Annotated in this window: 211 protein-coding genes, 4 tRNA genes, 2 pseudogenes and 2 riboswitches; of the genes and pseudogenes, 43 read left to right on the forward strand and 174 right to left on the reverse strand. The window is 47.0% G+C overall.

Annotated features, from left to right (window positions below; translation table 11 throughout):
- Positions 1 to 115: 115 nt before the first annotated feature.
- The 4 genes from DWV73_RS03825 to DWV73_RS03840 form a co-directional block, all read right to left on the reverse strand.
- Positions 116 to 1,948: a ComEC/Rec2 family competence protein gene (locus tag DWV73_RS03825; protein WP_117795881.1), complete on the reverse strand. Its 1,833-nt coding sequence runs from the start codon at positions 1,946 to 1,948 to the stop codon at positions 116 to 118.
- A gap of 278 nt (positions 1,949 to 2,226) precedes the next feature.
- Positions 2,227 to 3,096 carry a DUF5677 domain-containing protein gene (locus DWV73_RS03830; protein WP_117795883.1) on the reverse strand — a complete coding sequence of 290 codons (870 nt, stop codon included), beginning with the start codon at positions 3,094 to 3,096 and terminating at the stop codon, positions 2,227 to 2,229.
- Positions 3,097 to 3,200: 104 nt separating this feature from the next.
- Positions 3,201 to 3,512 carry a hypothetical protein gene (locus DWV73_RS03835; RefSeq protein ID WP_117796128.1) on the reverse strand — a complete coding sequence of 104 codons (312 nt, stop codon included), beginning with the start codon at positions 3,510 to 3,512 and terminating at the stop codon, positions 3,201 to 3,203.
- A gap of 85 nt (positions 3,513 to 3,597) precedes the next feature.
- Complete coding sequence (locus DWV73_RS03840; RefSeq protein WP_117781214.1) at positions 3,598 to 3,918, reverse strand: helix-turn-helix transcriptional regulator; 321 nt, start codon at positions 3,916 to 3,918, stop codon at positions 3,598 to 3,600.
- Positions 3,919 to 4,287: 369 nt separating this feature from the next.
- Here DWV73_RS03840 and DWV73_RS03845 point away from each other — a divergent pair, with 369 nt between their 5' ends.
- From DWV73_RS03845 to DWV73_RS03870, 6 genes are all read left to right on the forward strand, one after another.
- Positions 4,288 to 4,674: a helix-turn-helix transcriptional regulator gene (locus DWV73_RS03845; RefSeq protein ID WP_117781215.1), complete on the forward strand. Its 387-nt coding sequence runs from the start codon at positions 4,288 to 4,290 to the stop codon at positions 4,672 to 4,674.
- A 131-nt stretch (positions 4,675 to 4,805) separates the two neighbouring features.
- Positions 4,806 to 6,686, forward strand: coding sequence for a recombinase family protein (locus tag DWV73_RS03850; protein WP_117781216.1), 1,881 nt, complete (start codon positions 4,806 to 4,808; stop codon positions 6,684 to 6,686).
- Positions 6,664 to 7,365, forward strand: coding sequence for an integrase (locus tag DWV73_RS03855; protein WP_117795885.1), 702 nt, complete (start codon positions 6,664 to 6,666; stop codon positions 7,363 to 7,365). Before DWV73_RS03850 ends, DWV73_RS03855 begins: the two co-directional genes overlap by 23 nt.
- Positions 7,325 to 7,717, forward strand: a complete 393-nt coding sequence (locus DWV73_RS03860; protein ID WP_242995482.1) for a hypothetical protein — start codon at positions 7,325 to 7,327, stop codon at positions 7,715 to 7,717. The genes DWV73_RS03855 and DWV73_RS03860 overlap by 41 nt, the downstream gene beginning before the upstream one ends.
- A complete protein-coding gene (locus DWV73_RS03865; RefSeq protein WP_117795886.1) occupies positions 7,714 to 8,691 on the forward strand; it encodes a hypothetical protein in 978 nt (325 codons plus the stop codon). The genes DWV73_RS03860 and DWV73_RS03865 overlap by 4 nt, the downstream gene beginning before the upstream one ends.
- Positions 8,688 to 9,641, forward strand: coding sequence for a DUF6551 family protein (locus DWV73_RS03870; RefSeq protein WP_117781219.1), 954 nt, complete (start codon positions 8,688 to 8,690; stop codon positions 9,639 to 9,641). Before DWV73_RS03865 ends, DWV73_RS03870 begins: the two co-directional genes overlap by 4 nt.
- 1 nt (position 9,642) lies before the next feature.
- Here DWV73_RS03870 and DWV73_RS03875 read toward each other — a convergent pair whose 3' ends face one another.
- The 57 genes from DWV73_RS03875 to dcm (DWV73_RS04140) all read right to left on the reverse strand — a co-directional run bounded on the left by DWV73_RS03875 (position 9,643) and on the right by dcm (DWV73_RS04140) (position 58,968).
- Positions 9,643 to 11,037, reverse strand: coding sequence for a recombinase family protein (locus DWV73_RS03875; RefSeq protein ID WP_117795888.1), 1,395 nt, complete (start codon positions 11,035 to 11,037; stop codon positions 9,643 to 9,645).
- Positions 10,991 to 12,487, reverse strand: a complete 1,497-nt coding sequence (locus DWV73_RS03880; RefSeq protein ID WP_117795889.1) for a recombinase family protein — start codon at positions 12,485 to 12,487, stop codon at positions 10,991 to 10,993. The genes DWV73_RS03875 and DWV73_RS03880 overlap by 47 nt, the downstream gene beginning before the upstream one ends.
- Before the next feature lie 150 nt (positions 12,488 to 12,637).
- A complete protein-coding gene (locus tag DWV73_RS12955; protein ID WP_181986208.1) occupies positions 12,638 to 13,585 on the reverse strand; it encodes a GH25 family lysozyme in 948 nt (315 codons plus the stop codon).
- 41 nt (positions 13,586 to 13,626) lie between these two features.
- Positions 13,627 to 14,052, reverse strand: a complete 426-nt coding sequence (locus DWV73_RS03890) for a phage holin family protein (RefSeq protein ID WP_117781223.1) — start codon at positions 14,050 to 14,052, stop codon at positions 13,627 to 13,629.
- Positions 14,053 to 14,130: 78 nt separating this feature from the next.
- A complete protein-coding gene (locus DWV73_RS03895; RefSeq protein ID WP_117781224.1) occupies positions 14,131 to 15,525 on the reverse strand; it encodes a hypothetical protein in 1,395 nt (464 codons plus the stop codon).
- Entirely contained in the window at positions 15,491 to 16,561 is a 1,071-nt protein-coding gene (locus DWV73_RS03900; RefSeq protein WP_147341925.1) for a hypothetical protein, read from the reverse strand. Before DWV73_RS03900 ends, DWV73_RS03895 begins: the two co-directional genes overlap by 35 nt.
- A 44-nt stretch (positions 16,562 to 16,605) precedes the next feature.
- Positions 16,606 to 18,795: a hypothetical protein gene (locus tag DWV73_RS03905; RefSeq protein ID WP_117795895.1), complete on the reverse strand. Its 2,190-nt coding sequence runs from the start codon at positions 18,793 to 18,795 to the stop codon at positions 16,606 to 16,608.
- A gap of 12 nt (positions 18,796 to 18,807) precedes the next feature.
- Positions 18,808 to 19,170, reverse strand: a complete 363-nt coding sequence (locus tag DWV73_RS03910; RefSeq protein ID WP_117795897.1) for a hypothetical protein — start codon at positions 19,168 to 19,170, stop codon at positions 18,808 to 18,810.
- A gap of 1 nt (position 19,171) precedes the next feature.
- Entirely contained in the window at positions 19,172 to 22,099 is a 2,928-nt protein-coding gene (locus DWV73_RS03915) for a phage tail tape measure protein (protein ID WP_117795899.1), read from the reverse strand.
- 110 nt (positions 22,100 to 22,209) lie between these two features.
- Positions 22,210 to 22,929: a restriction endonuclease gene (locus DWV73_RS03920; RefSeq protein ID WP_117795901.1), complete on the reverse strand. Its 720-nt coding sequence runs from the start codon at positions 22,927 to 22,929 to the stop codon at positions 22,210 to 22,212.
- A 73-nt stretch (positions 22,930 to 23,002) separates the two neighbouring features.
- Positions 23,003 to 23,137, reverse strand: coding sequence for a hypothetical protein (locus DWV73_RS13075; RefSeq protein ID WP_278286982.1), 135 nt, complete (start codon positions 23,135 to 23,137; stop codon positions 23,003 to 23,005).
- 26 nt (positions 23,138 to 23,163) lie between these two features.
- Positions 23,164 to 23,541: a hypothetical protein gene (locus DWV73_RS03925; RefSeq protein WP_117795903.1), complete on the reverse strand. Its 378-nt coding sequence runs from the start codon at positions 23,539 to 23,541 to the stop codon at positions 23,164 to 23,166.
- Positions 23,542 to 23,554: 13 nt separating this feature from the next.
- Entirely contained in the window at positions 23,555 to 24,169 is a 615-nt protein-coding gene (locus DWV73_RS03930) for a major tail protein (RefSeq protein ID WP_117781604.1), read from the reverse strand.
- 3 nt (positions 24,170 to 24,172) lie between these two features.
- Positions 24,173 to 24,490 carry a hypothetical protein gene (locus DWV73_RS03935; RefSeq protein WP_117795905.1) on the reverse strand — a complete coding sequence of 106 codons (318 nt, stop codon included), beginning with the start codon at positions 24,488 to 24,490 and terminating at the stop codon, positions 24,173 to 24,175.
- Positions 24,487 to 24,870 (reverse strand): HK97 gp10 family phage protein, encoded by a 384-nt coding sequence (locus DWV73_RS03940; RefSeq protein ID WP_117795907.1) that lies wholly within the window; start codon positions 24,868 to 24,870, stop codon positions 24,487 to 24,489. The genes DWV73_RS03935 and DWV73_RS03940 overlap by 4 nt, the downstream gene beginning before the upstream one ends.
- Before the next feature lie 4 nt (positions 24,871 to 24,874).
- Positions 24,875 to 25,204 carry a phage head closure protein gene (locus tag DWV73_RS03945; RefSeq protein WP_117682657.1) on the reverse strand — a complete coding sequence of 110 codons (330 nt, stop codon included), beginning with the start codon at positions 25,202 to 25,204 and terminating at the stop codon, positions 24,875 to 24,877.
- Positions 25,204 to 25,479: a head-tail connector protein gene (locus DWV73_RS03950; RefSeq protein ID WP_117795909.1), complete on the reverse strand. Its 276-nt coding sequence runs from the start codon at positions 25,477 to 25,479 to the stop codon at positions 25,204 to 25,206. Before DWV73_RS03950 ends, DWV73_RS03945 begins: the two co-directional genes overlap by 1 nt.
- Positions 25,480 to 25,487: 8 nt before the next feature.
- Positions 25,488 to 26,693, reverse strand: a complete 1,206-nt coding sequence (locus tag DWV73_RS03955) for a phage major capsid protein (RefSeq protein WP_117795910.1) — start codon at positions 26,691 to 26,693, stop codon at positions 25,488 to 25,490.
- Between the two features lie 13 nt (positions 26,694 to 26,706).
- The gene (locus tag DWV73_RS03960) at positions 26,707 to 27,513 is read right to left on the reverse strand and encodes a head maturation protease, ClpP-related (RefSeq protein WP_117795913.1); all 807 of its coding nucleotides are present in this window, start codon (positions 27,511 to 27,513) and stop codon (positions 26,707 to 26,709) included.
- Positions 27,510 to 28,820, reverse strand: a complete 1,311-nt coding sequence (locus DWV73_RS03965; protein WP_117795915.1) for a phage portal protein — start codon at positions 28,818 to 28,820, stop codon at positions 27,510 to 27,512. The genes DWV73_RS03960 and DWV73_RS03965 overlap by 4 nt, the downstream gene beginning before the upstream one ends.
- Positions 28,821 to 28,879: 59 nt before the next feature.
- The gene (locus tag DWV73_RS03970; RefSeq protein ID WP_242995731.1) at positions 28,880 to 29,131 is read right to left on the reverse strand and encodes a hypothetical protein; all 252 of its coding nucleotides are present in this window, start codon (positions 29,129 to 29,131) and stop codon (positions 28,880 to 28,882) included.
- Between the two features lie 111 nt (positions 29,132 to 29,242).
- Positions 29,243 to 30,790 carry a terminase TerL endonuclease subunit gene (locus DWV73_RS03975; RefSeq protein WP_117795919.1) on the reverse strand — a complete coding sequence of 516 codons (1,548 nt, stop codon included), beginning with the start codon at positions 30,788 to 30,790 and terminating at the stop codon, positions 29,243 to 29,245.
- Positions 30,790 to 31,269 (reverse strand): phage terminase small subunit P27 family, encoded by a 480-nt coding sequence (locus DWV73_RS03980; protein ID WP_117795921.1) that lies wholly within the window; start codon positions 31,267 to 31,269, stop codon positions 30,790 to 30,792. The genes DWV73_RS03975 and DWV73_RS03980 overlap by 1 nt, the downstream gene beginning before the upstream one ends.
- Before the next feature lie 76 nt (positions 31,270 to 31,345).
- Positions 31,346 to 31,702, reverse strand: a complete 357-nt coding sequence (locus tag DWV73_RS03985; RefSeq protein ID WP_117795922.1) for a hypothetical protein — start codon at positions 31,700 to 31,702, stop codon at positions 31,346 to 31,348.
- 167 nt (positions 31,703 to 31,869) lie between these two features.
- On the reverse strand, positions 31,870 to 32,139 hold the full coding sequence (locus tag DWV73_RS03990) for a hypothetical protein (protein WP_242995732.1): 270 nt from the start codon (positions 32,137 to 32,139) through the stop codon (positions 31,870 to 31,872).
- Positions 32,140 to 32,258: 119 nt separating this feature from the next.
- Positions 32,259 to 32,456 (reverse strand): hypothetical protein, encoded by a 198-nt coding sequence (locus DWV73_RS12960; protein ID WP_117795924.1) that lies wholly within the window; start codon positions 32,454 to 32,456, stop codon positions 32,259 to 32,261.
- On the reverse strand, positions 32,446 to 32,919 hold the full coding sequence (locus DWV73_RS04000; RefSeq protein WP_117795926.1) for a gamma-glutamylcyclotransferase family protein: 474 nt from the start codon (positions 32,917 to 32,919) through the stop codon (positions 32,446 to 32,448). Before DWV73_RS04000 ends, DWV73_RS12960 begins: the two co-directional genes overlap by 11 nt.
- A gap of 93 nt (positions 32,920 to 33,012) precedes the next feature.
- Positions 33,013 to 33,960, reverse strand: coding sequence for an amidoligase family protein (locus DWV73_RS04005; protein WP_117795928.1), 948 nt, complete (start codon positions 33,958 to 33,960; stop codon positions 33,013 to 33,015).
- A 122-nt stretch (positions 33,961 to 34,082) separates the two neighbouring features.
- Entirely contained in the window at positions 34,083 to 34,310 is a 228-nt protein-coding gene (locus tag DWV73_RS04010) for a DUF4314 domain-containing protein (RefSeq protein WP_117795930.1), read from the reverse strand.
- Positions 34,298 to 35,080, reverse strand: coding sequence for a hypothetical protein (locus DWV73_RS04015; protein WP_242995733.1), 783 nt, complete (start codon positions 35,078 to 35,080; stop codon positions 34,298 to 34,300). The genes DWV73_RS04010 and DWV73_RS04015 overlap by 13 nt, the downstream gene beginning before the upstream one ends.
- A gap of 96 nt (positions 35,081 to 35,176) precedes the next feature.
- Positions 35,177 to 36,436, reverse strand: coding sequence for a DNA (cytosine-5-)-methyltransferase (gene dcm / locus DWV73_RS04020; RefSeq protein WP_347472222.1), 1,260 nt, complete (start codon positions 36,434 to 36,436; stop codon positions 35,177 to 35,179).
- Positions 36,423 to 37,679: a site-specific DNA-methyltransferase gene (locus DWV73_RS04025; RefSeq protein ID WP_117795933.1), complete on the reverse strand. Its 1,257-nt coding sequence runs from the start codon at positions 37,677 to 37,679 to the stop codon at positions 36,423 to 36,425. The genes dcm (DWV73_RS04020) and DWV73_RS04025 overlap by 14 nt, the downstream gene beginning before the upstream one ends.
- Positions 37,660 to 38,115 (reverse strand): RNA polymerase subunit sigma-70, encoded by a 456-nt coding sequence (locus DWV73_RS04030; RefSeq protein WP_117781585.1) that lies wholly within the window; start codon positions 38,113 to 38,115, stop codon positions 37,660 to 37,662. The genes DWV73_RS04025 and DWV73_RS04030 overlap by 20 nt, the downstream gene beginning before the upstream one ends.
- A gap of 264 nt (positions 38,116 to 38,379) precedes the next feature.
- Positions 38,380 to 38,733: an HNH endonuclease signature motif containing protein gene (locus DWV73_RS04035; protein ID WP_117781584.1), complete on the reverse strand. Its 354-nt coding sequence runs from the start codon at positions 38,731 to 38,733 to the stop codon at positions 38,380 to 38,382.
- Between the two features lie 187 nt (positions 38,734 to 38,920).
- On the reverse strand, positions 38,921 to 39,391 hold the full coding sequence (locus DWV73_RS04040; protein WP_117781583.1) for a hypothetical protein: 471 nt from the start codon (positions 39,389 to 39,391) through the stop codon (positions 38,921 to 38,923).
- A gap of 21 nt (positions 39,392 to 39,412) precedes the next feature.
- Complete coding sequence (locus DWV73_RS04045; protein WP_147341926.1) at positions 39,413 to 39,772, reverse strand: hypothetical protein; 360 nt, start codon at positions 39,770 to 39,772, stop codon at positions 39,413 to 39,415.
- Positions 39,773 to 39,805: 33 nt separating this feature from the next.
- Positions 39,806 to 40,162, reverse strand: coding sequence for a type II toxin-antitoxin system PemK/MazF family toxin (locus DWV73_RS04050; RefSeq protein WP_117781581.1), 357 nt, complete (start codon positions 40,160 to 40,162; stop codon positions 39,806 to 39,808).
- Between the two features lie 8 nt (positions 40,163 to 40,170).
- Complete coding sequence (locus DWV73_RS04055; RefSeq protein WP_242995419.1) at positions 40,171 to 40,656, reverse strand: hypothetical protein; 486 nt, start codon at positions 40,654 to 40,656, stop codon at positions 40,171 to 40,173.
- Positions 40,625 to 41,998 (reverse strand): DEAD/DEAH box helicase, encoded by a 1,374-nt coding sequence (locus tag DWV73_RS04060; protein WP_117781580.1) that lies wholly within the window; start codon positions 41,996 to 41,998, stop codon positions 40,625 to 40,627. Before DWV73_RS04060 ends, DWV73_RS04055 begins: the two co-directional genes overlap by 32 nt.
- Complete coding sequence (locus DWV73_RS04065; protein WP_117781579.1) at positions 41,979 to 42,260, reverse strand: VRR-NUC domain-containing protein; 282 nt, start codon at positions 42,258 to 42,260, stop codon at positions 41,979 to 41,981. Before DWV73_RS04065 ends, DWV73_RS04060 begins: the two co-directional genes overlap by 20 nt.
- A 217-nt stretch (positions 42,261 to 42,477) precedes the next feature.
- Entirely contained in the window at positions 42,478 to 44,862 is a 2,385-nt protein-coding gene (locus DWV73_RS04070) for a virulence-associated E family protein (protein ID WP_207661042.1), read from the reverse strand.
- Complete coding sequence (locus DWV73_RS12725; RefSeq protein WP_181972373.1) at positions 44,819 to 44,965, reverse strand: hypothetical protein; 147 nt, start codon at positions 44,963 to 44,965, stop codon at positions 44,819 to 44,821. The genes DWV73_RS04070 and DWV73_RS12725 overlap by 44 nt, the downstream gene beginning before the upstream one ends.
- A 10-nt stretch (positions 44,966 to 44,975) precedes the next feature.
- The gene (locus DWV73_RS04075; protein WP_117795935.1) at positions 44,976 to 46,910 is read right to left on the reverse strand and encodes a DNA polymerase; all 1,935 of its coding nucleotides are present in this window, start codon (positions 46,908 to 46,910) and stop codon (positions 44,976 to 44,978) included.
- On the reverse strand, positions 46,891 to 47,061 hold the full coding sequence (locus DWV73_RS12730) for a hypothetical protein (protein WP_181972374.1): 171 nt from the start codon (positions 47,059 to 47,061) through the stop codon (positions 46,891 to 46,893). The genes DWV73_RS04075 and DWV73_RS12730 overlap by 20 nt, the downstream gene beginning before the upstream one ends.
- Positions 47,062 to 47,126: 65 nt before the next feature.
- Positions 47,127 to 47,669 (reverse strand): DUF2815 family protein, encoded by a 543-nt coding sequence (locus DWV73_RS04080; protein WP_117781576.1) that lies wholly within the window; start codon positions 47,667 to 47,669, stop codon positions 47,127 to 47,129.
- A 4-nt stretch (positions 47,670 to 47,673) separates the two neighbouring features.
- Positions 47,674 to 48,801 carry a DUF2800 domain-containing protein gene (locus tag DWV73_RS04085; RefSeq protein ID WP_117781575.1) on the reverse strand — a complete coding sequence of 376 codons (1,128 nt, stop codon included), beginning with the start codon at positions 48,799 to 48,801 and terminating at the stop codon, positions 47,674 to 47,676.
- Positions 48,801 to 49,127: a hypothetical protein gene (locus tag DWV73_RS04090; protein WP_242995734.1), complete on the reverse strand. Its 327-nt coding sequence runs from the start codon at positions 49,125 to 49,127 to the stop codon at positions 48,801 to 48,803. The genes DWV73_RS04085 and DWV73_RS04090 overlap by 1 nt, the downstream gene beginning before the upstream one ends.
- Positions 49,128 to 49,141: 14 nt before the next feature.
- Positions 49,142 to 49,333, reverse strand: a complete 192-nt coding sequence (locus tag DWV73_RS04095; RefSeq protein ID WP_117781573.1) for a hypothetical protein — start codon at positions 49,331 to 49,333, stop codon at positions 49,142 to 49,144.
- 10 nt (positions 49,334 to 49,343) lie between these two features.
- Positions 49,344 to 49,745 carry a DUF4406 domain-containing protein gene (locus DWV73_RS04100; protein ID WP_117717887.1) on the reverse strand — a complete coding sequence of 134 codons (402 nt, stop codon included), beginning with the start codon at positions 49,743 to 49,745 and terminating at the stop codon, positions 49,344 to 49,346.
- 58 nt (positions 49,746 to 49,803) lie between these two features.
- A complete protein-coding gene (locus tag DWV73_RS04105; RefSeq protein WP_021943358.1) occupies positions 49,804 to 50,136 on the reverse strand; it encodes an HTH domain-containing protein in 333 nt (110 codons plus the stop codon).
- A 483-nt stretch (positions 50,137 to 50,619) separates the two neighbouring features.
- A complete protein-coding gene (locus tag DWV73_RS04110) occupies positions 50,620 to 50,799 on the reverse strand; it encodes a hypothetical protein (protein ID WP_117781572.1) in 180 nt (59 codons plus the stop codon).
- Positions 50,800 to 50,811: 12 nt separating this feature from the next.
- Positions 50,812 to 51,969 carry a hypothetical protein gene (locus DWV73_RS04115; RefSeq protein WP_117781571.1) on the reverse strand — a complete coding sequence of 386 codons (1,158 nt, stop codon included), beginning with the start codon at positions 51,967 to 51,969 and terminating at the stop codon, positions 50,812 to 50,814.
- A 363-nt stretch (positions 51,970 to 52,332) separates the two neighbouring features.
- Positions 52,333 to 52,578, reverse strand: a complete 246-nt coding sequence (locus tag DWV73_RS04120) for a hypothetical protein (protein WP_233447377.1) — start codon at positions 52,576 to 52,578, stop codon at positions 52,333 to 52,335.
- A 170-nt stretch (positions 52,579 to 52,748) separates the two neighbouring features.
- Positions 52,749 to 53,327: a hypothetical protein gene (locus tag DWV73_RS04125; RefSeq protein ID WP_117795937.1), complete on the reverse strand. Its 579-nt coding sequence runs from the start codon at positions 53,325 to 53,327 to the stop codon at positions 52,749 to 52,751.
- A gap of 18 nt (positions 53,328 to 53,345) precedes the next feature.
- On the reverse strand, positions 53,346 to 54,827 hold the full coding sequence (locus tag DWV73_RS04130) for an LlaJI family restriction endonuclease (protein WP_117795938.1): 1,482 nt from the start codon (positions 54,825 to 54,827) through the stop codon (positions 53,346 to 53,348).
- Positions 54,827 to 57,769: an AAA family ATPase gene (locus tag DWV73_RS04135; protein ID WP_242995735.1), complete on the reverse strand. Its 2,943-nt coding sequence runs from the start codon at positions 57,767 to 57,769 to the stop codon at positions 54,827 to 54,829. The genes DWV73_RS04130 and DWV73_RS04135 overlap by 1 nt, the downstream gene beginning before the upstream one ends.
- Before the next feature lie 8 nt (positions 57,770 to 57,777).
- Complete coding sequence (gene dcm / locus DWV73_RS04140) at positions 57,778 to 58,968, reverse strand: DNA (cytosine-5-)-methyltransferase (protein ID WP_242995416.1); 1,191 nt, start codon at positions 58,966 to 58,968, stop codon at positions 57,778 to 57,780.
- Positions 58,969 to 59,106: 138 nt separating this feature from the next.
- Between dcm (DWV73_RS04140) and DWV73_RS04145 the strand changes: the two genes are divergently transcribed.
- Positions 59,107 to 59,832: a hypothetical protein gene (locus DWV73_RS04145; RefSeq protein ID WP_117780829.1), complete on the forward strand. Its 726-nt coding sequence runs from the start codon at positions 59,107 to 59,109 to the stop codon at positions 59,830 to 59,832.
- 31 nt (positions 59,833 to 59,863) lie between these two features.
- Here DWV73_RS04145 and DWV73_RS04150 read toward each other — a convergent pair whose 3' ends face one another.
- The 11 genes from DWV73_RS04150 to gap all read right to left on the reverse strand — a co-directional run bounded on the left by DWV73_RS04150 (position 59,864) and on the right by gap (position 71,658).
- Positions 59,864 to 60,313: a very short patch repair endonuclease gene (locus DWV73_RS04150; RefSeq protein WP_117780828.1), complete on the reverse strand. Its 450-nt coding sequence runs from the start codon at positions 60,311 to 60,313 to the stop codon at positions 59,864 to 59,866.
- A gap of 59 nt (positions 60,314 to 60,372) precedes the next feature.
- The gene (locus DWV73_RS04155; RefSeq protein WP_117780827.1) at positions 60,373 to 61,293 is read right to left on the reverse strand and encodes a GIY-YIG nuclease family protein; all 921 of its coding nucleotides are present in this window, start codon (positions 61,291 to 61,293) and stop codon (positions 60,373 to 60,375) included.
- Positions 61,294 to 61,364: 71 nt separating this feature from the next.
- Positions 61,365 to 61,538, reverse strand: a complete 174-nt coding sequence (locus tag DWV73_RS04160) for a SymE family type I addiction module toxin (RefSeq protein ID WP_242995736.1) — start codon at positions 61,536 to 61,538, stop codon at positions 61,365 to 61,367.
- Positions 61,539 to 61,588: 50 nt separating this feature from the next.
- Positions 61,589 to 62,623, reverse strand: coding sequence for a ComEC/Rec2 family competence protein (locus DWV73_RS04165; protein ID WP_147341927.1), 1,035 nt, complete (start codon positions 62,621 to 62,623; stop codon positions 61,589 to 61,591).
- 86 nt (positions 62,624 to 62,709) lie between these two features.
- Positions 62,710 to 63,672, reverse strand: a complete 963-nt coding sequence (locus DWV73_RS04170; protein ID WP_117795940.1) for a GerMN domain-containing protein — start codon at positions 63,670 to 63,672, stop codon at positions 62,710 to 62,712.
- A 201-nt stretch (positions 63,673 to 63,873) separates the two neighbouring features.
- On the reverse strand, positions 63,874 to 65,388 hold the full coding sequence (locus DWV73_RS04175; protein WP_117795941.1) for an ATP-binding protein: 1,515 nt from the start codon (positions 65,386 to 65,388) through the stop codon (positions 63,874 to 63,876).
- 108 nt (positions 65,389 to 65,496) lie between these two features.
- Positions 65,497 to 66,372, reverse strand: coding sequence for a DegV family protein (locus tag DWV73_RS04180; protein ID WP_107001290.1), 876 nt, complete (start codon positions 66,370 to 66,372; stop codon positions 65,497 to 65,499).
- Positions 66,373 to 66,708: 336 nt separating this feature from the next.
- Positions 66,709 to 68,250, reverse strand: coding sequence for a 2,3-bisphosphoglycerate-independent phosphoglycerate mutase (gene gpmI, locus DWV73_RS04185; protein ID WP_107001069.1), 1,542 nt, complete (start codon positions 68,248 to 68,250; stop codon positions 66,709 to 66,711).
- Between the two features lie 166 nt (positions 68,251 to 68,416).
- Positions 68,417 to 69,166 (reverse strand): triose-phosphate isomerase, encoded by a 750-nt coding sequence (gene tpiA, locus DWV73_RS04190; protein ID WP_022359187.1) that lies wholly within the window; start codon positions 69,164 to 69,166, stop codon positions 68,417 to 68,419.
- Positions 69,167 to 69,335: 169 nt separating this feature from the next.
- Positions 69,336 to 70,541 (reverse strand): phosphoglycerate kinase, encoded by a 1,206-nt coding sequence (locus DWV73_RS04195; protein WP_107001070.1) that lies wholly within the window; start codon positions 70,539 to 70,541, stop codon positions 69,336 to 69,338.
- A gap of 103 nt (positions 70,542 to 70,644) precedes the next feature.
- Complete coding sequence (gene gap, locus DWV73_RS04200) at positions 70,645 to 71,658, reverse strand: type I glyceraldehyde-3-phosphate dehydrogenase (protein WP_117795942.1); 1,014 nt, start codon at positions 71,656 to 71,658, stop codon at positions 70,645 to 70,647.
- A gap of 539 nt (positions 71,659 to 72,197) precedes the next feature.
- Between gap and DWV73_RS04205 the strand changes: the two genes are divergently transcribed.
- From DWV73_RS04205 to DWV73_RS04220, 4 genes are all read left to right on the forward strand, one after another.
- The gene (locus tag DWV73_RS04205; RefSeq protein ID WP_117795943.1) at positions 72,198 to 73,853 is read left to right on the forward strand and encodes an ATP-binding protein; all 1,656 of its coding nucleotides are present in this window, start codon (positions 72,198 to 72,200) and stop codon (positions 73,851 to 73,853) included.
- The gene (locus tag DWV73_RS04210) at positions 73,846 to 74,535 is read left to right on the forward strand and encodes a response regulator (RefSeq protein ID WP_117795944.1); all 690 of its coding nucleotides are present in this window, start codon (positions 73,846 to 73,848) and stop codon (positions 74,533 to 74,535) included. The genes DWV73_RS04205 and DWV73_RS04210 overlap by 8 nt, the downstream gene beginning before the upstream one ends.
- Before the next feature lie 235 nt (positions 74,536 to 74,770).
- Positions 74,771 to 76,024, forward strand: a complete 1,254-nt coding sequence (locus DWV73_RS04215) for a sodium/glutamate symporter (RefSeq protein ID WP_107001073.1) — start codon at positions 74,771 to 74,773, stop codon at positions 76,022 to 76,024.
- Positions 76,025 to 76,440: 416 nt separating this feature from the next.
- Positions 76,441 to 77,463, forward strand: coding sequence for a TAXI family TRAP transporter solute-binding subunit (locus DWV73_RS04220; RefSeq protein WP_117795945.1), 1,023 nt, complete (start codon positions 76,441 to 76,443; stop codon positions 77,461 to 77,463).
- A gap of 126 nt (positions 77,464 to 77,589) precedes the next feature.
- Here the strand turns inward: DWV73_RS04220 and ribE are convergent, their stop codons facing one another.
- From ribE to DWV73_RS12850, 12 genes are all read right to left on the reverse strand, one after another.
- Positions 77,590 to 78,060, reverse strand: a complete 471-nt coding sequence (gene ribE / locus DWV73_RS04225; RefSeq protein ID WP_022359479.1) for a 6,7-dimethyl-8-ribityllumazine synthase — start codon at positions 78,058 to 78,060, stop codon at positions 77,590 to 77,592.
- 44 nt (positions 78,061 to 78,104) lie between these two features.
- Entirely contained in the window at positions 78,105 to 79,307 is a 1,203-nt protein-coding gene (locus tag DWV73_RS04230; protein WP_107001076.1) for a bifunctional 3,4-dihydroxy-2-butanone-4-phosphate synthase/GTP cyclohydrolase II, read from the reverse strand.
- A gap of 15 nt (positions 79,308 to 79,322) precedes the next feature.
- Positions 79,323 to 79,970 (reverse strand): riboflavin synthase, encoded by a 648-nt coding sequence (locus DWV73_RS04235; protein ID WP_117795946.1) that lies wholly within the window; start codon positions 79,968 to 79,970, stop codon positions 79,323 to 79,325.
- A 47-nt stretch (positions 79,971 to 80,017) separates the two neighbouring features.
- The gene (ribD, locus tag DWV73_RS04240; RefSeq protein ID WP_117795947.1) at positions 80,018 to 81,160 is read right to left on the reverse strand and encodes a bifunctional diaminohydroxyphosphoribosylaminopyrimidine deaminase/5-amino-6-(5-phosphoribosylamino)uracil reductase RibD; all 1,143 of its coding nucleotides are present in this window, start codon (positions 81,158 to 81,160) and stop codon (positions 80,018 to 80,020) included.
- A gap of 365 nt (positions 81,161 to 81,525) precedes the next feature.
- A riboswitch (FMN riboswitch) is annotated at positions 81,526 to 81,641 on the reverse strand.
- A 134-nt stretch (positions 81,642 to 81,775) separates the two neighbouring features.
- Positions 81,776 to 83,167, reverse strand: a complete 1,392-nt coding sequence (locus tag DWV73_RS04245; protein WP_117795948.1) for an MATE family efflux transporter — start codon at positions 83,165 to 83,167, stop codon at positions 81,776 to 81,778.
- Positions 83,168 to 83,837: 670 nt separating this feature from the next.
- Positions 83,838 to 85,199 carry an NCS2 family permease gene (locus DWV73_RS04250; RefSeq protein WP_022359656.1) on the reverse strand — a complete coding sequence of 454 codons (1,362 nt, stop codon included), beginning with the start codon at positions 85,197 to 85,199 and terminating at the stop codon, positions 83,838 to 83,840.
- Between the two features lie 40 nt (positions 85,200 to 85,239).
- Positions 85,240 to 86,517: a ribonuclease E/G gene (locus DWV73_RS04255; protein ID WP_117795949.1), complete on the reverse strand. Its 1,278-nt coding sequence runs from the start codon at positions 86,515 to 86,517 to the stop codon at positions 85,240 to 85,242.
- 105 nt (positions 86,518 to 86,622) lie between these two features.
- Positions 86,623 to 87,429, reverse strand: a complete 807-nt coding sequence (locus DWV73_RS04260) for a TIGR03936 family radical SAM-associated protein (protein WP_117795950.1) — start codon at positions 87,427 to 87,429, stop codon at positions 86,623 to 86,625.
- 13 nt (positions 87,430 to 87,442) lie between these two features.
- Complete coding sequence (locus DWV73_RS04265) at positions 87,443 to 89,311, reverse strand: TIGR03960 family B12-binding radical SAM protein (protein WP_107001291.1); 1,869 nt, start codon at positions 89,309 to 89,311, stop codon at positions 87,443 to 87,445.
- 295 nt (positions 89,312 to 89,606) lie between these two features.
- Positions 89,607 to 89,930, reverse strand: coding sequence for a pyridoxamine 5'-phosphate oxidase family protein (locus DWV73_RS04270; RefSeq protein WP_117795951.1), 324 nt, complete (start codon positions 89,928 to 89,930; stop codon positions 89,607 to 89,609).
- An 82-nt stretch (positions 89,931 to 90,012) separates the two neighbouring features.
- On the reverse strand, positions 90,013 to 91,326 hold the full coding sequence (locus tag DWV73_RS04275) for an ATP-binding protein (protein WP_117795952.1): 1,314 nt from the start codon (positions 91,324 to 91,326) through the stop codon (positions 90,013 to 90,015).
- Between the two features lie 595 nt (positions 91,327 to 91,921).
- A complete protein-coding gene (locus DWV73_RS12850) occupies positions 91,922 to 92,071 on the reverse strand; it encodes a hypothetical protein (protein ID WP_181357220.1) in 150 nt (49 codons plus the stop codon).
- 30 nt (positions 92,072 to 92,101) lie between these two features.
- On the opposite strand from DWV73_RS12850, the gene DWV73_RS04280 reads away from it, so the two are divergent.
- On the forward strand, positions 92,102 to 92,401 hold the full coding sequence (locus DWV73_RS04280) for a hypothetical protein (RefSeq protein WP_107001084.1): 300 nt from the start codon (positions 92,102 to 92,104) through the stop codon (positions 92,399 to 92,401).
- A gap of 10 nt (positions 92,402 to 92,411) precedes the next feature.
- On the opposite strand, the gene DWV73_RS04285 is transcribed toward DWV73_RS04280, so the two are convergent.
- The 18 genes from DWV73_RS04285 to hrcA form a co-directional block, all read right to left on the reverse strand.
- The gene (locus tag DWV73_RS04285; RefSeq protein WP_107001085.1) at positions 92,412 to 94,121 is read right to left on the reverse strand and encodes an acyl-CoA dehydratase activase; all 1,710 of its coding nucleotides are present in this window, start codon (positions 94,119 to 94,121) and stop codon (positions 92,412 to 92,414) included.
- Complete coding sequence (locus tag DWV73_RS04290) at positions 94,118 to 95,413, reverse strand: 2-hydroxyacyl-CoA dehydratase family protein (RefSeq protein ID WP_242995737.1); 1,296 nt, start codon at positions 95,411 to 95,413, stop codon at positions 94,118 to 94,120. The genes DWV73_RS04285 and DWV73_RS04290 overlap by 4 nt, the downstream gene beginning before the upstream one ends.
- 209 nt (positions 95,414 to 95,622) lie before the next feature.
- The gene (locus tag DWV73_RS04295) at positions 95,623 to 98,676 is read right to left on the reverse strand and encodes a YDG domain-containing protein (protein ID WP_146143922.1); all 3,054 of its coding nucleotides are present in this window, start codon (positions 98,674 to 98,676) and stop codon (positions 95,623 to 95,625) included.
- Positions 98,586 to 99,323: a hypothetical protein gene (locus DWV73_RS04300; protein WP_117795953.1), complete on the reverse strand. Its 738-nt coding sequence runs from the start codon at positions 99,321 to 99,323 to the stop codon at positions 98,586 to 98,588. Before DWV73_RS04300 ends, DWV73_RS04295 begins: the two co-directional genes overlap by 91 nt.
- Before the next feature lie 230 nt (positions 99,324 to 99,553).
- Positions 99,554 to 101,395: an ATP-dependent helicase gene (locus DWV73_RS04305; RefSeq protein ID WP_107001089.1), complete on the reverse strand. Its 1,842-nt coding sequence runs from the start codon at positions 101,393 to 101,395 to the stop codon at positions 99,554 to 99,556.
- Positions 101,396 to 101,676: 281 nt separating this feature from the next.
- A complete protein-coding gene (gene gltX, locus DWV73_RS04310; protein WP_107001292.1) occupies positions 101,677 to 103,134 on the reverse strand; it encodes a glutamate--tRNA ligase in 1,458 nt (485 codons plus the stop codon).
- A gap of 162 nt (positions 103,135 to 103,296) precedes the next feature.
- The gene (gene mgtE, locus DWV73_RS04315; protein WP_107001090.1) at positions 103,297 to 104,652 is read right to left on the reverse strand and encodes a magnesium transporter; all 1,356 of its coding nucleotides are present in this window, start codon (positions 104,650 to 104,652) and stop codon (positions 103,297 to 103,299) included.
- A gap of 371 nt (positions 104,653 to 105,023) precedes the next feature.
- Positions 105,024 to 106,133 (reverse strand): hypothetical protein, encoded by a 1,110-nt coding sequence (locus DWV73_RS04320; protein WP_107001091.1) that lies wholly within the window; start codon positions 106,131 to 106,133, stop codon positions 105,024 to 105,026.
- 3 nt (positions 106,134 to 106,136) lie between these two features.
- Entirely contained in the window at positions 106,137 to 107,318 is a 1,182-nt protein-coding gene (locus tag DWV73_RS04325; protein ID WP_207661043.1) for an ABC transporter permease, read from the reverse strand.
- A 22-nt stretch (positions 107,319 to 107,340) separates the two neighbouring features.
- Positions 107,341 to 109,155, reverse strand: a complete 1,815-nt coding sequence (locus DWV73_RS04330; RefSeq protein WP_107001093.1) for a zinc ribbon domain-containing protein — start codon at positions 109,153 to 109,155, stop codon at positions 107,341 to 107,343.
- A 65-nt stretch (positions 109,156 to 109,220) separates the two neighbouring features.
- Positions 109,221 to 109,892, reverse strand: a complete 672-nt coding sequence (locus DWV73_RS04335; RefSeq protein ID WP_107001094.1) for an ABC transporter ATP-binding protein — start codon at positions 109,890 to 109,892, stop codon at positions 109,221 to 109,223.
- A 165-nt stretch (positions 109,893 to 110,057) separates the two neighbouring features.
- Entirely contained in the window at positions 110,058 to 112,157 is a 2,100-nt protein-coding gene (locus DWV73_RS04340) for a polyribonucleotide nucleotidyltransferase (protein ID WP_107001095.1), read from the reverse strand.
- Positions 112,158 to 112,373: 216 nt separating this feature from the next.
- On the reverse strand, positions 112,374 to 112,640 hold the full coding sequence (rpsO, locus tag DWV73_RS04345; protein ID WP_022358577.1) for a 30S ribosomal protein S15: 267 nt from the start codon (positions 112,638 to 112,640) through the stop codon (positions 112,374 to 112,376).
- A gap of 163 nt (positions 112,641 to 112,803) precedes the next feature.
- Positions 112,804 to 114,915, reverse strand: coding sequence for a L,D-transpeptidase family protein (locus tag DWV73_RS04350; RefSeq protein WP_233430243.1), 2,112 nt, complete (start codon positions 114,913 to 114,915; stop codon positions 112,804 to 112,806).
- Positions 114,916 to 115,374: 459 nt separating this feature from the next.
- Complete coding sequence (gene dnaJ / locus DWV73_RS04355) at positions 115,375 to 116,529, reverse strand: molecular chaperone DnaJ (protein ID WP_107001096.1); 1,155 nt, start codon at positions 116,527 to 116,529, stop codon at positions 115,375 to 115,377.
- A gap of 313 nt (positions 116,530 to 116,842) precedes the next feature.
- Positions 116,843 to 118,711, reverse strand: coding sequence for a molecular chaperone DnaK (gene dnaK, locus DWV73_RS04360; RefSeq protein WP_022359496.1), 1,869 nt, complete (start codon positions 118,709 to 118,711; stop codon positions 116,843 to 116,845).
- Between the two features lie 144 nt (positions 118,712 to 118,855).
- A complete protein-coding gene (gene grpE / locus DWV73_RS04365; RefSeq protein ID WP_107001097.1) occupies positions 118,856 to 119,467 on the reverse strand; it encodes a nucleotide exchange factor GrpE in 612 nt (203 codons plus the stop codon).
- 31 nt (positions 119,468 to 119,498) lie between these two features.
- On the reverse strand, positions 119,499 to 120,542 hold the full coding sequence (gene hrcA / locus DWV73_RS04370) for a heat-inducible transcriptional repressor HrcA (protein ID WP_107001098.1): 1,044 nt from the start codon (positions 120,540 to 120,542) through the stop codon (positions 119,499 to 119,501).
- A gap of 470 nt (positions 120,543 to 121,012) precedes the next feature.
- Between hrcA and DWV73_RS04375 the strand changes: the two genes are divergently transcribed.
- Entirely contained in the window at positions 121,013 to 121,696 is a 684-nt protein-coding gene (locus DWV73_RS04375; protein WP_181357222.1) for a 3D domain-containing protein, read from the forward strand.
- 225 nt (positions 121,697 to 121,921) lie between these two features.
- On the opposite strand, the gene DWV73_RS12735 is transcribed toward DWV73_RS04375, so the two are convergent.
- Positions 121,922 to 122,065, reverse strand: a complete 144-nt coding sequence (locus DWV73_RS12735; RefSeq protein ID WP_022358601.1) for a hypothetical protein — start codon at positions 122,063 to 122,065, stop codon at positions 121,922 to 121,924.
- A 317-nt stretch (positions 122,066 to 122,382) separates the two neighbouring features.
- On the opposite strand from DWV73_RS12735, the gene DWV73_RS04380 reads away from it, so the two are divergent.
- The 3 genes from DWV73_RS04380 to DWV73_RS04390 all read left to right on the forward strand — a co-directional run bounded on the left by DWV73_RS04380 (position 122,383) and on the right by DWV73_RS04390 (position 123,416).
- A tRNA-Pro gene (locus tag DWV73_RS04380) sits at positions 122,383 to 122,456 on the forward strand.
- 18 nt (positions 122,457 to 122,474) lie between these two features.
- A tRNA-Glu gene (locus tag DWV73_RS04385) sits at positions 122,475 to 122,546 on the forward strand.
- A 240-nt stretch (positions 122,547 to 122,786) separates the two neighbouring features.
- Positions 122,787 to 123,416: a DUF4397 domain-containing protein gene (locus DWV73_RS04390; RefSeq protein WP_107001100.1), complete on the forward strand. Its 630-nt coding sequence runs from the start codon at positions 122,787 to 122,789 to the stop codon at positions 123,414 to 123,416.
- Positions 123,417 to 123,602: 186 nt separating this feature from the next.
- On the opposite strand, the gene DWV73_RS04395 is transcribed toward DWV73_RS04390, so the two are convergent.
- The 4 genes from DWV73_RS04395 to DWV73_RS04410 all read right to left on the reverse strand — a co-directional run bounded on the left by DWV73_RS04395 (position 123,603) and on the right by DWV73_RS04410 (position 128,245).
- On the reverse strand, positions 123,603 to 124,013 hold the full coding sequence (locus DWV73_RS04395; protein ID WP_107001101.1) for a metal-dependent transcriptional regulator: 411 nt from the start codon (positions 124,011 to 124,013) through the stop codon (positions 123,603 to 123,605).
- A 241-nt stretch (positions 124,014 to 124,254) separates the two neighbouring features.
- Positions 124,255 to 124,542: a DUF2325 domain-containing protein gene (locus DWV73_RS04400; RefSeq protein ID WP_022358490.1), complete on the reverse strand. Its 288-nt coding sequence runs from the start codon at positions 124,540 to 124,542 to the stop codon at positions 124,255 to 124,257.
- A gap of 211 nt (positions 124,543 to 124,753) precedes the next feature.
- Complete coding sequence (locus DWV73_RS04405; protein ID WP_107001102.1) at positions 124,754 to 125,740, reverse strand: glycyl-radical enzyme activating protein; 987 nt, start codon at positions 125,738 to 125,740, stop codon at positions 124,754 to 124,756.
- A 117-nt stretch (positions 125,741 to 125,857) separates the two neighbouring features.
- On the reverse strand, positions 125,858 to 128,245 hold the full coding sequence (locus tag DWV73_RS04410; protein WP_107001103.1) for a formate C-acetyltransferase/glycerol dehydratase family glycyl radical enzyme: 2,388 nt from the start codon (positions 128,243 to 128,245) through the stop codon (positions 125,858 to 125,860).
- A 179-nt stretch (positions 128,246 to 128,424) separates the two neighbouring features.
- Between DWV73_RS04410 and DWV73_RS04415 the strand changes: the two genes are divergently transcribed.
- Entirely contained in the window at positions 128,425 to 129,333 is a 909-nt protein-coding gene (locus tag DWV73_RS04415; RefSeq protein WP_107001104.1) for an AraC family transcriptional regulator, read from the forward strand.
- Between the two features lie 96 nt (positions 129,334 to 129,429).
- On the opposite strand, the gene proC is transcribed toward DWV73_RS04415, so the two are convergent.
- The 13 genes from proC to DWV73_RS04480 form a co-directional block, all read right to left on the reverse strand.
- Positions 129,430 to 130,260: a pyrroline-5-carboxylate reductase gene (gene proC / locus DWV73_RS04420; RefSeq protein WP_107001105.1), complete on the reverse strand. Its 831-nt coding sequence runs from the start codon at positions 130,258 to 130,260 to the stop codon at positions 129,430 to 129,432.
- 105 nt (positions 130,261 to 130,365) lie between these two features.
- Entirely contained in the window at positions 130,366 to 130,980 is a 615-nt protein-coding gene (locus tag DWV73_RS04425) for a GntR family transcriptional regulator (protein WP_181357223.1), read from the reverse strand.
- A 189-nt stretch (positions 130,981 to 131,169) separates the two neighbouring features.
- Positions 131,170 to 132,141, reverse strand: coding sequence for a hypothetical protein (locus DWV73_RS04430; protein WP_107001107.1), 972 nt, complete (start codon positions 132,139 to 132,141; stop codon positions 131,170 to 131,172).
- Positions 132,142 to 132,176: 35 nt separating this feature from the next.
- Positions 132,177 to 133,235 carry a TRAP transporter substrate-binding protein gene (locus tag DWV73_RS04435; protein WP_181357224.1) on the reverse strand — a complete coding sequence of 353 codons (1,059 nt, stop codon included), beginning with the start codon at positions 133,233 to 133,235 and terminating at the stop codon, positions 132,177 to 132,179.
- A gap of 30 nt (positions 133,236 to 133,265) precedes the next feature.
- Positions 133,266 to 134,546, reverse strand: a complete 1,281-nt coding sequence (locus DWV73_RS04440; protein ID WP_107001109.1) for a TRAP transporter large permease — start codon at positions 134,544 to 134,546, stop codon at positions 133,266 to 133,268.
- Positions 134,547 to 134,562: 16 nt separating this feature from the next.
- Entirely contained in the window at positions 134,563 to 135,072 is a 510-nt protein-coding gene (locus DWV73_RS04445; protein WP_107001110.1) for a TRAP transporter small permease, read from the reverse strand.
- Between the two features lie 68 nt (positions 135,073 to 135,140).
- A complete protein-coding gene (locus DWV73_RS04450) occupies positions 135,141 to 135,857 on the reverse strand; it encodes a hypothetical protein (RefSeq protein ID WP_107001111.1) in 717 nt (238 codons plus the stop codon).
- A gap of 16 nt (positions 135,858 to 135,873) precedes the next feature.
- Positions 135,874 to 136,953 (reverse strand): Gfo/Idh/MocA family oxidoreductase, encoded by a 1,080-nt coding sequence (locus DWV73_RS04455; protein ID WP_107001112.1) that lies wholly within the window; start codon positions 136,951 to 136,953, stop codon positions 135,874 to 135,876.
- A gap of 381 nt (positions 136,954 to 137,334) precedes the next feature.
- The gene (locus DWV73_RS04460; RefSeq protein WP_242995738.1) at positions 137,335 to 139,911 is read right to left on the reverse strand and encodes a transglycosylase domain-containing protein; all 2,577 of its coding nucleotides are present in this window, start codon (positions 139,909 to 139,911) and stop codon (positions 137,335 to 137,337) included.
- Positions 139,912 to 140,305: 394 nt separating this feature from the next.
- Positions 140,306 to 142,921, reverse strand: coding sequence for a cation-translocating P-type ATPase (locus tag DWV73_RS04465; RefSeq protein WP_117795955.1), 2,616 nt, complete (start codon positions 142,919 to 142,921; stop codon positions 140,306 to 140,308).
- 217 nt (positions 142,922 to 143,138) lie between these two features.
- Entirely contained in the window at positions 143,139 to 144,101 is a 963-nt protein-coding gene (locus DWV73_RS12965) for a hypothetical protein (RefSeq protein ID WP_242995739.1), read from the reverse strand.
- 301 nt (positions 144,102 to 144,402) lie between these two features.
- The gene (locus tag DWV73_RS04475) at positions 144,403 to 146,355 is read right to left on the reverse strand and encodes an oleate hydratase (RefSeq protein ID WP_117796131.1); all 1,953 of its coding nucleotides are present in this window, start codon (positions 146,353 to 146,355) and stop codon (positions 144,403 to 144,405) included.
- A gap of 248 nt (positions 146,356 to 146,603) precedes the next feature.
- Complete coding sequence (locus tag DWV73_RS04480; protein WP_117795956.1) at positions 146,604 to 147,782, reverse strand: MFS transporter; 1,179 nt, start codon at positions 147,780 to 147,782, stop codon at positions 146,604 to 146,606.
- A gap of 117 nt (positions 147,783 to 147,899) precedes the next feature.
- Here DWV73_RS04480 and DWV73_RS04485 point away from each other — a divergent pair, with 117 nt between their 5' ends.
- From DWV73_RS04485 to DWV73_RS04515, 6 genes are all read left to right on the forward strand, one after another.
- A complete protein-coding gene (locus DWV73_RS04485) occupies positions 147,900 to 148,799 on the forward strand; it encodes an AraC family transcriptional regulator (RefSeq protein WP_107001117.1) in 900 nt (299 codons plus the stop codon).
- Between the two features lie 251 nt (positions 148,800 to 149,050).
- Positions 149,051 to 149,830 carry a DUF134 domain-containing protein gene (locus DWV73_RS04495; RefSeq protein ID WP_117795957.1) on the forward strand — a complete coding sequence of 260 codons (780 nt, stop codon included), beginning with the start codon at positions 149,051 to 149,053 and terminating at the stop codon, positions 149,828 to 149,830.
- An 86-nt stretch (positions 149,831 to 149,916) separates the two neighbouring features.
- The gene (locus DWV73_RS04500; RefSeq protein ID WP_242995740.1) at positions 149,917 to 150,156 is read left to right on the forward strand and encodes a helix-turn-helix domain-containing protein; all 240 of its coding nucleotides are present in this window, start codon (positions 149,917 to 149,919) and stop codon (positions 150,154 to 150,156) included.
- A gap of 72 nt (positions 150,157 to 150,228) precedes the next feature.
- On the forward strand, positions 150,229 to 150,771 hold the full coding sequence (rbr, locus tag DWV73_RS04505) for a rubrerythrin (protein WP_107001120.1): 543 nt from the start codon (positions 150,229 to 150,231) through the stop codon (positions 150,769 to 150,771).
- 21 nt (positions 150,772 to 150,792) lie between these two features.
- Positions 150,793 to 151,167: a desulfoferrodoxin family protein gene (locus DWV73_RS04510; RefSeq protein ID WP_117795958.1), complete on the forward strand. Its 375-nt coding sequence runs from the start codon at positions 150,793 to 150,795 to the stop codon at positions 151,165 to 151,167.
- Between the two features lie 176 nt (positions 151,168 to 151,343).
- A complete protein-coding gene (locus DWV73_RS04515) occupies positions 151,344 to 151,634 on the forward strand; it encodes an ABC transporter ATP-binding protein (RefSeq protein WP_117795959.1) in 291 nt (96 codons plus the stop codon).
- A 50-nt stretch (positions 151,635 to 151,684) separates the two neighbouring features.
- On the opposite strand, the gene DWV73_RS04520 is transcribed toward DWV73_RS04515, so the two are convergent.
- The 5 genes from DWV73_RS04520 to DWV73_RS04540 form a co-directional block, all read right to left on the reverse strand.
- Positions 151,685 to 152,038 (reverse strand): Hpt domain-containing protein, encoded by a 354-nt coding sequence (locus tag DWV73_RS04520; RefSeq protein ID WP_107001123.1) that lies wholly within the window; start codon positions 152,036 to 152,038, stop codon positions 151,685 to 151,687.
- A 51-nt stretch (positions 152,039 to 152,089) separates the two neighbouring features.
- Entirely contained in the window at positions 152,090 to 154,918 is a 2,829-nt protein-coding gene (locus DWV73_RS04525) for a transporter substrate-binding domain-containing protein (protein WP_117795960.1), read from the reverse strand.
- 62 nt (positions 154,919 to 154,980) lie between these two features.
- Positions 154,981 to 157,275 carry an ATP-binding protein gene (locus DWV73_RS04530; RefSeq protein WP_242995741.1) on the reverse strand — a complete coding sequence of 765 codons (2,295 nt, stop codon included), beginning with the start codon at positions 157,273 to 157,275 and terminating at the stop codon, positions 154,981 to 154,983.
- Between the two features lie 2 nt (positions 157,276 to 157,277).
- On the reverse strand, positions 157,278 to 159,122 hold the full coding sequence (locus DWV73_RS04535) for an ABC transporter substrate-binding protein (RefSeq protein WP_117795962.1): 1,845 nt from the start codon (positions 159,120 to 159,122) through the stop codon (positions 157,278 to 157,280).
- Positions 159,123 to 159,222: 100 nt separating this feature from the next.
- Positions 159,223 to 159,298: riboswitch (cyclic di-GMP riboswitch) on the reverse strand.
- 134 nt (positions 159,299 to 159,432) lie between these two features.
- A complete protein-coding gene (locus tag DWV73_RS04540; protein WP_181986209.1) occupies positions 159,433 to 159,765 on the reverse strand; it encodes a helix-turn-helix transcriptional regulator in 333 nt (110 codons plus the stop codon).
- A gap of 585 nt (positions 159,766 to 160,350) precedes the next feature.
- Between DWV73_RS04540 and DWV73_RS12855 the strand changes: the two genes are divergently transcribed.
- Complete coding sequence (locus DWV73_RS12855) at positions 160,351 to 160,659, forward strand: hypothetical protein (protein ID WP_207661044.1); 309 nt, start codon at positions 160,351 to 160,353, stop codon at positions 160,657 to 160,659.
- Between the two features lie 77 nt (positions 160,660 to 160,736).
- Positions 160,737 to 162,284: an ATP-binding protein gene (locus DWV73_RS04545; protein WP_207661046.1), complete on the forward strand. Its 1,548-nt coding sequence runs from the start codon at positions 160,737 to 160,739 to the stop codon at positions 162,282 to 162,284.
- Between the two features lie 373 nt (positions 162,285 to 162,657).
- Here DWV73_RS04545 and DWV73_RS04550 read toward each other — a convergent pair whose 3' ends face one another.
- On the reverse strand, positions 162,658 to 163,071 hold the full coding sequence (locus DWV73_RS04550) for a MerR family transcriptional regulator (RefSeq protein WP_333549840.1): 414 nt from the start codon (positions 163,069 to 163,071) through the stop codon (positions 162,658 to 162,660).
- Positions 163,072 to 163,217: 146 nt separating this feature from the next.
- Here DWV73_RS04550 and DWV73_RS04555 point away from each other — a divergent pair, with 146 nt between their 5' ends.
- Both DWV73_RS04555 and DWV73_RS04560 read left to right on the forward strand, forming a co-directional pair.
- Complete coding sequence (locus tag DWV73_RS04555) at positions 163,218 to 163,928, forward strand: flavodoxin (RefSeq protein ID WP_117795965.1); 711 nt, start codon at positions 163,218 to 163,220, stop codon at positions 163,926 to 163,928.
- 15 nt (positions 163,929 to 163,943) lie between these two features.
- Positions 163,944 to 164,915, forward strand: a complete 972-nt coding sequence (locus DWV73_RS04560; protein ID WP_117795966.1) for an alpha/beta hydrolase — start codon at positions 163,944 to 163,946, stop codon at positions 164,913 to 164,915.
- 44 nt (positions 164,916 to 164,959) lie between these two features.
- Here the strand turns inward: DWV73_RS04560 and rhuM are convergent.
- Positions 164,960 to 165,166, reverse strand: a pseudogene (rhuM, locus tag DWV73_RS04565) (RhuM family protein); the annotation flags it as partial.
- A 55-nt stretch (positions 165,167 to 165,221) separates the two neighbouring features.
- Between rhuM and DWV73_RS12655 the strand changes: the two are divergent.
- From DWV73_RS12655 to DWV73_RS12740, 5 genes and pseudogenes are all read left to right on the forward strand, one after another.
- Positions 165,222 to 165,389: a hypothetical protein gene (locus tag DWV73_RS12655; protein ID WP_207661047.1), complete on the forward strand. Its 168-nt coding sequence runs from the start codon at positions 165,222 to 165,224 to the stop codon at positions 165,387 to 165,389.
- 85 nt (positions 165,390 to 165,474) lie between these two features.
- Positions 165,475 to 165,705, forward strand: coding sequence for a type II toxin-antitoxin system RelB/DinJ family antitoxin (locus tag DWV73_RS04570; RefSeq protein WP_117795967.1), 231 nt, complete (start codon positions 165,475 to 165,477; stop codon positions 165,703 to 165,705).
- A gap of 33 nt (positions 165,706 to 165,738) precedes the next feature.
- Positions 165,739 to 166,275: a TIGR00730 family Rossman fold protein gene (locus DWV73_RS04575; RefSeq protein ID WP_107001131.1), complete on the forward strand. Its 537-nt coding sequence runs from the start codon at positions 165,739 to 165,741 to the stop codon at positions 166,273 to 166,275.
- Positions 166,276 to 166,461: 186 nt separating this feature from the next.
- Positions 166,462 to 166,725 (forward strand): annotated as a pseudogene (locus DWV73_RS04580) (hypothetical protein); the annotation flags it as partial.
- Between the two features lie 22 nt (positions 166,726 to 166,747).
- Complete coding sequence (locus DWV73_RS12740; RefSeq protein ID WP_181986210.1) at positions 166,748 to 167,224, forward strand: hypothetical protein; 477 nt, start codon at positions 166,748 to 166,750, stop codon at positions 167,222 to 167,224.
- Here DWV73_RS12740 and DWV73_RS04585 read toward each other — a convergent pair.
- From DWV73_RS04585 to dapF (DWV73_RS04640), 12 genes are all read right to left on the reverse strand, one after another.
- Complete coding sequence (locus DWV73_RS04585) at positions 167,136 to 169,580, reverse strand: ABC transporter permease (RefSeq protein ID WP_117795968.1); 2,445 nt, start codon at positions 169,578 to 169,580, stop codon at positions 167,136 to 167,138. The genes DWV73_RS12740 and DWV73_RS04585 overlap by 89 nt on opposite strands.
- Positions 169,577 to 170,251 carry an ABC transporter ATP-binding protein gene (locus DWV73_RS04590; RefSeq protein ID WP_006426335.1) on the reverse strand — a complete coding sequence of 225 codons (675 nt, stop codon included), beginning with the start codon at positions 170,249 to 170,251 and terminating at the stop codon, positions 169,577 to 169,579. Before DWV73_RS04590 ends, DWV73_RS04585 begins: the two co-directional genes overlap by 4 nt.
- 113 nt (positions 170,252 to 170,364) lie before the next feature.
- A complete protein-coding gene (locus DWV73_RS04595) occupies positions 170,365 to 171,630 on the reverse strand; it encodes a HAMP domain-containing sensor histidine kinase (RefSeq protein ID WP_117795969.1) in 1,266 nt (421 codons plus the stop codon).
- A complete protein-coding gene (locus DWV73_RS04600) occupies positions 171,606 to 172,295 on the reverse strand; it encodes a response regulator transcription factor (protein ID WP_117795970.1) in 690 nt (229 codons plus the stop codon). The genes DWV73_RS04595 and DWV73_RS04600 overlap by 25 nt, the downstream gene beginning before the upstream one ends.
- Positions 172,296 to 172,315: 20 nt before the next feature.
- The gene (gene rlmD, locus DWV73_RS04605) at positions 172,316 to 174,004 is read right to left on the reverse strand and encodes a 23S rRNA (uracil(1939)-C(5))-methyltransferase RlmD (RefSeq protein WP_117795971.1); all 1,689 of its coding nucleotides are present in this window, start codon (positions 174,002 to 174,004) and stop codon (positions 172,316 to 172,318) included.
- A 32-nt stretch (positions 174,005 to 174,036) separates the two neighbouring features.
- Entirely contained in the window at positions 174,037 to 175,419 is a 1,383-nt protein-coding gene (locus DWV73_RS04610; protein WP_117795972.1) for an MATE family efflux transporter, read from the reverse strand.
- A gap of 131 nt (positions 175,420 to 175,550) precedes the next feature.
- Positions 175,551 to 176,183, reverse strand: coding sequence for a cytidylate kinase-like family protein (locus DWV73_RS04615; protein ID WP_022358543.1), 633 nt, complete (start codon positions 176,181 to 176,183; stop codon positions 175,551 to 175,553).
- A gap of 169 nt (positions 176,184 to 176,352) precedes the next feature.
- On the reverse strand, positions 176,353 to 177,153 hold the full coding sequence (locus tag DWV73_RS04620) for an N-acetylmuramoyl-L-alanine amidase (RefSeq protein ID WP_117795973.1): 801 nt from the start codon (positions 177,151 to 177,153) through the stop codon (positions 176,353 to 176,355).
- 72 nt (positions 177,154 to 177,225) lie between these two features.
- Positions 177,226 to 178,026, reverse strand: a complete 801-nt coding sequence (gene dapF / locus DWV73_RS04625) for a diaminopimelate epimerase (RefSeq protein ID WP_117795974.1) — start codon at positions 178,024 to 178,026, stop codon at positions 177,226 to 177,228.
- A gap of 46 nt (positions 178,027 to 178,072) precedes the next feature.
- Positions 178,073 to 178,627 carry an ANTAR domain-containing protein gene (locus DWV73_RS04630; protein ID WP_117795975.1) on the reverse strand — a complete coding sequence of 185 codons (555 nt, stop codon included), beginning with the start codon at positions 178,625 to 178,627 and terminating at the stop codon, positions 178,073 to 178,075.
- Between the two features lie 31 nt (positions 178,628 to 178,658).
- A complete protein-coding gene (locus DWV73_RS04635) occupies positions 178,659 to 179,978 on the reverse strand; it encodes a glutamine synthetase family protein (RefSeq protein ID WP_117795976.1) in 1,320 nt (439 codons plus the stop codon).
- A 220-nt stretch (positions 179,979 to 180,198) separates the two neighbouring features.
- Entirely contained in the window at positions 180,199 to 181,059 is an 861-nt protein-coding gene (gene dapF / locus DWV73_RS04640; RefSeq protein WP_117795977.1) for a diaminopimelate epimerase, read from the reverse strand.
- A gap of 304 nt (positions 181,060 to 181,363) precedes the next feature.
- Here dapF (DWV73_RS04640) and DWV73_RS04645 point away from each other — a divergent pair, with 304 nt between their 5' ends.
- Complete coding sequence (locus DWV73_RS04645; protein ID WP_117795978.1) at positions 181,364 to 182,287, forward strand: AraC family transcriptional regulator; 924 nt, start codon at positions 181,364 to 181,366, stop codon at positions 182,285 to 182,287.
- A gap of 163 nt (positions 182,288 to 182,450) precedes the next feature.
- On the opposite strand, the gene ytvI is transcribed toward DWV73_RS04645, so the two are convergent.
- The 8 genes from ytvI to DWV73_RS04685 all read right to left on the reverse strand — a co-directional run bounded on the left by ytvI (position 182,451) and on the right by DWV73_RS04685 (position 190,372).
- Positions 182,451 to 183,548: a sporulation integral membrane protein YtvI gene (ytvI, locus tag DWV73_RS04650; RefSeq protein WP_242995742.1), complete on the reverse strand. Its 1,098-nt coding sequence runs from the start codon at positions 183,546 to 183,548 to the stop codon at positions 182,451 to 182,453.
- Between the two features lie 56 nt (positions 183,549 to 183,604).
- Positions 183,605 to 184,795: a pyridoxal phosphate-dependent aminotransferase gene (locus tag DWV73_RS04655; RefSeq protein WP_107001247.1), complete on the reverse strand. Its 1,191-nt coding sequence runs from the start codon at positions 184,793 to 184,795 to the stop codon at positions 183,605 to 183,607.
- Between the two features lie 139 nt (positions 184,796 to 184,934).
- A complete protein-coding gene (locus tag DWV73_RS04660) occupies positions 184,935 to 186,236 on the reverse strand; it encodes an O-antigen polymerase (protein ID WP_117795980.1) in 1,302 nt (433 codons plus the stop codon).
- A gap of 53 nt (positions 186,237 to 186,289) precedes the next feature.
- Positions 186,290 to 186,553, reverse strand: coding sequence for an HPr family phosphocarrier protein (locus tag DWV73_RS04665; protein ID WP_107001249.1), 264 nt, complete (start codon positions 186,551 to 186,553; stop codon positions 186,290 to 186,292).
- A 43-nt stretch (positions 186,554 to 186,596) separates the two neighbouring features.
- Entirely contained in the window at positions 186,597 to 187,973 is a 1,377-nt protein-coding gene (locus tag DWV73_RS04670) for a CdaR family protein (protein ID WP_117795981.1), read from the reverse strand.
- Positions 187,951 to 188,826, reverse strand: coding sequence for a diadenylate cyclase CdaA (gene cdaA, locus DWV73_RS04675; RefSeq protein WP_117795982.1), 876 nt, complete (start codon positions 188,824 to 188,826; stop codon positions 187,951 to 187,953). Before cdaA ends, DWV73_RS04670 begins: the two co-directional genes overlap by 23 nt.
- Before the next feature lie 98 nt (positions 188,827 to 188,924).
- Entirely contained in the window at positions 188,925 to 189,860 is a 936-nt protein-coding gene (locus DWV73_RS04680) for an ABC transporter permease (RefSeq protein ID WP_117795983.1), read from the reverse strand.
- The gene (locus tag DWV73_RS04685; protein WP_242995743.1) at positions 189,857 to 190,372 is read right to left on the reverse strand and encodes a hypothetical protein; all 516 of its coding nucleotides are present in this window, start codon (positions 190,370 to 190,372) and stop codon (positions 189,857 to 189,859) included. Before DWV73_RS04685 ends, DWV73_RS04680 begins: the two co-directional genes overlap by 4 nt.
- 495 nt (positions 190,373 to 190,867) lie before the next feature.
- Here DWV73_RS04685 and DWV73_RS04690 point away from each other — a divergent pair, with 495 nt between their 5' ends.
- Positions 190,868 to 191,344 carry a GHKL domain-containing protein gene (locus DWV73_RS04690; protein WP_181986211.1) on the forward strand — a complete coding sequence of 159 codons (477 nt, stop codon included), beginning with the start codon at positions 190,868 to 190,870 and terminating at the stop codon, positions 191,342 to 191,344.
- A 55-nt stretch (positions 191,345 to 191,399) separates the two neighbouring features.
- On the opposite strand, the gene DWV73_RS04695 is transcribed toward DWV73_RS04690, so the two are convergent.
- Positions 191,400 to 191,894 (reverse strand): DUF2798 domain-containing protein, encoded by a 495-nt coding sequence (locus DWV73_RS04695; RefSeq protein WP_117795985.1) that lies wholly within the window; start codon positions 191,892 to 191,894, stop codon positions 191,400 to 191,402.
- A gap of 517 nt (positions 191,895 to 192,411) precedes the next feature.
- On the opposite strand from DWV73_RS04695, the gene rpsT reads away from it, so the two are divergent.
- Positions 192,412 to 192,675, forward strand: a complete 264-nt coding sequence (gene rpsT / locus DWV73_RS04700) for a 30S ribosomal protein S20 (RefSeq protein WP_022358531.1) — start codon at positions 192,412 to 192,414, stop codon at positions 192,673 to 192,675.
- A 160-nt stretch (positions 192,676 to 192,835) separates the two neighbouring features.
- Here rpsT and holA read toward each other — a convergent pair whose 3' ends face one another.
- The 8 genes from holA to DWV73_RS04740 all read right to left on the reverse strand — a co-directional run bounded on the left by holA (position 192,836) and on the right by DWV73_RS04740 (position 201,741).
- Positions 192,836 to 193,819 (reverse strand): DNA polymerase III subunit delta, encoded by a 984-nt coding sequence (holA, locus tag DWV73_RS04705; protein ID WP_117795986.1) that lies wholly within the window; start codon positions 193,817 to 193,819, stop codon positions 192,836 to 192,838.
- Positions 193,820 to 194,031: 212 nt separating this feature from the next.
- Entirely contained in the window at positions 194,032 to 196,392 is a 2,361-nt protein-coding gene (gene feoB / locus DWV73_RS04710; protein ID WP_117795987.1) for a ferrous iron transport protein B, read from the reverse strand.
- Between the two features lie 255 nt (positions 196,393 to 196,647).
- Positions 196,648 to 196,720: transfer RNA gene (locus DWV73_RS04715), tRNA-Gln, on the reverse strand.
- 286 nt (positions 196,721 to 197,006) lie between these two features.
- Positions 197,007 to 198,461: a hypothetical protein gene (locus DWV73_RS04720; RefSeq protein ID WP_117795988.1), complete on the reverse strand. Its 1,455-nt coding sequence runs from the start codon at positions 198,459 to 198,461 to the stop codon at positions 197,007 to 197,009.
- Positions 198,458 to 199,048: a sigma-70 family RNA polymerase sigma factor gene (locus DWV73_RS04725; protein WP_117795989.1), complete on the reverse strand. Its 591-nt coding sequence runs from the start codon at positions 199,046 to 199,048 to the stop codon at positions 198,458 to 198,460. Before DWV73_RS04725 ends, DWV73_RS04720 begins: the two co-directional genes overlap by 4 nt.
- A 120-nt stretch (positions 199,049 to 199,168) precedes the next feature.
- Positions 199,169 to 199,924 carry a tRNA pseudouridine(38-40) synthase TruA gene (truA, locus tag DWV73_RS04730; protein ID WP_107001259.1) on the reverse strand — a complete coding sequence of 252 codons (756 nt, stop codon included), beginning with the start codon at positions 199,922 to 199,924 and terminating at the stop codon, positions 199,169 to 199,171.
- A 26-nt stretch (positions 199,925 to 199,950) separates the two neighbouring features.
- Entirely contained in the window at positions 199,951 to 200,520 is a 570-nt protein-coding gene (locus DWV73_RS04735; protein ID WP_242995744.1) for a VanZ family protein, read from the reverse strand.
- 45 nt (positions 200,521 to 200,565) lie between these two features.
- Positions 200,566 to 201,741: an aminotransferase class I/II-fold pyridoxal phosphate-dependent enzyme gene (locus tag DWV73_RS04740; RefSeq protein WP_117795990.1), complete on the reverse strand. Its 1,176-nt coding sequence runs from the start codon at positions 201,739 to 201,741 to the stop codon at positions 200,566 to 200,568.
- A 354-nt stretch (positions 201,742 to 202,095) separates the two neighbouring features.
- On the opposite strand from DWV73_RS04740, the gene DWV73_RS04745 reads away from it, so the two are divergent.
- Both DWV73_RS04745 and DWV73_RS04750 read left to right on the forward strand, forming a co-directional pair.
- Positions 202,096 to 202,893 (forward strand): 4Fe-4S binding protein, encoded by a 798-nt coding sequence (locus DWV73_RS04745; protein ID WP_117796134.1) that lies wholly within the window; start codon positions 202,096 to 202,098, stop codon positions 202,891 to 202,893.
- Between the two features lie 143 nt (positions 202,894 to 203,036).
- Complete coding sequence (locus DWV73_RS04750; protein ID WP_107001261.1) at positions 203,037 to 203,381, forward strand: cupin domain-containing protein; 345 nt, start codon at positions 203,037 to 203,039, stop codon at positions 203,379 to 203,381.
- Between the two features lie 210 nt (positions 203,382 to 203,591).
- On the opposite strand, the gene DWV73_RS04755 is transcribed toward DWV73_RS04750, so the two are convergent.
- Positions 203,592 to 204,503 carry a LysR family transcriptional regulator gene (locus DWV73_RS04755; protein WP_107001262.1) on the reverse strand — a complete coding sequence of 304 codons (912 nt, stop codon included), beginning with the start codon at positions 204,501 to 204,503 and terminating at the stop codon, positions 203,592 to 203,594.
- A gap of 212 nt (positions 204,504 to 204,715) precedes the next feature.
- Between DWV73_RS04755 and DWV73_RS04760 the strand changes: the two genes are divergently transcribed.
- Together DWV73_RS04760 and DWV73_RS04765 are read left to right on the forward strand one after the other, a co-directional pair.
- A complete protein-coding gene (locus DWV73_RS04760; protein ID WP_117795991.1) occupies positions 204,716 to 205,858 on the forward strand; it encodes a hypothetical protein in 1,143 nt (380 codons plus the stop codon).
- Between the two features lie 117 nt (positions 205,859 to 205,975).
- Positions 205,976 to 206,824: an aminotransferase class IV gene (locus tag DWV73_RS04765; protein ID WP_117795992.1), complete on the forward strand. Its 849-nt coding sequence runs from the start codon at positions 205,976 to 205,978 to the stop codon at positions 206,822 to 206,824.
- A 180-nt stretch (positions 206,825 to 207,004) separates the two neighbouring features.
- Here the strand turns inward: DWV73_RS04765 and DWV73_RS04770 are convergent.
- The 6 genes from DWV73_RS04770 to DWV73_RS12860 all read right to left on the reverse strand — a co-directional run bounded on the left by DWV73_RS04770 (position 207,005) and on the right by DWV73_RS12860 (position 211,857).
- Positions 207,005 to 207,094: transfer RNA gene (locus tag DWV73_RS04770), tRNA-Ser, on the reverse strand.
- Positions 207,095 to 207,174: 80 nt separating this feature from the next.
- Positions 207,175 to 208,395: an N-acetylmuramoyl-L-alanine amidase gene (locus tag DWV73_RS04775; protein WP_117795993.1), complete on the reverse strand. Its 1,221-nt coding sequence runs from the start codon at positions 208,393 to 208,395 to the stop codon at positions 207,175 to 207,177.
- Between the two features lie 145 nt (positions 208,396 to 208,540).
- Complete coding sequence (gene mnmA, locus DWV73_RS04780) at positions 208,541 to 209,620, reverse strand: tRNA 2-thiouridine(34) synthase MnmA (RefSeq protein ID WP_117795994.1); 1,080 nt, start codon at positions 209,618 to 209,620, stop codon at positions 208,541 to 208,543.
- On the reverse strand, positions 209,620 to 210,057 hold the full coding sequence (nifU, locus tag DWV73_RS04785) for a Fe-S cluster assembly scaffold protein NifU (protein ID WP_117795995.1): 438 nt from the start codon (positions 210,055 to 210,057) through the stop codon (positions 209,620 to 209,622). The genes mnmA and nifU overlap by 1 nt, the downstream gene beginning before the upstream one ends.
- A 173-nt stretch (positions 210,058 to 210,230) precedes the next feature.
- A complete protein-coding gene (gene nifS / locus DWV73_RS04790) occupies positions 210,231 to 211,418 on the reverse strand; it encodes a cysteine desulfurase NifS (RefSeq protein ID WP_022358754.1) in 1,188 nt (395 codons plus the stop codon).
- A gap of 256 nt (positions 211,419 to 211,674) precedes the next feature.
- The gene (locus DWV73_RS12860) at positions 211,675 to 211,857 is read right to left on the reverse strand and encodes a hypothetical protein (protein WP_207661049.1); all 183 of its coding nucleotides are present in this window, start codon (positions 211,855 to 211,857) and stop codon (positions 211,675 to 211,677) included.
- Between the two features lie 342 nt (positions 211,858 to 212,199).
- On the opposite strand from DWV73_RS12860, the gene DWV73_RS04795 reads away from it, so the two are divergent.
- Positions 212,200 to 213,138, forward strand: coding sequence for a LysR family transcriptional regulator (locus DWV73_RS04795; RefSeq protein ID WP_107001266.1), 939 nt, complete (start codon positions 212,200 to 212,202; stop codon positions 213,136 to 213,138).
- 270 nt (positions 213,139 to 213,408) lie between these two features.
- Here DWV73_RS04795 and DWV73_RS04800 read toward each other — a convergent pair whose 3' ends face one another.
- The 6 genes from DWV73_RS04800 to DWV73_RS04825 all read right to left on the reverse strand — a co-directional run bounded on the left by DWV73_RS04800 (position 213,409) and on the right by DWV73_RS04825 (position 220,146).
- Positions 213,409 to 214,587, reverse strand: coding sequence for a pyridoxal phosphate-dependent aminotransferase (locus DWV73_RS04800; RefSeq protein ID WP_107001267.1), 1,179 nt, complete (start codon positions 214,585 to 214,587; stop codon positions 213,409 to 213,411).
- Positions 214,588 to 214,716: 129 nt separating this feature from the next.
- On the reverse strand, positions 214,717 to 215,964 hold the full coding sequence (locus DWV73_RS04805; RefSeq protein WP_117795996.1) for a dicarboxylate/amino acid:cation symporter: 1,248 nt from the start codon (positions 215,962 to 215,964) through the stop codon (positions 214,717 to 214,719).
- A gap of 273 nt (positions 215,965 to 216,237) precedes the next feature.
- Entirely contained in the window at positions 216,238 to 217,032 is a 795-nt protein-coding gene (locus tag DWV73_RS04810) for an SDR family oxidoreductase (RefSeq protein WP_107001269.1), read from the reverse strand.
- A 66-nt stretch (positions 217,033 to 217,098) separates the two neighbouring features.
- The gene (locus DWV73_RS04815) at positions 217,099 to 218,028 is read right to left on the reverse strand and encodes a fumarylacetoacetate hydrolase family protein (protein ID WP_117795997.1); all 930 of its coding nucleotides are present in this window, start codon (positions 218,026 to 218,028) and stop codon (positions 217,099 to 217,101) included.
- Between the two features lie 626 nt (positions 218,029 to 218,654).
- Positions 218,655 to 219,611 carry a LysR family transcriptional regulator gene (locus DWV73_RS04820; RefSeq protein WP_117795998.1) on the reverse strand — a complete coding sequence of 319 codons (957 nt, stop codon included), beginning with the start codon at positions 219,609 to 219,611 and terminating at the stop codon, positions 218,655 to 218,657.
- 313 nt (positions 219,612 to 219,924) lie between these two features.
- A complete protein-coding gene (locus tag DWV73_RS04825; RefSeq protein WP_107001272.1) occupies positions 219,925 to 220,146 on the reverse strand; it encodes a DUF1858 domain-containing protein in 222 nt (73 codons plus the stop codon).
- A 364-nt stretch (positions 220,147 to 220,510) separates the two neighbouring features.
- Here DWV73_RS04825 and DWV73_RS04830 point away from each other — a divergent pair, with 364 nt between their 5' ends.
- Positions 220,511 to 221,467 (forward strand): DUF3878 family protein, encoded by a 957-nt coding sequence (locus DWV73_RS04830; RefSeq protein ID WP_117795999.1) that lies wholly within the window; start codon positions 220,511 to 220,513, stop codon positions 221,465 to 221,467.
- 6 nt (positions 221,468 to 221,473) lie between these two features.
- On the opposite strand, the gene DWV73_RS04835 is transcribed toward DWV73_RS04830, so the two are convergent.
- From DWV73_RS04835 to DWV73_RS04845, 3 genes are read right to left on the reverse strand one after another with little or no spacing between them, the layout of a single operon-like run.
- Positions 221,474 to 223,198, reverse strand: coding sequence for an NADH-dependent [FeFe] hydrogenase, group A6 (locus DWV73_RS04835; RefSeq protein WP_329751004.1), 1,725 nt, complete (start codon positions 223,196 to 223,198; stop codon positions 221,474 to 221,476).
- Positions 223,195 to 224,658: an NADH-quinone oxidoreductase subunit NuoF gene (gene nuoF / locus DWV73_RS04840; protein WP_181986212.1), complete on the reverse strand. Its 1,464-nt coding sequence runs from the start codon at positions 224,656 to 224,658 to the stop codon at positions 223,195 to 223,197. Before nuoF ends, DWV73_RS04835 begins: the two co-directional genes overlap by 4 nt.
- A 1-nt stretch (position 224,659) precedes the next feature.
- Entirely contained in the window at positions 224,660 to 225,163 is a 504-nt protein-coding gene (locus tag DWV73_RS04845; RefSeq protein ID WP_107001275.1) for an NAD(P)H-dependent oxidoreductase subunit E, read from the reverse strand.
- A gap of 436 nt (positions 225,164 to 225,599) precedes the next feature.
- Here DWV73_RS04845 and DWV73_RS04850 point away from each other — a divergent pair, with 436 nt between their 5' ends.
- On the forward strand, positions 225,600 to 226,400 hold the full coding sequence (locus DWV73_RS04850) for a helix-turn-helix transcriptional regulator (RefSeq protein WP_107001276.1): 801 nt from the start codon (positions 225,600 to 225,602) through the stop codon (positions 226,398 to 226,400).
- A gap of 186 nt (positions 226,401 to 226,586) precedes the next feature.
- Here DWV73_RS04850 and DWV73_RS04855 read toward each other — a convergent pair whose 3' ends face one another.
- Together DWV73_RS04855 and DWV73_RS04860 are read right to left on the reverse strand one after the other, a co-directional pair.
- Positions 226,587 to 227,501 carry an AEC family transporter gene (locus tag DWV73_RS04855; protein ID WP_117796001.1) on the reverse strand — a complete coding sequence of 305 codons (915 nt, stop codon included), beginning with the start codon at positions 227,499 to 227,501 and terminating at the stop codon, positions 226,587 to 226,589.
- 19 nt (positions 227,502 to 227,520) lie between these two features.
- Positions 227,521 to 228,816, reverse strand: a complete 1,296-nt coding sequence (locus DWV73_RS04860) for a Na+/H+ antiporter NhaC family protein (RefSeq protein WP_117796002.1) — start codon at positions 228,814 to 228,816, stop codon at positions 227,521 to 227,523.
- A gap of 292 nt (positions 228,817 to 229,108) precedes the next feature.
- Between DWV73_RS04860 and DWV73_RS04865 the strand changes: the two genes are divergently transcribed.
- Positions 229,109 to 230,599 carry a polysaccharide biosynthesis protein gene (locus tag DWV73_RS04865; protein WP_117796003.1) on the forward strand — a complete coding sequence of 497 codons (1,491 nt, stop codon included), beginning with the start codon at positions 229,109 to 229,111 and terminating at the stop codon, positions 230,597 to 230,599.
- Positions 230,600 to 230,686 lie beyond the last annotated feature (87 nt).

A 230,686-nucleotide genomic window follows, 5' to 3' on the forward strand; every position in this document is an offset into this window, starting at 1 on the left:
CTAAAACAGCAGCGGCCGTCCCAGATCCCGGGTAGTCGAAACAGATGCAGAACTGATTGCAAGCATAACATAGCCTTTTTCTATTGTCAACCCATTATTTTTATATGGTTAACAATTAGTTTTTTATCTGTTTTTTATCTCTTTCCTTCCCATAATCTTGTTTCTTATATCCCTTGATATACATACGTTTCCCGTCCGTCCACACATTCACTGCCCCTGAATCCGCCGTTCTCCAGATCTCCGTTCCCGTCTGTTCCAGACGTTCCACCGCCTCCGGTGCCGGATGCCCGTAAGTATTTCCCTCTCCATAAGAGAGCACCGTGAAAGCTGGGGAAAAGCACTCCAAAAACTCCTCTGAGGAGGAACCGTTCGAACCATGGTGTGCGGCTTTTAACAGTGTCACTTTTTCCCTCTTTTTGTCCTCTTCCACCGCCAGAATCTTCCTTTCGTCCTCCACTCCAATATCTCCTGTCAGAAGCATACGAAACTTTCCATACGTGACATCAAACACCAGTGAATGACTATTTCGCTCCTCGGCTGGCTTTTCCCCCGCCTCCGGGTACAGGCACCGAAGCGCCAGGCTTTTCGCCCGCACCGTTTCTCCCCGATGCAGATAATAGACTTCCGCCCCCCGTTTTCTGGCAAGAGTTTCCAGTTTTTTATATGCCTCCTGCCCTTTTCCTGCCGCCGGAAGTGCCAGATTCCGCACCCGGATATCTGCCTCCTCCTTCAAAAGCCACTCGATCCCGTTCGTGTGATCCGCATCCGCATGGCTGACCAGAATCCAGTCCAGCGTGCGGATTCCCTGACTTTTCAAAAATGGTCCCAGCACATTTTTCCCGATTTTTTTATCCTGGCTGCTGCCACAGTCCGAAAGAATTGCCTCATCCCGCGTCCGCAGAAAGACGCCGTCGCCCTGTCCCACATCGAGAAACCAGATCTGAAAGCCATGAACAGGCTGAACCACTAAAAAGACTACCGCCACAGCAATAAATACACTATTTTTTCCCGGTGCATTCCATTCTTTTGGGAACAGAAAAATCCCTTTTCTCTCTAAATTATCTCTTGCTTCTCCCACACTCCACACATTTCGAATCCCCAGCGCCACATAAAACATCCCTATTTTCCACATTTCCGGGCGTCCTGCCACGATGGAATGAAACGGCACGCGTTCCACCTGGATGCAAAGCCATTCATACAACTGAAAAATATAATGCCCCGGACCCGTACATGCACTTGCCGCTATTCTGAATATTTCTGGTATTTCTGATATTCCTGATGCTGCACCCCCAAAAGCCGAAAGCACTCCCGCAATGCTGCTGCATCCGCCCATTCCCCCCATTTTTCCTCCCACAAACGCTATACTGTAAATTCCAAGCGCCAGCAGACCGCTTCCGGCTGCATACGTGAGAAGCGGAATCACGATCAGGTTCAGAAAAATTCCCAACATCGGAAATGTAAAATAGTGATACAGCTGAATCGGCATCGTATAAAGCTGAATTGCCAAGCTGAGCATGAGTGTTTCATATCCTTTCTTTTTTTCTTTCTCTTGTTCCTCCTCTTTTCTCTTTTTTTCCACTTTCCGCAGCTCCTCCGTCTCCAGCCCAATCGCGGCAACCGCGCCATAGGAAAGCTGCAATCCCGCCGAAAAGAGCAGATACGGCGATTGCCACGCCTGTAAAATCAAAGACAGCGACAGCGCACTCAGCAGATCGTAACTCCGCCCCAGATATGCCGCCAGACAGGACACCTCTACCATAAATACCGCCCGGAATACCGATGCTCCAAATCCGGTTACAAAACCATAAAAGGTAAGAAGCGCTGAAGCCCCCAGTCCCGCCCATCCATACGATATGCCCCAAAAACGCAGTACGCTGTAAACGCTCATGCCAATCAAAGAGACATGAAGCCCCGTCTGGGGTTTTACCCTGTATAAAATAGATGGCATTACTTCCTATATAAAGGGATTTTTCCTTACCCCAAAACCTAGCAATCGTAGGGGGGGATACAAGTATCCCCCGTCTAACCCTCGAAATCACTATATTTTCTAACTTTTTGGAAGTGGTATCATCACGCATAATATGCTAAAAAGATACCCGGACATGTTGGTCGATGTGAATTTATCGTTACAATGCTATCAGAACATTTTGGACTATCTATGAATTATTTGTAACAAAAAATTGCATGGCTGTCAAATCATATGCCATACTATTTTCGATAATCTACTTACTCTTCATTTTCACGTCTTTCATACAAGCTTATACAAGCATTGAATTTCAAGAGAATTCTATTAAAATCTTCCTCTGAATACGCTCCCTTTCCATAAGGGGTTGCTTCAAACAATTGACTTTCTCGTTCTTTCACACGTTTACAAATGCTATCAAAAGCAAAAAACAAGCTCATTTGCGAATATTGAAAAACTTTAAGCCAGCCTTCCTTATTCGATTTTCCTAAATCAAATACAAATACCTGATCTGTTGGATATCCCTCGGCAGCTTGTTTTCTATATAATTTTGTTGTACTAATATCCGAATGCTCAAATTTACTGCCTTCATTATATAAGGTAATATACATCCCAAATAAAATCGGATCCTGTTGAGCCAGTTCTGCAATGCTCTTTGGACTTTCTCCCAGATTCTCCTTTTTCAATATTTTTCGGATTTCCTTGCTACCTCTATTTAGTTTGGTAATTGTTTCTTCGCCTTTGAATCTCTCATCTAATGTATCACCAAAATCCCGTATCATTTTTTTCAGATTTTGATTTGACCTGAGTTGGTTAATATCTGGTTGATAGAAAAATTCTTTGAGTCTTGTATTATCGCCTTCTTCAGCTTCGCATAAATACTTTATCCATAAAGTATTATTAAACTGGCTTCTTGCCAAAAGGTAAGCTTCCTGTTCCATTCCGTTTTCCAAAAGCAAAATGCAGCTATCACACAAATTCACCTGTTTAGCCATCAAAGAAAGCACTTCTCTATACCAAGAATACTCATCAATCAAAATGATAGGCTGTCCTTCTTTAATTACATATTTAGCAATATCTTCCGTAATCTCTTTTAACAAATCCGTTAGTTCTGGTGCATGACTTCCATTCATATCTGCATACCTCCATTCCATTTTTAAATCAGCAGTTTCTTTTTATATATTGTACCAAAAATGGTGTGACTATCCAATCACAGCCACACCGTTTTTGCATTCCTTTATTGGTTATTTTCTTTCTTTGCAAAGAATGCACCGTAATCAAACATCTTCATGCTCTGATATCTGCCGATATCCAGCAGGGAAGATATAATTATCTCCACGTCCTTATCTTCCCCGGATGGCTCATGCAGTCTGTTGCACAACCTTTCATAAGCAGCAAGCATCTGGGCGTATAGCTGTTCACAGTATTTTCCTTCTGCAAATTCATCCTCCACCACTTTACTTTCCTCGATCTCGCACTCATCCAGATTGTAAGCGCCATTCATCAGATCGTAGATCACTGTTTTGAATTCCTCATCCCGTACACTCATATACATCCTCATCACTTTCTTTGCCGTAAAGAATGCATAGAAAAAGGGAAAGCAGCCATTTCAGATACAATTGAACTGCTTCCCCTTACTTTTTCAGCGTCCTTACGAAGTTCATCAAGATTCTCCGTTCATCCGCATTCAGGTCATCCCATATTTCCAATAATTCTTCTTGCTCATCTGTCAGATCAGGCCGCATACCTTCTCCGGCAAAAAACTGTGCGATTGATATTCCGAATGCATCGCAGATTCTTTCCAAGGTTGGTACTGTCGGTATACTCTTCTTGTTGATTATATTTCCCAAAGCCGTCTGTGACATATCAGTGAGCTGTGCAAGCCTGTATTTGGAAATCTTGTGTTTGCTGCATAATTCTTTTACCCTCTTTGGTATGTACTCCTCTGTACGCAAGTAAGTTACACCTCTCTTCTATCTGTACGATATACATATTGTAACCGTAAAACAGAAGAAATATTAGAACCATATCTCTTGTGTATTTTACTCTAGTGAAGTGGAGTATTCAGATAAAAAAATATGAACAGCAGACATATGCAGTTCAATTCTCTATCTTCTTGAAGCCTTATTTTTCCTTGTTTCTATCACCCTTTTATCGTCTGGTTTCATTCATAAGCATACCATCCGTATGCAGATTCATCAACACAAATCGTTCGACACATTTCGCACTTTGCTCCACTCTACTTTATCAAATTACCAAACCTTTCTTCACTTATTGATAGATAATTTACTGTGCGTAAGAAAAAGAAAACAGGAGGTACTATTATGAATCAGACGCAGCAGTCATCTGTCGACCACCGACAGATAGGATATCGTATCAAGGAAGTAAGGGAGCAGAATAATTTCTCACAGGCAGAACTTGCGGAAAAAACGGAACTCTCCGTTTCCTACATAAGCCACATTGAGAATGCAAAAAGGAAAGCAAGTCTGGAATCCATCATCCGCATCGTCAATGCCCTCGGCATTACCATAGATGAACTGCTTGCCGGAGTGCAGATGCACAATCCCACTGCATACCAGACGGATATCGATATTCTCATGGAAGAATGCTCGGAGAATGAGAAGCGCTTCATCTTTGAGCTGATAAAAGCAAGTGTTGATGCCATGCATAAAAACGGCTGGGAGCTTACATCCAAAGATGGGCAGAGGTAACGGCACATCATTTTCACACAAATTATTTTTATTTGGAATAGACTATAGGGATATGCGTGTCCGTATGGTCTATTTTATTTTGATATGAAAATTTTATAATAAACTCATCATAAAAATGAAGGTGGTTAGTCATGAACGAAAATGAGCATAAGGCCGGTTCTGTTGCCGACCAGAAAAATAAGATCAGGGAACGTTATAAAGGTGTCAGTCTCGATGAACTTGACGTGATTCCGGCACTTCCGCAGGAAGATATCTTTGCTGTTGAAAATGAACAGCGTGTTGCCGTATATGCAAGGGTATCCACTGATGATCCGAGACAGACATCCTCTTACGAACTGCAGAAAAACCACTATCATGATGTTATCAGCAAAAGTCCGAACTGGAAACTCGTACAGATTTATGCGGATGAAGGTATTTCCGGTACTTCCCTGCAGCACCGTGACCAGTTCAAGCTGATGATCGAGGATTGTAAACAGGGCAAGATAGATCTTATCGTTACAAAAAGCGTATCCCGTTTTGCAAGAAATGTCGTGGACTGCATCGGGTATGTCCGTGAGCTGCTTGCCCTTCCCCACCCTGTCGGTGTGTTCTTTGAAACGGAAAGGCTCAATACCTTTGACCCCAAAAGCGAGATGGTGCTTTCCTTCATGGCCACACTTGCACAGGAAGAAAGCCATACAAAAAGCGAGATCATGAACGCTTCCATTGAGATGCGTTTCCGTAGGGGAATATTCCTGACACCGATACTTCTCGGATATGACCACGATGAAGACGGCAATCTTGTCATCAACGAAGAAGAAGCAAAAATCGTAAAGCTCATATTCATGATGTACCTAAACGGATGCACCTGTCAGGAAATTGCCGACACCCTGACGGAACTTGGATGCATGACCAAAAAGGGAAACACCGTATGGTCCCCCGGCTCTATCCTTCAGATACTGCAGAACGAACGCCACTGCGGTGATGTACTCGCACATAAGACCTATACCCCAAACTATCTGAATCACAAGTCAAAGAAAAATATGCAGAACCGTCCGCAGTACCGTAAGCGTAACCACCATGAAGCCATCATATCAAGGGATGACTTCATTGCAGTACAGAGGCTTATCAGTAATGCGAAATACGGAAATAAAGGACTGCTGCCGGAGCTTAAAGTCATCCCGGAGGGAGTCCTCAAAGGTTTTGTTTCCATCAATCCCAGATGGGCCGGATTTAAGGAAGATGACTATATCAATGCTTCTGCAAGTGTATATAACGGCACGGAGCAGACTTCCGCTTCTTCTGCTCCGGTAGAGGTACAGTCCGGTGACTTCGACCTCCGTGGATATGAAATTGCACGCTCCCAGTTTTTTGACAGTACGGACCGTATCACGGTCACTTTCAGTCAGGGAGATATCCGTTTTTCCTGTCCTGCCGTCCGGAGACTTGAAAGCACGCTTGTAGAACTGCTTATGCATCCACAGAAACGGATCCTTGCAGTAAGGACTGCCGGAAAAGAATGCCGTAATGCCATGCAGTGGTCTAAAAAGAAAAGCGGGGTCAGTTTTCCAAGGGGAATCAGCGGAACTGCATTTCTCCCTACCCTGTACTCCCTTCTCGGCTGGAAGGATGACTGCCGTTACCGCATCACCGGAATAAAACGGGGCAAAGGAAATGATGCCATTCTGCTCTTCAATCTTACAGAACCGGAAATATTCATACCCAATGACACAGTAAGCTCACTTCCGGAATCAGATACATCCGTAAAGCCCTTTACCGACAGCAACCGCAGGAATGTCCGTGCTTATCCTCCGGACTGGGCAGATACATTCGGCAGCAACTATTACAGCCACGCACAGGCACAGGAGCTTGCCGGATTTGGAAAAGGCATGGAGCCTGACATATCCCATGCATCCGTCATATACAAAGACAATGACATACAGGTCACCAGCAAAGATGACATAGAAAGAAATATCGAACAGATCATGTCCGATATGAAGGAGAATACAGATGAACACACAGACGAACAATGAAAGAAACAACATTCCCGTTATGGAAGATGATGCATTCAGTTATGACGGCTATCAGGTAGTCCGTGGAGAATTTTTCGCACATACCTACGAACCGTCATTTACCTTTAATTCCAACAAAGTATCCGTAAATACCGCCTGTATCAAGAAACTGCCGGATACGGACTTTGTTCAGATACTTGTTAACCCGGACGAGAAAAAACTGGCAGTACGTCCATGTCAGGAAGACGAGAAAGATTCCTTCCGGTGGTGTTCCGCAACATCAAAACGGTCACCAAGGCAGATCACATGCCGTATCTTTTTTGCAAAAGTCGTATCCCTTATGGGATGGAATTCGGCATACCGTTATAAGCTGCTCGGCAAACTTATAAAGTCAGACAACGAGCTGCTGTTTGTTTTTGACCTTACCACACCGGAGATCTTTGTACGCTCTGAAAAGGAAGACGGAAAAATAAAAACTTCCCGCACCCCAAGCTATCCGGAAGAATGGCAGAACCAGTTCGGTGTGCCTGTGGAAGAACACCAGAGCAGTCTTCAGATCAATATGTTTGACGGATATGCGGTATTCGGCATTTCCGAAAACAGCAGCACTTCCACCCCGGAAGAAAATCCAGAACATCCAGAAAAGGAGGAACAACACTATGAACAGACAAACCTCTTTGAAGCCGGTCCTTTGCATTGACTTAAAGAAAAACAGAATCCGCATACATAAACTTACGCTCCATATGCTCGGTGACCCTGAGTATATCCAGCTCCTTGTAAATCCCAAAAGCAGCATGATTGCCGTAAGGAAAAGCGTCCGCAGGGATTATCTGGCACACCGTGTACGCACCTGTGGATCTGACAGCCACTACTGCTGCGAATTATACAGTACGGAGCTTCTGCAGGCCCTTCGTGTCACCAACGTGAATCTGGCAGAGAACCAGAGCTACCGTATCTACGGTGCATTAAATTCAAAGGAATGTCTCGCCAGCTTCTCCATGAATGACTGTGTGCTTGTGGATGATACGGCAAGAACGGAGGAAGCACTATGAATGACATGCCAATGCCGGAACTTGTAAAAGACCCGGAATTTACAGACCTTATCCAGCCGAGGGACACACAATACATGGAAGAACTTGAAGAGGATATTTTTGACCACGGATGTACTGACCCTGTATGTGTATGGAACAATATCATCATAGACGGTCATCTCCGCTATGATCTCTGTAAAAGGTGGGATATACACTTCACCTTAAGACGCATCCTGTTTGAAAGCCGGGATGAGGCAGTATCCTTTATCTGCCGTGCTCAGTTAAAACGCACTGACCTTACGGGGGAATATAAGAAATATCTGATAGGCAGAATGTTCCGTGCCGAAATGAATACAGCCGTTGGAAAATTCCTAAAAGAAAATCCTGATAAGACTGCAAACCCTGACGGACAGGTGTCACAGAAATATGTACGCAAGACAGATGTTGCAACCGTCATAGGGAATGAATACAATTTTGGTTTTTCCACCGTGACAAAATATGATATCTATGCCCGTGCGGTCGATGACCTGAAACAGAAAAGTCCTGAGATTGCACAGAAGATACTGACGGGAAAACTCCGTGTCTCCCACGAGAACATCATAGAGCTTTCACGGCTTCCAATCGAGGATATAAACGGACTGAAACGTCTGCTGGACAGCGGTTCTATCGACCGCATCGGCTACTCACAGCTCCGGCACGAATTAAGATGGCAGAGGCTTCCGACTGGAAAACCGGATTCACGGAGAATAAAGAGGGAAAAAGCCAGTGCCGAAGCCGGAATCAAACAGATGCCGGCTACGGATCCGGATTCGGAACTCGAAAGCCTTAAATTCACGATTCCTTCATGGTCAAAGACCATATCAAGGACAATGGAACTTACTGATTTTACTTCTACCTCCACCAAAGCAAGGCGCGAAGTGAAAATGCAGCTATTAAACCTTACAAGAAAAATAACAAAACTGCTTTCGCAGCTTGAGGAGGATGATTCGAAATGACAGAAGAACAGATAAACGATGAACAAAGGACAGAAACCGACCTAATGCAGTTCGTACCAAAGGTACACTTTGAGCAGATACCTATCAGAAACCTTGTATCCAATCAGGAATACCAGCGCAACCTTTCACAGCATCATGTAAAAAACGCTGCTTCCCACTTTGACCTGTATCAGATAAATCCGGTAAAGGTCAGCCGCAGGGACGGGATAAATTATGTATTTAACGGACAGCACACCATTGAGATTGTTGCACTTGTTTCCGGCTCCCGTGAAACGCCCGTATGGTGCATGGTCTACGATGATCTGGAATACGAACACGAAGCGGATATCTTTGCAAACCAGATGAAATATGTAAAGCCCCTTCTGCCCTATGAGATATTCATGGCAAACATAGAGGCCGGTAATGACAAGCAGCTCATCATCCGTGATCTGGTAGAGTCCTATGACCTTACCATCACTTCAACAACTGCTCCGGGAGGTATCTGTGCCGTTGCAACACTGGAAAACATCCACGATAAATACGGCTACCATATGCTCGACCATGTGATCCGCCTGATTGCTGCCACATGGGAAGGTGCATCCCAGTCATTCAGTGCAAATATGATGAACGGTCTGGCACGTTTCCTGAATGCATACGGTGATGCCGTCAAAGATGATGTTTTCAAGGAAAAGCTCGGAAGGATATCCATAAAGGAACTTTCACGCACCGCCAAGGACAGGCGTTCCGGCTCCCTTGGATTTGCGGAAGCGATCCTTATCGGCTACAACAAGAAATGCCGGAATCCGCTCCCTTGGGATAAACTCTACACCCACAAGCTCCCGCAGAAAAAAGCCGTGGAAGAAGAACCGTCCGATATCCCGGAACAGGATGATACTGACCAGATAGATATGGACGGTCAAAGCAGCCAGCTTGACCTGTTCGGATTTCAGGATGATGAGGTTTCCGAATAGTTTATACGGAAACCTTTATCCTGCTTCCTTCCAGAAAGAAGAACTCATATTTCTTTGCACCAAGCACCGTCACTTCCGCAAGGACAAGTTGTGCGATCTCAGGAACAAATCTGCCAAGCGGTTCATTCTCCGTGGCTTCCATCATCTGCTCTGCCCGTATCTTTTCAAGCGGACTGCCGTCTGTCTTCATCTGATTCCATCTTTCCATGAACTTTTCCCTGTCCGCAACCAGTTTATTGAATGCCTTCACAAATCCCTTTTCAAGGTTGGAATTGTCAACATAGGCATTACTGCACGTTACCCTTCCATCCGTCCGGTGGTTCTTGCACTGCCACTGTACGATTCCCCTTGATTTCCATGAATGTCTTGTAAACAGGCTTTTACACTCACCGCAGAATACCTTCTCGCAGAACGGCATGCAGTCCGCACCGTAACTGTACCTGTCCGTTCCGTGGTCTTTCATGAACCGTTCCCTGCGTTCAAATTCTTCCTGCACAGCATTCCATGTTTCCTTATCTATGATTCCCTTATGGCTGTCCTTAACATAGACCTGTGCGATTTCCCCGTTATTTTTTACCTGACGCTTGGTAAGGAAATCAGCCGTATAAGTCTTCTGCAGAAGCGCATCGCCCATATGCTTTTCCTGTTTCAGGATACCCACGATTGTGCTTGGATACCATTTCGTCTGTCCGTTGCATCCCGGAACCTTTTCTTCCGTCAGTTCCTTCGCAATCTGTGCCGGATTGATGCCGATAAGGAAATCCCTGTAGATGCGTCTTACCGTTTTTGCCTGTTCCTTATTGATGACCAGCTTCCCGTTCTTATCCTTATCGTAGCCCAAGAACTTGAATGTATTCAGGTGCATCTCACCATTCTTGAATTTGGTGCGGATGCCCCATTTGCAGTTCTCCGAAATGTTTCTTGACTCATCCTGAGCAAGCGAGCTTAATATCGTGAAAAGCAGCTCCCCGGTAGAATCGAGGGTGTTGATGTTTTCCTTTTCAAATATGATACCGATTCCGAGGTTCTTCAGCTTTCTGGAATATGCCAGACAGTCCTGCGTGTTTCTGGCAAAACGGCTGATGGACTTTGTAATGACAAGGTCTATCTTGCCGCCTTCGCAGTCTGCGATCATTCTTTTGAACTGTTCCCTTTTCTTGGTGTTAGTTCCTGAAATACCCTCATCCGCATAGATGCCCGCCATTTCATAATTTTCATGGTCATTGATATATTTGGTGTAATAATCAACCTGTGCTTCAAAGCTGTGGAGCTGGTCTTCCTGATCCGTGGAAACACGGCAGTAGGCTGCCACCCTTATCTTCTTTTCCTGTACCGCCCTGCGTCCTGTTTCACGCTGTCGGTTTCTTGCTGGTATAACTGTAACGCTTCTTGCCATTCTTATCATCCTTTCTCTGAATATAAATATCTTTTTTGATTTCTCCCCATCCCCTGATAACGGAATCAGGAATCCTTGTCCCCCCGCAGAATGCCACTCCTTTTCGTTTGGTCCCGTTGCATATCCATATGACCTTATGGCTTTTCGGATTTACATGGCGGACCAGTCTGCTTCCGCAGAGTCCGCAGAATATCTTCTTTCTGTACGGATATGCTTCTTCCGTATTTTCCGGTATTGCTTCCGGCACTTTCTTCTTATGCCTTCTTTTCCATGAGCTCTCCTTCAGATAGGTGAATTCTTTTGTTCCCTTTACGGAAGGTTTCTCATCAATATACATATTCCCGTCAAAATGCCATGCTTTTCGAAGTACCCCGTCCGGAATGTTTATCCCTTCACAGAAGGATTTCCCATACCGCTTCGTACCGCTGCACCCCCAGTTCAGTCTGTTGCCGTTACTGTAGATACGTTTGTAAAGCGGATGTCCGCATTTTGCACAGAATATCCTGTTCATGTATGGGTAGTTATCTTCCGTAAATTCTTCAATTACCGAACCTTCGGCAAGATAATCCCGCTTTGCTTCAATGGCATCCTGCGCCTTCTGCCAGAGTTCAGGGGATACGATTGCTTCATGGTCATCTTCGATATACCATGCATCAACTTCTCCCCTGTTCCTTACCAGTTTTCTTTCTTCATTCACAAAATGCTTATGCATGATGTAATCGCCCTTATAGATCTCATTTTCAATCAGACGGAACACCGTGCTGTCGATCCACTTTGTACCGCCCACGGTCTTTACCCCGTTTTCATTCAGATATCTTTTAATGGCTGCCGGGGTATATCCGTCTGCTGCCATTTCATATATTTTTCTGACCCACACCGCTTCGGATTCATCTGCGATATAGACTCCCCTTTCGTCTTTCGTATATCCGAAAGAACGCTCAAGGTACTGTACCGGAATACCCGCTTCATATTTTCTCTGGTACACCATCTTTGCTCCGGCGCTTCCGCTTTCGCTTTCTGCCTGTGCAAATGCCGCCAGTATCGTGAGCATCAGCTCCCCTTCCCCTGACAGCGTATTGATATTCTGAAGTTCAAAAAAAACACCTACATTTAGTTCTTTCAGCTTTCGTGTAGCCTCCAGAACGATTGAGGTGTTTCTTGCAAAACGTGATACCGATTTTGTTAATATAAGGTCTATCTTTCCTTTTTGTGCATCAGCAAGCATCTTCTGCAGACCGGGTCTTTTTTCCTTGAACCCTGATATGGCAAAATCACTGTAGACTCCGGCATATTCATAAGCCGGGTTCGCTTTTATGACTGTTTCATAATGCCTTATCTGGTTTTCCAGTGAATTTTCCTGTTCATCTGCATCCGTTGATACACGGCAGTATGCACATACCCTTAATTTTCTCTTCTGTTCCCTGTTTCCTTCCCTGATCTGAATTTCCACAAGCCATGCCTCCTTTCGTTTTGGTAGTCTATATATCACTCTGAAAGCCAATAATAGCAAGTGTTTTCTCGGATACCTTTCACCTTTTTATCCTTGGCATAAACTGAAAAAAATACGGCTGACAGCCATCCCTGACCATCAGCCATATCCTTATCTTAAAAGCTCGTTTACCCTTTTCTGCACTGCGGAATAATCGTATCCGGCAGCACTGATCCTGTTCTTACGCTCCGTCCCGTTTCCCCAGTCACCATGAATGACTTCCCTTGCGATCTCATCCACGGATTTCTTGGATGGAGAGAGCTTTTTATTCACGATGCTCTGAATGGCAGAATAATCATATCCCGCCTGAGACAGACGGTTCTGTCTTTCCGTGCCATTACCCCACTTTCCGGCAATGACCTCTGCTGCGATCTCCTCGTTTGATTTCTTTGCCGGAGCACTGCTGTTTCCCTTCGCATAACCATTCAGTCCTGCTGCCTTGATCTTTGCCGGGAAATCCACATAGCAGTAATCCTGATCACAGGTCTGTCCGTTGATCTTATTGCTGCGGATAAGGTTCGTCTCACCACCAAACTGCCAGATCTGTGTTTCCGCACCGCTTGCCGGGGCCGGCTTGTTCTTTCCCCATCTGGCAACCCAGTGGGTGTAACGGGTAAGCTCCCCATCGTTCATCTCAATATTAAAAAATGACTCGGATGAATAAATACCGACCCAGTATCCGGCTACTTCCATCTCTGAACAGAATGCCTTGATGATCTGTGTCAGTGTGTTCCTGTCGTTCTTTGTGATCATGCTGCCTTCCACATCATAAAAGACCGGGTACTCAAATTTCTTCCCCTTAAGGAGTGAAAGGAAATACCCTGCCTCTTTCTTTGCTTCTGCAGTACTTCTGGCATTTCCATAAAAATATGCCCCTTTCGGAAGTCTGCATTCCACGCATTTCTTATAGTTTGCCTCAAACTGGCTGTCCTTATAAAACCCGGAATCAGCACCTCCGGCTTTGATAATGGCAAACTCCACGCCTTCCTTACTCTTAGCCCTTGCAAAGTCAAAACTGCCCTGCCATCTGCTTACATCAATTCCAAATCTCTGACTCATAATATGATCCTCCATTTCTTTGTAATAAAATAGGGAAGGCGTCACCCTTCCCCGTTGTCTTTGTCATCTTCTGCCCTGTCATGGAGCTGTTCCAGAACGGCTTTTATCTTTGCCGGAACAGGCAGTCCCAGATGGGATGCATTCTCCAGAAGGGATATCCCTTCGTTTGAGATGTAGAAGAAAATGGCTGCCGTCCGAAGCACGCTTCCAGTGCCGATGACATGTACATCCATAATGTTTGCAATGCCGACCATAAGAAAAATCAGCACCTTACGACAGATTCCCTTAAATCCGACTGCACTGGACAGCTTCTGGTCACTGATTGCACACATCACTCCCGTAATGTAATCAATCACCACAAATGCAAGCAGTGCATAAAGCAGACCGTCACATCCACCAAGGAAATAGCCGAGCCATCCCCCGACTGCCGTAAATACAAACTGTACCGCATTCCAGAATTCCTTCATCGTCTTGTCCTCCTTTGATTTTTTGTATGAAAAAAGCAGCTACCCGTAATGGATAACTGCCGATTTCCGAAAATTATTTTATTGTTCCTGTAAGATATAAGTGATCTTCATTGTCTTGTCCGCTGTTTTGGTAACGGGCGTGTCCAGATTATTGATGGTTGCCAGATAATTGGACATCATATGCCACCCGGTTGTCGACCAAGTCCCGTAGTCACCAAAATACAATAAAGGTTCATTGCGGACAGGTGTAACATTCACCTGATAACTGCTGTTGAACAAGGACTGTGCCTCCGGCGGCATGATCTCATTCGTTGCCGTATCCGCTATCAGCAGTTGATCATAAGCATTTTCATAATAGATTCTTCCGTTGATTACAAACTTTGGGACTCCGTTCACGCTAGAGGTATTCGTTCTTTTGAATTTGACCACATTGGCCGGATTGTTTATCTGTATCTTGTATAACTCATATGGTGAGTCATAGCTTTTAACATATAAGTATCCGTCCGTAACGAACATCTGCCAGTTGCTGTCAGAACGGAGATATTTGTCTGTTGTATTTTTAACCTCATACTGCTTTACCTTCCATGTATCCATCCTGATCTCCGTAACCAGATAAGACGTATCCGGTGCCACCCTGTAATCTGAATGCGTACAGATATACAGGCACTCCGAAGCCGGGTCGTAATTGTATCCCCAGTATCCGATACGCAGGGCTGTTCCAAGCTCCGGCACCTCGATTTCCTCTATCAGGGGTTTTGTCGTATTCACGTTATCAAGAATAGATACCGTTTTCAGGAATGTCCTTCTCCTTGTGATATGGATATGTGTATTATCCACGAATTTAAAATAATATGCACAATCCTTTGCCCTGTCGATCAGGAATATCAGCTCGGTCTTTCCCATCGTCATTCCAGAATATTTGCTGCTCGTGTTTGCCCCCGTCTTGTCAGGATAAACATACTGCAGATTATCCTCACAGATACTCTGCATCAGCGGATAATCCCTTGTATAGCTGGCATTCTTGCTTCCGTATGAAGTAAAACCGCCATGCTTATTTGTCAGGCAGACACTGGCAATCGTACCGTTTGCCTGACTCGTTGCAAAGTCATATACATACTTCACATATCTGTCCTTCAGATTGATCTCGGATTCCGTCTGGTTGAATCCGCCCCTGAATGTATTCTTTGTATTATTCTGTACCCCGTATGCTGCACAGCCTATCAATGCTGCATCTGCCGGAGGATAATAGTTGTCTGCATTTTCCGGTATTTCCTTATCAAAACACAATATTCCTCCGAGGAGTTTTTCATAATACGGTACAAAGTCACTAAAAAATCTGCTTGGCCTTTTGGAAAGTCCCAGTGGTTTAAGGACATCCCGGAGTGCATTGGTTACCATATTATGATTTTCATAGGTTTCCACCTCTCCCGTATTTACATCAGTAAGCTCTATTCTTGTTGTTCCCCTGAGCATCGTCATCATCTCCATTTCTATAATTCATAACAAAGGATGTCAGTGTTGCATCACCCGCAAGCCAAAAGCGGAATGTGATCGTTTTGGCTTCAAGAAGTCCTGCATGCAGTTCATCCAGATCCATCGTGAGAAAATCCGTCATTGTAGACTCATCCGTAAAAGTTTCACCATCATAACTGTACTGTACGGTAATGTCTCCCGTATATTCCGCATTCAGAGCCTTGATGCCAAGAACCGTTCCATCCGAGAGGTCTGCCATGCATTCGATGTACTGCTTGGGCGGTGTTCCCGTAATAACCGCATTCAGTGGAAATGCCCTGCTGTCACTCCAGCTTAACACTGACGGGAAAGGCAGAGCCTTTATCAGATCCCATTCCGGCATTTTGGCAAATCCATTCTTTTTAAATAAAAGTGCCGTTATCTCCGTTTCTTCCAGTTTCACGAGAACATCTGCTGTTTCCTGTAATTCTTCATTTATCACTTGGTTTTCCACCGTATACAGGTTTCCGTCACCATCTTTGACCAGAAGTTTAAAAGGGACTAACAGGTCAAGCGGTGTGTATTTCACTTCAAAGGTCTTACTCTCTGCATAGTACTGGAATGTAATGTCCGGTGAATCCGTATCCGGCTTGGTAAATGTGTAATTCTTATCTGCAGTAAATCCAAACGCACCGTCATAACACTGGACCGGAACGGAAATCATATGAAGTGAAATATCGCCAGTATCCCAGAAAACCAGATCATACTTAAGCTGATAGTCTGCTCCCGATGCATTGTAATGTGACCACCCCTCCCACCTGATCTTCAAAAATCTGTAATAACTGTAAAGAGTTCCTTCCTCCCGGTATAAGGATCTCATTCTTGTATCACGGTTATTTATCTTAAGATGTGTCACATCACTTCCGATTCCCCAGTAGGAATCACCATGTGCATAAATGGAAGGGACAGCCTTCCCAAGAAATGTAAAGAAGTCTGCCCCGCTGACCGCAAGCGTACCGCCATCATAGTTGTTGCTGTCCTGTAAAAGACAGGTCATGTTGGTGACTCCTGCGGAAAAAATATCATTTATATTGTCATAATTCATAGTGTAAATTCGACTCCTTTCACTCCGTCAAATCCGGAGATATCTATGCCCGTACACTCAAGGAATCCTTCATCTATCTCCTGTGATACGGCTTCCTGTGTTTCTTCCGTAACGGCTTTAAGCTCATAAAATCCATTTTCTGTTTCCACGGTATCTGGAACCTTGACGGATGTATCTGCCACGGTGATTACAAACTGTGGTCTGATTCCAGACGTATAGCCGTTGATTTCCACCGCATCCACCCTCGCGAAATAAGAGACATCTATCAGAAGCTGTTCGGCATATCCACGATCCATTGATTCAGGTTCCGACTTCTGTGCATACCGTTTCCTCAACGTGAAGTTCTCCTCGGTATTGACTGTAATATATCCGTTATACTTCGGATTTCCACGCACGCTTGTGAGTACAAATGTACGGAGGATTTCCGTGATCCATGCACGGTCGGTAAATGTGTCTGCAACAAAGTTCTGGCCTGTAATGCTGATATTTCCAATCGTCTGGGTAATTCCCGGCCTCCTTGATGACGGAAATGTAACCGAAACCTTATCACGGAATGTGTCTGCCACAAACGGCACATCTGCAATACTGATATATCCGATATTCTCATTGATATTGATACGACCGTTCCAGTCTCCCAGTCCGGCTGCAAGTCCCTGACCACTAATTGTTGCCCTTATCTGTGCCTCTCCTATCTTTAGGCTTCCGGTTGAAATTTTCAGATACATCGAAAATGTATTTGAACTGTTCTCAATGACTTTTGATATCGGAAAGAACAATGTCACAATATGCTTTCCATACAGACAAGTCTTTGTCGGCATAAAGGTATCAATGGTTTCATTATTTATTTTGTATATGATGGAAAGCTCCGGAAGTTCCGGCTCTGGGTTTTCTTCTTCCGTCTCTCCATCTGCAGTAGCATCCTCCGGCTTTATTACTTCGAGAAGCATCTCGCACTGGAACGCTGCCGTTGTGTCCTCCGTTGCAGTAAAATCAATATCCATAACATTCGTCAGTGACTGTCCTATTTCAAACGGGGCAACATTTACAAAGTTATAAATAATGGTCCTTCCGCTTTCCACGGAATTGATAAGACCTGTAATGTTCTTATCGTTCTTGCTCTTGGCAGATGCAAGTCTCGGATTTTTACCCACGCATTTCAGTGTCATCTTTCCGTAGATCTTACACTCGATGCTTGTTATGCAGCTTATTTTTGTTTCGTCTGCATGGCCACCGGAGAACTTAAGGATATCACCGACTTCCATTGCCGGATTTCCTATGGTGTTACTGTCAAACGGGACATAATTTATCTTCTGCAGTGCCGTCAGAATTTCCCGCAGGATTTTCTCCCTTACGGATTTCAGTCCGAACTGAAGAAGAGGATTGATGCCGAGGTTCATTGTAAGGGCATCATCCTTTTCCATCGCAATATACTCTGCCGTCTGGCTGATCTGGTTCGTGGATGACACGGCAGTATATCTTGTAACAAAATCCGAATAACTGCTGTCGAACCTTTCCTTCTGCTCCACATTCCATACAGACTCATTTCCATATCTTTTGAGAATTAGTTTTCCATACCGGTCTATCTGGCAGAAACAGCCTACCACCTGTGCCACATAAAAGATCAGGTCACGGAATGTTTCCATGTCATTATCTGAATAAACACCGAGTGTGGTTTTTCCATTTGGGAGGGCGTTGATTTCTGCAACCGTCTGTGCCATCTCAACCTTACAGGCATCACACGCAGCCTTTAGAAACTGATATGGCGTTCCGCTTGAAGAATCCAGCTTCAGCGTTTTTTCAAACCGGAGCATATGATCATAGCCTTTCAGTTCCAGTGTCCGTACCTTCCTGTTTGCTTCTGAGATCTCATAAATTCCCATCGGTATGGTCTCTTTTGTTCCATCCAGAAGTGTCAGACGGTAATAAAGCCTTACTTCTGCATCCTCAAGGGTATAGCGGTCGATTTCCGAAAACAGGCTGATTCCCATTTCCGCAGCATAAACCGTTCCGAGTTCTATCTCCGTATTACTGCAGCACTGCCATTTTATGTAGCCGGAACCTTTCACGATATCCTTAGCAGTAAACTGATATTCCTTTCCGGCTTTTGTCGTGATGGTCCCGTACCATTCATATTTTCTTATATTCTGCCTTACGGCATTCTTGAATTTTTCTGATACCTCAAACACCGTATCCGCCTCCTACATTTCTTTCAGGGAAAAAGATACCGTCCACAGACCTTTATATGACGTATCTTTTTCCAGCTTTGCCTTAAATCCCGTAATATACATTTCTGCTTCTTTTAAGTCCAAGGTTTCCGTATCAAAATATTCCACTGTGATCTTCGGCAGTTTGGAATATGCCGTCAGAAGTTTTACCCACTTCGGTGATACGGAAAAAGAGACGGAAATGTCTGCCACTCCCGTCCTTACCACATCCCTCTGTGTTGTTCCGGCTTCCGTTTCCCCACCGGAATCTGCCTCTACATCGGAAAGCCCCACGTCATAAGAATCCGGCTTCGGAAGGGAACGGCCGTTAAAAACAAGATACTGTATATATGCCATGCTATCTTCCTCCGCTTCTTAAATTTGCCCTCTGCTGTGCCGATACAATAACCTCATCAAGCATCGTACCGCCCAGATATACAGGAATGACAATGTCTCCGCTGTCTCCCTTAACATCCCGGATTGCAGAAGTAATTGCAGAAAGCATTCCTGAGATGCTTTCCGTCTGCTGTGCCGTTGGGTTTCCTGTCATGTTTTCCACCCCGCTGACCTTTGGATTGATGACCATGTCGGAAGAAACCCCGCTGACTGCTTTCTGAATCATTCCACGGCTCTTTTCGATTCCCTTGGCAAGTCCGCCCATAAAGTCAGGCATCCATGACTCATAATCAGTAAGAGGACCTTCATCCGGCACGGAGAAGTGAAGGAATGACTTGATCTTGTCAGCCACACTCTTTACTGCATCCCCGACTGCACCGATGCAGCTCTTGATGCCGTTTACGATTCCCATGATAAGATCCTTGCCCCATGTAAATGCCTGTGAAGCCAGACCCGTGATGTGGCTCTTTACATTGGAAAATCCTGATTTTACGGCATTTAGGACATTTCCCATTGCACCCTTCACTGCATTTACGATTCCGTTAAATACGGATGTGACCGCACCCTTGATTGCACCAAGCACCGTGGAAATGGTGGACTTGATGGTATTCCAGATAGTGGAAATGGTACTCTTTATCGTATTCATTATCGTGGTAATGGAATTTTTAACTGCAGTGAAATCTCCCGTGATCAGTCCCTTGATTCCGCTTACCACTGCACTGATGATCGTCTTTATTGCATTCCATACCGTGGAAAAAATGGTCTTTATCGCATTTAGTACTGTGGTAATGACCGTTTTTATCGTATTCCACACGGTCGTGATAACCGTCTGGATAACAGTAAGCACCGTCTGGATAATGGTCTTATAAATATTGAAATACGTTGTGACCAGTGTTTTTATCACATTGAAAACTGTAGTAAACACGCCCTTGATTGCATTCCAGATCGTAGTAATGACGGTCTTTATTACATTGAATACCGTTTCAATGATGGTTTTATACAGATTGAAATAAGTGGTTACCAGCGTTTTTATCACTTCAAACACGGTCGAGAATATCATCTTGATTGCTTCCCATACCTGTGAAAAGAACGCTTTTATGGCATTCCATACCGTGATGGCTACCTGTTTTACATTCTCCCAAAGGTCTATCCAGAACTGACGGAATCCATCGCAGTTATTCCACAAATAAATAAAAGCAGCCACAAGAGCTGCTATTGCTGCAATGATAAGAACGATTGGATTTGCAAGCATTGTAGTATTAAGTGCTGCAAATGCTCCTTTTACCGTATTGATGACTCCGGCAATCTTCGGAACGATTGTCATGATCGTGCCGACTGCGGATATTACCTTGCCGATCACGATAAGAACGGGGCCGAGTGCTGCTGCCAGAAGTGCAATCGTAACGACCGTCTTTTTTGTTCCCTCGCTCAGTCCATTCAGCCAGTCAACAAACTTCTGTACCCATCCGACTATCTGTTTAATGGCCGGCATCAGGAGTTCTCCAAATGAAATAGCCAGGCCTTCCAGTGCTGACTTTAAGATGGTGATCTGTCCCTGTAAGTTATCAAGCTGTGTATCTGCCATCTGCTGTGCAGCACCACCGCTGTCCGTGATGGACTTCTGCAAGCTGTCCCATGTGTCCCCCGTATTTGCAAGCAGGGCATTTACGGAAGAAAGGTCTGTCTTATTGAAAATGGTGCTGATGATATTTGACTTCTCAGCAGATGTCATTCCATCCATGCTCTTATTGAGGTCTCCAAGAATGTCATTCATTGACCGCATGTTTCCTTCAGAATCATATACGGAAAGTCCGAGGGCTTCCATCTGGGCTGCTGCCTTATCCGTAGGGTTCTGCAATGACAGGATAATATTACGGAGGTGTGTACCACCTTCTGCTCCCTTGATACCGTTATTTGCAAGAATGCCAAGTGCGGTATTCAGTTCTGCCGTACCACCCTTGATGGATTTGGCAGTCGCACCAATGGTAAGGATTCCTTCGCCAAGCTGTGCAACCGATGTGTTCGTGGTAGATGCCGTCTTTGCCATCTGGTCTACCATTGTTTCCGCTTCATCCACTCCCATTCCAAGGGCAGACATCGCATCCGTTACCATATCCGATGCATCAGCAAGGGCAATATCTCCGGCTGCTGCCAAGTTAAGAACGGTCGGCAGTGTATCACACATCTGCTGTGTATCGTATCCGGCAAGGGCGAGGTAATTCAATGCTTCCGCACACTCAGATGCGGAAAAAGCCGTCTCTGCACCCATCTTCTTTGCCAGCTTTGAAAGGGTATCCATCGTATTTACCGACTGCCCGTTGACCTTGGACATAGAATCTTTGGTGATTCCCATTGTTGCCTGTACCTGTGACATGGAAGATTCAAAATTAGCTGCGGTCGTTACGGATGCCGTACCCAGTGCAGTCACTCCGGCTGTTACCGGGAGAAGCTTTTGTCCGGCAGAGGAAATGTTATCCCCAACTGTCTTCAGTTTTTCACCGGATGATGCTATCTTTTGTACGGCTGTCGCAGACTGGTTTGCCTGTGTTTCAAGATTTTTTAAGTCCTGTTCCGTTTCCACGATTTCCCTCTGAAGGGCATCGTACTGCTCCTGTGAGATCTCGCCATTGGCAAGTGCAGTATTCGCCTGTTCTGCTGCCGTCTTCAGCGTTGCCAGTTTCTCTTTTGTTTCACTGACCGCTTCCGCAAGCAGCTTATGCTTCTGTGCCAGAAGCTCCGTATTTCCCGGATTCAGTTTCAGAAGTTTATTTACATCTTTAAGCTGTGACTGGGTAGACTTAATCTGTCCGTTCACTCCTTTAAGTGCATTCTGCAGTTTGGTTGTATCACCACCAATTTCTACCGTGATCCCCTGAATACGGCTTGCCATTCCTCTCACCTCCTCCTAAAAATGGGTACAAAAAAAGGAGCATTTCTGCTCCGTAACAAAATAAAAACACCCGCCATTTCTGACGGATGTCCTATGTAATATTATATTTTTTACTTCATATATTTCAAAAGATCATCTATATCCCATAACTGCATCATGGTTTTTCTGCTCTCTGCAAATTTTCTTGCATCCCTTGTAAATTTAGTTGATGTCACAACAACGGACTGATTGGCCTGCATTGCTGTCTGGACTCCATACAGACTCCTTACAACGCTGACATCCACCTTATGCTTTTCTCCCCAATGCTTACATTCTACAATCAGGGTAAATGGAATCGGATCAGCTTTTGTTGCAATAATATCGCTGCCTCCATCTCTTGTTGCCTTGGTAACCTTTACGGTAAATCCAAGACTTTCAAATATCTCCCCAACAAATAACTCAAATTCCCTCGGAGTCATATTTCTTATCCGCTCACGGTTCTGTTCCAGAATATCATCGGCTTCAATGTATTCTTCGTATGCATAATCACTGTAGTACTCATCAAATTCATATTCTATATCCGCACTTGGCTCGTCCACGAACTCTCCACCGTGGCATTCAGAATCCGAATAATTGAATGCACCGACAGGATATTCATATCCACGAATATTATAGTCTATATATCTTCCACAGCCCTCACAGCAGAATTCACCAAAAAAATTATATTCTACTTCAGCACCCATAGATCTTTCAGTTGAAGTTGTATCATAATCCAAACTGTCCGCTTCTACAAATGTGATGTGTCCGCAGTTATTACACTTTACATAAAAATCGCCAGAAATCTTCATCATTGTAACCACCGTCCTTTTCTTGATTTCAGCCTTTTTCTGCTGATAGTATAACAGAAAAAGGCTGTGTTCTCAATCAGAATCGGTCGAAGTCTTCCTGTGTGGCAAGCTCAGCATACTTATAATCATCGTTCCGGCTCTCACTGTACATATCATTGATAAGGCCTATCGACAGCATATCAAGATCTGCCATCGATAAACCTAACTGCACACATCGTAGCAGAAACAGCGGGGTCGTCATTTCACGCTCTGTCGGACGAAGTTTTTTTTAGCTTCTACATCTGTTTTTACATTCAGTCCCCACAGTTCAATAAGCTGCGGAAGAACCTGATAAATTGAAAATGTATTGAAATTATCGAGCCACTCTTCCGGTGTGTCCGGAATGCTTGGATCCGCATGCTTGGCCATAATAAATGCTATATTCTCGAACATCTCAAGAGAAAACATATCAAGGTTTGATGATTCCTCTTTTCCATCTCCAATACTCTTTTCAAGCACTGCCAGATCCTTATAAATATCCCTCTGGAACTTTAATCTGTAGATTCTTGGAATGGCTGCACTTGCCTTGAATGCAACCATCTGTCCGTCAATTTCTATATCCTTTCTGATACCCATGTCTTAGTCCTCCCTATGATACACTCTTGGTTGATTTTGCTGACTGCTGCTCCAGTGCCGGAGTTGCAGCCGGAAGATACACACTCTTATACCAGTTGTTATAAACTGTATCTGTCGTGGAATCTCCTGTCTTTGCCTTGACATATCCGTCTGCCATTGGTCTTGCCTTTACTGTCAGTGTTTCTGTCTGCACTTCCTTATCTTCTTCATTAGTCTTTGACTCAATGGTCGGACGGGATGCGGAACAGTTATAAAGCACATGACGGATCTTACGGATATCACCATCAAATTCAAAAAGAAGTGCAAAGCTTCCTGTTTCTGAATTTGCATTCTCCACAAGCACCTTATTGGCATCCTGTTCCTCTTTTAAGATATCCGTTCTGAACGATTCCGGGATCATGGCAAGTTCAAGGTCACCATCATATCCCTGATTGTTGTTGATTACATAATACTCAATACCATCTGCATAAAATGATTCCGGCTCTCCTGTCGGATCCATGCTGATGGATACTGCACCGGGCATTGGTACAGGTGTTCCAAAACTGACCGTGCCTTCCTCTGCAACCGTAATCGGTGCGTAATGCACATTGCAGATATTAAATTTGACTTTGTTCTTTTTATTAGCCATCTTCTATACCTCCATCTGATAAAGCACCTCATACAGATTTTCAGTTTCTATCCATACTTCGCTTTTTTCATAAAAAATACCGTGCAGATCAAGCACGGCTTCTACTGTAAATTCCAGTTCCGGATTTTTCAAATCCGTATAAATTTCTATATTCAGACGGCTGGATTTATAATATACCCTACCGTCTGCCGGGAAATTGCTGCTTCCCGGATAAAGAAATACTGCAAAAGGCGGTTCCGGGGATTCGCCTTCCACAAAATGGTCATAAGCAAACGGAAGATTCATTTCTTCCATCATTGCCACAACTTCTTCATGTGTCATGAACGCAGCCCCCTTTCAATCTTCAGCAGAAGCTCCCTGTTTCCTTTTGCCTCTGCCGGGGCAATATGCTCCCTTCCGGCTACCCTGCCGCCGCCCCGCTTTGCATGACCATGCTCCAACAGGTGGGCGATCTGGTATCTGTCCTTGGAATGGACAGTCATCGTGAGGGAATTACTGCTTTCCGCTGTCTTTTTCACGGTCCAGCTCTTTTTGTACCGGCCGGTACGCTTTGGGGCATTTGCCTGAATGTCTTTCTTTACCGTCTTGGATACATCTTTTACCGCATCCTTGACCGTATCCGTTGCAAGGTCTGCATACTCTTTGAGTCCGTCCATGATTGCATCCGCAAGACCGTCAACGGTCGTTCTTCTCTCTGCCATTCCATCACCTCTTTATCAGGGCAGCCCTTATCCTTACTGATTTGTTTTTGTACTGCACGTTATCAACGAATGTAATATTATAAAGTCTTCCACGGAAAACTATGCGGTAATGCTCCGTATCAAGTCCTGACACCTCACTGCAGTACCGGATAATAAAATCCAGTTCTGTTTCTGCATTGACCTGTTTTGCTTCCCAGTATTCCTTACCGGACAGATTGTTTGCATAGGAAAAACACTTATAGTGATCTTCCCACACAAGCATGTGGTTTCCCGTCTTATCTGTTTTGGTACTGCTTTTCTGTATCGTGATCCTCTCACGCATGAGTTCAATCATCAGAATCTCTCCTTCCTGATCCCAAAGAGCAGATATTTCAGTGTTTCCGTCATTGTCTTATGATCGGCTTCTTCCCTGTGCTCATACAGATAAGCAATGGCATACAGTTCCGCAGTACGGATAAGTGCCTCATGCCGTTTTAGTCCTGCCCGTGTACGTCTTGTCACATTTAAGATCAGGCTGTCGGATGTCTCCATCAGACGGAGGATGAGATCATCCTCGTCTGACGAATCGACCCTGAGATAACCTTTGGCTTCCTCAAGCGTTACGAACATCCGTCCACCTACTTTCCGGCAGCCTTGATATCAAGTGTCTTAACTGCCTCGGAAAGGATCAGCTTGCCGTCCACACGCTCGGAAGCAAGGAATCCGACCTGACCCGTTGTAGCATAAAGCTCATTCAGTCTCTTGAAACTTCTGCCCTGACGATCAGCAATCCAGTAATAACTGTAATCACCAAATGCCATGACACGGCTTCCTGCTGCAAGCTCCGGCACATAAATGGATGTGCGGTACGGACGGTTGAGGATCCTGTCCGGCTCTCCTTCCCTTACGGACGGCTGCCAGATATAATTTCCGTTTCCATCCTTCAGCTTTCTGATTGCCTTTACGGTCGAATCATTAAGAAGCCACACTGCCTTGTTACGGTATGGAGCACGCAGGGAGTAATAAAGATCCATGACATCATCAAATGTAATGGAAGTATTATTGGCAGTAACCCCTGTCTCTGCACCGCCTGTGGCATTGAAGATTCCGGTAGGTTTTCCCTTGCCGTCACCGATAAAGAATGCTTCCTCTTCCTTTGTACCGATTCTTCTTCCGAACTCCCTTGAAATATACTGCTCAATATTGAACACACTGTCATTTAAGAGTTCATCGGACACCTTGATCATGGTTGCCAGCTTATAAGCACTGATGGATGTCTGACCGAAGCTGTCATCAGATTCAGGGAACTGTCCGCCCTCATCGATCCATGCTGCCTCGCCCTTTGATGTGACGATAGGGATCTTGCGGTCACCGCTTGAAGTCTTGATGACGGTTGCAAGGTTACGGAAAAATACTTCCTCTTCCAGTGCTTCCACGAGTTTCTTCTCATACTCATCCGGTACGAGATATCCGCCCTCGGAATCCGTACCAATGGAAAGGGCATTCTGTACTTCGTATGACATCTTGTTTCTCATACTGTTCCAGAATGCCTTTTTATACTCATCCGTTGCCCTTCCTGTCTTTGTATCACCGTCAGTCTTTGAATTCGGCTGATTGGTGATCGGTGTGCTTGTTGCCTTTGCAAGCTCTGCATCGATGGCAGCCTGTCTTTCCAGTCTCTCGATCTCTTTTCCGAGATTTACGACATCTGCTTCCATCTTGTCATAAGTGGCTGCATCCTCTGCGGATACAAATCCTTCCTGCGTTCTCTTGGCATCAAGGAATGCCTTTGCAGCATCCCAGGCCTTTGCTCTCTTTTCTCTTAACTCTAAAATCTTACTCATCTTGAAATCCTCCTTAATGTGTTAAAAGACTCAGTCTTTTTTCCAACTGGTTAACTGGTATCATGGCATCCGTATGGGATACCTTGGAAAGGAACGATTCATTCATCGCCTTTGTGGAAAACATCATGGAATCCTGCTGGAACGGGAGCTTCTTTTTCTTCTCCTTTTCCCCGTCATCCTTTTTCTCCTCTTCCTCTCCTTCACTGCCTTCGTCCGGCTTTTTCTCCGGCTCTTCCGGCTCTTTCTTTTTCTCATCCTCATCGGAATCAAAAAGGATCTTATCTGCAAATCCAAGCTCCACGGCTTTCTTGGCATTAAACCAAGTCTCGTCATCCATCATGTGCGAGAGCCTTGCACGGGTAAGCCCGGTCTTGGACTCATAAGCATTTAAGATGGACTCCTTGACTTCATTCAGCATTACGATTGCCTTCTGCATATCCTTTGCCTCACCCATTGCCATAGTCGCAGGATTGTGGATCATCATCATTGCCACAGGAGATACACATACTGTATTTCCCGCCATCGCAATAACGGATGCTGCCGAAGCTGCAATGCCGTCGATCTTGACGGTCACGCTTCCCTTGTAGTCACGGAGCATGTTGTAGATCTGTGCTGCTGCGAACACATCACCGCCCGGAGAATTGATCCATACCGTGATATTTCCGCTTCCGGCATTCAGCTCATCCTTGAAAAGCTGCGGGGTAACTTCATCCCCGTACCATGTTTCATCCGAGATCATGCCATTTAAAAAGAGCGTCCTTTCCATATCAGGCACGCTCTCATCTTCATTCTTTATCCAGTTCCAAAACTTCCGCTTCATCGTTTACCTCTCTTTCTGCTGTTTTCCTGTGCCGGGAGTTTTTCTTCTTCCTTCTGCTGTCCGTTGTCCGCTCCCGCAAATGCCCCTGCATCCGCAAGTTTGGTCATTGCACCGTTCACAAGATACAGGTTGCCTCCTTCCTCATCAGGGATAGGGTTCATGTTCTCCATTTCACGGATGTCATTGGCAGAAAACCAGCCGTTCTGTCTTCCGACTGCATAGCCGTTCATCCTCGACTGATAATCCCCACGGAGAAGTCCGTCCACATTCAGCTTAATGAAATACTTTCCCTTTTCTCCCGGCAGAAGGAGCGATCTCTGGAGCGACTGCTCCCACCGGATCACCCAAGGGTCCAGTGTGTATTTCACAAACTCCAAGGACTGCTGCTCTATATTCGAAAAGCTCGACTTATCAAGGTCACCGACCATGTGTGGCGGTATCCTGTAAAGTCTTGCTATTTCATTTATCTGGAATTTCCTTGTCTCAAGGAACTGTGCTTCTTCCGGCGGTATTCCTATCTGCTGGTACTTCATGCCTTCCTCAAGCACTGCGATCTTGTGTGCGTTATTCACACCACGATACACGGAGTTCCAAGATTCCCTGACCTTGGACGGATCCTTCAGCACTCCCGGATGTTCCAGAACACCGCCCGGATTCGCACCGTTTGCAAAGAAACTCGCACCGTATTCCTCACAGGCAAGCGTCATGCCGACAGCATTCTTTGCCATCGCAATCGGTGAATAACCGATCAGTCCGTCAAATCCAAGTCCCGGAATGTGAAGTACATCCTCGGCTTTCAGCTTGATATTGCCGTATTCCTTGAACATGGGATTTTCATCACTGTTTCTGGAATACACATAATAGATATTTCCCCTGTCATCCCTCTGCACTTCCATCTTGTCAGGAAGAAGCGGATACAGGCCAAGCACCCTTCCGGCACCATCCCTTATGATCTGTGCATAGGCATTTCCCCATATTAAAAGATGACTCATCAGTGTTTCCCTGAACACAAATGAAGTCATCTCCGGGTTCGGCTCATCATGGAGCAGATAATATAAAGGATGGTCATGCACCAGCTTCTTGCCTCCGTCATCCTGATACTCATATACATGAAGCGGTAAGGATGCGATTGCTTCCGCAAGGATCCTGACACAGGCATATACTGCCGTTGTCTGCATTGCAGTTCTTTCATTCACTGGCTTTCCGCTTGTTGTCCGTCCGAACAGGAACGAATATCCGGCATCAGCCGCCTTATCCACAGGCTTATCCCTCGCCTGTCCGAAACCAAATAAACTCTTAATTCCCATGTGACACCTCCTAAAAACAGGTACAAAAAAAGCACCTCCGAAGAAGTGCCGTTTCTGTATTATCTCTGATAACTGTTCAGTCTTGGAAATTCTTTTCCATTCCTGTAGTAATAATATTTTCTCAGTGCATTCTGCATTGGATTTTTCTTTGCATTCTCAAGCGGTTTCAGTTTTACCAGTGAATCATACATTAGGTCATCATCTGCCACTATCACTTCCAGATCCATTCCAAGTATCTCCTCTGCTTTCAGTGCAAGGGATTTCCTTGTCTGTGCACCATGCTCACCACTGAGTTTTGGATCATGTTCCATACTGTTCATAAAAAATTCTTCCTGCATGCGTATGCCCCCTGTGCTTTTTCTTTATATTAGCACAGAAACGTGCAGCCGGATTATGATTTTAAAGAATCATACACGGCTGCATCAGAATACGAGAATGCCACGGTCATCATACACACTTCCGTCACTGCCCTCATTCCTGATTGCACGATCAAGTGCCATGACGGTTGCAACGGCCCCATCAATCTTCTCCGTGGATTTTTCCTTATCCATTTTGATATTCCCTGCAGGATCCTGACGGACAAACACGTTATCCATCATCCACCGCAGTACCTTATGTCCGCCATGTGCTATCCTCTCTTCAAGTGTCAGCTTCATCAGCTCCTTGGTCGGAGGACTCATATCCTTATACCCCTGTCCGAACGGAACAACGGTAAATCCCATACCCTCAAGGTTCTGTACCATCTGCACAGCTCCCCACCTGTCAAATGCAATCTCTTTGATATGAAATTTTGTTCCCAGCTCATCAATGAACTGCTCGATAAATCCATAATGGATGACATTGCCCTCGGTGGTCTGAAGACATCCCTCGGCTGCCCATACATCATATGGGACATGATCCCTTCTGACACGCAGCCTCATGTTATCTTCCGGTATCCAGAAATACGGAAGTATCATATATTTTTCCATATCATTTCTTGGCGGGAACACCAGCACGAATGCCGTGATATCCGTAGAACTTGAAAGGTCAAGTCCGCCATAGCATTCCCGTCCGAGAAGTTCTTCCTCATTTACGGCAAATGCACAGGCATCCCATTTATCCATCTGCATCCATCGTGTGCTCTGCTTTACCCACTGGTTAAGACGGAGCTGACGGAATACATTCTCCTCTGCTGCATTTTCCTTTGCACTGATATAGGCATTCTGCACTTTTTCAATATCTATCGTATAGCCGAGTGAAGGGTTGGCTTTATACCACACATCCTCACTCGACCAGTCATCGTCATCGGAAGCACCATATATCACGGGATAAAATGTCGGATCGATTTTTCTTCCCTCAATGATATCCAGAGCCTTCTGATGCTGTTCAAAACACACAGAATTTCTGTCTGTTCCGGCTGTTGTGATCAGGAAGAACAACGGCTGTGTTCTTGCATCACCGGAACCCTTGGTCATAACATCAAACAGTTCTCGGTTCGGCTGTGCATGCAGTTCATCAAAGATCACCGCATGGACATTCAGACCGTGCTTGGTATATGCCTCTGCCGACAGTACCTGATAGAAACTGTTGGTCGGTTTATAAACAAGTCTCTTTACGGACATGACAGGCTTTATCCTCTTTTTCAGTGCCGGACACTGATCCACCATGTCCACCGCAACATCAAATACGATGGAAGCCTGCTGTCTGTCGGAAGCGCATCCATATACCTCTGCTCCCCACTCACCGTCACCGCATGTCATATACAGTGCAATGGCTGCTGCCAGTTCGGACTTTCCGTTTTTCTTTGGTATCTCACAATAACAGGTGTTGTACTGCCTGTATCCGTTTTCCTTTACTGTCCCATAGATTGTGCGGATGATCTCATCCTGCCAAGGCAGAAGTTCAAAAGGTACTCCCCTCCACCGTCCTTTGGTGTGTTTCAGGCAGTTGATAAAATTCACCGCATGATCCGCTTTTGCTTTATCAAACATTACTTTGCACCGCCTTTCACAAGCAGAAGCTCCATTTCATCGTTCTGCTTGTCTTCCCCGTTATCCGTTGAAATACGGCTTCTTGCGGACGGTGTAAGGCCGAACTGCTCACAGAACTTATTCATGATCTTCAGATAGGTCTGGGCAATGGATACCTGTGGTACCTGCTGCCAGTAACCGCTCGGAGTCTTCACGATTGCACCATGCTGTGTGATGAATTCCTCTGCTTCTTTCCATCTGGCATATGCCTGACAGTATCCTGCGAATGCTGCCATGTCTATTTCCGTCAGGATGCCGAGATGCTCCAGTTGTTTCGCCATCCTTTTCCATTCTTTCTTTGCCTCGTCCTCAAGCCATGCCGGACAGCGCGGGGCCTTTTTCTCTGGCTTCGGTTCGCTCGTGTTAAGGCTTCTCTTGCCCGGATTTCCCTCAAGCACCTTTACTGCCGTAGGCTTTGGTTTTCTTCCTCTCTGTGCCACTGTCCTCACCTCCTCGTAAAAATGGGCATAATAAAAGACCTCCGGAGAGGTCCTTTGCTTTGTTATCCGTGTGATTTTAAAGTGTCATTCTGATTGCCGGGATCCTTGCTTTTTCCCCGGTCATAAAATCTGTGTATCCTGCGTTCACCTCGGTAAGTCCCGCCATCTTTATTCCTTCTTTTTCAAAAGCTGCAAGTGTTTCGATGAGTCCTGAAAAGGTGCTGCTTATCGTAAATTCCTTGATTCCGTTTTCTCTTAAGGTCTCTGCGATCTCTGCAATGTCATGATCCCAGATGGTATCCGCAAAATCGAGGTCTTCGTTTCCTGTGTATTCAAGGTTTCTGTATGCTGCAAACACCGTTGCATTGATTCCGTAATCCTTAAGGCTTCCTCCCTCTTTGATGGCTCTTTCAAAAATTTCAATCTTCTTCATGGTTTTGTTCCTCCGTTTTCTTTGTTTTCCCTTTCGGTAGGTACATATTCGCTCTAAACGCTGATTATATCCAGTTATTTCAGCACCATAATGTACACAAAGATAACGGCAGTACATTGTGACAATGTACATGATAAAAGGCAGGGGATCATGCCCTGCCCTTCCTGTTATTTTACCTTGGTGAGTGCCCATGCCATCGCATGTCCGGCATCCTCAAATCCTTCTTTTCTTTCGATTCTTGAAATTCTGCACTCGCATCTTCCTAGTCCGGTTTCTTCCGGAGTCTCGACCAGCTCGTAAACCTCTGCAACGCTTCCCTTAAAGCAATGGTCCCATACCGCAACCGTGTAATCCCCGTAATCAAGAACTGCTGAATTCATGCATCCGTAAAGTTCCATTCCTAAATTCTCTGCTGTTGTGATTTTTGTTTCCATCATATGTTCCTCCGTTTTCTTTTTTCCCTTTCGGTAAGTACATATTCACTCTGAATGCAGATATTATCCAGTTATATCTGCTTCATAATGTACACAAAGATCCGCCGGAGGAATTGTACATATTACCGCTGTGACCTGTGGATGGTTTCAAGGATCTGTTCCTGTTCCGATGTCCCGACACCGATGCTCTCAAGAGCCTCACGTGTGCCACAGTCGGGGCAGATAAGCGTTGTTCCGTCAGTCCTTGATAAGGCGGGCGGTGCTGCGTATCTTTCCCCGCACCGTGGGCATATCCGTATCCGCAGTATTTCACTCTTCATGTCCTGACACCTCCACCGCTTTTATCTGTGCTTCGGAAAGGTAGTGCTCATCAAATCCGAAGCTGGCATACCCCTGAAGGCATGTGCTTACATAGGAAAGGGAAGGTACTCCTATCTTCCGTTCTTCATGCATGATATACACAAAGCACTTCCTTCTCCGTATCTTTCCCGTGCGTATTCCTTTGATGTCCAGCTCCATTTCCTTTTTGTAATAAAATGTTGGGAATCCTTCGTAGCGGTCAAGTGCCGCCTCATCCGATTCCGTGACCTCCCATGCTGCAACGGGAACCTCTCCGCCCTTCTTGGGTTCTATGGTAAGATAGGCACCCGTAAGGCTTCCCTTGAAAAGCAGTTCATAATCTTTAATAACTGCAGTTCCGATTACCCTCGCATGCGGACATCTCATCCGCATCTGTCTGATGTTCAGGTTGCTGCCGTAAGCAATGTAATATCTTTTCTGCATAATGTTTCCATCCTTTCCGAAGGGAACACCCTTCTACCACCTTAAGACCGCACATGGCGGTCAATGCTCCAAGGTGGCAGGAGGCTGTTCTCTTCAAGCAGCCCTTCCGCTTCTGAATGCGGTGTCTCCTGCAAGTCTCTTTGTGAGGATGTCCCTTGCCGTCTTGAATTCATCCCCGATGAATCCGAGTCTTAAAAGCCATGTCCTCATTGCGTATTTTGGATTTTCTGTCTGCTGTGGTTTCGGACTTGCCGTCCTTACTTCCTTTGCCATCTGGCTGAGTGCAAGACAGAGCTGGATGTAACTTTTAAGCTGTCCTGCATGCAGTCCGTTCAGCTTTCCATCTGCCGGGGCATCAAATTGAAAAAGTCTGAATTCAACCGTCCCCTTTGTAAAGGTTGCATGGTAGTTCAGCATATGGTATCTGCTGTCATTGTAATGCTGATTCCGTCCGTAGCTTGCACCGTTTGAGGTGTACCAGATGTCTGCAAGAGCAGCCATCGTCTTTGGCTTCTTCTTGTTGAGTTCTTTGAGGAATCTTGGGTCTACCGTTCTGCAGTAGCGGTTCATCCTTCCCCTGTCAAGGTCTAAGGCATCCGCCAGAAGGTTCTCATGCCCCGCCATGATGTTTGCAAGATTTCTGAGTGTCTGCGGTGTGTGCCCTTTTGCACCGATGTGGATGTGTACTCCGCATCCCCTTGTTGCATCGCTCTTTGCTCCCGCATGTCTGAGCTTTCTGATAAGTTCCTGCAGTGTTTCAATATCGTTGTAGGTAAGGATCGGTGTCACCAGTTCGCATTTCTTATCATCTGGTCCCGCAATGCTGACGTCCTTCTGGAATTTCCATTCCCTTCCGTCCGCATCCCATGCTGACCATGTATAATATCCGTTTCTGGAAGCCGTGTTTTCAAATCTTCCCGTTCCAAAGAATGTGGCTGCAAGCTCTGCTGCCTTATCCCTCCTGATGTTATTCATCTCGACCTCAACTCCGATGGTCTGTTTCTTCATTTCCTCAATCTGTCTTGCAATCCTTTCGTTCATGGCTTGTACCTCCGTTTGTTTTCTACCCTTTCGGTAGGTACATATTCGCTCTAAAACACACATATATCCAGTTATATATGAGCCATAAACTGCACAAACATCTGCGGTTGGAATTGTGTATATTATGACTGTATTTTTCTCCATTCATCCACTCCGTAGATCATTGCAAGAGAGCCGTGTCCTTCCCACACCGTGTGGAGCTGTCCCGCATCATCCACGAACTCGACCTTTCCTATGGTTCCTGACGGTATCTTTCTGTATGGGTCATCAAGGCGGATAAGTTCCACCTTGGTTCCCGCAGGATATTCTTTTCTGAGTCTTTCAAGTGTCTGTCTGCTTACTCCGAACATACCGTTGTCCCCCTTTCTGCCCTGCGGTTGGCTTTCCATTTTTCCGCATCTTCCGGGGTTCTAAATGCCGTGTGTCCTTTCAGTCCCTTAAGGAAGAAATTTCTTACTTCCTTTCCTTCGCTCCCGCCAAATCCGATGGAAACAAGCCATGCCCTCATGTAATATTTCTCATTTTCCTCGATGGTCTGCTTCGGATTCACCCGCTTCTGTTCTGATGCCTTCTTTACAATGGCCGATGCCAGTCTGCAGTATTCCATCATGCTGTCCGTATGCGGGAATCCCGTAAAGTCAATGTTTCCATCCTTAAATGCAACTCCCTTACATCCGCCCTGTTCCGTGATGAACCTTACCGCTTCTTCCGTATTTTCAAAGGTTCTTTCGGCAAGTGCATCTGTCAGCGTATCCGTAATGGAAATGCACTCCCTTCCGGTTGCCCTGTTGATAAGGTACTGCTTGGAATGCATCATGTTTATCAGGTTGATGATTCCCTGCGGTGTCATGTCTCCGATTGGTATCTTTATCTCTGCTTCTGTTTCTTCCGTCTGTGGTTCCTGTGTTTCTTCTGCAACATCGTTCTGAAAAAGCACCCTTCTCACCTCATCTTCCATACTGTCATCTTCAAGAATGACCTTTGCGTCCCTGTCCACCGTGATGCTGCCGATGCGGTATGCAAAACTTGGTGGTCCAAGGTACTCTGACCTCTGTCCGAAATGCTCGGCTAAGGCTTTTACCAGTTCTTTTCTGTTTTCAGCGTTTGTTATAATTTCCATTCTGCTGATCTCCTTTCCTTTTGGTAGTACCATATATCACTCTGAACGCCCATATAGTCAAGCAGATAATGGTACTTTCCAAAAGAAAATGTAAGGTCAGTTTCTGGACTCCGGCAGGGACATCGCAACCGCATATGCCACGGTTGCCGTCACTGCATTCCCCGCCTGTTTATATAGCTGTGCATCGGAGTTGACAGCCGATGCACGGTCAAACAGCTCATCAGAAAATCCTTGTAACCGGAAGCACTCCCTCGGTGTCAGCCTTCTGATGCGTCCGCCCCTCATGAGCGTACCCATCTGACCAGAACAGTCCAGCGTCTGGGAACAGCCCTTGCCTACACGGCCCCGTCTGGTCGTACTGTCCGGATACGCAAGATTGATGCCGTCACCTTCACGGGCAACATCGTATCCTGTCTTTGTGGCATTCCTGACTTTCACGGAATCTTCCTTCTTACAGACATACACACCGTGTCTGTCCTGAGATGTCAGCGTGAACATCGGCTCTCCGTCATCCTTCATGCGTCTGCCGTTCTGTCTTTTCTCCATACGTTCCGGTGTCAGGACCGGATGAACTTCAAGCACCGCTGAGTTCATTGCCGTGTGGTTTGTCATCCCGGCAGTGTACCGTGCAGTCAGGCATCTTGCCGTGTCCGTGATCTTCGGATCATGGTTGCTCTGGTCGATGAAATAAAGCCCTGTCTTTGCGCCGACGCCTCCGGCATTGCCGACAAGCGTTGCGGAGATGCCGTCCGTCCCGTAAACACGGTAACCCTGCATACCTCCTATAAGCTGGTTAAGAGCTGCTGCGTTTTCTCCGGTGAGAGGTAATATTTCTCGTCTACCTCTGCTTCTAAGATTTGCGATAATGAACACACGCTCACGGTTCTGTGGCACTCCGAAATTTTTGGAGTTAAGCACCTGCCACCGACAGTCATACCCTGCTTCGTCCATTTCAGACAGAACTGAGGCAAAATCGAATCCTGCATTGATCGATAACAGGTTCTTAACGTTCTCAACAAGTAAGTATGTGGGTTTAGCACTTTCTTCTTTACCTTTGAGGAGGTCAATAATGTTGTAATATATTCCACTTCTTTTTCCGACCAGTCCCCGCTGTTTTCCAGCAACGGAGATGTCCTGACATGGGAATCCGAAGCACCAGATGTCTGCATAGGGGACATCTTCGGATTTAAGTTTTGTGACATCATGAGCTTTCCACTCTCCTTCCGTATCATACATAGCCTCATAGGAGGCTCTTGCAAATTTATCATATTCACAGTATCCGATGCACTTATGGCCGGCAGTTTCCAGGCCAAGCCTGAAACCGCCTATGCCGGAACACAGGTCAAGAAATGTCATCTGCTTCATTATACATCCCTCCCCTGCATAAATCCTGATATGAAATTTTCATATTATCACGGAGCACATATACATCAGCATCCGAACCACGCTGTTCAATGTAGCGGTTCACGATGACATCCACGAACTTCTCATCCAGTTCAATGCCGTAGCAGATACGGTTCGTCTGCTCACAGGCGATCAGCGTGGAACCTGAACCGAGGAACGGGTCAAGCACGATGCAGTTGCTCATGCATGAGTTCTGTATCGGATATGCCATAAGTGCCACGGGTTTCATGGTCGGATGATCCTTGCTCGCCTTCGGACGGTCATATTCCCAGATGGTTGTCTGCTTCCTGTCGGAATACCACTGGTGCTTACCGCCTTTCTTCCATCCGAACAGGCACGGCTCGTGCTGCCACTGGTACGGACTCCTTCCAAGCACCAGTGCATTCTTTTTCCAGATGCAGCAGCCGGAAAGGTAGAACCCGGCATCCTTAAATGCCTTTCTGAAATTCAACCCTTCCGTATCCGCATGGAAAACATAAATGGAAGCATCCTGTTCCATCGACTGCTCCATGTTGACAAATGCTGCGAATAAGAATTTATAGAAATCCTCATCCGGCATGTTGTCATTTTTTATCTTTCCGGCTGTCTCCTCAACATTTACATTGTATGGAGGATCCGTCAGCACAAGGTTGGCTTTCCGTCCATCCATCAGTGCATCGTAAGTTTCCGGCAGAATGGAATCACCGCAGATGACACGGTGCTTTCCGAGCAGCCACACATCACCCGCCTTTGCAACGGTCGGTTTTGCAAGCTCCGCTTCCACATCAAAATCATCTTCCTTGATCTTCTTGTCATGCACGGAATTGAAAAGCTGCTCTATCTCCGGCGGTTCAAAACCCGTGACGCCGACATCAAAATCGGAATCCTCAAGATCCTTGATAAGGTCCGCCAGAAGTTCCTTATTCCATTCACCCGTGATCTTATTAAGGGCAACATTGAGTGCCTTTTCCTTGGTCTTGTCGATATCGACCATGATACACTCCACTTCCGTATATCCGAGGTCTGAAAGAACCGTGGCTCTCTGGTGTCCTCCGATAATGGTCATGTCTGAGTTGATGATGATCGGCTCGACATATCCGAACTCTTTAATGGAGTTCTTGATTTTTTCATATTCCTTATCACCCGGCTTCAGCTTCTTTCTTGGATTATAGGAAGCGGGGATAAGGTCTGCTATTTTATAACTCTGAAACTGCATCTTCCTGATCCTCCTCTGCTAAAAATCTGTGCCGGAAGTAACATTCACGGCCACAGTATTTTCTGTTCTTGTTTCCATAGGAAATAAATGGCTTCCCGCACTGCTCACATACAAGCGTGTAGGAAGCCTTCTCGCTTTTCTTCACTGCTTCGGGATGTGCTTTCCACCATTCCCTTCTGCATTTTTCACAGCAGAACCGTCTCGGTCTGCCAGTCTTTGGCTGTTCGATTGGATTACCGCAGAAATGGCATACCTCTTTACCGTCCACCATGAGTTTCATATTTTTTGAAACCACTGTGGCATATCCGGCAAGGTTATGCCGCTTGCAATAATTCCTGACGATGTCACGGGACAGTCCGATTGCCATTCCTATGGCTTTATATCCCATGCCCCGCATACGCATCTCATTGATCTGCTTTGCCTGTGTGTCCGTCATCCTTTCTCACTCTCCTTCCGGCACACGAAAAAAGGCCGGAAAAACAATGTTTTTACACTGTTTTCCAGCCTTAAATATTGCGTTTTTCATAATTTTCCGGCAAAAGAAAATACCCCTTTTTGCCGTGTTTTAAGTACATTCTGCGAAAATTATCCTGTCTGTTTTATATCCCCCCTGTTTAATTCTGCGAAAATTCACGCAAAGGGGGCCATCGGTCTTCAGCGGTTCACTCCGTAGAGATTTTGATACCCCCACGGTCTGCCGTCAGAACCGATACTCAGGATTGTTATCCTCGTTCCATGTCTTTTTATCATGACAAGATTTGCATAAGCTCTGCCAGTTCTTCTCGTCCCAGAACAGAACGGGATCACCACGGTGCGGTTTCACATGGTCGACAACGGTTGCGGTCACTGCCCTGCCTTCCTTCATGCACTGCACGCACAAAGGATGTGCTTTTAAGTACCTCGCCCTTGCCTTCTGCCACCGCCTGTTGTAACCACGCTTGCTGCTGCTCGCCCTGTCACCACGGTGCAGTGCTTCATGCTCCTCACAGTACAGACCGTCTGTCAGCTTCGGACATCCGGGATGTCTGCACGGTTTCTTTGGTTTCATCGGCATCTGCCATTCCTCCCTTCTATGTACACGGGCGGTGTGAAAGGATTGGAAAGACACCGCCCCTTACGTCAACATAAAAAGGAGCGTTTCCGCTCCCTTTCTTTTTTGCCATCTTAATCATAGCAGATGTAAATTAAAAAGTCAGTACACCCTTAGTACACCTTTAGTGCACCCTTAGTACACCACCTTTTTATTTCTTTAACCGCAGCAGACCCTTACCAACAGAACTGATAGCTTTCCCGCCCATCTGCCTTACCTGTTTATTAGAAATAAGTCCTGCCGAAACTGCAAGCAGCAGCATACCGCCTGTAATATTTCTGTCAGTCTTTTCACGTTCTTCTTTCAAAAATTCATTATGCCCGTCTACTTCTTTTTCCTTAATACGGTCAAGTTCCTGGATCCGGTCTTTCGCCCACTGGATTTTTCCTTCATCTTCTGAAGTTTTTATAATATCATAAAGTTCCTTACGTTCAGCTTCCTGACCTTTATCCACGGCTTCCTTAAAACTGACAGCCGAATCCGTAGTCTGTTTATGTACTGCTTTCAATGAATCATATCCATGATTCACGTTGTCCCGTAAAACATTCAGTTTATCCATGAATTTTTTATGAGCTTTATCGGATCTTGTCATATTTGTGCTGGCTGCTCTCTTCTCTGCCATTTATGTTCTCCTTCCCTATACCTACAGCCCCATATCGGAAAAAATGCCATACCAGTATACCTGATTGCGGGTAGCTGCCGTTGCTTCTCCGGATATATGTTCTCCCTTTTTCCTTCTCAGGTACAGTTCATATAGCTCTCCGCATTCTTCCTTCTTTAAAGGTCTTGGCATTTTTATGGAGCATTTTGGTTCATGCTCTTTCGATACAGTCACAAAAACAGTGCCATTCTCCGCAAAAGCATAAAACCATTTTCCTTTTCTGTTATTCATAGGTACAGTAACAATATCCCTCGGATTGCTGCTCAGGCTGTTAGCAAGATCATCGTAATTTACCATTTTACCGCCTCCGTCTCTGTTTGGTTCATAACAGTATTTTATCATAACGCAAACAAAAAAGACAGCCGTCTGACTGCCTTAATTATACTCTGCATATGCACCTATCTGTATCTGAAGTGCCACGGTGATCTGCTCCATGACCATGTCATCCAGCACTTCCCCGATTCTGTCACCAAGCCTTGTTTTATCAAGGGTCTCCACCTGTTCCGCCAGAGCCATGCTCGGCTTGTTCAGACCGCTGCCTTTTGGAATCTGCACATGGGTCGGAAGATACTTTTTCTTCCACACCCTTGCAGAAAGCGGAACGACCGTAACCACGGGGGAATGCTTATTTGCCTTATTGTTGCTTACCACCAGTGCCGGACGGATACCGCCCTGTTTGCTTCCTGCCTTCTCACCAAAATCCACATAGTAAATATCTCCACGCTTACACATAAAACCTCCTATCCGAGAACAAATGCTTCCACCTGTCTGTCCCTAAGTTCATACTGTTTATCAAGTTCCTTTAATGCTGCTTTTCTGTACTTCGCTATCATCGTGTGGCTCACATGGTATCTGTCCATCATGATGTCCCATGTCATATCCTCATCCAGAAGATCCGTGATGATGCTTCTATGTTTTTCTTCCAGTCTGCTTACTGCATGCTCAAAAAATTCCAGTTCTTCCTTCAGGAACATATATCTGTGGAAAAGGAATTCATACCACTCGTCATTTTCCCTTTCGATTGCTGTCCTGTACTTGATTGCTATGTTTGCCGTCTTATCGGAAAGAGTGCTGGTCTGCACCCTTTCCCCTTCCGGATGGGAATAGAGCATGGAATCGATCATGTCCTGTTCGCTCACTCCCTGAAACTGACGGAGCTGGAACTCAGTCACGGTCAGTTCCTTTTTCATGTTCTTATATTCCTTCATCATTACTTCTGCCGTCATCCGCCATACCTCCAATCCTTGCCTTTACTGCTTCTATCATTGCATTCTGTGTATTGTCCTTCCTCTCGATTGCACGAAGGATATCCTCATCGACCGTCCCGTCCGTTACCAGATGCTCTATGACAACCGTGTGTTTCTGTCCCTGTCTGTAAAGTCTGGCATTAAGCTGCTGATATAACTCAAGGGACCATGTAAGCGAAAACCATACAATGGTTGAACCGCCCTCCTGAAGATTCAGTCCGTGTCCTGCCGATGCCGGATGGATCAGTGCAACGGGGATTTTTCCGGCATTCCAGTCATCAATGTCTTTCTTTGTATTGATATCCCTTGCGGGAAATCTCTTTAATATCCTCTCCCTGTCATGTTTGAACCAGTACGCAACCAGAAGCGGTTTCCCGTTTGCCGATTCGATAAGGTCTTCCAAAGCATCCAGTTTTCTGTCATGGATATTTCTGACATTGCCGGATTCATCATAGACAGCACCGTTCGCCATCTGCTGGAGCTTGTTGGAAAGTGCTGCTGCGTTTACTGCATCGATGTCCTGTCCTTCTCCGTATTCAAGGATCATCTCATCTGCCATCCTGTCATAAAGAGCCTGTTCGGATTCCGACATGGAAACAGATACCCGGTTGCACACACACTCCGGCATATCAAGATAATCAACAGCCTTCATGGAAATGCTGATATCGGAGATAAGCTCATATATTTTTTCTTCCGCACCCTCCCTCGGCTTGTAGGAAAAGATGATCTCTCGGTTACGCTTATCCGGAACAAAGAACCTGTCACGGTATCCACCGATGAATCTCCCAAGTCTCTGCCCCATATCAAGGATCCCTATCTCCGCCCACAGGTCCATAAGATTTCCCGGTGTTCCGGTAAGTCCGACCACCCGCTTTGCCATCGGCCTTACTTTTTTCAGGTCTTTGAACCTCTGTGCCTTTGGGGACTTGAAGCTCGACAGCTCATCAATGATGACCATGTCAAAATCAAAAAACACATTTTTTGTCATCCACGAAACATTGTCCCTTCCGATGATTGTCACATCTGCTCTTGACATAATTGCTTCTTTTCTCTGCACTGCAGTTCCCATTGCCACTGCAAATGTCATGCCGTAAAGATGCTCCCACTTTTTTATCTCTGCCGGCCATGTGGTCTCAGCCACACGCTTTGGTGCAATCACCAGCACCCGCCTTATTTCAAAATAATCAAACAGCAGCAGCCACAATGCCGTAAGTGTTATTACCGTCTTGCCAAGCCCCATGTCGAGGATCAGGCAGCTCACGGGATGTGTGATTATAAAATCCGTAGCATACTGTTGGTAATCATGTGCCTTGTATTTCATTCAGAATACCTCCAATCTGATTGATGTTATCAACTACATAAACAGGAAAGCCAAGCCTCTCAAGTATCCTCTTTCTTTTCAGTTGAAGCGGTCTTGGTTTCTTTCCCGGTGCTTTCAGTTCCACAAATGCCATTTTTCCGTCCGGCATCAGGACGATGCGGTCAGGCACTCCATTCATACCGGGTGATACAAATTTTAATGCCAGACCGTTACGCTTTTTTGCTTCTTCCCTTAAATGTCTTTCTACTGTACTTTCTAGCAAAACCGGATACCTCCTTTGCCGATTGCGGTTGCCTTATGCCGTTTACTCCTATACGCGCATATACACATGAATTGCTCTTTCTATCTCTATTTTTAATTCTCAACTGGATTTAATGGGAAACTGGGAAACTACAGACCGCAGACCCTTATTTTCCAAGGTGTCAGCACGGTTTCCAACTACCGTTGCCCATCTGCATTTGGGAAACCTCGGAAACCGCCTAACGGGTTTCCTGTGGTTTCTCATCCATTCTCACAAAAGTCTTCTGCACTCCGTAAAGGGGGACTTTGGTCTTTCCGGTGGTGTTGGAATCATACTTCTTCCATCCCCCGATCTTGTTTAAGATGCCTTCGATCTCATAAGAATCCGCCTTCTTTAAGTTCTGGCGTTCCTTGCCGAAGCACTCCACCCATATCTCCATGATGCAGACACGCTCACGCACGACCGTTCCCTTTACACCTACGGTTTCAAACTCACTGCCTCCGAGGAATGCCCTTCTCTGGTAGATGTCCATTGATGCCCAGTTATCCGGCAGAAGCCTGTCAAGATAATCCTGCACGATGCCTTCACGGTCATCCGACTCCATTGCCTCCTGCTGCATCTTATAGGCTTCTTCTGCCTCCGCACCTTTTAAGAACAGCTCCTCACCTTCCTTATACAGATGGATTGCCTCCGCCCAGATCTGGTCGACACAGTCAAGCTGCCACGGATGGTGTTTTCCCGTTCCCGGCACATGCACCGGCCAGAATCTTCTGTTTCCGGTCACGTCACGTAAGAATCCGCCCTCAGAGTTGGTGCTTCCCACAATGATGCATTTTCTTGGGTGGGACTCCACATTTACACCGTATGCCTGACGGAACTTATCATCCTGACGGGTGACAAAGGACTTCACTACCTCGACCTCGGTCTTGCGGATACCGTTCATCTCACTGATTTCGAGGATCCAGTTGCCGAGCAGCTTCTCGGCAGCAGTCTTATCCCTCATATCCGAAATGGATAAGGAATCCGAAAACCACTGCTTTCCGAGTATGGAAAAGAAGGTTGATTTTCCCATTCCCTGCGGACCGTTCAGCACGAGGATGGAGTCAAACTTCACTCCCGGCTTATAAATACGTGCTACCGCAGCCACCAGTGTCTTACGGATGACCGCCCTCGTGTAAGGTGTATCTTCTGCACCAAAGTAGTCGATGAGCAGTGTGTCGATACGCTCCTGTCCGTCCCAGTTAAGTGTGGCAAAATAATCCTTGATCGGATGATAAAGCCTGTCGGAAGACACTACTGCAAGCAGTGCATCCTTGAACTTGGTCGGTGACCAGATCCCGTACACCCTCTCGAAATACACCTTTGCATTGGCAAGGTCTGAGTCATTCCATCCCGGCTTTACCTGTTTCCAAGGAAGCGGACCGATGACATCAATGGTATCCTTGAACTCGTTGTATACGATATTTTTGAAGTTCTCATCATTGCGGATGATCAGTGCGATGTTCTGCAGTGTATCCTTGATGTTTCCCCTGCGGTCGAGTGCCAGCTTGTTCTGCCAGTCCTCATCCGGCTCCGCGGAAAATTCCTGTACTGCCAGCTCCTGTCTTTCTTTGGCAAGCGTGTTCTTTACTTCTTCATCTGCAGATACAAAATCCTGCATGGCTTTAAAGGACGGGAGTTTTCCGGGTTCTGTCCCTTCGGCTGCCCTTGCATCCTTGTCACCGAATTTATGAAGCCTTACCACATCAAACGCATTCATCAGCTTTCCGCAGCACGGGTCTGTAGCATGATGGCTGTATACAAACAGGTCATCATAGACAACGACTCCGGCTGCCGAGTCTGCCGGGATATAATCATATCTTCCGAGGATTGCCCTCGAATGCCTGTACACATCCGGGATGAACTTATCGATGGCCTGTGTCACCGTATATGTCCGGTTGAATGCCCCGATCAGTCCGTCCTTGGAAAGCGGATCTGCCTGTTTCTTTATATCCCTCTGTACCACGGATGCCTGACGGTTGCTTACCGGCCATGCCGATACATCATGCCAGTCCTTATAACGTGCCAGCACTTCATCCGGATCCACTTCTGCCCCATCGATCTCCTGAAACACATACTCCCCGTCACTTGAAGTGCTCGGCCAGTACATGAGTCTGGAAGGCTCATAGGTGGAATCATCGAAAAGTTCAATGCCGATATCCGATGCAAGCATACGGCTTACCGCACCATATTCATCAGGAGTCACATCCCTTGTCAGGAATATGATGATACGCAGTCTCGGCTTTTCCGGTGTATGCTTATGGGTGGAATACACCACCATCTTCATGTCAAAGAACATTTCCAGTTCATCAATGATGCCCTGTGTCCCGTAATCCATGTCAAGCGTGATGGCGGATCTGGTTATCACGCATTCTTTCTTTCTCCGTCCGCCCTTCAGCTTTCCAAGAACAAAGCCTCCGACATCCTTGATACTGTCCTGCTGTCCCTTCGGCATCTTCCTGTACTGCTCCATTGTTTCTGCAGTATATTTTGTCTTGGACAGACGGCTGACAAAATCTTCATAGGTCATATCCGTGCAGTTAAACTTTTTGTCCATTCTTGAGTTTCCGATTGATACGAACATCTTTTCCTGCCTCCTTCTTTTTTTTCTTTTCTTCCTTTGCCACCCTTCCGACCGCAGTATTTGCAGTCGGGTCAGGATAACCTTCCGTATTGCGTCCTCCCATGCAGCACCTCCTAATCTTTCTTGTAAAACGGACTTTCAAATCCGGCTGCCTTAAGCGGAAGTCCCTCACACCAGTCAGGGCATACCGCCATGATCTCATTTACTTCTTCCACCGAGGATGTTCCTTCCGGCACTTCAAGCACCACTTCATCATGGATATGGCACACGATGTCAAAGCCTTTCTTTTCCAGCCTGAGCATTGCTTCTGCCAGCACATCCCTTGCGGTTGCCTGAACGATGTTCTCACAGAATTTTGCACCGTAGGATTCTATCCTTGTCCATTTGCGGTTCGTACCGACACCTTCATAGCTGACGCTTTCCGAGCCGAAACGGTTCACGGTCATCCTCGGCCTTACATATGACAGCACCCTTCCTGACGGCAGTGCGATCTTTAACATCCCGGACTGGTAATATACCGTCACCCTTCCGACCGTGGTCATCTTCCGTTCCTTCACGGCAGCCTTTACCGCACCGTCAATCTCATACCAGTAATTTACGATGTGCGGGTTTGCTGTCCGCCATGACTGCACCAGGCCTTTCAGTTCATCCTCTTCCACAAAGTTCAGTGCTCCCATGCTGATAAGCGCACCTTCCGCACCGCCATACTGACAGGCAAGCGATGCCACCTTTCCCCTTGCACGGTACGGGCTTCCTTTCGTGATCTCCTCTATCGGGATATGGAACATCTTCGATGCCGTCTGCTCATAGATCTTTCCGGCACCACGGAACTCTTCCATGACCCATCCCTCTCCGGCAAGATAGCCCATGACCCTTGCCTCGATTGCGGAAAAATCGCTGACGATGAATCTGCATCCCGGCTTTGCCACAAATGCGGTACGGATCAGTTCCGAAAGCACATCCGGTATGGAATCATACAAAAGCTCCGCAAGGTCATATCTGCCTTCCTTTACGATGGAGCGTGCAAGTTCGAGGTCTTCCATATGGTTCTGGGGAAGGTTATGGATCTGCACCAGTCTGCCGGCCCACCTTCCTGTACGGTTGGCCCCGTAAAACTGCAGTAATCCATGCACCCTTCCGTCCGGACAGACGGAACGTTCCATAGCTTCATACTTTTTGACTGACGTTTTTGACAGGGCAAGACGCAGCTTCATCATTTCCGCTACATCACCGTCCGTGTTTTCCACCAGTTCCTCCACGGCTGCCTTTGCAAGGGAATCGATCTCGATGCCTTTTCGTGCAAGCCATCCCTTAAGCTGTGCCACGCTGTTCGGATTCTCAAGTCCTGATATTTCATATGCCTTCTTTGTTGCCGTTTCCTTATACAGAAGGTCACAGGCCACTGCATGTGTGATAAGTTCCGGATCCACCATGATGCCCCTGTCATTTATCCTCTGGTCCATGCAGTACAGTTCCTGCTCCCTGTCCGGTATGGGAAACTTCGAGAGCTTATTCCTGATCTGCTTTTCCACATCCACGTCACGGATACAGTAGGTCTTGAACAGCTCCCACTTCTCCGGCTCATCAGATGGAAGGTTTCTTGTCCTGCCGCCGTTTGACTTGGACGGCTTGCACGGCATACAGAAGAACCGGATCAGTTCCTTTCCTTCCGACATCTTTTTCTTATCAAGGTTCAGTGCTTCTCCCACGCCTTCCAGTGACAGCGGAAGCGACAGCATGGATGCCTGAACGAGTGTACATCTCCACCCTTCCGGCTTTAAGGAAAGACCAAAGTAACGGTTGATACAGTTACGCTCGAATGCTGCATTATAGGCAGTCTTTATCACGGAATCATCCGTAAGCAGCTTCATAATCTCATCCGGCATTTTCTCCCCGGATGCAAGGTCAATGATCTTGGTCGGCTCATCGTTCAGACTGTATGCAAATAAAAGGATCTCAAACTGCTCCGATGCAGCATATCTATGTACCCCGCAGTCCGGGAGTGATACATCCGAGTAGGTTTCAATGTCAATTGCAAGTGTGTCCATAAGCCTGTCCCTCCGCTTTCTTCTTTATTCTGTTGATCCCCGTTCTCGCAGCATCCACGTTGCCGGACTTTATCTGTCCCTTGATGGTGCGGAACGTATTATATGGAATATATTTTTTTATGCTGTTTAGCTCTTTCATCAGTTCCTTCATGGCATCTCCTTTATGTATCCGGGCGGTGTATGCCACCGCCCTTCCTATGGTTTACTGGTTCACTCCTATGAAAGGAAATCGTCCTCTGCATCCACTGCCTCGAACTCATCCTTGGCATTGGCTCTGGAACCGAGAGGCTCTCCGTCCTTTAACTTCTGAACATTGCCGAGTCCTGCTGCCACGCCTTTGTTGCCGTTGGAATTGTAGGCATAAAATGTAATGGATACCCTTCCGTAACAGCCTGAATATACCTCGCTCTGGTCAAGGATCGGCTGCACCTGTCTGTCCACGATCTGAGGGGCCTGTTTTGAATTGGCATTCAGGAACATACTGTTCTGGTACGCTTCGTCTTCAGGTCTGTCGATGTCACCGTCTCTGAGCGGAAGTTTCAGGTTTGCCGGGATCTTGCCGCCCCACTTGCCCTTTCCTTCATCCTTTGCCACCTCGATTGCCTTTTTGATCTTGGCAATGGTCTCCTTATCATCCTTATCGATGATGCAGGATACGGAATACTTCGGTTCGCTTCCATTGATGGAATCCGGCTCCCACAGGTGTGCGTAGCTCAGTCTGCAAGGTACGATTACTTTAGTTAAGTTTGCTGTTGTCATAGTCTTAGTCCTCCTTAAAATCCGCTTCTGCGGTTGCTGTTTTAACTGCTTCTCTTTTATCTGAATCCGGCACCAGTGTTACTTTGCCGTCAGGCTTGTACACAAACTTGCCAAGGATTTCATTAAATTTCTTTTTGCCCATCAGTCTTTCCATCTCGGTAATGCCGATCAGGCTCTTTTTGAAGATATCCGTGTATCCGGCTTTCGCTGCTGCCTCAGCCACATCATCTTCATCCGTGTATCTTCTGTTGCTTTTTCCGAGAACGAGCTTATATCCCGGCCATGCCTTATGGTTGACCACTGCCTCATTCTGTGCGTAGGCGTAAACTTCCTCCGCCCATTTTTTCAGTGCATCCGCCTTGGATAGCACCTCTGCAATCTCTTCATCAGACATAAGGTCCGGCTGCTTAAATTCCATCTGGGCAAGTTTCAGATACTCCTCTGCCCTTGCACGGCATGTAAATCTTGCCTTGCAGAATCTGCAGTGGTCTCCGGCTTTGAACTCGCCCTCTCCGGCAAGTGCCTTTGCAGCTCCCGGCTCAAGCACGTCCTTTCCCCATGTAAGAAGTTCTTCTGCAGATATCTCCCATGTGGAAAAATGGTCGAGCCTTGGCTGGACAATCGTAAGTTCCACCGTGTCGATCTCATATAAGAAACCGAGCATGTCAAGAACTCCCAGTCCGTAAATCATAAGCTGGACATTTCTTTCCGCATCGACCATCACGCCCTTGCCGAGTTTCAGGTCAATAATATGGATCTTGTGCGAATCAACAACTACCATGTCTGCCGTTCCGAAACAGTCCGGGATCCTGTCAGCAAGACTGACCTTAAGCTCCACACCTATGAACGGATCCGGACACTCCTGTCTTGCCTGTTCAATCTGGCTGATGTCATATTCCACATAGTCATCCACTGCTTCCAGAAGCTCGTCCGAGTAATAATCGGACACGGGTCTCTTTGTCCTTTTCTTCAGATACTTATTGATGAGATACTCTGCCATCGCATGTCCGGCAGTCCCTTCTGCTGTGAAGGATGATTCTTCATCCGGGAACTGCTCCTCCAACAGTAACGATGGAGGGCATTCCAGACGTCTTTTGCCGGACGATGGAGAGAACCTTGCGTGTCCGCCCATTAAAGCACCTGCGCTTTCTCATACAGTTCCTGCAGTTTATCATCAGGAACATCTGACAGCTTCTGGAATCCGAACTGCTCAATCAGGTTCTTTACCTCTGATGTCTTTCCGGATCTGGATTTTTCTGCAAGGAATGCACGGACCGTCTTTCGGTCAACTGACGGCTCTTCCTTCGGTGTATCTGCCACGGGTGCTTCCTTCTTTTCTGCCTTCTTCACGGGCTTCTCTTCCTTTTTAGGTGTGTCTGTTTCTGTTGCGATCATCTTTCTGATTCCTGCCGCAATCTGCTCGTAGCCCTCGGCTACCAATAACAACGCCTCACTCATTGCGTTCTCTCCTTTCAAATGCGTGCCAGCTTCACATCACCTGTATACACATCGATTTTGTTTACGCTGGACTTGTACTTTCCCCAGTCCATCAGAATATGGAACGGGTACTCCTTTACTACAGTTGCTCTCTTCTTTTTCTTTCCGGCAGTGACCATAAGGCGGTCACCCGGATACAGTCCGTAACGGACATTGACTGCTGACATGGCGGACCTCCTACTTCAACACCTTCAGATTTCTGATGATGCCCTTGTATCTGGCATCCGCACGTTCATCCACAGGAATGGTTCTGACATTCACGGGATTGAAATCTGTATCATAAAGCCTTACAGGCTTCCTTGTTTCTTTTGCATGGTCGAGTTCAAACTTCATGCCTTCCGTGATGTCGAAACCGAACACATACACCTCATCGCACATATCCATGAGTTCAAGACCCATTGCGATGCCTGTCATTCTCTCGTTTGGGATATTGTCATCGAGGAATGATGGGAAATAGAGATGTGGTACGATTGGAACGTCACCTGACATGGCAGTGATCCTTGCGTAGCTCACTGCATTCTTTTTGTTTTCCTCGACTCTGCCCCGATAAGGGCTGCAGATAAAAATTTTCTTTTTCATAATAAAATCATCCTTTCACATTCGGCTCTCATGGCCGTGGGTACTCGTCAATAATGTTCTACAAAGCAAAATCACGGAGGATGCTGTTCATTACCTCAAGGTCGTCACCCTGAAGTGTTGACTGCAGTTTCTTTAACAGTTCCTGCTGTTTTGGTTTCAGGTAATTGCGACCGACATAATATCCGTCTGCCACTTTTACACCTCCACCATATCTGCCACGAACTGTTTCGATCGGGTAAGCGAGAGACAGCTCTTCGATATCGTTTTTGATTGTCCGGACTGAAACGCCAAATTCAAATGCCAGGTTGTCGATCTTGTCCTGTCTTCTCTGACAGAGGACCTTAAGAATCGCTTCCCTGCGTTCGCTTGGCGTCATGCTTTTCTTTGCCATCTCTCGCTCACCTCCTTCCTGTTCTCTTGCTTTGTGACTAAAGAATAATTTTTAAAGGTGCAGACTTTTTGCACGATTAAAAATAAATTTCAAATATTTTTTCAGAAGCACCGAAACTTCATTTTTTTATCCTCACTTACTTATTCTCCTTGCCGTTTCATTTATTTCGCAAAATATAATCAGGCGAATGGAGAATATATAAGGGGGACTTTTTCATCATTAACGATTTGTTATCAGCAGCATAAAAAATAATCTGCTTAACCAACCTAATAATTTCTGACCGATTTATCTTGATACAAAATTTAAAATAGCCATTCATGTTTCATAATCTGACGTGCATTTTCATCCATCTGTGTAATGTAGAAACAACTCACGGTTTCAAAAACAATCTCAAAAAAGGACAAAAAAATAGAGCTGCTACGCAATCTTTCGATTGCAGTAACAACTCTGGCATGTAGTATCTCATAAATTATGGATCAGGGCTCAGTAGCTTGTCTGTGCTTCTTTAATTTGTTTCATAACATCCGTCAGTGCTATCCTTTCCGGATTTTTATGTACTTTTGATTCAAAATATATCTTCCCTTCATCGTCAATCAATGCATCAAACATTCTTGGCTTTGTAGGTTTGCTGCTGTTAATATTTCTGATTTCGATTCTCTGCATCCGCACCACCTCCTATTTAAATGGCAGATCTATATCAGGTATAACATCATCGCTTGAAGGTTCTGGTACTTTAAATATCTTCGAGAGAACCTTTTTATCTTTATTTAAATATGCATCAATAACGCTCCTTGCCTTGTTATCAATATTTACGTGAGATGCCAATACCTCAATCTGCATGTATAAATCTTTCACGGCAGATTTAATCAGATCACACGCCATAATCGTATTGCATAACGGAACTACGGATTCATCAGGAGCTACAAGATAAATTTCATAGCATGCCTCTCCTTCTACGCAATCGGCATCCATATTAATTGTACACGGAAGAATGTACATATCACTTTCTGCATCTTCCAATCGTGACCGATATACATTTCCAGTTACCTGTATTGCTTTTTCAGGATAGAACCTTGAAAAGAAACTGGCTACTCTATAATTTCCGTTACAATCCATGCTGTCATCATCAGGACTCTGCAATGGGTGTGGTGCTGGACCAAATTCAGAGTATAAATCAGTCGGATTATTCAGCTTCTGATTTGGTTCTCTGTGCCAGTACAAATTCCCACATTTGGAATCATCAGCTATTTTCTTTATAAATTCCAGGACATATTTTTCTGTCGGTGTTACCTCATCTATATTAGCTGATATCAAAAAGTCAATGCTGACTCCAAGCATCTTAGCTGCTGTTGCCACAAATTCCAATGTTGGTTCGGATGAATTATCCGGTTTTTCCAGTCTTGACATATATCCCAAGCGGACACCTGCTTCCTTTTCTATCATTCCGATTTTTACATCTGGATTTACTTTTAATAAAGCACGGATATTGTTAAAGCATGTGTACTTGTTAAAATTTTTAAATTCATCTAATGCACCCGTTATATTTGTAAGATAATATGCTAAACGATTTCTCTGTTCCTGCAATACCTTTATTTCATCTCTTGATATAGCAGCAACTCCATGTGACTCCATTGCTTTTTTTACTTCGTCAGGATTAGTATTATCCTTTCCCTCAAAACTCATCATCTGTAAAACTTGTTCAAAATCGGCGCATTCCGCATTCTTATCCTCAACTGCAGATTCAAGTCTCTCCTTGGCATCCAACAAATCTTCTTTTGAGCAGCATCCCAGAGATGCTTTTTGTAATAAGAGTTCAAATTCTTCATTATTCATGATAATCATCTCCTTTTTCACATTTATGAGCAAATTATAGTACCTTTTGCATCTGTTGTCAATATATGCAAATTATTTTTTTCTTTGCATTTGTGTGTGAATAAAACGCAAAATGCCTGACAAAAGCAAAAGTATATAACTCATTGCTTCGTCAGGCATTGGTTGCTATGATTTTCATGCACCTATTCGCTCAGTACGAATCTTTTTATTATGTAATGATATCTGTATTATTTTTCTGCAGCACGGACACTTGATTTGTATAGTGCCTTCTGTATCAGGCAGCACATCAAACAATCTACCGTTTTTGCAGCATGGACATGATACTTTCAGAATCTGCTCTCCCATATGCTATCCCCCATTTCTCTATAGATAATCATACGGAGAACGAAATCCTGTTCTCTTCTGTACTTGTTTCTTAGGTAAGCAACTTTGTGCTTCTTCCTTCGAAGAAAAAAGTCTGCTTGCCCTAAGTTGTATACCGCCTGATGTATTTTCTACAAAACGGACAGTAAAAAAATCTCTGCTCCTTTTCAGAACAATCACTTCTCTGACAATGCGATTGCTTTCTATAATAAAAGCTTTATCGCCCACTTCCAGTTTGGTAACCACGTTATCGCCTCCATATAATAATTGAAGGCCAGCTAAGGGAAAGTCAGGCTGACCTAACCTTGGTGTCAAATTTGTCTCTGTTTAACATTAATAACCTCAGGTAGCGAACCTGAGGTTATTATATCGAACATCTGTTCTGTTGTCAATAGTTCATTTACGTGCCCATTGGATTATTCCTGAAACACACTACGGACGAATTTCTCCAGTATGGAATCAAACGTACCTCCGGCAACATCGCCATTTATTATTTCTTTCCGTTTATCAACATAAGTTATCTGAAGTTCATAACTGCATCCATCGCACACTTGACCTTCTACAATGTTCTTTTCCCACAATGGAGCACCTATGATTTTCTGTAGGGAGCATGCAAGTCTGTATGCCTTCTTTTCAGATACCTTTTCTTCCGTCTTAAACTGATATTTCCGATTCTGCCCTTGATATGTATATTCTTTACACCTTCCATCAGGATATATTTCATATACCCACGACTGTTGGGAATCTATCGTGCACGGGCCATTCTCCACAACCTTATATCGTATTTTTGTAATCTGGGTAGCTGGGAGCAGTTCCTTTGACCATCGGTATCCGCAATCAAGGCAGCCACAATCCTCGTGTGGCATTCCATCTATCATCTCACATCCGCCCAGGATAAGTTCTCCCCGTTCTTCTGCTTCAAAAGCTTCATGGGACGGATAACCATATAATATTGGTACAGTCCTGTCTGATCTGCATTTTGGACAAACGACCATAATTCCGTCCCTCCTTTATTACAACTCCAATCGTGTAATATCCATATGATTTCCGGTCAGATAATTATCATATAGCTCTGCCGCCGGAATCAGACGGATTTGTATGTTTTTCAGATTGAGTGCTTCAAGCATAGCCATTCTGGCACAGCCTTTTTTTACAATATCTTTTTTCTCCGTTGGCATCAGGAAACAGTTCCTGACTTCTGCAATGCCATGCGCATTAATAAAATCCTTATAGGCAAGCTGATACAGATATTGTTTTGTTACATCTCCGACACCCGGATTGCCCCTGAGGGACTTTCCTTTTTCCAACTGAAGATTATAATACTTGGCATCAAATATTATGAACCAGTCCTTTCCGTCTATGCATGGAATACTGATCAAATCTGGAATAAGTGTATCTGCTGCCTTTGCTTCCGTATCTTCTCCCTGCCATATAGGCTTTTCTATAATATCTATCAGCTTCTGTCTCTTTATCGTTTTGCTGTTATATTTCTCTGCAAGCGGAACAGTCATCTTAAGCTGGGCAAGGGTAGTATTCAGTTTATTGTCAAACACTTCCGCACAGGCTTTCTCCCAGACAGCATGGTATGCTGTTGTTCCAAACATACTGATACCATCATTTTCATCAAGCATTTTTCTGTCCTGGGACACATATGCATATAGTGTTTTGAGAAGAATCTGCCTGTGCGTATTAAACTGAAGATTCAGTTCCTTTATAATCCGTTCTAACACATATTCCTTGTCACCAAAATCGGCCAGTGTTTCCTCGGAAAGCTCTATGACATCCATATCAAAGAGAGCATCTAATTGTGCATCACGAAGCTGTCTGGAACATTCCGTAAGCACACACTCATGCAGACGTTTGAAATAATCCATGTCATCTTCTACAGATTTCTCCGTATAGAGTTCCATATAATACGGACGGTTATCCTCGATCATGGCAAAGCTCTCATCAATGGTTTTTCCCCAGAGGATTTCGCCCTCTCCATTTACTTCTATGATATCCTCACTGTTCGTATAGATGCCATATTCGTAATAATCATTAATCAGGAACAGGATAACCGCAAGTATATTAAAACTTCTGTTCTCTCCATCACCATTGAAAACATTGATAATCTGCTCTTCGGAACGGCTGTAACGCTCAAGTACTTTAACAACCTGTTTCATCTCATCCAGAACATTATCGTCTTTCTTTGACAGCAGATATTTGGGATAAACCTTTATGACACGGCTTCCACAGGTGATGACTCCGACATATGTAAATACATACAGGCAGTCACCACTCTCTGCCGTTTCATCCGTAATTTCCACATCGTCATCTACAAGGTCTGACATTTCGAGCTGGTCATCAGTATTTTTTACACTCTTCAAGACACCATAGGCTTTGAGATTTTTTATAAATTTTTCTACTCCGTCTTCGTCAAAGGAAAACTTGCTTTTAAGGTCATTTTTCGTATAACGCTTCTGTTCCCTGACATACCGTGAAACAACTTTCATTATACCTCATCCTTTTGTTTATCATAAAAGTTTTCCTTGAAATTTGATCCGAAGATTCCCATTCCTATTTCATCAAAAGCATCACACACCGATGAATATTTGCTGTTGTCACATCCATCAAAGAATCTGTGCTTGCCCTGTTTAACGGCATCTTCATACAGATACATAATTACCTTGCTCTTAAATGCAGCCACAAATTTGTCTGTATCTACAATCATGCCATTCTCATCAGATGCAATTGCCTTCTTTGAAAGGAAGAATGGTCCCATCAGCTTGTCCTCATTAATCTTAAACTGATCTGATGACATTTTTGCATTAATTGCTCTGCGGAGGATATTCCATTCCACTGGCTCATCGCTTCCAGCAAGTTCAATTTTTCCCATTCCAGAAATCTTTTCTTCGTTTTCATTAATTCCAAGATACTCAAAGTTCCATCTTCTCTTAAACGCAGTGTCCATCGGAAATACACCCTGATCAGCACTGTTCATTGTAGACCAGATAAACATATTATTAGGAATCCTGATCTTCTGATAATTGTCAGGAGTTCCACCCAGTTGTTTTGCAAGATATTTTCTTATATCCTCTGATGCCTGGATTTCATATTCACTGACTCCGTCATCATCCCTGTCCAATAGCTGAAATACATCGCCAAATACTGCTGCCACTTTTGCTCTGTTTATCTCTTCAATAAGCAGAAGATGTGGCTGAGGATTTTCAGTTCTTCCGCTCTTAAGTGCTTCTACATAAACACGCATAAACGGTCCCGGCACAAAATCGTATCTAATTTTTTCATCTGCACCCATGACAGGCTTATATGTACCAACAAACTGCGAGTATGAATAATCAGGATGGAATGTAACACGCTCATAAGAACCATTTGTGTCCTTCAACAAGTCCTCACAATCCTCTTTAAGTTCATAACTCTTTCCAGTACCCGGAGCACCAAAAACAATACGGTTTCTTTCATATTTTGTTTCTATTTCTGTGTTAAATATTAACGGCATATAGGTTTCCTCCGCTTCCGAATTATCTAATTCTTCTGATTCAGCTTCTTCCCCATAATAATATTTTTCATATAAAAACATCAGATTTTCATTATTTGTAAGCTGATAACAGGATGTAAGTTTTCCTTCTGATTTATCCGGAAGGGTATCTCCATCTGCAAATTTATTATGCCACTTTCCAGCTTTCATATGTGCCATAGCCGTTGATGCGTCATAGAAGTATTCTCCAATTTCATCAACAAAAGCTATCAGCTTTTCTCCATTCATAGCGACAAAAACAGTATCTGCATTTGTTTTATAGAATCTTGCCAGTTCTCCGGCCTTTCTGGATGCTGTCTTTTTATCATCGTGGAAATACTCTTCCATCATCTTTTCTGTAATGGCATCCTTATCTATTCCATCACCCGCAACATAATCCTGAAGTGACCCGATAGCTCTCCATCCGATTCCAACTACAGATTTCTGCTGCCATTCCGCAACATAATTTTTTTCATCATCTTTTGTGCCAATTCTCACAAAATGTTTTATGCCACCAAATTCTTCGAAAACAACAGCAAAGAATTCTCTATAATACATTCCGGCATAGTTTTCAATCTTCGCAAGCTGTGCGCTTCGGGCATAATATTTTTCACTTGGATTGATTCTTAAACATCTGAGTACATGTGTCTGCCAGTCGTTTGAATGGAAACCGCTTAATTTTTCTGGACAGATAAGTGAAAAATATTTATGAAACCATGCCAGGTTATAGTATTGTTCACCTACACCCTGTTTCAAATCTTCATCGAGCTTTTCAAAATCAGGCAGGTTATCCAAGATGGCATTATTTATAATATCTACACCTTTAACAAGGGCATCTCTTATTGTCTTTCCGATTTCAAGAGCCTGTTCTTCTGATAACACTTCTGGTTTCTGCGGGCTTCCCGTCATCCACTCGCCTGTATCCTTTTTCTGAAACAAACCAAATTTGTATGCAGATCCACCCGCAATGCTTCCGAAATATTCTCTGCAGTCTGCATTATGCTCTAACCAACAGCATAGTGCTTCTGTATTATCCCCAACTGTATAAAATAAAGATGTTAAGAGATTCTCATCTTCAATGGCTGCCAGTTTTTCTGGTGAGAATCTTTCCTGAAACTCTCTTATAGCAGTTTCAATATTACTTCTGCTGCATGGTATTTCAAATCCAGTTTCTGACACATAATCTGTGATTATCTTAGCAGCCCTACGGTATTCATCTTCGAAACTGTCACTGCCTTCTTCATCAGCATCTGTAATTGTTTCCAACTCTGCATACAAATTTGCATCATTTACATATGCATAGGTAATGGTTGCCACATACGACTGACTTGCATTAACAAGATTTAATACACTTAAAATAGGCGAAACATAGAAATCATTTGTTCTCTCTATCCCTTTTCCACCTAACCACCATTTATCGTTTGATACGAATTTATATAACAATTCACAATTTTGATTAGCAATATCCTCCTGTTGTCCCAAATCCAACAGATAATCTTTCATAATTTGCTTGAACTTTTCAGAAAAATCTATGCCATCTGTGCTTTTCAAATTTTTGTATATTTCTTTCTTTTCCAGAGCTTTTCCATTACTTCCCACGAAAACACTAACATTACTATCAATTACCTTTTCAGTGTAATTTCGGTACTTTATGATTTCCTTTATCAATTCTACCGGATAGGTTGCAAGAACAAACCATTGATTAGGCAAGTATATTTTCAACCCAGCCGAGGTAGTAATAATAGCAGTGCTTTTTAAATACTCTATTGTATTTCCACCAGAAGCAATATTTTTTGCGAAAGCCTTCTTAAATCCCCCACTCAGACTAACATCCTCATAACTAAATTTAGCTTTAACTGCGCTTTTTGTATTTTCTACAAGTTCTCCTAAATCTTTCAAAATTGTATTGTTATCATCCATTCGTTAAATCACTCCTTTACTGGTAGAGACCCCATTTCCTCTCTGATCCTTTTCGCTACTGCACGAATAACCGGAACCGCAACGGAATTTCCAAATTGCTTATATGCCTGGGTATCAGAAACCGTTATAATAAATTGTTCAGGAAAGCCTTGTAATCTGGCACATTCTCTCGGAGTGAGTTTCCTTGGATTTTTATCTGATCCCTGATCAATTAAAATTTCGCTTCCATCCTTATAATATCGTGCACTAATAGTATTTGTATATTCTGATTCTTCGTTAAATAATGAATAACCAAATCCATTTCCTTTTTTCTTATGTTCTTTTTTCCTTCGTTGATGTCCTTCCCATAATGCATCACTTATCGTGTATTTTTCATCCACATCATGTTCCAATATATCGCCAAGTCTTGTTTTTTCATAAGTAGGTGTTGGAAACTTAAACTCATAATCATCAGAAATATTATAGTATTCTTTATTTAATCCAACAATATAAATTCTTTCTCTATTCTGAGGAACACCAAAATCTCCAGCACGGAGTACTTCGTAGTTGACGTAATAATTGAGTGCATCCAAATGTTCCAGTATCACTTTTAATGTACGCCCTTTATCATGCCCTTTGAGCTGCTTGACATTCTCCAGCAAAAAGGCTTTCGGTCTTTTTTCCTTTAAGATTCTTTCAATTTCAAAAAATAAAGTTCCCCTAGTATCAGAAAATCCTTTTTTCAATCCAGCTTGTGAAAAAGGCTGACACGGGAAACCACCCAGTAAAATATCAAAATCAGGAATATCTTTTGCATCTATTTGCGTTATATCTCCTGCCGGTTCTTCACCAAAGTTTACCCTATAGGTCTTTTGTGCGAATTTATCCCACTCTGACGTAAATACACATTTTCCACCCAATTCCTGAAAAGGAATCCTTATTCCTCCTATTCCAGCGAACAAATCAATAAATTTAAATTCCGGCATTTCATCCTTTACTTCAAACGGTGTTTTCTCTGCAAATTGCAAAATTGTTTTATATTCTAATGCAGACGGAGCGGATTCTCCATTTTCCCATCTGCGTAATGTTCTATCTCCGTTTCTTCCCATTCCAAGTGCATCGGCAAAATCTTTCTGCGTAAGCCCCAAATTCTTTCTTTTCGCCTTTATTGCTTCGGACGTATTCATTTCAATATCTCCTTTGTCTCTTTTATAGGTCAATCTGTCCTCATTTTATCACATTTTATTCAAAATTGGAACTGGTAAAATCACAAATTTCAAGCCAGAATATCGACTGCTCTATACATTCATCATCAAAACTGTTACAATAGTAATATCAAAAACAAAGGAGGCTTTGATATGCCGTTCATAAATGATTTAAGAGATGTACAGAATAAGACTCGTAAAGATATCTCTCAATCGCAGCTTATCTTTGATGAGACTATACGAAGAAGCGGTTTTACTGGTGCATCTGCACAAATCCAATATGATCATATATATGATATTTTGGCTGCACGTGATGCTGTTCATACCGATATAGTCACAGCCGGACTCAAAGAGGACGTCAAAGTCACCGGAGCTGTAACGGAATTAATCTGTAAATTAGCCCTTGACGCAAGTGCTCCAAACAGATACGATACACTTCCTAAAACTTGGGATTGGATTGGAGATTTCGCTATTATGGGATCTCCTTTTAACCTATTTGTATCGGTCAAAAGCTACAAAGCTAAAGAGCGTTTAATTGTTAGTGGAACAGGACAAAACGCTGCTCCTGTAGTTGGGTATGGCCTGTTTGATGATCCAAGTGAATGGTCACCTGATAGAGTCAAACAATATAAACAGAGAGGCTTCATCGCAATCTACATGCCAAATACTTTATATGATGCACTTGACGCAATGACTCCTCAAACACCAGGACTAAGCCCTCGGTTGATTCGAAAATACTCACCTACAAATGGTTATCCGGCCACAAACATAAAAAACATCTATGATCGACCACTTCTTCGAAAATTGGAAGACTTCGATGATGACATTGCCCATGTATGCATTCCTGGAACCTATACTCTCGATCTCTCACGCTATTAATATGACATAAAAAATGCAAGGCGGTTATTGCTTAACTGTCTTGCATTTCTTCATCACAAATCAACATATCAAAAATCGTTTCTTCAATTACTTTAATGCATTCATCTGTTTTTTTCTTTATATCGTTTCCCCAAAATCTTACAACGGTCCATCCCATAAATAAGAGTTTTTTATTAACCTCATCATCGTGTTCTCTATTTTTTCCAATTTTCTTTATCCAAAATTCAGCGTTTTTTCCTTTTTCTAATCGTGGCTTTAAAACTTCCCAATCCTTGCCGTGAAAGAACTCGCTATCACAAAAAATGGCAATTTTATATTTTGTAATAGCAATATCCGGAGTTCCCGGTAATAACTTATAATTCTTTCTATACCTAATCCCTTTCTTCCACAATGCTTTTCTCAGGACAACTTCTATTGATGTATCCTTTGACTTTATGTTGACCATGTTTTTATGTCTTTGCTCTGGTGTCAAACAATCCATAAATATCACCTCAGCCATCAAAATATACTATCAGCATAACGCTAATGCATCCACCAACGCTATACTAAACTTGTATACCATTTTATAAACAAATCTCTATGCCCATATTTTTCATACCATTCCTTTGTCAGTAACACCTTATATTTTCCAAATGTAAGTACTACCTTTTTGGGTGTGTAATATCTCTGCATACCATTAAGGTAATGTGGCCTTTCTTCGTCCGGATTATATAATTTGAAGAAAGCCACATTCGAATTCTGCAAATTAAAAAGTTCTTTTTTATTACATTCTGTCGGATTCAATAGAATCTGCATTTGCTCATCAGAAAAAACATATCCTGAGGCTTCCAAATTTCTCATCGATTGTAATATAAAATCACCTACCTTAGTAACACCTTCTGGCAAATCCGGAACAGACCTATTGGAAACCAAATACTCCTGTTCAGCTTTGGGCACAGATACGGATGCTGTCATAGGCTCAAAAACCTTATACCCCAATGCCCCTAAAACTAGTTCAGCCTGATCTATGTACTCTTCTAATTCACTTTCTTTTTCTTCTGTTACTGTTCCTATGGTTGGTTCATTTCCATTTTGTACATGAAATCGTCCTGCTTCTAATGCTTTATTATAAAAACGATTTTCCAAATAAGAAATGTCTGTACGACCGAGCGAGTTATCTTTTCTTGTAAAAATCACAACCTCATCCCAGTAATCTTTGTATTTATCATTCTCGTGATCAAGTATCCTCTGGTGTATCCCTTTCCCATTTTTTCTAACTTCTGCTTGACCTACATACACCATATTGTTACCAAAAAGGAAGTAAACTCCGCTCTGTTTAAATGCATCCAACTCCTTGCACTCGTCCAAGAGCCTTCTTGGAATTTTGTAAGCAATGCCATTCCAATTAGATATTGTTGCTTTAATTTTCCCATTAGCTACCCCATCAATGAGATAAACACTAATCACTTTTCCCCTTGCCACTTAATCACTTCCTTAGTATACATAATATTATTAATTTTAGCAGCTTTAACCAAGTCGGTCAAGACGCTACATCAGGCTTCGGCACTCCATATTTCGTTTGCTTTAGTTATAATCAATCGTCCATCCTCACACTTCACTTCAATCTGCTCTCCGATGTCAAATCCCAACTCCGACAGCCACTGCCCTTTAAGTACAATACTCGGTGTCCGCTTGTACTGGTATCCGCTTGCTTCGTAAACTTTCATTTCTCTATATTTTTTATATGCCATAGGCTTCTTCTCCTTTTGCTGATTTTTTAACTTTTGCGATAAGATTGACTTACGCTGAATGATTGCTTCTTTTGCCAATTTATACATTTTATGAGATACCCCCTTGAACAAGGGAAACGACAACGGGGAATAATTTCCTCGCCTAAGCACAGTTTTAGAATGTAAATTATAGCGATATGCAGTGGTACAAATCCCCAGTTTATGCGGGTTTCAAGCACTAGGGGGATATCCAACTTTAGAGTCTTAACACCGCTGACTGCCAAAATATGTGCAATCCCATTATCCTGAAACCGTTCGCGCAGCTCTTCCGATAACCCGGATTTATCCCCCAGCAAAATTGCCTGGAAAATCCCTGCATCTTCTGGAACACAGATTTCCTGAAAAACAGCCGTCGCGTACGCCCGGAAGCATTCTGCCTGACTTCGGAGAGGGGAACTTTTTCCTTCTGAAATAAAAATCCGATCCGCCGTCACCCGGTTTCTGATTCCTAGTCCCCGATAATACATCCGATACGAAAACTGCCCCGGATTGCGCGCTTCTTCCAGAAATTCAGCAGTTCCCGTCAGATGAATCTGACTTCCGCAGGGTGGCAGAATTTTCTCTTCACACATCTCCAGTAAATCGCTTTTACACGATATCAGTACCTTTCTTACACTTTCATCCTCTACCTCCACCCCCGTCAAAATCATCGTACACCACCCATTTTTTTCCGAAATAGAATCCAGTGTTCCAGATATCGCCACCTCTGCCGAACCACCCTTCTGCGTTACCATCCGTTCCAGCGCATCCGGGCGCATTTCCACCGTCATCCGTCCCCATCCTGCCAGGAAACAGAAAAACAGCAGAAAGACACGGCACATCATCGGATCTTTCCAATTCCAGACGCGTTCTGCGTCTGTCTGAAAGTCCGAATCTACCCGTCCTTCTGCTGTTTTTATGACTGCAAGCAAAAAAAACGCTGCTGCAATTATAAACCACACCGTCATGCCCATCTGGTACGCTGCGACCTCTCCAAGTACGAAAGCCACCATCATCCACATTACCGGTCGTTTGATATTCAATTCCTCTTTTCCTGTATTCTACAAAACATCAACAAAATCCCATTGCTGCTCTCTTCCAAATATGGCATATACATTCTGTCTGACAGTTACTTCACAATATACTTCTCCTCTCTCTCCAGAGGCTGCACCAGCGAAATCACATTCCGGTACGTCACATCTGCCGAGCCATTGACCGTGATCTGTACTTTATTTACCGTCTGAAGCTCTGTCAGCGAATCAACGATCGCGTAAATCGGAATATACTCCGCCACATCGATATCCCCGGAAATAAAACTGCTATCCAGGTTGACATAGCAGGTATTATCTGTCAGTGATACGTTTAATACCTTTGTATTTTTCGGCATCACTGAAAGCCCGCCATTCTGGGAACCTGCCAGCAGCTGTTCCACTACCAGGCGTTCCAGCGACGTGTTCATACTGTGAAATACTTCCCGTTTTTCTGCCACCAGACCATCTTTTTCTTCATTGGCAAAATACAGGGTCAGCTCTACTTTTTCATACGAATTGACATCCGAAATACTGTCTACAAAATCACTTCCTGCGATCGCGCCCACCGGGTTGCCATGCGTGTCCAGAAGCGGCTGTCCCTCGCAATTAATGCTGATATAATCGACTCCCTCTACCTGTGTAAAGGTCTTTGCCAGCGCCGCCCGGCACAGAATCTCCCGCGACGCTTTCATATTCATATATTCCTGATTAAAATTCAGCGTCAGCACGTTATTGTCCCGGTTAATATCCAGGAATTCAACCTTATCGCTTAAAACTGCCTGATACTCCGGGTTTTCCGGTGCCGCAAGGATCTGCCCCGCCAGCTCCCCGATCAGGATCTCAGCGTCCGCCGTCTCCGTCTGATAGGAAACACTCGCCAGCCCCGTGCGCGTCGAATTGAGATAATAAATCTGATAGACGCCGTCCTCACCCGCCGTCGGATGCACCTCTTCTTTTTTTCGGCATCCGCTCAGAAGAAGCAGACATGCCAGGCAAAGGATCAGCCACAAACTTACGCTTCCTGCCCATTTTCCAGAGCTTTTTTTTCTTATTTTCTCCATTTATTATTTCCTGTTGTTATTTTGCAATCTATCTCACAATAGACATTGCCCTGACCGCACATTCGAACACTGCAACCCTCAAATACTGCAACATTCAAACACTGAAACATCCGAACACTGCAGCATTCAAACACCGAAATATTCGAACACCGCAGCACCAGCAACCCTCTCGAACCTCTAAACCGCCCAGAACCACGCTGTCTACGGAATATAATTCAACGGAATCCGCACCGTAAAGGTTGCTCCCTTGCCTTCTTCACTCTTCAGGCGGATCGCGCCCTGATGAAGAAGAATAATATTCTTCGTGATCGCAAGCCCCAGCCCGGTACCGCCTGTCTCGCGTGAGCGCGCCTTATCTACACGGTAAAAACGCTCAAATACGCGCTCCTGGAATTCTTTCGGGATTCCCACGCCATTATCCTCTACCTTCACATAAAAGAACTTGTGGTCAGCATCCAGCGTCACCCAGACTTTTCCCTCTTCGCGGTTATACTTGATGGCATTTTCCACCAGGTTCGAAAGTGCCAGGCTCAATTTTACCTCGTCCACATCCGCCGATACTTCCCGCTTGCTCTCATACGTGATCTCAATGTTCCGCCGCTTCGCGATCGGGGTCAGACGTTTTAAAATCTGTTCCAGAAGACCATTGATCGAAGTCTGGGCAATATTCAGATCCGGCGATGATTTATCCATTTTGACTAACGTCAGCAGATCATCGATAATCTTGCCCTCGCGGTCAATCTCCGCCGAAATATCCTGCATAAACTCCTGATATAGCTCCGCCGGAGCGCTCTCCATCCCCATCAGAGAATCCGCCAGCACTCTTATCGAAGTCAGCGGTGTTTTCAGCTCATGCGACACGTTGGAAACAAACTCCTGACGCGACCGATCCAGGTTTTTTAGTTTCCGGATGGTCTGCATGACTGCCTCCGAAATGTCCCGCGTCTCCCGATATGTTTTTACATCAATATCCTGATCCAGATTTCCCTCTGCCACCATATCGAGCTGCTGCTGCAGGCGGCGGAATGGTTTCAGCAAGCAAGCCGCCGCCAATAAATCTGCGATCAGAATAAAACAGAACATAACGAGCTGCAAAAATCCCGTCTTCTGCACAATTTTCTCCTGCAAAAGCGCCGAATTTTCCGTGGACGCCATCAGAAGAAGGACTCCCTGCACGCCTGCCGTATTTTTCCCATTTCCGGCTGCCACATCCGAATCGATCGGCGCTGCATCCGTGCTTTTTGCCTGAATCGGCTGCGCTACATAGAAATACTTTTTCTTCTGGTTCAGATAGCTGGAAGTTTCCCCGTCAAATGCCTTTAACACATCCGATACAACCAGCGTTTTCCCTCTGGAAAGACCAAATGTGTCTTTCAAAATTTTAAAGCTGTCGTCCACCAGCACGATTCTTCCGTTCATCAGATCCGCCGTTGTACTAAGTTCCGCATCCAGCGCCGGATTTGGATTTCCCGACAGCAGTACATTGATATAATCACTGCTGCGTATCTTGTTTGCTAAAATCAGACACCGGTTCTGCGCTTCCGCCATCCGTTCTTCCACGTGGCTCTGGTAAAAATACCCCGATGTAAAACGAACCTGTACCAGAAGCGGAACCAGCGTCAGAATCAGAAAGGCGAGGAACAGAGGGATTCTCATCCCGATCGTGTGCTCCATCGCTTTCCATATCTTTCTTTTATGTTCTGCTATTCTTCTCATGTTCCTGTCCTGAACGATTACAATTCACGCGCTCTTACTTGGGTTGCTTAACTTCCTGACATTGGCTGTGAACTGTAACCCCGAAATGCTGCTCTGTAACTGCGTTTTTCACAACAACGATCCGATTTCAAGCTTCTTCGTTGCCGCAATCGCCAGCGCTCCCGGTCCGATATGGCAGGCTACACTTAAGGACAGCGGCTCTACACGGACTTCCGTCTCCGGGAAAAGTTCCCGAAGCTCGGCTGCCAGCTCCTGCGCCATCTCATCATTGTCTGTATGCGCTACATCAATATACGTTTTTTCTCCCGTCATATCATCAAACCGATTTTCCAGATCGCGGGTGATCGCCGTGATCATCATGGAACGCGCCTGTTTCATCGTCCGCGCCTTCGCAAATGCGTCCAGCTTCTCGCCCTGTATCGTCAGAACCGGTTTTAAACGGAGAAGTGTTCCGAGCGCTGCTGCCGCTGGTGTGATTCTACCGCCCTTTTTCAGGTATTTTAATGTGTCAACCGTGACATAAATAGTTGAATCCAAACCTGTCTCTTCCAGCTTTTTGCAGATCGCCTCCGCGTCCATGCCGGCTGCCGCCATGTCAAGCGCATCCTGCACCGAACGGCGCTGTGTCACGGAAATCCTGTGATTATCCGCCACCTGCACTTTTCCGTCGAAATCATCTGCCAGCATTTTTGCCGTCTGGCAGGAGCTCGAAAGCCCGCTGGACATCGGAATGTGCACAACTGCATCGTATTCCTCCAAAAGTTTTTCCCAGAGATTTAAGATCGTCTCCGGGGACGGCTGGGATGTGCTCACATCGTGATCCCCGCTCAGATGCTCGTAAAATTCCTTCTGTGTCAAATTTATATCTTCCAGATACTCGGTTCCATCAATCATAAACGGCATCGGCAGGACATATACGCCCATCTCTTTCGCCTGTGCCTGTGTAATTCCGCTGTTGCTGTCTGTAACAACCGCTACCTTCATGCTTGTTTCCTCCTGTTTTCCCTGTGAATCTGCTGCCATCCCATTTTCCTTTCCGCATAACACTTTCTTTTCTAAAAATGTCTGCCCTGGAACAGCCTCCGAGCGGTTCACATAGATAATTTTATTTTATCCTATTTTCTTATGAAATGGAAGAGAGAAGTAACGGGATTTTCACGGGATTTTCAGTTCAGAAAATTCCTACCTGTGAACAAAAAACTGCCACAAAACAAGCCCCGACCATTTCTCTGTTCATGATCTTTTCTTGCTTTATGGCAGTTTTCCCGATTCTTATTGACGGTTATATTTATACTTTCCTAATATATTCGAAAATTCTCCCTATTTCACCAACAGCGACTCTCCCGTCATCTCCTTCGGCTTCTCAAGTCCCATCAGTTCAATCAGCGTCGGCACAATATCGCAGAGGCGTCCGCCCTCGCGCAGCTTGTACGCCGGGTCAGCGCCGACCAGGACAAACGGTACCTGATTGGTCGTATGAGCGGTCCACGGCTCGCCGGTTGCCTCATCGACCATCACCTCTGCATTACCGTGATCGGCGCAGATAAAGAGAACACCTCCGGCTGCCTTGATGGCTTCAACTGCACGTCCTACGCAGGCATCGACGGTCTCAATCGCCTTGATCGCAGCCGACTCCACGCCCGTGTGGCCTACCATATCCGGGTTTGCAAAATTGATGATGATGACATCATATTTGCCGGACTCAATCGCCTCCACCAGCTTATCGCACACGATCGGTGCGCTCATCTCCGGTTTCAGGTCGTAGGTCGGAACCTCCTTCGGAGACGGAACCAGAATGCGGTCCTCGCCCTCGTTCGGCTCTTCCACGCCGCCGTTGAAGAAAAATGTTACGTGTGCATATTTCTCGGTCTCGGCGATACGTGCCTGCGTCATATGGTGCGCCGCCAGGAACTCTCCAAACGTGTTCTTAATCTCTTCCTTCTTGAACGCAATCATCTTGTTCCCGATCGTCTCATCGTAATCGGTAAAGCATACAAACGTCAGGTCAAGCTTCTTCTCTCTCGCAAATCCGGTAAATCCCTCATCGCAGAATGCGCGGGTGATCTCTCTTGCACGGTCCGGACGGAAGTTGAAGAAAATGACGGAATCGCCATCCTGAATCGTGGCAACCGGCTTTCCGTCCTTCTCTACATAGAACGGTACGACGAACTCATCGTTTACCTCTTTATCATAGGATGCCTGAATGCCTGCACACGCACTTTCTGCCTTCTCGCCCTCTGCCTTTGTCAGCACATTGTAAGCCTTCTGGACACGATCCCAGTTTTTATCACGGTCCATCGCATAGTAGCGTCCCATCACGGAAGCCACCTCGCCGACGCCAAGCTGCTGCATCTTCTTCTCTAATTCTGCTACAAACTCCTTGCCGGAGGTCGGCGGTGTATCGCGTCCGTCCAGGAAGCAGTGCACATACACTTTTTTTAGTCCCTGACGTTTTGCAAACTCCAGAAGTCCGAATAAATGAGTCAGATGGCTGTGAACGCCGCCGTCTGATACCAGTCCGAACAGATGCAGAGCGGAATCATTTTTCTTGCAGGTGTCTGCGGCTGCCAGAAATTCCGGATTTTCAAAGAAATCGCCATCCTCGATTGATTTCGTGATACGGGTCAGCTCCTGGTATACGATACGTCCGGCACCCATATTTAAATGTCCAACCTCCGAGTTACCCATCTGTCCGTCCGGCAGACCGACCGCCAGACCGCTGGCATTGCCACGCACAAACGGGCACTGGCTCATCAGCTGATCCATGATCGGTGTCTTCGCCTCACACACGGCATTGTGCTCACAGGTATCTCTCATGCCGTATCCATCGAGAATCATTAATACGGTTGGCTTTTTTTTCATCTCTTTCTTCTTCCTTTCCTTCCATGAAATGAACCGTTTTTTCTGAAACAACCGGATGAACCAACAATTTTGATTGTTTCAGTTCAAAACCTTCACCTTCTTTTTTTACTGGCAAAAAGGGGACTGCCACGCCTCACACGTGCGACAGCCCCCTTTTGCTCATCTCTTATTTATAATTTACAATCTTTCCAAAATCTGCCTTTAAGGATGCGCCGCCTACCAGACCGCCATCGATATCCGGCTGTGCAAACAGCTCCGGAGCCGATGCTGCAGATACGGAACCGCCGTACTGAATGCGGATCGCCTCTGCGGTCGCCTCATCGTACACTTCCTTGATGCACGCACGGATCGCGCCGCACACTTCCTCAGCCTGCTCGGTGGTCGCTACCTTTCCGGTACCGATCGCCCAGATTGGCTCGTATGCGATCACAGCTGTCTTTGCCTGCTCTGCGGTCACATTCTGGAATGCGATCTTGATCTGCTGACGGATCCAGTCAAGCGTGATGCCCTGCTCTCTCTGGGTCAGAGTCTCGCCGCAGCAGATGATCGGGGTCAGACCGTGCTCAAATGCTTTCAGTACCTTCTTATTGACCGTCTCATCGGTCTCTGCAAAGTATTCTCTGCGCTCGGAATGTCCGATAATCACGTATTTAACGCCTGCATCGGTCAGCATATTCGGGGAAATCTCGCCGGTGTAAGCACCTTTCTCCTCGAAATACATATTTTCAGCGCCGACTGCGATGTTGGTTCCCTCGCACGCTTTTACAACCGGGATAATATCAATCGCCGGTACGCAGAATACAACGTCTACATCTTCCGAAACAACGAGTGGCTTCAGAAGCTCTACCAGAGCTACTGCCTCCGACGGCGTCATGTTCATTTTCCAGTTGCCTGCTACGATCTTTCTTCTAGCCATGACTATTCTATTCCTCTTTTCTGTTTGTTTATTTGTTACTGTTCACGCATACGTGCCCAGTAACGGAATTTGCCGTGGCTTCGCATTTAAATACGGCAAATTCCTGCTGCCACCACGTTTTCTTACGGCACTTTCGGTTCCAAAAGTGCCTACCTGTAAACAGTAACATTTATTTATTATTCGCTGCCGCTACACCCGGAAGCTCCTTTCCCTCTAAGAATTCCAGGGAAGCGCCGCCGCCGGTGGAAATATGGGTCATCTTGTCGCCAAATCCAAGCTGGTTGACCGCTGCTGCAGAATCGCCGCCACCGATGATCGTGGTCGCTTCGGTGTCTGCCAGTGCTTTTGCAACTGCGATTGTACCCTGTGCCAGAGTCGGGTTCTCAAATACACCCATCGGTCCGTTCCATACAACTGTCTTAGCAGATTTTACGGTGTCTGCATACAGCTTTGCAGTTTCCGGTCCTATGTCAAGTCCCATCGTGTCAGCCGGGATAGCGTCAACCGATACATTCTGTACCTCGATCGGTGCATCGATCGGATCCGGGAAGGATGCTGCTACAGCTGCATCAACCGGAAGAAGCAGTTTCTTGCCAAGCTTCGCCGCCTTCTCTACCATCTCACGGCAATAATCTAACTTTGTATCATCGACTAAGGATTTACCAATCTCCTTGCCCTGTGCTTTTAAGAAGGTAAATGCCATGCCGCCGCCGATGATCAGCGTGTCGCACTTCTCCAGCAGGTTTGAGATAACGTTTAATTTATCGGCTACCTTCGCGCCGCCTAAAATGGCAACGAACGGGCGGACCGGGTTATCTACTGCATTTCCAAGGAAATCGATCTCTTTCTGCATCAGGTAACCAACTACTGCGGTGTCCACATACTGGGTCACGCCTACGTTTGAGCAGTGTGCGCGGTGTGCAGTACCAAATGCATCGTCCACATAGACATCACACAGGGATGCCAGATCCTTGCTGAACGCCTCACCGTTCTTGGTTTCCTCGGCACGGTAACGGGTGTTCTCAAGCAGAACAACCTCGCCATCCTTCATCGCCTCAACGGCTGCCTTTGCGTTCGGTCCAACCACTTCCGGATCGGCTGCAAATTTCACTTCCTGTCCCAGAAGTTCAGACAGACGAACGGCTACCGGTGCCAGAGACAGCTCCGGCTTCGGCTCTCCCTTCGGTTTGCCAAGATGGGAGCAGAGAATTACCTTTCCGCCGTCCGCAATCAGTTTTTTGATCGTCGGAAGCGCTGCCACCAGACGGTTTTCATCGGTGATCTTTCCTTCTTTTAACGGTACGTTGAAATCACAGCGTACCAGAACGCGTTTGCCCTTTACATTGATATCATCCACGGATTTTTTATTCAGCATATCCTGTCTCCTTTACATTATAAAAGAATAAAAAACAGGTCCGGTCCCGACCGAGGACCGGACCCATCTTGAATCCTTATGATTTTCTATCGAATCGATAAAATTATGCCAGCTCTGCGAAGTATTTGATTGTACGAACCATCTGGCTTGTGTAGGAGTTCTCGTTGTCATACCAGGAAACAACCTGTACCTGATATAAGTCATCACCGATCGGAGATACCATAGTCTGTGTAGAATCAAACAGGGAACCATAGCGGATACCTACGATATCGGAAGAAACGATCTCATCCTCGTTGTAGCCAAAGGACTCAGTCTGAGCTACCTTCATAGCCTCGTTGATAGCTTCCTTGGTAACGTCAGCTTTCTTAACAACAGCTGTCAGAATGGTAGTGGAACCAGTCGGAACCGGAACACGCTGTGCGGAACCGATGAGCTTGCCGTTTAATTCCGGAATAACCAGACCAATCGCTTTTGCAGCACCGGTGGAGTTCGGAACGATGTTGACAGCGCCTGCTCTTGCTCTTCTTAAATCGCCTTTTCTGTGCGGTCCGTCCAGAATCATCTGATCGCCTGTGTAAGCGTGGATGGTGGACATGATACCGGACTGAATCGGAGCATAATCGTTTAATGCCTTAGCCATCGGAGCCAGGCAGTTAGTTGTACAGGATGCTGCGGAGATAATCTTATCTTCTGGTTTCAGTGTCTTGTGGTTTACATTGTATACGATAGTCGGAAGGTCATTGCCTGCCGGTGCGGAGATAACGACTTTCTTAGCGCCTGCATCGATATGTGCCTGTGCTTTTGCCTTGGATGTATAGAATCCGGTACACTCCAGAACTACGTCTACACCAATCTCGCCCCACGGAAGTTCAGCAGCGTTTGCCTTTGCGTAGATAGTAATCTTCTTGCCATCTACTACAATATAATCTTCGCCAGCTTCTACCGTATGTCCATCGTATCTGCCCTGAGCAGAATCATACTTTAACAGGTGAGCTAACATTTTCGGATTTGTCAGATCGTTGATAGCTACGACTTCGTAACCCTCAGCGCCAAACATCTGTCTGAAAGCCAGACGACCAATACGACCAAAACCATTAATTGCAACTTTTACTGCCATGATCTCATTCCTCCTAGAAATTCATCTTCATGATTGTTAAATATTAATCAACCCTGCTTGTATTGTACCCAACTTTTCCTAAAATAGCAAGTGGTTTTTTGTAAATTTTACAGCAAATATTCAGTATTCTCTCTCTTTCTGCGCACAACTTCGACGGATTGTCATATATTAAATGGAATTTTGTGCTGACAGTCTTAATTTTGCATATTTTTTTAACCAAATGCTCTAATTCGAACTATTTTCATTTTAATCGATCTCTTCTTGTTTTTCAACCTTTTTCCGTGGCTTCGCATTTGAATACGGCAAATTCCTGCTGCCACCACGTTTTCTTACGGCACTTTCGGTTCCAAAAGTGCCTACCCGTGAACAATAACCCGGCCACTTTGCAACTCGCCATCCGGCGTCTTGTAAACCTCCACACTTTCTTGCAGATCGTTTCTTTTTTTACTATAATAACTTTAATCATCGTTTTGGTTTACACATTTTGCAGACCGGATCAACTCATTTCCTACATCAAATAAATTCCGGAGGTTTTATATATGAAGATAAAGGAAGGAAAATCAGCGCTGGAACAGAATCTGTACCGATCCTTTCTGCTCCTTTCCGCTACTCTGGTGCTCATCTCACTTGGTTTTACTCTGTTTTTTGATATTTCCAGACAGCGAAAGGATATGGACAAGCTGATCAGCGGCACTGCTTCTTATATTGCTGCAATTCCGGATGTCGCCGCCATGCTGGAAAACGGCTATCCTGATTCCACCGTGACCCGCGACCTGGATTCTCTTTCTTTGAATATACCAGATATCAATGTCATCCTCATCAGTGATAAAAACGGACTGCGCTTTTACCACACGAACCGTCTGAAAACCGGCGATTCCTACGTGGCAGGTGACGAGGACGCTATTCTGGCAGGAAGCGATCCATATATCACAACCGGCTACGGCACGCACGGCATGCAGCGGCGCGCCTTTCACGCAGTAAAAAACAGCGACGGAGAGATCGTCGGTTTTGTGATGGTTTCCCTGTTCACCGCTACTCTGTCAGCCCAGCACCGCAGTCTGCTGTTCTTTTATATAATTATATTCCTGATCATGATGATCGTCAGCATTTCCCTGACGCACACAATGTTCTCCCTGCTGCGCGACTCCCTGTTGGGATATGACCCGGAAGAACTCGTCAATATTTATACCCGCCAGGATGAGGTCATGAATATGATCGACGAGGGACTTGCCGCAACCGATCTGGACGGCAGAATTCTCTTTGCCAACCAGAAAGTTTCCACGATACTCGGTCGTCCTGCAAACGAACCTCCGCTCACCCACTTAACGATTCAGGAATTGTTTCCACAGACCGCTTTCGATCAGGTCATAAAAACCGGCGAAAGTGTAACGCACGAGAGCATCAGCTTCGCCGGACGCCAGCTCATCGTCAAGGAGGTGCCGATCCATGGACGCGGTAAACAGGCGCGCCGGGGTGTCCTGATCGTTTTATTTGACCGCACCGACCTCCTGCGTCTCTCCGACGAGCTTTCCGGCGCCCACAATATGTTGGACACGCTGCGCGCGTTCAACCATGAATTTTTAAATAAGCTGCACATCATTCTCGGCTACCTACAGACCGGGGAGATTCAGCAGGCGATGAATTTTATCACCAACAGCAGCCTTGTCTCCAGCCAGTCCGTCCGTGAGACAGCCAACTGCATCCGCGTTCCGAAAATCTGTGCGCTTGTGATCGGGAAAATGATGCACGCCGCCGAGCTTGGCATCCGCCTGCAGGTCAGCGCCGACAGCACCTGCCGCGACCATGATCTGCTGATCCCGGTGGAAGGATTTGTCACCATTCTCGGCAATCTGATGGAAAATGCCATTGAAGAGCTAAGCCACGATCACACCGCCAGTCCGGATGTCATTAACGCATCTGAAAGCCCGCGCGAGATCCACATCGGCATCTACTGCCGCCCAGACGTCAACATCATCACCTGCGAGGACACCGGGCACGGCATACAGCCACAGCTGCTCGATCATATTTTCGAAAAAGGTGTTTCCTCCAAGGGCGAGAACCGCGGAACCGGGCTTTTCCTGGTTCATGAGCTGATGGAGGAGTACGGCGGAACCATTGATATCGACACAGAGCCTGGCGAGGGCACCTGCTTCACCCTGACATTTACCCGAAAGGAGACAGAATCTAATGTATAAAGTCATTATTATAGAAGATGATCCGATGGTTGCATCCATCAATAAACAGTATGTCGAGCTGACCTCCTCTTTTCACGTGGAGGCAACTTTCAAAAACGGCATCCTTGCCCTGCAGTATCTGCAGAACTGCACGGTTGACCTGATTATTCTCGACTACTACACGCCTCAGATGAACGGTGACGAATTTATCGACCAGCTCCACGCGGCTGGCATGACCCCTGCGATCATCATGGTAACCTCTGCCAACGACGCAGAGACCGTCCGCCGGCTTATTTCCCGCGGCGTCACCGATTATCTCGTCAAACCATTTGAATATGACCGTTTCAAAGCTGCCCTGGAACGATTTGCGAAACGTCAGGAGGAATTGAAAACATCGGCGTCCGCTTCTGACCTGGGACAGGCGGAGATCGACCGCCTCTTCTCCGTCCCGGATGTCTCCTCCCAGAGCGCTCCGCTGACAAAGGGCCTAAATGAACGCACCCTTGGACTGATCCGTCTCTTTCTCTCCGAACATCCGGAGGAGGTCTGGTCCAGCGAACAGATTTCGGAACAGGTTCATTTGTCCCGTATTACAGTCCGGCGGTACTTAAATTACCTGGTTGAAACCAACGAACTGGTCAGCATGATCGATTACCAGACCGGTGGACGCCCTTCTATTAAATATAGATATTCCGGAAAATAAGAGCCACTTCGTTTTCCAGCAATATACAGGTTTTTCCTGCCTTTTCGCGGCTACAGCTGTACAGATTCATCATAGAACCGTATCTATACTGCAGTCGCTTTCTTATAGTCATTTTTATTTACAATACTTACAAAACTGTATTTAAAATTACATAAATTGACTTCCCTTTTTCAATCTTATAAACTGCTTATAAAAGAAATAAACAAATTCTTAAAAAAGAATGGAGGGAAGTTCTATGTTAGAACACATTATGGGGTACTTTGGAACTTACACACCGGCAGCGGACGGTGCGATTGCTACATTCCAGTTCGAGTATCTGACCACACTTGGTTTCGCAGCCATCGTTATCTTCTTAGGACGCGCGATTGTCGCTCACAGCGCCCTGCTCAGAAAATATGCAATACCGGCTCCGGTTATTTCCGGTATCATCTTTTCTGTTGTTGTATCTATCATCAAGGGTTCCGGAATCATCGGTTTTTCCTTTGATGCAAAAATCGTGAAAGACTTATGCCAGAACTTATTCTTCCTGTGCGTAGGTTTCGGCTTCAGCTACAAGATGTTAAAGCATGCAGGCGGAAAGCTTTGTATCGCAATCGCAGTTGCAGCCTGTGTCCTGATTACCTTACAGGATGTCGTTGGTTACCTGGTAGGCAGCGCCATCGGTCTTCATCCGCTTCTGGCTCTGCAGTGTTCTTCCTCAGCTATGTCCGGCGGTGTTGGTACTGCTTCTGCATTTGGTCCTATCTTCGAGAACATGGGTGCTCCGGATGCAACCACAGTCGGTGTAGCAGCCGGTACTATGGGCAACATCATGGGTTCCTTAATCGGTGGCCCGGTTGCAGCTTTCCTGATTTCCCGTCACGGTCTGAAATCTGACCCGAACGACAGACCGGAATCCGCAAAAGCAGGTTCAGCAGCTGTTCTTAACAACACCCGTATGATCAAAGCATTTGCCCTGTCTCTGCTTGTAGCAGCACTTGGTATGCCGATCTACTGCCTGTTAGACAACATCCCAATGATCGAGATGCCGAAATTCATCGGCTGTCTGTTCGCAGGTGCTATCGCAAGAAACATCATGGATGCAGCTGGTATCGAATTCCCGGTTCCGGAGATCGACGCTATCGAGCATATGTTCCTGGAACTCTACCTGGCACTGGTTCTGATGACCATCGATATCACAAAGCTGGCTCCGGTAGCTGGTCAGATGGGTATCATCCTCCTTGCACAGGCTATCCTGATGGCACTCTTTGCAATCTTCGTATCCTTCAACGTATTTGGCCGCGATTACGGTGCAGCTGTTATGGCAGCTGGTAACTGTGGATGGGGCTGTGGTTCAGGTCCGAACGCAGTAGCAAACGAGAAAGCCGTTATGGATCAGTATGGATGGCACACCGTTGCTTGGGTTCTGTATCCGTCCTTCGCAGTTATCATCGACGATATTTACAACCCGATTTTCCTTTCCATCTTCTCCAGCCTGATTACAAAATAATCACTGAGACGAGATAGGAACACTTCATATAAGACATCTTTTATATAACAACATACCTAAAGCTCAATTGAAAATGTAACCTGAAAGAAGAGCATCCGGTTCCCCCACATAAACCGGACGCTCTTTTTTGTTACTGTTCACGCATACGTGCCCAGTAACGGAATTTGCCGTGGCTTCGCATTTAAATACGGCAAATTCCTGCTGCCACCACGTTTTCTTACGGCACTTTCGGTTCCAAAAGTGCCTACCTGTGAACAGTTACATTTATATTTTCCTCTTCCTTGGTCTTGTCTTATCACTGTTTTTTATGTTATACTTTTATAGAGTTTTAATATTCTTTTAATCGCTAAGGCAGCATTCGACAGAACCGCTGCGTTTTTTTCTATATACTGATAAACTACGAAAAGGTGAGATCTATGAAAATAAAAAAACTGGTAAAATTGGCACCAATGATGCTTCTTACCTTCCTGCTCGGACTTTCCGGCTGTTCCGGCAGCACCTCCGCAGATGCGCGGGTCAACGACCATCCCAACGAAGCAGACGAAGAGCTGCACGTTCTGACCATCGGAACTGCCGACAGCGGCGGAACCATGTACCCGGTTGGCAGTGCCATCGCCTCTGTTTTAAGCGGACATGATGAACAGCTCAAGGTCAATTTAAGCGCCTCCAACGGTTCCTACACGAACGTGGAAAATATCAAAAACGGACAATTTGATATGGGACTGGTCAGCGGCGATGTGGCATTTTCCGCCTATCAGGGAACGGACGAATTTTCCGGTCATCCGGTCGAATCCCTGCGGGCGATCGGGGCCGTCTATTCAAGCCTGTCCACCTGGATGGCGCCGGAATCCGAGCATATCTCCTACGTTCATGAACTCGCCGGACACCACATTGCCGTCGGACCAGAAGGATCCACCACGGAGCTTTCCGCCCGCACCGCTCTCAAGGCAGCCGGGCTCAATATTGCCAACACTGCCCTTGAAAACTACAGCTTCTCCGCCAGCGTGGACTCTGTCTTAAACGGTAAACTCGACGCCGTCCACAGCTTCGCCGGAATCCCGGTCCACAGCCTGACCGACCTGGCCAGCCAGACGCCCTGCCGCCTGCTGGAGTACACTGACGAAGAACTGCAAAAAATTCTTGCAGCCAGCCCCTTCTACGTCCGCGCCACCGTCCCAGCCGGTACCTATCCGGGACAAACCGAGACACTGAAAACCTTCGGAATCAAATGCCTTCTCTGCGTGGACGCATCCATGGACGAACAGCTGGTCTACACCATCACCAAGATTCTCGACGAATCCCGTGAAGAACTGATCAGCGCCCACCCCTCCTTAAGTAACTTATCTGATCCGGAATATATATGCAGCCAGCTTCCTATTCCGCTGCATCCGGGAGCTGAGAAATATTATACGGAACAGGGGCTGTTGAAAACAGAGTAACATGATAGCAAACAAAAACAGGTAACACCAAAACCTGGCGCATGGACGAATTTTCCTAAGACAAAAAACCAGGGCTGCAGCATTCCGCAGTCCTGGCTTTTTCGATGCCCGATTACCTGATTATTTTTACTTCCGGATCTCCCGCAGCAAATTCACCATCTCGATTGCTCCCATCGCGCAGTCAAATCCCTTATTTCCGCTCTTTGTTCCCGCTCTCTCGATCGCCTGCTCGATCGTATCCGTCGTCAGCACACCGAACATAACCGGCACGCTGCTTGCCAGAGAAACCTGTGCGATTCCTTTCGAAACCTCGCTGCACACATAATCATAATGGCTTGTGCTTCCACGGATAACTGCACCCACGCAGATCACCGCATCATACTTTCCGCACTTCGCCATCTCCGACGCAATCAGCGGAATCTCAAAAGCACCTGGAACCCACGCAACATCTACATCCTCCTCCGAGACATTGTGACGACGCAGCGCATCCTGCGCGCCTGCAACCAGTTTCGAGGTGATAAACTCATTGAATCGTGCCGCCACAATTCCGATCCTCATATTATTTTCCGCTACTACGTTTCCTTCAAATGTACGCATAAGTACCATCCTTTCCGACGATCTATTTTCGCCTGTCACTTTTTCTATTTAAAATTCAAAATATGTCCCATCCGCGCCTGCTTCGTTTTCAGGTAAAATCCATCATACGGCGTTGCCTCCATCTGAATCGGCACGCGCTCTTTGATTTCCATGCCAAAATCCGAAAGCTGATATACCTTATCAGGGTTATTGGTCAAAAGACGAAGCGTCTTGATTCCCAGATCCTTTAAAATCTGCGCCCCAATGTAGTATTCCCGCAGATCGCCTTTAAATCCCAACGCAAGGTTCGCATCCAGCGTGTCCATGCCGCCATCCTGCAGCTTGTAAGCGCGCAGCTTATTTAAAAGTCCGATGCCTCGTCCCTCCTGCCGCATATAGAGGAGAACGCCTCGTCCCTCTTTCTCAATCTGTGTCATCGCCGACGCAAGCTGCTGTCCGCAGTCGCAGCGCAGAGAACCAAATGCATCGCCGGTCAGGCACTCCGAATGCACGCGGCAGAGTACATCTTTCCCATCTCCGATATCGCCCTTGACGAGTGCCACATGGTGTTCTCCATTTAAGAGATTCAGGTAGCCATACGCGCGGAATTCGCCATATTTCGTCGGCATCCGCGTCTCTGCCACACACTCGACCAGTTTTTCATGTCTCTTGCGGTACTCCTGCAGCTGTTTAATGGAAATCATCGCCAGCCCCCATTGTTCTGCCATCGCAAATAATTCTTCCGACCGCATCATCGTTCCATCCTCGCGCATAATCTCGCAGCACAGACCGCATTCCGGCAGCCCTGCAAGCCGCATCAGATCTACCGTCGCCTCTGTGTGGCCGTTGCGCTCCAGAATGCCGTTTTTCTTCGCCATCAGCGGAAACATATGTCCCGGGCGGCGGAAATCCTCCGGCTTTGTGTCCGGATCGACACACGCACGCGCCGTAATACCGCGCTCCTCAGCGGAAATGCCGGTGGTCGTCGTTTTATGGTCGATCGATACGGTAAACGCCGTCTCATGGTTATCCGTGTTATCCATCACCATCTGTGGGAATTGCAGCTTCCGGCAGATTTCTGCGCTCATCGGCATACAGATTAAGCCCTTCGCATGCGTCGCCATGAAATTGACATTTTCTGTCGTGGCAAAACTTGCCGCGCAGATAAGATCGCCTTCGTTTTCGCGATCCTCGTCATCCGTAACCAGGATTAAATGTCCCTGTTTCAGCTCGTCCAGAGCCTTTTCAACTGTATCAAACTGCTTCATTGTTCTCCTCCTCTATTAAAATCCATACCGCTGCAGAAATTCTCTTGTCATGCCCTTTCCTGCCTTATCCTCTTCTTCCACTCCTATCAGCTTCGCCACATACTTTCCAATGCAGTCATTTTCCAGATTGACGATATCGCCTGCCCGCTTAAACGCTAGCGCTGTCTCCTGCAGCGTATGCGGGATGATGGAAACGGAAAATGATACGTGATCCACCTGTGCGACCGTCAGGCTGATTCCGTCGATCGCGATCGATCCTTTTTCCACAATCAGCCGCAGAATCGGTTCTGGGGCCTGAATCGTATACCAGACGGCATTTCCATCCCGGCGCACATCCCGGATGGTTCCGGTTCCGTCGATGTGACCGGAGACGATATGTCCGCCAAACCGTCCGCCCGCCAGCATCGCCCGCTCCAGATTGACCGGGCTTTTGACGCCCAGCGCCCCCAGGGACGAACGGTTCAGCGTCTCATGCATCACATCCGCACAGAAATAATCTCTCCCAAATGACGTGACCGTCAGACACACACCGTTGACCGCAATGCTGTCACCCAGATGGACATCCGAGAGCACCTTGGACGCCGCAACCGTCAGCCGTGCCGATACCGCCTGACGCTCAATCGCGCGGATCCTTCCCACTTCCTCTATGATTCCTGTGAACATCTTTTCTCCTTTTCAAATCAGCGATTTTTTCCCGTTCTAACACCGCCTCATGCATCTCGACCGGACACTTCATATTCCAGCAGCAGATCCTCTCCCAGCCACACTGCCTCCGGCTTTTTAAGAAGAAATGCCTCCGGCGGCGCATCCACGCCGGTTCCCCTCACCGGGGTCGGGGCGCCTGCACCTCCGAAAATCTTCGGAGCAATGTACGCCTGCACCCGGTTCACAAGCCCTGCCTTTAAAAACGACCATGCCAGCGTCCCGCCGCTCTCGACCATCACGCTGTCCACTTTCTCCTCGCCCAGCCGCTGCATCATCGCCTGCAAATCCAGTTCTCCCTCTTTTGCCGGGACACTTAAAACACGACAGCCGGCGTCCTCATATGCTTTCTTCCTTCCGGCATCCGATACCGCCGTCACAATCCAGGTCGGTGTCTCCCGCGCGGTCTGTACCACGGTCGATGAAAGCGGTGTCCGAAGCTTCGTATCTGCAATCACCCGGATCGGATTTTTTCCTCCCGGAATCCGGCAGGTCAGCTGCGGATTGTCCGCCAGCACCGTCGAAACGCCAGTCAGAATCGCCATATAACGCCCGCGGTCCTCATGCACCCGCTTCCGCGCCGCCTCGCCCGTGATCCACTGGGATTTACCCGACACCGTCGCTGTCTTTCCGTCGAGTGTCATCGCGTATTTCAGCACCGTAAACGGAAGTTTCGTCCGCATAAAATGGAAGAACACCTCATTCCGCCGTTCACACTCCCCGCGTAAAACTCCGGCCACCACTTCCAGCCCTTTTTCCCTCAGAAGCCGGATGCCGCGCCCTGCCACCACCGGATTCGGATCCGTGCAGCCGACAATCACGCGCTTCACCCCGGATGCCAGCACCGCTTCCGTACACGGCGGCTGTTTTCCGGTGTGACAGCAGGGTTCCAGCGTCACATACAAATCTGCTCCCGCCGTCTCTTCGCCCCGCTCTGCCGCATTCTTAAATGCCTCCCGTTCTGCATGAAGCTGTCCATATCGTGTATGATATCCCTCGCCGATGATGTGTCCATCCTTTACCAGCACCGCGCCGACCATCGGATTCGGATTGACCCATCCGTGCCCTTTTTCTGCCAGTGCTAACGCCTGCTTCATATATTCCCGATCCTGTGGCTGCTCACCGGGAACCTTTACATGGATTCGTTCCATCTTTTTCCCCACCTTTCTATCAAAAGAATGTGCCAAGGCACATTCTCGCACCGAACGCGGTCGCCTGCGACATATTTCTGCTTCGCGCAAGTGTGCATCCTCACGGAGCGTTTTTTGTTTCATATGATACAATTTTCTATTGAAACAAAAAAGCCCTGAAATGTGAAATACTTTTATTTTCACATCTCAGGGCTTATAATTTCTATTTTATAATATCTTTCATGATATTAATTATCGTAAATATTTTTTTACATCCATTCTCGATGACTTTTCTCTCTCTTTTGCCATAGCGGTATATATCCGCCATATCCATCATCCGGGGGAGTGTATCTGGAAGCTTCCCGGCACCGCCGTTTTTATTTACGTTTTCTCTTCTTTCATCCAGACTATACAGTCGGTTTTGGAATTGCACCAAATCATGCGCCATGCGCTCGCGGACTTTACCGCCGGTCGGGAATTACACCCTGCCCTGAAGATATCGTTATTTTGTTGTCATTCATTATCTGTATTGCATTATAGATCCAGAGAATCCGTTTGTCAATCCATTATTTTTTTCATTTATTGATGGATGACAACGTTATCTGACACACATTTTCAGCCATTTTAAGCGCCGCTTCAAGTGTCTGCTTCCACTGCTTTCCCGTTCAATTTAGCGCGCTCTACACAGCGCCCCATAATGCGCCCAATCAAAAGAAGATACACGATCACCGACACCGTCGTTCCGCCGAAATCCGATACCACTTCTGCATAGAAAACATTTTCAACTCCCGCAAACACCGGAATCAGGAACACGCTGACCAGGTACAGCAGCTTCCGGAACATTGACAGCGAGATCGCCACCGACGGCACACCCATTCCGGTAAATCCATCTACGACCTCATACTGGACTGCCAGCGGAATAATCCCCATCGTGTAGACCCGGATCGCCCAGACAGTCAGTTCCACATAGGACTCATTGCGCGTAAAGAGATACACAAAATACTGCGCCAGCGTCCGGGAAAACAGGAACATGATGCTGCACTGCACCACCGCCAGCAATGTGATATACTTCTGTGCGCTCCGGATCCGATCCGGGCGTCCCGCGCCGAAATTGAAGCCCAGGATCGCCCCCGTTCCCGATGTAATGCCTCCGAGCGGCATCGTCACGATCAGCATAAAACTCTGCACGATTGTCGTACAGGTCAAAAGCATGTCCGCCTCCGCGCCGCCATACATCTGAATTACCGTATTGAGCGAAATGATCAGCACATTGTCAAATGCGATAATCAAAAATGGCGACAGTCCCATCAGCGCAATCTTACAGACTGTCTTCACCTGCGGACATTCAAATTCAAGCCGCAGAAGCACGCGATTTCCTCGCAGGAAACGAAGGACAAAGACCGCCGACGCAAACTGTGACAGAACCGTGGCAAACGCCGCCCCCGCCACGCCCATGTCAAACACAAAAATAAACACTGGATCCAGCACAATATTCGTTACCGCACCGAGCGCCACCGAAATCATTCCGATCCGCGCAAATCCTTGGCAGATAATAAACTGGTTCATTCCGATCGAAAGCAGCGCAAAGACCGTTCCCAGCAGATAGATCGTAAAGTACGATTCCGCATACGGCAGAATCGCTTCACTCGCACCAAACCGCGTCAAAATTTCTCGTTTAAATACAAACAGAACCAACGTCAGAACCGACGACAGCCCGACAATCATCCAGAAGCTGTTTGCCAGAATCTTTTTCGCTTTCTCATCCTGCCCCTCGCCCATACGGATGCTCATGAGCGGCGAGCCGCCCAGACCGACCAGATAGGCAAACGCGGAGATCAGCGTCACAATCGGTCCGCTGACGCCGACGCCCGCAAGCGCCGTCTCCCCGATCACCGGGATATTTCCAATATAGATTCGATCGACCACGCTGTAGAGCACATTGATAAACTGCGCCAGCATCGAAGGAATCGCCAGACGGATCACCAGCCGCCGGATATCGTCCCGCCCCAAATCATTTTCTATCTTCATATGTATCCCACCTCCGTATGAAACCCGCCCTGCTGTTTTGTTTTCATGTTTTCTTAACTTCTCCTCCCAGAACTGGTTCCATGCGTGTTTCTATCGCCAGAGTCTACTCCCTCTTCTGTCGTTACTGTTCACACACGTGTGCCCAGCAACGGGATTTTGCCGATGCTGCGCATTCCAAATCGGCAAAATCTGCTGACAGAACTGTATCGTACGGAATTTTCAGTTCAGAAAATTCCTACCTGTGAACAGTTACCCTCTGTCCTTTATACCGTCTGCCCGCCAAAATGTCAATGAGATATTCCTGATAAAAATTACCCCTTTTTTGTACAGTAAAAAGCGCCGGCACTGCAAGCAGGTCCGGCGCTTTTTACCCAATATCGGTTGCTGGTTGTCAACCGATACCGAAAAGATCCCAGCAGAAAATCTTGGACAGTTCGTAACGGAGTGTAATGCATCAAGGAATTTCGAGTAACTTGATTTGTTTTTGTTCGTCTCTGTCCGCGTTCTTCCGCGCGGGAATGATTTTCATCCGTTCAATAAGTTAATGCGCTGCATACGCATTTTATTGCACGTTAATCAAAAAAATTTTAAAAACTTTTTTTGATATAGACTATTTTATTATGAAAACCTGTTTTCGTCAAGTTTTCAGGGGTTAAATTATTACAAGTTGTTACAGGAAAATGTATTTGAGAACGAAGAGCACCGCCAGCACATACATAAGCGGAGTGATCTTCTTTGCTTTTCCTGCTGCCACATTCAAAAGCACATAAGAGATAATTCCCATGGAAATACCCTCGGAAATGCTGTAGAACAACGGCATGGCAATGATTGCCAGATATGCCGGGATTGCCTCGGTGATATTGTCCTCATCGAAACGAATTTCAGTTACAGTTCCCACCATCAGGAAGCCAACCATGATTAATGCCGGAGCCGTCGCAAAGGACGGGATCGCCGTAAAAATCGGTGCAAACAGGGTGGAAAGCAGGAACAGGAGTGCCGATACCAGGGCAGTCAGACCGGTACGTCCGCCGACTGCAACACCCGATGCAGACTCAACGAAGGTAGTCGTTGTGGAAGTACCTAATACCGCACCAAAGGAAGTTGCGATCGCATCTGCCATCAGCGCCGGACGGATACCCGGAAGACGGCCTTCCTCGTCCAGCATGTCTGCCTTGGTTGCTACACCAATTAATGTACCAAGTGTATCAAAAATATCTACAAACAGGAATGAGAAAATAACTACGATAAAATTGATAATTCCAACTGCATCGAAGTCAACGGTAAAGCATTTACCAAAAGTCTCTCCCAGTTTGGAGAAATCGGTGATTCCCAGGGTCGGGAACAGGGTGTAGAAACCATTCTCTACGTCCGGTGTGTAAATGCCGGTTACCTGGCACAGCATACCGAGAATCCAGGTTCCCAGAATGCCGTACAGAATCGCGCCCTTCACACGGTAGGTGTATAAAACCGCCATGATAAACAGACCGATCAGCGCCAGCAGCGCGCAGATACCTGCGGTATGGAAATTTTCCGGGAAGCTGATGATCGTTACCAGTGTGGAAGAGTCTACTGAAAGTCCCGCATTCTGAAGACCGATAAATGCGATGAACAGACCGATACCGACGGACACACCGCGCTTTAAAGTCAACGGAATCGCATTGAAGATCGCCTCGCGCACGTTTGTCAGAGACAGCACGATGAAGATCAGACCCTCTGCAAATACAGCCAGCAGTGCAACATGCCAGCTATAGCCATAGCCCGCGCACACCGTATACGCCATATACGCGTTGAGTCCCATGCCTGCGGACAGAACGAACGGCAGGTTCGCCATAAATGCCATGCAGGCAGTACCGATGAATGATGCCAGAGCCGTAGCCAGAAGCACCGCAGTCGGATCCATGCCGGTCGATCCGAGGATGCTCGGATTGACTGCCAGAATGTACGCCATCGTCATAAAGGTCGTAATTCCAGCCATGACTTCCGTCTTTACGGTCGTCTGATGCTCGGATAGCTTAAATACTTTTTCAAACATCTTTTCTTCTCCTTGTGTTTTTCATTCTATGATTCAACCGCTACAAAATCTCATGAAGCGGACGGCGCACCTTTTTGCGGGTGATCTCCACCAGCCCAAGCCGCGTCATATCCACCAGGATCGTTTTGACCGGGTCACGGGAAAGCTCTTCCCCGAGCGTCCGCATCAGCGTCTCCTGATCTTCTTTCGATTCCATATCGATAAAATCCACAATAATAATACCGGAAAGATTCCGCAGGGAAAGCTGGCGCGCCACCTCATGCGCCGCCTCCAGGTTGATCTTTAAGATCGTCTCGGCAGGCGTCTTTTTCCCTGTATATTTTCCTGTATTGACATCGATCACCGTCAATGCCTCGGTTGGCTCGATGACCAGATAGCCGCCGGATTTCATCCAGACACGGCGATCCGATGCACTTTTAAGCACCGATTCCAGGCGGTACAGCTTCGTTAATGGAAGGTTCTCATCTGTATATAGGGACAAGTTCGGAACCGCCTGTTTTATGCTTTCATTTTTATCTGCCTGGGTCTGATTTTCTTTTTGTTCCTTGTCCTCTTCCTTCTCTTCCTCCAGCCACGCCTCAATCTTCTTCGCATACTCCGGCACATCTGTGATGATCTCCGAAAGGGTTCCTTTCTTCGCATCCCTAAGACTCTGGATATAGGGCGGCGTACCCTGCTCTAAAAGGCTGTAACAGGTGCGGCAGGCTGCCCGGGCAAAAAGTTCTTCCATCTGCTGTTTCAGCTTCTCTGTTTCTACACAGAGTGTTTCGATGGAAGCCGACGCCCCATTCGTCCGGACAATCAGTCCAAAACGCTCATCCTTATGTGTCAGAAGTTCCTCCCGCACCTTCTCTTTCCAGGCATTATCCTTGATTTTTGCCGAAAATCCGATCTGCGGTTTTCCCACCGTCAGAACCATATAGGTACCCGGAAAATTCAGACAGCAGGTCACGGACGGATCCTTGGTTTTCAGGGCGTCGCGGGACACCTGGACAAGAAGCTCGTCTCCAGCTTTTAGTTTCCGTGGACTTACTTTTTTCTCAGAATTTCCAGAATATCCGAATGAACATAGCTGGTTCAGCTCGTCTGTATAAAGCGGAACCGGATTTTCCGCCAGGCTGAAATACCCGGTTTTTCCACCGCCGAGGTCAATAAACGCGGCGTTGATGTTTTTTACCACATTTTTCACCTTGCCGATGTAAATATTCCCTAGCAGGCTTTCATCGCCAGATTCCAGCGTCAGCGACCGGCAGTGCCCGTCCGAGAGGAGCGCCGTCAGGCTTCGATCCTTCCATTTTGTCACTATTAACTGATCCAAACTCTTCGTCTCCTCTCATTTTTTGCTGCCGTTCACACTTCGCGCTACCTGCAGCCGGATTTTGCTGGCGCTTCGCATTTCATCTCTTAATGAACATTGAAGCATTTACACAATCTCGCTTCCATACGCCTCAAGCGGCACATACTCCGGTGCGCCCTCGGCGCCCTCGTCCGCATACAGCTCCTCGCGCTCGACCTGAATGGCAAACGGGCGGTAGGTCAGCCCCAGACTCTCATAGAATGCCTGCAATACCTGCTCCGGCTTTCCGTTTGCCGCACTGCCCGATAAGAGGCGCAGGAATACACAGATTCCTTCTGCCTGTTTTTCCTCCTCAACCGTCTCATTTTCCAGATCCGGATACCAGTCTGCGACCATCGCCGGAACATACTCTTTCCGCTCCGCGATTCGCGCCTCACAGATCAGCGGACGCAGATCCACGGTTCTCTCGCCCTTTTTCGTCTGCTTCACAAACGGAATTGTCTCGCTTTTGCAGAATGTCAGGAATTTCCCGAAAAATTCTTCTACACAGCTGCCGTCCTCCGGTGCAAATCCCTCTTTAAACCAGAATGTGTAATCAGCAGCTGCCACCAGCGACATCGCATTCTTTGCCGTCTCCGGAAGCTCGCGGTAGCTGAGCACCTCCAGCCCCTCGGCGCTGACCTCATTTAAGCGGCGCACCATCCCGGTCGAATTTCCGCTGGAATTGACATCAATATCCACATACTCCGCATGGCTGATAAGCCCCACGCTGAGCGGAGACGCAAACGACATGATCTGGTGCGGGCTGAATCCTTCGCTATAACGGATATCCACTTCCGCCCGGCGCATCACCTTCTGGAAGTAACGCATCACGTCCAGATGACCGATAAAACGCACCGTTCCCTGTTTTTGAAATTTAATTCGTATTTTCATGACCGCTCCTTCCTCATGCCCGTTCTTCGAAACAGACTCCGCCGCCGTACTTACGGACACCACATCCCGAACAGCGCATCCGGCAGTTCGGCGTTACCGTTTCCGCCTGTGCGTTCGCCCACTCGCGTTTCAGGAAATCCTTCGTCACACCCGCGTCGATGAAATCCCACGGGAACACTTCATCAAGGCTTCGCTCACGCGTCGTATAGAAATCAATGTCCACGCCGCAAGTCTCAAAGGCCTTCATCCAGATATCATTGTTGAAATACTCTGACCAGGAATCGTAGATTGCACCTTTGCGGTATGCCTCCTCAATCACAGCTGCCACCTTGCGGTCGCCGCGCGCCAGAACACCTTCCAGCACGGTCACATCCGCCTCATGCCAGTTATAGCGGAGACTCTTCTTATTTAACATTTCTTTCATGCGGTGGTTGACGATGCTCGCGCGCTCCAAGAACTGCTCTTTCGTGCACATCGGCGCCCACTGGAACGGGGTAAATGGCTTCGGCACAAAGAACGAGGTGCTGGCGGTTACCTGCACCTTGCCGTGGCGCTGCTCCTTCGGAACCGTGTCATAGTACACTTCCGCCACCTTCTCCGAAAGCTCGGCAATACCCTGCATATCTTCCACGGTCTCAGTCGGAAGTCCCAGCATGAAGTAGAGCTTTACGCGGTTCCAGCCGCCCTTGAACGCCTCGGCAGAACCATTTAAAATGTTTTCCTCGGTCAGACCCTTGTTGATAACGTTACGCAGACGCTGGGATCCCGCCTCCGGCGCAAAGGTCAGGCTGCTCTTCTTCACGTCCTGCACCTTGCTCATGACATCGAGGGAAAATGCGTCAATACGCAGGGACGGCAGGGACACATTGACGCCCTTTCCGTCAAACTCGTCGATCAGGAAATTGACGATTCCCTCCAGCTTCGTGTAATCACTGGAGCTCAGCGAACTCAGCGAAATTTCTTCATGTCCGGTGCTCTTTAGCATCGTCCGTGCCAGACGTTTCAGTTCCTCCAGGCTGCGCTCGCGCACCGGGCGGTATACCATGCCCGCCTGGCAGAAACGGCATCCGCGGATACAGCCGCGCATGATCTCGAGAACCACACGGTCCTGCGTCGCGCGCAGATACGGAACCACCGGCTTCTCCGGATACCAGGTATCGCTCATATCCATGACAAGCTGCTTGGAAACGGTCTGCGGCGCGTGCGGGTTGTTCGGCGTCATCGCCTCGATCGTGCCGTCCTCTTTGTATGTCACATCATAAAATCCCGGCACATAGATACCCGGAATCTGCGCCGCCTGCTCCAGAAATTCCTTCCGGCTGCCGCCGCGCGCCTTGATCTCCTTGTAGCGGTCGATCAGGTCAAAATAAACCACCTCGCCCTCGCCCATATAGAAGAGATCAAAAAACGGCGCGATCGGCTCCGGATTGTAGGTACACGGACCGCCGCCGATAACGATCGGATCCTCCTCGGTACGATCTTCTGCATGGAGCGGAATCTGTGATAATTCCAGCACCTGCAAAATATTGGTGTAGCACATTTCGTACTGGATTGTAATTCCAAGGAAGTCAAATTTTTTGATCGGATCCTGGCTTTCAACAGCAAACAGCGGAATCTTCTGCTCCCGCATGATCGGATCTAAGTCCATCCACGGGGAATAAACACGCTCACAGTAAACGTCATCCCGGCGGTTGAACATATCATAAAGAATCTGGATGCCCAGATGGGACATACCGATCTCATACACGTCCGGAAAGCACATGGCAAACCGGACTGCTACCTTCGACGGATCCTTCTTCACCATATTCACCTCGCCGCCAATATAACGCGCCGGCTGGGAGATCTTGAGAAGGATTTCATCACTTAATGCTAATTTTCTCATAAAATTATTTTTACCTACATTTCTCATTTTTTGCGATGTGTTCATCGCTGTTTTTTAGTTCTTTTTTTGTTCTTCTCCGTAAGCGTAAAAACACAAATTCTTGTCAAGTATTTTTTTACAGACAGTTTACATAACTTTTTTTCACTCTTACAGCAAAAAATTGTTTCTGAAATACGCACAATTCTGATTTTTCATTTTTTTACGGACAAATCTGTTGCATATGTGCAGATCAGACCGCATTATTATACGGTATTTCCCGCGTTTCCGCAACAGATTCTTTCCCGAAAGAAATTTTTCAAACTCCTATCATCGAACTTTTTATCAAGTTTTCCGAATATTCATCAAATCCAGGAACCTCAAATAACATCGGCTCGATGAGCTTTGCCGTTCCCATGACCAGTACGCTTTTCAGCGCACCAAAGTCCGGGGGCTTTTCAAAGACAGCAAGACTGACATTTTTATTCCTCTCAAGTCCTATGAACTTCTCGCCGCCTTCTGTAAAAATCCAAAACTGGCCATCGTGATAGCTATATTCCAAGAGAGTACATCGCACATAGTCACCGATTCCGGCAACTAATGCACATACTACATTGCCATGAAGGGACTCCAGAACCTCCATATCATTAGTTCGCTTAGCGCGAACTTCTGTATTGTCTGATTCAGAACAAAAAATACCCCGTTGGTTTTGAGGTAAATTGTTATCAGCTTACCACATATATTGTTCTTTTCAAATATTCCGCAAGCATATATAACGGAACATTTGTCAGCCAGTCTTCCTGCTTATAATTTGACATACTGCTACGAATCGCCATGCCCGGCTTATATTTATCGCAAAATGCCCTCAAACTCCTGGCACGGAGATTCTGCTCTGCCTTCACCTCAATCGGAACGCAGTCTAAATCTCCCTGCAACATAAAATCTATCTTTCCAGTTGATCGTGCTGTTGCAAAATAATAAAGCGGATATCCTGCAGCGTGCAACTCCTGTGCAACATACTGTTCCGTAAGTGCCCCCTTGAATTCTTCAAAGATCCGGCTTCCCTCCAATAGAAGTCTTGCTGATAGTCCGGCCTTTGCTGTTAACAATCCCACATCGAACATGAACATTTTAAAACTGTTCATTTCCATGTACGCAATCAGTGGAATATCTGGCTTTGATACTCTATAGCTTTTCAGGATTAACCCTGCATCTTCCAACCACTGAATTGCAAGTTCAAAATCTTTTGCCCGTGCACCCTCTCGTAGTGCTCCATACATAAACTTACGATTTTCCTTAGCCAATTGGGAAGGAATCGAATTCCAGACCATCATGATGCGCGGAACAACTTCCTTTGGCGCATGTTTGCTAAAATTCTCTTCATAGTACTGCAGAAGATTGTTTTGGATCTCACGTACCTCAAATAGATCATCGGAATCAATATATGTCTGGACTACTTCTGGCATTCCGCCCACATAATAATACTTTTTTAACAAATCCGTATATTTCCCGGCATATGCATTGATCAGTTCATAATCTTGGGACCTCAACGCTTCATGCAACCCCTTTTCACCAACTGCCAAAATGAATTCATTGAAGCTCATAGGGCATAATTTTAAAAAATCAACTTTCCCAACAGGAAAGGATGTTCCCTGATGTAATGCAACACCGAGCAGGGAACCAGCTGCAATAATAGAATACTGTGGTGCATTCTCATAGAAATATTTTAAAGATGCCAGCGCCTTTGGTGCTTCCTGGATCTCATCAAAAATAATCAATGTATTTTCAGCCTGAAAACTCTTTCCGTACTCAATTTTGATTGCAGAAAGGATCCGCTTTAAGTCAAAGTCTAGGTCAAATACATCCTTCATTGCTTTATTATTATCAAAATTGATATAGACTGTATTTTCATAGAACCTGGCTCCAAATTCCTTCATAATCCAGGTTTTTCCGACCTGGCGCGCTCCTTGTATGATCAGCGGCTTTCTGTTCTTTTTATTCATCCATCGTTCCAGTTTCGTAAACAGCTCTCTTTCCATTAAGAAACCTCCTGCGCAACATATGCATCCAAAAGCATCTGTATTCTATCTTAACACTTTTCAGGGCATATTTCCATTGCTAAACAGCATTTTTGCGGACATTATTTTATTATAAATTACATTTTTTCGGTTAATATTATTATAATTCCAACATTTTTTCGGACATATTCATTCTTCCAGAAGCGCCCATTTGACGGCCTCCAGATAGACCGAAAGCGTTTCTTCTTTTTCGTGTTCCAGAAAATGGGGGAAGATTCCGCTTGGAATACAGTTGATTTTTATAGCCATATGTAAAGTCTTTTTGTATTGCAAAAAGCTATATCATAGATATAAGGATTCCAATCAGTATGCTTCCCGCACCGTCCAAAGACATCAAAAATGAGGTGTCCTATACAGCCTGATTGGGTAAAAAAATACCCCGTTGGCTTCCCAACGAGGCATCGAAGATTATAATGTTTTAATTTGATTTCTGATTTCAGAATGTAGATGCATTCTTGGATTTTTATTCACTTTACAGTCCAATCATATAAAATTATCCCTGGTATCACTCCAGGAATCACTGAATCAGAAACAGGCAGAACGTACAGAAGATGAATTATTCTTCCATACAGAAAATAAAAATGGTCGTATTTTTCTCGAGACGACACCGGAAGAATATCTGATTCTCAGCGATCCGATTCATACAGATGACCATCAGAAAATCATCCAGGCTCTTTGCCGCCACATCGGTTACTGCAATGCCCACGCTCTAAATGCCGGTCATCCTTATGGGGCCATGCTTGATGTGGCAGATTTACGAAAAAATCATCTGGATACCTATGCTTATTTTTTCACAAAAGTTATAACAAAACCGAAAAATCACCCCTATCACTTAAAACCGGCCGGAACCTACGCAGTTGCTTACTTAATGGGAAATTACTATGACTCGAAAGCCACCTACGAAAAACTCTTTGATTGGACCGATGAACACAAGTTTAAAACCGGCAAATACTCTTATAAAGAGGCTGTGATCGACGAATTGGCCACAGCCTCTCCCAGTGAATATCTGACGAAAATATCGATACAAGTGTTTTAACCCTGCCGCTTCATCGCGTTTCCTCCGCACTGCCTTTACATTTCTCATAAGCAAATAGCGCCGCTCCCAGCGCACCGCAGAGCTGCGCCTCATCACAGATATAAAGTTTAGCACCAAGCTTCTCTTCCAATGCCTGGATGATACCCTGGTTCTTCGCCACACCGCCGGTCATCATATATTCGCCTGGATGATCCTTTCCAAGGCGGGCTGCCAACGCGCCGACTTTTGAGGCAACTGACACATTTAAACCGTGGATAATATCTGCCACATCCTTATTCTGTGCCACCAGCGACACGACCTCCGACTCTGCAAACACCGTACACATGCTGGAAATCACGATATTATGCTTCCATTCCAGCCCTTTCACACTCATTTCCTCCAGGGAAAGTCCCAGCGTTTTCGCCATCATTTCCAGAAAACGCCCCGTTCCGGCGGCACATTTGTCATTCATCAGGAAATTTTTCACGGCTCCCTGTCCGTCGATGCTGATCGCCTTGATATCCTGCCCGCCAATGTCGATGATAGTGCGGACATTCGGATTCAGATAATTTGCGCCCTTGGCATGGCAGGTAATCTCCGTGATGCTGTCATCCCCGCTGTCAATGTAGGATCGTCCATATCCGGTCGTATCGATCCGCACGATCTCCTCTTTCTTAATTCCCGCTTTCTCAATCGCCAGATCCAGACTCTTCTCGGCGCTCATCATCGCACCGCCGCCGGTCGGAATAATCATCGTCGATTTAATTTTTCCATCCTGATCCAGTATGACCACATCCGTACTTGTCGAACCGCTGTCGATTCCCGCTACATAAAAAATGCCCGACTCCATCTTCTTTCTTGCCTCCTCACTGATACCTTTTCCCGGATCCATATCCTCTGATCCCTCGATCGTCTCCTCAAATGCCTGAATGCGCGTCAAAAGCTGCCCCGCGCTCTGGCTCGTAAAATCAGTCTCAATCTTAAGGAGCGGAACCTTGATATCCCGCTTGATACTCGCATACTCAAATCCATAATAATCACAGAACTTGATCGTGTGATAAATAATTCCCTTTAAATTCGGATCCAGATACAGACGGTTTCTGCGGATCGAACGGTTCATGCGGAAACACGGCATCTGTCCCAGCAGGACGTCCGCGTAAGAAAGAAACAGCTCCTCTTCCTCCATATTCCACATTTCATCCTGTACGACCGACAGTTTCCGACCACCCGTACAGGTCAGATTTTCCACATCCATCTGGATATTGTCCCGGATCATATCCTCCAGAATGCCGCTGACCCGCACGCCCAGCACACCAATGTATGGCTCCGTGTTCATTTCCGACGTAATAAAGGACTTGATAAAAGCGCGTTTATCAAACACTTTCCCGGAATATGCCTCATACGCCTTTTTAAGCCTCCGGATCGTGCCCGCAAATTTCACTTTTTCACATTCATTATCATCATGCGGCAGATCCAGCATATATAAAAACTTACATTTTCCCGTGCTCTCCACGATATCGTAAACGCGTCGCATCGAATCGCAGCAGTTTACCAGCACCAGCTGTTCAACCTTTCCTTCCAGCACTGCCTGAATGACCGATTTTCCAAAGCCGCACAGATTTGCATGTGCAATCTGATCCGACTGTTCGAAATTTTCCGGCATTTCCTCCAAAACAGAACATTCTTCTCCAAACCCCCGGAACAGCTCGATCGGGGTGTACTTACAGACGTAATAAATCATGCGTGTTTCTCCTCCTTGCCCTTTTCCAGCATTTCCACAAACGCCTGAAGCCGCGTCGATACCTGACCGTCGCTGGTATTGGCAGGGTTGCAGCCGTCACCGTCGAGAATCATCGTCGGAAGTCCTGTCTTTTCTAAGGACTGCTTAATCAGGCTGGATGCACCGATCGTTCCCTTACAGCCCCAGTGGGCAAATAAAACAGCACCATCCGCTTCCGTGATTCTGGCAAGCCGTTCCGCTTCCTCAATTCTCTGTTTCACACTGCCATTGTAAATGCAATAGACCATTTTCTCTGCCATCGACTCATACGGGTCTTCCGCATGCATCTCCTGAAAACCATCTGCGATGAAATCACAAGCGCGGATGTGCATTTTCTTACTATAATTAAAAATATCCTTAACCGGCTCCTGTAAAAATGGCATGATGTGCATCCAGATTACCGAAAGACCATCTCCCCTCGGTGACATCCGCACATCGCGCAGAAGTTTTTCCGTATAGGTAACCGCCGTCTCTGAGCCAGCCATCAGATGGCACATAAAAAGCGCATACAATTCATTCGTCAGAGAGGTCACCGGGTCATGCGCACACCGCAGGGCAAGCTGTTTTTTATAATTCGCCGCCGCTTTCCGGCTGTTATCTACCGCACTCCGCACTGTTTCCTCCGAAATCCGTCTGTCCGTCGTCTCCTCCAGAAACCGTTTCAATTTCCGCAGCTGATCCGCCACATACAGAACCGATTCCCGGTTTTTCTCATACGGAACATCAATATAAAAGCCTGGACATTCAAATTTATCTTTTAAATACGGAAACGTCATCATATTTCCATCACACGCAAGGTTCGTATAAATCATGCAGTTCGGTTTTGGCAGAATCCCCGTCAGCGCCGCCCCCAGAAACACCCTGTGGTACGAACACATCGTCTCCGGAAATCCTTCTTCCTCCGTTTTCCGAAGAAACGTCTGCTCACACTTCGTTCCCGCCATAAAACAGGACATCGCCTCCACTGAGTACGGCGTCAGCCCTGCCGCCATCACCAGCTCTCCCGGCACAAATATGCTGACCATCGCCGCATTCTCCGGTTCCGACAGCGACTGAATGATATTTTTCATAACCACCCGCGCCACATACTGTCCCGACGACGGCAGCCCCCGATCCGGCAAAAACTGAAGCTTCTTTTCCTGCAGGCGGTATCCCGCAAGAAGCAGCCGACGCGCTTTTTCCGGATCCTTAAGCGCCTGGCTGCTCACCCTATTTCCAAATTTTTCAATTACATCCATTGTTCTTTCTTCCATTCTTTTAAGTTCATTTTTCTGTCATATCGCCCTGATGCAGATGGATATAGTTCCGCGCCTTTGCAGGCAAACGGGCATTCTTTATTATAGTCAGTTGGATGGGAATTGTAAATATATCGGATATGAAATGCGAAACTTTAAGACCTCAATATGAGCAAAGAAAAGCGGCTGACCTCCCGATCAACCGCTTTAAATAACTCTTTTACCTATTATCTTCCCGCTTCTTCATCCCAGCTGCCGTCTTCTTTCACGTACCAGCCGTCCGGTGTCCGGCGTTTTGAATACATGATGCCGGCACTGCCGTCTTGATTCGAATTCAGATAATACCATTTTCCATTGATGAACTGCCATCCTGTAAGCATACCCTGGTTTTCGTCCATATAGAACCATCCCTGGTACAGGGTGTCATAGATCCAGCCGGTACTCAGATATCCCTCAGCGCCAAATGCCCACCATCTGCCGTTGACTTTTTCCCAATGAAATGCACCGGTATTGCCCATAGGCCAGGTGCCGTCACTGTAGCGGAGCCACCAGCCTCTGGCATCCTTTATCCAATGGCTGTAACCGTCATTCACTGCCTGATTCGATGCACCGGTGATAACCCCCTGCTCCTCGCTGCGGTAGCCTTTCTGGCTATCTTTGGTTACTGTGCCGGAACTTACGCTGCTGCTTGTTCCACTGCTGCCCTTTCCACCGCTGTCTTTTCCACCGCTGTCTTTTCGGCCGCCTGAATGACTGCCTGAGCTTGAAGGCGCTTGCTGAACCGTCACATTGACTGTTTTTACAGCATCATTGAAATTGACCATCGAAGCTTTCACATATACCTGATAAGTTCCCGCATCTGTAAAGCCCGGGATCTCACTCTGGTAATCCACTCCATTCTTAGAATAAGTAAATACCACTGCATCTGGACTCACATTTGAAAGACCGGTTTCCACAGATGCCTGGATCTGCGGTTTCTGCTCGGTACCATTGTAGGTAAGCGGATCTGCCGACACAGTCATGGATGCAAAATCACGTGCTATGATGCTACCTTTAATGGATGCGCTATTTTCTGTCAGCTCATAATTCTTTGCGTTATCACCTGCTAACGTAATATTTGCCGCCTCAATATTGTGCTCTCCAACATCCGCACTCTGATATGCCAAATTCACCTGGTCAGCACGAACATCCTGAGAATCAGGAGTACCAGAATCACTGTAAAGCTGAACGGATAAATTCTGCTCCTCCCTAATATCTGTCGTTCCATCATAGACTTTATCGAAAGAGTGTCCTGTTATCCGCGCATTTAATTTACACTTGTCGATTGTAAGTATAGCTTGTTTCGATTCATTCGTATAATTTCTCTGACCCAACAGATGGACAGTGTATGTTCCAGCATCTTTTCGCTCTGTAACTATCATATTATCAGTTCCTGTCCAATATGTCCAATATTGGATTATATAATCCGCCCTATCCACTACATCCCCGGAAGCTTCCTGCCAGTTCTCAACCACCTTGATCTCCGGATCCCGGGATTGACCATTATAAATGACTTTCTCTGGTTCAAGTGTTACTTTTGTATCTGCAAACCTCCGTTGGGTAATATTTGTCTGATTGCCAGAGCAAAATACCTTCGACTCGTAATTATCTACTGTCACTCTTACAAATACAAACTGCTCCGACTCTGCTACATTCACAATCTTCGGACACTCCGACTTCCACTGAGCTTCTTGTAAATCATCCTTACGATTTGTACTCTTCAGCTGATATTCATATTTTGCATCACTAGGAATACTACTTGCGCTAATGGCTGCTGCCGGATACCCTTTAGATCCATTATATATACCGCTGGTAGCCGTTACGATCAAATTCCAGGAAGCAGGAAAAGCTGCTTTATTAACCGTCAACATTATATAAACCGGATGTTCTCCGGCTTTATAGAATCCGCTTGCCTGTGTATTCACCTTGATTTTAAATACACCAGCCTTGGTCACCCTCAACTGGCCCCTTTCCTTGTCAATCGTTCCTACTCCCTTATCACTTCCTGTATCTTCAACAAGTTCATATTGCAGGTTTCCGGCGTTAACCGGTTTCTGAATAGCCGCAAGGTTTTGAACATTGATCGACATATTATCGCGATAATCTGCACTTATTTCCGCTGTATAAACTGTAATATTATCCGGAATCTGCTTTGCATCATCGGGCAGGCTTCCGGTTCCGCTGATTGTACCGGTATTATTGAATGTTCCGTCGTTTCTTTTTTCAAATGGACCATTTGAAACAAATTCACCTGCATTGGTAAGTGTACCATTATCAATTATCGTACTTTCGGAGGTTACCTTTCCGCCTCTTGCAACAGTGAAGGAACTATTCGTAATACATAATCGATCCGTAATCAGTTCTCCGGCTTGGATCGTTGCAGATCTACCACTCTGCAAAAATCCTATTCCACCACTATTAGATTTTGTTGAAATTGTTCCACCTGAAAGTTCAAAACTCCCCACATTCTCAATTCCGGGTTTTCCACTTCCGGTTACCGTTAAACTTCCACCAGTCATCTGAAAATTATTAAGGACATACACACCATTCTTATGTGTTCCCGTAGCAGTAACAGAGCCTCCGTTAATATTTAAATTTCCTTTGCTTTGCACAACAATAGCTCCTGAGACTGGCTCGCTATTTTGTTCCGCATCGGCAGCTGCTTCTATCGTTCCACTCTCTATCGTCAAGCTGCCTGCGACCACTATTGCGCTGGATGTATCATCCCTTGTTTTTTTCGTTGGATAATTCTGAACTTTCAAAGAAGCCGATTCTGGTTCTGCCTTAATCGTCGCGCTTGTCCAGTCATTAATCCTGAGGCCACATCCGTTAAAACCCTTTCCTTTTCCCTCTAATACATTGCTTCCATTTAACTCTATCTCCCATGTTCCCCGGCTTAACTCAAGGTTCTGTATGGAAGCACTCGTCATTTTTAATTGAAAGCTATTTTCTCCTGAACTAGTAACCCTTATACCGTGATCGTTCAATAAATCCATTACATCGTTATTAACACTAGAAAAATTGTGGTCATCAAAGTATAGACTTTTAGAGTCTTCGCCTGAGTTAAAACTTACATGTAACACAGGAGTTCCACTTACTACAGGCATCGCCGCCTGGTCTCCTGTCACAGACACTTCCACCACCAGCGCCTCTACATCTTCCGCCAGTTCATATGCCTCCGGCAGCTCTGCTGCAAACTCATAGGTGCCTTCCAGAGGCCAGCGGTCTTCTTCATCCTGCACGTACTCGCTACAGATCCAGCCAGTGATCGGAATTTTTTCCTCTTCTCCCCCCCCGCTTCGCTTTCTTCTCCGACCTGGGCAATAATAGCCTGTGGTAAGTACTCCGTGACCTCTTCGAAGGATGGCTGGGCTTCCTCGGTAACTCCGCTAAGCTCTAATTTGCCATCCAGCAGGTTCTCCTCCGGATCATACCAGGACCATGAGAAGATCTGGGACTTCACAGCCGGTATCACAGTTCCGCCTGGAACTGTCGTATCTTCCATATCCGATGGTGTACTGACGGAAGGTGCATTCTCCTGTTTCTCGTCATCCTCTGCTTTGTCGGCAGAATTCTTCTGATCCTTGGTTTCTTCATCATCCGGACTGTTTTCAGAATCGTCCGCGCCCGTACCGGAAGACACGGCTGTATTCCGTATGCATCCGCTTTCTACAGTGCAGACGTGGGTACATTCCGTCGGCTCTTCTCCTATCTGGGACGAGGTTGCCTCCTCATCCGGCTCGCCGTAGCACTCCTCTGTATGCACATGGACACATTTTTTCCTCTCCGTCTTCTGCGGCATATCCGCCCATGCCGTATTTCCAAATAATGTCGATACTGCCAATGTCATTGTCAGACACACCGCTGCCGCCCTTCGTATACCTTTCATTCTCCCATCTCCTCTCTGTTTACCTTTCATCTCTTTTGACGCTCATGAAGTTTAATTCTCATACTGTTATTATTGAACAATTTTCAAAAAATGTCAACAAACTATACACAATATATGCTTGGTACCGTTATTGTTACTGTTCACGGGTAGGCACTTTTGGAACCGAACGACATTTCTCCTTTGTCCTCAAACTTTTTTGCCTGATTTCCCGATTTTCATTGTGAATTTCGTTACCTGCTATCTCCATCCCGCCCCAGATACTCCCACACAAACCGCGATACTTCCGCCTTTTTATGGTACCTCTCCCGCACCGCATATACATGCAGCCGGGTCTTTGCACGCGTCATTGCCACATAGAACAGACGTCGTTCTTCCTCCATATCCTCGTCCAGCATCGCGCGGCTGTGCGGCGTGATGCCCTCATTGGCATCGAGAATATAGACAATGGGAAATTCCAGCCCCTTGGCGCTGTGCATCGTCGCGAGTGTGATCGCATCCGTCTCCGTCCGCCGCTGCGCCGCCTGCCGGAGCAGTTCCTCCTTGTACGCCTCGATGTGTGCAAACCACTCGTCAAAGGTCTTGAAACCCGCCGCACTTTCTTTTAATTCGTCGGCAGTCTCTAAAAGTTCCTCCGGTCGCATCCGCCGGAATGCCGCATACTCGATCAGATATTCGTCGTATCCCATGCCCTGGCGGATATAATTGACGGCTGCCAGAGGTGACATCCGGGCGATCGCCCGCAGATCGCCTTCCAGACTCTCGATCCGCTCGGCAATCCAGTCTTTCTCCGCATAGAATGCCTTCATCTTCTCGAACGAAACCGTCTCATCCGGCATCGCATCCCGGCTGATATAACGCTTCGGACGGTTGATGACCTGCAAAATATCTTCCCGAGCCCGGCTTCCCATGGCGATTCGGATATAGGTCAGGATATTTCGCGAAATCCAGTGTTCATAGAGATTCGGCACCGTATCCCTTGTCCGGAAGGGAAGGTTGTATTCCATCAGCTTTTCCATCAGAAAACGAGGACCAGCATTGGTCCGGTATAAAACTGCGATATCCCCCGGCCGCACTCCCGACTGCAGATACAGCTGTATCTCCCTGGCAATGGCCAGATTTTCTTCCCCCGGATCCTGCCAGAGCTTCGTGATCACGTTCTTCCCATGCCGTCCCGTTGTATGGATGGTCTTTGAAAAACGTTTCTGGTTTTCTCCGATCAGCCGCAATGCCGGTGCCACGATCTCCTCGGTACTGCGGTAATTCACATCCAGAAGAATCCGTCCGGCACCCGGATAATCCCGCTCAAACCCCAGCATAATCTCCGGTTTGGCCCCACGAAACCGGTAAATCGACTGATCATCATCGCCCACGATAAAAAGATTATCTTCCGGCTTGGCTAACATCCGCACGATCTCATATTGAAGCCGGTTGATGTCCTGAAACTCATCAATCAGGATGTACCGATACCTCCTCTGCCAGGCAGACAGGATATCTTTTCTTTCCGTAAAAAGTTCCAGACACAGCACCATCATGTCATCGAAATCGATGAGTCCGGCCCGGCGCATTTTCTCTTCATAGCCCGCATAGAGCTGACGGAAAACTGCATCCGGACAGTTTTTGGAATAGTAATGTTCCAGTGCAATCCTCTCTCCCTTGACAGAGCTTATCTCACTTAAAATGGAGGCTGCAAACTCATTTTCATCCTCCGGCTCCAGACCTCCGGCCTGAGCCAGCTCCCGGACAAACTGCATCTGCTGCTCTTCCCGGACAATATTGTCAGCGGTATATCGGTATGCCAGCTTTAAGATCCTAAAAAAGATCGAATGAAACGTGCCAAAGGTGACTCTGGATCCGCCGCCGATCAATGCTTCATACCGCTCCCGCATCTCCTCGGCTGCTGCCCGGGTAAAGGTAATCACAAGAATATCCCCCGGATCGATTCCGTACTCCTTCGTCAGATACTGGACCCGATGGGTGATCACCGTTGTTTTCCCTGATCCCGGTCCCGCCAGAACCATCATGGGACCATCTTTATGCATGATTGCCTGTGTCTGTGCTTTACTGAATGCCATTTCCTGTTTCCTTACTCCACAATTCAAGAATATCTCGGCATATTTGCTTCGAAATTCGCATTTTGACGTGCAAGACATCCTTCTGCCGCGCATCTGAAGCAAATCTGTCAAGTACAAATGTAAGAAAAGTGCGCCTTGGAATGTATTTCTCACAAAGCGCACCTTTTCACTGCTTTTCATGCATCTACGATACATGAAAAAGCAGTTATTTATTTACTACCTACTGATTTAATCTGCGAAGCCAAACTTGCTTCAAGTCGAACATCGACGGTTACGACAGCCTACTGCTGTGCCTCCAGAAGTTCAATCCCCTTCTTGATACGGCGGATCGACTCTTCCTTGCCAAGCACTTCCATGATCTCGGTCGCGCCTGCCGGCGTCATCTGCTTGCCGGATACAGCGGTACGGATCGGCCACATTACAAAGCCGGTCTTAACGCCCTCTTTGGATACATACTCGGACAGCGCCGCGTACAGGGCGTCGTTGGAGTAGTCTTCCTGTGCTTCCAGAATCGGCAGAACATCTTTTAATACCTTTAAGGATGTCTCCAGATTGGTCTTCATCTTCTTGTGAACATACATCTGCGGATCATACTCCGGCAGTGTCTCAAAGAAATCGATGTGTCCCTCGATATCCGGGAAAATCTCGATTCTCGTCTTAACCATCGCCGCGATCTTCTTCAGATCCAGATCCTTGGTGATTACTTTCTTGATGTACGGCTCTGCCATCTCATAGAACTTATCAAAATCCATCGCCTTGATGTACTCGCCGTTCATCCATTTCAGTTTTACCATATCGAAAACAGCCGGAGATTTGCTGATATTCTTGTAGTTGAACTCTTTTACCAGCTCGTCTAAGGAGAAAATCTCCTGATTATTTTCCGGTGACCAGCCAAGCAGGGCAACGAAGTTGACAACTGCCTCGGAAACGAAGCCCTGATCGATCAGATCCTGATAGGAAGAATGACCGCTTCGCTTGCTCAGCTTCTTGTGCTCCTCGTTCGTGATGGTCGGGCAGTGCACATAAACCGGAACCTTCCATCCGAATGCGTCGTACAGACGGTTGTACTTCGGTGAAGAAGACAGGTACTCGTTACCGCGGACTACATGAGTGATCTGCTGTAAATGATCGTCCACCACATTTGCGAAGTTGTAGGTCGGGAATCCATCCGATTTGATTAAAACCATATCGTCCAGCTCGGAGTTATCTACGGAAATATCCCCATAAATCTCATCGTGGAAGGTAGTCTTTCCCTCGGTCGGGTTGTTCTGACGGATGACAAACGGCTTTCCTGCCTTTAAGTTTGCCTCTACCTCTTCCTTGGAAAGGTGCAGGCAGTGCTTATCATAGGTCATGATCTCTTCGCCGTTTACTTCTCTCTTTAAGCTGTTTAAGCGTTCCTGATCGCAGAAACAGTAATAAGCTTCGCCTTTATCGATCAGCTTCTTCGCATATTCCATGTAGATGCCCTGTTTCTGACGGTCGCTCTGTACATACGGGCCAACCGGACCTCCGATGTCCGGACCTTCGTCATGCTTCAGTCCGGTATCGCGCATCGTATTGTAAATGATCTCGGTCGCGCCTTCAACGAAACGCTCCTGATCGGTATCCTCGATTCGCAGGATAAAATCGCCGCCCTCATGTTTTGCAATCAGGTATGCGTATAATGCAGTTCTTAAGTTTCCTACATGCATTTTGCCTGTCGGGCTCGGTGCGTATCTGGTTCTGATCTTTGTCATACTTTTCACACGGCTGTCTGGAAGCTTATGTTCCAAACAGTTTTTCCTTTCCTAGAAATAATTAAAATATTGGAATTATAAAATAAAGTAACTGTTCCGTAAGTCTGCGCATTTACTGCGCTGACCATACGAAAACATGGGCCAGCAGGCAGGTAATTTATATCACGCCTTCATATTCAGCAGATGGCACGCCAGCTGGAAATAAATCATCAGGCTGCACGCATCCACGATCGTCGTGATCATCGGCGACGCCATGATCGCCGGGTCGAGATGGATCGTCTTCGCCGCAATCGGAAGCACACATCCGATCGTCTTCGCGATGATAACCGTGCAGAACAGGCTGATAACTACCGTCAGGCAGATGAGTACCTGCCCCGGATACTGGATCATCAGACGCACGAAATTGACAAGCGCCAGAGAAAGTCCACAGAGCATTCCCACGCGGATCTCTTTCCACATAACCTTCAGAATATCCGCCGGTTCTACCTCGCCGACCGCCATACCACGGATGATCATCGTGCTCGCCTGGCTGCCGGAGTTTCCGCCCGTATCCATCAACATCGGAATAAACGTAACCAAAAGCGGAATCACCGAAAAGGCATTCTCATATTTTAACAAAATACCGCCGGTCACCATACTGCTCAACATCAGGATCATCAGCCACGGAATACGATTTCTCGCAAGCTGGAACACGCCCGTCTTCAGGTACGGCTTCTCACTCGGCAGCATCGCCGCCATCTTCTCGAAGTCCTCCGTCGCCTCCTGCTCCATGACATCCATGACATCATCGACCGTGATGATGCCGACCAGACGGTCTTCGCCGTCCACAACCGGTAAACTCAGGAGGTTGTACTCATTGAACGTCTCCACGACCTTCTCCTGGTCTTCCGTCGTATATGCCTTGATCACATGCGGATCCATGATATCGCCCATGAGCGCCGCATAATCATTCATCAGAAGATCCTTGACCGTCACAACGCCCTCTAAGCGGCGTTTTTCATCCATGACGTAGCAGGTGTAGATCGTCTCCTTGTCCACACCATATTTCCGGATATAAGCAAATGCCTGCTCCACCGTCATATTTTTCTTGAGTCCCACGTACTCCGCCGTCATGACACTTCCAGCGCTGTTTTCCGGGTAATTGAGGAACTGGTTGATCAGTTTTCTCGTATCCGGGCTGGAGTTCTGAAGTACACGCCGCACGATCGTCGCCGGCAGCTCCTCCAGCATATCGACCGCATCATCGACATACAAATCGTCAATGATGGCACGCAGCTCATTATCCGTGATACTGGTAATGATGTGCTGCTGCTGTTCGACTTCCAGACAGGCAAATACCTCCGATGCCAGCTCTTTCGGCAGCATACGGAATACAACGACCGTCTTTTCTGAATCCAATTCTTCGATAAATGAGGCAATATCCACCTCATTCATCTCGACCAGCTGGCTTTTCAGCTCCCGGTACTTCTTCCCGGTCAGCAGAGCCAGCAGCTCTTCTTTCTTCTCTTCTTCTAACATTCCCGTCTCCTTCCAAAATATTGTCATTTTGGAAATCGGACAGGCTGCTCCTTTCCTGCTCCTGCACACAGGCAGAATGCCGGAAACTTATCCACAGATGCGGCAGTGTACACAAGGAATCCGCTGTTTGCAGCTGTCATTCCTGCAAATGCATGTGTACGCTGCCTTCGGTTCTGGGTAGCTGCCGTCTGATTCCGCCTTATGACTCCGGCTTTCCATTGTGTTCACTCCTCTCCTGATTTTCTCGCATGAAAACATCCGGCAGATTGATGCTCGATACCGGATGTCTCTTTTTATTATAATAATTGAATGAAAAAATAGCAATCTTTTTATCGAAGTTATCCAAAAAAACGTTGTTAAAAAGTAATTATTCACGGGTAGGCACTTTTGGAACCGAAAATGCCGCTCAGATACCACCACGGCGGCAGCAGCTTTCGCATACCCGCGGCTCCCGGCAAAAAGACTGAAGCGTCAAAAAAGATCGGGCAGAGCAGGAGGCTCGCAAGGATAAACACCGGAATCAGCGCCGCCAGAAATCCCGGCTTCCGGCAGACTGCCAGGCATCCAAAGGCATACATGGTCACGAAGAAGAGATAAAAAAGCAGCTTTCCCGCCTCTAAAAGCGGCTCTGCCCCATTTCCCGACGCCAGAAGCGCCGCATAGGCCGAAATGGATGCTAAAAATACAAACGCCGCGATCTCCGCCGTCTGCAGCAACCACCGCTCCCGGCTCCGGACCGCCGCATAAAGCCCGCGCTCTGCATCCTCGCCCGCCATGACAGCTGCCGCCAGCCCCATGATAAAAAGGAATACCGCCGTCAGCCCGCGCACCGGAAAGACCACCTTTATCGCCCCTGTCTGCAGTGCCGTTCCTCCCTGTAAGGTCTGATAATCAAAGGTAAAGGTGCTTCCGTTGCTGCGGTATTTTTCATAGAGTTCCAGCAGCATGCCGCACGCCTTTTCCCGCGCCTCCGTCGTCTGGCAGCGTGCCATCACCGTCTGAAATGCCGCTCCATTTTTCCCATAGTCCGCCAGCAGTTCCCGCCCGTACACCTCGAACAGTTCAGAAAATATCTTTTCTGATATAATTTTCTCTGCCACTGTGGACGGCGACACCAGCACGCGGACCGCACGGGTATAATGCCCCTCGTCCAGCCGTTCTTTTAATCTCTCTGGAAACAGGTAGGCGCACTCCGCCCGTCCGGTCATAACCGCCTCCTTTGCCTCTTCCTCCGTCCCGCACGGATAAAAGAAAAATGAACGGCTCTCTTCCGATTCCAGTCTTTCTGCAAGCGCCTGATTCCACGCATCCGTTCCCGGGCAGAGCGCCACCGCGATCCGCCCGGAATCCCGTTTTTCCACCTGATGGAGCGCGCCCATTCCCAATGGAAAGATCAGAAGAAACAGGAGGAACACCGGGCGGTAAAGAGCCCGCCGCAGCGTCATTCCAAACATACAGAACCACCACGCCAGCTTCCGCATCCGTCAATCCCTCCTTTTTCCGGCGGCAAGCGCCAGTGCAAAGCATGCCAATGCCGCCGCAGCCAGTTTCCACAGCACCGGAACCGTCCCTGTCTCCTCGCCCGAAGCAATAAAGCGGATTCCATCCATCCAGAGCGCCGTCACCGTCATATTTCCGACTTTCTGAACCAGCTCCGGCAGAAAGACGGACGGGATGATGCCGCCCGCCAGAAAGAGAAATACCACATTGACCGCAAACAACGTCAAAATCGCCGCTGCCGAACTTCTGCACACCTCATAAAACAGCAGAATCCACGCCGAAACTGCCGCGCAGGTCAGCCCCCACGCCGCCAGTTCTTCCCGCCCCGCCAGCGCATATCCCTTCTGCACCGCCCAGCCATAGCCGCCCGCCGTGACTGCCATCAGAAGAAGCATCATGCACAAGCATTTGCAGAAAAGCGGATACCACCGCCGGATCCCGATACGCCGAAGCCCCTGTTCCAGCGCCTCCGTCTGGGGCGCCAGAAACGGCGCTGCCGGGATTCCGGTAAGAATCATCAAAAATACAATCCCCGAAATTCCATAAAAGACCGCCGTCGATACATCCCCCGCCGCGCTGACCGTTTTCTTCCGGAAAAGTGCCTCCCGGTTCATCGCATATTTTAAAAAGATACGGTTCAAATCCTGTTCAGACACCGGAATCTGTTCCGGCACTCCCTGGATATTTAAACATTCATTTGCCGCGTAGATCGCCGCCTGCGAAGTGCCAAGCATCGAACTGCCCGACTCTGCCAGCTCCCTGAAAACGGTGCCTTCCAGCCCGCTCTCATCCGGAAACCAGATCGTGGCTGGCTGGTTCGTACCGTCCAAAATGCCGCGCGCCATGCCGGACGGCACCTCGAAAACCGCTTGAAGTTCCCCGCTTTTCATCTTTTGGAACGCTTCATCGTGTTCCAGATACGAAAAATCGCAGAGACTTTCCACGCTGTCCAGCGAGGCAATCATTTTGGTTATCTTTTCCGAAAGCGCATCGTCCTCCGGAAGCACCACACCCACCTCGATTTTCTTTAAAGATGTTTCCCCATATAAAACCTTAGATGCCGAAAACGCCGCCATGCCGATGAGCAGCACCATCACTGCCAGCCCTGCCAGAAAATACGGCAGCTGGCGGAGCAGGCGCTTTCCGGTCAGCAGCAGATATATCATATATGTTCGCATTTTCCGCCGCCTATGACATGACTTTCAGTAGAATTGCGAACAGGTTGCCTGTTATCTCCGTTGTGACCTGGTTATAATCCTCCTCGGAGGAAGCCAGCACATCAAATGGAACGCCGTCCGGCTGCGCGATCTCATCCTCCAGCGGGTTGACATAATAGGAACCGGCAAATTCAACATAAGAACTGCTTCCATTTAACAATGTAGTTTCCAGACGCAGGGAATCCATATCGATATGGACGCTCTCGCCCTTTGAAAGGTCGCTGACCGCGCCATTCGCCGTGAGCGACGCCTGAGACGCACCGTTACTCTGCAAATCCAGCTTTACCTCATAGCTGCCGTCCGCGATCTGATAATCGCCATCCAGGATAAACTGGTATTTCTCTTCGTCATCTTCCAGGGTCGCAATTACCTGACCACTCCAGCTCTTTCCAGCCTCGTAAGCGCCTGTTTTATCCAGGGAAACCGTGATAATCTGACCGTCCGAATCCTCAATATTTAACGCCCCATTCACATTCGACAGCATGTTGTAACCGCCGCCAAAGGAAACATCGCCGTAAAAACGGACATTTTCTTCCTCAACCGTTGCATCCGTCTCATAGGAAAATCCAGCCATTTTGCCATCTTTTCTCACATAGACATCCATCGTCACATCCCCGATGGTATTTTCCATTCCCTCTACCAGATTGTCCAGCACCGCTTCCGCCTGCGCCCAGAGTTCCTTCTGCTGTTCCTCCGGATCCACGCTCTCTCCGTCCCCGTCCGCTGCATAGATGCTGCTTGCGTCGCCTGCCAGTTCCAGATAGCGCACCACATCCTGTTTGAGTGTCTCATCATTCAGGAAAAATTCTCTCGTCGTCTTTGCAAAGCGAATCAGCGCATCCTTCGGCAAAGTCACATGGTAACCGCGGCAGTTCTCGCTCTGTCCATCGATCGTAAACTCTTTTTTGTCATTCTTAGTGACGGTCATAGCCGCTTTGAGGTCATCAATCGCCTTGCTTCCCTCTTTGTAGCGGTTCCAGAGTGCTTTCAGATCCAACATCGGCTCCTCGTCCGAAAGCGCTTCCTTGTACTGTCCCAGATAATTTGCCAGCCCCTCAATATCAATCCCCTGCTCTTCGAGCTTCTGCGCCGCATACGGAGAATTAATGAGCTGTCCTTCCAGATCATTGACATAGTCAAGGGTAAACATGCGGCTGGAAAGTGCCGGAATCGCCGCCATGATCTGTGTATCATCCATGTAAAGCTGTGCGTCCGCCAATTCTCCGCCGCCATACTGCAAGGAAAGATTTAGCAGCTGCCGTCCGCTGTCCACATCACGCTTCACATCCAGACCGATGCCCGCACCGCTCATCTGGTTCAGGGATTCATCGGAAATACCCATCATGCTTAATTCCATCCCCGTCTGCGCGGATCCCTTCTGTAAAAGTTTTTCCAGCTCTTTCGTCCCAAAGATCTCCTCAGACGGATTTAACTGCCCTTCCGCCGTGATGCTCTTGAACGCATCGATCACTGTGTCCTTTGGGTCTGCCTGATGGCTGAGCATCACACCGCCGCCGACCACGGCCACCGCTGCGGCTGCTCCGGCTGAAATGAGCCATTTCTTCCTGCCAGAACCATTTCCGCCCGTTCTGCCACCGTCACTGCCGCCTGCAGCATTTCCACCGATTCCGCCGCCAGCACCAGCGGAGCCGCCTGCACCGGTTCCATCCGCTGTGTCAGATGCGGCCGTAAGCGCCTGTGCCGCTGCCTCTGCCGGGTTTAGCGGGGTTGAATTGCTTGACATGTTTGCATTGTTTGTATTGTTTGTGTTGTTTCCCTCTTCCATCTTGTACCTCCTCCTGTTTTCTCACTCCTAAAACGTTACTGTTCACGCATACGTGCCCAGTAACCTTAAAACCTCTGTATCAGCTCCCGCGCCGAAAGCCCTGCCTCCGTTGGAACCAGCACACCGTCCTTTAATACATAAAGGGTTGTACACGCCCCTATCTCTCCCATCTCATGGGACGTTAAAAGAACTGTCCCCCCTGCTTTCACATAGCTCCTGATATAAGTCAGGATCTGCTCCTTTGCCTCCAGGTCAAGCGCTGCCCCCGGTTCATCGAGAATCAGGATATCCGCGCGCCCGGAGAGTGCCGCCGCGATGCTCAGCCTCTTTTTCTCTCCGCCGGAAAGCCGTCCCGCCTGCGTTTTCAAGAATCGGTCCACGCCCAGCACACGACCGACGCCGCATTCCAGATCCCGCTCCATCTCCCGCCGTTTCCCCCGGAACCAGAGACGGTAATTATCAAATGCCGTCAGCTCCGGGATCAATGGATTTTCCTGAGGCACATAGGCAATTTTTTCTTCTAATAGACGATGTCTTCCAAGCGCCTCCTGCCCGTCAATCCGAATACTCCCCCGATCCGGCTTGCGGATCCCCGCGAGGATCGAGAGCAGCGTCGTCTTGCCGCATCCATTTCCGCCGACAATCCCGATGCATTCCCCTGGATTTGCCCGAAAAGAGACATTTTTTAGGATCGTCCTTCCGCGGTACCGTTTTTCTATCCCTGTTACCTCTAACATATTTTTCCTCTTTGTAAAGTAAAAAGGAACACCGCAAAGCAGAAGCGAACCGCTTCTCTGCCTTGCAGCATTCCTTACTTTATCTGGTCTGCGCCGCAGTGATGCAGGCACATTGATTTTATGATGGATGATTGCAGCACATCGTGTGCATTTGCAATCTATTTATTATTTATTTTCAGCCAGATCGCCTGGTTTCATGCTCAGGTTGATACGACCCATCTTATCGACCTCGATTACCTTTACAGTAACTTCATCGCCGATGTTGACAACATCCTCTACCTTCGCTACGCGCTTGTCCGAAAGCTTGGAAATATGAACCATACCATCTTTGTTCGGAGCCAGCTCTACGAATGCACCAAAATTCATGATACGGACAACGGTACCTGTCAGAATCTGACCCGGCTCGATGTCGGTCACGATGCCCTTGATGATGGAAACTGCCTTGTCGATCATTGCCTGATCGGTGCCGCATACAGATACGCTGCCATCGTCCTCGATATCGATCTTAACGCCGGTCTGCTCGATGATCTTGTTGATTACCTTGCCCTGTTTTCCGACTACATCGCCGATCTTCTGCGGATCGATGGAGATCTGAACGATCTTCGGAGCGTACTGGCTGACGGTCTTTCTCGGTTCGGAGATAACCGGTGCCATAACTTCATCCAGAATGTAGAGTCTTGCCTCTCTCGTCTTAGCGATTGCCTCCTCGATGATCGGGCGGGTCAGACCGTGGATCTTGATATCCATCTGGATGGAAGTAATACCCTTGTGAGTGCCGCCTACCTTGAAGTCCATATCGCCGAAGAAGTCTTCCAGACCCTGGATATCGGTCAGAACGATGTAATCATCATCGGTGTCGCCTGTTACCAGACCGCAGGAAATACCAGCTACCGGAGCTTTGATCGGTACACCTGCTGCCATCAGGGACAGAGTGGATGCACAGATACTTGCCTGGGAGGTAGAACCATTGGATTCCATCGTCTCAGATACGGTACGGATTGCATACGGGAACTCTTCCGCAGTCGGAAGTACCGGCACAAGCGCACGCTCCGCCAACGCACCATGACCGATCTCACGGCGTCCCGGTCCTCTGGACGGTTTGGTTTCGCCTACGGAGTAGGACGGGAAGTTGTAATGGTGCATATATCTCTTGGATGTCTCATTCTCATCCAGTCCGTCGATCTTCTGTGCCTCGGACAGCGGAGCCAGTGTACAGATATTTAAAATCTGTGTCTGTCCACGGGTGAACATACCGGAACCGTGTACACGCGGCAGAATGTCGATCTCTGCTGCCAGCGGACGGATCTCGGTGATACCGCGGCCATCCGGACGCTTGTGATCTTTGAGGATCATCTTGCGGACAGTCTTCTTCTGGTACTGATATACAGCCTCACCCAGAACAGCCAGCCACTCCTCGTTATCAGCGAATGCCTCTTCCAGGCGCTCGGTGATTGCGCGGATATTCTCTTCTCTCTTCTGTTTCTCGTCTGTAAATACAGCCTCTTCCATCTCTTCCTGCGGAACCAGCTCACGAATCGCTGCAAACAGCTCTTCCGGAACTGCACAGCTCTCGTAGGAATGTTTCGGCTTGCCGCACTCAGCTACGATAGTGTCGATGAATTTGATGATCTCCTGGTTTACTTCGTGTGCCTTGAAGATCGCGTCGATCATGATGTTCTCCGGAACTTCCTTTGCGCCAGCCTCGATCATGATAACCTTCTCGCGGGTGGAAGCAACGGTCAGAGCCATATCAGATACTTTCTTCTGTGCATTGGTCGGGTTTACGATAAACTCGCCGTCGATCATGCCGATCTGGGTGGTCGCACACGGACCATCAAACGGGATATCGGAAATGCAGGTTGCGATTGCAGAGCCTAACATCGCGGTATACTCCGGGCTGCAGTCCTGGTCAACGGATAATACGAGGTTATTTAAGGTAACATCGTTGCGGTAATCCTTCGGGAACAGCGGACGCATCGGACGGTCGATAACACGTGCTGTCAGAACTGCGTTCTCAGATGCCTTTCCCTCTCTCTTGTTAAATCCGCCCGGAATCTTTCCGACCGAATACATCTTCTCCTCAAACTCAACGCTTAACGGGAAGAAATCAATACCGTCACGCGGCTTGTCAGAAGCTGTCGCGGTTGATAATACGGTTGTATCTCCATAATGCATAAATGCAGCACCATTTGCCTGAGCTGCCACACGGCCAACATCCACTGTTAAAGTTCTGCCAGCCAGTTCCATCGAAAAACTCTTGTACATCTCATATCTCCTTTCATCTTGTTTTGCAGAAGAACCTTCACATTCTCATACGCCGCTTTCGGTTCCAAAAGTGCCTTTCTGTGAAAAGTAATACCGAAACTACTGCTCTGCCCGCAAATATGTTTTTCCGCTTTACGGGTACAGCAGCGGTCTCGGACTTTTCTTCTACATAAACAACTAGGGTGGATTGCTCCACCCTATACGTTTTAATCTTAATTACTTTCTGATGCCTAACTTCTCGATCAGTGCACGGTATCCTTCCAGATCGGATTTCTTTAAGTAATCCAGAAGACCACGTCTCTGTCCTACCATCTTCAGAAGTCCGCGGCGGGAATGATGATCCTTCTGATTGGATTTTAAATGCTCTGTAAGCTCAGCGATTCTAGCGGTCAGAATTGCGATCTGAACCTCCGGTGAACCTGTATCGCCTGCTTTTCTTCCGTACTGTTCGATAATAGCTGCTTTCTTTTCCTTTGAAATCATTGTGATTTCCTCCTTAAAATTATTCTTACCGTATGCTAAGTTTATGTCGGAGTCGTCAAAAAACTGAGCACCGGCGGACTCATACGTATTTAGTATAACACAATATGTTTTCGGTGTAAATCATTTTATGCAGGTTTTTTCTCGATTTTATTCCCGTTTCTTCCTATGCTCCTGGTCCCACTGCAATATTTCCACCATTATCCCCCGAAGGACCTCCCGGTCCTGCCTGGGTCGGTGCCGCAGTCTCCGGCGCTTTCGTCTCCGCCTGCGTCGGCGCTGTGGTCGATGCCGGACCCGGTGCCTGTGTTTCTGCCGGTGCTGGCGCCTGCGTCTCTGCCGGAGCTGGTGTTTCTGCTGGCGCCGTGGTCTCTGCCGGCTTCGTCTCCGCCGGTTTTGCCGTACCGCTCGTCGTACTCTTCTCCGTACCAGGCAGATTGTAGCAGATCACCGGAGTTCCTGCCGAAATATTGTCAAAGATTGTCTTTGCAACACTCGGCGGCAGGTTGATACAGCCGTGGGAACCGCCCGTCTTGTAAATCGCACCGCCAAAACTGCTTCTCCACTTCGCATCATGCATACCGATACCATTATTGAACGGCATCCAGTAATTAACCGGCGTCCGGTAATTCTCACCCTTCAGGACCGCATTTTTCTGCTTATATGCCAGCGGATACGAGCCTGCCGGGGTTCCCCAGCCTTTCGCCAGGTTTCCAGATACGAAATCCGACTCTACCACCAGCTTTCCTTCTTTATAGAAGAAAAGGTGCTGTCCGGTCAGGTTGATCTCCACGTAAGTATCGCCGTAGTCATTTGCCCCATGGCTCGCCGCCTTCTGGGAATACTCCGGCTCACGCGTCGTACTCTCGCCGGAGGCAATGATCGCTGCCAGCGCTTCCGTCTCTGCCGCCTGGTTGATCTTCCAGCCATACGTTCCGCCGCTTACCTGAATCGTGGAACCATACGATGTTTTCAATGTTTTCGCTTTGTTTGAAGTATTGTGTGCTTTCGCCATCTCAGACACGTACTCCGACACCTTGGAGGAATCTACCGAAACACTTCCGTCTGCATTGGCAATCAGCCACCCATGAATCTGATCTCCATTTAAGGTCTCCGTCGAATCGCCAAACTGGTATGTCACGCTCATTTTCGCGTATTTATTCATCTTATCCAGCTGTTCTGCCAGAGATGCATCGTCTTTCAATACCGTCGGCTTCTTATAGACATCTGCTTCCTCCAGCGATAAATGATCCTGCAGATTCTCGATCGCACCCGTTACCGCCTGTGTCAGCTTCTCCGCCTCGACTGCCGTTCCTTCCTGTTCGGGCTCAATCGAATATCCCTGTCCGGACACATACTCAGAAATCTTTGCATTGACCGGTTCTACCGCTTTCTCCGGGTCTAAACACGATAAATTCCGGATCTGGCTTTCCAGCGCCGCATCGTCATACGCCACCATCGTTCCGATCGTATATTCTTCCTGTTTCATATGCCACAGCCATGCGAACGGGTTCTGCGCCGCTACCATCTTTTCCAGACTGCCGTCAAACTCCGCATGCAGCTTGATATCGGTTCCGGCAATGGTTTCTGTCTGATTATTTCTCTCAGTAATCGTCAGTGTGTAACCATTCACACCTTCCGCAATCAGTTCCTGCACCTCTGCCGCTGTCTTTCCAGACGCGTCAACACCGTTGATCTGCGTATTCGGAAAGAAACGAGTCTTATATTTCTGGGACATTCCCGCATAGACACCTCCGGCTGCCACGAGCAGAATGCCCGCCGTGCAGGCAGCGATCCATGCCGTCTTTTTACCGGTTGTTTTTCTATGCTCAGCTTTCAGAGCTGCCTTTTCCGGGGTAGTTTCCGTCCAGGATGCCGTCCTTCCGGAATCCTGTCCCCGCTGCGGCGCCGCATGGGCTGCCTCCCGCCCTGTGCCCGCGCTCTGATTTCCACGGGCGCGGCTGCGCTTTCGACTGGCTGTCTCCTCCGGCTCTTTCTCCGGCAGGCGTTCCGGCTCTTCCCACCGGTTCTGATCCTGACTCTCTGGCTGGTGTATGTTTTCCATATCCAACTCCGCTTCTCTCAGGATCCGTTCTTCCATATCCCGGTCGAAATAATCATCATCCAAATAGTCCTCATCCGGCTCATCCAGATAATCTTCATCTTCCAGTACAATCTCCCGGCTATTCATCGCCGTATTTCGTCTCACCGGTTCCCGCCCATCTTCGCGGCTGCCGGAACGTGAATTTTTATTCAAATTCCCGTTTCTATCTGTCATCTTCCTATTCTCCCTTTAAAAATCCAATACGGGTTCCTATTCCCGGAAGGACCTGCCATTCAAGGAATGATTTTATCATTTGGCATATTTTTCCGGCAAAAATCCATGCCATCTGTGTTGCTGGTCCTCCATCGTCCTATTGTATATAAGTTTTAAACGGAAGTCAACTTACAAAACTCTGTCATTTTCTGGTATATTCTGTTACGTTTCTGTTCACGGGTAGACACTTTTGGAACCGAAAGTGCCGTAAGAAAACGTGGTGGCAGCAGGAATTTGCCGTATTTAAATGCGAAGCCACGGCAAATTCCGTTACTGGGCACGTATGCGTGAACAGTAACTATATTCTGTTACAGAACGCGTAATGGGACGTAATTTTCTATGAAACAGAAACAAAGAGCTGCCGAGCCGCATTTTTATGTCAGCCCGACAGCTCTTTTCTATTTTTGTCCTGTCCGTATTCTATTTCTCCAGCTTTCCGAACAGTCCTTTCTTCTTATGTTTCTCGCCCTCCGGTGCAATTCCGTTCATGGCATCGTCAAACTTGCGAAGCGCTTCCTTCTGTGCCTCGGTCATGCGCTCCGGAACCTGTACCACCAGCGTCACGAAATGGTCGCCGCGCACGTTGCGATTACGCAGAGACGGAACACCTTTTCCTTTCAGACGGACTCTCGTATCTGTCTGGGTTCCCGGTTTGACCTCATACTCTACCTCGCCGTCCACCGTCTTGATGCGGATCGGACCACCGAGTGCTGCTTTCACGAAGGAGATCGGCACGGTTGAGTAGATCGTTGTATCCTGACGCTTGAAGATCGGGTGCTGGGATACCACTACTTCTACCAGCAGATCTCCGCGCGGACCGCCGTTGGTACCCGGTTCGCCATTGCCGCGGTCACGCAGCATCTGACCGTTGTCGATACCTGCCGGGATCGTCACTTTGATCTTCTTTCTCTTCGCTACATAGCCGGTTCCGTAGCAATCCGGGCATTTATCCTTGATTATCTTTCCGGTTCCGTTACAATCCGGACAGGTCTGTACATTCTGAATCTGACCAAAGAACGACTGCTGCGTGTACATGATCTTGCCTTTACCGTTACATTTCGGACAGGTCTGCGGCTGGGTTCCCGGTTTTGCACCCGTTCCATGACATTTCTCACAGGTTTCCTTTAAGTTTAACTCCAGCTCTTTTTCACAGCCGAAGATCGCTTCTTCAAAAGTAATCCGCACACTGGTACGCACATCTGCGCCGCGCATCGGTCCGTTGCTTCTGCCGCCGCGGCTGCGTCCGCCGCCAAAAATATCTCCGAAGATATCTCCGAAAATGTCTCCCATATCGCCGCCGTTGAAATCAAAACCACCGAATCCGCCAGCGCCGCCTGCACCGCCGTCAAAAGCCGCATGGCCGAACTGATCATACTGACGTCTCTTCTCCGGATCACTCAGTACGCTGTAGGCCTCCGATGCCTCCTTAAATTTATCGGCTGCCGCCTGATCGCCCGGATTTGCATCCGGATGATACTTTTTGGCCAGGGTTCTGTATGCTTTTTTGAGTGTCGCATCGTCCGCATCCTTCGGGACGCCTAAGACCTCATAGTAATCTCTCTTACTCTCTGCCATTTCAGCTCTTCCTTCCCAAAATCCGCCGGTACATTTGACCGCATCCGGCAGAGTTTCTATCGTATCTATTTATCTTCCCAAAACGTAACTGTTCAGTACCTTCACAGTCACGCGCAGTAAATGCGCAGACCTACTGAACAGTTACCCCACAACCTACAAATGGGGGTCTGCCGCAGATTCCTGCGACAGCCCCTCACTGCGTTTTTCTATTGATACCCCGATGCCCCGGATTGCTCCGCACTACCTGCTCCCGCAATCCTCAAAAGCATTCGTAATCCGCTCATTTTTCTTTGAAAAATGGCTGCCTATTATATTATACCTCTTTAAAGTCGCCGTCAACTACATTATCGTCGTGCGGTGCACTTCCTGCATCAGCTGCACCCTGAGCACCGCCCTGTGCTCCTGCTGCGCCAGCTGCCTGTGCCTGCTCGTAAACCTTGCTGAAGAGTGCCTGTGCGCTGTTCATCAGTTTTTCCTTACCAGCCTTGATTTCATCAATCTGTGCATCGGTCATCTGGTCGATCGGAGCTTTGTTGATAGCTTCTTTCAGTGCATTTAAGTCAGCTTCTACGGCTGCTTTATCGTTTGCATCGATCTTATCGCCTACATCCTGCAGAGCTTTCTCGGTCTGGAATACCATGGAGTCAGCTTCATTTCTTGCATCGATGCCCTCTTTTCTCTTCTTATCCTGTGCCTCGTACTCAGCTGCCTCTTTGACTGCCTTATCGATATCGGAATCGGACATATTGGAACCAGAGGTAATCGTGATGTGCTGCTCTTTGCCTGTACCAAGGTCTTTTGCAGATACATTTACGATACCGTTTGCATCAATATCGAAAGTAACCTCAATCTGCGGAACACCTCTTCTTGCCGGAAGAATGCCATCCAGACGGAAGGTTCCCAGTGTCTTGTTGTCCTTTGCGAACTGTCTCTCGCCCTGTACAACGTGGATATCAACAGCGGTCTGGTTATCAGCTGCGGTAGAGAAGATCTGGCTCTTCTTGGTCGGGATTGTGGTATTTCTCTCAATCAGTCTGGTTGCTACGCCACCCATAGTCTCGATGGACAGTGACAGCGGAGTTACATCCAGAAGAAGGATATCACCGGCACCGGCATCGCCAGCCAGCTTACCACCCTGGATAGCTGCACCGATTGCTACGCACTCATCCGGGTTTAAGGATTTGCTCGGCTCTTTACCAGTCAGACGTTTTACTTCTTCCTGTGCTGCCAGCATACGTGTGGAACCACCTACCAGAAGTACTTTGCTTAACTCAGAAGCAGTGATACCAGCATCTTTCAGTGCGTTCTGTACCGGAATTGCGGTTCTCTCGATTAAGTCTCTGGTCAGTTCATCAAATTTAGCTCTGGTCAGGTTCATATCCAGATGCTTCGGTCCCTCGCTGGTTGCAGTGATGAACGGAAGGTTGATATTGGTTGTAGTTGCGGAAGAAAGCTCTTTTTTCGCTTTCTCAGCTGCTTCTTTCAGTCTCTGAAGCGCCATCTTATCAGCGGAAAGGTCTACACCCTCTGCTTTCTTGAACTCGTCGATCATCCACTGGGTAATACGGTTATCGAAATCATCGCCGCCCAGATGTGTATCGCCGTTGGTTGCCAGAACCTCGATAACGCCGTCACCGATCTCGATGATGGAAACATCGAATGTACCGCCACCTAAATCATATACCATGATCTTCTGCTCTTTCTCATTATCAAGGCCATACGCAAGCGCTGCTGCCGTCGGCTCGTTGATAATTCTCTTTACATCCAGACCAGCGATCTTACCTGCATCCTTGGTTGCCTGACGCTGTGCGTCGTTGAAGTAAGCCGGAACAGTAATAACTGCCTCGTTTACCTTCTCGCCCAAGTAGCTCTCTGCATCTGCTTTCAGCTTCTGCAGAATCATCGCGGAAATCTCCTGCGGCGTATATTTCTTGTCATCAATGGTTACTTTGTAGTCGCTGCCCATGTGTCTCTTGATAGAAGAAATGGTCTTCTCAGCGTTGGTAACTGCCTGACGCTTTGCCGGCTCGCCGACCAGTCTCTCGCCTGTCTTTGTAAATGCCACAACGGACGGTGTGGTACGGATACCTTCTGTATTTGCGATAACAACCGGTTTACCACCTTCCATAACGGCTACACAACTGTTTGTTGTACCTAAGTCAATACCGATAATCTTGCTCATAGTTATTTCCTCCTGAAATTATCTTTTTCTGGCAGTTCTCTTTCTCCCCATGGGAGTTAAATTCTGCCGCCTGTCTGTCTATATTATATCAAATCAACCACCAGCACCGAATTCTGAGTGCCAGCTGTTTACGTGTTACCTATTTTAATTTGCCACTTTTACCATGCTGTGGCGAACCACGCTGTCGCGGTATACATAGCCTTTCTGGAACTCCTCGGCTACCACATTCTCACCCAGGTTTTCATCCTCAATATGCATCACTGCATTGTGGAAGTTCGGATCAAATGGCTGACCAACCGCTTCGATTGGCTTTACACCTGCATCACCCAGTGTTTTTACGAGCTGCTTGTAAACCTTATCCATGCCCTCGGCGAAAGCACTTTTTTCTTCGCCCTCCGGGATGGTCGCCAGACCACGCTCGAAATTGTCCACCACCGGGAGAATCTTCTCGATGATGTCCTTTGCGCCAATCTCATACATCGCTGATTTTTCTTTCTCCGTTCGTTTTCGGAAATTGTCAAATTCAGCCATCGTGCGCTTCAGGCGATCCGTCAGCTCCTCGATCTGCTCATCTTTCTTATCCTTCTTTTTGGAGAAAAATCCTTTTTTCTCTTTTTCTCCCTCCGGCGCTTGTGCGTCTTCCGAAGAAGCTTCCTTTTCCTTCACTACCTCAGCTTCTGCCTGGGTTTCTGTTTCTTTTACCTGCTCCTCATTTGCTGCCTCGGCTGCTTTGGAATCTATCTCTGTCTTTGCCATGTCTCTCACCTCTTTATTTTGCACATCCGTGCTACTCGGTATCTTTATGATTGAATGTCTGATCGAGCTGGCTCTTTAATGAGCGCAGGGTCGATACAACTTTGTCATAATCCATTCGTTTCGGTCCAACGATTCCTATCGTTCCCCGAAGTCCGTCCCCCAATTCATAATTGGCAGTAACGATACTGCAGTCCTTCATCGACTGCACCTGTGTCTCACTTCCGATGTAGACCTGAATCTCATTTTTCTTATCGCTGTCCGCATCGTCCTCGGTAAGAATCTCTCTCCAGAGGTCTTTCTGCTCCAGTGTCCCGATGAGCTGGCTGGCTTTCGCACCATCGCTCAGTTCCGGATATTTGAAAATGTTCGTCGTACCTTCGGTGTAAATCTGTAAATCTTCCTCGCCGGAACGAATCGCCTCGGCCACCTCGCTTAGTACCACATCCACGATGTGGCTGCGCTCGCCTGCCTGCCCTTTCATCCGGGTAATGACATCCAGATTAATCTGCTCCATCGTCAATCCGTTGAGACCGCTATTTAAAAGAATATTCAGATTCAGGATGTCCTCATCAGTCAGCTCCGCATCGAGTGCCACAATCGAGTTCTTGATAATGTTGCCTTCTAAAACAGTGACAATCAGGAGTTTCCCGGCTTCCACTCTGGAAAGCTGTATAAACTTGATCTTCGTCTGGTGATACTGCGGTCCGCTGATCAGCGTCGCATAATTCGTATTGCTCGCCAAAAGCTTTGCCATCTGCTTTAACAGAAGCTCCACCCGATCCACTCTCTGGATGACCATATCACGCACCTGCGTGACCTCCGTCTCTTTCTCATGAATCAACTGATCCACATAGAAACGATATCCTTTATCTGAAGGAATCCGGCCTGCCGATGTGTGCGGCTGAATGATATATCCCAGTTCTTCCAGATCCGACATCTCATTTCGAATCGTCGCCGAACTGAGTTTCAAATCGGAATACTTGGAGATCGTTCTGGAACCAACCGGCTCTCCGGTCTCCAGATAGTTCTGGATAATCGCTTTCAAAATCTTTTCTTTTCTCTCATCCAGTTCCATCCAATCTCTCCTTCCGTGCATCCGCTTCCGCCGGTCTCTTAAACCCGCTCTGGAAGTTTTTTGTTAGCACTCAATCTATCAGAGTGCTAATATCTACAGTTCATACTATATTACTTACGCAAGTATTTGTCAATGATTTTTTTCGGTTTTTAAAAAAAATTTTTTCTTCTTTTTTCGAATAAAATTTTTCATTCTGCATACCCTGTTTTTAGGCACGCTGATTTTCACACTTTCTATAGGTAGAAACTCACTCACCCGCTTTCCTGTTTGCGTCCGAACAAGCTTTCGACTTGTCGAACCTCCGACCGCTCCCAGAGCCCTATTTCAGGCTCTCCGGCTTGACATTTAACATTTTTGTAATATAATAGTAACAAATTATAACATTTGTAAACGCATTGCAATATTTGTGAGATACACAATCGTTGCGATGAGACAAATGAATCTAAATTGAAATGAGAGGTTTTTATTTGATGAATATGATGAACACCATGCGGCGCGGACTTGCCACAACGGCAATGAGCCTGGTCTGTCTCATGGCAGGCACCATGAATACACTGGCAGCCACAGATGCCGGAACTGAGCTTGTCTCCCAAATAGATGCGGCAGCCGGTGAAGAAACAAACGGCATTTCCACCGAAGCAGCCCAGACACCATCTGGTCCGGCTTCCGATCCGGAGCTGATTAGAAAGCAGACAAACGCTGCTGCGGAAGAAGCGGCTGACACGAACGCTTCCGAGGCAGAAGTCGCTGCATTTTCAAATGAGTCTGCACAAGTGGAGGCAGAGAACGCTGGCGAAGCTGCAATGACTGAAAATACTGACACAAATGCTGCTGCCGAGGCACAGGAAGCAGAGGCACCTGCTGAAATCTACGCCGGACGTTTTACGACAACTGCTTACTGCAGCTGCCGCAGATGCTGCCGTGGTGGAAAGAACCGCACTAAATCCGGCACCATTCCGCAGGCAGGACATACCATTTCCGCCGACTTGCGCGTATTCCCGCTCGGAACTAAACTCCGCATCAACGGCGTTGTCTATACCGTTGAGGACAGCGGCAGCGGCATCCGCGGAAACAAACTGGACATCTTCTTCAATTCCCACAGTCAGGCACTGCAGTATGGAAAGAGAAGCGCCGATGTCTATATTGTCCGATAATTACATTGATTTTAAGCAAAAAAGGGTCTTGCAGATAGAAAATCTTTCACCTGCAAGACCCTTTTTTTATAATTCTTATTTGTAACTGTTCAGTACCTTCACAGTCACGCGCAAAAATCCATTAAAAATTGCCTACGGCAATGGGATTTTTGCCTGCTAGCCCATGTTTTCGTACGGTCAGCGCAGTAAATGCACAGACCTACTGAACAGTTACCCTTATTTTACTTAATCCGTCAGCGCCTTATGATATTTCGTTTTCCGGTAAATTTTCCAAATAATGATACCCGGAATGCTCACGGTACATACGACGGTACTCACGCCTCCGATCACTCCATATATTCCAAATAAGATGGCTGCGATGATGTTCATACTTAATTCCTCCTGACTCATTCATTTTTCAATGCAAGCTCACTATGCTTTGTTCCCCATTTTATTCTTTTTATCCAAAATGAAAAGAGTTTCGGCGCATCCTTAGCAAGACTTTAATCATCCTTTCGCTTTCTTACGTTATTCATAATAATTTCGAAATATAAGTTAAAAGCGTGAAAATATTGATTTTAAAGGGTTTTTTCAATTTTTTAAAACTTTTTCAATTTTTTTCAAAAAAACGCTTGCATTTTTTTTGAAGGCGTGATAGTATATAGGAGTCGCTGATGAGCACCGCTTCAAAAGCGAGAAAATCATATCGAGGCGTGGCTCAGTTTGGTAGAGCGCTGCGTTCGGGACGCAGAGGTCGCGTGTTCGAATCACGTCGCCTCGATTGAATAAAATTAAATATGGCCTGTTGGTCAAGCGGTCAAGACGACGCCCTCTCACGGCGTAAACCCGGGTTCGATTCCCGGACAGGTCACTGGAAAGAGATTCGAGATTCGAGTCTCTTTTTTATTTTCTTCATTCTTGACCTTTCACAAAATCATGTAAACTATAACTGAATTTTGCCGATGCTCCGCATTCCAGATCGGCAAAATACACTTTTCTACAGTATCGAACAGGATTTTCAGTCCAGAAAATTCCTGCCTGCAAATAGTAACTCTCCTTTTTTCTTCTTCATATACTGCAATATAGCCAATATGAAAAGAGGTATCTTTTTATGGAAACATACAACTACGATGCAGCAGCAGTGCCTGAGGGGGATGCTGACACGACTCCGGCGGCGGCACCGGAGACGGATGCGGCAGCAGCTGGAACCAGTGATACGGCACAGTCTGGATTTAGTTCTCAGCCTCCTGTTATCTTAACATATCCGGACAGCTCATCCAATGATCTTCAGGTATCTCCGGGCTTCGGACCATACGGGGATGTGATGCCCACCCTGCCGTCCAATAATCATGGCAGCCCGAACACCGGTGGCTGCATAAACTGCGGCGGTTCCAACTGGAAGCCATCTCCAAATGGCGCGCTCTGGACCTGGGGCATTCTCTCGCCGTTCTTTTCCACCTCATCGGAGATCGCGCACCTGCGTTTCTACAATGCCGCCTCCATCCGCGAACCCATCGATATATACCTGAACGGACGTCTGGTCGTATCCGATCTGGATTACATGAATTATACGCGCTACATGCACATCATCCCCGGCATCTACCAGCTGACCGTCTACCGCCGGACCAATCCGGGATTCGCCATCGTCAACACAAATATCCGGCTTCGCAGCGGTTACAGCTACACACTGGCGGTTCTGGGTACTTTTAATGATTTTTCGGTACAGATGCTCAACGCCTGATCGCTTTTATTTGAGAAAAGCTTCTTCACGCGAGTGCAAATCCCGCGAAGCGTTTTTTTGTTTCATAGGACGTAATTTCCTATGAAAAAAGAGACCGCCACGTTCACGCGTGCGGTCTCTCTTCCGTGTCCTCTGCAATTATAAATTTATGATGAGAATATAACTGTCCGAATCTTAAACAGCCATCTATTTTTCCGGCTCATCTGTCCGGTTTGCTTTCTCGAGCTTTGCCAGATGCGCGGCTGCAAATTCTTTGATTGCCTCAAAACTCTGCGGGCTGATCACATGTTCAATGCGGCAGGCATCTTCCACTGCCACCTCTCTTGGCACATCCAACGCTACCAAAAGCTTTGTCAGTAATGTATGACGCTCATAAATCATCTCCGCGATCTTCCGTCCCGACGGCTCCAGAGTGATATATCCCTCATGATCCATCGAAATATAACCGTTTTCACGAAGATTCTTCATCGCAACGCTGACGCTTGGTTTTGAATACCCCAGCTCATTGACTACATCGATCGAACGGATCATCGGCTTGCGATAGCTTAACATAAGAATCGTTTCCAGATAATCCTCTGCTGACTGCTGTATTTTCAAAGTGATTCCCTCCAAACTTCTAACACATAACCGGCCTGGCTTCGTGCCTTCCCGTCTCCCGCAGAATAGTCTTCCCAAACTGCCGACCAGTTACCATAATACTATATACTAGAATACCATATTTGGAAGAATATTTCAAACCATATCGAAATCAATCTATCGTTTCCAGAAACCGACGGAGTTACTGTTCACGCATACGTGCCCAGTAACGGAATTTGCCGTGGCTTCGCCTTTAAATACGTCAGCAAGCTGCACAGTGTTCCTGCAAAATTTCTTCCAACGCGGTTTTGCTGCTGGTGTGGCAGCGGACAACTTCTGTCCGGCTTCCCTTTGCACCATCAACCGCCGTCCGAATCATTTTATGGGAAACGGTGCTTGTAAAGAGTACAAGCAGATCCGGCGCTCCGATCTGTTTGCCGAAATCCGCCGTCATCTGTGTAAATACCTTTGCCTTACAGTTAAATGATTTGCAGATTTTCACGTACTGGCTGACCATGCGGTCATGACCACCTACAATTACAACACTCATATTTTATCCTCCGAAAGTTAGCTCTGTCTAACTGCTGATGAAGTTAGTATACACTAACTCATCTTATTTGTCCAGAGGAAAATTGAAATTCATAGAAAATTCATAGAAATAAACGTACCGTGCAAGACTATTTTTCACCAACCAACCTTATCTTACACGATACGCATTTTCCCATTATCCATTTTTATCCAATACTAATTTTTATCGTATTTTACGCTTTTAACACCTCCTCTGTTACTCCCGTTTTTCCTATTCCAGCTTTATACACCTCCAATCCCGATATCGCTATATCAAATGTCCAATCCGTTTCGCACAGAAATTCCATTTTCTGATACACATCCCAACGACTCATCGACGTATGTTCTTCTAACTGATATTTTCTCCCCAGCTGCCGGTATGCATGAAGCCCCAGTCTATGATATGGCAGAAATTCCAATTCCTGACAATTTTTAAGTTCCTGGCATAACTGCGCCGTTTTCCGAATATTTTCCACATCATCATTGACTCCTTCTACCAGCGGCACACGGACATGAATCGAATGCGGCGCGCAGATCGCATCGGATTTGCGGATATTTTCCAGAATACAGGCATTGTCCTGCCCCGTCCATTTCTTATGCTTTTCCGGATCCATGGTTTTCACATCCACATAAAACATCTGCAGATGCGGCACGATCCGTTTGACATTTTCAAACGAAGTAAACATATCTAACTCTGCCGCCGCATTGATACAGGCATCATCACAGGCCTCCAGCAGTGCTTCCGCAAAATCCGTCTGACAGAACAGATCACCTCCTGAAAGTGTCACGCCACCACCAGAATAGAAGAAAAACATCTCATCCTTCTGGATCTCGCGCATTACCTCTTTTACGGTCATCTCCTTGCCATAGATCTGCTGTGCCCGGTAATTGCAGGCATCCACACACTGAAAGCACTGTTTACAGCGGCTGTAATCCCTCACGATCTCTCCCGTTTTTTCGCTCCGGCGAAGTGCCTGTTCCGGACAGACCTGGATGCAGGCACCGCATCCGGTGCAGCGCTCTTTCATATAGTAGACTTCCCGCTGCCCCGACTGTGACTCCGGTGTCGAACACCAGGCACAGCGCAGGGGACAGCCCTTAAAAAATACAACCGTCCGCATTCCCTTCCCATCGGAGAGGGATAACCGCTCAATCCGAAGAATATTTGCTTTTAATTCCATACGCTGTTCCTCCTGTCAAGTACACCTTGCCTGCTGCCCGCCACCGCGCATGATGCACATCCCCGGTAGCTGATTTGCCGTATTTTTTATGAAACACGGCAGATTTCACTCTTTTTCCTAGCAGATATTGGAATGTGAAGTTCTGGAAATGATATCGTCCTGTACTTCTTTTCCAAGCTCTGTAAAATATGCTGTATAACCAGCTACACGTACCAGCAGTCCGTTGTAATCCTCCGGATGCTTCTGTGCTTCTTTTAAGGTCTCCGTATCGATGACATTGAACTGTGTGTGGAATACGCCCAGGGAGCAGAGACTCCGCAGGTAGTTCATCAGTTCTTTTGTCGAGTTCGGGCTGTCGCGGAATACCGTATCCATCTTTACATTCAGCAGGGTTCCCTGATTGAAACGGCCATGCGGAATGTGGGAAATGGATTTCAATACAGCGCCCATGCCCTCGGTATCGGTTCCCTGGTTCGGAGATACGCCGTCTGCTAACGGTTTCCAAGCCAGACGTCCGGACGGAAGTGCACCGACCTCCAGACCAAACGGAGTATTTCCAGATACCGGAAGAATACCTGGCGTCATCTTGCCGAATTTGCTGTGGAACGACTCAATATAGTCCGCGATAAAACAGAACATATCACCGGTCAGCTCGTTTACTTCGTCGTCATCATTGCCGTACTTCGGAGCTTCATCACACATCTTCTTGACATCCTCATAACCCACAAAGTTTGCATCCAGTGCATCCAGAAGACGCTGCATCGTTACTTTTTTCTCATCAAATACAAGTTTCTTTACTGCAATCAGGCTGTTGATCAGGTCTGCTACGCCGATCGCATCAATACCATTTCCAAGGTTATATTTCGCACCGCCCCATGCGTAATCTTTCGCATTCTCTACGCACTCATAGAAGGAAAGGGAAAGTGCCGGAACGACCCTCTGGAAGCCAATGTCATCGCATACATGGCTGGAAGCCACGGTTCCGCGAAGTTCATAGCGGATCTGCTCTTTGACTGCCTCTTCAAACTCTTCGTAGGTATTAAAGGCAGTCGGATCGCCGGTCGCCTCAGATGCCTGAATGCCATATTTACGGCTCTTGCCGTTTAACAGGGCAAATTCAACCGCAGAACCTAAGTTGAAGTCTGCATATGCGGTGTAGCATCTCTGTTTTCCTTCCAGGTTCGTCTCTACACAGCCGCATGGATTCCAGTTATATGCTTCTTTTAACGGGATTCCCTTGTTCAGGAGCATCTCGATACCAACTTCATCGTTGTGAAATGCCGGGAAACCGGTTCCAAGCTTGATAACCTCTGCAATCTTCTTTAAGAAGCTGCTCGGATTCTTCGCCATATTGTAGCGGACAGACAGGGATGGCTGATATAACTGTACTTCTGCGGTTGCCTGCAAAATCAGGTACGACACGTCATTGACTGCGTCCATGCCGCGCTCATCCACACCGCCGCAGCATACGTTCTGGAACATTGGGTAACCGGCGGAAAACTGTGCGGTTACCTGATCCTGGAACAGGCACTGCTCAGAGAATTTAACCCATAAGCAGTCCAAAAGTTCCTGCGCCTCTTCCTCTGTCAAACGGCCAGCCTCGATATCTGCCTTATAAAATGGGTAAAGATATTGATCCATACGTCCCGGGTTGTAGCTTGCTGCATTCTGCTCCATGAAAATACAGGTCTGGTAAATATACATCGACTGAATCGCCTCGCGGAAGGTACGCGCCGGTTTTTCCGGAACCTGATCGCAGGTCCCTGCAATCTGTAACAGTTCTTTTCTGCGCTTCTCATCCGGCTCTGCCTCTGCCAGCTTTCTCGCCTCTGCCGCATAGCGGTGTCCCAATGCGGAGATACCGTCAGCTGCCAGCTCCATCGCTTTCAGGTATTCAATCTTCTCATAGTCACCCGGACGGGTAATATCAAGTGTATCAAGCACTTTATGGATATGCGCCTTGATTCCCTCCATGCCTTCTTTAATGACTCTGGAATAACCCGCAGTCGTCTCGCCCCAGCCACGAACCGATTTACGGTTGATGTAAAGAGCGCCGCAGTCACGTAAGGTTGCCGCAAAATCTGGGCATTGTACCAGCCACTGCTCATACGTGGAACGTCCCTTCCAGTACGGGCGGATGATCTCCTCAAATGCCTTCCGATCCTCTGGGCGCAGATAGAATGGGTCATATGGACGGGTACTGATGGTATCCAGCTCCTCATCCAGAACCGACCAGCAGGTATCGACACTTAAAATACCGCCGCGCTGCTTGCTTCCGGCATTGCCGACAATCAGCTCATCCCCCCAGATTTTTACAGTTTTCTCCAGGCACTGTTTCTTAAATGCATATGCTTTCCGGATGCACAGCGGCTGTCCCTCTGATTCCTGGAAGCCCTTTGTCAGGATAATTGCATTTTCCAGATCCATCTCTGGCTTGGTCTTTAATACTCTCTGTTTTAATCGGTCAATCCGATCCATGTATGGTTTTCTTTCGATTGCTGCCATCTGATTTCCTCCTATTTTTTACTCACATTCCCATTCTGTGGGATTTATTTTTTTAGCACCTGCTATAAATCTCTTTTCGTTTAAAAGTATAGCAATTCTTATGTGGAAATGGTACAATATCAATAACTAAAAATACCAAAATCTTAACATATTGAATTTTTATAGAAAGAAGGGATCCTTTGAAATCTACTTCCCAGTTACAGGAAATCAACCACTATCAAGATCAAGATTTTCCGGTCAATGTCTACTATTCTGATATTCATTCCATGCAGCCGCCGGGACGCTGGCTGCGCGACTTCCACTGGCATGATGAGCTGCAGTTTACCCTCGTACTAAGCGGAACATTGACAATGCAGGTAGATAATCTTTCTCTGCCCGGACAGGCTGGAGATCTGATTTTCGTCAACACCTCCCTGATTCATGCCGTCACACAGATGTCGGAAGACGGCTCCTATGCGAGCCTCAATTTTCCTTACCGCCTTCTTGCCTTTTTTCCTGGAAGCCGCATGGATCAGGACTACGTCCTGCCCTATACCGCCGGCGGGAAATTCTCCGCTTTCTCTATTCACCCGGAATCCGAATGGCAGAAAGAGTTGATCGGACTGCACAAAAAAATAACCGATTTATTTCTTTCCAATCAGGTTAAAGGCAATGAATATTCTATCTGCATTAAGATTACCTCGATGTGGAATCTGTTGATTTCCAATTTTCACAGCAGTGGGAATTCTACCTCTATTAACCTCCTGCGCCAGCAGCGCCTGCAATCCATTCTCCTGTTCATCTATGCACATTACGCAGATGATTTACAGCTCTCAGACCTGGCTGCATCAGCCAATATCAGCGTCGGAGAATGCTGCCGGATTTTTCAAAATATTCTTCACACAACTCCCTATGGATATTTAACTAATTACCGCATCCAGACCAGTGTTTCCCTCCTTCACCGCGATCTGCCCATCTCACAGATTGCCGGACTGGTCGGATACAACCAGGTCAGCAATTACATCGCCACATTCAAACGGATCATTGGCTGCACACCAGCACAGTACCGGAAACAACACTTATCAAAACCAGATATCCCAAGCAGTTAATGGAAAACCGGCCGGCTTCTCTTCATCAGGGAAACCGACCGGCTGCTAAGGTGGTATAAAAATATAAAGGGGGGCTTTTTCAGGATGATGCAACGATTATTTTAATTTTCCAATTTCATCAAATCGTTTATAAGCATCGACAACCGCATTGATCACGCTGCTGCGGAACCCACGGTCTTCCAGTGTCTTCACACCGATCATCGCCGGACCAGCCGGAGAACACACATCATCTTTTAAATTCTCAAGATGCTTTTCGCTCTGTAAAAACAGCTGCACGGTTCCAAGGATTCCTTCCAGTGCATATCTTCTCGCCTGATAACGTAAAAGACCATTGTAAACGCCGCCGTCTGCCAGAGAATTAGCAAACATTGCGATAAACGCCGGGGATGTAGATGTTAATACCGTGCCTGCCACAAACTGGGAGGCCGGAAGGCTGTCAAATCCACCGGCTTCACGTAGAATATACCGGAATTCGTCCTCCTGTTCCTTCGTGTAGCTGTCGCCCTGTTCGATCAGGATAAAACCTTTTCCAATCAAGCAGGCTGTATTCGGGAGAATACGGATAACCGGAACATTCTTTCCTTCTAACTCTAATTCTTTCATATAGGTTGAAACCTCAACACCCGCTACAATCGAAACGATAATTTTTTCCTGCCCTTCTTCTGCACATGCCGCAAAGACCGGTTTCACCTCTTCCAGAACACTCTTTAAAAACTGCGGTTTTACACAGAACACAACATAATGAGCTGCCTTGATCGCTTCTCCATTGGTCTCAACAAAGTTGCATCCCAGCTCGTCCGCTAATTTCTGTCCTTTTTCTGTAACCACATCTGTAATCACAACTTCCGATGGATCAATTCCCTTGCAGGCTGCCGTTGCAAGAGCTGTACCCATAGTTCCACTTCCAATAAAAGCAATTTTTTTCATAGCTGGTCTCCTTTCAACTTAAAGTCCGAGTTAGTAATATACTTCAAATATATCTTATGTGGCTTATATTTCCCTTCGCCTTTCAGCGAAGGGAAGTTCCCGCTCTCAGCGGATAAATTTTTCTTTAAATGCCTGAACATGCGCTTTCTGAACCGATATCAATTTATCTACATCTCTCTCCTGAAGACAACGATAAATTTCCTCATGATGTCCAATATCCATATCATCAATCGAAGATAAATTAATCCGGTTTAAAAACAGAAGACGAATACTCAAATCCTGGTAATTATTCATCTCCCGCTCAAGAAACGGATTCCTAGTCATAGAAGAAATAATTCTATGAAATGCTCGATCCAAAAGAACTCTTTCTTCCGCATCTGTCTCCTCTCTCAGGACTTCCAGGCTGTCTTTCAGCCGCTTTAAATCTTCTTCCGTCCGATTCATAGCAGCAAGCTCTGATTCAAGTGGAGACAGAGCAAATCTCATCTGATAAATCGATTCCACTTCATATAAGGAAATCTCATTTACCATAATACATTGTCTCGGGACAATTTTCACAAAGTTTTCCCATGCCAGTCGATTCAGTGCCTCACGGATGGGAGTTCGTCCCATCCCCAGCTCTTCCATCAATTCAGCCTCTACTAATGTCTGTCCGGGGCGAAGTCTGGCTGTAATAATCATCATCTTAATCTTCTCGTATGCCACATCACTAACTCGCATTGTTTCCCTCATCTTTCTTGTAGAACAAATCTGTGATTTGCATCCAACTTCTTTTAGTCTACAGGAATGCTTATTTTTATAATAGCGCAAATAAGGATCAAATTCAATTAGACTTTTGTATATACCCCGTTTCTGATATAGTTACTGTTCACGCATACATGCCCAGTAACCTGATATGCCCTATTTTTTTTATAATTTTTCGACGCATCGCTTGTAATTTTCTTCCGCGTTGCCGCCCTTATGCCAGATATCCGCGATCGCTTCCGCGATTGGAAGCGGATCCGATTCATTGTACATAACATTTCGTCCCAGCAAGATTCCGCGGATATTGCTGCTGATTCCGATCTCTTTCGTGTACTCTTCTACAACCTCAATCGGCTCACTCTTTACCTCGTCTGGAACTACCAGCACCGGACAGGTGGTCGCCGCCGTCGGAACTGCATATTCATGATTCAGCGGAACTTCAATCCATTTGCCGGATGCACGGCAGCCAAGAGCGCCTACCACGCCGACTACCTTACACAGACTCTCTGAATCCGTCTTCATCGTAAACCCCGTTTCCGTCGTTTCTACATACAGCGCCTCGATAAAAATTGGAAGACCAGCTGACTCTGCTGCATTGACAGCTTCTGCACAGTACCGAACCGTATATTTGCTTCGCTCATCCATCGGATTCAGACGGATCATAAACTTTACACCGTCCATCCGAAGTTTCACTAGGCGATCGACTGTATAACAGGACGGCATATCGTCCATCTCCCATACCGTATTTTTCAGACCGCCCCGGTTCACAGTGCCAACCAGCATCTTCCCATCCAGAAACGCCTTTTCTCCACGTTCCCGCTGCAACTTATTGAGGATAAATAAATCTTCAATAATATCCGGTGTCGCCTCGATTCCATCAATCTGATCACTCTGCAGCATCCGCACCAGGCGGGATAAATACTCCCGCCTATTACTTAAACCAATCGGATTTCCTTTGTACTCATTGATCATTCTGGCATTGTGATCCGCTGCCGCAAATACCAGCTTATCATGCGGAAATCCCGGTTTTTTTCGCGCCGCCGCTTCCTGCTCAATAACCTCCGGAGAAAAGGCTTTTATCTTGTTTAATTCTTCAAAAATCTTGTCATTCAAAAAACTTTGATAATCAAATCCCATATACACCTTTGCCTTTCTCTGTCACTGAACACATTTTATTTTCCAAAATTAACGATTGCGTCAATTTTATCTCTTCCGCCTACTTTATCGCCCCACTGATCATATACGCTCTGGGCTGCCTCGATAAATGGTTCGCGATCCGGCTCTGTGATTTCGATGCCCTCTCCCTTTAACAGTTCCAAGCACTCATCCTCAGATGCTGTATAAAGTTCTCTCTCTTTATCGATCATTTCTTTGGTGCACTCATCGATAATCTGTTTGTGCTCGTCCGAAAGAGAATCATAGAAATTCTTAGCAACTACGCAGATACCTAAGTCGTTGGTCCATCCAACCATTGCCCAGTGCGGCGCTGCCTCATAAAACTTCTTGGAATAATAGTTTGTATTGGCCGCTTCTGCACCGTCAATAATGTTCTGCTGCAGCGCTGTGTATAATTCGCCGTATGCCATCGGCAGCGGGCTTGCGCCGAATGCGGTAAAGGAATCCAGCTGTACCTGATTTTCCATGGTCCGGATCTTGAGATTCTTTAAATCCTCGATACTGTTGATCGTCTTCTGCGTTGTCATGATATGTCTGGTTCCCAAATCCAGGAAGCCCATCAGATGGAAGCCTTTCTCCTCACAGTCACCGCTATAGGACATTCCAATCTCGTCAGAGTCCAGAACGGAATACATATGTTCCTTATCTCTCCAGAGGAACGGAAGGCAGAATATATTAACAGATGGAACAAAGCTGGAGAACGGCGCTACCGACGTCATCGCCATCTCTACGGTGCCAAGCTGCATACCCTCAATGACATCTCGCTCATTGCCAAGCTGGTTATCCGGATATATTTCTACTTTAATTTCGCCATTGGATCGCTCTTCCACAATCTCTTTAAAATATTCCGCTGCTTTTACCGGAGGTTCGGTTGCTGCCTGTGATAAGGAAACCTTTACGGTCACCGCACCACCGGATGAACCGCCTGTATTAGCCGCTGCCTTTGCGGACTCTCCTGTGGAAGCGCTGCCGCCTCCTCCACATCCTGCCAGAGAGCCAGCTGCCACCAGCATCGCCATCGTCATGCTTACAAACCGTTTCACATTTTTCTTCATATCAATAAATCCTCCTTTCATTTCATCTTCTTATCCCATTAACTGCGGCAGCCATAAATAGGTCTGCGGGAGATATGTAACAATAATCAGTACAACTAACATTGCAAGAATCGTAGGAATTACAAACGGGAATACCTCTCTTACACTCTTGCCGGTCAATCCACAGGCAACGAATAAAGTTGCTCCATAAGGCGGTGTTACGTATCCAATCGCCAGGTTGATGCAGACAATAACACCAAAGTGAATCGGGTCGATTCCATAAGCGGTTGCTACCGGGAATAAGATCGGCATTAAAACGATAATTGCAGAGAAACTTTCCATAAACATTCCAACTAAGAACAGCGCAATATTTAAGAAAATAAGGAATGCAGTCTTACTTGTGATGAATGTATTCATAACCTGGATTAAGAGCTGCGGCAGCTGTTTTGCTGTGATAAACCATGCAAAGATATAAGCGCAGCCTGTGATAATCATGATGCCAGCCGCTGTCTGCGCGGACTTAACAAAAATACCAGGTAAATCTTTCAATGTAATTTCTTTGTAAATAAACATACCTACCAGGAAGCCATAGACAACCGCCACAGCCGCTGCTTCAGTTGCAGAAAAGATACCGCTGATGATACCACCGATAATGATAATCGGAAGTCCTAAACCAGGAAGTGCAGAAAACATCGTTCTCCGTACTTCTTTCGGATCAAACTTGGTTGTCTGGATATATGCATCTCCGCCCCTGGAAGCGTGAATATAGGAGTAGACCATCAGTGCCACACCAATCATAACTCCAGGAATAGCGCCTCCGAGGAATAACTGACCAACAGATGCACCTGTGGAATATCCAATCAGAACCATTAAGATACTTGGCGGAATAATCGGTCCGATACTTCCTGCTGCTGAGAGCAGAACCGTTACGAAACTCATGTTATAGCCTTTTTCTTTAAATGCAGGCGTCATGATCGAACCGATTGCTGCTGTTCCAGCCGTTGCTGAACCGGAAATTGCCGCGAAAATCATGGATGCCAGTACGGCTACCATCGCCAGACTTCCTTTTACAAAGCCGATCGACGCACTTGCAAAATCTACAATCCGTTTGGACATACCGCCCTGATCCATCAGATTTCCTGCCAGCATGAACATCGGAATCGCCATGATCGGCCAGCTGTCAAGACCCGCAAACATTCTCTGCGGTACCAGAACCAATGGGAAATTTCCCTCAAGCATAATCGAAAGTGTCGTTCCCATTCCGAGTGCAACAAAAATAGGGGCTCCGATTAGAAACAGACACAAAATACAGATAAATAAAAATCCTAACATATCGCAGCCTCCTTTACTAATCTATAAATTCTCTCGGTTCTTCCGGTGCATTCTTGTTTTTTAAGCGTTCGATAAAGGTAAGGAGCTGTTCCATAATCATCAAAACTCCACCGGTTGGGAATGCCGCGTAAATCAAAGCCATCGGAATCTGCATCGCCGGAGACGTCTGAGCCGTCGTAGACTGTACTACTTTGAACCCGAAATATGTCATAATACATAAGAAAACAATCGTTAAAAGATCTACAATCGCGGTCAAAATGCGTTTCGGCTTTTGCGGAAGTGCAGATGTCAGAACATCTACCTGAAGGTGAGAACGATTTCTCATCGCAATCGCCGATGCCATCAATACCAGCCATATCATCAGATATCTCGCTAATTCTTCGGTCCATCTAAGAGGACTCTGTATTACAAAACGAAAAAAAACCTGAATAATAACTGTAATTGTCATCGCAAGGAAAAGAACAACTACTACCGCATCATTTACATTTCGAATTATCTGGAGAAGTGGGTTCCCCTTTTCTTTCATAATGTATCCCCCTTTCCTGGATAGTTTTTACAAAGGCGGCAGCCGGTGAAACTGCCGCCGGTTTTTTATTAGATCTTTCTCTCTAAGCCGCGTTTCTCATAGTAAGAATCCGGGATATCTTTCGGATCTTTGTACATAACCATCACGCACTTACCGTCACTGCCGATAGTCGGCACATCCATAATGAATAATGGCCATCCAAACCATTTGTACCAACCAAACTCCCACATGGTTGTACAGTTCAGGCAGTAGCACTGGAATCCTTCCTTATTATAAGCTCTTGGATCCGGTTTATCTAAAGTCTGTACCTTGTCTTGACATTCGGTTACCAGCCAGCCGCCGCTGTTACAACGCGGAAGTGTAAAGGTAATCTTCTCCTCATCCTCTTCCCAAATCTGATCGCCGTTATCATGAAGAGCAGACCATAATACTGCACGGTTCTCCAGGAAATCTTCCATTGGGAAATCTTTATATGTAGCCTGACCCGCTTTATATTTCTCCATCCAGTCCTGCAGACATGGCGGATAGCACCATAATGCATAGTCTTCCATACATTCAAAGATCGCCTCATCCGGTGCCCATTTCTTGAAATTGCGTAATGTCTGATTTACCCAGCGGACTGCGAAATGGTGAAATCCTGTCTTTTTCTCTACATTTAATTTGTGCAGCTCCAGCGCTTTTTCCATATCACCGGCTTTGATCGCTGCCTCTAATTTATCAATATTGCGAACCGCATAATCATTGCGAACCTTTTCCAACGTCTCTGTATACATCTTCTTTTCCATAATCTATACCTCCTTATTACCAAGCTGTCTTCTTTCCGTATTTTTCATCTTCCTGGATCGGGAAATGCACTTCTTTACCAAGGTCGCTCGACTGATAAATCGCACGGATAAATTCAAGTGTTCTTCTTCCCTCTACGCCGTCTACCATCGGCTCACGATCTTCTTTGATCGCATGGATGAAATCAGTAAGCTGTCTTCTGTGATTTTCGGTTGCCACATAGCCAGCACCCGTTGCTGTATCACCAGAGTCAACTTTTACCTTGGTCAGGTAATCATCCTCGTTCATGCCTTCTACTTTCCATTCTACGATCTCTTCTTCCACAATCTTGATCGTACCTTTTTCACCATGGATTTCGATGTGACGCGGATAACCCGGACGGACTGCACTACTACTTACCAGGCTTCCCAACGCCCCATTCTTAAATTTGAATATTGCGTTGGCTACGTCATCTACTTCAATATCCGGATGCAGGGTTGTCATATAATTACCAGTCAGTCTCTCTACATCGCCGACTAAATAAAGCATTAAGTCAATAAAATGAACGGTCTGGCTAATCAGGGAACCGCCGCCCTCACCTTTCCATGTACCTCTCCATGCACCGGAAGCATAGTATTCATCGCTTCGGAAGCATTTTCCAGAACAATCAACCGAAAGAAGTTTACCAAGCTTGCCTTCATCCAGCGCTTTCTTGATCAGCTGAGCCTGATCCATGAAACGGTACATAAAGATAACACCAAATTTAACGCCCGCTTCTTTACATGCTGCAATCATCCTGTCAGCTGCATTACAATCGACAGAAATTGGTTTCTCACACATTACGTGTTTGCCAGCCTTCGCACAGTCCACAACCATCTGCTCATGCAGGAATGGAGGTGTTACTACACAGACAGCATCGATATCATCTCGTTTCAGCATCTCTTTATAATCCGTGTAATAAGACGGAATATTGTACTCTTTGCTGAATTCCTTTGCCACATCCTCTTTCACGTCACAGAATGCAACAACCTCTGCTTCCGGGATATCCCGAAGTGCTCCTGCATTTAACGGACCTGCCATACCGCCGCCGATAATACCAAATCTGATTTTGTCGCCCATACTCTTTTTCCTTCCTTTCTTTTTTAATCTTTTATTAGTACATGCACTTTGTTTTCTTTAATATATCTCAGATATCTTACTGATATATTAGCACTTTATTTTTTTATTTTCAAGTCGTTTTCTGATTTTATTTGACGAACTTTAAATCGTATTGATCTTTTATCATGTTTTATTTCATTGTATTGTACATTTCCAATCCATTTTCCCCCATATTTCCCTTATTGCATAAACAATCGGTCAATTTTATTCTCATTCAAATATTCTTCCGCCATTGATTCCACATAAATCTTGAACAGATTTCATAGAACAATTCTTTTCTACAAAACAAAGAAGAGCCATTTAATGTCTCTGCATCAAATGACTCTTCTCATTTTCAATTCTTTACTGCCCAATCTCCGCCGCCGGACCCACTGCCGGTTCCTGCGCCGGACCGTGTCCTGGTCCGATGTCGCTGCCCGGTCCTGCCGGCACGATCGTCGTGCTAGATTCTGCCGGATCTTCAACTGTCTCGGCAGGTGTTTCCGGCACCACCGCCGGGGCTGAATACCGTTTTCCTGCCGTACCCGTCTTGTGGATCCGCTGCATCCGCTCTTTGATGGATTCGCTCTTGATCTGCTCGATCTTGGCGCTGGCGTCTTCTTTTAACTCCTTGCTGCTGCGGCCGGAATCGCCGCTCTTTGCAGACTCCAGAAGCTTCGCCGCCTCATCCGAGAGCAAATGATCCCTTCTGAAATTCGCCGCGGTATATCCGCTGGTTGTGATTTCAAATGCATCCGGATGACCTGCCAGATAGGTTCCTTCTCCGCGTCCATTGTCCGTCTCCGGGGTATCAAAGGACGCCGCCGGAAGCCCCTCTACCATCTTTTCCATCGCATTTTTCCAGATCTTCGCCGGATACGTGCCGCCGTACAGGCTGGAAAGTGTCTTCTGCTGGTCGTAGCCAACCCAGACCGTCATCGTATAATATGGCGTCATGCCGCAGAACCAGCCGTCACGGCTGCCGTTGGTCGTACCGGTCTTTCCGGCCGCCTCTATATTGCCGCTCCACCCCATCGATGCCGCCGTACCTTTTGTGACAACTCCCTTTAAAATATCGGTCATCAGCACGGCGCTGCTCTCCTGGTAAACCTGAACCGATTCATAATCTTCAAAAATATCTTCGCCCTGGTTATTGATCATCTTGATAATACAGGTCGGTTCGCGGTACTGTCCCCGGTCTGACAGCGCCGCATAAGCGCCCGCCATCTCCTCGGTCGTCATACCAGTGGTAAAGCCGCCCAGGGAGGTCGCCGGATAATAGTCCGCCGCCTGCACGCTCGCGAAGCGCATCTGGGTTAAATATGCCATGCCGACATCCGGTGTGATATCATCATAGATATACCATGCCACACCATTTTTACTTCGCTCGACCGCATTTCGAAGCTCCAGCCTCTCGCCGGAAAGGGACTTCACATCCACGCCCTTCTGCTTCGCCGCGTCAATATCGATATTCGGAATCCTTGTTTCCGATGTGTAACCATTTTCCAGTGCCGGTGTATACACAATCAACGGTTTGATAGAACTTCCCGGCTGTCTCGGGCTCTGGAACGCACGGTTTAATGTGTAGGTATCCGTCTCCTGACTGCGTCCACCCACAATCGCCACGACGCGGTTCGTCTTGTTGTCAATAACGGTGGACGCGCCTTGCAGCTTGTAAACGCCGTTTTCGGATGTATTGCCATCAAAGGACAGAACTCCATCTAATGCATCCTGCAGGATCGTCTGCTTGTCCGGATCCAACGAGGTATAAAGGTTATAGCCGCCCGTGTAGAGCGCATCGCGCTCCTGGTTGTACACCTCGTTGTAATTGGCATTGTACTCTTTGTAAGCCTCGTCGCTGCGGAATCCATACTGGAATTCAAAGCCGTCACGGCGCATCAGATAGCGAATCGCACAGTCGATCGCATACGTCGTCTCATAGTTGTGCAGCGGCACTCTCTGGCGGTTGACCGTGATCTCCTCCGCCTTTGCCTCTTTGCACGCTTTCTCCGTAATAAATCCCATACTCAGCATATCTTCCAGAATCTTATCGCGGCGTGTCAGCGCATTTTCCGGATGACGGTACGGGTTGTAATACGTCGGCGAGTTCGGAATCGCACACAAATATGCCGTCTGGCTCAAGGACAGTTCATCCGCATCCTTGCCAAAATAACCTCTTGCAGCCGCCTGAAGCCCGTAGTACGTGTTCGCGAAGCTGATATCATTGATATAGAACTCCATAATCTGCTCTTTGGTGTATTTCTTCGTCAGATCTAAGGAAATCAGCATCTCCTTGATCTTCCGCTCCATCGACACCTCGCGGGTCAGAAAACGGTTTCTCGCTAACTGCTGGGTGATCGTACTCGCGCCGTGCTTTTCTGCTCCCTCAGTCAAAAAGTAATTGATTGCGACACGGAAAATACCTTTTATATCAATGCCTGGATTTTCCCAGAACGTCCGATCCTCGATCGCCACAAATGCGTTGACTGCATTCTGCGGTATCTGGTCATACGTCAAATAACTGGAATCCTCGTCTCCCGTCAGCTTCGCCAGCACATTACCGTTGGAATCATAAATATAACTTGCCTCCTGCAAACGGAACGTATCCAGCGTACTGTTTTCCACCACTCCCTCTATCTGGCTTTTATAGTCCTCATAGAGCGGAATCAGCTTATATGCGCCAAATCCGGCACCGCCAATCACCAGCAGTACCAGACACACCAGAAGCGTCTTGAACATGGTTCCAAAGATCCTTGCCATCGCATGGAACACGATCTGCCCACCGCTCCGGCTGTTATTTTTGCCCGCTTTCTTTTGCTTGCCGACATCAATTTTCCCGCTTTTCTTTGCGGTGCCCCGCCTGCCCGAAGATCGTGCGGATGAAGCTGCCGGCTTCTTTCGAACGCCGGAGGCGTCCTCTCTCGTCTGTTTCTCCCTCATCTCTTCCCTCATCTTCCTATGTATCTATGGTTGCTTCCATTCTATTTTCATGCGGCACCTTAGACTTCAAAAATGCCTGTCTGCGGACAGCAACTTTTTATACTTTTCTGACAAAATCAGCTTGGACTCCCTTTTATTATAAGTTTTTTTGTCCAAAAGAACAAGCCTGTTTTCGAAATCTGCTCAATCTCCTGCCGCGTGTTACTGTTCGCGCATACGTGCCCAGTAACGGAATTTGCCGTGGCTTCGCATTTAAATACGGCAAATTCCTGCTGCCACCACGTTTTCTTACGGCACTTTCGGTTCCAAAAGTGCCTACCCGGAAACAGTAACGGGATTTTGCCAATGCATTCAGCTTCAAAAACACTTGTCTGTAAACTGCATTTTCGCTGTATCAACGCCGTTTCCGAAAAAAAAATGCTAGAAGTTCATGCACTAACAGCGGCGTGGCGGATAACAGGAGAAGCGCCAGCCACTCTGCCGGGTGCAGCCGCACCGTGTGAAGGAGTTTCATCAAAAAAGGAATCTCCGTCACCGCAACCTGCATCAGAATCCCCACAAGGAATGCCGCAAGCATCAGCGGATTTTTTCCAAGACTGCGTGAAAATGCCGAGCCCGTGAGCGAGCGCATGCCGACCGCATGAAAGAGCTCCGACAGCCCCAGAACGGTAAATGCATACGTCTGTGCTCGCAAAAGCTCCTGTCTGCTGAAAAATGCCCCCAGCGTGACTGCTGCAATCAGAGACCCGTAAAATACCATGCAGAACCACCCGCCTCCGGCAAACAGCGACTCGCCCGTCCGGCGCGGCGGCTGACGCATCAAGTTCTCCCGGTCGTTTCCATCCATGCCGAGTGCCAGCGCCGGAAGCGAATCCGTAATCAGATTGATCCAAAGTATGTGCCCGGCTCCCAGCGGCGCCGGTATTCCGATAGCAACGGCGGCAAACATGGTTAAAATCTCCCCCAGATTGGAGGAAAGCAGAAACAGTATAGATTTTCGTATATTTTCATAGATGCCGCGCCCTTCCTCAATTGCCCTCTCGATCGTCGCAAAATTATCATCCGTCAAAATCATATCCGCCGCCTGCCGCGCCACATCGGTGCCGCCTTTTCCCATCGCGATCCCGATATCGGCTGATTTAAGCGCCGGCGCATCATTTACGCCGTCCCCGGTCATCGCCGTCACGCACCCGGCGCGTTTTAAAGCCCGCACAATCCGGACTTTATGTTCCGGCGACACCCGTGCAAAGACTGATACAGAACCGATTCGTTCCTCCAGAGCTCCCTCATCCAGCGTTTCCAGCTGCGCCCCCGTCATGCATTCTTCCCGCCGTTTGGCAATCCCCAGCTGCCTGGCGATCGCAAGCGCCGTGTCTGCATGATCTCCAGTGATCATGACCGTCCGCACAGATGCCCTGCGAAATGCCTCAACTGCCCCGGCTGCTGCCTCCCTCGGCGGATCCATCATGCCTGCCAGACCCAGAAATATCAGGTTCTGCTCCAGCTGTCCCACCTGTTTCTCCCGCTTTCCCTCCGGCATTTTTCCTGTTTGAAGCTCCCTATACGCCCCCGCGAGTACTCGCAGGGCACGCGCGGACATACGCGTGATCTCCGCCTCAATCTCTGTCCGCCTCTCCCTGGTCAGCGGCACAATTTTGTCCTCTTCCATCTCATAACGACACCTTTTAAGAATCACATCCGGTGCCCCTTTTACACAAGAAATCCAGTTTTCTCCCTGCTCATGCACCGTCGTCATTCTCTTCCGATCCGAATCAAAGGGAATCTCCCCTTTCCGCGGATATCTCCGACGCAGATGCTCCGGAGAAACACCACAGTTTTCACAAAATCCGTACAGCGCCCGCTCGGTGGCATCCCCCACCGTCTCCCCGGCATCGCTGCACAGCGCAAATACCTCCAGAAGCCGTTTTCCCACTTCTCCTTCCTTAGAGCGCGCCAATTCCTGTTCCGTATACTCCTGTCGATTTACATAACATGTCGTCACCGTCATCTCATTTTTCGTCAGCGTCCCCGTTTTATCTGAGCAGACCACGCTGACTGCCCCCAGTGTTTCCACGGACGGAAGACGGCGCACGATCGTGCCAGCCCGCGCCATTTTCGTCACTCCCAGCGCCAGCACAATCGTCACCGTCGTCGGAAGCCCCTCCGGCACGGCAGCTACCGCCAGGGAAATCGCGGTAAGCAGCATTTCCATCACGTCGCGCTTCTGCCAGACGGCGAGGGCAAATAATAAAACGCACAGCCCGATCGTAAGAATACTCAATAGTTTTCCCAGATCCGACAGCCTTTTTTGCAACGGTGTCTCCTCCTCCGGCGCCTCGCGGATCAGAGAGGCAATCCGCCCTACCTCCGTATTCATGCCGGTGGCGATGACAATTCCCTTTCCCCTCCCTGCCGTCACGTAAGAAGTCATAAATGTCTCATTTTTACGCTCTGCCACCGGAAGCGCACCGGCGGCTAAAAAATGGCTGTTTTTCTCAACCGCCCGCGATTCGCCGGTCAGCGCTGATTCTTCTGCCCGCATTTCAGCCGTCTCGGTAAGACGCAGGTCGGCTGGAACCTGCCGCCCGGCATCGAGCACAACCAGATCCCCCGGCACCAGCTCCCGCGCGGCAAGCTCCCGCTCTTTTCCTTCCCGGATCACAACCGCCTCCAGCTGCGTCATCCTTTTTAAGGATTCGAGCGCTTTCTCCGCCTTCCCCTCCTGAATCACGCCCACCGTGGCATTTAATACGACAACCGCCAGAATTACCCCCGCATCGCCGTACTCGCCCAAAAGCAGGGAGATCCCGGCTGCCGCAAACAACACAAAAATCAGGGAGTCGCAAAGCTGTGCCCCGATGCGCACAATCAGACTCCGCGGTGGTGCTTCCCGCAGCTCATTTTCCCCATAATGGCGCTGCCGCACCTCCACTTCCGCTGCCGATAAGCCTGTCCGCAAATCGACCGAAAACTCCCTGCACACCTCTTCCACCGTCCGGTTCTCATACATGCGCATTTCCCCCTTTTTCTGTCCCTGTTCTGTACTTTTCACAGACTGCATTTATTCATATGCGGAAAATAGGGGGGATTAGAACTGAATGGTTGGAATAAAGAAATGGAAAGCATAGTCCTGTTTGATGCTCAAATGGCATCGGAACTCTTATTGTTTCGATGCCATTCTATAAATTCTATGATTTAATTTTATCGTTCTGTTTCGGTCACATACCTTACACCTGTGGTTCCGGCTCCTGCGTCTGCGCGGCCGGTTTGCGCTCCATCGGCATATAACCTTCTTTCTTCCGCTGTATCGGCTGTACAGGCACCGTTGCTGCCGTATCCCGGAACGCCGGGAGGCTGCCTGTCTCCATGTAAGCGCGGAACGGAAGTTCGCCCTGCACTGGGTCTTTCACGACCTCATTTTTCTCCACTTCTGGTCGTTCTCCTCTGCGCGGTGGACGGCGCTCAAACCGCTCCCGTCTTCCAGAAGCCGGGCGGTCTTCCCGTTTCTCATTTTCCGGCACCGCGCGGTTTCCGCTACGTCTGTCCGCTGCTCTCTCGGCTCCCGAAACACGCGCTGCCCTCTCTCTCTCTGAGCAAGCTCTTTCTCTGCCCTGCGTACGCTCGGTATTCCCCTCAGCAGCACGATCCGCTGTACGGTTCCGATAGCTTCTCTCCGATCGTTCCGGTCTGTCACTGCCAGACGGACGTTCTTGTGCGCTGCGCTCCTGTTCCGGCTTTTCGGCTTTTTCCGGTGTTTCCAGACGTGTTCCCCTATTCGGACCACTTACGCCTCTTGGTGCCTGTGTCCGCTCCGAAAGAGATCGAACCTGCATCTTATTTTTCTTTTCCTTCTCCCGGAAGCTTTTAAGTACGATCGCCGCCGAATACTGGTACGCATAGATACAGCTTTTCATCAGTTCCTGCTCTTCCTCCGTCTTGCAGGAACTCAAGAGCATCTCTTCCTCTTCTTTTTCCAGATATGCCTCTCCGTTCGTATCGCGTTCCTTTACCGGCTTGTAGATCCGGTATTTCTTGTAATACGGCGGACATGGAAACTGCTTATTCTTAACCGGTTCCGGTACAATCCGCAGTTTGTAGGTATCAGACATGCGCGCCAGAACATTATGTATTTTCTCACAATTTTCTCTCGTATTTGTCTCCCGCGCCGGGATACAAAGTAAATAATCCATCTATTTTCCCTCACATCTATCAAACGATCCTTTTCAAAATCGTTTTCTTCTCAAATTTTCTACATTTACGCCAATCTTTATTGTATCATGTCAGAGAAAAACGGGCAAGTGAAAAAGAATGTGCCTCACGACAATTTCCTGTTACACAAAAAAAGGCTGCCACACGAATGCCAAACGAACGTTTTCCGTCCGGGACCTTCTGTTTGTGACAGCCTGTCTTCCTTTATCTAACGCAGCCATATTTACCTGCGTGTTACTGTTCATGCATACGTGTCCAGTAACACCTGCGTTCCTCAGTCTCTTACACCATCCAGTCTTTCAGCACGCCATGATCGCGCAGCAGCTTTCCAATCACCGTCTTGTCAATCTTCCGGAGAATCGGCTTTTTGAGTGCTTCAAGCGGCATCGGCAGCTTCATTTCCAGCGGCGATCTGCCGTCCATCAGCTTGACCGTGCTGTCCAGAAGCTCGCGGATATCGTAGACACTTCCCCATACCTCCGGTACGCCGCGGTCTACGCCGCACAAGCCGTACACCGCCTCCATCGCGGTGCGGACGGAATACTCGGTCGTGAAAATAGTATCACGCGGGGTCTCCGCAAACTGCCCCAGAAATGCCGCATTGACACATCCATCCGGGATAACGTCCGGGCGGTCTCCGGCACGCCGCGGCATAAAGAATGCTGTAATATACGGCATCATCGTCGGCGTACAGTTCGCATGGTTCTCAGCCAGTTCCTCGATCTGATCCTCCGGGATTCCGAGATGGTACAGCCATTCTTCTGTGATCTCCTTGCCCGTGCAGGCGCGCATCGGCTTCTTCACATAATCGCCCGGTACATCCGTAAATAAACTGTATACCCAGACGCAGATCTCATCCTTATCCTGCGCTTTGAACTGTCCCTGACGGTTGATCGTCCAGCTGAGCAGCCAGCTTGAATCACGGCAGCTCACGATACCGCCTGTTACGACGCGTCCACTTCTCGGATCCCTGCGGCAAATCTTGCGGATCTGGGAAATGATTGTCTCATCCGAAGTCGTGACCGTCGCAGACTCCCAGTTCGTCTTCTGGATATCCGAGCAGAATTTCTCCGGATGTCCAAATGCCGGATCCTGCGCAGCAATCTGACGCCACAGACTCCAGCAGCCGCTGGTACGCACTTCCGCACCTTCTACCGGTGCCTGATTCTGGTCGCCGTAGATCGTTCCCTCAGTACAGCTTCCGTTCGTAATAAAGACAAAATCATCTTCAGTCAACGCGATTTCCTTCTTCTCGCCGCCCTTCACGTACTCGATCGCCTTCGCAACCTTTTTCTCACCCTGGATGTCAAACCGCACATTCGTAACCTCGGTGCCAAACTGGATCTGGACGCCTGCCGTCTCCAGATATTTCTGCATCGGCAGAATCAGCGACTCATACTGGTTGTAACGCGTAAATTTAAGTGCCGAGAAATCCGGAAGTCCGCCAATGTGGTGGATAAAACGCTGAAAATAGCGTTTCATCTCTAATGCACTGTGCCAATTTTCAAACGCAAACATTGTTCTCCAGTACAGCCAGAAATCCGAATCAAACACCTCATTATCAAACACATCCTCAATGGATTTGTCATACAGATCCTCATCCTTCGTGAAGAACAGCTTCATGATCTCCATGCTGCCTTTCTGGCTCAAGCGGAATTTGCCGTCCGTGTGTGCATCCTCGCCTCGGTTGACCGTCGCACGGCAGAGCGAGTAGTTCGGATCATGTTTATTCAGCCAGTAATATTCATCGAGAACCGATGCCCCCGGCACCTCCAGGGACGGGATGCTGCGGAACAGATCCCACAGGCACTCAAAATGATCCTCCATCTCGCGGCCGCCACGCATCACATATCCACGGGTCGGATCCTGAATACCGTCACATGCACCACCTGCTACCTCCATCGCCTCCAGAATATGGATATTTTCTCCCGGCATCTGTGCGTCTCTCACAAGAAAACACGCCGCCGCCAGAGAAGCCAATCCACTTCCGACGATATAAGCCGATTTGCCCTCGATTCCCGCCGGTTTCTCCGGGCGCGCAAACGCCTCATAATTTCCCTTCGAATAATAAATTCCCTTGCTGTTTTTCTCCTGGCTGCCGCGTTCCGTATTCCGGTAATCCGAAGCCGACTTAACCACTTTTCCTGCCTTTTTCCGCTTCGACGCCGCTGCCGCCAGCCCCGCTCCAACTGCCAGTGCCGATACCGCACCCGCTTTCCATGCTTTCTTATTCATGTCCTGATCGCCCCTGCCTTTCTTCAACTTTCAAACCACTTCTTTTTTACATTACCCCGATATCTAGTTTTTAATACTATCTAATAGTAGTTTGATAGTAAAACTTTTTTGGAGAAAAGTCAAGGGCATCATCTTCTGGCACTTCCTGTTTGCCTTTGGTCATTCCATTTTCTTACTACCTTTTGTACTGACTTTTCATGAGCTTTGGCTTTATACTTCTTGGCTTTGAATTGATTGTAAAAAAGCTTTCATTTATTATTTTTTTGCCTTGCAAAAATAAAAAGCACGATTAATAAAATAACCGGGAACAATAGCCCAACTCCCATACCTGCACGAATATTGTCTCCTGCACTTTGTGTAACACGTCCAACAATCCCCGGACCTATGCTTCCACCCAGGTCCCCCGCCATAGCAAGCAAAGCAAACATAGCCGTTCCACCTGCCGGAAATCTTTCTGATGAAATACTGATTGTGCCGGGCCACATAATCCCAACAGAAAAGCCACAGATAATACATCCAATCAAACCTGATATCGGATTCAACGATACAGAAGCAAGCAGGTAGCATATCACACATAAAATTCCAGATCCGATCATAAATTTCATCAGATCCATTTTATCACCATATTTTCCGAAAATTATACGACTGATCCCCATTGTAACAGCAAACATGCAGGGACCGGCCAGGTCACCAACTGTCTTTGACAGCCCCAGAGCAGCTTCCGCATAAGCAGATGCCCATTGTGCCATAGCCAGTTCTGATGCACCGGAGCAAATCATCAAACATATGGAAAGCCAGAAAAGAGGTTTTCGAAACAGTTCTTTTATTCCCATTCCTTCCCCCTCATCTACCAAATGCTCGATCGGACAGGTTGCAAAATTATAGATATTTATGGCCGGAACAAGCGCCCATAAGACAGCCAGCCATTTCCAGCTGTCCATGCCAAACACCACAAAAAACAGTGTAGAGATCACAATCGTTCCCACTGCTCCCCAACAATAAAAAGAGTGAAGCAGACTCATCGTTGCCTCTTTGTTATCAAATGGACACGCCTCCACGATCGGGCTGCAAAGCACTTCAATCAGACCACTTCCGACTGCATATACAATCACACTCAGGATAATTCCAACAAGCGGTTCCGGCAAAAGCTCTGGCAAAAAAGCCAGACCAACCAATCCTGCTGCGGAACATACCTCAGAAGTAACAATACAGATGCGATACCCTATTTTGTCCACAAACTTTGCACAAAACAGGTCTACCAACAACTGTGTAAGGAAAAAGCAGGTAGAAATCAATGCGATTTTTCCAAGTGCAATCTGATAATCATTATGAAATTTCAAAAATAACAATGGGGCAAAATTAGCTGCAATTGCCTGTGTAATAAATCCCATATAACAGGCTATTTTTGTTTTCCGGTAATTTGGCATGGTCATCACTCCTCGTTTTTTATTGAATTATATAACATAACATCTTTATTTTCATTGATTTATTTCCGAAATTTATTGTATAATATCGTAAAGTATGTTTCAAAGAGTGGGGTTTCTATGAATATAAATACAACCTATACCAAAATCATTACAGGTGAAGATTTGATGGAGACAGCTCAGCACGGAAGCACTCTCTATCCTTTCCAGTTTTATTATGAAGATCTGTCCGTTTTTGATTTCAACTGTATCGAATGGCACTGGCATACTGAATTGGAGTTTATTTATATTGAATCCGGAACCGTTACTTTGTGGATTGGAGAAGACCAATTTCATTTAACCGAAGGAAATGGCATATTCATTAATACAAAGGTACTCCATCGCCTTTATTCTCCCTCAAAAGCCCTCATTCCCAATTTTGTATTTATGCCTTCTTTTATTGCCCCTTGCGACAGCCTGATTTATCAGAAATATATTCTGCCGATCATTTCTTCCTCATTGCCATTTCTCGTATTTCATAAAAAAGTATGCTGGCAAGCAAAGGTTTTATCTATCATGCGGCAAATTATTTCTGCACAGGATTCCGTTTTATCCAAAGAACTCCTTACCAGTTCTCTCCTTCAGAATCTCTGGCTGGAAATATTTGAAAACACAGACATTTCATACCAGGAAGAACACAAGGATCATTCAACCGCTTCTCAAGCCCGGTTACAGCTCATGCTGCAATTTATCCATCTAAATTACTCACGGAGTATCTCATTGGATGACATTGCAGAACAGGCAATGGTCAGTAAAAGTACCGCTTTGAATCTGTTTCGGAAATATTTACATATAACGCCGGTTAACTATCTCATTAACTACCGTTTAAAACAGGCCGGTCAGTTGCTTTCAAAAACCGAGAAAAAAGTCAGTCTCATTTCTTCTGAGACAGGATTTCATAACGTTGACTATTTTTGCAGATTATTCAAAAAACGCTACCAATTAACCCCAACGGAATACCGGAAACAGAAAAGCCGCTGATTGGGACGGCGCTGCATTTCCGGCTGCCATCCGCGGGATTCTGGTCAATGCCTTGCCGAAACTCATGCATCCGACACACAACTTGGAGATTTGAATATCCGTATTTCCTAAAGTTGTATATTCCGTCGATTTCCATACTTATATTTGAGATTCTGATAAGCATTACAGCGGCTTTTAAAAAATCTGTATTGATTTTTCTGCGTGAGATGTTATAATCGGTATATACCGAAAACAAAAGGAGGAAATCGTCCATGCCAAGACCGCCACGGTGCCGCCGGATTTGTGGCGCACCACAAGTTGATACCTTCTGCCCCAACGGGTGTGAGGATACCGAGCCGATCCTGCTGACGCTGGACGAATACGAGGTCATTCGGCTGGTTGACTTGGAGCAGAAAACCCACGAGCAATGTGCCGTACAAATGGATATTTCCCGCTCTACTGTGCAGGAAATTTACGAAAGCGCACGGCGCAAGATTGCAGCGTGCCTTGTCCACGGGAAACCGCTGCACATCACCGGAGGAAACTACCGCATCTGCGGAGGACAGGAGGCAGCCCACTGCGGCCGTTGCTGCCGGATGCAGAGAGCCAATACAGAAAAATCCAACAAAAAAAGCAAAGGAGATTTCATTATGAAAATTGCAGTTACCTATGAAAAAGGTCAAATTTTTCAGCATTTCGGCCACACCGAACAGTTCAAGCTTTATGAAGCTGTGGACGGCAAAATCACTCATGTGGAAATTGTTGATACCAACGGCAGCGGTCACGGCGCACTGGCAGGCTTTCTGATGCAGAACGGCGTGGACGCTTTGATTTGCGGAGGCATCGGCGGCGGTGCTCAGGCAGCACTCGCCGAAGCGGGGATCAAGCTTTACGGCGGTGTCAGCGGGGACGCTGACGCAGCGGTGAGCGCATTGCTCAGCGGAAATCTGGGCTATGACCCCAATGTTCATTGTGATCACCATGACCATGAGCACGGCGAAAAAGGTCACACCTGCGGGAACCACGGCTGCGGCAAGCATAGCTGCCATTGATATGGAACGAACACTGACACAGCTTCCGTTCTGGTCATCCTTGACCGAACACGAAATGGAAACGCTTTTCTGATGTGATGTGGGCGATGCAGCAGATCATGTTCAAGGGATTGGATCGGCGGCTGGCAGAGTTTCTCCTTGCCGAAGCAGAGCGTACTGACTCCGACACGATACGCATGACCCATGAGCAGATCGCCCAGCACATCAGCTCGGCGCGGGAGGCGGTGGCGCGGATGCTCAAAAGCTTCTCGGAGGACGGGCTCGTTGAACTAAGACGAGGCGCGATCACGTTGCGGGATAAGAACAGACTAAATCGTTTGAAATAGATGTGACTTTGTCACAGAGTGAAATCATAATTCTAATATAATGAAAGCAGAAAACCGAAAGGAGAATCGATCATGAAAGAAACGAAATACGCAGGTACTCAAACCGAAAAAAATCTGATGGCTGCCTTTGCCGGTGAGTCCGAGGCACGCAACAAGTACACCTATTTTGCATCCAAGGCCAAGAAGGAAGGCTATGAGCAGATCGCGGCGTTGTTCCTTAAAACCGCTGACAACGAAAAGGAACATGCTAAGCTGTGGTTCAAAGAACTGAACGGCATTGGCGATACCTCTGAAAATCTTCTCTCTGCCGCTGAGGGCGAGAACTACGAGTGGACGGATATGTACGACGGCTTTGCCAAAACCGCCGATGAAGAAGGCTTTCATGAACTGGCGCAGCGCTTCCGTCTGGTTGCCGCTATTGAAAAGCACCATGAGGAGCGCTACCGTGCCCTGCTGCACAATGTGGAGATGGCGGAGGTCTTTGCAAAGAGTGAGGTCAAGGTATGGGAGTGCCGCAACTGCGGCCACATTGTGATCGGTGAGAAAGCGCCGGAAGTCTGCCCTGCCTGCAATCATCCCCAGAGCTATTTTGAGATCCACGCGGAAAATTATTAAAGAAAGAAAAGGAGAATCATCATGGAGCAGAAGTTTTACATTTGCAAGCATTGCGGTAACATCATTGCCAAGGTCAAGGACACGGGCGTTCCCGTCATCTGCTGCGGCGAGCCGATGAGCGAGATCGTTCCCGGCACCACCGACGCCGCCGTGGAGAAGCATGTTCCCGTCTGGACGGTAGAAAACGGCATCGTCCATGTCAAGGTCGGCTCCTTGGAGCATCCTATGCTGCCGGAGCACTACATCGAATGGGTATCTCTCCAGACCAAGCAAGGCAATCAGCGCAAGGAACTGCATCCCGGCGAAAATCCGGAGGTCTGCTTCGCTCTCTGCGAGGGCGATGAAGTCGAAGCGGTCTACGCTTATTGCAACCTCCATAGTCTGTGGAAAGCGTGATTCATCTTTCAAAAATCTGTTGCCATTTCTCAACCCCTATCGCGGCAAGTGTGTATTCATCCTACTTGTCACGCTAGCGAATGCGGCAGGCGCTTTGCTGATCCCTACCATCACCGCCGACAAGATCAACATTGCCGTGGAGGGCAGACACATGGATTGCGATCCTCGGCGGTGGGATGCTTATAAAAGGCAGCCTGACCCCCGGCACGTTCCAGGCCTTTTTCCAGTACATGAACATGTCCAGCGAACCGATCACAGAGCTTTCCTATATGACAAACCCTCTGCAATCGGCGCTGGCCTCCATGGAGCGGGTATATGAGCTGCTGGATGAGCCGGAGATGGAAGCAGAGCCGGAAGCACCGAAGCGAATCGGCCATGCGCTGGGAGCGGTGGAGTTTTCCCACGTTCGCTTTGGCCAATTATTGGTGAATCGACATTTTGTTTCCTTTATCCACTCATTTTTATGATGTTCCAAGCACTTGATTCAAGGCAGAAAGTCATGTCGCATCACTTAATACTACAGCCCCTTCTTTATTTCTTCAATTGTCATCTCATATACTTCCGTTACTTTTTCCATTGCTTCCGGTATCCCCGGCTGCTCTCCGGTCCTATCTCTCAAAAGTTCTGTCAACTCATGACTAACCTCATACAGACGGTCAAAGGAAAGATTCTGACACACCCCTTTCAGTGTGTGTGCACCGCGGAAAGCATCTTCATAATTTTTATTTTCCAATGCCTGTTTTAACTGTATATAACTCTGATCTTCAAGGAACTTTAATGCAAATCTCCGAATCAGTGCTTCGCTGTGAAGGCGTCCCAAGACAGCTTCATAGTTTCCTCCTATAGCTTCGTAACACTCTTGCATTGTCATATTTTAGTCCTCCTGTCAATTATATTCCACTAATTCATGAACCTCTGCGAATCAATTATATACATACCTTAAAATCGTTTTTATAACTTCATCAATCACAATCGGCTTTGACAAATGTGCGTTCATTCCTGCATCCAGTGATGCCTGAACATCTTCTGCAAATGAATTAGCTGTCATTGCTATAATAGGAATGTTTTTTCCATCCGGTCTGTCATTCATTGCCCTGATTGCTTTTGCTGCTTCATAACCATTCATTTCAGGCATCATGATATCCATCAGGATTACATCAAATGTGCCTTCCGTATGATTTCTGAAAATCTCAACAGCATTCTTTCCATCCACAACTCTTTCTACATTCATCCCGAACTCTTCCAACTGCACGGCAGCAATCTCTGCATTCAGTTCATTATCCTCTGCAAGAAGGACATTCACACCTGTAAGATTCACCTTTTCAGAAATACCTGTGTCTGACTTATTACATTCCTTATCTGTAATTTCCAAAGGAATATCCACAGTAAATGTGGTTCCCTCATGCTTTTTACTCTGCACGGAAATGGTTCCACCCATCATATCTACATACTTCTTTACGATAGCCATCCCCAGTCCAACTCCATGGTACTGCGTTCTCACATCGGAATCTTCCTGTGCAAATTCCTCAAAAACTTCTTTTGTAAATTCCTCACTCATGCCAATACCAGTATCCGAAATGCGGTAACGCATATTTATATATCCATCCCCGCCCTTTTCCAGACACCGGGCTTCAAATGTAATCGTCCCTCCATCCGGAGTGTATTTTACGGCATTGCTCAGAATATTGACCAGCACATCACGCAGGCGTGCAGGATCCGCAAGTACATTTGGAATCTTTGCTTCTTCACGCTGAATCTTAAAGTTGATATCCCTGTTCGTAAGAAAGCCTTTTGTAATATCCAATGCAGAATCTGTAATGCTTTTCACATCCGCCGGTACCGGATTGTATTTCACTTTTCCACTTTCGATGCGGGTCAGATCTAATACATCATTGAGCAGCGACAGTAAATGCTCTGAGCTTTCGTCAATCTTTTCCAGACAATTTTTCACCTCGTCTGACGGATTGTTTTTCATTGCAATACCAGTAAATCCTATGATTGCATTCATCGGTGTCCTCATATCATGGGACATATGTGACAGAAATGCTGTTTTTGCCTTGGTTGCAGCCTGTGCATGCTCTGCCAATTCCGCCATTTCCTCAGCTTTCTCCTGGGCCGCCTTCTGCGCTTTTTTTCTTGCACTGAGACGCACCATTATCACAGCCATAGCAGTCAGCAGCCATCCAAAAATAAGAAGAACCCAAACAGTAACAGCAGGATGCAGACGGATCCAGTCAACAAATGTCAGCTCTGTTGCTTTGTGTGTAGTATACTGTGCTGCAAGATCTTCAATAAGATATTGTGGCATGGCATACATTGCTTTCGTCAGAATACCAGCCAGCGCATGGTTCTCAGTTGATGAAATTACCATGCGGTAGGTGAATGTAGGCTGCTCCAGCAGAGTATATGTCATGGTGCCCGTAGTGTCACTGTTCACAAACGCCTGTGCCATGTAATAGTAGACGAAGGCAGCATCTGCTTTACCCTTACGGACAGCTTCCATCATTTCCTGTCGGGTACTGCACATCAGCTTTTCTGCACCGGGTGCCATTGCATCTTCAATTGACTTTGATGCTGTCTGGTCAACAGTAGCAACAACATTAATTTTTCCATCAAAGTCACGCCGTGTCACCCTTGCCAGCTGCATCGTAATGAAAGGTGCAGTAATCCCCCATTTTTTCGTTTCAGCATAGTTATCTGTTTCCAGGCGTGCATCGATGCTCATATCTGTGGTTTCCGTATTTTTCTGATAAGCAATATACTCATCTCTGGTGACAGGTGTAAGAAACTCATAGGAAATCCCGGCATAGTCTGCAATTTTCCGGAAGTAATCCGGGATAATACCCTTCATCTCACCATTTTCATTATAAGAATATGGATAACGGGTCGGATCACACAGAACATGAAGCGGGTTGTCCTTGGAATACTGTGAAATAATACTTTTTTCTTTCTCCGTATATTCCAGATTCTTAGTTTCGATGCTTTCATAATTTTTATTATAAAGTGTCGTTTTCCAGTCACCCTCAACTGCATTCATCTGGTCGATTGCATAATTGATCTCATTCAGCAATTCTGTATTACCTTTTTTAACAATGACATAGAAATCGCTGCTGCCAAATTTATCCACGATTCGCTCATTGTTTGTTTTTCTCAGAGAACTGGTAACAATCGCATCAACTTTTTCGCTCTGAAGGGCTTCCCTCATTTCTGCGGTCGTATCAAAATAAGATGGAACATATGTAAATCCTTTGTTGTCTGCAAAATCCGCAAACTCTTCATTTCGGGTGTTTCCGTTCAAAAGCGCCACACGCATACCGTTGTAAGTGCTGTAATTGCCGTCCACAATCGTGCTGTTGTCACTGAGGACGGTCAGCATCCCATAATTGGTTCCGATGGGACGTGAAAAATCAAACTTTTCTTCTCTGTCCGGTGTTTTGCGGGCAGATGTTACCATGTCGATCTCGCCATCTTCAAGCATCTGCTGCATATCATCCCAGCTCTTATCATATCCGACATATTCGTAATCTACATCCCAATAACGGGCCATCAGCCGAAGAAAATCATAGCCATACCCACTGCGGTTGCCTTCTTCATCCATCACATGATAACCATCCATGGCAAAGAAACCGACTTTGACAGTTTCATGCTGCGAACTGTCCTCGGCTGCATATGCAGTCTGGGGAGAAAATATCATAGACACGCATACAAAAGCCAGTAACACTGCCACATATTTCTTTGCTCTCGAAATCATATTAAATCTCCTTGTCAACCTCCTGGTTTAATAAAATTGCACTGCCGCATCAAATCCATTTGTCACTGTTCAGTGACCTGCGGTTCGGTACCCCCCCCACCAGATTTTATGCTTCTGATCGTCTTTTCCAGCACCTTCATCTCAACCGGTTTTGAAATATGTGCATTCATACCGGCTGCCAGAGAATTCTGAATGTCCTCCGAGAATGCATTGGCAGACATTGCAATGATTGGAATCTTCTTTGCCGCTTCATGGGAGCTTCTGCGGATTGCCTTCGTTGCATCATAACCATTCATAACAGGCATCTGCACATCCATCAGAATCATGTCATAATCACCTGGAGCAGACTGTTTAAATGCTTCCAAAATCTCTTCGCCATTTTCACAAATGGTACATTCCGCACCTTCAATCTTTAACAGTTCTATCAGGATCTCCGCGTTCAACTCATTATCCTCTGCACACAGGAATTTCATTCCCTGCAGAATATTTCCATCCTGCTCATCTGTTTCTTCTTGTGCCGCCAGAGCAACCGTTCTATCCTCTGCAATTTTCAGATCCAAGAGAACCTCAAAACAGCTTCCCTGTCCCAATTCACTCTCCACATCAATGGTACCTCCCATTGCCTCAACCAGATTCTTAGTAATCGCCATTCCAAGTCCGGTTCCCTGTATTTTATTTGTAAGGGAACTTTCCGCACGGGTAAACGCATCAAAAATTGTATCCTTGAAATCTGCTGACATTCCCATACCATTATCGCTAACTAAGAAACGGTACTTTGCATAGACAGATGACTTTGTCTCACATTCTTCTACAAAGAACTGAATTTCCCCACCTTCCTGGGTATACTTCACTGCATTGGAAAGCAGGTTGCTGAAAATCTGCATCAGGTGAACCTGATCCCCATTCACCCACCCATGCTGAATATTTTCTTTTATGATTGTAAGGGTCTGCTGCTTTTCATATATTTGAGTATGAAATATAGTGTCAAGTTCCTGTACAAGATCCAGAATAGAAAAGTCAGAATACTTGAAGACTGTTTTTCCTGCCTCAATCTTGCTCATATCCAGAACATCATTGATAATTCCTAACAGGTGCTGTGATGAAATGTCTATTTTTTCTGCATACTCTATAACTTTTGCTTTATTACCTGCATCATGTCTGATCAAAGATGTGATACCAATGATTGCATTCATAGGTGTACGAATATCATGTGACATATTAGACAGGAAATCCGTTTTCGCCTTATTTGCATTTTCAGCTGTCTGCAAAGCCTCTGTTGCAACGTTCTTTGCCTTTTTCAGTTTTTGATTGACTACTTCCATTTCCTTCATTGTTTGTAAATGAAGTTCATTATTTCTTTTTTCATATTCTGCTTTTTGATCTGCAAGACTAAGTCTGGAAATACTGTAGAATAATCCGGCAAAAAGTAAAAATATATAACCTGCCATGAGTATTGTTGTAAACAACACCGTTTTCTGGTAATCCCTCAGCACATTGTCAACAACTCCCCTTTCCACAATACATACCAAAATGGTGTTGTTGCTTTCTATCGGGCAATACCCCAGATAATAGGGGTTCTGTTTTCCCAAAAGTGCAACTCCGGATTCTCTGTTATCAAACTTCTTTTTGAACAAATCAGCCTCTTCTTCTGTAATAGCCTGTTCTCCTTTTAAATGTTTTAACAGAGAATAATTACGCAGGTATTTATCACCACTCTGGTTCGTATATGTAATATTTCCGTCATTATCCAGCATGAACAAATATGCTTTCCCGTCATAACCTTTCAGTTTTAACATGGAATCCAGTTTCGAATGATCAAACACAGCTCCAATTGCCGTATAAGTTTCCCCATTGATGGTATATTCCTGACATGGAATCGCAACCAGATAACCGTCTTTTTTCTTCTGAGCATAATCAAGACGCACCAGTTTTCCAATATTGTATCCGTTCTTTAAATCCAGCAGAAGTTTACTTGGCATATCAATCCGCATTTTTGTTCCACCTGCTGATATTGCCTGACCATTTTCCTGAAGGAATATAAGTGTACTTTTCAATTCTTTTTCCCATGCTTCAAAGAAACTTTTGTTCACATCCGTTTCAAGAGACAGCTCCCTCTCATGAAGTAAAAATTCCTCAACCAACTGCAGCTGGCTGTAGTACCCACTCACTTGAAGATCATAGGTCTGCTGCATCTGCTCAACAACAGCTCCCATACTGCTTTTTCCATTTTCACTGATATACTTGCTAGACTTACTTATAAGATACTTTATACAAACTACGCTTAAAAGAATAATAAGTAGTATAAGCAACAGCCTTGTTATTTTTTTTCTTTTATTTACCGTTTGTTCTATCTCCACTTTTACTGTTCAACCTCTATATAATCTTCCGGTGCTGACGGCTGCTGTCCTTTTGACATTGCTTCGATCCATGCACTTGATAATGTTGTATCTTTAAGCTGCTCAATCTCACATTTCGGATTTATTTTTTTCAAAACAGACATTGTGGTGTCTGTAAGAAGAATAGAGTATTCCTTTTCTTTGTCTATTTTCTTATCATTAACTGTCAAGTCCTTTAATGAAAATCCACTTTCCGCTTGATTGACGATCATTTTCATACCGGATGCAATTGGTAATTCGTATTTATTGGTTACATAAAAATTCTCATCCGCATCGGCGAAATAATTTTCCACGAGTTCACAAACCTGTTTACCACTAATTTTTGTAAAATATAATGCTGTATCTGAACTCTTTGCTGTCATCATGCCAACCCGGCTATTGGTGCATTCTCCTTTATACATAGAAGAAGTGAAATAATAATATGGTGCCAGAGCCAGCTGTGCATCATTTTCTTCTCTGATCGTAGTTAAAATGGAAGATGCTGAATCACGGCCATTTCTATCGTTCAGTGAAATGGAATATTCATTTTCAAAATTCACCGTTGCTTTTTCTTCCGGAACTTTACGATTCATTACACTGCGCAAAGTATCATAAGCCTGTGTTTCATCCATTTCCCCTGACAGTAATCCGTGAACAGCCTCAAGACTTGCATCAAATGATTTTTGAGCGGAATATCGGATATAAACAGCATTATTTTTAATTTCCTCTTCCAGTCCAGGTACATCCTGCATCATGGTTGGAACATTTGTATTCAATGAAATAACACCGCTTCCATCCGCAATCAGCTTTTGCCCCTCTTCTGAAATCATACAATCCAGCACATCCAGTGCAGTATCCAGTTTCTCCCGGTCTTTTTCCAGGTTTTTGTTAAATGCAATGTTTAATGACGGAGTCATATACACATAGGATTCATCCGATGTCTGTGAAAAGTAAGGAATACGGATCAGCTCCGCATCCATCTGTTTCTGCAGCTGCTGCATAACCGTCGGATGTCCATGAAACATTGCTGATTTTCCCTCGACAAACATCTGGGTTCCTGTATTGATGTCAATATTGATATCTTCTTTGCCAAAATGCGAGTCCTTAAGAAACTGACTGGTTTCTGAAAAAATACGTTTCCATAATGTATCATCAAACTTTACTTCATCCGCTGCAGTCTCTGCACCGTTTCGCCATTCAATACCATCCAGGCTTGTAAACTCACCGATTGCCGCTGCCTGGATGATTTCATTATTAGACCAGTCTTCACCAAGATCCATGGAATACGGTTTTATGCCATTATCATAAAACTGCTGACAGGCCTGTACATATTCCTCATAATTTTCTGGAATCTTTATGCCATACTGATCAAACAGTGTTTTGTTGGCAATGATCGTCTGCGGAATACCACAGATTGGCAGCCACTGGATTTCATCCTCCTCATTCTTATAATATTGCACCGCATAGGAATAATACTTAGAAACAACATCATAAGAAGCAAAATCCATAAGATAAGGCTGTAAGTCCTGTGCATCTGTTCCAGAAAATCGACGTACTGTTATGATATCCGGTAATTCATCATGTTCTTTAAAATAACTGTATAAATCGGTATCATTGTTACCAATAATAAATTCGATATCCTGATCAGGAAACTGTTCATGGATATAGGGTGCAATATTTTTCATCAAACGATTTTCCCACAGATAAACGGTAAGATGATCATCATTTTTAGATACTTCTTTCTTTGACTGTCCACATCCAGACAAGACAGCAGCTGCTACAAGTACACCTGACACCACCGCTATCAGACAACGTTTTGCCTTTTTCATACTTTCATTTTCCTCATTCTTTCCTATATAAAGTCATTATTGTTACGTCTATGAAATAACACCACAAAAAAGCACTGTCAGACAGACAGTGCACCTCATTTTATGCAACTGGCTGCCATTTTACAGGCCCTGTAGTTTTGCGTCCCAGACTTTCATCTGGTTTGCCGATTTCCTTATTATAGCTTTTAAACTTATGCAAAAAACTGGTTTTATTATACTATAGCGCTCTACTGTACACAAGAAAAACATTACCGTTTTAACGCCTGAAAACAAAAAAAGAACAGTCGATATATATACTCGAACTGTTCTTCTACTTCCGAAGTCCACGAAGCATTGACATTACTGTTTCCTGCTCATTTGCATTCAGATCGTTCCATATCCCTAGAACTTCTTTCTGTTTTTCTGTCAGATTCTCTGAATTACCTTCCTGAAAAAACTGCGATAATGTCACGCCCAAAGCTGCACATATTTTTTCAAGTGTGATCAGCGACGGCAGGTTTTCCTGCGCCATGATCCTTCCCAGTGACGACTGGGAAATTCCCGACAGCTGCGATAATCTGTATTTACTGATATCACGCTTTTCACATAAAGATGTTATTTTATCCGCAATATACTTCTCTACCTGCAAGTAACTATACCTCATTTCCGCTATTACATGTTCTTATTGTACCTGTAATAATGAAAAAATATTAGTAATCAACTTTGCAAGTATTTATCCCCATCATGGGAAGTATACGGATAAAAAAATATAAAGATACTTTCGTTTCCGCAAAAGTCATTTTCGCTTATATCATTTTTATAATAACACAGACAGTTATGTTTGTCACATAAAAGTTTGAAACCCCAAACAAAAAAATAAACCTTCTCATACCGCAAAGCCGCATATCCACGGATAAATCCCCATCCCAGAGGGATCACCCTTCTGATGAATATAAAGGCTATTCGCAGATGGCTACACAATCTGACATGGATGCCTTTTAACAGAAAGTTCACAGCTCATATAATGACACTATATTGACGTAACATGAGTATGTAAGTATACTGTAAACCATGTGGAAGTTGTGCGTATGTCAGCAACAAATCTGAACATCCGAACGGATAAGGAAACAATTAAAGGATAAATCTGAAAAGCGAATCAGCTGATGGAAAAATGCACGCTCTGCAGATGCGGTATTTACATCAGCCCCTTCCACATATTTCTATGAAATAAAAAGTGGAGTCAAATTGAATGAAAACACAAGCAGACAAGAAGTCAGTCAAAGACATTCAGGAGTTAAAGCAGCGATTTACTAAGTTTTCCATAGGTTTATTTGCAATTTTGACGCTTTCAATCACATTGTTGGCATCAGCATATACATATATTCTGCAAAAATCGTATACAGATATCGCCCTTGAAACGGAACTCAAACGTGATATGGAAAATGCAGATGCAATCCATAAATTTGCAAATAAAAAATCGGAAGAGAAGAATTTGCCACGCTCCGCCATCAATCTGATGAAAATACAGAAATGTATCACAAGGTTTCCTCGTTTCTAAATGAAATTCGAACGCTGAATTCAACCAGATATTTATACACCGCCACCCGAAATGAAGAAAACAGGCTGATCTATGTGGTGGACGGTCTGGATCCCAACGCAGGAGATGTCAGACATCCGGGAGACTATATTGAGGATGAAATGATTCCGTATATTAACAAGGCTCTTTCAGGAGAAACGGTGTATTCGCAGAACATTGTTGATACGACATGGGGTCCTATTTTCACAGCCTGTTATCCTATAACGGGCGATTTAACGGGTGATTCGGATGAAATAGTTGGTGCTTTATGCATTGAAATGGATATGCAGTCTGTGAATGGGCTGGTAAAGCGAACAAGAAGAGCATCCGTTTATGTTGGAGCTATGGCAGGATGTGTGCTGTTTTTGCTTTGTGCTGTCTGCTTTATCGGCTACAAAAGAAAAAGAGAAAATGAAATTGAACAGACGCTTTTGTTGCGCGAGGCTGCGGAAAAAGCAGAGACCGCAAACAGAGCAAAATCATCCTTCTTACTTAACATGTCACATGATATTCGATCACCTATGAATGCTATTATCGGATTTACGGACATTGCACTGAACCAGACAAATGTATCTGAAATTCACGATAGTCTGCAAAAGGTAAAAATAAGTTCAGAGCATCTGCTGTTGTTATTGAATAATGTACTGGATCTTAGCCGTATCGAGAACGGAAAGGTAAGCTTCTCACCTGAGCCGGAGAATTTGCCTGTCCTAATAGATAATGTGATTGCTATCGTGGATGGACTCCTACTGAATCGGGATTTAACATTTGAGATACATCGCAACATCCCCAAAGAACTTTATGTTCTGACGGATGCAACAAAAATTCGTGAGATATTGACGAATCTTCTGAGCAATTCGGTCAAGTTTACAAAAGATGGCGGAACGATTACTTTTGAAATTAGTATCAAACCGGGCATAGACGAACGGCATATTGTAAGCAGTTATGCGGTAAAAGACAATGGCATTGGTATGAGTGAAGAATTTCAGAAAAGGCTGTTTGAACCCTTTTCACAGGAGGATAACGGCGCACGAACACATTATGCCGGAACGGGGCTTGGAATGGCAATTTCCAAGCAATATGTAGAACTGATGGGCGGTACAATTACGGTTCACAGCAAGAAAGGGTGTGGTTCGTCTTTTACAGTAGAAATTCCTATGGAACTTGCAGACCCAAAACAGATACCTGAGCTGAATCTGATACAGGATGTCAGCCTTAATGGAGTAAAGGTTCTTCTCGCAGAAGATAATGAGCTGAATGCGGAATTGGCAATCACGCTGCTCGAAGAAGCAGGTATGCATGTAACTCGTGCAGTAGACGGACAGGACGCAGTTGCTTGTTTTGCCAACAATCCAGCAGACACATATGATGTGATTCTAATGGATGTCCTGATGCCTAAAATGAATGGGCATCAGGCGGCAAGGGCAATTCGTGCAATGAGCAAGGAGCGCCCAGATGCTGCGAAAATTCCAATCATCGCACAATCTGCAAATGCTTTCAAGGAAGATGTACAGGCATCCTTGGATTCTGGAATGAACGGACACATTTCAAAGCCATTCAATATAGATGCAGTGACCACTGCAATAAAACAAAATATAAAGAGATAGAAGATTGAGCAACAATCCGCTAACTATCAGAGCATCGTTCAAGGTTTATTTGGACGGTGCTTTTTCTATACCCATTTTGCAGAGAGGTGGTGCGCTATTTCATAAAGCAGCAGCCCGCACACCTGGAAGCTTTCGACGAAGCCCTGGTAAAGCGCTGGCTTGAGCGGATCATTGTCTGGGAGGACCACTTCACTGTGGAGCTTAAGTCCGGACTGAAAATTGATATTGGAGAGTAATCCCGTAAATGCACGAAACCCTCTCGACCATGATGGCCGGGAGGGCATTTTCTATATCCACAAACTAAAACTTCATTCCATTTGAATACTAATAATGCCGTATATTTGTCTCTAAAGGGCAAATATGCAGCATTTCTTTATTCTTTATGTGCGTGATCGTACATCTTTTGAATATCCTCCGGCAACTTATCCGATATCATACTATGTACCCGATCTTCGTTGCCATCCTGCATGGCTTGTTCATAATACCAGCACTTAAATTTAATCATATCCAACACACGATTTAAATGTTCAATTTCAGCTTCCACTGTTTTCTTTTGCTTCTCAAACAGTTCTTTTCGTTGAGGATAAGTAGCTGCTCCCTCCACACACCAGTCCATAAACTGTTTAATATCCTTGATTTCCAGACCGGAGCGTTTCAGGCACTCAATTACACGTAATGTTTCAATCTCTTTCTCACTGAATTTACGGATGCCGGAAATTCTTTCCATTCCCGGAAAAAGCCCCTGCTTGTCATAATAGCGCAAAGTTGAAATCGGAAGTCCAAACATTTCCGAAACCTGTCCAATCGTATACATGTATGCCTCCACAAAAAGTTAACAAATTTATTTTACAAGCCCATTGACCTAAAGTTAGGTTTAGGTTTTATCATTAGTATATCAGTTATACAGAAAGATTGCAATGGCTAACATGGATTATGAAAAAAGTTATATCGTTGTTACTCATACTTTTCATGTGTTTTGCGTTATCTGCCTGCAATAGCAGTCAGAATGCCGAAACAACAGAAACTACCGGGTATACCGTTTCAGAAGAAAGTAATGCCGCAGAAGAAGAAAGTAGCAGCACACAACAAGATGAGAATGGAGATACAGAAACTATGAAAGTTCTAGTAGCATACTTTTCCCGCACTGGTGAAAATTATGGTGTCGGGCATATTGAAAAAGGAAACACTCACATAATAGCAGATATGATTGCAGAACAGGTCGATGCTGACCTATTCGAAATCAGCACCGTTGTGCCATATCCCGATGAATACGAAGCTTGTACAGAAACCGAAAAGCAGGAGCAGGAAGAAGATGCCCGTCCTGAACTGTCAGCTACCGTGGAAAACATGGAAGATTATGATGTTGTCTTTCTCGGTTACCCGATTTGGTGGAGCGACATGCCGATGGCAGTCTACACATTCCTTGAGAGTTATGATTTTTCGGGAAAGACAATCATTCCGTTCTGTACCCACGAAGGAAGCGGCCTATCTTCCACCGACAGCAGCATTGCTGAAATCTGCACAGGTGCAGATGTTTTGGATGGATTAGAAATAAGAGGTTCTGTGGCACAAAATTCGCAGGATGAAGCATTAACAGCAGTTACAGACTGGCTTGATAAAATTGAAATTTTAGACGAGAACTAAGGAGATATTACCATCATGGAAAAATTAAGCTTAACACAAGAATGGGACAAGGTGTTCCCGAAAAACGACAAGGTGGATCACAAAAAAGTGACTTTCCATAACCGCTACGGCATCACACTGGCGGCGGATATGTTCACGCCAAAGAGTGTGGTGGGCAAGCTTCCCGCTATTGCCGTCAGCGGTCCGTTCGGTGCGGTCAAGGAGCAATCCTCCGGTCTGTATGCGCTGAAAATGGCAGAGCTTGGTTTTCTAACGATTGCTTTCGATCCGTCCTTTACAGGCGAAAGCGGTGGTAGTCCTCGTTATGTGGCTTCTCCGGACATCAATACGGAAGATTTCTGTGCGGCTGTGGATTTTTTGTCCGTACAGGAGAATGTTGACACAGACAGAATTGGTATCATCGGTATCTGCGGCTGGGGCGGTATGGCAATCAACGCTGCTGCCATCGACACCCGCATCAAGGCGACTGCGACTATGACCATGTACGACATGACTCGTGTGACTGCCAACGGTTATTTTGACAATGAAAACACACCCGAGGCTCGTTTCGTCAAAAAACTGGCAATGAATAGCCAGCGTACTGAGGATTATAAAAATGGCAGTTATGCCCTTGCAGGCGGTGTCATCGATCCTTTGCCGGACAATGCCCCACAGTTTGTAAAAGATTATTATGCTTACTATAAAACCGAGCGTGGTTATCATCCTCGTTCTCTTAATTCCAACAACGGATGGAATGTGACCTCTCCGCTGTCCTTTATGAATATGCCAATTTTGCAGTATGCCGCTGAAATTCGGTCTGCGGTTCTACTGGTACATGGAGAAAAAGCGCATTCCCGTTACTTCAGTGAGGGAGCTTATGAAAAAATGACCGGAGATAATAAAGAGCTGCTTATCATTCCGGGAGCGAGCCATGTTGATCTTTATGACAATTTAGATATCATTCCTTTTGAAAAGCTGAACAGCTTTTTTAATATGCATCTTAAATAAGAACAGCAAAATCATTGTATAGGATAAGGAGAAAAGGAACACGGAATACGCTCTAACTGCTCGTCGAAATACTTCTCTGTCAGATACGTTCCTCGTTTCAGCCGTTCATCATCCATCACCCAGCCTTTTATGGTGTAGTCCTTGGCGATCTGGTTTACCCATTTACAAAACTGTACGGCACGCTCGGAATTGACCTTGAAGCCTACGGCAATGATCATTTGAAGGTTATAGTGTTTGGTATCGAGTGTGACCTGAATGTCCAGACGGATATGGAGTCTAAAAAAACTTCACGCAACTGACCGCCCGATGACCACACCATTGTTTCTGCTTCGCTGCGTACAGCTCGGCATCTCCATCCGGGATCTTGACTTACTCACAATCGGAATGGTGAACGACATGTACGCGGAAAGCAGCAATGATGAGTACAAAGCCTATTCGCAGATTGCTACGCAGAAGGACTTCGATGCATTTTAACAGAAAATTCACAGCTTGTATAATGACATTGTGTTGACATCACCCGAATTTCTGCATATACTATACTTGAATGGAGGTGTTCTGTATGGCAACAACTAATTTAAATATTCGTACAGACAAGGCAATCAAGGATCAGGCGGAGGAAATCTTCAATGAGCTTGGTCTGAATATGACAACTGCTGTAAATATATTCCTGAGAACCGCTATCCGTGAGCATGGTATTCCTTTTGAATTAAAACTGGAAGTACCGAATGATACCACAGCCGCTGCCATTGAGGAAGGCAGAAAAATGATGAAGGAGCTGTTTAAGAAATAAGTACAAATCGGAAGTTGTAGGAGGAAATTTTTAATGAATATAACAGTTTATCTTGGGGCAAATGAAGGAAATGACCCATGCTTACGAAAAGCAGTTGAGGAATTGGGGGCATGGATTGGAAACAGTGGAAATGCACTTGTTTACGGTGGTTCTAAAGGTGGTTTAATGGGAGCATTGGCAGACAGTGTATTGAAGGCAGGCGGTGATGTTACGGGTGTTGAGCCGAATTTTTTTATTGAAAATGAGTTTCAACATGATGGACTGACAAAACTGATTGTGACTAAGGATATGTCTGAGAGAAAAAACAAAATGATTGAGTTAGGAGAAGCCTTTATTGCCTTCCCGGGCGGCACGGGAACATTGGAGGAAATTGCAGAGGTAATGTCGAAGGTGTCTTTGAAACATCTGGAGGCACCCTGCATTCTCTACAACCTGAACGGTTACTACGATGATTTGAAAGCACTTCTAAATCATATGATTGAAAAAGGATTATCTTCTAACGAGCGACAGGAGGGAATCTTTTTTGTTGAAAATCTGGATGATATAAAGCGAATCTTGAGACGGGCATAACTTATGTTTGCACAGTAAAATGGAGTTGCATTAGCGAAAGACAGAGCACGATCAATTCCAGTTTGTAAATCTCAGTAGAATAGCAGTTTATTAGCATCGGTCGGAGAAATCTGATCGGTGCTTTCTTTATGCTCGGCAGCAATGCCGGGCAATTTTTATGCCCATTTTGCAGAGAGGAGGTGCGCTATGGCGACAAGCAGAATCAAGGGTATCACGGTCGAGATCGGCGGCGATACCACCAAACTACAGACAGCCTTAAAGGGTGTCAATGCAGAAATCAAGAATACGCAGAGTCAGCTCAAGGATGTCGAAAAGCTCTTAAAACCGGATCCAGGCAACATCAAGCTGCTTACACAGAAGCAGAAGCTCCTCTCCAGCGCTGTCAGTGAAACGAAGGAAAAGCTCGCTACTCTCAAGACTGCTGCAGAGCAGGCAAATCAGGCACTTGCGAAGAACCATCAATGAGACAGTATTGGAGAATGTGGTAGTTCAGGCAATCAACACGCTCCTTGGTGATAAGTCCACCTACCAGACGCAGCTCCAGCAGAACATCGCAAAGGTGATCCGAAGCGCTCAGCAAAATACCGCTGATGGCATTGACGAAAAACTGCAGGAGCTTCAGAAAAAGCTTCTTAAAAAAGCCAATAACAAAGAAGCCTATGATGAAGTTGCCGACGAGATCTTCAAACTCCGAGAACAGCGAGAAAAATGCACGGTTCCCTTATTGTTTCCCTTGTGTTATATATTCCCATATAAGTTTACAAACTCTGATAAGGGAAAATACAAGGGCACAGAATCTTTTGACGTATACTCGCAAACCAAGCTGTCACTCATTGTCCGAGTGACAGCCTGGTTACTTGCTATCCCTGATACCTTATTCTTTCTACCAGCGTTTCCTTTTTCAGATTACTGCTTAAAACGCAGGAAAGCACAATCTGCAAAAGGCTGACCAGCAAAATCATAGCAAGAATTGGTGTAATTGGAACATGATAGACATTCATTCCAAATATCCCATTATGCTTTGCATAGGCAAAGAGCACGTAGCCAAGTGGCAGACCAACGACAAGTGCTACACATATGGTGCCAACCGTAAAAATCAGTCCCTGTAACTGCAGACATAAATTTAATTGTTTATTTGTCATACCCACAGCCTGTAATACACCATATTCCTGCTTTTTTGTCGTAATATTCATGATCATGGTGTTTGCCATATTCATAAAACCGATGAATCCTACAACCGCCATAAACAGATAACAGCCAAGCTTCATCGTGCGAGCTGAGAATTCTGCAGATTGTAACTGCGCATGATAAGTACCCATTTTTATATGCGAAGTATTAGAAATCAATGTATTCAGATTTTGCTCCACAGATGCCACATCTTTTTTGTCACAGTCCACCCACAGATAGCCATAGGCTGTTCCTCTCGGATTCATGGAACGGTATACACCTTCTGGAATGACAAGATAAGTGTCCGCGCTTACAAAGGATCCTGCAATCTTTCCCTGATAGGTATAGGTTTCACTTCCATTCTCAAAGTCAAATGCAATGGATTCACCCGGAGCATATCCATCTTGTTCCATCCACGTTGACCAGCCAAAGAAAATATCACCATTCTTTACCGCCTGATCATAGTCCATAGAGCCAATATCCCCGTCCTGGCGTATAAAATCAAAATCCTTTTTACTCACAACAGCAGCCGGAAATCTTGTTCCGTTCAGATTTACAGAGACTATCTCTCTCGTCATGACATCTGTCACTCCCGGAATGCTTTTGATTTCTTCAATCAGCGAATCATTCAATGGATTATCCGTCAGAATCGTATCCAGATTATTCTCCGGATATCTTTCATCATACTCAGCAGAATAGTCAAGCTGCAGTTCAAATTGTCCATGATTAACGGAAAGACGTGCTTCATGCTCCGTGTCAATATTTCCCACATAATTAGAGATAATCACAAACAATACGCAAGAAAAACCCATTGTGAGGATAGTACCAATAGTTCTTTTGGGATTACCCGTTACATTTGCCATTGCCATAGAAAACACGGTGACATTTTTTCTGCCATTTCGTTTTCCTTTTTTTTGTGTTTCTGCATTTTCTAAATACCGTGTTGCTTCGATAGGTGAAATCCGTGAAACAATTTTCATTGGTTTACGCAGTGCCAAAGCAACGGTAAGAAATGATACGAAAATACAGAGAAACATAACAGGCAGGGAAAACAGAGGCACCTGCTGATTTTGAACTCCCATAGAGCCAGTTCCGGTTGATACAAGGTTCCCCTGTTCTACCAGCCAGTTAAAACCGCATTTTGCAATCAGAAAGCCAAACAGCAGCCCCAGCGGTATCGAAGGAACCGCCAGAAGAATGCCCTCACGAAAGATCAACTGCTTCATCTGCTTTCTGGTTGCACCCAGCGCCTTGATTTTTCCGTACTCCTGAACCTTCTGGGCGATCCCGACCTGGAAGATATTATAAATGACCCCAACGGAAAACAGCACGATTCCGAGGATCAGGGTTCCACAAACCACAATCATTTCATAACTCGGCTGCAAGACCCATTGCAAATAGAGAGCATTGACTATAACGTTTTTTTCTTCGATCCCACAGGCTGCTGCAATCTGCTTTATAACCGAATCAATATTATCCATAGATACATTTGCAGAATCATTTAAAGTAAAATAAATATTATACTGTCTGTCATTCTCTGCGACGTGCTCATCATAAAACTCCTGTGACCCGAAAGCAACATAAGATGCCTCGATGGTATACTCATCCCGATCATATAGGATTCCGCTGACAACAAATTCTTCCGGCTTATATTCTGACTGCATCCCTGCGCGGTAATCCAGTGTAACCGTATCTCCGATCTTTACATCACCATACCCCATTGCACGAAAAAATGCTCTTCCTGCGGCAATTTCCTGCATTTTTTCCGGATACTTTCCTTCCTTCAACTCATATTCTTTATTATAAGGAAGCATTTTTCTTGCAGTCTCATCCATGCAGACAAACCCGCCTTTTTCATTGCCTTTTATGATACCTTCGGTGCACATAGTGCCTGTAGCATCTATTTCCGCACGGCGGTTTACTTCTTTTAACTGCGATCCGTCTGCGGAAACAAACAGACCATAATTGCTTCCATATGATCCTGCCGCCTGACTTTTCTGTAAATGAATTACCCCATTTCCCACAGTACTGATGATAACAAGCAGCATCGTGGTCAGACAGATTGCCATCATGATCAGTATACTTCTTGTCCTGTTCCTTTTGTCATTGCTATATGCAATCCTGCTTATTGTCTTCATCTGAAATCCACCACCTGTCCGTCCTCAATCACCAGAATACGGTCAGCGACCTGTGCAATTTCGTCATCATGGGTAATCATTACAATTGTCTGTCCATATTTTTTTGCTGTCATCTTAAGCAGAGCGATTACCTCATCACTGGTCTTAGAATCAAGATTTCCTGTCGGCTCATCTGCAAATATAATTTCTGGACGATTCACCAGTGCTCTTGCAATTGCTACTCTCTGCTGCTGTCCTCCGGATAACTGATTTGGCAGATTATAAATCCGGTTTTCAATCCCCAGAGTTGCAATAATATCATTTACATACGCTTCATCCACTTTTCTTCCATCCAGCCCCAGTGGCAGTACGATATTTTCCCAGACATTAACAGATGAAACCAGATTAAATGCCTGAAAAACAAATCCGATTTTTCTTCTGCGGAAAACAGCAAGGGCATCTTCCTTCATCCTGTATAAATCTTTACCGGCTAAAGTAACACTGCCTTTTGTAGGGGTGTCAAGCCCTCCAAGCATATGAAGTAATGTACTTTTACCGGAACCTGACTTTCCGACAATTGCGACAAATTCTCCCTGCTCAATCTGAATGTCCACCTGATTGACCGCTTTGACCTGATTCTCACCCGCGCCATAAAATTTACAAAGCTGCTTGGTTTCTAATATCACACTCATGTGTTGCCTCCTTTTCATCTTACATCCAAATTGTATCAGGGCAATCTTTCATTTCACTTTCAAAAAACGAGCAGAAGTCTTACAGAATTGTAAGATTTCTGCCCACTTAAAATTTAACCAACATATGGTAATTGAATCACAAACGTGCTTCCTTTTTTCTTTTTACCGGAGGTTACCGTAATCGTACCTGCGTGTTTTTCGATAATTTCTCTCGATAGAAAAAGTCCGATTCCTGTACCACTCTTTTCCATGACCTTCCTGGAACTTCCTCTGTAAAATCGTTGAAAAATTTTGTGATACTCATTCTGCGGAATACCAATTCCCTGATCCTCAATTTCCATTCTTACAAGATCGTTTCTTTTTTGTAACCGGATAAATATTTTTGAACCATCCGGGCTGTACTTGATTGCATTATCCAGAACGTTGATCACAGCTTCACCAAGCCATCTTTTATCCTGCATAACCATGCATGTTTCCAGCTCTTTTGCATAGTCAAAAACGAATTCAATTTCTTTCTCATCCGCTTTTGGATAAGTACAGTTCACAGCAGATATGACAGTATCCATAAGCGGAAGTTTTTTCTTATTAATCTGAATCAGTCCAGTTTCCATCTTGGATATTTCAAGAAGCGACTGCAATAATGTCTCCAGTCCATCCAGAGCACTCCGACAACGGATACGAAACTCCTCCTGTTCTGTGGCACTTAAGTCATTCTGCATCAGCACACTAAAACATGTATCCAAAGCTGCAACCGGTGTTTTTAACTGGTGAGAAATATCAGAAACCATTTCTTTCGTGTTCCCCTTTTCTGCCCTTGCTTCTTCCTTTATCAACTGAATATGATGTCCGATTGCTTCAAGCTGGTCATTCAATTTTTCCAGTTCTGCATGATTTTCCGTTTTCAGTAAATCATCAAATTTATTTTCACGGAATCTGATCAGAATTTCTTCCAACTGGTCTAAAATTTTCTGATGACACGCATCTTCTTTTTTCTTCCAATAAAGTAAAAAAGTCAAAAGAAGCACGCATATCACAGTGCTTACAGCACCGGTCACCATAACCTGATGCCGGAATTGCGAATAAAATGCATTCCCTTTATTCCCCCAGTATCCATATTGCTCCAATAATCGCCTTCCCTGTTCGTTAGTTTCAATATCCTTATCCTTAAGCAATTCCGAAACAGCATCCAGCCCGGAAAATTCTTCCTTTGCAGCAATCTCTGTCATAAGATTCATTTTATATTTATAATCTTCATAAAACACATACGTGGTAAAGCAATTTAATATTGCAAACAATAATATGACAGGTAATACCAAGGAGAGCACTACTGTAATCTTCTTGCGATATCTCTTTGTCACTGCCTTACCTCCTGATTCCATATATACCCAAGACCTCTGATATTCTTTATATAGACCGGTGCAGCCGGATTGTCTTCGATTTTCTCACGGAGTCTTCTGATATTGACAGCGATTGTATTTTCATCCACAAAATCCCCTTCCAGATCAAACACATTTTCCAATATTTGTGTTTTTGAAAGAATCTGTTTCGGGTTCTGCAGAAAAAAAGTCAGCATTTTCAACTCCGTTTTTGTCAGACTGATTTCACGACTCTTTATCAGGACTTTCATTTCTCCTACGATAAATACGATATCTCCCGAAATCATCTTTCCGGCTTCCGTTTTCTCCTGTCTGCGGCGGAAATGTGCTTCTATTTTCAAAAGAAGTACCGAAAGACTAAACGGCTTTGTAATATAATCATCTGCCCCTGCTTCATATCCCATGACCTGATCCATCTCCTGATCTAGTGCTGTAAGACAAATAATGTATGTATTATAATTGCATCTCATCCACCTTACAAATTCCAGTCCATTCCCATCCGGAAGATTCACATCACAAATGGTAACATCCACATTATTATCACTTGCAATTCTTTTCGCTTTTTTCACTGATTCTGCTGAAAAAACCTCATATCCGGATTTTTTCAGTGAAAATGTAATTCCACGATTTAAATTTTCATCATCTTCAACCACGAGTATACCTGGCATAGCATATGCACCTCTCTTTATTAACTATTCATCTTAAAATGCTTCAATGCCTCCACAATTGCACTCTCTTTATCTTCTGGACACTGTGGCTGCCTGCTATCTTCATTTTTAGATAAATTATAATTCTTTCCAACCTCAATTCCGCATTTTCTCTTTACCTGTGAGATATACAGATTGGAAACCTTCATGCCAGCATTATGTTCAGCCACATACTTCTTTATCTCATCATATGTAGCCTTAGTCTCTGCAGATGTTATATCCATATCATCAAGTTCAATCGTGACATTAATGTAATCATCCGGCTTTTGTTTCAGTTGGGACAAAAGAACAACCGTCTCGACATGCCCCGTCCACCCAAACAAATCCACCGGCCATGCTTCTTTCGCCCGATAACCGTGCTTTGCGAATACTTTCAAATCGCGTGCCAATGTATCCGGACCACAGGAAATGTAGACGACACGTTTCGGCTGCATCAGGGCTACCGCGTCGATAAATTCTTCAGTACTTCCGCTTCTCGGCGGATCCATGAAAACGACATCGGCGCTCTCGCTGCGGGCTGCCATATGAGACATGAACCGTCCGGCGTCATTGCAGAAGAACTGTGCATTGGTGATGCCGTTCTTCTTCGCATTCTGCACCGCATCCCGCACTGCATCCTGATTCAACTCTACACCGATCACCTTGCCTGCGTGCTTGCTGGCGATAAGTCCGATGGTACCGATGCCGCAATAAGCATCCAGCACCGTCTCCTTGCCTGTAAGTTCTGCCAGTTCCATCGCTTTTCCGTACAGCTTCTCAGTCTGAACTGAGTTAATCTGATAGAAGGAACGGGACGAAATACGGAACCGGAGCCCGCAGAGAACATCCTCTATATATCCTTTTCCGTACAGAATGTGTTCTTTGTCGCCAAGCACCATACTGGTGCTTCTGCCGTTGATATTCTGGACAATCGTAGTAATTTCCGGGTGCTTTTCACGAAGCGCCTTGACGAAATTGTTCTTCGACGGGAATACCGGGGATGCTGTCACCAAAACGACCAGAATCTCGCCGGTTGTGAAGCCGCGGCGAATCAATACATGACGCAGCAGACCGTATCCGGTGTCCTCATCAAAAACACGAATCTTGAACGAACGAAGCATACTCCGGATCGTCACGATGATCTCGTCTGCTTTCTGATCCTCAATCAGACAGGAATCCACCGGAAGAATCCGATGTGTCCCCTCTTTGTAAATGCCAGAAATTGGATTATTTTTCCGATCCAATCCAAATACCGCATGAACTTTATTGCGGTAATGATACGGCTCTTCCATTCCAATGATCGGACGAACCGGACAGACACCGCCCAGCAGTTCTTCCATGCGCTTCTGTTTTTCTTTTAACTGCTGATCATAGGTTAAATGGAGATACTGACAGCCACCGCACTCACGGTAAATCGGACATTTTGTTTTTCCACGCTGTCCACCACGAACCGTTTTCTGACCGTCTTTTTCCCCTACATTTCGTTTCCTGTCCCCATGTGTGCCCCATTTATCCTCAACTCCAGACACTTTACGAGCAGCTTTTCCCTGTTTTTCCCCATTGACTCCCACTTTTGCACTATTCTTGGAAAATCCAGTTGCTTTCTCCCCCCGACCAAACGATTTCTTTCCTTCCGTTCTTTTTCCATCAGAACCATTCCCTGCTGTCTTTTTCCATCCTGTTTCTTTCATTTTTTCTCACACTTTCTTTCTTCGCTTATCTTCTACGCCTCTCCCAACTCTGCTTCCGTCTTCACGCCCTTAAAATTCTTCTTCCAACGTTCTTTCTTAAAATGCACCGCGTAAATGAGTCCGCGCACGCATTCATCGGCTGCCATTGCGATCCAGACGCCTTCCAGCCCCCAGCCGAGCTTGCTGCCGAGCAACCAGGAGCCGGCGGCAGCTACGACCCACTGGAAGGTGATTCCGACCGTGGTCGGGGTCAGGACATCGCCGACCGCAATCAGGCATTTGGTCATAACAATGTTGACCGCACGCCCGATCTCCAGCACAATCTCAATCACCAGAATCCGCCGTCCAAGCGCAATGATCTCCGGGTTGTCTGTGAAAATCAGGAAAATGTATTTACCTCCCAGGCACATCAGCACCGCCATCCCGACACACGCCGCAATCGCAACCTTCAATGTCGCATTCACTCGTTTCTGTATATCATTCAGACGGCGCGCTCCGATCAGGTAGCCCAGCACAATCTGGGTTGCCGTCGCGATCGCCATCGCATAAACATAATCAATATTGGCAAAAATCGTACAATATCCCTTGGTTACAGTAACCAGCGTGCCAAAGGAATTAACAATTCCCAGAATCATCATCTGAGAGAGATTGTACGAAAAACTTTCGACCCCCGTCGGAATTGCCAACAGGCAGAGATTTTTTAAAATCTGCACCGGAAATGGACGCAGATAACTCATTCCCATTTTGACGCGGCGGCTCTTGAAAAACATTCCGATCATCAATGCCAAACCAACTAACTTACTGATATCCGTCGAGATCGCCGCCCCGACCGCCCCAAGTTGCGGCATTCCGAACCAGCCGTTGATTAAAATCGCATTTCCCACAATATTCATGGCATTCATGATAACTGATATAATCATGACTTCCTTTACCATAGCAAATGCGCGGATCATCGCTGAGAAGGTCAGATAAAATCCCTGCACCAGAATAAATGCGCCGACAATCAGCAGATACAGCGACGCCTCATCAAAAACCTCCTCCGGCACATGGATCGCCCGGTAAAGCGGCGTGTGCCCGGCAAAAACCAGGATCGTTGCCGCAAGACTGACGCCGCCGATCAGCACGATCGAGACCATGCAGGTCCGGGATGCATTTTTTTCATCCTGCGCGCCCAGATACTGGGACAAAATCACGGTAACCGCCGTCGATGCCATGCTCAGCACGATAATCACCAGGTTCATGATCTGGTTCGCATTGACAATCGCCGCCACCGAGGGCTGCGACACCCGGCTTACCATCATCTGATCGACGTTTCCGACCAAAAGCTGCAGTAACAGCTCCACGAAGATCGGCAGCGACATCAGAAATAAATTCCGGTTCGTATTCATTTTGTCAATATCATTTTGATATTTCATATTTTCCCCTTACTTGTAATAATAGCAAAACAGCACATACAGCCGTCCAAACACTCTCGTATTCGCCCGGCTGTATGTGCCATTTTACACGATACTATATTGAATTGCAAGTGGAAGTCATTCTTTTTCCCTTACAAAAGCCCCCTCATTTTTAAATAATCCTTAATCAACTGAACCGCCCCGTCCACACCAATCTGTGTCGTATTAATCAAAAGGTCATAATTCTCCGGCTTCTCCCAGTCGCGCCCTGCATAATAACGATTATAATCGCGGCGTTCCCGGTCGATCCGGTGGATATTTTTGAGGACATCTTTGTCCGCGTAGAGATTCCGCTCACGCACACGCTCCTCGCGCACCTTGATATCCGCGTAGAGGAACACGCGAATCAGTCCCTCGGTGCCGTCCAGCACATAATCCGCGCAGCGGCCGATGATGACGCAGGATTCCTCCGCCGCCAGCTTCCGGATCACTTCCGACTGGAAACGAAACAGATTGTCGGCTGAAATGAGATCGGAACCGAACGACGGTGCGCCCTTTTCCGGTGTCAATGTATTGATAATCTTGTATAAAAGCCGGTTGCCCGCCTTCTCGTCTGCCAGATGGAAATAGCTCTCTTTGATACCGCTCTCATCTGAGTTCATACGGAGAATGTTTTTATCATAAAAACTGATCCCCAGATCTTCCGCCAACTTTTTGCCCGTATCCGCACCGCCGCTTCCATACTGCCTCGCAATCGTGATGATAATTTTTTTCTTCTCTGACATACCAAACCCCTCCCTTTATCTACAAGAAAATGCAGGTTGCTTTCTATCTTCAGCATACCATAATGAGAGGATTTTTTCCATTCATTTTTACAAAAGCACAGTAAAAATCAATCAAATAAGTCATTCTATTCTTATTTTCAGATAGTGCCTGTTTTTCAGCTTTTCTCCCCTACTTCACCTCCCTCTCATACAAAAGCACCGTCGGAAATCCCGCCTTCCGCAGTTCCTGTTCCATCCGCACAGCGTTGTCGAGATTTTTAAACGCACCGACCCGAAGCTTGAAATACGTCCCATCGTACACCAGAAATGCAGGGAATCCCATACGACGCAGTTCTTCTAACTGCTGCTCTGCCAGCGATCGGATGCGATACGCCCCCGTCTGGATCTGGTAATAATAGTCGCTCTCTTCCACCGGACGGCGATCCATGTCGTCATCGATTACATTTAGAATCCCAGATGCAACCGCCGCCGCAATTTCGTCAAACTGCGCGTCAAACCGCTTGTTATCCTCCGGATTGTCGATAAATCCGGCTTCAACCAGAACCGCCGGCATCTGCGTTTTCCGCAGCACAATCAAATCCGGGCGCTCGATCACGCCGAGATCCACATATCCGGTGCGCGCCAGCTCTCTCTGGATTGAATCCGCCAGCTGTTCTGATTCCCTGCCTGTCTTGTACACCAGCGTCATGACGCCCGAACCTTTTCCCGGCTCACTCGCCGCATTGCGGTGCAGGGAAACAAAATAGTCCGCGCCCGCCTCATTTCCCATCTCTGCTTTCTGGTAGGGCGTGTCATAAACGTCCGTTGACCGCGTGTAGACGACATTCACCCCATTTTCCTCGAGAATCCTCCCTACTGCCAGCGCCAGACGCAGGGTATCGTCCTTTTCCATCCGATCCTCAAATACTGCTCCCGGATCTTTCGTTCCGCCGTGCCCGGCATCTATCATCACTTTCTTTTTTTCTTCCAAAAGAAAAGACTCCTCTCACATATCGTTGTACTACTACCATATGTGAAAGAAGTCCCAAAGTTTCCTGTTTAATTATTCCTCATACTCCCCGCTAAACACTTCCACCGCCGGTCCAGTCATGAACACGCGGTTTTTCTCTCGGTCCCAGCGGATCTGCAGGCAGCCGCCCAGCAGCTCGACCTCAACCGCATCCTCCGTATGCCCTGCCAGAATAGATGCAACGGCAACCGCGCAGGCACCTGTTCCACATGCCATCGTTTCGCCGGATCCGCGCTCCCAGACACGCATTTTTACGTGTGTGCGGTCAATGACCTTGACAAACTCGGTGTTGGTACGATCCGGGAAACGCTTATGGAACTCGAATTTCGGTCCAATCGTCTCCAGATCCAGGGAATCAATCTCATCCATAAACAGAACGGCGTGCGGATTTCCCATGGAAATTCCGGTAAATTCGTATTCCGTTCCATCTACCTCGATCTTCTCCGGAAGCTCGGAAGTCTGCTCCGGCTCGCCCATATCGACGGTGACCGCCGTTACTTTGCCATTTTCAACCTTCATATCCAGATATTTAATCCCGGACAATGTCTCAACAGAAATCTGCGGCTTGTCCACGATATGGTGGTCATACGCATATTTTCCCACACAGCGGATGCCGTTGCCGCACATCGCGCCGCGGGAACCGTCCAGATTGTACATATCCATGCGGCAGTCTGCCACCTCAGATGGGGTAATCAGAATCAATCCGTCGGAACCAATTCCAAAATGGCGGTCACTGACGGCAATCGCCAGCTTCTCCGGATCGTTTACCGTTTCTTCAAAACAGTTGACATAGACATAATCATTGCCAAGTCCCTGCATTTTTGTAAATTTCATCGTTTTTGCTGCTCCTTCTGCCTTTTTGATCCTATTGTAAAGGATCTTACGCCATTTTGTAAAGACTGATTACCATTTGTGCCGCCTCAATAAGGCTGACCTGGCTGTCCATGCTGCATTTCTGCAGATATTTGTGCGCCTCCGGCTCCGCCATCCGGTTCCGCTCCATCAAAATAGCCTTTGCGGTGTCGATCGCTTTCTGATCCTCTTCCCTGCGCTTCTGCGGCGGCTGGCGGCGCATCCGCCGTCTTTTTTCCGCCTGTGACTGCTCAATCATGCGGACTGTCGAAACTAAATCTCCCATTTTAAACGGCGCCGGCAGGCAGACAATCCTTCCCATCGCTTCGCCGCTCCACCGGCTCGGGGAAGCAATGAGAAGCAAATCAAATCCCGGCGGCAGCTGGTCGGCAAGCTGCCGGCAGGTCATATCACCAAACCGGTAGCCGCTCACCACAATCCCGCTTCGCAAATCATCGGTTAACGCTAAAACCTGCGCGCCCGATGTGCAGGAGGCTGTGACCTGTATTCCATGTTTTACGAGTATATTTCTAATATTTCGTCCGTCCTGCGGCTTCGAAAATGCTACTATGATGTTTCCCACGTGGTCTCACCTCACTGCGATTTCGTACCCCCTAACAACGATACAGATATTCCGCTGTCTCCCAATCCGTCACATAGGCACAGAAGCGTTCCCACTCCTCTTTCTTGCCCTCGCCGTACATCCGGCAGAACTTTTCCCCAAATACACGGTGTGCAAATTCATTCTGATCCAGCTTCTGGAGCAATATCCCCAATGTCTCCGGGAACCGCGGCGCATTCTCATCGCCCGCTTCTTCATCCAGCACCAGCGCCTTCTCGATTCCTTCCAGTCCTGCTGCCAGAATCGCCGTCAGCGCCAGATACGGATTCGCAGACGGATCCGGGAACTGCACTTCCACGGAAATACGTCCGTTCCGGTCTTCCTTCACATGAACTGCCTTTTCACTTCCTTTTTCCCACACAGCCGCCGGGAACTCCGGCTGGAACACCGTGCTCCGCTCCGCCGCCAGACGTTTATATGAATTGACGGTCGGATTCGTAAAAATCATCATATCACTCAGATTTTTAAGCACGCCTACTGCAAAATGCTTCGCCTGCGCCATCGCCTCGGCGCCCCGTCTGGAAGAGATCGACACGCCCACATGAAGCCCCGAGCCGTCGCCGCTCATGTTTGGCTTCGGCATAAAAGTCGCATGCAGACCATGGCGTTTCGCAATCCGTTTGACCGCCGCCTTGAACGTCTGTAAATAATCTGCTGCCTCAATGCCCCGGCGCGCCGGAAGGACGAAGCTGTGCTGTCCGGCAGTCAGACCATGATGCGTGCTCTCGATCGCAAATCCTGCTTCCTCCAGGCTCAGAACCATGTCCCGGCGGACGCCCTCTGCCAGATCGATCGGCCCCGCGTCATAATACCCGGCAACCTCATGCGTCACCGTCGTCGGTCTCCCATCATCATCCGTGTGAAACAGATAAAACTCACACTGGAAATCAAAATCAAAGTCCAGTCCCATCTTCTCGGCACGTTTTACCGTTTCCTGTAAAATATGACGCGAATCCGTCCATGACGGCGTCCCATCCGCATTGCAGACCTGGCAGATCACGCGCGCTACATTTTCCTGCCCGGAATCCCACGGAAGAACCTGATACGTTGATGCATCCGGCTTCAAGTACAATTCCACACTCTCGCTCTGGTCCGTCAGATACTCCGGCGCCGCCGCGCCCTCGATCCCAGCTTTCTGTAAGCCGCCGAGCGCAAACCGGTTGATTGCATACCCCTCTTTCATCGCTTTTTCCGCCTGCCTCCGCGTCATCTGGACCATTTTGCACTGTCCAAAAATATCGGTAAACTGCAGCTTTACCAAATCAACATCTTCATCAAAAAAAGGTTCGGATCGGTTCGTATTCTCTCCCATCGCCATTTCCTCCTATAAAAAACGAGGCAGCTGTCTTTGTTTCCAGTCAGCCCCCTCGCCCTCTTTTCATATACGCCCAGAATTTTCCTGCCTATACAGCCCCCAAAATTTCAAGCATACGTTTATGATCGTTTTGCTGTGTGAGAATGCCCCTGTCATTCTTTTCACAATTTTTATAAATAAAATATAGCAGTCCGATATTTTTCTGTCAAATACTTTTTTATTTAATCCGAAGCTGTTCGCTCAATTCATTTCCCAACTGGATATGTCCCACATAGCCGACCTCGCCGACCATGTAAACCATGCCGTCCTCCTTGATTTCCACTTCCAGCGTGCCACCCGGCATATGGACGTACATATGCGGATCGGCAAGTCCCAGGCGGTATGCCGCACTCGCCGCCGCGCAGGCGCAGCTTCCGGACGCCAGCGTATATCCAACGCCTCTCTCGTAAATCTCAATCTGGATATTCGTCCGGTCAAGGACATTTAAAATCTGCGTATTGACCTTTTCCGGGAAATATTCGGATGTTTCTGAATGCTCGCCGATCCGGCACACCATTTCCTTCGAAATCTCATTCATCCAGATGACGCAGTGCGGATTTCCCATTGAAAGACAAGTCGTGACATACGGAATCTTTCCAAATACCATCGTCTGGTTTACCATCTCCCGCCGCTCGCCGGTCACCGGAATCTCATCGCTCCAGAACGTCGGATGTCCCATCGAAATTTTCACACGGGTCGCATCCTCGTTGAGATAAAAGACTGTCTCCTCGCCTCCCAGCGTTTTCCAGGAGATCGTCGTTTTCTGCACATATCCCGCGTCCCGCAGATATTTTGCAAAAATACCCATGCCGTTGCCGCTCTTCTCCGCCTCGCTTCCGTCCGCGTTGTAGATGTGTACATAAAAATCATTCTCCCCCAGATATGGACCCGCCAGAATGCCATCCGCGCCGATGCCAAAATGACGGCTGCACATCTTCTTGATATTCTCCGCATTCAATTCCAGATCATTCTTATTTGGATCAAACACTAGGTAATCATTTCCCATACAGTGATATTTTTCAAGCACAACCTGTTTCATCGCGATACCTCCTGCCTATTTTAATCAATACCATAAAATTCTTTCATCAATGATTTCTATTCTACTTCCGTTCTGGAAACCACTCTTTCTTTAATTTTTATTTTAGGAAAATATAGCAGCTTTTAATAGAAGAATTATGCTTTAAATATTGCATATAATGCTATATAATATGAACTAAGAAATGAAATGTCTGTGTTTCAAAACATATTTATCTCAGAGGAAAACAACAAACTCAATGCATTTATACAAGATATAATTTCCCGCAACAATCAACCTGCAATACACTCAAAAAAGGAGTCCCCTTATGTCAGAAAATACCACCCACGAATCCCCCGCCTACGAAAAACGCGGCTACCTCAACCACGAATTCCGCCTCTTCCACCTGCGCGGGCAGATGGATACACCGGTTGCCTACCACTATCATGATTTCCACAAAGTCCTGATCCTGTTAAATGGCGAAGCGGACTACATCGTGGAAGGCCGTTCCTACCACCTCCGCCCTCTCGACATCGTCCTCGTCGGCGCGCACTGCCTGCACAAGCCGGTCGTGCCATACAAAAGCCGATATGAGCGCATCATCCTCTACCTGTCGCCGGAATGTCTGGATGCATTCTCCTGTGCTGACTGTGCGCTCGACCTCTGTTTCCAGCTTGCCAGAGAACAGCAGTCCGATGTTCTGCGCCTCGGTTCCCTTACCATGACGCCGCTCTTAGAGGCGCTGTCAAGACTGGAAAATGCCTATCAGGCAGGTGGTACAAATGACAATGGCACAGACAATGCTAACTTTGAATCCCTTGGTGGCAGCAGTTATGGCTCCGAGCTTCTTCTGCGTTTATTATTCCTGGAATTTATGGTACACCTTGATCGCGCCGCCTCCGAAAACCATCGGGAATACGTTCCGACCTCCCCTTCCGGCGAAAAAATCCTGGAACTCATGCGCTACCTCTCTGAACACCCAGAAGAAGACCATACGATCGACCAGCTCGCCGCCCGCTTTTACATGAGCAAATACCACATGATGCGTCTCTTCCGCCAGGAAACCGGCTACACCATTACCGAATACCTGACCGAAAAACGCCTCCAAAACGCAAACGAGCTCCTGCGCCGGGGCACCCCCGTCACAGAAGCCTGCTATCAATCCGGATTCCGCAATTATGCTGCGTTCCTCCGGGCATATAAGAAAAAATATCGCGATACGCCACATAATTTATCCAGATTAAATTACTAAAAAAGAATGTGCCTCAGCACATTCGGGCGTCTCGCGCGGTCGCTTGCGACATGTTTCTGCTTCGCGCGAGTGCGCATCCTCGCGGAGCGTTTTTTGTTTCATAGGACGCAATTTCCTATGAAACAAGAAAATTTTACTATATAGAAATAGAAGGAAACCTCCCCTATTCTTCCCTCCGGAATTTCTGAATCGCCTCCATCAGCATCCTGAAATTCCGGATCATCGAATCAAACGCCCCATATTTATAAAAATTGATAAAGACAAGCCCCACCGGCACCGCCAGAATCATGCCTGTCAGCCCGCGCAGCTTAAATCCCAGATACAAAAGAAACAGCGTCATCAGAGGCGGCAATCCCATCGACTCCCCGACGATCTTCGGCTGGATGATCTGACGGACGACCTGCGTCAGGATGTAGAGCAGGATAAGCCCGGTCGCATACGCATACTCCCCCGCAAACAGTTTCACAACCGCCCATGGGAACAGCACCGTTCCCGTTCCAAAGATCGGCAGAAAATCCAGAATCGCCGTCAAAAACGCCAACAGGACACCGTAGCGGACACCCAGCACCAAAAATCCTGCCGCGAGAATCAGCGCCACCACACACATGATACGGAATTGTGCCAGAAAATATCCACCAATCAGTCCCTTTGCGTCCCGTTTCATATACTCGATATAGCGGAATACAAATGCCGGAAGATGCTCTTTCAGCCACCGCATGATGGACTCCCGGTCCGCCAGAAACAGGTACGAAGACAGGATAATAATGACCATATTTACCAGAAGATTCGGAATACTCTTCGCCACATGTCCGGCGATCTGCACGGTCGGTTCCGCCGCCCGCGATACCAGTTTTCCAAACAGACCATCCAGATTATCCGAAAATGCCAGCAGCGGCGGTTGTAAATTCTGCGGAAAATATTCTGCAAGCTTCCGCCCATTCTGCAATGCATTCTCGATCTCAGCGATCACACTCTGATATATTTCCGGTGCATCCGCCAGAAAACTTCCCATTTCCCGGTAAACCAGAAGACCCGCCCCGTAAAAAAGACCGATCACGATCGCCAGCGCCGCAATAATGATCAGCATCGAGCCGTGGCGCCGCACCAGCTTCACGCGCCGTTCCAGAAACCGAACCAGCGGATTTGCTAAAAGTGCCAGAATCCATCCGACCACAAACGGCATGAAAAAATGCAGAAGTCTGGGACCTAAAAAGATGACCAGACATAAACCAAGGAGCGGAATCACAATATTCAGAATCATTCTAAAACATCGTTTCATCTCATCCTTTTCCTTTCCAAGACGATGATACAATTTCGCTATACCAGATTATAGTGTTCCGCAATCTTTCTGAATGCCGGAAGCGATCTCTCGATCTGTCCATATGATACGCAGTATGCAATGCGCACATAACCCGGGCAAGCGAATGAACTTCCCGGTACTACCAGTACATTGTACTGTTTGCATACCTCGCAGAATTCCTTCTCATTCTCCACTGGAGATTTCACAAACAGGTAGAACGCGCCCTCCGGCTTGATGCAGGAAAATCCGCACTCTTTCAATCCGTTGTAAAGCAGGTTACGGTTGCGGTCGTAAGCTTCCAGATTCACATTCGCATCTACGCAGCGCTTGATGACTCTCTGCATCAGGGATGGCGCATTGACACAGCCCAGAACACGGTTCGCGATCGTTGCCGCCTGGAATACATTTGCGCTCTCATCCATCTCAGACGGGATTACCAGATAACCGATACGCTCGCCCGGAAGGGACAGGGACTTGCTGTACGAGTAGCAAACCACTGTATTGCGGTAATATTTTGTCACATACGGTACAACCGCGCCGTCGTAAGCCAGCTCACGATACGGCTCATCGGACAGAAGCACGATCGATGTGCCAAATTCCTTCTGTTTCTTTTCCAGAATTGCTGCAATCTTCTGCAGTGTTTCCTCGGAATAAATAACGCCGGTCGGGTTATTCGGGGTGTTGATGATCACTGCCTTGGTCTTTTCGTTGATCTTTTCCTCAAATTCAACGAGATTCGGCTGGAAATCCACCGTATTCGGAGATACAACCACCAGCTCGCCGTCATAGTTGCGGACATAGGAACCATACTCTACAAAGTATGGTGCAAAGGTAATGACCTGCTCTCCTGGATTTAACAGGGTCTTTAAAATGACATTCAAACCACTTGCCGCACCGACCGTCATCAGGATGTTGCCTGCGTGAAAGGAGGTGCCGAACCGGCGGTTTAACGACTGAGCGATCGTCTCACGCACATCTTCATAGCCTGCGTTGGACATATATCCGTGTACAAACAGGGAATCTTCTTCCTTTACGATATCCTGAATCGCCTGATTTACCTCTGCCGGAGCCGGTACGCTCGGGTTTCCAAGGCTGAAATCAAACACATTCTCACGTCCATATTTCGCCGCCAGCTTATTGCCCTCTTCGAACATCATACGGATGGCGGAGTTATTTTTCATAAGCGGTATCATTTTTTCTGAAATCATTGGCTTGCCCTCTTTTATATAAAATTGATCAATGCGGCAATTCAATCTGTATACAAGCAGCACTTTAACTTGCTGAATTGTCGTCTTTTTGTTATTATAGCAGATTTTATTTCATTTTTATATCTTAATCCATATATTTTTACCGCCCTGCAATCTTATGTGATACCAGAAATGTCACAACCGCTGTCACCGCGAAATAAAACCATGTGGACGGATTGCTGAACCAGGTTGTGAAAAACGATAACAGCATGTAAAGTGCAAACTGTGCGTACAGAAGATAGGTAATCGGATTCTGCACCTGGCGCATCATCCGCATCAGCAGATACGCCGCCGCTCCTAACAGGGCAGAAAAGACGAACACGCCAATTACGCCGAAATCGTAGTACGCATCATAAAACATCGTCAGCGTCGTCAGCTCTTCCTTCGTCACATAATACGGAAATGCCGTCAACGACGGAACCAGAAACTTGAGTCCCGTCAGCGTCCAGAACGGTGCCAGCATCTTCATGCCCCAGCTGTGCTTCACAAGTCCCTTGACCAGACAGTCGAAATTATCGTAATTGTTTGCAATATAGATATACGGCTGCGTCACAAAAATCGGCAGGTGCCGTTTCATCTCAAAAACCGTATTCAAGTAGGCAGTATCATGGCTGCGCGCGATCGTCAGCAGAATGTAGAGCACAATCAGCCCTGCCAGCGCAAAAACAACATAGATCGGATTCAGCTGGTGTTCCATCTGTATGTAGGTAATCAATGCCAGCAGTACCGCAAACAGAAGCTGGGAGCGCGACACGCACAGAAGCGGAATCGCCACCGCCGCTGCATCTGCCAGAAGCATACATACCAGCCGTCCCCGGCTGCGACCGCCCTCGATGCAAAAATAGATCACAGAGAGCGCCGGAACCAGCACACAGGACACCGTCAGATAATGAAGCCCGGTCACATGGAAATAGGAATAAGCATGCGGAACGCCCCGGAGCAGCAGCGGAATATAGCCCATATAGACCGCCTCGATCGCGAAACAGCCTGCCGATAGCGCCGCCAGCGCCACCGCGCAGAAAAAGACGGTTCCGGCATAAGATTCCAACCCCCGGCGCTGCACCGCGCCGGAATGACCGCCCACGCGGACGGACGCCTCACCGGAAAATGCTTCCAGATAATAAAAAGCCAGATAAAAGCCCGCAAACGCCGCCAAAAGTCCCAGCCACGTTCCCGCACTCCATGCCTGACTTAAATAACTAAGCTTCATACACGCCAGTCCCTGTCCACCTACAAAGGAAAGAGCGAAAATCCCCCGCAGATGCAGAAGATTTCCACTCCGGATATAGTCTGACGCATACAGATACACCGCCGCCGCCAGAAGCCCTGCACCGGATAAAAGATAATGGCGGCCAAGCGCCAGAAGCAGCGAAGCCGCATAGCAAACCAAATAAACGATCATAGTTTCATCCTATCTGTACGTCTGTACACATTCTTTTACCGCACCGGTTTTCCCTACTCGCCCAGCCCGTCATCAACTATTTTCAGCATCGCCGACAGAGCTTCCTCCTCGTCTTTTCCATCACAGATAAACTCGATCTCATCACCGCTCTTGATGCACGCCCCAAGCACGCTCAGGACACTCTTTGCATTGGACACGGTGCCACGGAACTGGAACTGGACAGAACAATCGAATTTTACCGCCTCATTACACAGGATTCCCGCCGGTCTCAAATGCAGACCAGTCGGGTTTTTTAATTTAATTTTTGCTTTTACCATTGTTTAACTTCTTTCTCCTCATTTGTGGATGGCATACCATACTTTATGCAGCATTGCCGCTCTCTGCATCCACATTTTCTTTTGCCGAGCTTGCCCCGCTCTCCCGGTTGGAACTGCTCTGGCTGCCCATGTCTCCACGGTCACTCTCGGTGCTTTCCGTCGTCTGGGCACTGGAGCTTCCATGTTCGCTGACCCGCACTGTCACAGCCGGCGCCGACAGCATCTTATACGCGTCCCCCAGCTGGAACTGCGCCGCTACCGTGTGCTCGCCCAGTCCCATGCCTGATACATCGACCCGGATATTCATCTTCGCCGCCGACAGGCTGCTTAAATCCTCCTCAAGTCCCTGTACCTTGACTTCCATCTTCGTATCTTCGACGGTATAGCTGTAGCTGCTGTTCTTTCCGTTTAGAGTCACATCCTCCGGTTTGACCGTAAAGGTCTTCTCTATCAACTTCTCGACCTGTAGTGTCACGTTGATCATCGTGCTGTCCAGTCCCACGATCGTAAGCCCGGACGGCAGATAATCATCCAGATCGATCTCGCACTCCACATTCTTCGTCGCGCCCTGCACATTAAGGGACGGTCCCTGAATCGTGAGCGTGCTGACCGATGCCAGATCCGTCTTAAGCCCCGCCACAGACACCGACTTGATATCCGTCTTCGGACCCGTATAGCGGTATCCATCCGCCACTTCACCACTGACGTCAAAATCAAGCGGTACTTCTTTTACTTTCAGGATCTGCATCGTATAAGAGACATCTCCGCCAACCGTCTTGACAGAATCTCCCAAATCTGACAGCACATTTCCATTGGCGTCAAAATACTCCGGTGTTGCTGTTCCACCGACATCCGCCGCAGCACCGTCAATATTAAAACGGATACCCACGCTGCTGATCTGTCCGATCAGGGAGGTTGGTCCTTTGACCGTCACCTGGGATGGCACCATTGTCACCTCACCCGCCTCGTAACCCTCTGCCGCCTTGCCCTGAGGATACGCTTTCAGCGTAAATGCCTTGGTCTGCAGCGCCTCGGTCGTGATCTTGATGACCTCCGGGGACTTCACAACCGGCGTGGACTCCAGCAGTTCCTCATTGTTCACCACTTCCACTCGGATCGGGATCGCACCCGTCACATCATACATTTCCGATAAATCCGCATAGGCGTTGAAATCCGACGCCTTTACCTTATAATCATCCTTCGTCCGGATCTTGAAACTGATCGTCGCCGTTTTTTTGCCTACCACATCATAGGCAAGATCCGCCTGCTCCAGCACCTGATCGTTCGTGATCGTGACCGGAACCTCCCTCGTCGATACCTTGATCGGGTTCGCCACATTCACGACCGCCAGCCACACAAAGAAAGCACAGAACAGGGCAATCAGCTTGATCGCAAGATTATTCGTCAGCTTTTCTTTCATTTCTGCGTCTTCCCTTCCATATTCTGAAACGACCTGTGTTTTCCGTTTCCCGTTTTACCAGAACTGACAATATATCTCTCAGTTCATCTCCATCCTTGACACTCTTAAGCCGTCCGGACACAGCCACCGACACACGCCCTGTCTCTTCCGATACAACCAGCGTCACGCTATCGGTCGCCTCACTGACTCCGACTGCCGCACGGTGTCTGGTTCCCAATGCCTTGCTGATATCCATATTGTCCGAGAGCGGCAGATAACAGGTCGCCGCCGTCACACGGTTACCGCGAATCACGACCGCGCCGTCGTGCAGCGGTGTGTTGTGCTCAAAAATATTGATCAGAAGCTGGCTCGTCACGATACCATCGACCTCGATGCCCGTCCGCTCGATCTCTCCGAGCGGCGTGCCCCTCTCGATGACGATCAGGGCGCCCGTCTTGACTTTTCCCATCTCAAAACAAGCACGCACCAGCTCTGCAATCGTCTTTTCGCTGAAATCCTCATTTTTCTTCGTATCATCCGTTGAAAACAGCGTCGTCAGCACGTTCTGGCTTCCGATCTGCTCCAGTGCTTTCCGCAGCTCCGGCTGGAAAATAACGATGATCGCCGTCACCGCAATGTACGACGTCTTTTCCAGAAGCCACAGAATCGTATCCAGTTCCAGGATCGCAGCTGCCAGAAAGAATGCAAGAATAAAAATAATACCCTTCAGAAGCGTCCACGCCCGCGTATTTTTGATCCAGATCAGCATTTCATATACCAGAATTGCTATAATCGCGATCTCTATTAAATTTTTAAAGGTTATCTTCGGTACGAACGAGATCCACGAATAAATCTCCGCCAGTATCTCTGCCATTCTTTTCCCTCCCTTTCGGGCTGCGTTTCTGTTACCAGTCACGTACATATGACCCGTCACGCATTTCTTTTAACAACAAGTTTCTTTTATAAAATAGTCTATCTTCTCTTTACTTTATTGATTTCCTGTACTTTTACATCCGTCCTCGAGATCGCAATCTTTGGAACCGCTTTCACATAGTAATAATAATCGTCATCCTCAAACTGCGTGTACTCAGTCCGGCTGTAATCGACCGAAAAAACAAACAGCTGATAGATCAGCGATGCAATAACCGCACCAATCATTCCTACAATCAGCTCCGGCACGGACACCGGAACGCCAAAGCGGAAATCGCCGATAAACACAACCAGAATCTGTAAAATAAGGCCAGCTCCGATCGCGATCCCCCAGGAGTAGTTGATCGACAGTTTCTTGAGCACACAGACCGTCAGCGCCCCCAGGCAGCATGCCGCAATCATGACAAGCATCGCCGGGTTTGCCAGCAGGTTTTTGATGACCTGCGCCAGCATCTGCGTGATCTCAGTCTGCTCACTGCCTGCCAGGAAGCTTCCGTTCTGCTTCACATACAGAATCACGTAGTACAGAAAAATCCCGCAGCTCATCGGAATCACCGATACGAGGCTTCCAGTCAGTCCAAGAATCATCGGGACTGCAAACGGCACCTTCAGAAAAAACAAGATCGGCGTTACAATCAGGTACGCGCTGTCACCCGGCTGAAATCCGTAATACAGCAGCACCACGATCAGAAGGAACACCAAGGTAATGAGCGCCACTTCCATCGATGCTGCAAAGAGCTGTGCCAGCAAAAAAATCCCAATCAGAAACGCAATGGCTCCAAATGGGAGAAATGCACATATAATTCCCGCAAACAGCGGCACCAGACCGCCGCTCAGTTTCGGCATCAGTCCGATGTTCTGGTTAATCAGAAACACCGCCGCAAAGGCAGTTATAAAACGCAGGAATGCATTCACAAATGCACTGTATCTCGCATAGAAAGCCTTGAGTGCTTCTTTCCCTGCAAGGAGTCCTCTCATCTGCCTCTCCTCTCTCTCTCCATTTTTCTGGCGCGCCGGTGTATATCGTAGCGCTTATCCAGATGTTTCAGTTTCGCTATGTAGATCCGGTTCCTCTTTTCCTCGTACTCATACCGCCCGCCATACACGATGATCGTCAGCACGACATACAGAAAAAGCCCCCCGAGGTATAAAGCTCCTCCTCGAAAAGCCAGTCCCTTCAGTTCATCCATTCCTATCGAACTCAGAACTACTTCTACATTAAATAATATCCACATTCCAAAGAGAAGTATGCTGCACAATGTATAGCTTATAAATCCCCGGAGCAGATTGCGGCTGATATAGTCGCTTTTAAAATACTGATTGACTGTTTTCATCTGGGAAGCATGCTTCTTCTCAAACAGTGCCAGTTCGGTCATTAATTTTATCTTGTCTTCGTTGAGCATACATGGTTCCTTTTTTATATATGCCGCGGCTTCCGGTTCAATACGTCCCGTTTCTGAAACCGCTGCGCCAAAAACGCATTCTTCCATAAATTATAACATAACTTTTTTCTCTTGGCGAGGGGGCGGGGGGATTTTTCATAGGTTTTTCATAAATTTGTAAGGGATTGTCAGACATCAAAAAAGAGCTCTGCCGATCACACATTTTCGCATGATCGGCAGAGCGTATCAAGTCTGTTTCATAAGATGTAAAAACTATGCCTTTTTTGCTTCTTTTTATGTTATGATACTTTTATGATGATACCAGGGTCAAAAGGTCAGAAGTTCGACGCAAGCTTGCTTGCAGGAGCATTTTTGACCTTGGGACCCGCCAAAAACATGAGTAAGTAGCCATTTTTCAAAGAAAAATGAGCGAATTACGAATGTTTTTGAAGATTGCGGGAGCATATAGTGCGGAGCAATCTGGTATCAGAGGGGTCAAAATGCCTTTTGACCCCAACATCTTTATGATATTAGGATCAAAAGGTTCGAAACATGCGTAAGCAGCCTTTTCCCAGACAATCAGAAGAAAAGAGGGATTTTGTTTTGAAAATCGCGATTGTAGATGGTTTGTCCAGTGTATGGGTGCAATACCTCGCGCTCCCTTGCTTTGGCGTTTTATTTAAGCTGATAGTAGACGCCGAGATCGGAATGATTTTATTTCTATATTTATTTATCATCGATTATCTGTTGGTCGTGCGTGCCGCCGCTTTCTGCATGTGTCAGGCGCTCTTCGGCTACAACTTTTTCTCCTGTCAGACCGGGTGTTCCGGCTCTGAAAACACGCCGCCTTTCATCCGTCTCTCCGCGGTGCAGACGGGTACCTCCACCCTGTCCATCACCACGGACAACACCAGCGCATTCAGCCCTACCTGGATGAATGAAAAACTGGTATCGACCAAACCTGCGGGAAGCGGCATCGGAACCGAATCGATCCGCATGATCGCCGAACAGTACCACGGTGATGCACGGTTTGAATGGCGGGACGGCGTATTTTATGCTTCGGTATTGCTGAACCCATAATGATACAAAAACCAGATATCCTCTTTTTATATAATATAAATTTTCTGCTATCTCCCTACATAACCGGTTCCTGCAGCACGGTTCCCTCCGGGAATGCGGTACGGAACACGCGGCGCACCAGCGGACCTGCTACAATGAGCTGGAACGGAAGCGCCATGATGATGTTCTTCGGAATATTGGTCAGCCAGATGATGAGCAGCTGGCTCCATGCGCCGGATTTCACGCAGGCTTCCAGACCGCCATATAAGGACATAACAAATACCATCGGAACGACCATGCAGCAGGAGATCGTGATTACTTTACGAAGTGTGCTGCTCTCCGGTGATACAAAGTAACGGAACGCAATTCCCTTCGCCGGACCGGACACGATGAACCAGTCAAACAGAAACGCATACACGAATGCAAACGGGAATCCGATCCATCCTTCGCGGATCGTTTCCAAGGATAAATGTCCCATATGAAGGGTTACATTGTACATACTCATCCAGAGTACCATCGTGAAACACATGATAACGGAATAGATAAAACTTTCTCTCTTATTTCTTGGCATTTTCATTCTCCTCCTATAAAATAATTGCTTCTATCCAGATGCAACGGCAAATCAGTCCGACACACCCACGCACAAGATGCTGTCCGTGATAAATTTCACAAAATAAAAGGCAGCAGAAATCGGAAACTCGTTTCGATCTCTACTGCTGTATGCAATCTCACTGCGTTTTTTCAAACTATATTCGATTTGGGTTACGGTTCGCTATTATAACGTCTTTTTTCCATTCGTGTAAGCACTTTTTTTATTTTTTCACAATTTCATCATATTGAACGATCAATTTTTTTTATTTTTTATTCCGCTTATGCAACTTGACAAGAGCTGCTTTTTCAGCTCCCCTTTCATTTTTTCCGAATTTTTCCCTAAAAACAGGCAAATAGATATTGACAATACTGCCTTTATTCGATAGAATGTAATAGTATGTTTACATTGAACTGTCCGTGTCCAGGCTTTAATGCAAACCAAATACAAAATGAATTACGAATCAAAATAAAAGAATTTATGATGGAGGTACACTACATTGGCTAACATTAAATCCGCAAAAAAAAGAATCTTAGTTGCAGAGACAAGAGCTGCAAGAAACAAGGCTATCAGATCCAAAGTTAAAACTGCTGTTAAGAAAGTAGAAGCTGCTGTTGCTGCAAAAGATAAGGCTGCTGCACAGGCTGCATTATTAGCTGCTACCAGCGAGATCGACAAGGCTACTTCCAAGGGCGTATACCACAAGAATACAGCTTCCCGCAAAGTATCCCGTCTTTCCAAGGCTGTAAATACTCTGGCTTAATTATCCAGAGCGGATCTTTCGAATTATATATTAAAAATTAACCCAAATTAAAAAACCATTATTCTGTGGGTGTGACAGAATAATGGTTTTTTGTTGCTTCTTTTCCAGCCGGGTCCGGCCGAAGAACCGCTGATTCTGATGCTGGCACTGCCCTTTAGAATCAGCGCACGGAACTTCTGGGCTGACTGATCAGCAGCTCCACCGCCAGCCGGTCGCCCATCCGCCCGGTCTTGACTGCCTCCTCGGCATCCACGCAGGTCTGCACATAGGAAATGAGCTGTTCTTTCGTAAATGCCGCCGCCTGGCTGCTGAGCTTTCCGGCTACGAACGGAGGTACTTTCAATTTCGAGGCAACCGTCCCCCGGTCTGCGCCGGACGCCTGCAATTCTCGCACCAGCAAAAGCTGGTTAAACTGTCTGGCAATCAGGAACAGGATCCGCATCGGCGGCTCCCTGAGTGTCAGCAGGTCTTCGTACAGATCCATCGCCCGCTTCGTCTTTCCCGCCATGATCGCCGCTACCATGTCGAAGATCTTGTTCGTGATCTGCACGGTCGTGATGACTTTCACATCCTCTGCCGTCACTACCTCACTGCCCATCGTGTAGGAAATGAGTTTTTCCAGCTCCATCCGGATGTTTTCCATATCATCGCCGACGCGCTCCAAAAAGAGATTCATCGTGGACGGCGTGATCTTCCGCCCATTCTGCGCCAGGATCGTCGCCGCCCATCTGGCGAGCTGCGCGCTGTCCTGCCGCTTCATCTCCGCAATGTGACCCAGATCCTTGACCTTTTTGTAGAGTTTGTTTCTCTTATCGACCGCCTCCTCCACAAATACGATGCAGGTCGTGTCCGGCATCATCGGCAGATACTCCGCCAGCGCCTCCGAAGAAGTCTTGAAAAATCCGCTGTCCTCGATCAGAATCAGACGCCGCTCGCTGAAAAATGGCATCGTGTCCGCCAGACTGATCAGCTCGTTGACATCCAGCCCTTTTCCCTCGAAATAATTGTAGTTCATCGTATCATCGCCCGAGATCGCCGCCCGCAGCTTCTTTTTATAACTCTGCTTCAAAAACGCCTCTTCGCCGTATAGCAGATAAACCGGCTTAAATGTGCCATTTTTGATGTCTTCATTGATCGTCTGCATTAACTCCGTCCCCGCCTCCTGGTTCTATTCGATAAAAACAGATCCATTTTTTCGAATGACTGTCCATCCGGTTACTTTCCTGTCTATTTTTTCACTTCCTACTATTATAAACATTTTTCTAAAATGTTGTCTACTGTAAACCCATAAAAAGAATAAAACAGCAGCTCCTTTTGTTGCTTGAAATTTTTCCTTGGTTCACTTTCAGTCAAAACCTACATTACCATCCCTAGCAAAAGATAGACCGCATACGCTACAATCCACGCAATCACGCACTGCGCCACCACGACAAAGCAAGCCCATTTTCCGCCCAGTTCGCGTCTGACCGATGAAATCGCTGCCACGCACGGCGTATAGAGCAGGCAGAAAACCAGCAGACTGACCGCTGAAAGAGGGGTCAGAATGTCACGCAGGCTCTGAGTCGTCCCGAACAGAACCGACAGCGTTGATACAACACTCTCTTTTGCCATAAATCCGGTCAGAAGTGCCGTGCAGACACGCCAGTCGCCTAATCCCATCGGCGCAAACAGTGGTGCAATCACACCAGAAATAACCGCCAGAAGACTCTGCTGGGAATTGGACACAACATTCAGGTGCAGATCAAATGTCTGAAGGAACCAGATTAAAATCGTCGCCACAAAAATAACTGTGAATGCTTTCTGCAGGAAATCCCTTGCCTTTTCCCAGAGAAGCTGGGCGACATTGCGCGCCCCCGGCATCCGGTAGTTCGGAAGCTCCATGACGAACGGAACGGCTTCACCCTTAAATAAAGTTGTTTTAAGAAGCATTGCCATCAAAATTCCCATCAGGATTCCCAACAGATAAAGTGCAATCATAACAATCGCCCCATGATGCGGGAAAAAGACAGCGGTAAAAAACGCATAAATCGAAATCTTGGCGGAACAGCTCATAAACGGAGTCAACAGGATCGTCATTTTTCGATCCCGCTCCGAAGAAAGCGTCCGGCTTGCCATGACTCCTGGTACCGTGCAGCCAAAGCCAATCAGCATCGGCACGATGCTCCGTCCGGAAAGACCGATCTTTCGAAGCAGTTTATCCATCACAAACGCCACACGTGCCATATAACCGCTGTCCTCTAAAAGCGACAGGAAGAAAAACAGCGTCACAATGATCGGCAGAAAGCTCAAAACACTTCCGACACCATTGCACACACCATCGATCAGCAGGGAATGGAGCACCGGATTGATACCTGCCGCTGTCAGCGCTGCGTCTGCCCGCTCTGTCAGCCATCCAATCACCAGTTCCAGACCATCTGAAAGGACCGCGCCAATCACATTAAATGTCAGCCAGAATACCAGACCCATGATTGCAATAAATGCCGGAATCGCCGTGTAGGTTCCAGTAAGAAGACGGTCAATCTTCACACTTCGCTGGTGTTCCCGGCTTTCCCTCGGTTTGACGACTGTCTGCCTGCAGACTTTTTCGATAAAACCAAACCGCATATCCGCAATCGCAGCTGCCCGATCCAGCCCGCGTTCCTTCTCCATCTGGCAGATAATATGTTCCAGCGTCTCTTTTTCATTCGTGTCCAGATTCAGACGCGCCTCAATCTCCTCATCGCCTTCTGCCAGCTTCGATGCAGCAAAGCGCACCGGAATACCCGCATTCTGCGCGTGATCTTCGATCAGATGCATAATACCATGCAGGCAGCGGTGCACCGCGCCACCGTGATAATCCGCATCACAGAAATCCTGCCGTCCCGGTTTCTCCTGAAAATGCGTTACATGAAGCGCATGATCGATCAGCTCTCCGATTCCTTCATTCTTTGCCGCTGAGATCGGGATAACCGGAATCCCCAGTTCTTCCTCCAGTTCGTTGACACGGACAGAACCGCCGTTCTGGCGCACCTCGTCCATCATATTAAGCGCCAGAACCATCGGAATATCCAGTTCCAGAAGCTGCATGGTCAGATACAGGTTGCGCTCAATGTTTGTCGCATCCACGATATTGATGATTCCCTTCGGGTGCTCCTGCAAAATAAACTGACGCGTCACCAGCTCCTCATTCGAATATGGCGATAAGGAATAGATTCCTGGCAGGTCGGTCACTTTCGTATTTTCATGTCCGCGGATCGTGCCATCCTTCCGGTCCACCGTCACACCCGGGAAATTCCCCACATGCTGATTGGATCCGGTCAGCTGGTTAAAAAGCGTCGTTTTGCCACAGTTCTGATTACCTGCCAGGGCAAACGTCAGAACGGTGCCATCCGGCAATGGGTGTTCCTCCGCCTTTGTATGGTATTTTCCACCTTCTCCGAGTCCAGGGTGATCGATCGCGCGCGCCATCGGAATCCCATGTTCCTTTTTGTCCGCTGCTTCGGTTCCTGCCTCGCGTACATTCTCAATCTCTATCTTCTCTGCATCCGCCAGGCGCAACGTCAGTTCATAGCTATGAATCCGCACCTCAACCGGATCGCCCATCGGCGCATATTTTACCATCGTAACCGATGCAGTCGGAATCAATCCCATATCCAGAAAATGATGCCGCAGTGCACCTTCTCCGCCAACTGTCCGAACGGTTGCAGTTTTTCCTATTGGTAAATCCTTTAATGTCATTCTCTGCCTCCATCTCTCTTCATTAGTCAAACTCATTGTATGTCATCAGACTTCTACATCCGCCTGATTTTGAAGCAAAGCATAGAGAGAAAAATACTATTGAAACTTTTTCTCAATTATGTTTCCAGATAAGTCTATTGTACTTTAGGGAATTTGTCAATCGTTGGAATCTTTAAGAATCTACCAATCAGAAAAAAAATAGAAAAGATAAAAGAAAAACAGTAAGGATGAATCATCCTCACTGTCTCAAAATAGCTGGGCTACAAGGATTCGAACCTTGAAAATGACGGAGTCAGAGTCCGTTGCCTTACCATTTGGCGATAGCCCAATCTTTTATTTCATAGCTGTCTCAGCCACATTTATTATTATATCATAAATTTTTGTTTCGTCAAGTATTTTTTTCAAACACTTATGTTTTTTTGAACAATTATAATTATTTACCAGTTCGAAACATTTTACAGTCTCGTAATGCCCCGGATATTTTTCCGTCACGAGGCTTCCTGCAAATAATTCTAATGATTCTTAAAATTCCTGCTGCCCGAATCCAACTTCTGGTAACTCCAGACATATCATGGTTCAGGCAGCAGGAATCATATATCCTCATACACTCCGCTTTAATTAGCTGACTCCGCATCTGTCTTCGTTTCTTTTTCCGTCGGCTTTGTCTCCATCTGACTGTACTCTGTCTCCGAGTGCGTGCTCTCTTTTACTGCTTCTGTCAGTGTCTCCGGCGCGCGGGATGTCTCGGACGGCTTTGTCTCCACTGTCTCATCATCCGCATCGTCGTCATCCTCATCAATCAGATCATCCGCAATATCCGGCGTCTCGAAATAGCCTTTTACCGTACCAAAGGAGCCGCCGTCCCGCACTGCCACTCCGCCGAGCGTAAACGTGCACTCCGTATTGGCTGGAAGCCCTTTGACGTGAATCTCACAGGAGGTTCCGCCTGTGTCCGTGATTCTCGCCGAATAGCTCTGACCGTCCGGATCTACCACCGACACGGTCGGATTTTTCCATTTAACCTTTTCCTTAAAAACGATGTTCAGCGAACCGCTCTCGTAATCTACATAGTCAATCTTCGCTTTCTTGCCTCCCGAATCGACTTCTTCCTCGTCCTCATCTGCTGCGGCGGTTGTCTCCACCGGGCGTACTGCAGTCGATGGCTGTTCTGCCGGCGTCGGTTCATTTTCCGGCTGACCGGTGCTTTCCACGGTCGTCTCCGCTAAGGTTTCTTCCTCGGTCTGCGGCAATGTCACCTCACGAACCAGAGCCGCATCCGTCTCAATGGTGCTGTCCGTCTTCGAATAACCTACCGTATAAGCACGATCCGCGATCTCCCGCGCAATCTCTTCCATCGTCATACCGGCAAATTTTTTCATATCATTTTCGGTCAGGTCGTTATCCCGAATCAGCTCTCGCAGAAAATACGCTTTTCCATAAGAAATATTGTATTTCTCCGCCAGATCCTGAATCTCCCCGGTTACCTTCATCCGCTGGTCATAGACAACCGCCTGTACCGCGTGTTCCTGCAGGGAAGACTCTACATCCCCTACGACATCCTGACGCAAAGATGATGCCTTTTCCTCATTCTCATTGGACACGGTAACCAGAATCGCATTGTCCAGTTCATCCAGATAACCGTTCCGGACCATCGAACCGATCAATGCGTTGACCGCAATATCAAGGTCTACATTTTTCAAATTCATATCATCCAGGATCGTCTCCGCATCCTCATTAAGCGGATTCGCCTGCAATACTTTCTCGTTCCGGTTGACGGAAAGCTCAATACTCGGATTGACATCGATGCCAATCACCGAATCGACACGGTGATTCTGGTAAAATGAAACACCGCCTCCTAACACAGCCACACACAGGCAGGCGGCTGCTGCCATCGCCACGGTCCGCATCCGGCGGTACATCCGTACACGGCGGGATGGTTTTACATAGATCTCCTGTGGCGTCGAGAGATCGATTTTATCGAATACGTTGGGAGTCAGGGCATCCATCGCCGATCGCAGATGTGACTCAATCTCATCCTGTTCCCACGCTGTTTCAGAGTGATCGGTCAATGTACTCCCTCCTCTCTCAGGTGTTTTTTCAGTTTTTTCATAGCACGGTTGTACTTGGAAAGCACCGTTGCCAGCGGCATCTCCAAATCTGCCGCGATCTCACGATGTTTTAACCCCGCTGATGTCCGCAGAAGTACAATCTGCCGTTCTTCTTCATTTAATATTTTGAGTGCTGCGTGTAATACCATCTTATCCGCAGCATCCTCTATCTGGGGACAGAATTCCCCTGTCTCCATCTCAGAAAGATCCGAAAGCCCGATATCCGCTTCATGCTTCTGGTCACGGAAGCGCATATAGCAAAGATTTCTAGCGATCGTAAACATCCACGCCAGCGGTTTGCCCTGCGACTGATAGCTTCCAGCCGAAGTCCAGACCTTTAAATAAAGCTCCTGCATGACCTCCTCAGAGTCCTGCGGATTCCGCAAAATCGATAGAATAAAACCGTATATAGTTTTATCCGTATTCTGATAAAGCTGCTGAAATGCCGCCTTATCTCCCTCTGCCACTCGCAGAAGCAGCTTTTCATCGCTCATCTTATCATAGGCGACCGGCTCTTCCATGGTCGTTAAAAGCCCCGTCAAAAACATGGACGAAATTTCCTTTCTATATAACTTAATGCAAAGAAACCAGTTCTTATTGCATTTGTTATGAATTTTTTCTGATTTCTGTCCAGCTCCTCACGGCAGCTGGCAAAAATCAATGCAACTTTATTCATACTCGACCCGTTCCAGAAAAAGCCCCTCCGGCGGCGCCGTAAAACCTGCCAGCGCTCGGTCACAGGAAAAAAGCGCCTCCGCCACTGATTCCGGTGTCCGCTTATGAAGTCCTACCTCGATCAGTGTACCGGTCAGGATTCTTACCATATTATATAGGAAGCCATTGCCACGAAAATGCAGTTCGCACACACTTTCCTGCATGGTCAGCTCAATAGCAGTGAGATTCCGCACCGTCGATTTTTTCATCCGTTTCAACGAACAGAATGCTTTAAAATCGTGCTCACCCGTCAGATACGCAGCCGCCCGTCTCATAGACGCTATGTCCAGCGGTTCCCCCAGACCGTACACATATCGGCGCTCAAATACATTTTTCTTCGCTGCCGTCTCAATCCGGTAGCAGTACGTCTTGGAAACAGCATTTAAACGGCTGTGAAAACGCGTTCCCGCCTCCTGTGCCGATAAAACAGCGATATCATCCGGGAGATAGCGGTTCAGGTACGCTTTCAACTCCTCCGCGCTCATCCCGGCACAGGACGCCGGAAGATGGAAATTCGCCACCTGTCCCCATGCGTGGACGCCTGCATCTGTCCGTCCGGAACCGTGCACCTCTACCGTCTGCCCCGCCATTTTCTCCAGAATCTGCTCTAATTTTCCCTGTATCGTCTTGTCCGTGTTTCCCTGCTTCTGCCAGCCGTCATAACGGCTTCCGTCATATTGCAGGGTAATTTTTATATTTCGATCTGGCATATTTTTTCTCCATGTGTTATCTATCTTCATTCTTTCTTTATTCGCAAATATATCCGCCTCGCTGCCAGATACAGCACCGTTCCAGTCAGTGCTCCCGCCATATCCAGCCATACATCGCTGAGCTGCCCGGAACGTCCTTCGGTAAACAGCTGAATCGTCTCATCCAGAAATGGAACCGCAAATATAGCGATGCGGTGGATTTCCAGCCATACAGACCCGCACGGTGCCATCGCACGCATTCTCCCAGTCCTATCTTTCCCATCAGCCGGATCCTCTGTCCACATTTCTTCCAAAATAGCTCCGTTCACACGCACACAGAGAGCACTCTGCCGCAGCAAAATCCCCAATCCTGTATACTCAATAAAATGAGCACATTTGCGCACAATATGCTCGGTCAGCCATGGTACGGCTATTCCGGTATCTGCTGCCAGCTTCTGCAAAAGCCGGAGAACCCGTCCGCTCTCCGCCGATGACTGCACTGCCGGGCGCATGGAATTGGAGTAGATAAATAAAATGTATAATATTAAGATCACATGCCAGATCCATGCCATTCCCAGTGCTTTCTGTTTTTCCCGGATATTTTTTCCTGTATTCATCTATCAATCCCTGTATTCGCTTGACTCTTCTATGCGCTTACGCCTTTACTGCTCTGATTTTAAGATTCCGCTCGCGTCAATCCGCTGTACCGCCAGCGCGATCGCATCTTCATCCTGCACCAGCGCCATCCGCACATGTCCTTCTCCCGATGGACCAAACGCACTTCCCGGTGTCACCAGAACTCCTGTTTTTTCAAATAACGTTTTTACAAATTCCATCGAATCGCTAAATCCAGCCGGAATCGGTGCCCAGACAAACATCGTTCCCTCCGGTTTCTCCATCTTCCATCCGATCGATGCAAGACCATCACACAGACAGTCACGCCGTCTCTCATAAGCAGCTCTGGTCGAAGCCACACAGCTCTGGTCACCGGTAATCGCCGCGATCGCTGCCTTCTGGATCGGCAGGAACATACCGTAATCCATATTGGATTTCAACGTTTTCAGATGACTGACAACTTCCTTATTTCCCACGCAGAAGCCGACACGTGCCCCCGCCAGTCCATAGGTCTTTGACAGGGAATTAAATTCCACTCCGACTTCTCTCGCTCCTGGGAAACGCAGAAAGCTTCTGCAGGTTCTTCCATCAAACACCAGTTCACTGTATGCGTTGTCGTGAAGCACGATAATATCATATTTCTTTGCAAATGCAATCAATTCCTCATAGAAACTGTCTGGAGCCAGCACCGCCGTCGGATTGTTCGGGTAGGAAACAATCATAAATTTCGCTTTCTGAGCGACTTCCTCCGGAATTTCCTTCAAATCAATGATGTAGTGATTTTCTTCCCGCTGCGGCATATAGTAAAGCTCTGCCCCCGCCAAAGACGGACCATCCGCAAACACCGGATAACACGGATCCGGTACCAAAACCACATCGCCCTCGTCCACGATCGAAAGTGCGATGTGCGCCAGTCCCTCCTGGGAACCGAGCAAAGAGCAAATCTCTGTCTCCGGGTTCAGCTTCACTCCATAGCGGCGCGCATACCAGTCGGACACTGCCTCCAGAAGTGCCTGCTGATCCTGAATTGCATACAGATAATTTTCCGGTACCAGACAGGCTTCGCTGAGCGCCTTTAAAATATGCGGTGCGGGGGCAATATTCGGTGCGCCGATGCTCAGATCAACGATCATCTCCCCCTCTTCCAATTTTTTCTTCTTCATCTGCGCCAGCATGGAGAACACGCCCTCGCCAAACCGGTCCATTCTATTTGCAAATTTCATCTTATGTTTTTCCTCGCTTTCAGAAGTTCTTCTATCCACCAGCTGAGTCAACAGCCCCTGACTCTGTCATTCTCCATCGTTCTATCTTTGATTTTTCTGGTTCTCAGCCTTTCTCCGCCATTCTTTTTATCTGGCTATATAAGTATTAATTATAGTACAAGCATATAGGAAAGTAAAGGCGTGTCCAACAACGGAATTTGCCGTAGCTTTTCTAAAAACGTTGTAAAAACAACCGACTTTTCTCAGCAAAACAATTATACTTAATCTCGTAATTGAAACAGTAATTGTTCCGTGCTTTTATCCTCACGGACAGGAAATTCATACATGAAAGTTAAGAAAGACGAGGTTTTTATCATGATACGAAGAATTATTGAAATTGATCAAAAAAAATGCAACGGCTGCGGGCTCTGCGCTTCTGCCTGTCACGAGGGCGCCATCGGCATGGTTGATGGAAAGGCAGCTCTTTTAAAAGATGATTACTGTGACGGTCTGGGAGACTGCCTGCCAGTCTGTCCGACCGGTGCCATCTCTTTTGTCGAGCGCGAAGCAGCGGCTTACGATGAAGCGGCCGTCCAGGTTCATATGGCTGCCCGCAAGGCAAAACAGGTGCTGGAAAATGCAAATACTGCTGCTTCTGCAAACGCTTCCGCCCGCCCTGCATTCAGCGGATGTCCAGGATCCATGAGCCGTTTCCTGAAGCGCACTGAAAGCGCTCCTTCTGAACATGACGATACTCATGCAGATAGCGCCGAGACTTTTAATCCTTCTGATTCAGCATCCATCCCGGTGAGCGCCCTTCAAAACTGGCCGGTTCAGATTAAATTAGCTCCGATCCATGCACCGTATTTCGATGGGGCAAAGCTCCTGGTCGCTGCCGACTGCACCGCTTACGCATACAGCCGCTTCCATCAGGACTTTATCCATGGTAAAATAACCTTGATCGGATGTCCGAAACTGGACAGCATCGATTACTCCGAAAAACTGACCGAAATTATCCGCAGCAACGATATCAAGAGCGTGACCGTTGTCCGCATGGAGGTTCCATGCTGCGGAGACATTGAACAGGCAGTTAAAAATGCCTTGCAGGCAAGCGGAAAATTCATTCCATGGCAGGTAACAACCATTTCGATCGATGGGCGGATTTTAGATTAATATCTGCCATTCCCCCGATTGACCTACCCAACCATTTCGTGCAGGTTCCGCTCTCCATACACACCTGCCGAATGGACTCAATCAGACTCAAAAGAATACGAAAATTTATATATCTAAACGAGGTTTTATTAAGGAGGTTCATTATGGAATACCCATACATCAAAAACATTACTCACGAAAAAGTGCAGTCTTTAGCCGGCCTGGTAAACGCAGAAGACGGTCAGATCGTCAGCAAGACTCTGGCACAGAACGAAGCTGTCAGCGTTACTCTGTTTGCATTTGCAAAAGGCGAAGAAATCTCCACCCATGATTCCACCGGAGATGCGATGGTGACCGTTCTGGAAGGCACCGGCCGCTTCACGGTCGATGGCGTCGAGCACCTGGTTCACGCAGGCGAAGTTCTCGTCATGCCGGCGAAAAAGCCGCACGCCGTTTATGCACCGGAAGCATTTAAATGGATGTTGACGGTTGTTTTCCCATTTAAATAAAGACTGCGCTCAAACTCTTTTTACCATGCAGCCCGACTGATAGCAGCCCTTATCCATTTATTCCAAAACAGGCATACCGCAGGAATCCATGCATGATTTTCATCCTTTTCTCCGCGATATGCCTGTTTTTCATTTTATAAGCACATGGTTGTGTTCATTTTTCCAGTTAATCTCCCTTCAACAGATATGAACAGCAGCTTCCAGCTTTCATTATTCCACATACTCATGTGTCTCCACCCACTGCAGCAGCTTTTCAATCGCCGGATTCGGGTTGCTCTGACGCCATGCGATCTCAAAATCAAGCTCTTCCGGGCTGCCGTCCGCGCGGAGAAGCGGAACCACTACCAGATTCCGCGCATTCCGATAATGGCGGACGGCATATTCTGGGAGAATCGCCACGCCAAATCCCGCTGACACCTCCAGAAGCACCGTCTGTACCTCCCGTTCACGCGCCACGATATTCGGTATAAAACCGCCCTTATTGTAACAAATCAATACTTCTTCCGCCTCATCGTTGGAACGCCCCTGCGGCTGCATGATGATAAAGTCTTCCCGCGCCAGATCACGGTACATCAGATGGCTCTCTCCCGCCAGCGTGTGTCCCGGATAAAGAACCGCCATCATCGGAAACCGTTTGAGGAATCGATGCTTTAAATCCTCGTAATTCTGCGTGTACAAAGACAGATTAAACGCAAGATCGCAGGTTCCATTATCTAACAGCTCATAGAGCGCACTCATATTTTCCCGCAGCAGATGAATCGAAATATTCGGGTACGCCTCATGAAAACTTCTGAGCGTCTCCGAAAAACGGCTCTGCTCATATCCCCGGATAAATCCGATCGTCAGCTCCCCAGCTACGCCTTCCGCTGCCGTCCGCGCGAGCTTCGCCGCCTCCTCGGCGCGGACCAGAACCGCCCGCGCCTCGTTCAGATATACCTTTCCCGCCGCCGTCAGCTCGACATGGTGCTTGTCCCGCACAAAAAGCGGCACCCCGATCTTCTCCTCCAACGACCGAATCTGCAGCGTCATCGCTGTCTGCGAAATAAAACATTTTTTCGCCGCCCGCGTAAAATTCAGCTGCTCCGCCGCCGCCACAAAATATTCCATTTGTTTTAAATTCATCTCATTTCCCCATTTCTATATCCTATATGTAATCGCGTCTTTTCGATCGAGCAGAAAAATGAATCACGCCGCCCAATTTACGGGCTTTCGGTCTGGCTTTTCCTGTTTCGTTATAAGTTTCCCTTATTATAATATCTGTTCTTTCTATTGGCAAGTTTTTCATTCATCCTTTATAATTTTTAATAGTCAACAAAAGAAAGTGAGTGAAAGGTATGAAACAATTCAAAAATTTCTACGAAGGCACATACGCCAAGTACATTCTGCCGGGCGTCCTGCTGCAATCGGTTCTGATTGGCGGCGGCTATGCAACCGGACGTGAGATTTATTCTTACGGTGCAAAATTCGGAGCGATGGGCTGGATCTCCGGACTGACGATCGGCATCGGTTTTGCCCTGTTTGCCTTCCTGACCTTTGAGATCTGCCGGATCTACAAGGTTTACGATTATAAAAACTATATCAAGCAGGTCATTGGACCGCTCTGGCCGATGATGGATATTTTAACTGTCCTCATCGCGATTCTGCTGATTGCCGTTATGGCAGCCGCAACTGGAAGTATTTTCGAGCAGGTCGGACTTCCGAATATTCTCGGCTCCGTTGTGATCGTTCTGATCTGCGGACTCCTGAACTTTAAGGGTTCCAAGGTGATCGAGAAATTTGAATCGATCGGTACTATTTTACTGTATGGCGGCTATATTCTGTTTACAATTCTGGTACTCGTCAACAAGGGCAGCAACATTTCCCATGTATTCAGCACGATGGACACCAGCACCTACGACGGCTCTGTCACTGTTCCGCTGTGCATTTACACCGGTATCCTGTATGTTGCCTACAACATCAATTCCATCCCGATGGGCATGTTCTCCCTGACACGCCAGACCAAACGGAAAGAAACCTTTATTTCCGGTCTGATCGCCGGTCTTCTGATGGTTATTCCGTGGTTTTTGTCTTACTTTGCGATGATGTGCTTCTACGGTGACACCTCCATCGTCGGCGCGGATGTCACAACCCCGTGGATGGAAATGATCAAGGCAGTCAACGGCGGACCGGCACTGATGGCACTGTTCAGTCTCGTTATGGGCTGGACGCTGGTTGAGACGGCAACTGGCTGCATCCACATGATCATCGACCGTTTCGACGTTGCCATGGAGGAAAAGGGCGCTGCCAAGCTGTCCGATACAAACCGCGGTCTGATTACGGTCATCACGCTGATCGCTGCACTCGTATTATCCCGCGTCGGCGTTGTCACCTTGATCGAGCAGGGCTATTCGTACCTGTCTTACGGATTTATCCTCTTCTACCTGCTGCCGACGCTGCTGGTAGGCGGATATAAGATTATTAAACATAAAGACAAATAAATATGTAATGATAAGAACACATCCGCCTGTGGGAGATTTCATCTTATAGACGGATGTGGTATAATGTAAACACTTGACGAGGTATTTTCGAATCAACATAGAAAGGAAGTATATGCAATGAAATATATCGGATATTACAATGGAGAAATCGGCCCCCTCGAGGAAATGAAAATCCCGATGTTGGACCGCGCCGTTTATTTTGGAGATGGCTGCTACGATGCCACCACCTTTGCAAACAACAACATTTTTGCCGCAGACGACCATCTGGACCGTTTCTACAACAGCTGCAAGCTGCTGGAAATCCCGTTTGAAATGTCGCGTGAAGAACTGCGTGCCGAGCTGCAGAAATGCATCGATGCCAATGAGATTGACCACGGTATGCTGTACTGGCAGTGTTCCCGCGGAACTACCTATCGTGGACATCAGTTTCCACCTGCTACCGTAAAACCAAATCTGATGATTTTTACTGTTCCGTGCGACCTGATTCCATTTGATAAGACTTTCCGCCTGATCTCGATGGAGGACACCCGTTTCCTGCACTGCAACATCAAGACGCTGAACCTGATTCCAAGTGTCATCGCTTACCAGCGCTGCATCGAACAGGGCTGCCAGGAAACGGTCTTCCACCGCGGCGAACGCGTCACCGAATGCGCCCACAGCAATATCTTAATCATCAAGGACGGCGTTCTCTGCACCCCACCGAGAGATAATCTGATTCTTCCGGGCATCACGTTAAAACATCTGCTGATGTTAGCTGAGAAAAACGGCATCCCGACCAGCGAGGCACCATTTACCATGCAGGAACTGGCAGACGCCGACGAAATCATCGTCAGCAGCTCCGGCGGGCTCTGCATCCAGGCCGTTGAGCTCGATGGAAAACCAATCGGAGGAAAAGATCCGAAGACGCTGAAGACTTTGCAGGATGCTTATGCGGAGTTTTATGCGGAAGATACGAAGGTACGGTAAAAATCCATAAATTTGCCAATCAAGGGCTGTCACTCAAAACGTGGCAGCTCTTTTTCGCTTGCGACATGTTTCTGCTTCGCGCAAGTGCGCATCCTCGCGGAGCATTTTTTGTTTCACAGGACGCAATTTCCTATGAAATAAAATAAGGGGATCCCTGTATTTACAAGGATCCCCATGACGCGGAGACGGAGGGATTCGAACCCTCGTGCCGGGATGAACCGACAAACGCATTTCGAGTGCGCCGCGTTACGGCCGCTTCGCTACGTCTCCAGATATTAGGTGTTTCTCTTCGAAACACCTATGCTATTATACATGATATTTTGACTTTTGTCATCTGTTTTTTTCACTATTTACTGATAATACGCATCAATTCCGTTCGCAATTCCCCCGGCAATCAATTCCTGATAATCATCCTGTGCCATCTTCTGATCTTCTTCCGGGTTGCTCATAAAGCCCATCTCGACAATGGAAACCGGAATCTTACACCAGTTGATGCCGCTCATGCTGTCTGTCTCCTGCACACCGCGGTTCTTGAAGCCGGTTGCCGCGCAGACAGAGTCCGTGATCTTCTTGGAAAGAGAGTAGCTTGCCGCGTGAAGCCCGCCGTTGTACGGGTTGGACGCCGTCTGGCACATGGAGAGTGTTCCGTTGACCGTCGTGTTGTCCAGCGAATTGCCGTGAATCCGGACGAAAATGGAGGCGCCGCTCTTGTTGGCGATCTCCGCTCTCTCCGCATTGCTTAAGTTGACATCGTTGGACTCCCGGATCATGACGACCTGATAGCCTCTCTCTTCCAGAATCCGTTTTAACTTCTTCGAAACTGATAAAGTCAGCTCATATTCCGGCAGCTTCGTCGATACGCCCTCGGTGCCGGAAGCCACCTTCGCCTTCATGGTCGAGGAGCCCGGTCCGACTGGTTCTTTGTCCGGATTGCCCTTTGCCTGATGTCCCGCGTCGATCGCTACGATACGTCCGTTGGACACCGGTGCACCCTGTGCATCCGCTTCTGCCCCCTGCGCTGTGACCGTCGCTTCCTCACTGCCCGGCTCGGTCGTCGTCAGGTATTCGGAACGGATAAAACAGCTCTTGTCCTTATAAAGCACCTCGCTCCAGCCGTCTCCGATACCGACGCGCTGCACGCTGTCGCCCTGATTCAGCTGTGTCACAATCTCATACTCCGTTCCACAGCCCGAACGCACGTTGAGCAGGTTCTCAGTCGCATACACTGTCTCATCGACACTCCGGAAGCCGCTCGCCGTCGTTTTGTCACTCTCCAGCTCGCTCTGGTCCGCAACCGCCGCTGCATCCGCCTCCTGAATGCCCTGTGCATCTTCCAGCTCCAGACTTCTCTTTGCCGCATTCGGCACCTGTTTCTTCGCTGTCTGTTCCGCCGGTTCTGTCTCAGCAGCCGCCATCTGCACCTGCTTCTGTGCCTGATTCGGAAGGGTAAATCCCGCATGGCTTACGCCAATGGAACCCGCCGCGACCACAATCGCGGTCACCGCCGCCCAGAAACGTTTCCGGTAATCCGGTGTGCTTGGCTTTCTTTTTCTGCTTTCTCCTCTTGCCATTTATAAAAAACTCCAATCTTACAGAAGATTCTAACCTCTCCATGATCCGCGCATTCACTGTTTCCAATCAATCTCATCGCAGCACAACTTTGATGCCGACAGACCAGACATTTCTGCCCAATTAAAATCTTCTTTCATTTCTAAATTATTCGATCGTACCGCCGCCTACGACATATTCGCCGTCATAAAAAACGACTGCCTGTCCCGGCGTCGCCGCTCTCTGCGGCTCATCAAATACGCATTCCACCCGATCTTCGCCAATCTTGCGGATCGTACAGAGCGCCCCTTTGTGGCTGTAACGAATCTTCGCACTGACGCGCATCTCCTGATCGCCCAGATCCTCAATCGCCATCCAGTTGAGATTCCGGCAGGTCAGGCAGTTGGAAAAGACATCCTCATTTTCCCCGATCACAACCTCGTTCGTCTCCGGACGGATCTCCGTCACGAACACCGGATGACCGAGTGCCAGATTTAAGCCCTTTCTCTGTCCCACTGTATAATGGGTAATTCCTTTATGATGACCTAAAATATTGCCGTACTTATCTACAAAATTGCCTTCGTCAATCCGGCAATTACTATTTTCCTCGATAAATTTTGCATAATCGTTGTCCGGCACGAAACAGATCTCCTGACTGTCCGGCTTGTGTGCCACCGGAAGTCCAATCTCCTCCGCCATCTCTCGAATCTTGTCTTTCGTATATTCGCCGACCGGCATCAAAGTGTGTGCAAGCTGATGCTGGGTCAGGTTATAAAGCGCGTAGGTCTGATCTTTCGCCGCCGTCGCAGACTTGCAGATCGCATAGCGGCCATTCGGCAGCTTTCTCACGCGCGCATAATGTCCCGTTGCAATATAATCAGCCCCAATTTCCAGACTTCTCTGCAAAAGGGACTCCCATTTTACATATCGGTTACAGGCAATACATGGATTCGGCGTGTGTCCGTCCAGATATTCCTGTACAAAGTAATCCATGACATTTTCTTTGAACTCTTTTTTGAAGTTCATCACGTAATACGGGATCTCAAGCCGTTCCGCAACCCGTCTGGCATCATCGACAGCGCTCAGACCACAGCAGCCGCCATTCTCTTCCTGCTCTACATTCGTCTCATCCTGCCAGATCTGCATTGTGACGCCGATCACATCGTATCCTTGCTCTTTTAAAAGCCAGGCAGCCACGGAGGAGTCAACTCCTCCTGACATGCCGACTACTACTTTTTTCTTTTTCATCAATACTCTTCTTCGACTTCTTCCTCGCCGATATCCGTCTTCGGTTTTACGAGTCCTTTGATCTCAATGCCATTCTTCTGAGCATAATCCCAGAGAGCAGCGTGAATTGCCTCCTCTGCGAGCAGAGAACAGTGTACCTTAACTGGCGGAAGTCCGTCCAGTGCCTCCATAACGGCTTTGTTGGTAACTTCCATCGCTTCCTGGATGGTTTTTCCTTTTACCATCTCGGTCGCCATGCTGCTGGTCGCAACGGCTGCACCGCAGCCAAATGTTTTAAATTTTACATCCTGGATGATCTGGTTGTCATCGATATCCAGGTAAATACGCATAATATCACCGCATTTTGCGTTGCCGACGGTACCCATACCGCTGGCATTTTCAATCTCGCCTACATTTCTCGGATGCTGGAAATGATCCATTACTTTCTCTGAATACATCGGGTGTTTCCTCTCTATATCTTCATTCACTGTGTACGTGTACAGTAACGGAATTTGCCGTGCTTTCGCCTTTAAATACGGCAAATTTCTGCTGCCACCACGTTATCCTACGGCACTTTCAGTTGCAAAAGTACCTATCTGTGGATGTTCATTTTGCTTAAAATGTCTAAATCTTACTGCTGCGGATGTTTCTTAATGTAATCCTCATACAGCGGAGACATAGAACGAAGACGTTCTACAATCTTCTTTAAGCAGTCTACCGTGAAATCAATCTGCTCCATGGTTGTCTCGGCTGACAGGGTCAGACGCAGGGAACCGTGTGCAATCTCATGCGGCAGTCCGATCGCCAGAAGTACATGGGACGGATCCAGGGATCCGGAGGTACATGCAGAACCGCTGGAACCACAGATGCCTTCCATGTCAAGCATGATCAGCATGGATTCACCCTCGATGAACTGGAATGCAAAGTTTGCATTGTTGGAAAGTCTCTGGGACGGATGTCCGTTGAGGCGTGCAAATGGAATTTCTTTTAATACACGCTCGATCAGGTGGTCACGCATCGCTTTTTCTTTTGCTGTGCGCTCTTCCATCGTCGCCATCGCAATCTCAACTGCCTTGCCGAATCCTACGATACCAGCCGTATTCTCGGTACCGCCGCGGCGTTTACGCTCCTGTGCGCCGCCGTGGATGAAGGAACGAGTCTTTAATCCGGTACGGATATAAAGGAAGCCGGTTCCCTTCGGTCCATTTAACTTGTGGGCGCTGGAACTGAGCATATCGATATGGCACTCATCTACATTGATCGGAACATGACAAAATGCCTGTACCGCATCGGTGTGGAATAAAATGCCGTGTTTCTTCGCAATCTCACCAATTTCCTTGATCGGCTCAATCGTACCGATCTCATTGTTTGCAAACATAACAGAGATGAGGATGGTGTCCGGACGGATCGCCTTCTCCAGCTCGTCTAATTTAACAACACCGAACTCATCTACATCCAGATAAGTAACCTCAAAACCTCTCTGCTCCAGGTACTCACAGGTGTGCAGAATCGCATGGTGCTCAATCTTGGTCGTGATAATGTGCTTGCCCTTTGCCTGATATGCCTCTGCTGTGGAAATCAGCGCCCAGTTATCAGACTCCGTGCCGCCGTAGGTAAAGTAAATCTCGTTGGACTTTGCGCCCAGCGCTTTCGCGATCGTCTCGCGAGCCTGTGCAATCGCTCTCTTCGGCTCTGCCGAAAATTCATAAACGGAAGACGGGTTGCCGTAATACTCCGTAAAATACGGGAGCATTGCCTCCACTACTTCCGGACGCGTTTTGGTTGTCGCCGCATTGTCCAGATAAATCAACTGTTTCATAACTAATAAATCCGCCTTTCTTCTTAGTGTATGCACGCCTGCCTTTATTGTGATTGTATCACACGGAATCTCACGGCAGGAACTCCCCGCCTGTAAACATTTGCTGCGTACATAGTTTGTAGCAATAAAGGTAAAAGCTTCATCTACGTTCTTTATTATTATATAGGAAAATTGAAAAAATACAAGCAAGAATGAGCGGGTTTTTGAAAAAACCTAGTTAAAAATGGGGTATATAATGTGCTCAAGCTATTCCACCTTACTTATCCAGACAATAAAAAACCGTCCAGCTAGGAGGGGTCAACTCCTGACTAAACGGTTTTTTATTAAATCTTTGCTCCACTTCTGCCTTGAAATCCGTTACCCAATCGGCAGCAATTCCGTGGAAACGCACGTTATCCTCCAAGAGGGAATCTTCGGATAACTGCTGTAGTGCTGTCATTGGCTTCTGACCGCACATGGAGGGTTGATGCAATAGGGTTTACATAAATAAAAAGAAATAAACTGGTAACGGATACCTGTCAATACTTATACATAAAAGGGATTGGTATAGAATCAGGTCGGTTCTTCACTTGACATATCGCTATTGTAATATTATTATATATTATTAGGATACTTCTAAGTGAAAACTCTTGTTTTTTCCTGATGGCTATAATATAACACGCATCAACTTGAAATACCATCCCCGGAACGAGAATATAAATATTGTTTTTTTACAATAATATAAGCATTTAAAAATAGTCCTATAAAGCAAAGGCTAATTAAGCTAAATGGAGGCGGAAAAATGTATATTAAAAACCCGGAGTATTTTATTACCACCGTCCGTGAGGGAAGCATTTCCAAAGCGGCTGAAAAATTATATCTGTCACAGCCATATTTAAGCCAGTGTATCGCACGAACCGAAAAGGAATTAGGTGTCAAGCTCTTCGATCGCAGCCATATGCCGCTCAAACTAACTGAGGCAGGAAAAATCTATATGCGTTATCTGGAAAGTGTCGGAGTCCTGACCGGGCAGTTTGAGGAACAGCTCGGCGAGCTGAAAACGGGACGCAGCCGTACTCTGAATGTCGGCATGACGCTGTGGCGCGGATCCGTCCTGCTGCCGGATATCCTGCCAAGCTACTCTGAAAGCCACCCGGATGTCCGCATCACCTTACGTGAACACCACACTGCCCAGCTTTCCAAGCTGTTACAGGAGGATCAGATCGATTTTGCCCTGATGAATATGCCGCTCAATCTGGATGATTTCGTCTATGACACCATCTTCAATGAGCGCCTCCTTCTGGTAGCCAGCAAGGACCATCCGGCTATCCGCGGTCTGGAAGCAGGCACTCCGGACCATCCGCTTCCAATCGACATGAAAAAGCTGCGCCGGGAACGCTTCATCCTGCTGCAGGAGGATCAGGTCATGGGACACGCCATGAAAAACCTCTTTGCCAAGATGAATATGGAACCAAAAGATGCCCTATACACCACCAGCAGTACGACTTCGGTCAACCTGGCGGCAAGAGGGTTCGGCATCACCTTCCTCCCGGAAGGCGGAATCCGCCACACTGCCCACGTGGAGCAGCTTGCATTCTTCACCGTAGACAATCCACCGTTCAGCGTGCCGCTGCTGCTTTTATATAAGAAGAACAGCATTATTTCACCACACGCGAAGGATTTTATCGATATGGTGAAGGAGTATTACCGGAATCTGGAGGAAAAGAAGATTAAGGCATAAGAATTTGCTCTTTCTCTGTGCATTCTGTTTCTACATATATTTTAGAATTTTTGCACAAAACGTACAAAATGGGACTTCAGCCCCTAATAGACACAGGCAGCCTAGACGATATCCGTCGAAGCTGCCTGTGTTTTATTTCATATTTTTCTATCATTTCTTGGTCGAATTTATTTAACATTTGAAGAATTTTTATTCTACTATTCTTCCTTATCCAGATTCCGACCATTCACTCGGTCTTTCAATTCGTAAAGCAAATTTTTTAAGTAACTTTTACTTGCGGATCTTCTCCACAAATTCTTTCAGTCTCTTGCATCCTTCTACCACATTCTCATAGCTGTTTGCAAAGGACATACGGATGTAGTGGTCGCCTTCGCTTCCGAAGACATCGCCCGGTACCATTGCTACCTTGGCATTTTCAAGAAGCAACGGGGCAAATTCCTGTCCACTCATGCCGAGTTTTTCGATGTTGATGAAGATGTAGAACGCACCCTTCGGGCAGCGGCAGCTCAGTCCGTCGATCTCGTTGATTGCTTTAACTGCATAGTCGCGGCGTCTCTGATACTCTTTTACCATGTCTGCTACTTCGTTCTTCTCTTCTTTCAGCGCTACGACGCCGGCTTTCTGTACGAAGGAACTTGCACAGGTAACCACGTGCTGATGCAGCTTATTGACAGTCTTGACAATCTCTTCGCTGCAGGCTGCGTAGCCGAGACGCCAGCCGGTCATGGAGTATGCTTTGGAGAAGCCGTTTAATGTGATGGTTCTCTCCTTCATGCCCGGAAGAGAGGCGATGCTGATGTGTTTTGCATCATCGTATAACAGTCTCTCATATACCTCATCTGATATAATCATGATATCGTTCTTCACAGCAATCTCTGCCAGTTCTTTCAGCACATCCTCTGCCAGCACACCGCCGGTCGGGTTGCTCGGAGTGATAAGAACGAGTGCCTTGGTCCGTGGGGTAACCTTTGCACGAATCTCATCCAGATCAATCTGGTAATCATTCTCCTCTTTCAATGTATAAGTAATCGGAACCGCGCCCAGAAGCTTCGGAACATTTAAGTAGTTTAACCAGCCCGGATTCGGAACCAGAACCTCATCGCCCTCGTCGAGAATTGCTGCCATGACATCAAAAACTGCCTCGGAAAGACCTACACTGACGATGATCTCAGTCGGTTTGTACTCTACATTGTTCTGCGTCTTTAATTTCCAGGCAATCGCCTCCCGCAGCTCCATGGTACCAAAGTTGGAGGTATAGAATACATCGCCTTTTTTGATATCCTCGATGCAGGCATTCTTGATGTATTCCGGTGTATCGAAATCCGGACGCCCTAACTCAAAGTGAATGACCGTCTCTCCTGCGCGCTCCATTGCCAGCGCCTTTTCGTTTACTTTACGGATTCCAGACGGAACCAGTTCATCCATTCTTTTTGCGAATAATTTATCCATAATAAAATCTCCTTTTCATTCTGCATATACTCTCAGATTCTCATTGGTCCGCATCTGCTGACACTTTTCCAAGAATATTTTATTTTTCCTGGTAGCCGGCCGGATTTCCGTTTTTCTGTTCTCCAGCCCTTACGCTGCCTTCGTCTCGGTTTCCGCACCAGTTCCCAGCGTATGCATCATGCCCTCGCTGCGTGCTACTACCATGGTAGTTACCACATCACCGGTTACGTTAAAGGTTGTATTTGCCATATCAATCAGTCGGAAGATACCGGCAATCAGACCTACAATCTCCAGCGGAAGTCCCATGTTCGTCAGAAGAATCGTGGTCATGATGATCGCGCCTCCCGGAACACCCGGACAGCCCATAGCTACTAATACAGTAGAAATAATAATGTTTACCAATGCGGACGGTGTCAGGTTCATTCCATAAATCTGTGCCGTCATTACGATAGCTGCTGCATAGTAGATACATCCACCATTCATGTTGATGGTTGCGCCAAGCGGCAGGGAGAACGATGATAACTCGGAAGATACGCCAAACTCATCATTCGTAACAGAGGTTGTGATCGGAAGAGAACCGCTGCTGCTGGTGGTGCTGGCCGTTACAACCCATACTTTCCAGATACCCTGCAGCCATTTCTTTACCGGGAACTTTGCCAGAAGCGCTACCATCGGAATATACATCACTAAAACAAGGATTACATCGGAAGCATAAACCGTGAGAATCAGCTTTCCAAGCGGTCCAAAGATTTTCAGACCATATGCACCAACTGAATCTGCTAACAGTGCACATACACCAATCGGAGAAAACTCCATAACAATGGCTGTGATTTTATACATTGCATTGGCACAGCTCTGTACACCTGCTAAAAGGCGTTCCCCCTCTTTTCCCATCATGATAAGTGCTACGCCTAAGAATACCGAAAATACGATAATCTGCAGCATATTTGTGTTGGTAAAAGAAGTGAAAATGTTGGATGGGAACATATCGATTAACGTATCAATGATACTCGGCATCGCCTGCGCCTCATAATCAGTCGATTGTGATAACGCGGTTAAATCAAATCCTTTTCCTGGATTGATGATGTTTGCCATGATAAGCCCTAATCCTACACAGAGTGCAGATGTCAGCGCATACAGTCCAACCACCTTCACGCCAATGTTCCGAAGCTTTTTCAAGTCTCCTAAGCTCGCGACTCCCGCTGTGATGGAAAAGAATACCATCGGAACGACAATCATTTTAATCATATTTAAAAAGATGGTTCCCAGAGGTTTTACAATGGTTGCTTTTTCTCCAAATACGAGTCCGATGACAATACCAAGGCCAAAACCGATGAACGTCTTTGTCGCCAAGCTCAATTTCTTTTTTTCTTTCATGAATATTCCCCTTCTTATGCAATACCCTCACTTACTGTTCACACATATGTGACCACCATGTTGTTTCACAGCACTTTCTATTTCAAAAGTGCCTGCTTTAAACAACCTCCTCTATGCTATATTCTCTCCCAGATTTCATTTCCCCAAATGTCCTCCGGGAGAGAGGTATCTGCAGTTCCGGGTAAATTTCCCAATTCACCTGCAAAACATGCCTTCCGTGAACTCTTCCGGATGTCCTGCATTCCGGAAATGCATCTTTGCCATGTTTTGCAATTAGTATGCTCTTGTCATCGCACCGTCTAACAGGATGGTCTGACCAGATACGTATGTATTCGCCTCGGAGCACAGCCATGTAGCCAGACGTCCGTATTCATCGATGGTGCCGTAGCGTCCCATCGGGAACTTCTTCAGGTCTTCCTTCTCGTAATCTGCTACGCTGATGCCAGCCTTGTCTGCACGCATCTTGTTCAGATTCTCAATTCTTGCGGTGCCGATACGACCTGGTCCAATGACATTGACTAAGATATTGTCTTTGCCGACCTCACTCGCCAGGGTCTTGCTCATGCCGACAACGCCCATTCTCATGGTATTGGAAAGAATCAGGTTGTCCAGGCAGTCCTTAACGGAAGAAGAAGTTGAGTTTACGATACGGCCGCCGCCGAGACGTTTCATGGACGGGAGTACCGCACGGATGGTTCTTACGTAGGAGAGCAGGCACATCTCAAAAGCGCCCTCCCATGCCGCATCATCAAAGCTTACGAACGGTCCCGGCTTCGGACCCGGACACATATTTACGAGTGCGTAGATATCGCCCAGTGTTTCAACGGTGTGTTTTACAAGCGCCTCGATGTCCTCCGCCTTGTTAACATCGCAGAGGAAGGTCTCCGGACGGTTTCCGGTTTCTTTCTCAATCTCAGCCTGTGCTTCCAGAAGCTGATCTTTAAACGGTTCTGCGGTACAAATCATAACCTTGGCACCTTCTCTTGCCATCTCGGTTGCAATTCCTTTGCCAAGTCCGGCTGCTGATGCCATACAGAGAACTACCTTGTCTTTTAATCCTAAATCCATACTGTTACCTCCTGTAAAATGAATATATAAAATGATTTGAATGTTCTGTTTGAATTTTTTATTTTCCTACACTTCCTTTTCCGGATGTTTTTTTAAGTCAACAACCGGGTTTACAAGTGGTGTCATCTCGAATCCGTCCGGTCCGGTGATGCGGCACTCTGCTACATCGCCATCCTGGATATGGAACGCTCTCGGTGTTCCGGTGGAAAGGATGTCTCCTGCGTACCAGCCCTGGATGCTGCTGTGCAGGGATACCAGACGCGGCGGTCTGTGGGTCATGTTTGCTACTACGTTTTCTGCATGAACTTCACCGTTGTGAACACTCTGGACCAGAAGTTCATTGACATCCGGTACCTCATCCGGGGTTACAAGCTCCGGACCGAAGGAGAAGAAGGTCGGGAAGTTCTTTACGATGGTTAAATATCTCGGGTTGCCGCTTACATAATCATTTCCCTTTAAGATGGATTCCTCAGTCATATCAAGGATGGTGGTGTAACCGACGATGGCATCCTGCCAGTTTTCTTCGGATATATCTCTGCAATCCTTGCCCATGATGATTCCAAGCTCTGCCTCTGCGGTGGTTTTCTGTGCTTCTTTCAACTTCGGAAGCAGGATTTCATCGTCCGGACCAATCAGGGTGTCTGCCTGTTTGAAGAAGCTTCCCGGAAATCCCTTCGGAGCTGCAGAACCGATGTCTCCGGCATGGTCTACATAGTTAAGGCCGATACCAAAGATACGTTTCGGGTTGCGGTAGAGCGGTCCGTATACAACTTTCTCGCTCGGAACCAGTCCCGGAATACTTTCCAGCTCTTCCTTGCCGCCTGCGTTATACCATTTTGTCAGTCCCGGAATCTGCTGCTTCTGGATGAGACTCATGACATCCTCGGCCCATGCAGTTCCCTTTGCTGCATTCAGTGCCTCAATCGGAAGCACTCCATTCTTTAAGACGATACCGGCTTTTTCTGTTCCGTTCACTTTGATAGTTGCAAATCTCATATGGTTTCCTCCTTTATCTGTCAGAGATTGCTTCTTCAGAAGTTCTATTTGTCTGTTTCTTTTCATTTTGTTTCAGCGTCTGAAACCCAACCTCTTGAAGCTCTCTGTTTCTTTCTGACATTACTTTACCATTCCCACCAAAAATGTTCCAACTCTCTTTCGAATATGGACGTATAGGTAAATGGTTATGGACCATAACGTGTCTAAAATGATACTTGACCTTCCCTAATAAGCGAAAATACGCCTGGATACAGGCTTTCCTTGTAGTTGGAGGAAGTGGAAATGCCTGTTCCAGACGTATGATTTTAAATATATATAATCGTTTTATTATGAGTTTTATAAGTTAATCATTCTAGTAGTATGTTTGATGTCCATAGGAGAATCCTTATGCCTGTCCATGACACTGAGAATTTGAACACTTATTTTAATATGCAGCCTTGAAAAACGGCACCGGTGCAATCGCTTTCGCACAGTCATGGGAATAGCCGCCGCCCAGGCTCTGCATCCGAGTTTCTATTTTTTCAGCTATGGGATATACTCCAGTATTTTATCTGGTTAAAAATCCGAGTTATTTTTAAATATGGCACTATAAGCAATTTCCTATCAGTATTTTGTGAAATTTTAAACTATTTTTTAGCCAGTAGAATGTATTTGATAAAATCATCTACTGTTGCCCCCACGCCCGGATAGCGCTTCATCGACAAAAGGATTGCACGCTTTGCCAGCGGATCGCCAATCTTGTAATAACAGAGTTTTTCCGTTTTCTCTGTGTATTTCAGCAGTGCATCCCTAAAAAAGATGATACCGGACTGTCCGCTCCGCGCCACATTATAGGCAGTCTGAAGCTGATCAAAATACATAATCACCTTCGGCTCGAAACCAGCGTGGGCGCAGATATCCATACTCCTTTTATAAGAATCCTGATTCTTTTTCAGCATCAGAAATGGTTCTTTCGAGACTTTGGAAAGGTCCACCGCACGCACCGCTTCATCCAGAAAACTCCGCTCCAGGATTGATTCCCTGGAGATCTGAAACTCTTTCAGCTTCTCATTCACAGCAAAGGAAGCAGGAACCGCCATAATCATATACTCATACCCCAGCGTCACACTCTCAAACATCTCCGGGTCGAGTGCCTCGACATCCATCGTGATATCAAACTGCCCGGTTCTAAGCCCCGCATCCATCCCTGAAATATCCGTCTCCGTCACGTTGATCCGGCACTTTGGATTCAGTCTGCAATAGCCCCGGATCACCTCCGGAAGAAAATACGCACAGAAATATCCGGAGCTTCCGATGTTAATCACACCGGAACGGATACCCGCCAGCTCTGCAAAATGCTGCTCCATCTCATTGCTGAGTTCGTATATCTTCCGCGTTTTTTCCAGATAATACTGCCCCGCCGGGGTCAGTGCCACCGGGTTCACATTCCGGTCAAAAAGCGAGATCCCATATAACTCTTTCTCAATCTTTTTAATCGCGCCGCTGAGGGCTGGCTGAGATATATAGAGTTTTTGGGCTGCTTTTGAAAAACTTCCTTCCTTCGCAATTTCCATCACGTATTCATACTCACGCTTACTGAACATACTCCCATCCCTCCATTGTATCTTTATGTACTACTTTATCTTTTGTCCGGTTATATGTTTAAGCCACTCCCCGAAAAAAAGTAAAAATATTTTTTTATGCCATTATAACGAGTTCTTTTTATCACGTCAATTCTGTAATGTATACTATTTTTACACAATTTTCAGTCTTTAAACAACAATCCGAGCATTTTTCACTCTTACTTTATGAGGCGTTCTTTCCTATAAAACAACGAAAAAGACGCTATGCTGAAGCCTCATTACTTCGTACACAGCGTCTTTTTATCCAGAATTTTATTAAAATCTAAAATTTGAATTATTCAGCCTGCTCAGACTCTTTCTTTGCGTTCAGGTATTCCTGGATGTTTGCCATAACCTCGTCTGCGTTCAGACCGTGTACCATGCAGGCCTCCTCCAGAGACTCACCGATCGAAGACGGACAGCCAACACAGTGCATGCCTGCCTCCATCAGAACATATGCAATACCCATATCATACTGAAGCATCTCGCCCATCGTGGTTGCTTTTGTGATTTCCATGATAAATTTTCCTTTCTATTCATACTTGCAGTCTCTTACGCAGCTTTGCGGTTTTCACCGCCGCTGCAAAAACACCGCGATTATTCTTATGCTTTCTTATATTAACACGAATCGCGCGGTTTTACTATCTTTTTTTGTGAAACATAGAAAATGTTACGATTCACTGGAAAAATTTTTCTGAGCTGAAAATTTTGTACAATCCGGCAGCAGCATTACTCTTCTCTTGCATCCTCTTCTTATTTCTCTTATAATTACCATGATTGTTCTATGTTTTCCTGTATTGAGAATACGATAGTCACTGGCTCCGTTTTTCTGCCTGTGTCGGAAAACATTTTGATTTTTATACATTAAGGAGTTTTATAAAATGGATCCCTTTTCCATGTTAGAATTACTATTATCCGAAAACCAGTTCGAACTTATTCTCCCGGAAACCGGCACTTCTGCTCCCGACACGATCCGCCTAGTTTACCTGATGAATGATGCAGTCGAAAGTTTCCTCCTCTTCCACAACGCCCGCCTGACCGGTACCTACGATCCGGCATACGAGGGCGAACTCGATGCCCTCTTAACCCAGGATGAAAACGAACGCTATGCCCTGATCGTCCATCAGGGAGACTCGGTTGTCACACTCTTTTTCGAAGATCTGACTCTCGAAAATCACTACTATGACTACAGTCAGCTCGGGCACTTCTGGATGAAAGGCTACGAATACCTCCGCCAGCTCGAATACCGCATCGCCATCCTGCGCGACAAACTCGACTATCTGGGGGAAAACTCCTGCAACGCAAACGAGCGGGAGCTTGCCTCCCTCGCGGAATTTCCCCCACTGAACGTCTGCTGCTACCCGGCGGTCCCGGAAAAATACCGCGTCATCCGTGAAAATCCCTGGCATCTCTCCGAAGACGCTTCGCGCGTCTTCCAATCCATCGCCGTCGAAGCCAGTGATCCAAAACTGCTACATCGCCTGAAAGACTATGAGCAGCACCCCACCAAGCGCCGCGCCCGTCAGATTGCCCGCCTCCTGCACCGGAACGCCCATGCCAAGACAGTCGATCTCCTGACCCGGAAGCTTCAAAAAGCCTCTTCCGCCTACCCGTCCCGCACCTTCGGAAAAGCCCAGCAGACCCGTCACCTGGCTCTCGAACTTTTTTCCAAAAAAAGACAGAAAGAGCTTGAAAAGCGCGGCATCCGCTCCGAACTGCTGCGTGAAGAACCCTTTACGACAGCGCAGGATTCGATTGAATTTAAGATGCATTTAATGATATGGGAGAAAGGGATTTTGAACCGTAAGGCGCGGATTGAGACTTGGGAAGATCAATAACATAATCTATTGCAACAGATCCTGCCGGTTGCAGTACTCTGTATGCAGCAGCTTATGTGACAGCTCCCCACACGGTTCTCCCAGATACGTCTCATAAATTTTCTGGATCGCCGGGTTCTTGTGCGACTGTCTGACCGGAAGCTCTGCCTCTGCCTCATAGATGGCTTTCTTCCGCTTCTCCATGATCGACCATGTCTTAGGCGGATTTCCACCGCCGCCGATGCAGCCGCCCGGACACGCCATGATCTCGATAAACTGATAATCGGCGGTTCCGTTCTTTACCTTTTCCAGCAGAATCTTGGCATTCTTGATGCCGTGTGCCACGGCTACCTTGATCACTCTGCCGTTCAAATCAACCTGCGATTCCTTGATTCCCTCGAAACCGCGGACCGGTGTATAGTCTAGATGTTCCATCTCTTTGCCGGTTACCACCGCATAAACGGTGCGGAGTGCCGCCTCCATGACGCCGCCAGTCGCACCGAAAATAAGTCCCGCGCCGCTTCCTTCGCCAAATGGATCGTCAAACGGCGTATCCGGAAGCTCAGAAAAATCGATTCCACCGGCACGGATCAGCGCTGCCAGTTCCTGTACCGTGATGGAAATATCCACATCCTGATAGCCGCTGTCCCTCATTTCCGGACGGGTACACTCAAATTTCTTTGCCGTACACGGCATAACGGAAACACTGCAGATCTCACCCGGATCGATGCCCTCGCGCTTCGCAAACCAGGTCTTGATCAGCGCACCGAACATCTGCTGCGGGGATTTTGCCGTCGATAAATGCTTCGTGTACTCCGGCGCGTAAGTCTCACAATATTTAACCCACGCCGGACAGCAGGAGGTGATCATCGGCAGAGTTCCGCCATTCTGCAGGCGGTTTAACAGTTCCGTTCCCTCCTCCAGGATCGTCAGATCCGCGGAAAAATCAGAATCAAATACCTTGTAAAAGCCCAGGCGCTTAAGTGCCGACACCAGACGTCCCGTGCTGACAACACCCGGCTGCTCACCCAGTGCCTCCGCCAGCGTAATGCGGACGGACGGAGCCACCTGGATAATCAGTTTTTTGCCTAATTCTTTCTGGCGATATAACCCGTAGGTATGATAATGCACCGTCAATGCTCCGGTCGGACACACCTGCACGCACTGGCCGCAGTTAATACAATTGGTATCAGCCAGTTTTTCCCCATAGGCCGGGGCAATCAGCGTATGGAATCCACGGTTTTCCTTCGAAAGGACGTTGATTCCCTGAATCTCATTGCAGACCTCCATACAACGCCCGCACAGAATACATTTCTGCGGATTCCGCATGATGGCCGGGGAACTCCAGTCCTCCTTCTGATGGCGGAGCTGCTTGTCATAGCGGATGTCCAGATGCATACCAACATCCTGCGCTACCTTCTGCAGATCGCATTTTCCATCCTTCGGACATACAAGACATTCCTGCGGATGTCTCGCAAAAATCAGTTCCAGAATATTTCTTCTCGCTTTCAGTACCTTCGGGGAGGCCGTCTGCACGACCATTCCCTCCGAAACCGGTGTGCTGCACGCCGTCGGAAGCAGTCTCTGTCCTTCTACCTCGACCACGCAGATGCGGCAGACCGCCTTGATGCTCAGATCCTCATGATAACAGAGAGTCGGAATGTGGATACAGGCTTTTTTCGCCGCCTGGAGGATCGTCGTTCCTTCCTCCACCTCTACCGGCTGCCCGTCGATTGTCAGATGTACCATCATGCTTCTCTTCCTCCTCTCCGCTCAAATCGTCCCGCGTAGGATGTTCCCCGGCTGCGGTGTCTCGCATACGCGTCATACGAATCATACATGACATCGCGTTCACCGACTGCTGCACGCCGTCTTCCCATCCGGCTGTTTCCATCGTTTCTATAATCTTCTTCTGCTTCATAAATTCCTTCCGCCACGGCTGCCTGAGCGCAGACCGGGCAGTAATCGCGGTCGATGTGCGCCAGATATTCCTTACGGAAGTTCTGGATACTCGTCTGCACCGGAACTGCGGTCGAATGTCCCAGACCACACAGGGCAGTCAGGCGCATCGTCTCCGTCAGCTCATCGATTTTTTCCAGATCCGGCAGAGTCGCCAGCCCCCGGCTGATGCGGGTAACCAGATTGTAAAGCTGCTGGCCGCCCTCGCGGCACGGTGTACATTTTCCGCATGACTCGCCGCGGAAGAAGTCCAAATTGTTTCGCACAATATCTACAATACAGTTGCTGTCGTCGATGACCAGAATCGTACCGCAGCCAAGACGTCCGCCGGATGCCGAAACTGTATCAATATCCAGTGTCATATCGATCTGATCGGCATTGATGATCGCACCGGAGGTACCACCGGTCTGCACGCCCAGAAGCCCTTTTCCATCCGCGATGCCGCCGCACACTTCATAAATGATATCTTTGAGGTTCACGCCCATCGGAAATTCAAATACGCCCCTGCGGACTACATTTCCACAGACCGTAAAAAGCTTTGTGCCAGGGCTGTTTGCCGTGCCGATGCTGCGGTACCACTCCGCTCCGTTTAAGAGGATCGGTGCAATATTCGCCAGCGTCTCTACGTTATTTAACATGGTCGGTTTTCCAAAGAGTCCGTGAATGCTCGGAAACGGCGGACGGAAACGTGGCTCGCCTCGTTTTCCCTCAATGGACTCAAACAATGCCGTCTCCTCGCCGCAGACGTAAGCACCCGCACCAGAGCGGAACTTGATTTCAAAGTCAAAACCGCTCTCCATCATATTTTTTCCTAAAAATCCGCGTTTTTCCGCATCCTCCAGCGCATCTTTTAATACCGGGAACAAATATGTATACTCGGCTCTCAGATAGATATATCCGGTATGGGCGCCGACTGCTTTTCCAGCAATCGCCATGCCCTCGAAGACCGCACACGGGTCGGTCGAGAGAAGAATCCGGTCTTTATTCGTTCCCGGCTCTCCCTCATCGGCGTTACAGACGATGTATCTCGTTGGGTCAGATGCGTGGGCGGTAAACTCCATCTTTCGGTAGGTCGGGAATCCCGCACCGCCGCGTCCACGAAGTCCGGAGGCGCGGATCACATCGATAATCGCTTCACTGTCCATCGAAAGTGCTTTTTTCAGCGCTTCAAATCCGCCGCGGTCCGCATACTCCTGTGAACTTCTCGGATTAATCTTGCCGCGGTTTTTCAGCAATACGTGCATTTCCTCCATACTATTCCACATCCTCCCGTATATATTGTTTGATAATATCCCGCACCGATTCCGGCGTCAGGTTGCCGTACACGTGCTCATTGATCATGATCGCCGGGGATATTTCACACAGTCCCAGGCAGGGACAGTATTCCAGGGTGAACCTTCCGTCCTCGGTCGTCTCCCCGATGCTGATGCCGAGCTGATCCTCCAGCGCCTGCACGACCGCCTGCGCCCCATGTACGTGGCACGGCGCGCTCTTGCACATTCGGACGATGTAGCGCCCCCTCGGTTTTACCGACAGCATCGCATAAAAGGTGATGAAACTGTACACCTTGTTCATCGGAATATCCATCTCCCTGGCGATGACTGACGCCACCTCCTTGGAAAATGCCGACACAACCTTCTGCGCCCGGATGATCACTGTCATCAGCATATCCGGTCTGCCCTTGTATTCCGCCGCAATCGCAGCCACCTGTACCAGCTTTGAAGCCGGTGTCTTATATACATAACTGTCCCTGTCCATCCTGCTCCCTCACTTTCAGTTTGTATTTTTCCAAACTTATTTTTTGTTTGACTAACTGCCTGTTTGATTTTTTCTCAATTATAGGGATGCACTGACAAATTGTCAAGAAAAACTTACAGTTTGGTTTGTTAATTGACAAACAGTTTGTCTGAGAGTATGATGAAAGAAACAGGTTTGCTCTCATTTCCCGTTATCTTGTACCTGAATTTTTGATTTTTAAACAAAAAAGGAGAACATTCTCTTATTTATGTTCCCTATCTACTAACTTTTTTCTATAGAAACAGGATTGACGCAGCAAAATGAACGCGATAAAATTTTTTTCAGGAACTTTGACAAAAGAAAGACAATCCCTGTGCATTTCATTTTCCGAATTATTTTAAGACGCAAAATTTTGCGATACACACTCGAGGCACAGAGCACCCCAAAGGAGGTATTCATGGAAATTTCCAACTACATGGACTTTCAGTTTCTCATCCGTTTTCTCGAAGGACTTCAAAAGTTTCTCGGAGATAACTGTGAGATCATCGTCCACGATTACCGCAAAGGCTACGATCACACGATCGTCTACGCATTCAACTCACAGCTAAGCGGGCGCGACGTCGGCGGTTCCCCGCGCGGCGGCATGATCACACAGCTTGGCAATGATATCGAGCCGCTCAAGCATTCGATCATTTCCCTCGATACCAGCCAGAAAGACCGGCTTTTTAAGTCCTGCACAACGCTCATCGAGGACGAACATCACAAAATTATCGGATCTGTCTGCTTAAATATGGATGTTCGCGATCTCTATCTGGCACAGAGCGCCCTGCAAAATCTGATCGGACGCCCAGGCACCATCGGCGTATCGGCAGCTGTGGGCGCACAGATCGACGGCATGTCTGGCTGCACACCATCCGGAATGGCTTCTGATGGCACCTTTTCAGGAACTGGCAGCACGGACGGCACGAATGGCGCAAATCAGGCAGCCATGTCTGACCGCGACTTTATTCTCAAAAAGAATGTCGATGATATTTTACAGCACTATATTTATCAGGCAGAGTCCATGATCGGAAAACCGATGATGCTGATGAACAAGGAAGAAAAAATTCGTGCACTCGACTATCTTGACCAGAAAGGCGTCTTCAAGATCACAAAAACCAGCCTGCTCCTGTGCGACGCGATGCAGATTTCCAAGTATACACTGTATAATTATCTGGAAGAAGCGCGGATTTCACGAAAGAGTGAAACGAATGAATAAGAATCATAAACTAATTCTTTCAACCTCTGTTTGCTTATCCTTTGATTCATTTTAAAATATAAAAGACCTGAAGAGCAGCCATTTACCGCACCTTTCAGGTCTTTTTATATTCATTTACCATATTTACATTATTTTCTCAATTTTTCTAGTATTCTTTCTATTATTGTTGCTTCTTACCTATTCTTTTTATCCTATAAATAGACACCACGCCGGAATCGTAATCATCGAAATCAGCGTCGTGAGCACTACCGTTTTCGCTGCAAACGGTGCATCGCTGTCATAGCGCGCCGCAAAGATCGCTGCAGTTGCACCGGCTGGCATTCCCGTCATGATGACTGCCACACCTGCTGCCACCGAATCCAATCCGGCCGCCAGGCTGATTCCATATGCCAGAAGCGGAAGAAGGAACAGACGGAGCACACTGAATTTGAGGGCCGTCGGATTAATAATCTCACGCAGTTTCACATCGGTCAGAATCGTACCGATAATAAACATCGTCAGCGCCGAGTTACAGTTTCCAATGTAGGTAACCGTCGATTTCAGCACGCCCGGAAGCTGCAGCTGTGTCGCCATCAGGAACATACCGATGTAGACACCGACCAGACACGGGTGCGTCAGGACATTTCTCAATACCTTTTTCCGGTCAGAACCGCCTCCAACAAAATAGGATGTACCCGCCGACCACATGACAACGCGCATCGGAATCAGGAAAATGGATGCGTAGAGAAGTCCCATACTTCCATATACGCCTTCCGCAACCGGGTTTCCAAGGAATCCGCCGTTGGAAACGATCGTACAGTATTGAAGCACCTTCCGGTGCTGCTCTGAATATTCCTTAAACAGCACTTTGTTGAGGGCCACACAGACAAGCTGCAAGACAAATCCAACCGCCAACAGCAACCCGCACGTTTTAAAAATCGAAGCATCAAATGAAATCAGGCACGATTTCACAATATTGCAGGGAATCACGATATTCACGCAGAGATCCGTCAGACATTTTTCGCCTTCCTTGCTGATGATCCCTCGACGTTTCAGTACCGCACCCGCCAGTATCATCAGGAATAAGGAACCCTGTAGGTTGCAAAGTTCGAGTAAATTCATATGGCTCTTCCTCCTTTTCCTACGACCTTCTTATGAGACGAACCAAAAAACTCCAGATCGGCAGTATGTACAGATACGACGCCACCACCACACTCGCAATCGGAGCACCGACGGCTGCCAGAGGAACGGCTCCGGCGATCGACCACGGTACCAGCGGTGCCAGCACAACCGCCGTATTTTCCAGATCGATTGCAAACCGTTTGTTATCTGGATTTCCTTCTTTGCAGAGCTGATGGGTCAGCATAATCGAGAGTGTCTGGTTGCAGGCAATCATGGAGGCAACCGCCGCCACCGCAAAGGTCGCACCGAACGGAGTAATTTTCCGGCTCAACGCCTCTATTTTCCCCTGAATCGGCTTCAAGAGCCCAGTTCCCTCGAAAATTCCTGCATAACAGGAGGACAGGCTCACAATCGCAGCCACCTTAATCATTGATTTCAGGCCGCCGCCGTTCATCATAGCATTGAGCGCCGGATCGCTTGCCTGATAACCGGTCAGGCACATCTGTAAAATTTCTTCGATTGTCCGCCCCTGCAGCACCACGCTCAGAAACGCCGCCAACACAATGCTGATCAGCATCGTTTTCTTGACCTCCACCCGGAACACAGACAGCACCAGGATAATCGCCGCCGGGATCACCGCGCTCCAATGAAGTACAAAACTATTGGAAAACAGCCCTTCCACATCCATCCGTCCGTTTCCGGCACTCATGGAACGTCCCACTATATAATAGAGAATACACGTAGCCGCAAATGGCACCAGCGAGGTCTTTACCATTTCGCGGATATTTTCATAAATATCGGTCTTCGTCAGCACACAGACAAGATTCGCGCTGGACGATACCGGTGAACAGCGATCGCCAAAATAGATGCCCGAAAGAATCGCGCCGCCGATCCAGAACGGGTCAAGCTCCATCGCACGTCCCATCGCCATACAGATAACGCCCATCGTCGCGCCGGTTCCAAAGGAGGTTCCGGTCAGGATCGACACCATACAGTTAAGAAGGAACGCGATCACCAGAAATGCTGACGGCGACACCAGCTTCGACGACCAGCACACGATCACGGCGATCGTGCCGGATGCCCGCCACAGCGCTGTGATAAAGCCAATAAGTCCGAAAATCATCAGGATATTGCGGACGGTTTTAACGCCAGAAAGCGACATTTTTCCGAGTTCCGCGAGGCTGTGCTTCCGAATCAGGCCATACGCACAGAAAATCAGATAGCCACCCGCCAACGCCCAGAGCACGGACGCGCCGGTAAACACGCAGCCTGCCAGCGCCGCGATAAATGCAAGTAATACAATTCCTTCTAACATAGCTTCACACTCTTTTCCCTACCAACCAGTTATTTTTCGCAGTAATTTTTTATTTTTTGATGTTTTTAGTATATTCCTGTTCTAACTCAATGTCCATCTGTTAATTTATGTATTAAATACAGTTTATTTTTGTATCCTTTAATTTAAGCTATTTCTGCCCTTCTGCCAACTCGGGGCTTCTTTCAGTTTCCAAAAAAATGTGTCCCCAGTGTTTTATAAACATCTTGGTTTTCTTCTACTTTCATCTTCCTCCTCATATACTTTTCTGACATACCCTCCCCGGAGATCTGCCATGCGAAGATTTCATCCTTTGATTACCGGAACCCTGCTCCTGACGGCAGTCGGATTTTTCTGCCGGATTCTCGGCTTTTTCTACCGCATCTTTCTCTCCCGGACGATCGGCGCCGAAGGTCTGGGTTTATATCAGATGATTTTTCCCATACATGGCATCGCATTTGCTCTCTGCGCCGGTCCAATCCAGACTTCGCTCTCCCGCCTGACCGCCGCCTCCCCGGAAAAGGGACGCGCCTTTTTGCGGGTCAGCCTCGCACTCTCACTATCGATCGCCCTGCCGCTGACCTCTTTGATCTACACCTTCGCCGATTTTCTCGCCGCGCGCGTCCTTCTTGCGCCCGAATGTGCGCCGCTTCTGCCCGCACTCGCCCTCTCGATCCCCTTCTGCGCGATCCATGCCTGCTGCTGCGGGTATTATTATGGGCTCAAAAAAACGGCAGTCCCGGCATTTTCACAGGTGGTCGAGCAGTGCATCCGCATTTTCTCCGTCCTGCTGATCGTCCATGTCTGCCGCACGAACAGGATTCCGATCACGGTGCTGCTGGCTGTCTGGGGGCTGTTGATCGGAGAAGCGGCTTCGGCGGTGTTCTGTCTGTTAGTTTATGGATGCTCGAAGTCCGTTGCCATACTGCCAAATGCAAACACTCCTATTACTCCCCTGCTCCTCCCCCTCCTCACCATGGCACTCCCCCTCATGGCGAATCGCCTCACGCTCAGCTTTCTCCAGAGTCTCGAAGCCATCTTTGTACCGAACCAGCTTCTCCTCTCCGGGCTCTCGCGGGTTGAATCGGTCAGTATTTACGGAGTCCTCACAGGCATGGCACTCCCCTTTGTCCTCTTTCCATCCGCCATCACCAACTCCCTCGCCGTCGTCCTGCTCCCGGCAGTCTCGGAAGCGCAGGCGCAGAATCAGCCGGACAAAATCGAACGCACCATCTCCATGGCACTCCGCTACAGCCTGTACATGGGAATTCTCTGCGTCGGGCTCTTCACCCGCTTTGGTCCAGCACTGGGCGATACCTTTTACCACAACGCCGATGCCGGACGTTTCATCCAGATTTTATCCTGGCTCTGCCCGTTTCTCTACCTCTCCACTACCATGGGAAGTATTTTAAACGGGCTTGGGAAAACGGGAACCGTCTTCATCCACCATACGGTTTCCATGCTTCTCACCCTGTCGCTCGTCCTTTTCGCCATCCCGCGATGGGGGATTTTCGCCTATCTGGCGGCGCTTCTCATCAGCGAACTGGTGCTCGCCTTTCTCCACATCCACGCCCTCGCCTGCGAAGTCCCGATCCGCCTGCCAGTCAGCCAGGGCATTGTAAAACCGGCATTCTGCCTGCTGGTTTCGATTGGGATGTTAGAAGTTATTCCAAACGCGTCTTACCTGCCTCACCTGTTTCCGCCTGTCCTCATCCAGTCCGGTATCCTTTGCCTGCTGTATATAGGAGGACTGCTTCTCTTACATACAGGTACAGTCAAACAATAAATTATATGCTATTTTGCTATATCCCTTAAATGCAATATGTTTAGGTATTTTCTGGCAATTTATATTTTTTTATTTTATACTTATTAC

Origin of the sequence: Clostridium sp. AF12-41 (genome assembly GCF_003461685.1) — a bacterium.
Classification (GTDB): Bacteria; Bacillota; Clostridia; order Lachnospirales; family Lachnospiraceae; genus Otoolea; species Otoolea fessa.

Coding starts and splice junctions, on each gene's coding strand:
- DWV73_RS03825 (WP_117795881.1), bottom strand. CDS start 1,948: ATGCCATCTATTTTATACAGGGTAAAACCCCAGACGGGGCTTCATGTC.
- DWV73_RS03830 (WP_117795883.1), bottom strand. CDS start 3,096: ATGAATGGAAGTCATGCACCAGAACTAACGGATTTGTTAAAAGAGATT.
- DWV73_RS03835 (WP_117796128.1), bottom strand. CDS start 3,512: ATGAGTGTACGGGATGAGGAATTCAAAACAGTGATCTACGATCTGATG.
- DWV73_RS03845 (WP_117781215.1), top strand. CDS start 4,288: ATGAATCAGACGCAGCAGTCATCTGTCGACCACCGACAGATAGGATAT.
- DWV73_RS03850 (WP_117781216.1), top strand. CDS start 4,806: ATGAACGAAAATGAGCATAAGGCCGGTTCTGTTGCCGACCAGAAAAAT.
- DWV73_RS03855 (WP_117795885.1), top strand. CDS start 6,664: ATGAACACACAGACGAACAATGAAAGAAACAACATTCCCGTTATGGAA.
- DWV73_RS03860 (WP_242995482.1), top strand. CDS start 7,325: ATGAACAGACAAACCTCTTTGAAGCCGGTCCTTTGCATTGACTTAAAG.
- DWV73_RS03865 (WP_117795886.1), top strand. CDS start 7,714: ATGAATGACATGCCAATGCCGGAACTTGTAAAAGACCCGGAATTTACA.
- DWV73_RS03870 (WP_117781219.1), top strand. CDS start 8,688: ATGACAGAAGAACAGATAAACGATGAACAAAGGACAGAAACCGACCTA.
- DWV73_RS03875 (WP_117795888.1), bottom strand. CDS start 11,037: ATGGCAAGAAGCGTTACAGTTATACCAGCAAGAAACCGACAGCGTGAA.
- DWV73_RS12955 (WP_181986208.1), bottom strand. CDS start 13,585: ATGAGTCAGAGATTTGGAATTGATGTAAGCAGATGGCAGGGCAGTTTT.
- DWV73_RS03890 (WP_117781223.1), bottom strand. CDS start 14,052: ATGAAGGAATTCTGGAATGCGGTACAGTTTGTATTTACGGCAGTCGGG.
- DWV73_RS03895 (WP_117781224.1), bottom strand. CDS start 15,525: ATGCTCAGGGGAACAACAAGAATAGAGCTTACTGATGTAAATACGGGA.
- DWV73_RS03900 (WP_147341925.1), bottom strand. CDS start 16,561: ATGACCTGTCTTTTACAGGACAGCAACAACTATGATGGCGGTACGCTT.
- DWV73_RS03910 (WP_117795897.1), bottom strand. CDS start 19,170: ATGGCATATATACAGTATCTTGTTTTTAACGGCCGTTCCCTTCCGAAG.
- DWV73_RS03915 (WP_117795899.1), bottom strand. CDS start 22,099: ATGGCAAGCCGTATTCAGGGGATCACGGTAGAAATTGGTGGTGATACA.
- DWV73_RS03920 (WP_117795901.1), bottom strand. CDS start 22,929: ATGATGAAGATTTCTGGCGATTTTTATGTAAAGTGTAATAACTGCGGA.
- DWV73_RS03925 (WP_117795903.1), bottom strand. CDS start 23,541: ATGGGTATCAGAAAGGATATAGAAATTGACGGACAGATGGTTGCATTC.
- DWV73_RS03930 (WP_117781604.1), bottom strand. CDS start 24,169: ATGGCTAATAAAAAGAACAAAGTCAAATTTAATATCTGCAATGTGCAT.
- DWV73_RS03935 (WP_117795905.1), bottom strand. CDS start 24,490: ATGACACATGAAGAAGTTGTGGCAATGATGGAAGAAATGAATCTTCCG.
- DWV73_RS03940 (WP_117795907.1), bottom strand. CDS start 24,870: ATGGCAGAGAGAAGAACGACCGTTGACGGTCTTGCGGATGCAATCATG.
- DWV73_RS03945 (WP_117682657.1), bottom strand. CDS start 25,204: ATGATTGAACTCATGCGTGAGAGGATCACGATACAGAAAAGCAGTACC.
- DWV73_RS03950 (WP_117795909.1), bottom strand. CDS start 25,479: ATGTTCGTAACGCTTGAGGAAGCCAAAGGTTATCTCAGGGTCGATTCG.
- DWV73_RS03955 (WP_117795910.1), bottom strand. CDS start 26,693: ATGAGTAAGATTTTAGAGTTAAGAGAAAAGAGAGCAAAGGCCTGGGAT.
- DWV73_RS03960 (WP_117795913.1), bottom strand. CDS start 27,513: ATGAAGCGGAAGTTTTGGAACTGGATAAAGAATGAAGATGAGAGCGTG.
- DWV73_RS03965 (WP_117795915.1), bottom strand. CDS start 28,820: ATGGGAATTAAGAGTTTATTTGGTTTCGGACAGGCGAGGGATAAGCCT.
- DWV73_RS03970 (WP_242995731.1), bottom strand. CDS start 29,131: ATGGAACATGATCCAAAACTCAGTGGTGAGCATGGTGCACAGACAAGG.
- DWV73_RS03975 (WP_117795919.1), bottom strand. CDS start 30,790: ATGTTTGATAAAGCAAAAGCGGATCATGCGGTGAATTTTATCAACTGC.
- DWV73_RS03985 (WP_117795922.1), bottom strand. CDS start 31,702: ATGAAGAAGATTGAAATTTTTGAAAGAGCCATCAAAGAGGGAGGAAGC.
- DWV73_RS03990 (WP_242995732.1), bottom strand. CDS start 32,139: ATGATGGAAACAAAAATCACAACAGCAGAGAATTTAGGAATGGAACTT.
- DWV73_RS12960 (WP_117795924.1), bottom strand. CDS start 32,456: ATGAAGAGTGAAATACTGCGGATACGGATATGCCCACGGTGCGGGGAA.
- DWV73_RS04000 (WP_117795926.1), bottom strand. CDS start 32,919: ATGCAGAAAAGATATTACATTGCTTACGGCAGCAACCTGAACATCAGA.
- DWV73_RS04005 (WP_117795928.1), bottom strand. CDS start 33,960: ATGAACGAAAGGATTGCAAGACAGATTGAGGAAATGAAGAAACAGACC.
- DWV73_RS04010 (WP_117795930.1), bottom strand. CDS start 34,310: ATGTTCGGAGTAAGCAGACAGACACTTGAAAGACTCAGAAAAGAATAT.
- DWV73_RS04015 (WP_242995733.1), bottom strand. CDS start 35,080: ATGGAAATTATAACAAACGCTGAAAACAGAAAAGAACTGGTAAAAGCC.
- dcm (WP_347472222.1), bottom strand. CDS start 36,436: ATGACATTTCTTGACCTGTGTTCCGGCATAGGCGGTTTCAGGCTTGGC.
- DWV73_RS04025 (WP_117795933.1), bottom strand. CDS start 37,679: ATGCAGTTTCAGAGTTATAAAATAGCAGACCTTATCCCCGCTTCCTAT.
- DWV73_RS04030 (WP_117781585.1), bottom strand. CDS start 38,115: ATGACGGACACACAGGCAAAGCAGATCAATGAGATGCGTATGCGGGGC.
- DWV73_RS04035 (WP_117781584.1), bottom strand. CDS start 38,733: ATGCCGATGAAACCAAAGAAACCGTGCAGACATCCCGGATGTCCGAAG.
- DWV73_RS04040 (WP_117781583.1), bottom strand. CDS start 39,391: ATGGCAGAGAAGAGAGCAGCCAGCACAAATATGACAAGATCCGATAAA.
- DWV73_RS04045 (WP_147341926.1), bottom strand. CDS start 39,772: ATGATAAAATACTGTTATGAACCAAACAGAGACGGAGGCGGTAAAATG.
- DWV73_RS04050 (WP_117781581.1), bottom strand. CDS start 40,162: ATGTGTAAGCGTGGAGATATTTACTATGTGGATTTTGGTGAGAAGGCA.
- DWV73_RS04055 (WP_242995419.1), bottom strand. CDS start 40,656: ATGACGGCAGAAGTAATGATGAAGGAATATAAGAACATGAAAAAGGAA.
- DWV73_RS04060 (WP_117781580.1), bottom strand. CDS start 41,998: ATGAAATACAAGGCACATGATTACCAACAGTATGCTACGGATTTTATA.
- DWV73_RS04070 (WP_207661042.1), bottom strand. CDS start 44,862: ATGTTCGTATCAATCGGAAACTCAAGAATGGACAAAAAGTTTAACTGC.
- DWV73_RS12725 (WP_181972373.1), bottom strand. CDS start 44,965: ATGGGAGGACGCAATACGGAAGGTTATCCTGACCCGACTGCAAATACT.
- DWV73_RS04075 (WP_117795935.1), bottom strand. CDS start 46,910: ATGGACACACTTGCAATTGACATTGAAACCTACTCGGATGTATCACTC.
- DWV73_RS12730 (WP_181972374.1), bottom strand. CDS start 47,061: ATGAAGGAACTGATGAAAGAGCTAAACAGCATAAAAAAATATATTCCA.
- DWV73_RS04080 (WP_117781576.1), bottom strand. CDS start 47,669: ATGACAACAGCAAACTTAACTAAAGTAATCGTACCTTGCAGACTGAGC.
- DWV73_RS04085 (WP_117781575.1), bottom strand. CDS start 48,801: ATGGGCGGACACGCAAGGTTCTCTCCATCGTCCGGCAAAAGACGTCTG.
- DWV73_RS04090 (WP_242995734.1), bottom strand. CDS start 49,127: ATGAGTGAGGCGTTGTTATTGGTAGCCGAGGGCTACGAGCAGATTGCG.
- DWV73_RS04095 (WP_117781573.1), bottom strand. CDS start 49,333: ATGTCAGCAGTCAATGTCCGTTACGGACTGTATCCGGGTGACCGCCTT.
- DWV73_RS04100 (WP_117717887.1), bottom strand. CDS start 49,745: ATGAAAAAGAAAATTTTTATCTGCAGCCCTTATCGGGGCAGAGTCGAG.
- DWV73_RS04105 (WP_021943358.1), bottom strand. CDS start 50,136: ATGGCAAAGAAAAGCATGACGCCAAGCGAACGCAGGGAAGCGATTCTT.
- DWV73_RS04110 (WP_117781572.1), bottom strand. CDS start 50,799: ATGCAGAGAATCGAAATCAGAAATATTAACAGCAGCAAACCTACAAAG.
- DWV73_RS04115 (WP_117781571.1), bottom strand. CDS start 51,969: ATGAATAATGAAGAATTTGAACTCTTATTACAAAAAGCATCTCTGGGA.
- DWV73_RS04125 (WP_117795937.1), bottom strand. CDS start 53,327: ATGGTCGTTTGTCCAAAATGCAGATCAGACAGGACTGTACCAATATTA.
- DWV73_RS04130 (WP_117795938.1), bottom strand. CDS start 54,827: ATGAAAGTTGTTTCACGGTATGTCAGGGAACAGAAGCGTTATACGAAA.
- DWV73_RS04135 (WP_242995735.1), bottom strand. CDS start 57,769: ATGGATGATAACAATACAATTTTGAAAGATTTAGGAGAACTTGTAGAA.
- DWV73_RS04145 (WP_117780829.1), top strand. CDS start 59,107: ATGCCGTTCATAAATGATTTAAGAGATGTACAGAATAAGACTCGTAAA.
- DWV73_RS04150 (WP_117780828.1), bottom strand. CDS start 60,313: ATGGATTGTTTGACACCAGAGCAAAGACATAAAAACATGGTCAACATA.
- DWV73_RS04160 (WP_242995736.1), bottom strand. CDS start 61,538: ATGAAAGTTTACGAAGCAAGCGGATACCAGTACAAGCGGACACCGAGT.
- DWV73_RS04170 (WP_117795940.1), bottom strand. CDS start 63,672: ATGGAGAAAATAAGAAAAAAAAGCTCTGGAAAATGGGCAGGAAGCGTA.
- DWV73_RS04175 (WP_117795941.1), bottom strand. CDS start 65,388: ATGAGAAGAATAGCAGAACATAAAAGAAAGATATGGAAAGCGATGGAG.
- DWV73_RS04180 (WP_107001290.1), bottom strand. CDS start 66,372: ATGAAGGTAGCGGTTGTTACAGACAGCAACAGCGGAATTACACAGGCA.
- gpmI (WP_107001069.1), bottom strand. CDS start 68,250: ATGAAAAAAAAGCCAACCGTATTAATGATTCTCGATGGATACGGCATG.
- tpiA (WP_022359187.1), bottom strand. CDS start 69,166: ATGGCTAGAAGAAAGATCGTAGCAGGCAACTGGAAAATGAACATGACG.
- DWV73_RS04195 (WP_107001070.1), bottom strand. CDS start 70,541: ATGCTGAATAAAAAATCCGTGGATGATATCAATGTAAAGGGCAAACGC.
- gap (WP_117795942.1), bottom strand. CDS start 71,658: ATGGCAGTAAAAGTTGCAATTAATGGTTTTGGTCGTATTGGTCGTCTG.
- DWV73_RS04205 (WP_117795943.1), top strand. CDS start 72,198: ATGAAGATAAAGGAAGGAAAATCAGCGCTGGAACAGAATCTGTACCGA.
- DWV73_RS04210 (WP_117795944.1), top strand. CDS start 73,846: ATGTATAAAGTCATTATTATAGAAGATGATCCGATGGTTGCATCCATC.
- DWV73_RS04215 (WP_107001073.1), top strand. CDS start 74,771: ATGTTAGAACACATTATGGGGTACTTTGGAACTTACACACCGGCAGCG.
- DWV73_RS04220 (WP_117795945.1), top strand. CDS start 76,441: ATGAAAATAAAAAAACTGGTAAAATTGGCACCAATGATGCTTCTTACC.
- ribE (WP_022359479.1), bottom strand. CDS start 78,060: ATGCGTACATTTGAAGGAAACGTAGTAGCGGAAAATAATATGAGGATC.
- DWV73_RS04230 (WP_107001076.1), bottom strand. CDS start 79,307: ATGAAGCAGTTTGATACAGTTGAAAAGGCTCTGGACGAGCTGAAACAG.
- DWV73_RS04235 (WP_117795946.1), bottom strand. CDS start 79,970: ATGTTCACAGGAATCATAGAGGAAGTGGGAAGGATCCGCGCGATTGAG.
- ribD (WP_117795947.1), bottom strand. CDS start 81,160: ATGGAACGAATCCATGTAAAGGTTCCCGGTGAGCAGCCACAGGATCGG.
- DWV73_RS04245 (WP_117795948.1), bottom strand. CDS start 83,167: ATGAAGATAGAAAATGATTTGGGGCGGGACGATATCCGGCGGCTGGTG.
- DWV73_RS04250 (WP_022359656.1), bottom strand. CDS start 85,199: ATGTTTGAAAAAGTATTTAAGCTATCCGAGCATCAGACGACCGTAAAG.
- DWV73_RS04260 (WP_117795950.1), bottom strand. CDS start 87,429: ATGAAAATACGAATTAAATTTCAAAAACAGGGAACGGTGCGTTTTATC.
- DWV73_RS04265 (WP_107001291.1), bottom strand. CDS start 89,311: ATGAGAAAATTAGCATTAAGTGATGAAATCCTTCTCAAGATCTCCCAG.
- DWV73_RS04270 (WP_117795951.1), bottom strand. CDS start 89,930: ATGGAGGTTCTGGAGTCCCTTCATGGCAATGTAGTATGTGCATTAGTT.
- DWV73_RS04275 (WP_117795952.1), bottom strand. CDS start 91,326: ATGGAAAGAGAGCTGTTTACGAAACTGGAACGATGGATGAATAAAAAG.
- DWV73_RS04280 (WP_107001084.1), top strand. CDS start 92,102: ATGCTTGATGTGGCAGATTTACGAAAAAATCATCTGGATACCTATGCT.
- DWV73_RS04285 (WP_107001085.1), bottom strand. CDS start 94,121: ATGATTTATTACGTCTGTAAGTACACCCCGATCGAGCTGTTCCGGGGG.
- DWV73_RS04290 (WP_242995737.1), bottom strand. CDS start 95,413: ATGGAAGAAAGAACAATGGATGTAATTGAAAAATTTGGAAATAGGGTG.
- DWV73_RS04300 (WP_117795953.1), bottom strand. CDS start 99,323: ATGAAAGGTATACGAAGGGCGGCAGCGGTGTGTCTGACAATGACATTG.
- DWV73_RS04305 (WP_107001089.1), bottom strand. CDS start 101,395: ATGGCATTCAGTAAAGCACAGACACAGGCAATCATGCATAAAGATGGT.
- gltX (WP_107001292.1), bottom strand. CDS start 103,134: ATGACAAAGATCAGAACCAGATACGCACCGAGCCCGACAGGCAAAATG.
- mgtE (WP_107001090.1), bottom strand. CDS start 104,652: ATGTTAGAAGAAGAGAAGAAAGAAGAGCTGCTGGCTCTGCTGACCGGG.
- DWV73_RS04320 (WP_107001091.1), bottom strand. CDS start 106,133: ATGCGGAAGCTGGCGTGGTGGTTCTGTATGTTTGGAATGACGCTGCGG.
- DWV73_RS04325 (WP_207661043.1), bottom strand. CDS start 107,318: ATGATATATCTGCTGCTGACCGGAAAGCGCCTGCTCCGCCAGCTGCCG.
- DWV73_RS04330 (WP_107001093.1), bottom strand. CDS start 109,155: ATGGAAGAGGGAAACAACACAAACAATACAAACAATGCAAACATGTCA.
- DWV73_RS04335 (WP_107001094.1), bottom strand. CDS start 109,892: ATGTTAGAGGTAACAGGGATAGAAAAACGGTACCGCGGAAGGACGATC.
- DWV73_RS04340 (WP_107001095.1), bottom strand. CDS start 112,157: ATGTACAAGAGTTTTTCGATGGAACTGGCTGGCAGAACTTTAACAGTG.
- rpsO (WP_022358577.1), bottom strand. CDS start 112,640: ATGATTTCAAAGGAAAAGAAAGCAGCTATTATCGAACAGTACGGAAGA.
- DWV73_RS04350 (WP_233430243.1), bottom strand. CDS start 114,915: ATGACAGATAGAAACGGGAATTTGAATAAAAATTCACGTTCCGGCAGC.
- dnaJ (WP_107001096.1), bottom strand. CDS start 116,529: ATGGCAGAGAGTAAGAGAGATTACTATGAGGTCTTAGGCGTCCCGAAG.
- dnaK (WP_022359496.1), bottom strand. CDS start 118,711: ATGAGCAAGATTATCGGTATTGACTTAGGTACAACAAACAGTTGTGTA.
- grpE (WP_107001097.1), bottom strand. CDS start 119,467: ATGGCAAAGACAGAGATAGATTCCAAAGCAGCCGAGGCAGCAAATGAG.
- hrcA (WP_107001098.1), bottom strand. CDS start 120,542: ATGGAACTGGATGAGAGAAAAGAAAAGATTTTGAAAGCGATTATCCAG.
- DWV73_RS04375 (WP_181357222.1), top strand. CDS start 121,013: ATGAATATGATGAACACCATGCGGCGCGGACTTGCCACAACGGCAATG.
- DWV73_RS12735 (WP_022358601.1), bottom strand. CDS start 122,065: ATGAACATCATCGCAGCCATCTTATTTGGAATATATGGAGTGATCGGA.
- DWV73_RS04390 (WP_107001100.1), top strand. CDS start 122,787: ATGGAAACATACAACTACGATGCAGCAGCAGTGCCTGAGGGGGATGCT.
- DWV73_RS04400 (WP_022358490.1), bottom strand. CDS start 124,542: ATGAGTGTTGTAATTGTAGGTGGTCATGACCGCATGGTCAGCCAGTAC.
- DWV73_RS04405 (WP_107001102.1), bottom strand. CDS start 125,740: ATGGAATTAAAAGCAAATATTCTTCGGATTGAGCGGTTATCCCTCTCC.
- DWV73_RS04410 (WP_107001103.1), bottom strand. CDS start 128,245: ATGGCAGCAATCGAAAGAAAACCATACATGGATCGGATTGACCGATTA.
- proC (WP_107001105.1), bottom strand. CDS start 130,260: ATGAAAAAAATTGCTTTTATTGGAAGTGGAACTATGGGTACAGCTCTT.
- DWV73_RS04425 (WP_181357223.1), bottom strand. CDS start 130,980: ATGCGAGTTAGTGATGTGGCATACGAGAAGATTAAGATGATGATTATT.
- DWV73_RS04430 (WP_107001107.1), bottom strand. CDS start 132,141: ATGGGATTTGATTATCAAAGTTTTTTGAATGACAAGATTTTTGAAGAA.
- DWV73_RS04435 (WP_181357224.1), bottom strand. CDS start 133,235: ATGAAGAAAAATGTGAAACGGTTTGTAAGCATGACGATGGCGATGCTG.
- DWV73_RS04440 (WP_107001109.1), bottom strand. CDS start 134,546: ATGTTAGGATTTTTATTTATCTGTATTTTGTGTCTGTTTCTAATCGGA.
- DWV73_RS04445 (WP_107001110.1), bottom strand. CDS start 135,072: ATGAAAGAAAAGGGGAACCCACTTCTCCAGATAATTCGAAATGTAAAT.
- DWV73_RS04450 (WP_107001111.1), bottom strand. CDS start 135,857: ATGGAAAAGAAGATGTATACAGAGACGTTGGAAAAGGTTCGCAATGAT.
- DWV73_RS04455 (WP_107001112.1), bottom strand. CDS start 136,953: ATGGGCGACAAAATCAGATTTGGTATTATCGGCGGCGGTATGGCAGGT.
- DWV73_RS04460 (WP_242995738.1), bottom strand. CDS start 139,911: ATGAGGGAGAAACAGACGAGAGAGGACGCCTCCGGCGTTCGAAAGAAG.
- DWV73_RS04465 (WP_117795955.1), bottom strand. CDS start 142,921: ATGTATGAGAACCGGACGGTGGAAGAGGTGTGCAGGGAGTTTTCGGTC.
- DWV73_RS12965 (WP_242995739.1), bottom strand. CDS start 144,101: ATGGATTATTTACTTTGTATCCCGGCGCGGGAGACAAATACGAGAGAA.
- DWV73_RS04475 (WP_117796131.1), bottom strand. CDS start 146,355: ATGAATAAGAAAGCATGGAAAGCGGGTGCGGTATCGGCACTGGCAGTT.
- DWV73_RS04480 (WP_117795956.1), bottom strand. CDS start 147,782: ATGCCAAATTACCGGAAAACAAAAATAGCCTGTTATATGGGATTTATT.
- DWV73_RS04485 (WP_107001117.1), top strand. CDS start 147,900: ATGAATATAAATACAACCTATACCAAAATCATTACAGGTGAAGATTTG.
- DWV73_RS04495 (WP_117795957.1), top strand. CDS start 149,051: ATGCCAAGACCGCCACGGTGCCGCCGGATTTGTGGCGCACCACAAGTT.
- DWV73_RS04500 (WP_242995740.1), top strand. CDS start 149,917: ATGCAGCAGATCATGTTCAAGGGATTGGATCGGCGGCTGGCAGAGTTT.
- rbr (WP_107001120.1), top strand. CDS start 150,229: ATGAAAGAAACGAAATACGCAGGTACTCAAACCGAAAAAAATCTGATG.
- DWV73_RS04510 (WP_117795958.1), top strand. CDS start 150,793: ATGGAGCAGAAGTTTTACATTTGCAAGCATTGCGGTAACATCATTGCC.
- DWV73_RS04515 (WP_117795959.1), top strand. CDS start 151,344: ATGCTTATAAAAGGCAGCCTGACCCCCGGCACGTTCCAGGCCTTTTTC.
- DWV73_RS04520 (WP_107001123.1), bottom strand. CDS start 152,038: ATGACAATGCAAGAGTGTTACGAAGCTATAGGAGGAAACTATGAAGCT.
- DWV73_RS04525 (WP_117795960.1), bottom strand. CDS start 154,918: ATGATTTCGAGAGCAAAGAAATATGTGGCAGTGTTACTGGCTTTTGTA.
- DWV73_RS04535 (WP_117795962.1), bottom strand. CDS start 159,122: ATGAAAAAGGCAAAACGTTGTCTGATAGCGGTGGTGTCAGGTGTACTT.
- DWV73_RS04540 (WP_181986209.1), bottom strand. CDS start 159,765: ATGAGGTATAGTTACTTGCAGGTAGAGAAGTATATTGCGGATAAAATA.
- DWV73_RS12855 (WP_207661044.1), top strand. CDS start 160,351: ATGAAAACACAAGCAGACAAGAAGTCAGTCAAAGACATTCAGGAGTTA.
- DWV73_RS04550 (WP_333549840.1), bottom strand. CDS start 163,071: ATGTTTGGACTTCCGATTTCAACTTTGCGCTATTATGACAAGCAGGGG.
- DWV73_RS04555 (WP_117795965.1), top strand. CDS start 163,218: ATGAAAAAAGTTATATCGTTGTTACTCATACTTTTCATGTGTTTTGCG.
- DWV73_RS04560 (WP_117795966.1), top strand. CDS start 163,944: ATGGAAAAATTAAGCTTAACACAAGAATGGGACAAGGTGTTCCCGAAA.
- DWV73_RS12655 (WP_207661047.1), top strand. CDS start 165,222: ATGACCACACCATTGTTTCTGCTTCGCTGCGTACAGCTCGGCATCTCC.
- DWV73_RS04570 (WP_117795967.1), top strand. CDS start 165,475: ATGGCAACAACTAATTTAAATATTCGTACAGACAAGGCAATCAAGGAT.
- DWV73_RS04575 (WP_107001131.1), top strand. CDS start 165,739: ATGAATATAACAGTTTATCTTGGGGCAAATGAAGGAAATGACCCATGC.
- DWV73_RS04585 (WP_117795968.1), bottom strand. CDS start 169,580: ATGAAGACAATAAGCAGGATTGCATATAGCAATGACAAAAGGAACAGG.
- DWV73_RS04590 (WP_006426335.1), bottom strand. CDS start 170,251: ATGAGTGTGATATTAGAAACCAAGCAGCTTTGTAAATTTTATGGCGCG.
- DWV73_RS04595 (WP_117795969.1), bottom strand. CDS start 171,630: ATGGAATCAGGAGGTAAGGCAGTGACAAAGAGATATCGCAAGAAGATT.
- DWV73_RS04600 (WP_117795970.1), bottom strand. CDS start 172,295: ATGCCAGGTATACTCGTGGTTGAAGATGATGAAAATTTAAATCGTGGA.
- rlmD (WP_117795971.1), bottom strand. CDS start 174,004: ATGAAAGAAACAGGATGGAAAAAGACAGCAGGGAATGGTTCTGATGGA.
- DWV73_RS04610 (WP_117795972.1), bottom strand. CDS start 175,419: ATGAAATATCAAAATGATATTGACAAAATGAATACGAACCGGAATTTA.
- DWV73_RS04615 (WP_022358543.1), bottom strand. CDS start 176,183: ATGTCAGAGAAGAAAAAAATTATCATCACGATTGCGAGGCAGTATGGA.
- dapF (WP_117795974.1), bottom strand. CDS start 178,026: ATGAAATTTACAAAAATGCAGGGACTTGGCAATGATTATGTCTATGTC.
- DWV73_RS04635 (WP_117795976.1), bottom strand. CDS start 179,978: ATGGGAGAGAATACGAACCGATCCGAACCTTTTTTTGATGAAGATGTT.
- dapF (WP_117795977.1), bottom strand. CDS start 181,059: ATGAAACAGGTTGTGCTTGAAAAATATCACTGTATGGGAAATGATTAC.
- DWV73_RS04645 (WP_117795978.1), top strand. CDS start 181,364: ATGTCAGAAAATACCACCCACGAATCCCCCGCCTACGAAAAACGCGGC.
- ytvI (WP_242995742.1), bottom strand. CDS start 183,548: ATGATTCTGAATATTGTGATTCCGCTCCTTGGTTTATGTCTGGTCATC.
- DWV73_RS04655 (WP_107001247.1), bottom strand. CDS start 184,795: ATGATTTCAGAAAAAATGATACCGCTTATGAAAAATAACTCCGCCATC.
- DWV73_RS04660 (WP_117795980.1), bottom strand. CDS start 186,236: ATGATCGTTTATTTGGTTTGCTATGCGGCTTCGCTGCTTCTGGCGCTT.
- DWV73_RS04665 (WP_107001249.1), bottom strand. CDS start 186,553: ATGGTAAAAGCAAAAATTAAATTAAAAAACCCGACTGGTCTGCATTTG.
- DWV73_RS04670 (WP_117795981.1), bottom strand. CDS start 187,973: ATGAAAGAAAAGCTGACGAATAATCTTGCGATCAAGCTGATTGCCCTG.
- cdaA (WP_117795982.1), bottom strand. CDS start 188,826: ATGGCAGAGATACTGGCGGAGATTTATTCGTGGATCTCGTTCGTACCG.
- DWV73_RS04680 (WP_117795983.1), bottom strand. CDS start 189,860: ATGAGAGGACTCCTTGCAGGGAAAGAAGCACTCAAGGCTTTCTATGCG.
- DWV73_RS04685 (WP_242995743.1), bottom strand. CDS start 190,372: ATGGAAGAATGCGTTTTTGGCGCAGCGGTTTCAGAAACGGGACGTATT.
- DWV73_RS04695 (WP_117795985.1), bottom strand. CDS start 191,894: ATGCCAAGAAATAAGAGAGAAAGTTTTATCTATTCCGTTATCATGTGT.
- holA (WP_117795986.1), bottom strand. CDS start 193,819: ATGCAGACGATCAATGAAGACATCAAAAATGGCACATTTAAGCCGGTT.
- feoB (WP_117795987.1), bottom strand. CDS start 196,392: ATGACATTAAAGGATTTACCAATAGGAAAAACTGCAACCGTTCGGACA.
- DWV73_RS04725 (WP_117795989.1), bottom strand. CDS start 199,048: ATGTTTTTGACGGGGCTTTTAACGACCATGGAAGAGCCGGTCGCCTAT.
- truA (WP_107001259.1), bottom strand. CDS start 199,924: ATGCCAGATCGAAATATAAAAATTACCCTGCAATATGACGGAAGCCGT.
- DWV73_RS04735 (WP_242995744.1), bottom strand. CDS start 200,520: ATGAATACAGGAAAAAATATCCGGGAAAAACAGAAAGCACTGGGAATG.
- DWV73_RS04740 (WP_117795990.1), bottom strand. CDS start 201,741: ATGAAATTTGCAAATAGAATGGACCGGTTTGGCGAGGGCGTGTTCTCC.
- DWV73_RS04745 (WP_117796134.1), top strand. CDS start 202,096: ATGATACGAAGAATTATTGAAATTGATCAAAAAAAATGCAACGGCTGC.
- DWV73_RS04750 (WP_107001261.1), top strand. CDS start 203,037: ATGGAATACCCATACATCAAAAACATTACTCACGAAAAAGTGCAGTCT.
- DWV73_RS04755 (WP_107001262.1), bottom strand. CDS start 204,503: ATGAATTTAAAACAAATGGAATATTTTGTGGCGGCGGCGGAGCAGCTG.
- DWV73_RS04760 (WP_117795991.1), top strand. CDS start 204,716: ATGAAACAATTCAAAAATTTCTACGAAGGCACATACGCCAAGTACATT.
- DWV73_RS04765 (WP_117795992.1), top strand. CDS start 205,976: ATGAAATATATCGGATATTACAATGGAGAAATCGGCCCCCTCGAGGAA.
- DWV73_RS04775 (WP_117795993.1), bottom strand. CDS start 208,395: ATGGCAAGAGGAGAAAGCAGAAAAAGAAAGCCAAGCACACCGGATTAC.
- mnmA (WP_117795994.1), bottom strand. CDS start 209,620: ATGAAAAAGAAAAAAGTAGTAGTCGGCATGTCAGGAGGAGTTGACTCC.
- nifU (WP_117795995.1), bottom strand. CDS start 210,057: ATGTATTCAGAGAAAGTAATGGATCATTTCCAGCATCCGAGAAATGTA.
- nifS (WP_022358754.1), bottom strand. CDS start 211,418: ATGAAACAGTTGATTTATCTGGACAATGCGGCGACAACCAAAACGCGT.
- DWV73_RS12860 (WP_207661049.1), bottom strand. CDS start 211,857: ATGACAGCACTACAGCAGTTATCCGAAGATTCCCTCTTGGAGGATAAC.
- DWV73_RS04795 (WP_107001266.1), top strand. CDS start 212,200: ATGTATATTAAAAACCCGGAGTATTTTATTACCACCGTCCGTGAGGGA.
- DWV73_RS04800 (WP_107001267.1), bottom strand. CDS start 214,587: ATGGATAAATTATTCGCAAAAAGAATGGATGAACTGGTTCCGTCTGGA.
- DWV73_RS04805 (WP_117795996.1), bottom strand. CDS start 215,964: ATGAAAGAAAAAAAGAAATTGAGCTTGGCGACAAAGACGTTCATCGGT.
- DWV73_RS04810 (WP_107001269.1), bottom strand. CDS start 217,032: ATGGATTTAGGATTAAAAGACAAGGTAGTTCTCTGTATGGCATCAGCA.
- DWV73_RS04815 (WP_117795997.1), bottom strand. CDS start 218,028: ATGAGATTTGCAACTATCAAAGTGAACGGAACAGAAAAAGCCGGTATC.
- DWV73_RS04820 (WP_117795998.1), bottom strand. CDS start 219,611: ATGTTCAGTAAGCGTGAGTATGAATACGTGATGGAAATTGCGAAGGAA.
- DWV73_RS04825 (WP_107001272.1), bottom strand. CDS start 220,146: ATGGAAATCACAAAAGCAACCACGATGGGCGAGATGCTTCAGTATGAT.
- DWV73_RS04830 (WP_117795999.1), top strand. CDS start 220,511: ATGGATCCCTTTTCCATGTTAGAATTACTATTATCCGAAAACCAGTTC.
- DWV73_RS04835 (WP_329751004.1), bottom strand. CDS start 223,198: ATGATGGTACATCTGACAATCGACGGGCAGCCGGTAGAGGTGGAGGAA.
- nuoF (WP_181986212.1), bottom strand. CDS start 224,658: ATGGAGGAAATGCACGTATTGCTGAAAAACCGCGGCAAGATTAATCCG.
- DWV73_RS04845 (WP_107001275.1), bottom strand. CDS start 225,163: ATGGACAGGGACAGTTATGTATATAAGACACCGGCTTCAAAGCTGGTA.
- DWV73_RS04850 (WP_107001276.1), top strand. CDS start 225,600: ATGGAAATTTCCAACTACATGGACTTTCAGTTTCTCATCCGTTTTCTC.
- DWV73_RS04855 (WP_117796001.1), bottom strand. CDS start 227,501: ATGAATTTACTCGAACTTTGCAACCTACAGGGTTCCTTATTCCTGATG.
- DWV73_RS04860 (WP_117796002.1), bottom strand. CDS start 228,816: ATGTTAGAAGGAATTGTATTACTTGCATTTATCGCGGCGCTGGCAGGC.
- DWV73_RS04865 (WP_117796003.1), top strand. CDS start 229,109: ATGCGAAGATTTCATCCTTTGATTACCGGAACCCTGCTCCTGACGGCA.